General features: G+C 52.6%; 180 protein-coding genes, 1 pseudogene, 8 riboswitches and 1 other annotated feature (2 of these 190 only partly in view). Of the genes and pseudogenes, 75 read left to right on the top strand and 106 right to left on the bottom strand.

Translation table 11 applies throughout. The features are described from left to right. The 4 genes from BBD41_RS15780 to BBD41_RS15765 all read right to left on the bottom strand — a co-directional run. Positions 1-1,217, bottom strand: the 5' portion of a protein-coding gene (locus BBD41_RS15780; RefSeq protein ID WP_099478148.1) for a solute symporter family protein. The gene continues 295 nt to the left of window position 1, outside the view; the window shows 1,217 of its 1,512 coding nt (coding positions 1-1,217); it begins with the start codon at positions 1,215-1,217; its stop codon lies beyond the left edge, outside the window. Positions 1,218-1,221: 4 nt separating this feature from the next. Further along, a complete protein-coding gene (locus BBD41_RS15775) occupies positions 1,222-1,527 on the bottom strand; it encodes a DUF485 domain-containing protein (RefSeq protein WP_007128934.1) in 306 nt (101 codons plus the stop codon). A gap of 496 nt (positions 1,528-2,023) precedes the next feature. Continuing rightward, on the bottom strand, positions 2,024-2,824 hold the full coding sequence (locus tag BBD41_RS15770) for a LytR/AlgR family response regulator transcription factor (RefSeq protein ID WP_099478147.1): 801 nt from the start codon (positions 2,822-2,824) through the stop codon (positions 2,024-2,026). Beyond that, positions 2,811-4,580 (bottom strand): LytS/YhcK type 5TM receptor domain-containing protein, encoded by a 1,770-nt coding sequence (locus BBD41_RS15765; RefSeq protein ID WP_099478146.1) that lies wholly within the window; start codon positions 4,578-4,580, stop codon positions 2,811-2,813. Before BBD41_RS15765 ends, BBD41_RS15770 begins: the two co-directional genes overlap by 14 nt. A 273-nt stretch (positions 4,581-4,853) precedes the next feature. On the opposite strand from BBD41_RS15765, the gene BBD41_RS15760 reads away from it, so the two are divergent. From BBD41_RS15760 to BBD41_RS15745, 4 genes are all read left to right on the top strand, one after another. Then, complete coding sequence (locus BBD41_RS15760) at positions 4,854-5,486, top strand: hypothetical protein (RefSeq protein WP_099478145.1); 633 nt, start codon at positions 4,854-4,856, stop codon at positions 5,484-5,486. Positions 5,487-5,827: 341 nt separating this feature from the next. Further along, on the top strand, positions 5,828-6,640 hold the full coding sequence (locus tag BBD41_RS15755) for a CPBP family intramembrane glutamic endopeptidase (protein WP_157929311.1): 813 nt from the start codon (positions 5,828-5,830) through the stop codon (positions 6,638-6,640). Positions 6,641-6,710: 70 nt separating this feature from the next. After that, a complete protein-coding gene (locus tag BBD41_RS15750) occupies positions 6,711-8,981 on the top strand; it encodes a sensor histidine kinase (RefSeq protein ID WP_099478143.1) in 2,271 nt (756 codons plus the stop codon). Then, positions 8,947-9,579 (top strand): response regulator transcription factor, encoded by a 633-nt coding sequence (locus BBD41_RS15745; protein ID WP_099478142.1) that lies wholly within the window; start codon positions 8,947-8,949, stop codon positions 9,577-9,579. The genes BBD41_RS15750 and BBD41_RS15745 overlap by 35 nt, the downstream gene beginning before the upstream one ends. Before the next feature lie 56 nt (positions 9,580-9,635). Here the strand turns inward: BBD41_RS15745 and BBD41_RS15740 are convergent, their stop codons facing one another. Beyond that, positions 9,636-10,079 (bottom strand): threonine/serine exporter family protein, encoded by a 444-nt coding sequence (locus BBD41_RS15740; RefSeq protein WP_007128941.1) that lies wholly within the window; start codon positions 10,077-10,079, stop codon positions 9,636-9,638. A gap of 62 nt (positions 10,080-10,141) precedes the next feature. After that, positions 10,142-10,897, bottom strand: coding sequence for a threonine/serine exporter family protein (locus BBD41_RS15735; RefSeq protein ID WP_099478141.1), 756 nt, complete (start codon positions 10,895-10,897; stop codon positions 10,142-10,144). A gap of 357 nt (positions 10,898-11,254) precedes the next feature. Here BBD41_RS15735 and BBD41_RS15730 point away from each other — a divergent pair, with 357 nt between their 5' ends. From BBD41_RS15730 to serS, 4 genes are all read left to right on the top strand, one after another. Then, a complete protein-coding gene (locus BBD41_RS15730) occupies positions 11,255-11,779 on the top strand; it encodes a PadR family transcriptional regulator (RefSeq protein ID WP_099478140.1) in 525 nt (174 codons plus the stop codon). Positions 11,780-11,875: 96 nt separating this feature from the next. Beyond that, positions 11,876-12,598 carry an ABC transporter ATP-binding protein gene (locus BBD41_RS15725; RefSeq protein ID WP_237086809.1) on the top strand — a complete coding sequence of 241 codons (723 nt, stop codon included), beginning with the start codon at positions 11,876-11,878 and terminating at the stop codon, positions 12,596-12,598. An 86-nt stretch (positions 12,599-12,684) separates the two neighbouring features. Further along, a complete protein-coding gene (locus tag BBD41_RS15720; RefSeq protein WP_099478139.1) occupies positions 12,685-13,458 on the top strand; it encodes an ABC transporter permease in 774 nt (257 codons plus the stop codon). Positions 13,459-13,795: 337 nt separating this feature from the next. Continuing rightward, on the top strand, positions 13,796-15,106 hold the full coding sequence (gene serS, locus BBD41_RS15715) for a serine--tRNA ligase (RefSeq protein ID WP_099478138.1): 1,311 nt from the start codon (positions 13,796-13,798) through the stop codon (positions 15,104-15,106). 696 nt (positions 15,107-15,802) lie between these two features. On the opposite strand, the gene BBD41_RS15710 is transcribed toward serS, so the two are convergent. After that, positions 15,803-16,552 (bottom strand): Cof-type HAD-IIB family hydrolase, encoded by a 750-nt coding sequence (locus BBD41_RS15710; RefSeq protein WP_099478137.1) that lies wholly within the window; start codon positions 16,550-16,552, stop codon positions 15,803-15,805. A gap of 405 nt (positions 16,553-16,957) precedes the next feature. Here BBD41_RS15710 and BBD41_RS15705 point away from each other — a divergent pair, with 405 nt between their 5' ends. Then, positions 16,958-18,001: an LLM class flavin-dependent oxidoreductase gene (locus BBD41_RS15705; RefSeq protein ID WP_099478136.1), complete on the top strand. Its 1,044-nt coding sequence runs from the start codon at positions 16,958-16,960 to the stop codon at positions 17,999-18,001. Between the two features lie 234 nt (positions 18,002-18,235). On the opposite strand, the gene BBD41_RS15700 is transcribed toward BBD41_RS15705, so the two are convergent. From BBD41_RS15700 to BBD41_RS15670, 7 genes are all read right to left on the bottom strand, one after another. Next, positions 18,236-18,994 carry an SDR family NAD(P)-dependent oxidoreductase gene (locus tag BBD41_RS15700; protein ID WP_099478135.1) on the bottom strand — a complete coding sequence of 253 codons (759 nt, stop codon included), beginning with the start codon at positions 18,992-18,994 and terminating at the stop codon, positions 18,236-18,238. Positions 18,995-19,157: 163 nt separating this feature from the next. Next, on the bottom strand, positions 19,158-19,910 hold the full coding sequence (locus BBD41_RS15695; protein ID WP_077568627.1) for an SDR family NAD(P)-dependent oxidoreductase: 753 nt from the start codon (positions 19,908-19,910) through the stop codon (positions 19,158-19,160). Between the two features lie 21 nt (positions 19,911-19,931). After that, positions 19,932-20,357: a MarR family winged helix-turn-helix transcriptional regulator gene (locus BBD41_RS15690; protein WP_077568629.1), complete on the bottom strand. Its 426-nt coding sequence runs from the start codon at positions 20,355-20,357 to the stop codon at positions 19,932-19,934. A 240-nt stretch (positions 20,358-20,597) separates the two neighbouring features. Then, on the bottom strand, positions 20,598-21,239 hold the full coding sequence (locus tag BBD41_RS15685; RefSeq protein WP_099478134.1) for an NAD(P)/FAD-dependent oxidoreductase: 642 nt from the start codon (positions 21,237-21,239) through the stop codon (positions 20,598-20,600). A gap of 78 nt (positions 21,240-21,317) precedes the next feature. Further along, positions 21,318-23,750 carry a heavy metal translocating P-type ATPase gene (locus BBD41_RS15680; RefSeq protein ID WP_077568633.1) on the bottom strand — a complete coding sequence of 811 codons (2,433 nt, stop codon included), beginning with the start codon at positions 23,748-23,750 and terminating at the stop codon, positions 21,318-21,320. A 33-nt stretch (positions 23,751-23,783) separates the two neighbouring features. Beyond that, a complete protein-coding gene (locus BBD41_RS15675) occupies positions 23,784-23,984 on the bottom strand; it encodes a cation transporter (RefSeq protein WP_099478133.1) in 201 nt (66 codons plus the stop codon). 501 nt (positions 23,985-24,485) lie between these two features. Beyond that, positions 24,486-24,809 carry a metal-sensitive transcriptional regulator gene (locus tag BBD41_RS15670; protein ID WP_007128955.1) on the bottom strand — a complete coding sequence of 108 codons (324 nt, stop codon included), beginning with the start codon at positions 24,807-24,809 and terminating at the stop codon, positions 24,486-24,488. Between the two features lie 284 nt (positions 24,810-25,093). On the opposite strand from BBD41_RS15670, the gene BBD41_RS30660 reads away from it, so the two are divergent. Together BBD41_RS30660 and BBD41_RS29815 are read left to right on the top strand one after the other, a co-directional pair. Then, on the top strand, positions 25,094-25,216 hold the full coding sequence (locus tag BBD41_RS30660; RefSeq protein WP_157929310.1) for a S26 family signal peptidase: 123 nt from the start codon (positions 25,094-25,096) through the stop codon (positions 25,214-25,216). Positions 25,217-25,340: 124 nt separating this feature from the next. Beyond that, positions 25,341-25,490, top strand: a complete 150-nt coding sequence (locus BBD41_RS29815; protein WP_157929309.1) for a hypothetical protein — start codon at positions 25,341-25,343, stop codon at positions 25,488-25,490. Between the two features lie 209 nt (positions 25,491-25,699). Here the strand turns inward: BBD41_RS29815 and BBD41_RS15660 are convergent, their stop codons facing one another. Further along, positions 25,700-27,799, bottom strand: coding sequence for an alpha-glucuronidase family glycosyl hydrolase (locus tag BBD41_RS15660; protein WP_099478131.1), 2,100 nt, complete (start codon positions 27,797-27,799; stop codon positions 25,700-25,702). An 82-nt stretch (positions 27,800-27,881) separates the two neighbouring features. Next, positions 27,882-29,285 (bottom strand): glucuronate isomerase, encoded by a 1,404-nt coding sequence (gene uxaC / locus BBD41_RS15655; RefSeq protein ID WP_099478130.1) that lies wholly within the window; start codon positions 29,283-29,285, stop codon positions 27,882-27,884. A gap of 241 nt (positions 29,286-29,526) precedes the next feature. Here uxaC and uxuA point away from each other — a divergent pair, with 241 nt between their 5' ends. Together uxuA and BBD41_RS15645 are read left to right on the top strand one after the other, a co-directional pair. Beyond that, complete coding sequence (gene uxuA / locus BBD41_RS15650; protein WP_099478129.1) at positions 29,527-30,624, top strand: mannonate dehydratase; 1,098 nt, start codon at positions 29,527-29,529, stop codon at positions 30,622-30,624. Positions 30,625-30,641: 17 nt separating this feature from the next. Continuing rightward, positions 30,642-31,550 carry an SDR family oxidoreductase gene (locus BBD41_RS15645; protein WP_099480640.1) on the top strand — a complete coding sequence of 303 codons (909 nt, stop codon included), beginning with the start codon at positions 30,642-30,644 and terminating at the stop codon, positions 31,548-31,550. Positions 31,551-31,648: 98 nt separating this feature from the next. Here BBD41_RS15645 and BBD41_RS15640 read toward each other — a convergent pair whose 3' ends face one another. The 6 genes from BBD41_RS15640 to nirB form a co-directional block, all read right to left on the bottom strand. Further along, on the bottom strand, positions 31,649-32,965 hold the full coding sequence (locus BBD41_RS15640; protein WP_099478128.1) for a 6-phospho-beta-glucosidase: 1,317 nt from the start codon (positions 32,963-32,965) through the stop codon (positions 31,649-31,651). A gap of 77 nt (positions 32,966-33,042) precedes the next feature. Beyond that, positions 33,043-34,026 carry an N-acetylglucosamine kinase gene (locus tag BBD41_RS15635; RefSeq protein WP_099478127.1) on the bottom strand — a complete coding sequence of 328 codons (984 nt, stop codon included), beginning with the start codon at positions 34,024-34,026 and terminating at the stop codon, positions 33,043-33,045. A 129-nt stretch (positions 34,027-34,155) separates the two neighbouring features. Continuing rightward, the gene (locus BBD41_RS15630) at positions 34,156-35,055 is read right to left on the bottom strand and encodes an AraC family transcriptional regulator (protein WP_099478126.1); all 900 of its coding nucleotides are present in this window, start codon (positions 35,053-35,055) and stop codon (positions 34,156-34,158) included. Between the two features lie 170 nt (positions 35,056-35,225). Then, entirely contained in the window at positions 35,226-35,981 is a 756-nt protein-coding gene (gene cobA / locus BBD41_RS15625; protein ID WP_237087113.1) for a uroporphyrinogen-III C-methyltransferase, read from the bottom strand. 64 nt (positions 35,982-36,045) lie between these two features. After that, a complete protein-coding gene (gene nirD, locus BBD41_RS15620; RefSeq protein ID WP_077568646.1) occupies positions 36,046-36,357 on the bottom strand; it encodes a nitrite reductase small subunit NirD in 312 nt (103 codons plus the stop codon). Then, complete coding sequence (nirB, locus tag BBD41_RS15615; protein WP_099478124.1) at positions 36,354-38,804, bottom strand: nitrite reductase large subunit NirB; 2,451 nt, start codon at positions 38,802-38,804, stop codon at positions 36,354-36,356. The genes nirD and nirB overlap by 4 nt, the downstream gene beginning before the upstream one ends. Positions 38,805-39,352: 548 nt before the next feature. Between nirB and BBD41_RS15610 the strand changes: the two genes are divergently transcribed. After that, the gene (locus BBD41_RS15610; protein ID WP_099478123.1) at positions 39,353-39,955 is read left to right on the top strand and encodes an ANTAR domain-containing response regulator; all 603 of its coding nucleotides are present in this window, start codon (positions 39,353-39,355) and stop codon (positions 39,953-39,955) included. 25 nt (positions 39,956-39,980) lie between these two features. After that, positions 39,981-41,039 carry an anthranilate phosphoribosyltransferase gene (locus BBD41_RS15605; protein WP_099478122.1) on the top strand — a complete coding sequence of 353 codons (1,059 nt, stop codon included), beginning with the start codon at positions 39,981-39,983 and terminating at the stop codon, positions 41,037-41,039. 157 nt (positions 41,040-41,196) lie between these two features. Here the strand turns inward: BBD41_RS15605 and BBD41_RS15600 are convergent, their stop codons facing one another. Further along, positions 41,197-42,291, bottom strand: a complete 1,095-nt coding sequence (locus BBD41_RS15600; protein ID WP_077568653.1) for a branched-chain amino acid aminotransferase — start codon at positions 42,289-42,291, stop codon at positions 41,197-41,199. 127 nt (positions 42,292-42,418) lie between these two features. Between BBD41_RS15600 and BBD41_RS15595 the strand changes: the two genes are divergently transcribed. After that, the gene (locus BBD41_RS15595; protein ID WP_077568654.1) at positions 42,419-43,309 is read left to right on the top strand and encodes a LysR family transcriptional regulator; all 891 of its coding nucleotides are present in this window, start codon (positions 42,419-42,421) and stop codon (positions 43,307-43,309) included. A 164-nt stretch (positions 43,310-43,473) separates the two neighbouring features. On the opposite strand, the gene BBD41_RS15590 is transcribed toward BBD41_RS15595, so the two are convergent. The 7 genes from BBD41_RS15590 to BBD41_RS15560 form a co-directional block, all read right to left on the bottom strand. Then, positions 43,474-43,761: a hypothetical protein gene (locus BBD41_RS15590; RefSeq protein WP_077568656.1), complete on the bottom strand. Its 288-nt coding sequence runs from the start codon at positions 43,759-43,761 to the stop codon at positions 43,474-43,476. 70 nt (positions 43,762-43,831) lie between these two features. After that, positions 43,832-44,044, bottom strand: coding sequence for a hypothetical protein (locus tag BBD41_RS15585; protein ID WP_077568657.1), 213 nt, complete (start codon positions 44,042-44,044; stop codon positions 43,832-43,834). A gap of 120 nt (positions 44,045-44,164) precedes the next feature. Beyond that, complete coding sequence (locus BBD41_RS15580; protein WP_077568658.1) at positions 44,165-44,701, bottom strand: GNAT family N-acetyltransferase; 537 nt, start codon at positions 44,699-44,701, stop codon at positions 44,165-44,167. A 484-nt stretch (positions 44,702-45,185) separates the two neighbouring features. After that, positions 45,186-46,103: a macrolide 2'-phosphotransferase gene (locus tag BBD41_RS15575; protein ID WP_099478121.1), complete on the bottom strand. Its 918-nt coding sequence runs from the start codon at positions 46,101-46,103 to the stop codon at positions 45,186-45,188. Positions 46,104-46,679: 576 nt separating this feature from the next. Next, positions 46,680-47,510 carry a formate/nitrite transporter family protein gene (locus tag BBD41_RS15570; RefSeq protein ID WP_099478120.1) on the bottom strand — a complete coding sequence of 277 codons (831 nt, stop codon included), beginning with the start codon at positions 47,508-47,510 and terminating at the stop codon, positions 46,680-46,682. A gap of 82 nt (positions 47,511-47,592) precedes the next feature. Beyond that, positions 47,593-48,036 (bottom strand): cyanase, encoded by a 444-nt coding sequence (cynS, locus tag BBD41_RS15565; RefSeq protein ID WP_077568663.1) that lies wholly within the window; start codon positions 48,034-48,036, stop codon positions 47,593-47,595. Positions 48,037-48,324: 288 nt separating this feature from the next. After that, positions 48,325-48,618 (bottom strand): DUF6509 family protein, encoded by a 294-nt coding sequence (locus BBD41_RS15560; protein ID WP_077568665.1) that lies wholly within the window; start codon positions 48,616-48,618, stop codon positions 48,325-48,327. 197 nt (positions 48,619-48,815) lie between these two features. Here BBD41_RS15560 and BBD41_RS15555 point away from each other — a divergent pair, with 197 nt between their 5' ends. Beyond that, positions 48,816-49,376: a hypothetical protein gene (locus BBD41_RS15555; RefSeq protein WP_099478119.1), complete on the top strand. Its 561-nt coding sequence runs from the start codon at positions 48,816-48,818 to the stop codon at positions 49,374-49,376. A gap of 99 nt (positions 49,377-49,475) precedes the next feature. Here the strand turns inward: BBD41_RS15555 and BBD41_RS15550 are convergent, their stop codons facing one another. From BBD41_RS15550 to BBD41_RS15535, 3 genes are all read right to left on the bottom strand, one after another. Then, positions 49,476-49,946, bottom strand: coding sequence for a DUF3052 domain-containing protein (locus tag BBD41_RS15550; protein ID WP_099478118.1), 471 nt, complete (start codon positions 49,944-49,946; stop codon positions 49,476-49,478). 127 nt (positions 49,947-50,073) lie between these two features. Continuing rightward, the gene (rlmN, locus tag BBD41_RS15545; protein ID WP_099478117.1) at positions 50,074-51,135 is read right to left on the bottom strand and encodes a dual-specificity RNA methyltransferase RlmN; all 1,062 of its coding nucleotides are present in this window, start codon (positions 51,133-51,135) and stop codon (positions 50,074-50,076) included. A gap of 337 nt (positions 51,136-51,472) precedes the next feature. Beyond that, the gene (locus BBD41_RS15535) at positions 51,473-52,432 is read right to left on the bottom strand and encodes a metallophosphoesterase family protein (protein WP_099478116.1); all 960 of its coding nucleotides are present in this window, start codon (positions 52,430-52,432) and stop codon (positions 51,473-51,475) included. Between the two features lie 189 nt (positions 52,433-52,621). On the opposite strand from BBD41_RS15535, the gene BBD41_RS15530 reads away from it, so the two are divergent. From BBD41_RS15530 to BBD41_RS15520, 3 genes are all read left to right on the top strand, one after another. Beyond that, entirely contained in the window at positions 52,622-53,395 is a 774-nt protein-coding gene (locus BBD41_RS15530) for a DeoR/GlpR family DNA-binding transcription regulator (protein WP_099478115.1), read from the top strand. Continuing rightward, positions 53,395-54,246 (top strand): DMT family transporter, encoded by an 852-nt coding sequence (locus BBD41_RS15525; protein ID WP_099478114.1) that lies wholly within the window; start codon positions 53,395-53,397, stop codon positions 54,244-54,246. Before BBD41_RS15530 ends, BBD41_RS15525 begins: the two co-directional genes overlap by 1 nt. Positions 54,247-54,359: 113 nt before the next feature. Continuing rightward, positions 54,360-55,175, top strand: a complete 816-nt coding sequence (locus BBD41_RS15520; protein WP_099478113.1) for an alkaline phosphatase family protein — start codon at positions 54,360-54,362, stop codon at positions 55,173-55,175. Positions 55,176-55,223: 48 nt separating this feature from the next. Here the strand turns inward: BBD41_RS15520 and BBD41_RS15515 are convergent, their stop codons facing one another. Continuing rightward, on the bottom strand, positions 55,224-55,760 hold the full coding sequence (locus BBD41_RS15515; protein ID WP_189636088.1) for a cysteine hydrolase family protein: 537 nt from the start codon (positions 55,758-55,760) through the stop codon (positions 55,224-55,226). Positions 55,761-56,154: 394 nt separating this feature from the next. On the opposite strand from BBD41_RS15515, the gene BBD41_RS15510 reads away from it, so the two are divergent. The 5 genes from BBD41_RS15510 to BBD41_RS15490 all read left to right on the top strand — a co-directional run bounded on the left by BBD41_RS15510 (position 56,155) and on the right by BBD41_RS15490 (position 63,697). Then, on the top strand, positions 56,155-57,252 hold the full coding sequence (locus BBD41_RS15510; RefSeq protein ID WP_099478112.1) for a GntR family transcriptional regulator: 1,098 nt from the start codon (positions 56,155-56,157) through the stop codon (positions 57,250-57,252). Positions 57,253-57,293: 41 nt separating this feature from the next. Further along, entirely contained in the window at positions 57,294-59,492 is a 2,199-nt protein-coding gene (locus tag BBD41_RS15505) for a GH92 family glycosyl hydrolase (protein WP_099478111.1), read from the top strand. Between the two features lie 189 nt (positions 59,493-59,681). Then, positions 59,682-61,346, top strand: coding sequence for a spore germination protein (locus tag BBD41_RS15500; protein ID WP_099478110.1), 1,665 nt, complete (start codon positions 59,682-59,684; stop codon positions 61,344-61,346). Between the two features lie 33 nt (positions 61,347-61,379). Next, positions 61,380-62,489, top strand: coding sequence for a spore germination protein (locus BBD41_RS15495; protein ID WP_099478109.1), 1,110 nt, complete (start codon positions 61,380-61,382; stop codon positions 62,487-62,489). Further along, complete coding sequence (locus tag BBD41_RS15490; protein ID WP_099478108.1) at positions 62,486-63,697, top strand: Ger(x)C family spore germination protein; 1,212 nt, start codon at positions 62,486-62,488, stop codon at positions 63,695-63,697. Before BBD41_RS15495 ends, BBD41_RS15490 begins: the two co-directional genes overlap by 4 nt. Positions 63,698-63,826: 129 nt before the next feature. On the opposite strand, the gene BBD41_RS15485 is transcribed toward BBD41_RS15490, so the two are convergent. Then, entirely contained in the window at positions 63,827-65,242 is a 1,416-nt protein-coding gene (locus BBD41_RS15485; protein ID WP_099478107.1) for a hypothetical protein, read from the bottom strand. A gap of 165 nt (positions 65,243-65,407) precedes the next feature. Between BBD41_RS15485 and BBD41_RS15480 the strand changes: the two genes are divergently transcribed. The 6 genes from BBD41_RS15480 (at position 65,408) to BBD41_RS15455 (ending at position 71,074) form a co-directional block, all read left to right on the top strand. After that, entirely contained in the window at positions 65,408-66,109 is a 702-nt protein-coding gene (locus BBD41_RS15480) for a response regulator transcription factor (RefSeq protein ID WP_099478106.1), read from the top strand. After that, a complete protein-coding gene (locus BBD41_RS15475; protein WP_077568696.1) occupies positions 66,106-67,113 on the top strand; it encodes a sensor histidine kinase in 1,008 nt (335 codons plus the stop codon). The genes BBD41_RS15480 and BBD41_RS15475 overlap by 4 nt, the downstream gene beginning before the upstream one ends. Positions 67,114-67,298: 185 nt before the next feature. Beyond that, positions 67,299-68,069, top strand: coding sequence for an ABC transporter ATP-binding protein (locus BBD41_RS15470; protein ID WP_099478105.1), 771 nt, complete (start codon positions 67,299-67,301; stop codon positions 68,067-68,069). Then, positions 68,044-69,975 carry an ABC transporter permease gene (locus BBD41_RS15465; protein WP_099478104.1) on the top strand — a complete coding sequence of 644 codons (1,932 nt, stop codon included), beginning with the start codon at positions 68,044-68,046 and terminating at the stop codon, positions 69,973-69,975. The genes BBD41_RS15470 and BBD41_RS15465 overlap by 26 nt, the downstream gene beginning before the upstream one ends. A gap of 4 nt (positions 69,976-69,979) precedes the next feature. Beyond that, the gene (locus BBD41_RS15460) at positions 69,980-70,159 is read left to right on the top strand and encodes a hypothetical protein (protein ID WP_099478103.1); all 180 of its coding nucleotides are present in this window, start codon (positions 69,980-69,982) and stop codon (positions 70,157-70,159) included. Between the two features lie 12 nt (positions 70,160-70,171). After that, positions 70,172-71,074, top strand: a complete 903-nt coding sequence (locus BBD41_RS15455) for a DUF418 domain-containing protein (RefSeq protein WP_157929308.1) — start codon at positions 70,172-70,174, stop codon at positions 71,072-71,074. Between the two features lie 3 nt (positions 71,075-71,077). On the opposite strand, the gene BBD41_RS15450 is transcribed toward BBD41_RS15455, so the two are convergent. Then, on the bottom strand, positions 71,078-71,767 hold the full coding sequence (locus BBD41_RS15450) for a hypothetical protein (RefSeq protein WP_099478101.1): 690 nt from the start codon (positions 71,765-71,767) through the stop codon (positions 71,078-71,080). 208 nt (positions 71,768-71,975) lie between these two features. Here BBD41_RS15450 and BBD41_RS15445 point away from each other — a divergent pair, with 208 nt between their 5' ends. Both BBD41_RS15445 and BBD41_RS15440 read left to right on the top strand, forming a co-directional pair. Continuing rightward, positions 71,976-72,824 (top strand): MerR family transcriptional regulator, encoded by an 849-nt coding sequence (locus tag BBD41_RS15445; protein WP_237086807.1) that lies wholly within the window; start codon positions 71,976-71,978, stop codon positions 72,822-72,824. 222 nt (positions 72,825-73,046) lie between these two features. Beyond that, positions 73,047-73,811 (top strand): SDR family oxidoreductase, encoded by a 765-nt coding sequence (locus BBD41_RS15440; RefSeq protein ID WP_099478099.1) that lies wholly within the window; start codon positions 73,047-73,049, stop codon positions 73,809-73,811. 117 nt (positions 73,812-73,928) lie between these two features. Here the strand turns inward: BBD41_RS15440 and BBD41_RS15435 are convergent, their stop codons facing one another. Next, positions 73,929-75,521, bottom strand: a complete 1,593-nt coding sequence (locus BBD41_RS15435) for a sigma-70 family RNA polymerase sigma factor (protein WP_099478098.1) — start codon at positions 75,519-75,521, stop codon at positions 73,929-73,931. A gap of 74 nt (positions 75,522-75,595) precedes the next feature. Further along, entirely contained in the window at positions 75,596-75,859 is a 264-nt protein-coding gene (locus BBD41_RS15430) for a hypothetical protein (RefSeq protein ID WP_237086805.1), read from the bottom strand. Between the two features lie 119 nt (positions 75,860-75,978). Beyond that, positions 75,979-76,263, top strand: a binding site (T-box leader). Positions 76,264-76,311: 48 nt separating this feature from the next. On the opposite strand from BBD41_RS15430, the gene trpS reads away from it, so the two are divergent. Beyond that, on the top strand, positions 76,312-77,295 hold the full coding sequence (gene trpS / locus BBD41_RS15425) for a tryptophan--tRNA ligase (RefSeq protein ID WP_099478097.1): 984 nt from the start codon (positions 76,312-76,314) through the stop codon (positions 77,293-77,295). A gap of 194 nt (positions 77,296-77,489) precedes the next feature. Here the strand turns inward: trpS and BBD41_RS15420 are convergent, their stop codons facing one another. Next, the gene (locus tag BBD41_RS15420; protein ID WP_099478096.1) at positions 77,490-78,668 is read right to left on the bottom strand and encodes a YhgE/Pip domain-containing protein; all 1,179 of its coding nucleotides are present in this window, start codon (positions 78,666-78,668) and stop codon (positions 77,490-77,492) included. A 173-nt stretch (positions 78,669-78,841) separates the two neighbouring features. Between BBD41_RS15420 and BBD41_RS15415 the strand changes: the two genes are divergently transcribed. Beyond that, positions 78,842-79,450, top strand: coding sequence for a TetR/AcrR family transcriptional regulator (locus tag BBD41_RS15415; RefSeq protein ID WP_099478095.1), 609 nt, complete (start codon positions 78,842-78,844; stop codon positions 79,448-79,450). Positions 79,451-79,504: 54 nt separating this feature from the next. Here BBD41_RS15415 and BBD41_RS15410 read toward each other — a convergent pair whose 3' ends face one another. Next, a complete protein-coding gene (locus BBD41_RS15410; RefSeq protein WP_077568714.1) occupies positions 79,505-80,554 on the bottom strand; it encodes an NAD(P)/FAD-dependent oxidoreductase in 1,050 nt (349 codons plus the stop codon). A 331-nt stretch (positions 80,555-80,885) separates the two neighbouring features. Here BBD41_RS15410 and BBD41_RS15405 point away from each other — a divergent pair, with 331 nt between their 5' ends. From BBD41_RS15405 to BBD41_RS15390, 4 genes are read left to right on the top strand one after another with little or no spacing between them, the layout of a single operon-like run. Continuing rightward, positions 80,886-81,758: an ABC transporter ATP-binding protein gene (locus tag BBD41_RS15405; RefSeq protein ID WP_077568716.1), complete on the top strand. Its 873-nt coding sequence runs from the start codon at positions 80,886-80,888 to the stop codon at positions 81,756-81,758. After that, positions 81,712-82,668 carry an iron-hydroxamate ABC transporter substrate-binding protein gene (locus BBD41_RS15400; protein ID WP_099480638.1) on the top strand — a complete coding sequence of 319 codons (957 nt, stop codon included), beginning with the start codon at positions 81,712-81,714 and terminating at the stop codon, positions 82,666-82,668. The genes BBD41_RS15405 and BBD41_RS15400 overlap by 47 nt, the downstream gene beginning before the upstream one ends. 36 nt (positions 82,669-82,704) lie before the next feature. Beyond that, positions 82,705-83,715, top strand: coding sequence for a FecCD family ABC transporter permease (locus BBD41_RS15395; RefSeq protein WP_099478094.1), 1,011 nt, complete (start codon positions 82,705-82,707; stop codon positions 83,713-83,715). After that, the gene (locus BBD41_RS15390; RefSeq protein WP_099478093.1) at positions 83,712-84,722 is read left to right on the top strand and encodes a FecCD family ABC transporter permease; all 1,011 of its coding nucleotides are present in this window, start codon (positions 83,712-83,714) and stop codon (positions 84,720-84,722) included. Before BBD41_RS15395 ends, BBD41_RS15390 begins: the two co-directional genes overlap by 4 nt. 111 nt (positions 84,723-84,833) lie before the next feature. Here the strand turns inward: BBD41_RS15390 and BBD41_RS15385 are convergent, their stop codons facing one another. Then, a complete protein-coding gene (locus tag BBD41_RS15385; protein ID WP_099478092.1) occupies positions 84,834-86,387 on the bottom strand; it encodes a BCCT family transporter in 1,554 nt (517 codons plus the stop codon). A gap of 123 nt (positions 86,388-86,510) precedes the next feature. Beyond that, positions 86,511-86,852, bottom strand: a complete 342-nt coding sequence (locus BBD41_RS15380; RefSeq protein ID WP_099478091.1) for a winged helix-turn-helix transcriptional regulator — start codon at positions 86,850-86,852, stop codon at positions 86,511-86,513. 122 nt (positions 86,853-86,974) lie between these two features. Between BBD41_RS15380 and BBD41_RS15375 the strand changes: the two genes are divergently transcribed. Then, on the top strand, positions 86,975-87,397 hold the full coding sequence (locus tag BBD41_RS15375) for a YybH family protein (protein ID WP_099478090.1): 423 nt from the start codon (positions 86,975-86,977) through the stop codon (positions 87,395-87,397). A 70-nt stretch (positions 87,398-87,467) separates the two neighbouring features. On the opposite strand, the gene BBD41_RS15370 is transcribed toward BBD41_RS15375, so the two are convergent. From BBD41_RS15370 to BBD41_RS15360, 3 genes are all read right to left on the bottom strand, one after another. Continuing rightward, positions 87,468-88,445 (bottom strand): ring-cleaving dioxygenase, encoded by a 978-nt coding sequence (locus BBD41_RS15370; protein WP_099478089.1) that lies wholly within the window; start codon positions 88,443-88,445, stop codon positions 87,468-87,470. 224 nt (positions 88,446-88,669) lie between these two features. Then, complete coding sequence (gene def / locus BBD41_RS15365; protein WP_077568727.1) at positions 88,670-89,191, bottom strand: peptide deformylase; 522 nt, start codon at positions 89,189-89,191, stop codon at positions 88,670-88,672. Between the two features lie 4 nt (positions 89,192-89,195). After that, a complete protein-coding gene (locus tag BBD41_RS15360; protein WP_099478088.1) occupies positions 89,196-89,441 on the bottom strand; it encodes a helix-turn-helix domain-containing protein in 246 nt (81 codons plus the stop codon). 254 nt (positions 89,442-89,695) lie between these two features. Here BBD41_RS15360 and BBD41_RS15355 point away from each other — a divergent pair, with 254 nt between their 5' ends. From BBD41_RS15355 to BBD41_RS15340, 4 genes are all read left to right on the top strand, one after another. Continuing rightward, the gene (locus tag BBD41_RS15355; RefSeq protein WP_099478087.1) at positions 89,696-90,385 is read left to right on the top strand and encodes a response regulator transcription factor; all 690 of its coding nucleotides are present in this window, start codon (positions 89,696-89,698) and stop codon (positions 90,383-90,385) included. Beyond that, entirely contained in the window at positions 90,382-91,386 is a 1,005-nt protein-coding gene (locus BBD41_RS15350) for a sensor histidine kinase (protein ID WP_099478086.1), read from the top strand. The genes BBD41_RS15355 and BBD41_RS15350 overlap by 4 nt, the downstream gene beginning before the upstream one ends. Positions 91,387-91,613: 227 nt before the next feature. After that, on the top strand, positions 91,614-92,375 hold the full coding sequence (locus tag BBD41_RS15345) for an ABC transporter ATP-binding protein (RefSeq protein WP_077568733.1): 762 nt from the start codon (positions 91,614-91,616) through the stop codon (positions 92,373-92,375). Continuing rightward, complete coding sequence (locus tag BBD41_RS15340; RefSeq protein WP_099478085.1) at positions 92,365-94,308, top strand: FtsX-like permease family protein; 1,944 nt, start codon at positions 92,365-92,367, stop codon at positions 94,306-94,308. Before BBD41_RS15345 ends, BBD41_RS15340 begins: the two co-directional genes overlap by 11 nt. A gap of 294 nt (positions 94,309-94,602) precedes the next feature. On the opposite strand, the gene BBD41_RS15335 is transcribed toward BBD41_RS15340, so the two are convergent. The 3 genes from BBD41_RS15335 to BBD41_RS15325 all read right to left on the bottom strand — a co-directional run bounded on the left by BBD41_RS15335 (position 94,603) and on the right by BBD41_RS15325 (position 97,115). Beyond that, positions 94,603-95,094, bottom strand: coding sequence for a DinB family protein (locus BBD41_RS15335; protein ID WP_099478084.1), 492 nt, complete (start codon positions 95,092-95,094; stop codon positions 94,603-94,605). Positions 95,095-95,476: 382 nt separating this feature from the next. After that, positions 95,477-96,694, bottom strand: coding sequence for an MFS transporter (locus BBD41_RS15330; protein WP_167392977.1), 1,218 nt, complete (start codon positions 96,692-96,694; stop codon positions 95,477-95,479). After that, positions 96,687-97,115: a MarR family winged helix-turn-helix transcriptional regulator gene (locus BBD41_RS15325; RefSeq protein ID WP_099478083.1), complete on the bottom strand. Its 429-nt coding sequence runs from the start codon at positions 97,113-97,115 to the stop codon at positions 96,687-96,689. The genes BBD41_RS15330 and BBD41_RS15325 overlap by 8 nt, the downstream gene beginning before the upstream one ends. Positions 97,116-97,362: 247 nt before the next feature. Here BBD41_RS15325 and BBD41_RS15320 point away from each other — a divergent pair, with 247 nt between their 5' ends. Further along, positions 97,363-97,611 (top strand): hypothetical protein, encoded by a 249-nt coding sequence (locus BBD41_RS15320; protein WP_077568739.1) that lies wholly within the window; start codon positions 97,363-97,365, stop codon positions 97,609-97,611. Between the two features lie 121 nt (positions 97,612-97,732). Here BBD41_RS15320 and BBD41_RS15315 read toward each other — a convergent pair whose 3' ends face one another. The 11 genes from BBD41_RS15315 to BBD41_RS15265 all read right to left on the bottom strand — a co-directional run bounded on the left by BBD41_RS15315 (position 97,733) and on the right by BBD41_RS15265 (position 112,854). Further along, positions 97,733-97,960 carry an aspartyl-phosphate phosphatase Spo0E family protein gene (locus BBD41_RS15315; protein ID WP_099478082.1) on the bottom strand — a complete coding sequence of 76 codons (228 nt, stop codon included), beginning with the start codon at positions 97,958-97,960 and terminating at the stop codon, positions 97,733-97,735. A 244-nt stretch (positions 97,961-98,204) separates the two neighbouring features. Further along, positions 98,205-98,302, bottom strand: a riboswitch (cyclic di-GMP riboswitch). A 232-nt stretch (positions 98,303-98,534) separates the two neighbouring features. Then, entirely contained in the window at positions 98,535-103,994 is a 5,460-nt protein-coding gene (locus BBD41_RS15310) for an isopeptide-forming domain-containing fimbrial protein (RefSeq protein WP_157929307.1), read from the bottom strand. Between the two features lie 333 nt (positions 103,995-104,327). After that, positions 104,328-104,427, bottom strand: a riboswitch (cyclic di-GMP riboswitch). A gap of 316 nt (positions 104,428-104,743) precedes the next feature. Beyond that, positions 104,744-105,019: a hypothetical protein gene (locus BBD41_RS15305; protein WP_077568744.1), complete on the bottom strand. Its 276-nt coding sequence runs from the start codon at positions 105,017-105,019 to the stop codon at positions 104,744-104,746. Then, positions 105,000-105,743 carry a hypothetical protein gene (locus BBD41_RS15300; RefSeq protein WP_077568746.1) on the bottom strand — a complete coding sequence of 248 codons (744 nt, stop codon included), beginning with the start codon at positions 105,741-105,743 and terminating at the stop codon, positions 105,000-105,002. The genes BBD41_RS15305 and BBD41_RS15300 overlap by 20 nt, the downstream gene beginning before the upstream one ends. A gap of 288 nt (positions 105,744-106,031) precedes the next feature. Continuing rightward, a riboswitch (cyclic di-GMP riboswitch) is annotated at positions 106,032-106,129 on the bottom strand. Positions 106,130-106,250: 121 nt separating this feature from the next. Further along, entirely contained in the window at positions 106,251-106,970 is a 720-nt protein-coding gene (locus BBD41_RS15295; RefSeq protein WP_077568748.1) for a helix-turn-helix transcriptional regulator, read from the bottom strand. Positions 106,971-107,124: 154 nt separating this feature from the next. After that, positions 107,125-107,220: riboswitch (cyclic di-GMP riboswitch) on the bottom strand. Between the two features lie 266 nt (positions 107,221-107,486). Further along, positions 107,487-107,581, bottom strand: a riboswitch (cyclic di-GMP riboswitch). 201 nt (positions 107,582-107,782) lie between these two features. Beyond that, positions 107,783-108,397, bottom strand: coding sequence for an FMN-dependent NADH-azoreductase (locus BBD41_RS15290; protein ID WP_099478080.1), 615 nt, complete (start codon positions 108,395-108,397; stop codon positions 107,783-107,785). Positions 108,398-108,453: 56 nt separating this feature from the next. Continuing rightward, a complete protein-coding gene (locus tag BBD41_RS15285) occupies positions 108,454-109,815 on the bottom strand; it encodes an MFS transporter (RefSeq protein ID WP_099478079.1) in 1,362 nt (453 codons plus the stop codon). An 89-nt stretch (positions 109,816-109,904) separates the two neighbouring features. Further along, complete coding sequence (locus BBD41_RS15280; protein ID WP_077568754.1) at positions 109,905-110,495, bottom strand: TetR/AcrR family transcriptional regulator; 591 nt, start codon at positions 110,493-110,495, stop codon at positions 109,905-109,907. Between the two features lie 231 nt (positions 110,496-110,726). Further along, the gene (locus tag BBD41_RS15275; RefSeq protein ID WP_099478078.1) at positions 110,727-111,788 is read right to left on the bottom strand and encodes an LLM class flavin-dependent oxidoreductase; all 1,062 of its coding nucleotides are present in this window, start codon (positions 111,786-111,788) and stop codon (positions 110,727-110,729) included. A 197-nt stretch (positions 111,789-111,985) separates the two neighbouring features. After that, positions 111,986-112,495, bottom strand: coding sequence for an SRPBCC domain-containing protein (locus BBD41_RS15270; protein WP_077568757.1), 510 nt, complete (start codon positions 112,493-112,495; stop codon positions 111,986-111,988). 29 nt (positions 112,496-112,524) lie between these two features. Then, positions 112,525-112,854 (bottom strand): ArsR/SmtB family transcription factor, encoded by a 330-nt coding sequence (locus BBD41_RS15265; RefSeq protein WP_077568759.1) that lies wholly within the window; start codon positions 112,852-112,854, stop codon positions 112,525-112,527. A 455-nt stretch (positions 112,855-113,309) separates the two neighbouring features. Here BBD41_RS15265 and BBD41_RS15255 point away from each other — a divergent pair, with 455 nt between their 5' ends. Together BBD41_RS15255 and BBD41_RS15250 are read left to right on the top strand one after the other, a co-directional pair. After that, entirely contained in the window at positions 113,310-113,717 is a 408-nt protein-coding gene (locus tag BBD41_RS15255) for a collagen-like protein (protein ID WP_206098246.1), read from the top strand. A 365-nt stretch (positions 113,718-114,082) separates the two neighbouring features. After that, entirely contained in the window at positions 114,083-115,297 is a 1,215-nt protein-coding gene (locus tag BBD41_RS15250; protein ID WP_099478076.1) for an MFS transporter, read from the top strand. Between the two features lie 226 nt (positions 115,298-115,523). Here the strand turns inward: BBD41_RS15250 and BBD41_RS15245 are convergent, their stop codons facing one another. From BBD41_RS15245 to BBD41_RS15220, 6 genes are all read right to left on the bottom strand, one after another. After that, positions 115,524-116,333 (bottom strand): IS3 family transposase, encoded by an 810-nt coding sequence (locus tag BBD41_RS15245; RefSeq protein ID WP_099478075.1) that lies wholly within the window; start codon positions 116,331-116,333, stop codon positions 115,524-115,526. Further along, positions 116,330-116,677, bottom strand: coding sequence for a helix-turn-helix domain-containing protein (locus BBD41_RS15240; protein ID WP_099478074.1), 348 nt, complete (start codon positions 116,675-116,677; stop codon positions 116,330-116,332). The genes BBD41_RS15245 and BBD41_RS15240 overlap by 4 nt, the downstream gene beginning before the upstream one ends. A 131-nt stretch (positions 116,678-116,808) precedes the next feature. Next, complete coding sequence (locus BBD41_RS15235) at positions 116,809-117,975, bottom strand: mannitol-1-phosphate 5-dehydrogenase (protein WP_099478073.1); 1,167 nt, start codon at positions 117,973-117,975, stop codon at positions 116,809-116,811. Further along, positions 117,972-118,412 carry a PTS mannitol transporter subunit IIA gene (locus tag BBD41_RS15230; RefSeq protein WP_007129036.1) on the bottom strand — a complete coding sequence of 147 codons (441 nt, stop codon included), beginning with the start codon at positions 118,410-118,412 and terminating at the stop codon, positions 117,972-117,974. Before BBD41_RS15230 ends, BBD41_RS15235 begins: the two co-directional genes overlap by 4 nt. A 54-nt stretch (positions 118,413-118,466) precedes the next feature. After that, the gene (locus BBD41_RS15225; protein ID WP_099478072.1) at positions 118,467-120,539 is read right to left on the bottom strand and encodes a BglG family transcription antiterminator; all 2,073 of its coding nucleotides are present in this window, start codon (positions 120,537-120,539) and stop codon (positions 118,467-118,469) included. A 71-nt stretch (positions 120,540-120,610) separates the two neighbouring features. Next, complete coding sequence (locus BBD41_RS15220; RefSeq protein WP_099478071.1) at positions 120,611-122,047, bottom strand: PTS mannitol transporter subunit IIBC; 1,437 nt, start codon at positions 122,045-122,047, stop codon at positions 120,611-120,613. Positions 122,048-122,435: 388 nt separating this feature from the next. Between BBD41_RS15220 and BBD41_RS15215 the strand changes: the two genes are divergently transcribed. Further along, positions 122,436-123,116, top strand: a complete 681-nt coding sequence (locus BBD41_RS15215; RefSeq protein ID WP_077568769.1) for a class I SAM-dependent methyltransferase — start codon at positions 122,436-122,438, stop codon at positions 123,114-123,116. A gap of 95 nt (positions 123,117-123,211) precedes the next feature. Here the strand turns inward: BBD41_RS15215 and BBD41_RS15210 are convergent, their stop codons facing one another. Beyond that, the gene (locus BBD41_RS15210) at positions 123,212-123,913 is read right to left on the bottom strand and encodes an FHA domain-containing protein (protein ID WP_237086804.1); all 702 of its coding nucleotides are present in this window, start codon (positions 123,911-123,913) and stop codon (positions 123,212-123,214) included. Positions 123,914-124,103: 190 nt separating this feature from the next. On the opposite strand from BBD41_RS15210, the gene BBD41_RS15205 reads away from it, so the two are divergent. The 3 genes from BBD41_RS15205 to BBD41_RS15190 all read left to right on the top strand — a co-directional run bounded on the left by BBD41_RS15205 (position 124,104) and on the right by BBD41_RS15190 (position 127,466). Next, the gene (locus BBD41_RS15205; protein ID WP_099478069.1) at positions 124,104-125,084 is read left to right on the top strand and encodes a glycerophosphodiester phosphodiesterase family protein; all 981 of its coding nucleotides are present in this window, start codon (positions 124,104-124,106) and stop codon (positions 125,082-125,084) included. A gap of 210 nt (positions 125,085-125,294) precedes the next feature. Further along, positions 125,295-126,032 (top strand): hypothetical protein, encoded by a 738-nt coding sequence (locus tag BBD41_RS15195; protein ID WP_099478067.1) that lies wholly within the window; start codon positions 125,295-125,297, stop codon positions 126,030-126,032. Between the two features lie 36 nt (positions 126,033-126,068). Next, a complete protein-coding gene (locus tag BBD41_RS15190) occupies positions 126,069-127,466 on the top strand; it encodes a polysaccharide deacetylase family protein (RefSeq protein ID WP_099478066.1) in 1,398 nt (465 codons plus the stop codon). Positions 127,467-127,627: 161 nt separating this feature from the next. Here BBD41_RS15190 and BBD41_RS15185 read toward each other — a convergent pair whose 3' ends face one another. Next, the gene (locus BBD41_RS15185) at positions 127,628-128,323 is read right to left on the bottom strand and encodes a Crp/Fnr family transcriptional regulator (protein WP_099478065.1); all 696 of its coding nucleotides are present in this window, start codon (positions 128,321-128,323) and stop codon (positions 127,628-127,630) included. A 113-nt stretch (positions 128,324-128,436) separates the two neighbouring features. Between BBD41_RS15185 and BBD41_RS15180 the strand changes: the two genes are divergently transcribed. After that, positions 128,437-128,781, top strand: a complete 345-nt coding sequence (locus tag BBD41_RS15180) for a DoxX family protein (protein ID WP_099478064.1) — start codon at positions 128,437-128,439, stop codon at positions 128,779-128,781. A gap of 92 nt (positions 128,782-128,873) precedes the next feature. On the opposite strand, the gene BBD41_RS15175 is transcribed toward BBD41_RS15180, so the two are convergent. After that, on the bottom strand, positions 128,874-129,374 hold the full coding sequence (locus BBD41_RS15175; protein WP_099478063.1) for a cupin domain-containing protein: 501 nt from the start codon (positions 129,372-129,374) through the stop codon (positions 128,874-128,876). A gap of 147 nt (positions 129,375-129,521) precedes the next feature. Here BBD41_RS15175 and BBD41_RS15170 point away from each other — a divergent pair, with 147 nt between their 5' ends. The 3 genes from BBD41_RS15170 to BBD41_RS15160 all read left to right on the top strand — a co-directional run bounded on the left by BBD41_RS15170 (position 129,522) and on the right by BBD41_RS15160 (position 133,916). Then, a complete protein-coding gene (locus BBD41_RS15170; RefSeq protein WP_099478062.1) occupies positions 129,522-132,689 on the top strand; it encodes a hybrid sensor histidine kinase/response regulator in 3,168 nt (1,055 codons plus the stop codon). Positions 132,690-132,912: 223 nt separating this feature from the next. After that, positions 132,913-133,518, top strand: coding sequence for a TetR/AcrR family transcriptional regulator (locus BBD41_RS15165; RefSeq protein WP_157929305.1), 606 nt, complete (start codon positions 132,913-132,915; stop codon positions 133,516-133,518). 17 nt (positions 133,519-133,535) lie between these two features. After that, positions 133,536-133,916, top strand: coding sequence for a DUF5367 family protein (locus tag BBD41_RS15160; RefSeq protein ID WP_099478060.1), 381 nt, complete (start codon positions 133,536-133,538; stop codon positions 133,914-133,916). Positions 133,917-134,112: 196 nt separating this feature from the next. Here the strand turns inward: BBD41_RS15160 and BBD41_RS15155 are convergent, their stop codons facing one another. The 5 genes and pseudogenes from BBD41_RS15155 to BBD41_RS15130 form a co-directional block, all read right to left on the bottom strand. Beyond that, positions 134,113-134,646 carry a DinB family protein gene (locus BBD41_RS15155; RefSeq protein ID WP_099478059.1) on the bottom strand — a complete coding sequence of 178 codons (534 nt, stop codon included), beginning with the start codon at positions 134,644-134,646 and terminating at the stop codon, positions 134,113-134,115. Between the two features lie 155 nt (positions 134,647-134,801). Then, positions 134,802-135,263, bottom strand: coding sequence for a VOC family protein (locus tag BBD41_RS15150; RefSeq protein ID WP_099478058.1), 462 nt, complete (start codon positions 135,261-135,263; stop codon positions 134,802-134,804). Positions 135,264-135,723: 460 nt separating this feature from the next. Further along, entirely contained in the window at positions 135,724-136,251 is a 528-nt protein-coding gene (locus BBD41_RS15140; protein WP_099478056.1) for a class I SAM-dependent methyltransferase, read from the bottom strand. A 428-nt stretch (positions 136,252-136,679) separates the two neighbouring features. Next, on the bottom strand, positions 136,680-138,152 hold the full coding sequence (locus tag BBD41_RS15135) for a protein adenylyltransferase SelO (protein ID WP_099478055.1): 1,473 nt from the start codon (positions 138,150-138,152) through the stop codon (positions 136,680-136,682). 311 nt (positions 138,153-138,463) lie between these two features. Next, a pseudogene (locus tag BBD41_RS15130) lies at positions 138,464-138,580 on the bottom strand (3-hydroxyacyl-CoA dehydrogenase NAD-binding domain-containing protein); the annotation flags it as partial. A 220-nt stretch (positions 138,581-138,800) separates the two neighbouring features. Here BBD41_RS15130 and BBD41_RS15125 point away from each other — a divergent pair. From BBD41_RS15125 to BBD41_RS15115, 3 genes are read left to right on the top strand one after another with little or no spacing between them, the layout of a single operon-like run. Next, positions 138,801-139,937 (top strand): DUF418 domain-containing protein, encoded by a 1,137-nt coding sequence (locus tag BBD41_RS15125; RefSeq protein ID WP_099478054.1) that lies wholly within the window; start codon positions 138,801-138,803, stop codon positions 139,935-139,937. Between the two features lie 19 nt (positions 139,938-139,956). Further along, positions 139,957-141,078, top strand: a complete 1,122-nt coding sequence (locus BBD41_RS15120) for a sensor histidine kinase (protein ID WP_099478053.1) — start codon at positions 139,957-139,959, stop codon at positions 141,076-141,078. Beyond that, positions 141,075-141,680 (top strand): response regulator transcription factor, encoded by a 606-nt coding sequence (locus tag BBD41_RS15115; RefSeq protein WP_077568798.1) that lies wholly within the window; start codon positions 141,075-141,077, stop codon positions 141,678-141,680. Before BBD41_RS15120 ends, BBD41_RS15115 begins: the two co-directional genes overlap by 4 nt. Before the next feature lie 123 nt (positions 141,681-141,803). Here BBD41_RS15115 and BBD41_RS15110 read toward each other — a convergent pair whose 3' ends face one another. The 6 genes from BBD41_RS15110 to BBD41_RS15085 all read right to left on the bottom strand — a co-directional run bounded on the left by BBD41_RS15110 (position 141,804) and on the right by BBD41_RS15085 (position 151,250). Beyond that, positions 141,804-146,135, bottom strand: coding sequence for an LPXTG cell wall anchor domain-containing protein (locus BBD41_RS15110; protein ID WP_099478052.1), 4,332 nt, complete (start codon positions 146,133-146,135; stop codon positions 141,804-141,806). Between the two features lie 203 nt (positions 146,136-146,338). Further along, on the bottom strand, positions 146,339-146,962 hold the full coding sequence (locus BBD41_RS15105; protein ID WP_099478051.1) for a class D sortase: 624 nt from the start codon (positions 146,960-146,962) through the stop codon (positions 146,339-146,341). Positions 146,963-146,970: 8 nt separating this feature from the next. Next, positions 146,971-148,128, bottom strand: coding sequence for a response regulator (locus tag BBD41_RS15100; RefSeq protein ID WP_237087112.1), 1,158 nt, complete (start codon positions 148,126-148,128; stop codon positions 146,971-146,973). A 407-nt stretch (positions 148,129-148,535) separates the two neighbouring features. Further along, positions 148,536-149,444 (bottom strand): SMI1/KNR4 family protein, encoded by a 909-nt coding sequence (locus BBD41_RS15095; RefSeq protein WP_099478050.1) that lies wholly within the window; start codon positions 149,442-149,444, stop codon positions 148,536-148,538. Between the two features lie 305 nt (positions 149,445-149,749). After that, positions 149,750-150,253, bottom strand: coding sequence for a DinB family protein (locus BBD41_RS15090; protein ID WP_099478049.1), 504 nt, complete (start codon positions 150,251-150,253; stop codon positions 149,750-149,752). 367 nt (positions 150,254-150,620) lie between these two features. Beyond that, on the bottom strand, positions 150,621-151,250 hold the full coding sequence (locus BBD41_RS15085) for a class D sortase (RefSeq protein ID WP_099480631.1): 630 nt from the start codon (positions 151,248-151,250) through the stop codon (positions 150,621-150,623). 1,112 nt (positions 151,251-152,362) lie between these two features. Here BBD41_RS15085 and BBD41_RS15080 point away from each other — a divergent pair. After that, a complete protein-coding gene (locus tag BBD41_RS15080; RefSeq protein WP_237087111.1) occupies positions 152,363-156,199 on the top strand; it encodes an isopeptide-forming domain-containing fimbrial protein in 3,837 nt (1,278 codons plus the stop codon). A gap of 358 nt (positions 156,200-156,557) precedes the next feature. Here BBD41_RS15080 and BBD41_RS15075 read toward each other — a convergent pair whose 3' ends face one another. From BBD41_RS15075 to BBD41_RS15045, 7 genes are all read right to left on the bottom strand, one after another. Further along, entirely contained in the window at positions 156,558-160,874 is a 4,317-nt protein-coding gene (locus tag BBD41_RS15075) for a DUF8202 domain-containing protein (RefSeq protein WP_157929304.1), read from the bottom strand. Between the two features lie 291 nt (positions 160,875-161,165). Then, positions 161,166-161,253, bottom strand: a riboswitch (cyclic di-GMP riboswitch). 412 nt (positions 161,254-161,665) lie between these two features. Continuing rightward, positions 161,666-165,259 (bottom strand): isopeptide-forming domain-containing fimbrial protein, encoded by a 3,594-nt coding sequence (locus tag BBD41_RS15070; RefSeq protein WP_157929303.1) that lies wholly within the window; start codon positions 165,257-165,259, stop codon positions 161,666-161,668. Positions 165,260-165,548: 289 nt separating this feature from the next. Beyond that, a riboswitch (cyclic di-GMP riboswitch) is annotated at positions 165,549-165,651 on the bottom strand. Positions 165,652-165,908: 257 nt separating this feature from the next. Further along, the gene (locus BBD41_RS15065; RefSeq protein WP_099478045.1) at positions 165,909-170,039 is read right to left on the bottom strand and encodes a DUF8202 domain-containing protein; all 4,131 of its coding nucleotides are present in this window, start codon (positions 170,037-170,039) and stop codon (positions 165,909-165,911) included. 195 nt (positions 170,040-170,234) lie between these two features. Further along, positions 170,235-170,334, bottom strand: a riboswitch (cyclic di-GMP riboswitch). A 448-nt stretch (positions 170,335-170,782) separates the two neighbouring features. Then, positions 170,783-171,313 (bottom strand): DinB family protein, encoded by a 531-nt coding sequence (locus tag BBD41_RS15060; RefSeq protein ID WP_099478044.1) that lies wholly within the window; start codon positions 171,311-171,313, stop codon positions 170,783-170,785. Positions 171,314-171,350: 37 nt separating this feature from the next. Next, positions 171,351-172,310, bottom strand: a complete 960-nt coding sequence (locus BBD41_RS15055) for a VanZ family protein (protein WP_099478043.1) — start codon at positions 172,308-172,310, stop codon at positions 171,351-171,353. A gap of 192 nt (positions 172,311-172,502) precedes the next feature. Next, a complete protein-coding gene (locus BBD41_RS15050) occupies positions 172,503-173,018 on the bottom strand; it encodes a hypothetical protein (protein ID WP_099478042.1) in 516 nt (171 codons plus the stop codon). A 238-nt stretch (positions 173,019-173,256) separates the two neighbouring features. Next, positions 173,257-173,748, bottom strand: coding sequence for a CarD family transcriptional regulator (locus BBD41_RS15045; protein WP_077568819.1), 492 nt, complete (start codon positions 173,746-173,748; stop codon positions 173,257-173,259). Between the two features lie 131 nt (positions 173,749-173,879). Between BBD41_RS15045 and BBD41_RS15040 the strand changes: the two genes are divergently transcribed. Further along, entirely contained in the window at positions 173,880-174,320 is a 441-nt protein-coding gene (locus BBD41_RS15040; protein WP_099478041.1) for a MarR family winged helix-turn-helix transcriptional regulator, read from the top strand. A gap of 166 nt (positions 174,321-174,486) precedes the next feature. On the opposite strand, the gene BBD41_RS15035 is transcribed toward BBD41_RS15040, so the two are convergent. The 6 genes from BBD41_RS15035 to BBD41_RS15010 form a co-directional block, all read right to left on the bottom strand. Beyond that, positions 174,487-177,267 (bottom strand): endo-beta-N-acetylglucosaminidase, encoded by a 2,781-nt coding sequence (locus BBD41_RS15035; RefSeq protein ID WP_099478040.1) that lies wholly within the window; start codon positions 177,265-177,267, stop codon positions 174,487-174,489. Positions 177,268-177,389: 122 nt separating this feature from the next. Next, the gene (locus tag BBD41_RS15030; protein ID WP_099478039.1) at positions 177,390-178,913 is read right to left on the bottom strand and encodes an ABC transporter substrate-binding protein; all 1,524 of its coding nucleotides are present in this window, start codon (positions 178,911-178,913) and stop codon (positions 177,390-177,392) included. A gap of 115 nt (positions 178,914-179,028) precedes the next feature. Then, on the bottom strand, positions 179,029-179,976 hold the full coding sequence (locus BBD41_RS15025) for a carbohydrate ABC transporter permease (protein WP_099478038.1): 948 nt from the start codon (positions 179,974-179,976) through the stop codon (positions 179,029-179,031). Positions 179,977-179,997: 21 nt separating this feature from the next. Next, positions 179,998-180,927, bottom strand: a complete 930-nt coding sequence (locus tag BBD41_RS15020; RefSeq protein ID WP_077568825.1) for an ABC transporter permease — start codon at positions 180,925-180,927, stop codon at positions 179,998-180,000. Positions 180,928-181,198: 271 nt separating this feature from the next. Next, complete coding sequence (locus BBD41_RS15015; RefSeq protein ID WP_099478037.1) at positions 181,199-182,749, bottom strand: response regulator transcription factor; 1,551 nt, start codon at positions 182,747-182,749, stop codon at positions 181,199-181,201. Next, positions 182,746-184,533, bottom strand: a complete 1,788-nt coding sequence (locus BBD41_RS15010; RefSeq protein ID WP_237086802.1) for a sensor histidine kinase — start codon at positions 184,531-184,533, stop codon at positions 182,746-182,748. Before BBD41_RS15010 ends, BBD41_RS15015 begins: the two co-directional genes overlap by 4 nt. A gap of 229 nt (positions 184,534-184,762) precedes the next feature. On the opposite strand from BBD41_RS15010, the gene BBD41_RS15005 reads away from it, so the two are divergent. Continuing rightward, positions 184,763-185,155, top strand: a complete 393-nt coding sequence (locus BBD41_RS15005; protein ID WP_099478035.1) for a hypothetical protein — start codon at positions 184,763-184,765, stop codon at positions 185,153-185,155. 125 nt (positions 185,156-185,280) lie between these two features. On the opposite strand, the gene BBD41_RS15000 is transcribed toward BBD41_RS15005, so the two are convergent. Further along, positions 185,281-185,874 (bottom strand): uracil-DNA glycosylase, encoded by a 594-nt coding sequence (locus BBD41_RS15000; protein ID WP_099478034.1) that lies wholly within the window; start codon positions 185,872-185,874, stop codon positions 185,281-185,283. Positions 185,875-186,201: 327 nt separating this feature from the next. Here BBD41_RS15000 and BBD41_RS14995 point away from each other — a divergent pair, with 327 nt between their 5' ends. From BBD41_RS14995 to BBD41_RS14975, 5 genes are all read left to right on the top strand, one after another. Beyond that, positions 186,202-187,119 (top strand): ATP-binding cassette domain-containing protein, encoded by a 918-nt coding sequence (locus BBD41_RS14995; protein WP_099478033.1) that lies wholly within the window; start codon positions 186,202-186,204, stop codon positions 187,117-187,119. Further along, positions 187,112-187,891, top strand: a complete 780-nt coding sequence (locus BBD41_RS14990; protein WP_099478032.1) for an ABC transporter permease — start codon at positions 187,112-187,114, stop codon at positions 187,889-187,891. The genes BBD41_RS14995 and BBD41_RS14990 overlap by 8 nt, the downstream gene beginning before the upstream one ends. 10 nt (positions 187,892-187,901) lie before the next feature. After that, the gene (locus tag BBD41_RS14985; RefSeq protein ID WP_099478031.1) at positions 187,902-188,573 is read left to right on the top strand and encodes a response regulator transcription factor; all 672 of its coding nucleotides are present in this window, start codon (positions 187,902-187,904) and stop codon (positions 188,571-188,573) included. Positions 188,574-188,594: 21 nt separating this feature from the next. Beyond that, a complete protein-coding gene (locus BBD41_RS14980; RefSeq protein ID WP_099478030.1) occupies positions 188,595-189,506 on the top strand; it encodes a sensor histidine kinase in 912 nt (303 codons plus the stop codon). Positions 189,507-189,695: 189 nt separating this feature from the next. Continuing rightward, positions 189,696-192,335 (top strand): family 16 glycosylhydrolase, encoded by a 2,640-nt coding sequence (locus BBD41_RS14975; protein ID WP_099478029.1) that lies wholly within the window; start codon positions 189,696-189,698, stop codon positions 192,333-192,335. Positions 192,336-192,473: 138 nt separating this feature from the next. Here BBD41_RS14975 and BBD41_RS14970 read toward each other — a convergent pair whose 3' ends face one another. Then, complete coding sequence (locus BBD41_RS14970; RefSeq protein WP_099478028.1) at positions 192,474-194,594, bottom strand: multicopper oxidase family protein; 2,121 nt, start codon at positions 194,592-194,594, stop codon at positions 192,474-192,476. Between the two features lie 224 nt (positions 194,595-194,818). On the opposite strand from BBD41_RS14970, the gene BBD41_RS14965 reads away from it, so the two are divergent. Further along, the gene (locus tag BBD41_RS14965; RefSeq protein WP_099478027.1) at positions 194,819-195,517 is read left to right on the top strand and encodes a response regulator; all 699 of its coding nucleotides are present in this window, start codon (positions 194,819-194,821) and stop codon (positions 195,515-195,517) included. Continuing rightward, positions 195,507-196,844, top strand: coding sequence for a sensor histidine kinase (locus tag BBD41_RS14960; protein WP_099478026.1), 1,338 nt, complete (start codon positions 195,507-195,509; stop codon positions 196,842-196,844). The genes BBD41_RS14965 and BBD41_RS14960 overlap by 11 nt, the downstream gene beginning before the upstream one ends. Positions 196,845-196,915: 71 nt before the next feature. Here the strand turns inward: BBD41_RS14960 and BBD41_RS14955 are convergent, their stop codons facing one another. The 6 genes from BBD41_RS14955 to BBD41_RS14930 form a co-directional block, all read right to left on the bottom strand. Continuing rightward, a complete protein-coding gene (locus BBD41_RS14955) occupies positions 196,916-200,029 on the bottom strand; it encodes a hybrid sensor histidine kinase/response regulator (RefSeq protein WP_099478025.1) in 3,114 nt (1,037 codons plus the stop codon). Between the two features lie 66 nt (positions 200,030-200,095). Continuing rightward, positions 200,096-200,857 carry an AAC(3) family N-acetyltransferase gene (locus tag BBD41_RS14950; RefSeq protein ID WP_099478024.1) on the bottom strand — a complete coding sequence of 254 codons (762 nt, stop codon included), beginning with the start codon at positions 200,855-200,857 and terminating at the stop codon, positions 200,096-200,098. A 615-nt stretch (positions 200,858-201,472) separates the two neighbouring features. After that, on the bottom strand, positions 201,473-202,774 hold the full coding sequence (locus tag BBD41_RS14940; RefSeq protein ID WP_077568854.1) for a glycosyltransferase family 2 protein: 1,302 nt from the start codon (positions 202,772-202,774) through the stop codon (positions 201,473-201,475). Beyond that, complete coding sequence (locus BBD41_RS30015) at positions 202,767-202,910, bottom strand: hypothetical protein (RefSeq protein ID WP_167392976.1); 144 nt, start codon at positions 202,908-202,910, stop codon at positions 202,767-202,769. The genes BBD41_RS14940 and BBD41_RS30015 overlap by 8 nt, the downstream gene beginning before the upstream one ends. Positions 202,911-202,951: 41 nt before the next feature. Then, positions 202,952-203,827, bottom strand: coding sequence for a GGDEF domain-containing protein (locus BBD41_RS14935; RefSeq protein WP_077568856.1), 876 nt, complete (start codon positions 203,825-203,827; stop codon positions 202,952-202,954). Further along, positions 203,817-204,923, bottom strand: coding sequence for a glycosyl hydrolase family 8 (locus tag BBD41_RS14930; RefSeq protein ID WP_099478023.1), 1,107 nt, complete (start codon positions 204,921-204,923; stop codon positions 203,817-203,819). The genes BBD41_RS14935 and BBD41_RS14930 overlap by 11 nt, the downstream gene beginning before the upstream one ends. 255 nt (positions 204,924-205,178) lie before the next feature. Here BBD41_RS14930 and BBD41_RS14925 point away from each other — a divergent pair, with 255 nt between their 5' ends. Further along, positions 205,179-207,077 (top strand): ligand-binding sensor domain-containing protein, encoded by a 1,899-nt coding sequence (locus tag BBD41_RS14925; RefSeq protein WP_099478022.1) that lies wholly within the window; start codon positions 205,179-205,181, stop codon positions 207,075-207,077. On the opposite strand, the gene BBD41_RS14920 is transcribed toward BBD41_RS14925, so the two are convergent. The 3 genes from BBD41_RS14920 to BBD41_RS14910 all read right to left on the bottom strand — a co-directional run bounded on the left by BBD41_RS14920 (position 207,050) and on the right by BBD41_RS14910 (position 215,951). Further along, complete coding sequence (locus BBD41_RS14920; RefSeq protein WP_077568861.1) at positions 207,050-208,438, bottom strand: extracellular solute-binding protein; 1,389 nt, start codon at positions 208,436-208,438, stop codon at positions 207,050-207,052. The two genes, BBD41_RS14925 and BBD41_RS14920, sit on opposite strands and share 28 nt — an antisense overlap. 159 nt (positions 208,439-208,597) lie before the next feature. Further along, positions 208,598-209,596: a zinc-dependent alcohol dehydrogenase gene (locus BBD41_RS14915; RefSeq protein WP_099478021.1), complete on the bottom strand. Its 999-nt coding sequence runs from the start codon at positions 209,594-209,596 to the stop codon at positions 208,598-208,600. Positions 209,597-209,651: 55 nt separating this feature from the next. Next, positions 209,652-215,951 carry a polysaccharide lyase family 8 super-sandwich domain-containing protein gene (locus tag BBD41_RS14910; protein ID WP_162292787.1) on the bottom strand — a complete coding sequence of 2,100 codons (6,300 nt, stop codon included), beginning with the start codon at positions 215,949-215,951 and terminating at the stop codon, positions 209,652-209,654. Between the two features lie 244 nt (positions 215,952-216,195). Between BBD41_RS14910 and BBD41_RS14905 the strand changes: the two genes are divergently transcribed. The 3 genes from BBD41_RS14905 (at position 216,196) to BBD41_RS14895 (ending at position 219,707) form a co-directional block, all read left to right on the top strand. Next, complete coding sequence (locus BBD41_RS14905; RefSeq protein WP_099478019.1) at positions 216,196-217,806, top strand: extracellular solute-binding protein; 1,611 nt, start codon at positions 216,196-216,198, stop codon at positions 217,804-217,806. 81 nt (positions 217,807-217,887) lie between these two features. Beyond that, on the top strand, positions 217,888-218,850 hold the full coding sequence (locus tag BBD41_RS14900; RefSeq protein ID WP_099478018.1) for an ABC transporter permease: 963 nt from the start codon (positions 217,888-217,890) through the stop codon (positions 218,848-218,850). Next, positions 218,844-219,707: a carbohydrate ABC transporter permease gene (locus BBD41_RS14895; RefSeq protein WP_007129107.1), complete on the top strand. Its 864-nt coding sequence runs from the start codon at positions 218,844-218,846 to the stop codon at positions 219,705-219,707. Before BBD41_RS14900 ends, BBD41_RS14895 begins: the two co-directional genes overlap by 7 nt. 120 nt (positions 219,708-219,827) lie before the next feature. Here BBD41_RS14895 and BBD41_RS14890 read toward each other — a convergent pair whose 3' ends face one another. Further along, a complete protein-coding gene (locus BBD41_RS14890) occupies positions 219,828-220,769 on the bottom strand; it encodes a helix-turn-helix transcriptional regulator (RefSeq protein WP_099478017.1) in 942 nt (313 codons plus the stop codon). 126 nt (positions 220,770-220,895) lie between these two features. On the opposite strand from BBD41_RS14890, the gene BBD41_RS14885 reads away from it, so the two are divergent. The 3 genes from BBD41_RS14885 to BBD41_RS14875 all read left to right on the top strand — a co-directional run bounded on the left by BBD41_RS14885 (position 220,896) and on the right by BBD41_RS14875 (position 223,260). Beyond that, positions 220,896-221,618, top strand: a complete 723-nt coding sequence (locus BBD41_RS14885) for an alpha/beta fold hydrolase (protein ID WP_099478016.1) — start codon at positions 220,896-220,898, stop codon at positions 221,616-221,618. A 368-nt stretch (positions 221,619-221,986) separates the two neighbouring features. Beyond that, complete coding sequence (locus BBD41_RS14880) at positions 221,987-222,853, top strand: sigma-70 family RNA polymerase sigma factor (RefSeq protein WP_077568876.1); 867 nt, start codon at positions 221,987-221,989, stop codon at positions 222,851-222,853. A 35-nt stretch (positions 222,854-222,888) separates the two neighbouring features. Next, on the top strand, positions 222,889-223,260 hold the full coding sequence (locus BBD41_RS14875) for a DoxX family protein (RefSeq protein ID WP_077568878.1): 372 nt from the start codon (positions 222,889-222,891) through the stop codon (positions 223,258-223,260). Positions 223,261-223,432: 172 nt separating this feature from the next. On the opposite strand, the gene BBD41_RS14870 is transcribed toward BBD41_RS14875, so the two are convergent. After that, complete coding sequence (locus BBD41_RS14870; protein WP_077568880.1) at positions 223,433-224,212, bottom strand: class B sortase; 780 nt, start codon at positions 224,210-224,212, stop codon at positions 223,433-223,435. A 20-nt stretch (positions 224,213-224,232) separates the two neighbouring features. Next, on the bottom strand, positions 224,233-230,686 hold the 3' portion of the coding sequence (locus BBD41_RS30495) for a DUF7601 domain-containing protein (protein ID WP_099480629.1). The gene runs 86 nt beyond the window's last position; the window shows 6,454 of its 6,540 coding nt (coding positions 87-6,540); its start codon lies beyond the right edge, outside the window; its stop codon occupies positions 224,233-224,235.

Below are 230,686 nucleotides of genomic sequence, written 5' to 3'. Positions count from 1 at the left end.
TTCGCGCTGGCCGCGACCGCAAAAGCAAGCGAGACGAGGAACGCGACGTTCATCTTCTGCGCAAACAGGGCCAGCAGGATCGAGACGACGGATACGCCGATCGAGGCATAACGCGCCATCTTGAGCTGCTCCTTCTCCGATGCGCTTCCGCGGCGCAGGATTTGCCCGTAGAAGTCGTGGGCGAACGCCGATGCCGCCGACAGCACGAGGCCGGTTACGACCGCGAGGATCGTAGCGAAGGCAACGGCCGAGATGAGGGCGAACAAGAAGTCGCCGCCGATGACCTTGGCCAGCAGCGGGGCGGCCATGTTGCCCGCATTGTCGACTGCGGTAATATCGGACGCTCCGACGAAGGCAGCAGCACCGAAGCCGAGGAAAATCGTCATCACATAGAAGATGCCGATGATCCATGTGGCGTAGACGACGGAGCTGCGAGCCGTCTTCGCGTCTCTGACGGTGAAGAAACGAATCAAAATATGCGGAAGTCCGGCCGTGCCGAGCACGAGCGCCAGGTTCAGCGACAGCGTTTCTAGCGGGATTTTGTACTTGTTGCCGGGACTCAGGAAGGCCTCCTTGAGAGGAGTGGCCGTCTTCATATGCTCGAACATATTCGTCAGGCTGAAGTCGAATTTCGCAAATACGATGATCGAGATGATGAAGGTTCCTGCCATCAGCAGCACTGCTTTGGAAATCTGTACCCAGCTGGTGGCGTGCATGCCGCCGAACACGACATAGATGGTCATCAGCACGCCGACGATCAGCACGGACGTTACGTAGTCCAGGCCGAGCAGCAGCTTAATCAGCGCCCCCGCGCCGACCAGCTGCGCAATCATATAGAAGATGGAGATCGAGATCGTGTTCAGCGCAGCGACGCCGCGTACCTTTTTATCCGCAAAGCGGGCGGCGATCATATCCGCTACGGTATACTTGCCCAGATTCCGAAGCGGTTCGGCCACAAGGTACAACACGACCAGGTAAGCGACCAGGAAGCCGATACTATAGAAGAAGCCGTCGAAGCCGACCAGCGCGATCGAGCCGGCGATGCCGAGGAAGGATGCCGCCGACATGTAGTCCCCGGCGATGGCCGTGCCGTTCTGCCAGCCCTTGAGTCCTCCTCCCGCCGTGTAGAAATCGCTCGTATTGGTCGTCTTTTTGGCAGCGAAATACGTAATGACAAGCGTCAGCAGCACAATACCGCAAAACAAAGCAATCGCCATATGCCTATGCCCCCATATCCTTTTTGATCTCATCGGCAATTCGGTCGAACTGCGAAGCCTTGCGGGAGTATAGGATGCACAAGACCCAAGTCATGATGAACTGCGCGAACGCAAACACCCAGGCCCACGTGATCGGTCCTACGGCCGGACGATTCAGCACGTCGGTGTATGACGTAAGAATCGGCAATGCGAAATAAAACAGCAGGAAAAATACCGTCATCGGGACAATGAATCGTTTCTTGCGGGAGAGCAGCGTTTTGAATTTGTCCGAGTGCCATACTTCCGTATAGCCTTTTTCCTTCGCTTCCATTACTTTCCCCTCCATCCATGGCGGAAATTCGGATTAACCTGCGCCTTTTCAATTGTAAGCGCTTTAAATCGATTATATACGGCAGCCGCGGCTCCTACTACCGCTCCTGCGCAAAGCGTCGGATGAGCTGCGCGAAACGCCGAATTTGCCGTCTGGAAAGTGCCGTTTACTACCGTTTCCAACCTGAAATTCAGGCGTTAGCCGATACCGGGGGGAAATGGCTCAGCGGATCGAACACGTATTCAGCTGACGCCAAGGGGAAGCATTTAACGTATCAGATGCATTCTACCGACGCAGGGGGTAGAGACTTCATCGAGTGTGTGCTGCCGACGCAGGGGGTAGCGACTGCATCGAGCGCGTGCTGCCGACGCATCGAGAAGCGAACTCTGCATCGAGCGTGTGCTGTCGACGCCCAGAGAAGCGAGTTTGCATCGAAATGCATTCTGCCCTACGCAGGGGAAGCAAAACGCTTCATGAAGCCGGGGTCGCTGAAGGTCTACACCTTTCGCAGCAGGCGGAATAAATCCTTGGCCGCCTCTCTGGATAACGGGATCACCGTCCGCGTCTCGTCCTTCATGACAATGTTATAAGCCCCGTTCGTCCAGGGCGACAGCTCGGCAATGCGGTTCACGTTCACCAGATAGCTCCGGTGCGGCCGGAAGAACGAATAACCGGCCAGTCGCTCTTCCAGCTCCTGCAAGGTCTGCTTGCTCATGATCCGCTGTCCTTCCGCCGTGTGAATGGCGACGATCCGCTCTTCCCTAACGGCGTAAAGAATCGCCTCGGGATCGACCAGCACATGCTTGTCGCCGTCGTCCAGAAGCAGCAATCCGCTCATTTTGCCGGCCTTGGCTTCCGGCGGCTGCAGCCCCCCGGGCCGTGCATGGACGGCTGCAGGCACAGTCGCGCCTGACAGTCCCTGATTTCCGGCATACCTGGCGCGGATCCGCTCGAGCGATTCCTTAAAGCGGATATGACTGTATGGCTTCAGCAAATAATCGATCGCATTCAAGCCGAATGCCTCAACGGCATATTCGTCATAAGCGGTCGTGAACACGATGAGCGGCGAGTGCGGCGAGGCTTTGAGCATCCGCGCAGCCTGCAGGCCTTCCAGCTCCGGCATATGGACATCAAGGAATACGACATCGGGCTGCCACCGGGCAGCGAGCTCCAGCAGCTCCCTTCCGCTCGACGCATAAGGCAGCATCTCGATATCCGGCTCCTGCTCGAGCAAATAGGCCAGCTCTTCTCTTGCCAGCCGTTCATCTTCGGCGATCATCACTTTAATTCGCTTCACGGTAACGACTCCCTTCCGGTATGCTGCAGGGGATGCGGAACGATATGCGCAATCCGCCCTCCGCCCTATTTTCGATGATAAGCCTGGCTTCCCGGCCGTACATTCCCATTAGCCTCTGATTGATATTGTAAATGCCGATTCCCGTCCCGCCGCTCTCGTGAAGAGGCCGTTCTCCGAGATGATCAAGCAAGCCCGGCGATATGCCTGACCCGTTGTCCTCCAGCAGGACGACGGCCATATCCCCGTCGCGCCTGAGCGTCAGCCTAATGAGACCGCCGCTTGCCGTATGGCGCAGGCCGTGCTTGATGCTGTTCTCGACCAGCATTTGCAGCGTGGCGGGCGGTATTTGCAGCTCCTCGAGTCCCGGTTCTATCTCGAAATGAAACGTGAACTGGTCCTCGAACCGGATCTGAATAATGTCCAGGTAGGCACGCAAGAGCTCCATTTCCTCGCGGACCGTCGCTCTACGCGAGGCCATTAGCTTGGCATTCAGACGCATGAACGCGCCCAGCTGCATCGTCGCATGCCTCGCCAGCTGCGGGTCCGACCGAATCAGGGAGTGAATCGCATTCAGCGTATTATACAGAAAATGCGGGTGGATCTGGGCTTGGAGCAGCTTCAGCTCCGCCTCTTTCATGAGCTTGGCCATATTCTCGTGGGAGGTGGCGCCAAGCTGATAAGAGATCAGCTGGCCCAGCCCCCGGGCCATCGCCAGCTCGACCCGCCCGATATCCTGTGGCCGCTTGAAGTACAGCTGGATGACGCCGACAATCTGGCTGCCTTCCAGCATCGGGACGAGGATCGCGGCGCCGAGCGACGGATGCTGCGGCTGGATATCCTCGGCATGATCCACTACATGGAGCTCGCCGGTTGCGATCACATTTTTCGCCATAGAGGAGCTGATCTCTTCTCCTGGCTCAATGGTCCGGCTGGCCGCCCCCGCATGGGCAAGGAGCCGCTCGGTGTCGGTGACCGCGACGGCGGTCGTTGTCTTGAGCTCCCTTAGCAGCAGATCGGCCACCGCCTGTGCCGTCCGGTACGTCAATCCTTGCTTCAGATGAGGAAGGGCTGCTTCGGCGATGTGAAGCGCCTTCTCCGTCTCGTACGCCGCGGCCCGTTCCTCTTCGGCAAGCGCCACCCGCAGCATCGTCGTGAACACGGCGATCGAGATGCTGTTCGTCAGCACCATCGGCAGACCGATCAGATTTACGAGCTCGATCGCCTTTAAGGAATCTTCAGCACAGATCAGGATGACACCCATGAACAGCACCTCGGCAAACATGCCGACAAACAGCGCCTTCGCCGGGGAGACCACCCGCTCCTGCGCGAAGAAGCGGGCGACGCCGCCGGCAAGCACGCCGATCAGCGGTGCCGTAATGGCACCTGCCAGTCCTGTATAGCCGCCCATATAGAGAAGATGCGCTCCCGCCAGAAGACCTCCGCCGAAGCCGACTCGGGGACCGCCCATCAATCCTCCGATCACAACGCCGACCAGGGCGGCATGGGCCAGCGCCTGATCCTTCGTCAGGGGCATCAGCCAAAAGGAGGTGCTGATGCCCTCCTCCTCTACGACCACCCCGGCATACGTGCCTAGAATGCCGAAGAGCCCGAAGAGGCAGGAGTAAAACACGCTTTGAACGCCCGATATCCCCTTCCGATCGAGTAATTGGCGGAACAGCGGAATTCGGGTCAATATAAAGGCAAGGATGAGCAGCATGCCCATCCGTTCGAACAGATGGAGCGCAAGCTCCTGCATAGGAACCTCCCTCTTCCCGCGTAAAATACGGCTTATGCTTCAGCTGCTTAGCTTCATTTTGATGTCTGGTTATGGTTACATGATTGGTTACGGTTATGAATGAATTCGATTCCATTCCCACGCGAATGCGTTTTCAATTGATGCATGATGATTATAAGGCACAGGTTGCAGAGAAGACAATAAAAAGGAATATATGAAGCGAATGGCAAAATGATAAAGGGCTGCTCTTGTCTGGTGAAAGGCAAAACAAATGCAAGATAAGGGGGAAGTGAAATGAAGAAAAGATACTTACTAAAGTGGATTATAATAACTACCGTACTTGTACTGATTTCAAACCTGCTCCAATTTGTTGTATCCAACCGAGTTGGTGGGGACAAACTGCCTGTAACTTCTCAACCGATCCACGACAATAACAATAGCTACAATATATTTACGGATTATTCGAGTCGTATTCAAAGCACGTATAGATTGTTATTGGAGCTAGAAAATGATAAGTATAGTAAAACAAATGATGCCTTCTTATTATCACAGGGATTTTTAATAGGAAACAGTACTGATTACTATTCAAATTTAGAAGTGTTAATCCAAGGTTTGGACAGCAATGAGTATAATCATGAGCTTCATAACATTGTTGAAACGAATAAAAATTTGCAGACGATGATCTATAAATTAAACAGATATTTCTTTACTCAACGGGATAACGCAAAGCTCCCTGATAATTGGGAAAAGATAAAAGAATTACTCGCAAAAATAAGCACTCAATTAACTTCAGAATCTACAAAAGATGTGAGTCTGTATAATATTACGAGCTATCCTAAGGAATTTGTTGCCCAATCAGAATACGCGACTGCACTTTCAAATTTAAACAAAGATATCTTTGAGGTTAAGGATTTAATTGATAATTAGGATTCCCCCCCCCCAAAAAAAGCAGCTATGGACCACGTCCTCGTTAACATGTGCGATAAAGCTTGAAATCCATTGTGAGATCCCTGGGGATCGAACATTCTATCTTTTTAAACTGGACTAGGCAATATGAGCATCACGGTGAAATAAATGGTTGATTTGGGTACGAGTTCAATTCATTCCACGTTGGCCGGCAAAAATCCGCTGCGTGATCACGCAAAAAATTCGGCGTGCTTCCCCCTCGGAATCGTTGGGGAATACGGATTTCCTCCTCATCTAAGCCCTCTATAATAAGGAACATAAACAGCCATTGAATTGGTATCCTTATGTGGAGGGTTATTCTTATGCCTAAAATGCCGTCAACGTTCTATCAGAAAATCATTCATTTCTTCAATTTGTCTGATCCTGATTATGTCCGTTTCGTACGCTCATATGAAGCCAAGACGAAGAAGCAAATCGCGTTCTATCTGTTTCTTGGCCTTCTCCCCGGTCTGATCGCGTACTTATTCACCTTTCCGTTGCGTGAGCCGCTAATGAAGTGGACGGGTCTATCCTCTGTTTATGTACAGTTTATTGCTCTCGTCGTGATGTCGATCGGATGGCATATGCTCTTTCCTTTTTTGATGCTCCGCTTCAAAGACGGGCTGTCGTTCAAACAGTCCCTTGTTTACCTTGGTTTTGGAAAATTCGATCTGAAGGGAATACTGACCGTTCTGCCCCTCTTGACTGCGCTGTTCACAATACTTTCGCTGCCTTACATGAGATATGTGTATACACCGCTGTTTGAGTGGTTGAACGGGTTTTCTGCGCTTCATATGGGAGAATGGCATATTTTCAACCAGGGATATTACGATTTCCCGTTACCGCTGCTTCTGGTCGGCCTTGTCGGCAATTTCATCGGGGAAGAAATTTATTTCCGTGGCTATCTGCTGCGTAAAGTGGGACGCTTAAAGTTTGACTGGCTGTGGATCTCCTTCATTTTCTATTTCTACCACATGTGGCAGGCTCCCATCAACTGGGCCCTCTTGCCTCTGGCAATCGTTACTCCGTTCGAAATTTTGGTCAAGCTGCGGAAAAATATTTATGTAGCCATCCTGTTCCATCTGTTCACCAACTTTTTGTGGGGAGCCATTACACTCTATCTGGTAGGGGTGTGACGCAGGCAAACCTGTTTGTCGTTCAACCACAGCCAAAAAGATAGTACAATGGCAGCAAGGGGGTTGCAGCTTGTCGACTATTCTGCGGAAGTACAACTGGGTCGTATACGGAACGGCCTTTTTATACCTTGTTGCAGCGGCCTATATCCATGTCGCTACGCTCCAAAATCCATATACCGGTTTATTGTTCCGCGAAGATCGTGGCGCATGGATCGTATCATCCGTCGATCATGCAGGCCATGCAGCGCAATGGGGCGTTCGTATCGGCGATCAGCTCGTCGCGGTGGATGGCAAAGCACCCATTGATATGATCGAGCTCGGCAGCCAGTCATACTTGAAGCAATCGGGGACGCTTCTGTTCGTGCGTGATGGACTGGACACGATTGAAATGCGTAATAGCGCAAAATCATCAGACGTGTACAAGGGGTTGTTCACCGGTTGCGCGGAGCTGGCGCTGCTTGCCATCGGACTGGTGGCTTACCGGAAAAAGCCCGAGTCACATATGGTCCGTCGATTTTATGCGCTGAATGTATCCATGGCAGCGACACTGCTGTCCGTATACTCGACGGAGACCACGCTGACCGGATGGATTATGCCGATGGTGGCGAGCTGGTTGCCTTACCTGTTGTTGGCTTTTTTCATCTCCTTCGTATTCCGATCTGTTCCCCGGTGGATCAGCCTGGTGCTGGCCTTATACCGGGTAATGGCCGCATTGTTCTCCGTGTATGCCCTGGTCATCTTCTCACTGGGCGTTATTCCAGGTTGGACCCGGAGCGTCATCCATATGGGGCTGTTCGCAACATTTCTAGCTATTTTCGCTATTGCGGCTGCCTATTGGAAAGCGATGGACCGAGCCGAGAAAAACAGCCTGCTCACGTTTGCGGCCGCGCTGGCCTTCAGTCTCTTGCCCTATTTGTTCCTGTGTGCGCTGCCCGATCTGCTGTGGGGTGAATTTATGACGCCCCCGGATACGGCATTGACCGGCCTCGTGATCCTCCCGGCTTCCGTATTATCGCTATTGGCACGACAGAAGCTGGTCGACATGCGCTTCTATCTTCCACGACTGGCCATACACAGCTTGTATATCGGGCTGATGCTCATTTTGATCGCTGCTCTCATTCGCAGCAGCGCTTCCAAAACAACGCTTGTGCTATGCGGCGCATTCCTTATCCTTGTGCTGATGCACCAGATGAGCATCAACAGCATCAAGCGACAACGGGAGCGGCGTGAAGACCGGCTTGACCGACAACGGCTGGAGATGTCAATCCGGCTGGCAGAACACCGCAATAGCCGCGACCTGCTGCGTATGCCTGCAGAGCTTGTCCATAGCGTAACGGAAATAGAGGGGTTGTGCTTTGTCTGGAATCGTGATACTGAAGCCGTCATCTACGGAACGGGGCGGTTTGCGGAAATCACGGAATTCGCCGATGCAGGCAAGCCAATTCCGCGGGAAGCACTGTTAGGACACGGTTTCGAACAGGTGCTGGACCTTGTTGTCCAACCCGGCGAACCGATCATAGGCTATTTGGGATTAGGCGCGAAAAAAAACCGAACCGTTTTCACCTCGGAGGAGCTCGGGTTAATCGATAAGGTGAGGCGGGAAACCGTTCGTTTGCTGACGAACACTGCCCTGCTTGATGAGCTGCGTCAAGCACGCGGCACATTGACCGGGGATCAATCCGAATACCGTCTAGTGGAAGCGCAAGAAGCGAAGCAGGTTCGAACGTCATACTATTTGCATGACCATGTTTTGCAAAACCTTATTTTTCTCTCCCGCGATCTGGAAGAGTTGCATGATACGCTACAATGCAGCAAGCAGCACACCGCAATCTGGTTGAAATGTCTCTACGATACACAGCGCGACATCCGCCTGCTCTGTGATGATTTGTATCCACATATCGTCGATCAAGCGGGACTGGGTGACGCTCTGCGCTGGCTGATGCGTACGATTAAAGAGAATGGCGGGCCGACGACTAATCTCGTGAATGGGCTGCCGGAAACGCTATCTCCGTTATACAAGATCACATTGTTTCGTATTGTGCGGGAGCTTGCAAACAATGCGTTAAAACACGCCAAGGCGGACAATCTGACTATACGTTTATGGGAAACCCATGACGCGGTCCACTGTCAAATCAAAGATGACGGCATCGGAATAGATCCGGTTGCTGCAGGCGGGCGCGGATTCGGGCTCGCCACGATCGGAAGCCAGGTTGCACAATTCAAGGGTGATATCGATATTAACTCGGCAACCGGGCGCGGGACAAACGTCCACGTTTGGCTGCCGAAGCAGGAAGGGAGTTCAGAGCATGGAGCAGCCCATCAAGGTGGTACTGCTGGATGACCATCCACTAGTCATGGAGGGGTTGAAAAATCGACTTGAGCGGGAATCAGATATTCGTGTAGCCGGAACATTCAATGACCCTCGCGAACTATTGTCTCAAATCGCATTGCTGCATCCGGATGTCGTCGTTATGGATATCTCGATGCCCGGCATGAACGGATTCGAGGTGCTGGAGGAGCTAAAACGGACTTATGGCATTTCAGTCAAGCTGATCGTATTATCGGGATACGAGTACGACGAATATGTACATAAAGCTTTTGAGATCGGCGTGCATGCTTATTTGTCCAAGCAAGCGACCTACCCGCAAATCATGAATGCCATTCGGCAGAGCCTGCTCGGTCACCGGTTGGTATCGGAGCGGATGACTGCTCTCCCCAGAACCGACCAGTTGACACCGACGGAACGGGAGGTGTTAAAGCACATCGCTCTAGAGAAAACAAACAAGGAAATTGCAACGGCGTTGTTGATGAGTCAACGGACGGTTGAATACCACATGACGGCCATTAACCGGAAACTCGGTGTCAAGACGAGGATTGGTGCGGTTTCTAAAGGCTATGAGCTGGGTTTGCTGGAGCGATTGCATGATGGGGATAAGTGAACATTCCGATGGTGTATTACGCCAGCGCTTATACTTGAAGCATTTCATAACCCAGCTTAACGCGTAACGGACCATTTTCGGATCACCTGGTTGATGACCTCCGAGAGCAGCAACCCGAGCGCGATCGCGCCCGAGATCATAAAGGCCTGCGCCCCCAGCTGCACGGCCTGATCGAACTGGTTCTCCGCCACATGCCGGAGGGCATTGTAAGCAACCCCGCCCGGAACGAGCGGAATGATGCCCGATACGCTGAAGACGATGATGGGGGTCTTGTACTTCTTCGCAAAAAAGTGGCTGATCATCGTGACGCAGAAGGCCGCCACCACCGTGGCCGTCACCGGCTTGACCGCCATATCCTGGAGCAAAATATAGAGCAGCCAGCCCACCATTCCGGCAAAGCCGCATTGCAGCAGCGCTTTCCGCGGCGCGTTGAAGATCATGCCGAAGGCGGCGGAAGCGATAAAGCTCGTCACGAGCTGCTGGATATAAAAGCCGACCATAGTCACCCTCCTCTACCATATGCATTTTGTCTTAACCACCGGTACGGTATATCCCGTCCCCGCTAGAATGAAAGGGTGAAAGCTACACCTGCTCCGATGGCAAAAGACGTAACGAAGGCCTCCGCCCCCTTGGACAAGCCCGAAATCAGGTGACCAGCCATCAGATCACGAATCGCATTCGTGATGAGCAGCCCGGGCACAAGCGGCATGACCGAGCTGATGATGATCGTATCCAGCTCCTGCCCGATCCCGAGATTGACCAGCCACACCGAGACGATGCCAATGACCAGCGCGCCCGAAAACTCCGCAAAGAACCGGACCGGAATCACCTGGTGCATCACCACAAAGCATGTAAAACCAAGCCCGCCGGCCACCGCAGCCGGAAGGAAATCGGCCCAAATGCCGCGGAACATGATCAAGAAGCAGCCGCTGGCGACGGCCGAGAGCAGGATCAGCAGCCAGTTGGGATAGATGGGCGGTTCTTGCTCAATCTGCTGGAGAGCCTGATAAGCTTCTTCAATCGTCAATTGACCCAGGCTTACTCTTCTCGACACGCTGTTTACCTTTTCAATCTTGTCCAAATTCGTGGTCCGGTCGGAAATCCGGATCAAGCGCGTAATGTGCTGCGGTTCCTCCACGGAAAATATGATGCCCGTCGGCGTCATGTAGCTGTGGCTGTTCGTAACGCCGAACGAGGCGGCGATCCGCATCATGGTATCCTCCACCCGGTACGTCTCCGCTCCGCTTTGCAGCATGATTTTTCCTGCCAATAGACAGACCTTGATGATGTCATGCTCCCGCTTCAATGATTCGTTCAATCCCAATCCTCCTGATGACAGCTTCCGATTCAACACGGTATGCCCCTATTATAGTATCATTGCCTCGATAAAGCATAGGATATGCTTTAAAGCAGCGCCGCGGACAACAGACAAGCTTCCACAGGGAGTGCCTGGGGCAGTGTTCGTCCCAACCTCGCACCATGGTCTGCTAACCGGGGACTCCCCCGGGTGACCTCTAAAAAGAAGTCTTCCCCAGATCATGACTTGACAAAAGATTCCATCCTCCATATAATCACCTTAACTGAATATCCAACGTTGGATATTTGATTCTGGATGATCCCCTATTTGGCTCTTACATTACAAGGAGTCTCAATTCATTCGAAAGAAGTGACCGCTATGACCAATTTGATTCTGCTCTCATTCCTCCGCCAGCGTCCCATGCATGGGTATGAGATCCAGCAGCTCATTCAGAGCAGCCGCATGGACTTGTGGACGAATATTTTGTCCGGCTCGATCTATTACGCGCTGAATAAAATGGAGCAGGACGGCCTCATTGTGGCTGCTGCGGAGGAGCGAACCGGCGCCCGGCTTCGTAAAATATACAGCATTACGGACGAAGGGGAAAAGCTGTTCCAGCAGATGATCCGCGAAACGCTCACCCTGCCCCCCCATTCCGTCAAATCGGACTTCTCCCTCGGCCTCATCTGGATCGAGAGCATTCCGAAGCCGGAGGCGCTGGAGCTGCTGGAGCAAAATTTGCGGCAGGTCGAGGAATCTCTCGCCCAGTGGCGTTCAGGCAAGGAGATCAAGGGACAATACGGGCTCTCGAAGATCGCTATGGCCACCTTCGATAATGCCATCTCGCTGCTCGAGCAGGATGCCGCCTTTCTCCGAAATATTATGGACTTATTGCAGGAATAAGTGCCTTAGGATAGCTGCAGTTCAGACTGCGGCTTTCATTTAAGGCATATATCCAATATTGGATAAATAACATTGGTTATTAAAAGGAGGATGTATATGATGCATGCGAAAACCTTGATCGAAGCGTCGGGATTAACGAAAAGCTACGGCACCCGCCCCGTCGTAGACGGCGTGGATCTGGCAATCCGGGAAGGGGAGGTGCTGGCCATCATCGGGCCGAACGGCGCAGGAAAGTCTACGACGCTGGATCTGGTGCTTCAGCTCCGCCGTCCGGATGCCGGACGCGTGCGGTACTGGACGCAGGAGCCCGCGAGACATATCGGGCTGCAGCTGCAATCTACCCCGTTCTTTCCCGGCTTCACCGCGCTCGAGAACCTGCGGATGTTCGCCGCCTTCTACGGCCTGCGACTGCCGGACTCGGAGCTGATGCGCCACCTGAGCCGCTGCGGTCTTGAGGAGGCCGCGAGAACCGATGCGCTCCGGCTCTCCGGGGGCCAGCAGAAACGGCTCGCGATCGCCATGGCCCTGGTGCACGGGCCGAAGCTGATCGTGCTGGATGAGCCGACGGCAGCGCTTGATCCCCGGGCACGCCGGGACATTCGGGAGCTCATTCGCTCGCTGGCCGATTCCGGTGCATCCATCGTCTTCACGTCCCATGACATGGAGGAGGTGCATAAACTGGCGGGCCGGCTGATGCTCATCAGCGGCGGAAGGGTCCGGGCCTCCGGCACTCCGGAGGAGCTGCTGGACCGTTACCAGGTCGATAGCCTGGAGGAGCTATACATCCGGCTGACGGATGCGGATCCACAAGCAACGTGACGAACCTGGCAAGAGCGGGAACGTTTCACGCTCCTCTCTCCTATCGATCTTCGCGCCATAATGAAAACCAAAAAGGAGGAACTTCTATGCTTACCATCATGAATACCATGCTGCGGGCACTCTTCCGCGATACCCATACCCTTGTCTGGAACATTGTCTTTCCCATTGCAATGCTGGCGGGGCTAGGGCTTTATTTTAACGACGAAGCTTATTCATACCGCCTGCTGAGCGGTGTGCTCACCACCAACATCCTGTTCGGAGCAACGATGGTTACGGCCTTTAACGTGATGGCTCAGCGCAACCGGGGCGTCTACAAGCTGCTGCGCGCCACCCCGTTCCGTACGGCCTCGTTCGTAGCTGCGATGACAGGCTCCCGCACCGTGCTGTCCCTCCTGGTCAGTGCATGCGTAACCTTGATGAGCGTTGTGCTCCTTGGAGTGGAGCTGAATCTGCTCAGCCTGGCCCTGATGCTGACCGTCCTGCTGGCCGGTACCGTGTGCTTTACCGCGCTCGGCTTTCTGGCCGCTAATCTGTCGAAAGACGAAGGCAACGTCAACATGATCTCCAACCTGATGAGCTTTCCGATGCTGTTCACCAGCGAGGCTTTCTACTCCCTGGACCATGCTCCGCAATGGGTCGTAACCATCGGTCATCTGCAGCCGTTTCACTATTTGGTGGAAGCCATGGGCATCGCCGTTCATCCTCAGGGCGACGCTTCCGACCTCTGGCTGCCGCTCGCCATCCTGACCGGATTTACGATACTGTGCCTAGTGGCGGCCGTCCTGACCTTTCGCTGGGACGCCGATCAGTCTCCCTTCTGGAAGAAGCGGCAGGCCGGACAGCAGGCGGCATCGATGTAATTTTTCGGCGTGCCGCCTCTTGTATAAAAGGCGCCTCTTGCGGTATACTGTACAACAATATCAGCATCAGGCCGATGAAGAGCATCCAACTCGGAGGCGTTTTCGCCAAGGGAACCGGGCAGCCGAGCAATTATAAGGCGCACCGAACCGTCCCCTAAGTTAACCGGGCCCGCCCGTTACCGCGGAATCAAGAGGATTGAACGAGAGCCCGCAGCTTTTTACGCGCAGGCACGGTTCAATCAATTTGGGTGGCACCGCGAGCGCATAAGCGTCCCTCGTCCCATATGGACTAGGACGCTTTTTTTATTTTTCAATATGAAAAGGAGCGCGGTTAACTATGATGGACATGAAATGGATTCGGCACAGCCAAGAAGCACAGGAGGAATTGCAGCGGGTAGCGGACCAGAAGGGGATCGCCCTGTCGGTGGAAGATCTGCTCAAGCTGGATGACAAGCGGCGGGCGCTGCTGCTGTCGGTGGATGAGCTGCGTCAGCAGCGGAACGCGCGATCGGAGGAGATCAGCCTCTTGATGCGGAAGGGCAGCAGGGAAGCAGCCGAGCAAACGAAGCGGCTGGTCAAAGCGATCAACGAGCGGCTGAGCGTTCAGGAGGCACAATTCCGCGAGGTTGAGGCTATGTATCAGGAGCTCCTCCTGCTCATCCCCAATATCGTCTCGCCGGATACGCCGGTCGGGACTTCGGACCAGGACAACGTGGGGGTAAGGCGTGTCGGCGAGCCTCCTGCATTTGATTTTGACTATAAAGACCATGTCGCGCTTGGAGAGCTCCACGGCATGATCGACATCCCTCGCGGGGTGAAAACCGCCGGCACCCGGAGCTACTACCTGACGGGCACGGGCGCCTTGCTTCATCGAGCGGTGCAGCAGCTTGCGATCGATATGCTTGTTGAAAAGGGCTTTACCCTGATGGATGTGCCGCTGACCGTACGGACGGAAGCAATGCAAAACACCGCCTTCTTCCCGCTCGGCCAGGATCAGGCATTCCGGGTTGCCGAGGAAGACAAATGGCTGGTCGGCACCTCGGAGGTCCCGCTGGTATCGTACTACAGCGGCGAAGTCGTCGACGTATCGCAGCCGATCCGCCTGGCTGCCGCATCGATGTGCTTCCGCAGCGAGGTCGGCTCGGGCGGCCGGGACGTCTACGGTCTTTATCGCGTGCATCAGTTCGCGAAGGTTGAGCAGGTCGTATTGTGCGAGGCAAACGTGGAGACGTCGGAACGCCTTCTTCAAGAGATCACGGCCAATGCCGAGGAGCTGCTGGGCAAGCTGGAGCTCCCGTACCGGGTCGTTGCCGTCTGCACCGGCGACATGTCGCAGAAGACGTATAAGCAGTACGACATCGAGACATGGATGCCAAGCCGCGGAGCCTATGGCGAGACCCATTCGTCGTCGAACCTGCTCGACTTCCAGGCCCGGCGCTCGAACATCCGTTACCGGGATGCGGAAGGCAAGCTTCGCCACTGCCATACCTTGAACAATACGGCCGTCGCCTCGCCCCGCATTCTCATCCCGCTGCTGGAGAACCACCAGCAGAAGGACGGCTCGATCCGTATTCCGAAGGCGCTGCAGCCTTATATGAACGGGCTCGAGCGAATTGATCCTCCGGCTGCTTTCGGTCCGCAGGAGTAAATATATTCCAGCGAGGTATAAAGCAAATTCCGCTCCATCGCCTAAGGGAATCGTAATGAGGCATAAAAGGTGCCCCATAAGATCACCAGATCTTGCGGGGCACGAACACGTTAGGAAGACCAAGTCGTTCATGCTTCTGGTGCGGGAAGTAAAAAAACAACCAAGTCCAGTCAGGGCTTGGTTGTCATCAATTCTGTATGGCCTTGCGAAGCTAATAAGACCGACAGGTCCAGTGTTTATGCTTTCTATGAGGTCTGCATGGAATATGCCTACACGGGATTTCTTTACAACCCTTATATGGGATATGGCATTTCTTTACCTTTGGTTTATAAATGACGGTATAGTAAGTCACTATGCCCTTAACTTTCTTATAACATTTTTTATATGGATGAATCGGTGGGCAGCACTCATGCGATTTCTTTGTCTTTTTCATTGGGGGGGGGACCACCTCCTGGTTATGTTAGGCTTCGGTACAATATATGTGCATTTGCTGATGTCCGGCCTCTACAAATGCCTATTTCTAATAGAAAGGGCGCTTGCCGTAAGCGGAACTTGCCGGATCCGTCTTACTTGGACTCACAGGAAACCGGAACAAAAAACACCCAGCCTTGCCAAGCGGCAAGATTATGGGTGTTTTGCAATTCCAATATCTTTTTTGCTGCTATACGTTCGACGATTATTTCATAATGCTACCATTCAGACCTGCCCATCATCGAAAATATAGCGCTGAATTGCCTTGGCGACGCCGTCCCGGGCATTCATGTCCGTCTGCCCATCGGCAACTGCCTTCAGCGCCTCATCCGCGTTTCCCATGGCAATGCCAAGCCCGGCAGCCCGAATCAGGCGGTAATCGTTCATGTTGTCACCGATAGCCATCACTTCGCGCATATCGATACCAAGTCTGCTGCAAATCGTCCGCACGCCTGATTCCTTCGATATGCCGCGAGGGGAAATCTCCACATTAACGGCTGCCGAGCGGGAAATTTCAATCGTATCGATCTCGGAGGCGAGCTCCCGCAGCTTCGAAATGACCGACAGATCAGGATGATGCATGCCGAATTTCATCCATCGCCGCTCAAACATTTCCTCCGTCCAGTTTTTGCGGCTCGTGAGGCTTTCTACGCTGTATCCCCAGAAATGGGCGTCCGCCTCCAGCGCCAGCCGGTGCAGCCGTCGAATTTCTTCCGGCTTCAAAAAATGCCGCTCGCACAGCTGCTCCCTTCCCGTCCATAGCTCGGCTCCGTTCAGCAGCACCATTGGGCCATTCAATTCAAGACTGTTCCACAGGTCCATGACGGTCTGCATCCCCCGTCCGGTTGAGAAAATCACCAGGACGCCGGAATCGACCGCCTTTTGAATCCAATACCGGGTCGTATCCGTCACGATGCCTTCTTCATTCAACGTGGTGCCGTCCAGATCAAGTGCCAGCATTTTGTAATTTGCCATAGGCCATTCCCCTTGCTCTCCTGGATAATTTAAAGATCCTCTTTCTTAATCGATGTAATGATGTAATATAAGAAGTTCGTTAACGTCCCTGGCAATCCTTTATATTTTTAGTTTCAGGTTTGAGAAAAATCGGCATCCCTCGATCAATCGGAATGCCCGAATCGCATTATCAATAGCTTCGGAGCCTCGTCGGCTCCTGTTTTGCAATCCGCTAACCCGGCAGGCAGTTCCTTGCATATTTTTCTTATCAATTAACTAGGTATATAATGATGGTTATATAGGGAATCCGGTGACTGGGTATACCATACTTATCCGCAGTCATCCTCGGTGCCCTATCGTCAGGAAGCCAGGATGACCGTCTCTATATAATCTTGCCGTGCTCTGCACGAAGAAGGAGGCTACCATATGTCTGAATCCGATCTTCATCATACAGAATCAAAAACGGTGGGCGATATTCCGATCTCGATCCTGGATCTCGCTCCGATTACCGCTGGCAGCACTGCGGCACAGTCACTCAAAAATACGCTCGACCTTGCCCAGCACGCCGAGCGGTGGGGCTACAACCGCTACTGGCTGGCCGAGCACCATAACATGCCGGGCATCGCCAGCTCCGCGACCTCCGTCGTTATCGGCCACGTGGCCGGCGGAACGAACACCATTCGCGTCGGTTCTGGCGGCATTATGCTGCCGAACCATGCGCCGCTGGTCATCGCCGAGCAGTTCGGCACGCTCGAATCACTCTACCCGGGCCGGATCGATCTTGGGCTCGGCCGGGCGCCGGGCTCGGATCAGCTCACCTCGCGGGCGCTGCGGCGCGGTCCCGGCAGCGACGGACAGGATTTCCCGGATCGCCTCGGCGAGCTGCGAACCTATTTCAAGCCCATCTCCGGCTCGTCCATGCGCGTCCGGGCAATCCCGGGCGAAGGGCTCGACATCCCGATCTGGCTGCTGGGCTCCAGCGGCTTCAGCGCCCAGCTGGCGGGGCAGCTCGGGCTTCCGTTCTCCTTCGCGAGCCACTTCGCGCCGGATTATCTCATGCCGGCGCTGGATCTGTACCGCTCCACCTTCCGCCCGTCGGAGGAGCTTAGCAAACCTTACGCGATGATCGGCGTGAACGTCATCTGCGCCGATACCGACGAGGAAGCCCAGCGGCTGGCGACATCGCCCTATCAGCAGTTCCTGAACATCATCCGGGGCCGCACCGGCCAGCTCAGCCCGCCGGTCGACAGCATGGATGATCTGTGGAACCTGCAGGAGCAGGCGATCGTGAAGCGGCAGCTCAGCTTCTCCGCCATCGGCAGCCCGGATACCGTCCGCGCGCAGCTGGAAGAGTTCCAGCGCATGACGCAAGCGGATGAAATGATTGTAGCCGCCGCGATCTATGATCACAAGGCGCGGCTCCGGTCCTACGAGCTGTTGGCAGAGGCCGTCGGCCTGAATCAGCGCTAAGCGAATCATTCCGCAGCGATAAGACCTACCCAGACGTTGCAAACGCGGGTAGGTCTTTTTTTAATGCGCTCGGAATTGCACACTAGCACGCAAGAAGCATGACAGAAGCACATCCGACTATACCGAGCCCGTACTCCGGAGACGCAAGGGAAAGCCCGCACGGATATAAGCCAAAAAAAGGCCAGCCACGCCGCTGAATCCGGCTTGACTGGCCTTGCTTATTGAAATGCTGTGTTACAGCGTCAACCCGCCGTCGATCGTCACGAGCGAGCCCGTCATATAACTGGACCCCGGCGAAGCCATAAACGCAACCACGTTCGCGATTTCGTCGGCCTCTGCCGGACGGCCCATCCGCATGTTGGAGATCTCTTCGGGCACATAGCCGCCCTCCTGGAAGGACTTGGCCACCGCCGCAGTCAGCGGTGTCTGAACGCCGCCCGGACAGATCGCGTTCACGCGAATGCCTTTCTTCACGTATTCGAGCGCCGCGGACTTCGTCAAGCCGACGACCGCATGCTTGCTCGCCGAATAAGCGCCCGCGCTGTGCTCACTGCGGATGCCCGCCGTGGACGCGGTATTCAGAATATGCCCGCTGCCCTGCTCTTTCATGACCTTCAGCACGTATTTCATGCCGAGGAAGCAGCCCTTCACATTGACGGACATTTGACGATCGAATTCGCTCTCCTCGATATCGTCGAGCATCGAGAACTTCTGCACGATCCCGGCATTGTTGAAGAAGAAATCAATTCGGCCGTATGTCTCCATCGCCTTGTTTACGTAGTTCTGTACATCCTCGCTCTTGGACACGTCGGCCTGCACGAAAATGCCGTCTCCGCCTTGTTCCTTAATCATACGGAGCGTTTCTTCCCCAGCCTCCTTGTTGAAATCAACCAGGACGACGGCTGCGCCGTTCTCCGCCAGCTTCAAGCTGCTCGCTCTCCCGATTCCGCTGGCCGCGCCGGTGATGACTGCAATCTGTTGATGATCGGACATGGAACAACACTCCCTTAATGGATATAAATGAACGCTATATATCAAGGACCAATATTCAATGATCTACAAAAGTCTTCTTAAAATTCCTGGGTACCCGCTGTATCTGACAGTGATCCATTCGTCATATCCGATCATGCGCTGACCGAATAGAAGAGATCCCCGGTTACTTCGCGTAGTATCCACCGTCGATCGGGAGCTCGATGCCCGTAATGTAAGAGGATTCGTCCGAAGCCAGGAACAAGGCGCCATTCGCGATATCCTCCGGTTTGCCGAGGCGTGGAAGCGGCGTCTGCGATTGGAACCACTGCATCATCTGCTCGTTCTTGAACAGATCGACCGTCATCGGGGTTTCGATGTAACCCGGATGGATCGAGTTGCAGCGGATGTTATGTTTCGCAAAATCGACGGCCGTTGCCTTGGTCAGCATGCGAACGGCGCCTTTGCTTGCGGTGTAAGGTCCCGCGCCGCTGCCGCCCGTCAGGCCGGCAATGGAGGAAATGTTGATGATGGAGCCGCCTCCCGCTTCGATCATGCGCGGAATGACGTATTTTTGGCCGAGGAAAATGCTTGTCACGTTAATCGACATCGTCTTCTCCCAGCCTTCAACCGTCAGGTCCATGAACGGCGTTGCGTTCGAGATACCGGCATTGTTAACCAAAATATCAATCTTGCCGAACTTCTTCACGGTTTCATCCACGACGCGGATCCAGTCTTCCTCCGAAGCGACATTTTGCTTAAAGCCGATGGCTTCACCGCCGCTGGCTTGGATCTCGGCCACAACCTCCTGGATTTTATCCTCCTGCAGGTCGGTGATCGCTACCTTCGCGCCCTCTTTCGCAAACAACAGGGCATCCGCCTTACCCATACCGCCGGCCGCACCTGTGATGATCGCTACTTTATTATCCAGTCTTCCCATATTGGATGACCTCCTGGTTTTTTATTTGCCGTCCCTGTTTCCGGACGGGTTAATCTTGAGCTGGAAATGGTCGATCATCTTCGCATAAGCGGAGATCAGCAAATCCAACTCCTCTTCGGTATAATCCGACCACAGTCCTTCGTTCAGCTCCCGGTATTTCTCCACCATGCGGGCTTCCATCTCGCGGCCCCGCTCGGTGATCCTCAGATAAACCTGCCGCCGGTCAGCTTCGGACGTGACCCGTTCAATAAGCCCCTTGCTCACCAGCTTGTTGCTGAGATTGGTGACGGAAGGCAAAGTCACGTTCAGCACGCTTGCAAAATAGGAGCTCGTCTGATCACCTTCATTAGCCAGCGTCTGCAGCACATAATATTGGGGTCCTGTCAGATCGCTGTCGAGTATTTGGGCATAGCCGGCCACCAGGGTCATCATCTGGCGGGACACCATGTGGGACAACTGCTCCTTCTTATCCAGCCTGGATCACCCCATTCAGTAGAAGTTGAAATATATATCACAATATTAAGTAGTTAAAAGCTTTTAACAATTAAATTGTATACCCTTCCATTCTGTTCGTCAACTGTCCCACCGTTGTAGCTTGCTCCGAATTGATTATGTTCCTGTACCTATAACAAAAAAAGACACCACCATACAGTGATGTCTCCTGGAATCATGCCTCATCAATATGATCTAACCGGCCGTCTCCATTCGGGCACTTGCAGTAAGCTCCCGCAGCTTCTCCAGCGTGATCCGGTCCACGAATCTTGAAAATTTCTCTTTCTTCTTGCCCTGCTCCTGAAAAATCGCGATCAAGCTACGGATAATCGGAACAAGCTCCTCGGCTTCCAGGCCGGCATGCAGCTGCTGGGCCAGCAGAGCCTTCAGCCCCCTCGGCTCTCCGCCGACATACATATCGTATTTATCCCGCATTTTGATGACGGCGATGTCTTTCAGCAGCGGTTCGCTCGTACCGAGCGCGCAGCCAGCATATCCGATCCTGAGCGGCGAGGGTACCGGATGCCCGGCAATCGCTTCATCAAGGGCCCGGGCTACGTCCAGGCCCGCTTCCTCTGCCCCCCTGCAGAAATGGCAGGCGATCAGACTTTTGGTGACGAATCCGGCAGGGTGAACCTGGAGTCCGGCTGCCCTTAACAGGCGCTGAGCCTCTTCCATCTGTTCCTCCTCCATCTCGATATACAGCTGTTTGAAGCCTGTCATTTCGATACGGGCATCCTCGCCGACGACGCTGCCCAGGACCGCCAGCTGTTCGGGACGGAACATCGTTCCGCCCACCTCAAACCCTGGCGTTACGGCAAACTTCCGCATACTCATGTGAACACTCCCATTTTGTTCAATTGATCGTATGGTCCCCACAAACGCTATCTTTCTTCAAAGCCTTCGATGTCGGGGTTATACTTTCATGCGCTGCAAACGGAGGGCATTGAGTACAACCGATACCGAGCTAAGCGCCATTGCCGCCCCGGCGACCCAAGGGGCCAGCAGGCCGATCGCGGCAATCGGAATGCCCAGCGAATTGTAGCCGAGCGCCCAGAACAGGTTTTGCCGGATATTGCTCATCGTTTTGCGGCTCATATAAATGGCGTCCGGAATGCTGTTCAGATCGCCCTTCATAAGGGTGACGTCCGCCGCCTCCATCGCGACGTCGGTTCCCGTACCGATCGCCATGCCGATATCGGCTACCGCCAAAGCCGGAGCGTCGTTGATGCCGTCACCAACCATGGCGACTTTCTTGCCCTGCTGCTGAAGCTTCTTCACTTCATCGGCTTTGCCTTCCGGCAGGACTTCGGCCAGGACATGATCGATGCCGACCTGCTTCGCAATCGCCTGCGCGGTTCGCTCATTGTCGCCGGTCATCATAACCACTTCAATGCCCATTTCTTTCAACCTTGCAACGGCTTCTCGGGACGTTTCCTTAATCGTATCCGCGACGGCGACGAGTCCGGCATATTTGCCGTCGATCGCTGCCAGCATCGCGGTCTTGCCCTCGGTCTCCAGCTCCGACATCCGGGGGAGGACCGATTCCACCGGGATCTGATGCTTCGCCATCAGCTTGCGCGTTCCGACCAGCACCTCATGGCCGTCCACGCTTGCATAGATACCGTACCCCGGAATCGCTTCGAACTCCTGAGCTGCCGGGAGCGCAATCCCTTTTGCTTCAATTCCGGCTACGATCGCTTCTGCCAGCGGATGCTCCGAGCTCTTCTCGGCAGCGCCGACCAGGCGCAGGAATGCTTCCTCTTCAAAATCATGCGCTTGAACATCGGTCAGCTCCGGTTTGCCCTTGGTTACCGTTCCGGTTTTATCCAGTACGATCGTATCCATCTTATGCGTCGCTTCCAGATGCTCCCCGCCCTTGAACAGTACGCCAAGCTCTGCCGCACGGCCCGATCCGGCCATAATGGAGGTCGGTGTGGCTAAGCCTAGAGCACACGGGCAAGCGATGACGAGGATCGCAATCGCGATTTCAAGCGCATTCGCAAAGTTGCCTGGTGTCACCCAGAAGTACCATATGAGAAAAGCTGCAATTGCAATACCGACCACGATCGGTACGAAAATGCCGGAGATGACGTCGGCCACCCGCTGAATCGGCGCCTTGGACCCTTGAGCTTCCTCAACCACCTTGATAATTTGGGCGAGAGCGGTCTCTTTGCCCACCTTGGAGGCCTCGAACTTCAGACGTCCGTTTTTGTTAATCGTAGCTCCGATGACCGTATCCCCGGCCTTCTTCTCAACCGGAATGCTCTCCCCGGTCAGCATGGACTCATCGACCGCCGACATGCCTTCGATCACCCGGCCGTCGACCGGAATCTTCTCTCCCGGCTTAACGACGACGATATCTCCAACCATGACCTGCTCAACCGGTACGGTCGTTTCCTGACCGTCACGGATGACGACGGCCGTTTTGGCCTGCAGCCCCATCAGCGTCTTGATCGCTTCCGAGGTTCTGCCCTTGGCCAGGGATTCAAACAGCTTCCCGAGAATGACGAGCGTGATCAAAACGGCACTCGTTTCATAATACATCGCCGGGCCGTGATGCACGCTTCCGCCCGCTGCGGCCCAGTCAATCGTCAGGTACAAGCTGTAGAAGTACGCAGCCGATGTACCGAGAGCTACGAGAACGTCCATGTTGGCGCTCTTGTTGCGAAGGGCTTTATATGCCCCTACATAGAACTGCTTGCCGATATAGAACTGAACCGGGGTAGCAAGCGCGAGCTGGAACCATGGATTCATAAAGAGCTCCGGCATCCAGATCCATGAAGTAAAGGAGAAATGGGTGACCATCGCCCACAGCAGCGGCAGAGACAGGATGGCCGATAGGATTAGCTTGCGCTTTTGCTTGGCGATGGCTTCCTTGCGGTGGCTCTCCTGATCCGGCGCCTCCTGCTTGGATATGGCCTGATACCCCAGCTTTTCTACACGCTGCTGAATGTCGCTGATCGATACTTCCGCAGGGTTAAACTCCACCCGGGCCGTCTCCAGGGCAAAGTTGACGTTAGCCTGGCTTACCCCCGGCATCTTGCCGACCACCTTCTCGATCTTCGATGCGCAAGCTGCACAGTACATGCCAACCAGCTGAAAATCAACCGTTTCCTTCGCCGTGCCATAGCCGAGCTTCTGGATCTTCTCCTCCATCTCCTTGACCGAAACGACCGCCGGATCATAGGTTACGGAGGCCTTCTCCAGCGCAAAGTTTACGTTGGCGTCTTGGACGCCTTCCATTTTGCTCAGCCCCTTCTCAATCCGGTTCGCGCATGCCGCACATGTCATGCCGGTCAACTGCAGCGATGCCTTCTTCTGCTCTTGAACTGCTCCTGTTCCCATCGTCTTACACCCCTCTTCCGTCGTCTTCAGCCCTTAGGCTACGGTGTACCCCTGTTCTTCGATCAATTCCTTGATATCTTCCAAGCTGAACTTGCCGGCATCATAGTTCACCGATACGGTGCCCACCTTCAAATCCACGCTTCCGGAAATCCCTTGCTCCTTCAGTGCGCCCTCGATCGAATTTACGCAGTGCATGCAGGACATGCCTTCGACTTTCAACGTTACCTGTTCCATTCTTCATCGCTCCTTAAATGGTTTATTTAAAATGCTTCGGCCTTTCCTTATTCCATCATTCGCTGTCGGCCGGTTATGACGCGTTGTTTTGTGTTTCTGGTGTTAGTATACCCCCCTACCCTATATTTAGTCAACCATGAATTTCTCTTTTTTTCAAAATTGCCGCTTCGCGCCCATAAAATCAGGCTTTTCGCCCCTATAGGAGAATAATAACGGGCTTGTCCCTTTTTATATCTAACATCCTCGAATGCATCTTTTTTTATTCCGACGCGCTCTAAGGCTGGAGCAACTTTACGCAAGAGTTAATGCACTAGGCAATAACGGCGCCTCTGCAGCGCCTCCTAAATATAGAGCCTGCCGCCGGAGATCGGGCAGCAGGCTCTTGGTTCGTTTGTATGCTGAAGCTGCGCATTCGATTTACGAAGGCCAGCTTTTTTCACTAGGGTTCAGCAGGTCAGCAAACACATGCCGCACACGTTGCCTTTGTAAACAAGCTTTCGCTTATTTCATCAGCTTGTTCATCGTGGTCAGCAATTCGGTAATGACGTCATCGTCGCCTTCCTGCAGGCGCTCGACCACGCAGCTCTTCATATGATGCTCCAGCAGCAGCCTGCCTACGCCGTTCAATGCCGATTGAATGGAGGAGATCTGGTTCAATACGTCATCACAATACGTATCCTTCTCAATCAAGCCCTTCACTCCGCGAATTTGCCCCTCAATCCGGTTCAATCGGCTAATGAGGTTGTTCTTCGTTTTCTCGGAATGATGGCTTTTCCGCTCACTCGTTACCGCACAGGCTTCATGCGTATGGCTTTCGGTTGTCATCCCATTCCCCTCCTTCATCATGACCATGGATCATTGCAATCTATTCATATCCATAGTATATCATATAGCCCCCCACCCTATAAAGCCCGAGAATCCGCAAGCCCTTTTGCGAAGGAGACACGCCAATTTGGAGACGTCTTTATGTAATCTACCCCTATCATATAACAAAACCTGTGCTTGGTTCATTACGTTATTGTTATAAACCGTCTCTATAATCTTAGTTTATGAAGGCCGGCATCCGTTCATACAGGCTTATGAGTCAAATCTGCTTCTAAACCTACTTTGTGATCAATGACAACTGGTGGAGGAGTGTGGACAGCCGCAGCTTCGGTCCGGTTCCCGCAAACAGAATCATTGGCAAGGTAGTTGGTGTATCGAGAGATTACGACCGTGACGGAATACAATAAATAAAAAAACACGTGCCACGATCGCCATGTGCTTTATACGCCCGCTCCTTCTCCTAGCATCCGAAGTCTTAGGTGCAGCTAGCTGGGCCTAGATTTCTTTATTAAAGGCTGCGCCATTACAGATATGGACCCTGTCATCACGGACGACGAAGCCGATATCCATGCCAGCGAGGAGATTGAGAGCAAGGGGGTCAAGGTTCTTATCGCGGGCAATGACACCCCGAATACAGACACCACTGCACAGATGAACCTGGACCGCACGAAAAAAGAGTAGATCCTCCTTCGCACCGGGTGATCTACCCCCTCTTCTTGGCGGAACCGCTCGCGTAAGAGCGGTTCCTTCTTTATTATAAGGCGGGACCTCCTGCGACAGTCCGAGTTGGAGCCTTCCATCCTCTATACTTTTTAATGGACGCTGTGCCTTTCCTAACCCATCCATACCATTGTATAGATAAGGAAGCTCCCCCTGCTCCACCCATTCCTTTAAAAGATAGTACGCCCCTTCTCATCCGGCACGCCGGACTTGCGGAAGAAATACGTGTTGATGACATCCCGCCAGTGCTTGGCATGCTCTGCCTGTTCGGCCAGCCTCGCGGCCACCTGGGCATGCTGCGCCGGATCGATTCGCCCCTCGAGAGATGCCCATTCCGCTAGGAGCTCTGCCGCTGCATCCGCACCTTCAAAATGGGTGTCATAAATATGCTGAATCACCGTTTTCCCCGACTTCAGGCGGTGCGAGTACGGCACATGGTGGAAGAACAGCAGCAGCTCGTCGGGACAGTCCTCCAGCGTCTCGTACCTGCGCGCATTCGGCTCGAAATACTGGGCCGTATAACCCGTCCCCGTCGCAGCCGTACGGTCGACCCCGATGCCGTCCCGGTCCGCAAAATGGTATGTCCCCCACCTGGAATACTCGTATCCGTCCACGTCCGGCCCGTAATGGGTATGCGGCGTCACCATCCAGCCGACCCCGAGCGGGGACGTATAGCTTTCATAGATCGGCCAAGATTTCATCAGCATGCCGCAGACAGTCTTTATAACGGCCTCGTCGTTGCCGAAGGTCTGCCGGGTCCATTCCTCCGCAATCTCCTCCGAGGTCAGATCAGGATTCCAGATCAGCCGTCCGTAGCCGTACAGATTGGCCTGTGCCAGCGTATGTCCCGTCCAGTTCTCGTCATCTCCGATGTTGGATACGGCCGCAATCCCGCTTAGCTTCATGCTGTGAAGCGAACCGGACACGATCCGTTTCACATACGAGCCCTGCCCGTCCGCGTGCGTATCAAAGTCCAGCACGTCCTTCCACTGCGGAACGAGATAGCAGACATGGCGCTGCTGCCCGGTATATTCCTGCGTCACCTGGAATTCCAGCACCTGGTTCGTATGCTTCATGCTGCCGAACAGCGGGGATACCGGCTCCCGGACCTGAAAATCCATCGGCCCGTTCTTAATCTGCAGCAGCACATTGTCCATGAACCGGCCGTCAAGCGGCGTGAAATGATCGTAAGCCGCCTTGGCACGGTCCGTACTCCGATCCCGCCAATCCTGCATGCAGTTATAGACGAAGCAGCGCCAGATCACGATTCCGCCATGGGGCTCCAACGCTTCGGCAAGCATATTGGCGCCGTCAGCATGGTCGCGCCCGTAAGCGAACGGCCCCGGCCGGTGTTCCGAATCGGCCTTCACCAGGAATCCGCCGAAGTCCGGAATATGGCTGTAAATCTCATCCGCGGCAGCCCTCCACCACCGCCGTACGTCTTCATTCAGCGGATCGGAAGTGCCAACGCCGCCGATATGAAGCGGGGCCGCAAAGTTAATGCTCAAATACAGCGTGATGCCGTACTTGCGAAAAACACTTGCGATTTGGGCCACTTGAGGCAAATATTCCCGGGTGATGAACCGCGTTTCAATCTCATGCACGTTCACATTGTTGATCGAAATTGCATTGATGCCGACGGAAGACAGCAGCCTTGCATAGTCCTTGACGCGCGTAAGATCCTCCGTGAAGCGCCCATCCCGGTAAAAGATCGAACGCCCCGCGTAGCCCCGCTCGATCGAGCCGTCCGCATTATCCCATTGATTGATCATCCGGAGCCGGTTAACCGGCTCCTCGGTCACGTTCCATGCCGTTAACGGCTCGTGTGCGGCGACAAGCCGCAGCAAATGAAATACGCCGTACAGCAAACCTTTCTCCGAGCCGCCGATCAGGATCACTCGCTCCTGCAGACTATCCCCCAGATACTGAAGGCGGAAGCCTTCAGGTCCCAGCTTTCCGGGAGCGCTGTTGTCCCCTTCCTCCAGGTCCTGCACGTTATCGGCGGCAGGCTGCACCCGCAGCTGAAGGCCGCGGGATATCCCTTCGTTCGATGCCAGTTGAGGCATCTCGTTGCCCAGCAACAATAGCTCCGGCTCGATGTCCAGCAGGGATCGGCATCCGCTGCGAAGCTCCTCAATGGCCGAATCCAGAAGCTCGGATCGCCTTCCCTCCAAGGAGATCGTGCCGAGAACCCGGCGGTAAGCCTCCCGAAGCTCCGCATCCTGAACTGGCGAGTATTGAAGCCAGGCCCGATATAATGTACTGTTCATATATTTGTTCCTCCTTCGTCCTGCCTCTGCGATGCCGTCATTAGCAAACGCTTAGGATATTGTTGTATTGAAGCAGAGATTCTCAATGGATTTGAAAATAGCGCTCGGCGTTGCGATAGCAAATATCCTGGATAATGCCTCCGATATAATCATAGTCCGCCGGCAGCTCCCCTTCCTTGATCCAGTCCCCGAACAGGCGGCAAAGGACGCGCCGGAAATATTCATGCCTCGGGAACGACATGAAGCTGCGCGAATCCGTCAGCATGCCGACGAAGGTGCTGATCAGGCCCATGGAAGACAATGCGGTCAGCTGCTTCAGCATGCCTTCCTTCTGATCATGGAACCACCAGGCGGAGCCGAGCTGAAGCTTCCCTTCGACGCCGGCCGATTGAAAATTGCCGATCGTGGTGGCAATCATCTCGTAATGGGAGGAGTACAGGCTGTACACGATAGTCTTGGGGAGCCGGCCATCCTTGTCAAGCTCGCTCAAAAATCCGTTAAGACTCGCCGCCAGATGAAAGTCCAGGATGGAATCATACCCGCTGTCCTTCCCGAGCTTAGCCAGCATGCGGGCGTTATTGTTCCGGGATGCTCCGATATGAAGCTGCATGGCCCATCCCAAGTCATGATACATCACAGCAAGCCGAAGCAGCGTATAAGTTCGGTACTTCGCCTCCTCCTGTTGTGAGATCGGGTCCCCTGCCATGGCCTTGGCATAAATGGCCGCTGCCTCTTGTTCGCTGGCAGGCTTATACGGAAACGCTCCGAAGCCGTGATCGGACAGCCGGCAGCCGTGATCATGGAAGTACTGGATCCGCAGCTTAAGTGCTTCGAGCAATTCTTCATAGGTATCTACCGCATGATTCACCGCCTCCCCGAGCTGCCGGATATATCCTGCGAAATCGGCATGCGTCAGGTCAAGGACCCGATCCGGACGAAAAGCCGGCGCCACGACCGCGTTAATCTCCGGATTGCGCTGAATACGGCGATGAAACTCCAAGGTGTCGGCCGGATCGTCCGTCGTGCACGCGACCTTAACCTTGAAGCGGGCAAGGATGCCTCCGGCCGTAAGGGAAGGGTCCCTCAGCTTCTCGTTGCACGCATGCCATATTTTCATTGCGTTATCCCCGGACAGACGCTCCTGAATACCGAAATATCTCGCCAGCTCCAGATGGGTCCAATGATAGAGCGGATTGCCGACCAGCTTAGGAACGCAGCGCGCCCAAGCCGCGAACTTCTCCTCGGGCGGCGCGCTGCCCGTAATCAGCTCCTCCTCCACACCGAGCCAGCGCATGGCCCTCCATTTATAGTGGTCTCCTTCAAGCCAAACTTCCGCCAGATTTCCGAATTGACGGTTGTCCGCGATGTCTTTCGGGCTTAAATGATTGTGATAGTCGTACAGCGGCATGCTCTCCGCATAATCATAGTACAGCTTTCTGGCGCTATTGCTGTTAAGCAGCAGATTATCGATATCCAAACGGCTCATCCTCCCGATCCCTCCGTTCAAAATTTTCGTTTTCCGTTCCATACTACCATACTTGTATGGTAGTATGGAATATATAAAGCCTGGCGGTTCCGAAGGATGTTTCCGGCAGGCGATGATGAGCCGCTTGAATTCGCCATCCATGCCTTGCGCTTCTCTTATAAAGGGCGGCGGGCAAGCCAGGCTCAAGCGTTTATCATTGATTATTTTATTCTACAACCACATTCGTAAAGGCGGTGCAGCAATGCGTATGGTATTTCGGTGGTTCGGCGAAGGCAACGACACGGTCTCGCTGGATCATATCAGGCAAATTCCCGGCGTAGAAGGAATCGTCTGGTCGCTCCATGATATTCCGGCCGGCGAGGAATGGCCGATGGAGCGGATTGAAGAAGTTCGGGATCAGGCAAGCGCGTTCGGACTTCATATTGACGTTGTGGAAAGCGTAAATGTGCATGAGGATATCAAGCTCGGCCTCCCGTCACGCGATCGTTACATCGCCAATTACATCCGTACGATTGAAAAATTGGGCCAGGTCGGCGTCAAAGTCATCTGCTACAATTTCATGCCGATCTTTGATTGGGCGCGAACCGATATGTTTAAAGCAGCGCCCGACGGATCGACGGCACTCTTCTTCGAAAAATCCAAAATTCACGGCATCGACCCGATGGAGCTTGTAAGAACGATCACGCAGAACAGCTCCCTTACCATGCCGGGGTGGGAGCCGGAGCGATTGGCTCACCTGACCTCTTTGTTCGAGGCTTATCGCGGGGTAACGGAGGAGGACCTCTGGAGCAATCTGGAGTATTTCCTGAACGCGGTCGTTCCGGTCGCCGAAGCCAACGGCATTCGAATGGCCATTCATCCCGACGATCCGCCTTGGTCCATTTTTGGCCTGCCCCGGATTATCACCAGCCAGGAGAACCTTCGCAAATTCTTGAGCCTGTACGACAGTCCTGCGAACAGCCTCACCTTGTGCAGCGGCTCGCTCGGCGCGAATCCGGATAACGATATCGTCTCGATGATCCATGAATTCCATGACCGGATTCCGTTCGCGCATATTCGCAATGTCCGTGTCTTTGAAAATGGCGACTTTATCGAGACCTCCCATCGGACGCAGGACGGGACGGTCGATATTGCCGGCATCGTCCAGGCCTATCATGAAACCGGATTTACCGGTTATGCCAGACCCGACCACGGACGGCATATTTGGGGCGAGCAATGCCGGCCGGGCTACGGGCTGTATGACCGGGCGCTGGGCATTATGTATTTGTGGGGGCTGTGGGATGCATACACCAGGAAGAGCCAGGATCAAGCCTCCAAATTGAAGGAGGTTGTCCAATGAGCGGATTCATGAACGGTATGCCGGAATCAACCGGATCCGCTCAAGGCGCGGTCGGATCTGCACGCCAAGAGCGCATCGCCCTTCCCATCCACCCATCCATCCATGGCAAAACCGCGGTTATTACCGGCGGATCCGGAGTATTATGCCGAGCCATGGCGCTTGAGCTTGGGCGTCAGGGGGCGAAGGTCGCCGTCTTGAACCGTACGTTGGAGAAGGGTCAGCAGGTTGCTGACGAGATCACCGCGGCAGGCGGAACGGCGATTGCGGTCTCCTGTGACGTAACGGATACCGAAAGCGTACGCCAGGCGGAAAGGGCTGTACGCGAAGCATTCGGCGCTTGCGATATTCTGATTAACGGAGCCGGCGGCAACCGGAGGGATGCCAATACGACGAATGAAACCTTCCGCCCCGAAGATCAGGGTGAACCCGATGTCACCACCTTCTTTGGGCTCAGCGTGCCCGGCTTCCGCAGCGTCTTCGACTTGAACTTCATCGGTACGCTGATTCCGACGCAGATCTTCGCGGAGGGCATGATCGGGCGGCCGGGAGCGGTGGTGCTGAATATTTCGTCCATGAGCGCGCCAAGCCCGATGACGAAGGTCCCCGCCTATAGCGCCGCCAAAGCCGCTATCAACAATTTCACCCAATGGCTCGCGGTCCATCTGGCGGATGCCGGTATCCGGGTGAACGCGATTGCGCCGGGCTTTTTCCTGACCGAGCAGAACCGCAGTTTGCTGACGAACAGCGACGGATCGCTGACCGAGCGTTCTCATAAGATTATTTCCCATACGCCCATGAGGCGGTTCGGGGTACCGGAGGATCTGCTTGGCACGCTGCTATGGCTTGTGGACGATCAGGCTTCGGGCTTCGTCACGGGAACGGTTATCCCGGTGGACGGCGGCTTTATGGCTTATTCCGGCGTATGATACAAAAACGCAGCCCTAGGAGGGCTGCGTTTTTGTGCTTGATGCGTGGTATTATTCAAATCTGCCTTTCGGATCGAGCAACTCTGATGCTCATAGAATTACAGAACCGCTTCCGGCTTGAAGAATGCCGGCAAATACGTCTTGTTCGCTTCCAGCATCTCATCCAGCAGCTTCTTCGCTACGGTGACGGAAGGCACGAGCGGATGATGCACCAGCGCCTGCAATGCGATGCCGCGATCGCCGGTGATGGCGGCTTCAATCGTCAACTGCTCATACACCTTCACCGCATGCATCAGGCCCTTCACATGGGAAGGAACCTTTTGCGGAGCCAGCGGAATCGGGCCCTGACCGGTTACGACACAGTTGACCTCGATGCTTGCGTCCGCCGGCAAGAAATCGTAAATGTTCCCGTTGGCTACGTTCAGCGTCTGAATATCATGGCGGTCATTATAAATCGATGTCATCAGATTGACCGCCGCTTCGGAATAGTAAGCTCCGCCCCGCTGCTCCAGCTGCTTCGGCTTCTCTGCCAGGTTCTCATCCTTATAGAGCTCGAACAGCTCCTCCTCCACCCGGCTGACGACATCCGCACGGGTGCCATCCTTCTCCAGCGATGACAGCATGTCTGCGAACATCGTATCCGTCATATAGAAGTACTTCAGATAATAGGTTGGGATGGCTTGGAGCGAACGAATAAAATCCGCATCCCAGCCGAAGGTCGGCACGTTTTTGGCCGTGTAGGATTTGCCGCCGTCCAGGAGCTCCGGCATCTTCTCCTCCCCGTTCACGATCGCGGAGGTTACCCAGTGCAAGTGGTTGATGCCGACGAATTCGGCCAGCACCTCTTTTTCCGATACGCCATACTCTTTCGCGAGGAATTTTTGGAAGTTGATCGGCGAATTGCACAGGCCGACGGTTTTTACCTTGCTGTGCTTGAGCACAGCCTCGGTCACGATCCCGGCCGGGTTCGTGAAGTTCAGCATCCACGCATTCGGCGCCAGCTCCTCGATGTCCCGGCAGATGTCCAGAATGACCGGAACCGTACGCAGCGCTTTCATCATCCCTCCCGGACCGGTCGTCTCCTGACCGATAACGCCGTTCATAATCGGGATATGCTCATCCAGCTTACGGGCGGCCAGCAAGCCGACACGCATCTGGGTCGTAACGAAATCCGCGCCTTCAATCGCCTGCCGGCGGTCCAGCGTCAAATGAACCTCGATGGGAAGACCAGCCTGCTGCACCATGCGCTTGGCCAAATTCCCTACGATCTCGAGCTTATGCTTGCCTTCTTCAATATCCACGAACCACAATTCGCGAATCGGCATTTGCTCGTAGTTGCGGATAAAGCCTTCCACAATCTCCGGTGTATAGGAGGAGCCTCCCCCGATTACCGCTATTTTCAATCCTGCTGCCATATGAATCCCTCCAAGGTAAATATCAGATCAAATTGCAACGTATTTCGGGGCCTCCGGTCCAATTGTCATACTCAGGCTCACGATACAGCGGTTTCTTCAAACGTGAATGCCTTGAGCTTGGCCTCGGTCTCCGAATCTATGGTCCGCCCGTCCGCATCCATCGCACAGAGCAGCGCTCCGGCTACCGGATCGGATGTCAGCCTTACGCACCGGGCGTACGGCGCCCGGACGGCCACAACCCGTTCTATCGCATCCGTCAGGATCGAGCTGTTCGGACGGTTGAGCACACTCCCGATATACACAATATCGAATGCCTCATCGGACATGCCCAGCCGCCGGACAAGCGTACAAACGGCATTGCCCAGTTCCTCGCCTTCGGTCTGAAGAATTCGGGTCGCGATTTCGTCGCCGGCTTCAGCCGCTTTGAACAAAGTCTTGACCAATGTCGGCGGAACAGAAATCCGTCCGTAGAGAACATCCTCGTACATCGGCTCAACCGAGGCGTACCCCAGCTGCTCCAGCACGAGCGAAGTCAGCATCGTGGCCGGCCCCCGCTCATCCCAAGCGCGAATCACCGCCCGGAAGGCCAGCGTTGCAAAACCGGATCCGCCGGCGTAGCCGTCGCCGTAGAGGAATCCGAAGCCGCCGTATTGCAGCTCCGCCCCCTCGCGGTTCCGGGCTGCGCTGTTAAAGCCGGTGCCGCAGATCAATGCCGCTCCATAAGGCCGGCTCGTTCCGGCACGCATGCCGATGATCGTATCGCAGGCGATATCATGCCGCGGGTAACCCATAGCCCCGATCATCGGGCGCAGGATTTCGTAGTCGGCTTCCCGATCCGCACCGGCCAAGCCGAAATACGCGTAGCGGATGTCGTCCTTGGATACGCCGGCCTCCCGAAGAGCGCTGCCGCAGGCCTCTTCGATATTGCGTGCCGCCTGCTCCCGGTTAATCTGGTGATTCCCGTTCCCGGACGCCCCCTTACCGACAATGTTGCCTTGATCGTCGCAGATGACGGCATGGGTTTTGCTCCCGCCGGCATCCACTCCCAGATACAAACTCATGGACTTTCACTCCTAGACGCCGAGCCATTCGGCGTTATGTGATGGTATATATTTAAGATACCGCTTCCATAAACGCATCTTCTACTGTTATACACCCGAGGAGTGATACGATCTTACTGTTTCTCTGCCTTACTGTTTCTCTGCACTGTGCGATAAACGAGGAAGAGAGCTGCCGACAGAGGCACGCTCCCGGATATCGCTGGGCGATGCGCCAATATGCTGCTTGAACAGCCGGTTGAAGTTGGAGAGATTACGGAATCCGCAGCTCTGCGCGATCTCGATAATCTTCGCATCCGTTGTTTCCAGTAGATGCACCGCGTGGGTTAAGCGAAGCTGAATCAGGTAATGATGCGGGGATGTGCCGACAGCCTGCTGGAACAGCGCGCTGAACCGGGAAGGGCTTAGATGCGTCATATCCGACAGCTCCTTCAAGGTCCACCCGTAATCCAGGTGAAGCTCCATCGTCCGAAGCACTTCCTTCAAGGCATACATGCCCCTTCCCTTAATCGGCCGGTCCTCCGCAAGCGGTGCCGACAGATGCCGGTTCGCCAGGCTCAGAAAACGAATGAGGTCCGAGCGGATCAGACTCATATAGGAGGTGCCTTGCGCTCTGTGCTCCTCCATCATGCTTGTAAGCAGCCGGGCCATCTCCGGGCGAACCGGAGATTCCCGGTCTACCATGCCCAAGGAGCGGAACGGGTTCATCAGTTCGGGATCGAATTTCAAATCCAGCGAAAGCAGCGAAGGATCGAACATAATGACGTCCATGATCAGATTGTCCGTCTCATAGGCGCGGTGGAGCGCGTTACTATTGATGAATACGATGTCTCCTTCTTGAAACGACAGCTTCATCCCGTTGATCAAAATAAAGCCCGTGCCGCTTCGGATATGATTAAGCTCCAGCGCATGGTGCCAATGCAGCCGCTGTGCGCCGACAAATATGCCGCGTGTCGTCGATGCGGTAAAAGGAAAAGCGGCATTCGAAAAATCAATGGCGTCCGGAACGACGCCCTGCGGACGTTCCACCATGCATGCACCTCCAGCGAATCGTAATCGTCATATTGCTCAAAAATCACGGCGAATCCTTATCGTTATCCATATCGTATCATGCGCGCTGGGCAAACGAAAACAGGCAGCGCTTCAAGCAGCGCTGCCCTCTGTTCATATTTGAATTATAACTCCCGCTGATACTAACGTGCCTATCCGATCCTCGTTGAGACATTCCGCTCCAATAGCGCAAGCTGTCCGGGCAGCCGCACCACCTCGCCCACCAGGATGAGCGCAGGGTTCCCCAGCTTCACCGCCTTTGCCAGCTCATGCATATTCTCGAGCGTGCATAGGAAGGTGCGCTGGCGGCTCGTCGTCCCCTGCTCAATGAGCGCGACCGGCGTCGATCCTGCTTTGCCGTGCAGCAGCAGCTGCTCCCGTATATACGGCAGCTGGCTGACGCCCATATAGATTGCCAGCGTATCCACCCCGTGCGCCAGCAAATCCCACCGGACGGGCGAGCCGTCCTCATGGCAGCGGCTGCCCGTTACGCAGGCGAAGGAAGCGGCCAGGCCGCGGTGGGTCAGGGGGATCGAGGCTGACGCCGCAGCTCCGACGGCGGACGTAATTCCCGGAACAACCTCATAAGGGATGCCGGCCGCCGCCAGCGCCAGCGCCTCTTCCCCGCCTCGTCCGAAGACGAAGGGATCCCCGCCCTTCAGCCTCACCACCCGCTTCCCTTGCATCGCATAGGCGACAAGACGCCGGTTGATATCTTCCTGAGATGCCGCATGCCGCCCCGGCGCCTTGCCGCAATAGATGCGCTCGGCTTCACCCGGCGCCTCTTTCAGCAGCTCCTCATTGACGAGCCGGTCATACAGAATGACCTCTGCCTGCCGGATCCGCTTCATTGCCTTTACCGTAATCAATTCCGGGTCTCCCGGTCCCGCTCCGACGATACTGACCATCCCCAACGCCCGCACGGCCTGCACCTCCTGCCTCTGTATTTGTTATATCGTTCGTTTGGCTTGCTTACATCACGATATAAATCGATCCGTTCGTACCGTCAATTTCCGTCCGGTACGTTGTTACGCAGCCATCGTCGGGCTCATAGACGCGGCCGCTGGCCAGATCGATCTTCCAGTCATGCAGCGGGCAGTGCACCGCCGTTCCGCATACCATGCCTTCCGACAGCTTCCCGCCTTTATGGGGACAGCGGTTCTCGACGGCCTTGACGCTGCCGTCGCTCAGCCTGAATACCGCGATCTCCGTACCCTCGATCCGGAAGGTACGCGCCCCCTTCGCATCGATTTCCGCCAAATTTGCCACCCGAATTTTGCTCATGAGTTTCTCGCCCCCAAACCTTCACCGGCTCCCGCTTCCGTCAATGGCACGAAGTTCTTGCGCAGCTCCGGATTCTCTATAATTTCTTTCCAAGGATCGGTGGTGTAGCTGAGCGTCTCCTCGATCCGGGATACGAGCGCAAGCCGCTCCTCCCGGCTCTCCAGCGCCGCCTTCACCTCATCCAGGCCGATCCGCTCAATCCAGACGGAGGTGCGCTCGTTCCAGTTCGCTGTCTCGCGGTAATACTGGAGATAAGCGCCGGTCCATTCCATCACTTCCTCCTCGGTTTTTACCGTGCACAGCAGCTCCGATTCCCGAACCTTAACGCCGCCGTTGCCGCCGACGTAGATCTCCCAGCCGCCGTCGATCGCCACGACGCCCAGGTCCTTAATGGTGGCTTCGGCGCAGTTACGAGGACAGCCGGACACGGCAAGCTTTACTTTAGCCGGCGTATTGAGCCGCTCGAAGGCCTTCTCCATCTGGATCCCCATGCCGATGGAATCCTGGGTGCCGAAGCGGCAGAACGTCGAGCCCACGCAGGTCTTCACGGTACGGAGCGCCTTGCCGTAAGCATGCCCGGAAGGCATATCGAGCTCCTCCCAAATCTTCGGCAGGTCTTCCTTTTTTACGCCCAGCAGATCGAGCCGCTGCCCGCCCGTAAATTTGACCATGGGCACATCGTACTTCTCGGCGACGGCTGCAATCCGTTTCAGATCCGCCGGCGACGTTACTCCGCCATATACCCGCGGAACGACGGAATACGTGCCGTCTTTCTGGATATTGGCGTGAAACCGCTCGTTCGTAAACCGGGACTCCTTCTCGTCCTTGTATTCGGACGGCCACAGCATCCCCAAATAGTAGTTGAGCGCCGGGCGGCATTTCGAGCACCCTTCCGGCTCATTCCAGCCCAGGACGTTCATCACTTCCTTCACGCTGACCAAGTGCATCTCCTTGATCTTTTCGACAATTTCATCGCGGTCCATCGTCGTGCAGCCGCAAATGCCTTCCTTCACCGGCTCGCCGGCCCCTTCTCCGCCGTAAATCGACAGCAGTCCTTCAACTTCCGGCCTGCAGCCGCCGCAGGAGCCGGACGCCTTGGTGCAGGCCTTGATCTTGCCCACCGTGCTGCACCCGTCCGCAATCGCCTCCATGATTCTCCCCTTCGTCACGCCGTTGCAGCCGCATATAATCTCGTCGGCGGAATACGCCTCGAGCCTGGCCAGCGGCGATGCGGCGGCTTGCCCGGCCGGGTAGCCAAGCAGCAATTCCTTCTCGCGTCCGGTGACGGATTCCCCGCTCTTGATCAAGGAAAACAGCGAGGTCCCATCCGATGTGTCCCCGAACAGAACGGCACCGATCATGCGCTCTCCCTTCATGACGATCTTCTTGTACACCCCCTCGATATCATCCTGATACCGGAGGGAACGCGTATCCGGGGCATCGTTGAACATACCGGCGGAAAATACGTCGACACCCGACACCTTCAGCTTCGTGGACGTTACGGAGCCTGCGTAACCGGAGGTTTCAACGCCGGCCAAATGCTTGGCAAGCACGGCCCCCTGCTCATACAGCGGGGCAACCAGTCCATAAGCGATCCCTCGGTGCTCGGCACACTCTCCAACCGCATAGATGCCGGGAACGCTCGTCTCCAGGAAATCATTTACGACGATGCCGCGGTTCACCTGCAGCCCGACCGACTTGGCGAGCTCCACGTTAGGCAGGATCCCGACCGCCATAACGATCAGATCCGCCTGAAGCCGGCTCCCATCCGAAAATTCCAATCCGTCTGCACGTCGTTTGCCGGTAATGGCCGCCGTCTGCTTCTCCAGAAGGAAGCTCATCCCCTGGGCTTCCAGCTCGCGCTGCAGCATTTCTGAAGCCGGCGGATCCAGCTGACGTTCCATCAAATATTTGTTCAGATGAACGACCGTCACGTCCATGCCCAGATTCAGCAATCCCCTTGCCGCCTCGAGTCCGAGCAGCCCGCCGCCGATAACGGCGGCCTTCTTGTATTTCTTCGAAGCCTCAATCATCATTTCGCAGTCATGGATATCCCGGAAGCCGATTACGCCTTCCTTGCGCACGCCCGGCAGCGGAAGCATGAACGGATTCGAGCCGGTTGCGATAATCAGCTTGTCGTAATCGGCAACGACGCCGGATTCCGATACGACCTTGCGGTTTATGGTATCGATCGATGCGACGGCGTCCCCCGTAAAAAGCCGAATGCCGTTGTCCGCATACCAGTCCCGGTCATTGATAATGATGTCCTTCATATCCGTGCCGCCGGCCAGCACTTTCGACAGCATAATCCGGTTATAATTCGGATGAGGCTCTTTGCCGAACACCGTCATGTCATAAGCCCCCGGCGCTAGCTTCAATACATGCTCAATCGTTCGTACGCCCGCCATCCCGTTACCGACCAGCACCAATTTCTCAGGTTTGTTCATCACGATTTCCTCTCCTCTTCGGGTATGTTCAGGTTTTCGCTTAACAACATAAAAAGCCTGACCGCCGCAATCGCAAGAGATCCATTCATCTCTCTTGTCGTTTGAGGCGAAGTCAGGCTTCGTTGCCGCTTCGAACGGATACACCGTTGTATCCGTGACTTACGATTTGGTTTTATTGCCCTTAACTATATATGACGCCTCTCCTTATGTCAACATTCATAACACTATAAATCGCCACAAAATAATTTTATCATACAATGTGTAAAGTTTTATCACGCAAATGATTAAACCAGAAAAATGTCCGTTATATCAGCTTTTATCCGAACTATAACAGGAATCCATCGACCACAAAACGTAAATTTTCCGAACGATTCACGAAGATTTCCTCTTTATGAAAAATTGAAAATACGTTATCATCATAAAAACACCTCATTTTCAATCACAAAACTCCGTTTGTTCCATGCACAAACTCACTGTTTATGTAATATTTTATAACATAGTTGATAGACATATGTTTATAAGTTTTCCTATAGGAGGGATTCCTTTAGATGCGCCGCTTACTCCTTATCCACGAACACGTCGCCCATGCTTCCAAACCGAATCAGGCTTCCGCCGAGGCCAGCGCCGTTGCTGAGGAGAACCTGTGCGAGAGCGGCTATCATGTATATACGGCCTGTTCAGCTGCGGATCTCCCTCGCTGCATCCACGAAATCGATGCGGCTGTCGTCCATCTGCCGATTGCCAGGATCGCCGGATGGCAAAGGAATCTGGAAAAATTGAAACCCGTCCCCTTGCTCTGGTGGTGCAGCCCTTACTCGGGCACATCCTCGGCCGATTATTGCCAAGACGACGCTCCGATCGACGGGATCCTCACCCCCTCCATGAGCCCATCCGAGCTTCATTGGGCCCTCCATGTCGGGACCAAGCAATTTCTCGACCGGCAGCAGTGGCACACCGAACGGCAGCAGCTTCGCTCCAAGCTGGAGGAACGGAAATGGATCGATATGGCCAAGGGAATCCTGAGCGATATCAACCGGGTCTCCGAGGCGGAAGCCTACGATATGCTCCGGCGCAAAGCCATGAACGAACGAAAACGAATTGTGGATGTCGCCACCTCCATCGTCAAGGCGCACCAGCAGCTCAAAGCATGATTCCAAGAATGGAGGTTGATGATGAATGACGATGATCAAGTTGCTGAAGGAAGTCGGACGGGGAAAACGAGGCTCTCGGGATTTGAATTATAACGAGGCCGTCTCCGCTGCCGAATGGATTCTCGAAGACAAGGCCACCCCGGCCCAAATCGGCGCCTTCTTTATGGCCGAACGAATGAAGATGGAAAGCGTCGAGGAATTGGAGGCCTTCATCAAGACCCTGCGTGACCGATCCTTCCGTAAAGCGGTCCATGCCGGACTCGATTGCGCAGGACCTTATGACGGCAGAAAAACATCCTTCTACGCCTCGTTTCCGACCGCCTTTCTGCTCGCAGCCGCCGGGCTGCCGGTTACGCTGCACGGCAGCGCCTCACTGCCCCCGAAATGGGGGGTTACGGTAAACGACCTATTGCTATGCAAAGGGGCTGATCCCGCAAGCATTTCGCGCGAGCAATCCATACTAGCCGCCGAGCTCACAGGCGTGCTGTTCGTGGATGCCGAGCAGTGGTGTCCTCCCCTGCGCTCTATCCGCCCGATCCGCGAGGAGATCGGCATGCGCACGATCCTCAACACCGCCGAGAAGCTGATCGACTTCTCGCACTCGCCCTACCTCGTGTATGGTGTCTTTCACAACACCGTCTTCGACCGGATGGCACAGCTGCTCCAAAATCTCCGTTACCGCAAGGCATTGATCGTGCAAGGCGCAGAAGGCTCGGAGGATCTGCACATCCATCGGGCAACCCGCGTGCAGCTGGTGCATCAAGGGCATTCCGAGCTTCATCTGATCGACCCCGAGCTGTTCGGCCTTGAGGCTCAGCTTCCGGAAATCGAATGGACCGCGGAAGAGCAGCTGCGGGTAACCGAGGAGGTTTTGCAGGGGAAGGGGCACATCGCGTTCACGAACCAAGTCCTCCTTAACGCTGCGGTAAGACTTCATCTCTGCGAGCGCGCCGCTTCCGTAGAAGAAGGACTGTACACTCTCAAATCCCTGCTCGATAACAGGCTGGCATGGTACGTCTACGACCGGTGGCTGCGTGCGCTGCTGGAGCATCCGGCGCAGGGCTCCGTCTCTTCAATCCGATAACAAAACAATCAGCCTGAACCCATCGGTTCCGCATAGGGACTGGCCCACTCATACCCCTATTGGAGGATAACTAAAAAGGACTGCAGCCAGGCCAATATCATCCGTAGGCCATATAGCTGCAGTCCTTAGGCTGCTGTATAAAAATGCCGTTCCTGTTTTAGGAATGCTTCGCCGCATCCGCCAGCGGCAGCTCGATCACCCAACCGAACGGATCTTCCAGAATACCGCGCTGAATGCCGGTAATCGCGTCATAAACCCGGCTCGACAGCTCCCCGGTTACGCCTTGACCGATCACCAGCTTCTCATCCTGCCATTCCAAAGACCCGATCGGTGAGATCACCGCGGCCGTGCCGGTGCCAAACGCCTCAACCAGCGTTCCGCTGCGGTGCGCCTCAATGATTTCATCGATGGAAATGGCCCGCTCCTCTACAGGAATGCCCCAATGCTGGAGCAGCTGGATGACCGAGCTCCGGGTCACTCCGTCCAGGATGCTGCCGTTCAGCGCCGGCGTAACGACCGTATCGCCCAGCTTGAAGAATACGTTCATGCTGCCGACTTCCTCGATGTACTTCCGATGCACGCCGTCCAGCCAAAGCACTTGGGAATACCCCTTCGCGGTAGCTTCATCCTGCGCTTTCAAGCCTGCCGCATAGTTGCCTGCGGTCTTGGCATTGCCTACGCCTCCCACAACGGCACGAACGTATTTCGGCTCTACATAAATGCCGACCGGATTGATGCCCTCCGCATAGTACGAGCCGACCACCGACAGAATGATCATGAATTTGTATTGCAGAGATGGAGCCACGCCCAGCACCGGCTCGGTCGCGATAACGAACGGCCGGATATACAGCGAAGTGCCCGGCTCGGAAGGAATCCAGTCCCGATCGACGAGAACGATCTGCTTCAGCGCCTCCAGCACCAGCTCCTCGTCCAGATCCGGAATGCTGAGTCGGCGGTTGGACAAGTTGAGACGCTCGATATTTTTGTTAGGACGGAACATCAGAATCCGGCGATCCTCGGTCAGATAAGCCTTCAAGCCTTCAAATACCGTCTGCCCGTAATGGAACACCTTAGCCGCAGGATCCAGCTGAATCGGCTGATACGGAACGATCCGCGGATCATGCCACCCTTGTTCCGCATCGTAATCCAATATAAACATATGGTCGGTAAAGACCGTGCCGAAAGCCTGGTTGTGATGGGCCGGCTTCGGTTTTGGGGACGACGTCAATTCAACGGGTATCGTGTAAGTCATTGTTTATACATCTCCTTATCTGCAAGCGTTATTAGTTGAATCATATCAATCGATACCCTATATTAAAAGTATCTGATTTATAGGGATATCATACCTTTTAAGTATAGAGAGGGGGCAACCTGAATCCATGGATATTCGCCAGCTCCGCTATTTCCTGACGATTGCCCGGGAGGGCCAGATCACCCGCGCTGCTAAACAGCTGAATATGGAGCAGCCGCCCTTAAGCCGGCAGCTGAAGCTGATGGAGGAGGAGCTTGGCGTCACGCTGTTCGAGCGAAGCGGCAAGCAGCTTCGACTGACCCATGCCGGCGAGCTCCTGCAGCAGCGAGCCGACTCGCTGCTGAATCAGTTCAATGAGACGCTGACGGAGGTAAAGGAACTTCATGCCGGCATCCGCGGCATGCTGTCCATCGGTGCGGTCGTCTCCTGCATCTCGCTGCTGCCGCAGCGCATCCACTCCTTCCGCCAAAAATACCCCGAAGTCACCTTCAAAATCCGGGAAGGCGACCATTCCCTTCTGGCCGACCAGCTGGACCAGCGCCATATCGAGCTTGCGGTCACCCGCCTCCCGTTCGAATCGCGCTTCGGGCCGGAACGTTACGCCGTGCTCCCCCTGCCCTCCGACCCGTTCGTCGCCGTCCTCCCCGGCAGCTGGGAAAGCGGGCCGACGCCAGGGCAAATCTCGATGCGCGAGCTGGCCGAGCATCCATTCCTGTCGCTAAAGACCGACCAGACCAAAGGCATGCATGAGCGGGTCATCCAGGAGTTCAACCGCAGCGGCCATCCGCCGCGTGTCATATGCGAATGCTCCAGCGTCGCGATCATCGTGGCACTGGTCGCCGAAGGAATCGGGGCCACGATTTTGCCGGCATCAGTCATGTCCTCCTTCGCCATCCCCAACATCCGGACGCTGACCATACCGAGCGCCGATTTCCAATCCGATGTCGGTATCGTATGGCTCAAAGATCATGTGCTGTCCAATCGGGCCCGACATTTTCTGAACACTTTTATAGAATAACATTATTGGAGGCGTATCGTCTCCTCCAGGTTTATCCGGCGCCGCGCCCATGGTCCGCAGCCTAGACACGGCCTCGGGTCTTTCCATACATCCTTCATGCCCGGATGTTCCACGAATGCGGCAGACAAGCAAGACAGCGTTGGCATTCTTTACAATTCTTCTCGTTATTCACCGCCGGAGAACGCCAATTCCGCAATCGTTCCGCAGCTTGTAAAACCGATATTGCGTAGAAGCCAGCGCTCCCGAACTTCCGCCGAAACGACGTCCTGCATCCACAGCCAGGCATTCCCCCGGGCAGACCTCGCAAAGATCATACGGCCATCGGACGACTTAAAGCTTGGCATCTCTGGCGCGGCTCCGATCAAATGGAGCAGATTATACGGAACCTCGTCCGCTTTGAAAGCCTCCCCTTCCAGCGCCTCATCCATGGGCACCAGCCTCCCCAGCATCATACTCCACCCTCTCCTCTCATTTCCCGGGCCGATAAACGACAAAAAGACTCCATCCCTATAGGGACGGAGCCTAGCTCCGCGTTACCACCCTGATTCGTACCGGCGCTTTCCGGCACGCACTCTTCGCCATCATCGATCCATGATGCCCCGGAATAACGACAGGGGACTCCCGGATCAGCCTCACGTCATCGACGATCGACTGATCTGCTCCGAGGTGATGGCCGTGCATCGCCGCTTCAGCTGCTTCGCACCAACCAGCAGCTCTCTGATTCGAAGCATCCATAGGATGCCGGCGTCCTCTTCAGCGCATTTGCTTGAAAATTTTATTCAGTTTAATCCGCTTGCGATTAGCTGTCAAGTCCGAAATTCATCCACCAACGGGCAGCCAGGTACAAATTCCGTCCTACTTGTTGGTGAACCGAAATACCAGCATTTCTCCCTTTTCCGGATGGACGCCATCCAGTTCGGAGTATTTTCCGCCTGTGTAGGTATTCAGCGTCTTGCGCCAAAAAATCTGGGTGCTCATATTCCGTTCCGTCGGGTTGGTCTGAAGCTCCCATGCGCCTTGGAACTGATCGAACACAAGCTCAGCCGCCCGCCGCGCTACACCTTGTCTTCGATAAGTCCGAAGCACAAAAAAGTCGCTTAAGTAATATTGAATATTTGCCGACGGAACCTGCGGCGGCGTAGAAACCAACGCGAAACCGGCCGCAACGTCATCCACCGTGATCAAATATGGAAAAAGAACCGACGGCTGTTCCCACCACACGTCGAGCAGCTTGCTCTGCTCGCTCAAGGTCGGCACATCCCCCTTCTCAAACACTCCATATCGGTTAGGATGGATCCCCCATATTTCAGCGATGTCATGCAAGTACAGCGGATAGAGGTTATGCAGAATAAATGACTGTTCTTTCGGGCATAAACGCACTTCAATATTCAAGATCAATCCCCTCCCTAATCCATCAATTCGTGTGGGCTACAATGCTGGTAAGTATGTTTAGAATAACATATTTCCCAGACCAAAATATCGACAAGTATGTAAATTCCGCAACCCATGCCATATACGGCCGTGGATCGCTCTCCGCCAGTCAATGCCGCTTCATGATCATTATATGACGAACAGCCTTTCCAAATATTTCTTGATTAGCCTGTAAATATCCTGCACGCATCCGGCAGCGATTTCAATGGTGGATCCTTAGGATCACTTCCCCGCCAGGATTATCGTTGCTTTTCCCAGTTAAAGAACCTTACCCTTTAAGGTTGTCATAAAATCAGAGGATTATGAGCACTTCCTAATAGCTTCCGCAAAAACCAGTGAATAAAAAAAGAGCCAACCGAATTTTCCATCGACTGGCTCTTGGGCTCAAGCGATTCCCTCCGGCATCCCGGATAGGCAGGGATCGTTGCATAAATGATGTTGCGTATTAGGTCAGCCCCAGCATGTTGCGGGCCATCGCGAGCACTTCTTCCTGTTCCGTCAGCAAAGCAAATTGTCCGACAGCCACCGGATACGCCGCATATTGCTCTACGATATGATCATACATCCGCGGCCATACCTTCCCGCCGGCCTGCTCGTATCGCTCCAGCAGCAGCTTCAGGTTTTCCTCGCCGTGTACGGCATAGTACAGAATGAAATCCTTGCCCGGATTCGTCACTTCAGCCTCCGTCCAATCCAAAAGCCCGGTGACTTGGACCTGACTGCCGATCAAAATATGCGGAGGATGGAGGTCGCCATGAATAAGCGACGAGTGGCCCGGCCAATAGGAGTCATCCCCGATCCATTTCTGCCAGCGCTCCCACAGCGCCGCGGATACTCCAAGGCGGCTGCGCACCTCCTCCATATTCCTAGCCATCTCTTCCCGGGCTTCCTGCGGACTCTTCACCCGAAGGCCGGCTACCCGGGCATCCTCGTGATCAATGCCGTGGAGTGCTGCCAGCGCCCCCGCCAGCGAAGCGATGAATCGCTCGCCCGGCTGCACGGGATCCATGTTCCACGCATAACCCTCCCCGCCGACGGATGCGGCGGGCTGACCGCTAAGCAGCGGATAAGCGATAAGCTCGGGCGTGTAGATCCGCCAATCCGGTACAGCAACCGGCAGACGAGGCTGAATCAGTTTAAGCACCCGCGCCTCATTATCCGCCCGTTCGAGCACATCCTCTCGCCGCGGCTTACGCAGCACCCAAGATACACCCTCGGCATCCTGGGCAATGCCGACCAGAAAATCCATTCCCGATTCATTCATTTCAATACCGTCAGGGCTCAATTGCACGCCGTGCTCCCCCGCGATCGTCACCATCTCCCGGATAACCTCGGAATAATCCTGAGAATGAGCTGTTGTCATATAAAAACGCCTCCTTGTTATCGTTATCAACATGCAAGCATCTTGAGTCAAAAACAACAAAAAGCACAGGCAAATCATCGCCTGTGCTCAGGTAATCGAAAACGGGGCGCTTGCTTCCGCCACGAGCCCTCTATGTCCGAGTGCACGAAAATAACCCAATCCGAAAGACAGCAAATGGCACACCAAGTCAGCACCGCCTGCTTCGGATGGAATAATCTATTCGACACTCATGACCATGGGTTACGTAAAATTGGCAGACCCATCCCGATTACCCTGCTTGAGCAGCAGGTCACTTCCACGCGTATTCCATTAGCCGCGAAAAGATCTCAATCGGGAAAAATCCAACACACGTAACCCTCCGTTCATTCTAAGTTGCATTCAGAGTAACAGATGGGAGCGGGTAAATGCAAGGGATATTTTTAGGTTTAATCATTCTTTCCCTTTCGTATTGATTTCAAGATAGCCGTATCTCTAGAAGAAGCGCCGCCTTCGTTACATAGGGGGCGACTGATCGACGGATACATATGGGGCTGACGGATTTCCGGAGCCCCATCCAGCCGGCTGCCGCCGTCACGGTTAGCTGGCCTTATGCGAGGAATTCAGCTCGACAACCGGCGGAACGACAGGCTTTTTTTGCGTCAGATACAGTGCAAGTCCCGTAAACAGGAATCCGCCGGCGATGTTGCCAAGCGTCACGGGGATTTGATTCCAGAGCCACCAATCCCCCAGCTTGACGCCCGCTCCCATCAGCATCCCGGTCGGAATGACAAACAAATTGACGACCGCATGCTCAAAGCCTTGGCCGAAGAATATGACAATCGGCAGCCACATCGCGGCAATCTTGCCGCCCGTGGTCTGGGAGACATTAGCCATGACGGCCCCCAGGCACACCATCCAGTTGCACAGCACCGCCTTTATAAACACCGTTCCCATCCCCGCCCAGCCAAGCGAAGCATAACCAACCGTTTTCGCTTCAGCAGCGCTCCTTATAAGATCAATAACGCCGCCCTCTTGTACATGTCCGAATTGCGTTACCGCGGCGTAATAGAGCAGGCCATAGCATGCCGAGCCGATGAGATGCCCGACAAATACCCACGCCCAGCTGGCCAGCATCCGCGAGACCGTTGTTTTCCTCTCCATAACCGCGAGCGGAATGAGGGCAAAGTTACCCGTAACCAGCTCCAGCCCTAGCAGCACAATAATGACGAATCCGGCAGGAAACAACAAGGCACCCGCCATGCCGATCCCCGTCTGGGCCGTCGCCGTAAAGGCCAGCGTCGTGGCACATCCAAGCAAGGCTCCGCCCAACAATCCCCGCAGCAGCATTTGGGCAACGGTCAGCTGCGATTTGGTCGTCCCCGCTTGAATCATGGCCTCTACTACTTGATCCGGCTTTACATATGACATGGTATATCCCTCCTTCTAGATGTATCGAAACCGCCGCGTAACGGGATGAAAGAAGAACGATCGACAGAGCAAACCGCATTCATTACCACTTTTTATATGGCAGGAACTTTCCGTTTAACGTCACGACCACCCGGTCTCCCTTCGGATCCTCCACACGCTGTATATCCATTTCATAATCGATCGCAGACATGATGCCGTCCCCGAATTTCTCGTGAATCAAGTCCTTGATCGCCGGTCCGTACACCAGCAAAATTTCATAGAAGCGATAAATGAGCGGGTCCGTAGGAGGCATGGGCACCGTCGTTCCCCGGTATGGAATAACAGTTAATGCCGCAACCGCTTCCGGATCCAGTCCAAGCAGATCCCCGACCTTGGCACTTTCTTCATTCGTCAGCGTTCCCTGTCCGAGCAGCGCCGTTGCCGTCCAGGCCTCCGAACGGTCGATTACGCTTGCGATATCGATCCACTTTAATCCCAATTTGCGCTTGGCCTCCATGATTCGTCCTGTGACCTCGGCTCTCTCCATGCATCATCTCTCCTTTGTAAAAGATAATCTTACGCAACTGACCAGTAGAAAACAATTATTATGTCATATTTTCGAACATATATCATGAGATTCTGGTGTGATTATACAAGAGTCATCGATTTTAAGTCAATATAATTAACATAATTCATTGGTAAATATTAACGAATTTCATTAAAACACCTAATTGATGTTATGTTTTATAACATTATAAGATCAAAAAAAGACACCCTTCTCAGGGCGCCCTCCATCATTGTTACCAATTTGTTTGCAAAAGAATACCGTTTTGAATCAGACCTCAACCTGCGCATGTTCTTTACAGAACGCGGCGAGCTCCTCCTCTTCTTCCGGCTCCATATCAAAATCAAGATACCGATCGGTCGTTCGCTCGTAGAAGTCATATTTTACGATTCGCGAATTCTCCCCGTCTTTGAGGAATATCACCCGCAAATAAACTCCCTGTTCGGAATAAAGCTCGTCCTCCTCCGGCACGTCCAGATCGCATACAAACTCATATCGCTGCCCAGCCAGGATCCCGAACGGATCTTGAATCAACTCTACGCTGTATTCCTTAATCGTCAGCATAAACCTCACCCTTTCTGTCACATTTCTACATTATAAACCAAGGAAGACCTTGTCACACCTTCAGGTAGGTCCTTGTTCCGGAGGACAAATGGATCAATTTCCGGTTCTCTATGCATCTATCTCTTACACCTGATCCTGCAAGTGTTCTACCATCAAGAAGAAGTCGTTCTGACGACTAAAAAAGGAGTTGACGCAAATTGCCGACCAAGGACCATCTGACGATTACCGTGGAGAAAGGCAATCACCGGTATTCTCTAACCTCTCCGCTTGGCGGGATCGAACGGTTTACCGTTGTCGTGAATGATCAATTCACTAATGCGCCGAACACGACGCAAATTGCGAGCGGGGCGGGCAAAAGCAGCGCTGCCGGGAACAACGCCGCGATCCGCTCTCCGTTTACGTACCAGCAAGAAAGCGTCGGCGCGGGCGGCATCGCCAAAAACCTCGGCCTGAAAAACTCGCTTCATCACGGCGCTAAACCGGATGGAAAGATTCCCAAGTCCAAGAAGCATCAGAAAGAAGTTGTATTCGTTATTAATAAGCAGGTGGTCAGGCTGCCGAGATCAGGCCGTGACAGCTCAGCCACCCAAATCGCAAGCGGTGCAGGAGCCTTCAGCACAGGCGGCACCAATTCAGCAATCGAAAGCCGGGGCACCCGGCAGCAGCAAGCCGTCGGCGGCGGGAGCGGCAGCAAGGCGATAAATCGGGATGCTCGCCGTAAAAAGATTCGATCCAAGTACCGCTCTCATCACGGATAGCGAAGCATATAGCCTTCTGCGCATCAACTAAGGAGGGACCCCCTGATCAGGGTCCCTCTCGTGTCATATCAAAGGGAAAGCTGCAGCCGCTGTCACGGGTTATTCCTTTTCCCCTTGGCCAGTCCGTTCCTTGCCCTTCGCGGTGGTAGCGAAAGATCTCGTCATCGTCTTGATCTGCTCCACCTTCCGATAACGGAGGGCCGACCAATCCTCGTCGATGGCAATCTGCCGCACCGGCTCATAGCCTTCATCCGCCAAAATGCCGGCGATGCTGTCCCGGCTGCAATCCGAGTTCTTGTAGGTCTTGGACGTCTTCTTCGGATAGCAGAGCCAGAGCAAGCCGTTATCCGTTACGGCACTCGCCGCAATCTTGGCCAGCTCCCGAAGCTGCTCGTTGCTTGCTCCGAACGCCTGAACGAAATCATAGGGCGCCTGCACCGGCTCCGTATAAACCTCCCCTTGCAGCGAGCGGACAACCTCCTGATAGGCCTCCGGCGCGTTCAAGATCAACACGGGTTGACCCAGGTCTTTATATTGCAGCTTTTTCACAACCGGATGGGTTTCCAGCATATTCGTTCATTCCTTTCACTTGATGTCATAGCAAGGCAATCGAGGTTCTCCAACAAGAAAAAAGCATATCCCGCTTAAGGCTATGCTTTCCCCGCAGCTCTTAAGGCAGCAGCCTCCGGTTGCCCGGTTAATGCGCCTTCTTGATCTGCTTGCTCCGCAATTGGCCGCAGGCGGCATCGATATCCGTGCCGTGCTCCAGCCGTACGCTGACGCTGATGCCCTGTTTCTTCAACGTATCGTAAAACGCGGTGATCGTCTCCTTGGAGCTCCGCTGATACTGACTGTGCTCATCGACCGGGTTGTACGGGATGAGGTTAACGTTCGCCAGGCTGCGACGCTCGCCAACCAGCTCCGCAAGCTCAAGCGCATGCTCCCGCTGATCATTGACATCCTTCAGCAGAATGTACTCGAGCGTAATGCGGCGCTTTGTTTTTTCCAAATAATAATCGATGGCCTCCATCAGCTTCTCGATCGGGATGGCCTTGTTGATCTTCATAATCCTTGTGCGCAGCTCATTGTTCGGCGCATGCAGGGAGATCGCCAGATTCGTATTCAGGTCGCTGTCCGCAAACTCGATGATTTTCCCGGCAAGCCCGCTGGTGGATACCGTGATATGCCGCGGTCCGATAGCAAGTCCCTTATGGTCCTTGATCACCCGGATAAAGTTCGCCATGTTGTCGTAGTTATCGAACGGCTCGCCGATTCCCATCACGACCAGGTGGCTGACCCGCTCATCTTGGTCTCGGCGGTCCAGATGAAGCTGAACCTGCATTACCTGCTCGACGATTTCCGCAGCCGTCAGATCCCGGCTCTTCTTCAGAAGGCCGCTGGCGCAGAAGCTGCAGCCAATGTTACAGCCAACTTGGGTTGTTACGCAGACGGACAACCCGAATTTATGGCGCATGAGCACCGTCTCGATCAGGTTGCCGTCAGCCAGCCTGAACAGAAACTTGACCGTCCCGTCCATCGACTCCTGTTTCGTATGCTCCTCCAGCGTCACAATCGCAAAGCGCTCCTCCAGCAGCTCAAGGCATGAAGGATGCACATCGGTCATCTCCGAAAATGCCGTAACCCGTGATCGGTACAGCCATTCCCATACCCGGGTCGCCCGGGACTTCTTATGACCCCGCTGGCCGAGCCAATCGACCAGCTGGTCTAATGTCAATCCATAAATGGATGGTTTATTCATGATGGATGTCCTCTTTCTATATAACTGCATTTATTATAAGGCATTGCCAAAATCTAAAGAGCTGTGGACCACGATCGTCCACTCTGTATTGTCCCAAAATTTCAGAGCGAACACAAGGGGAGTTATAGGCAATTCACGCTTCTTATCCGCAAATCTGGATTAATGACGTTGAAGTCCCAAGAGGACCCGAGCTATACGCCCCCTAAGGCGGAGCTGCTGCTGCGACTGCTTAGGAACGGATAAGGATCATAACGAAAAACCAAACACACCTCCCATGAAACCACCGGATCTTTTCCGTACATTTCATAAGAGGTGTGTTTTTGACTATTATCGTGTATCAGAGGGGCGTCTCGGGTTCATGCTTCTCCTGTTCCCGAATCTGCGAGCCGTCGCTCAGCGTAATCCAAGTGTCGAACTGCCGTTGTCCTTCATGCAGGCGAATAACCCTCGCACCACGGAGCATGCCTTCCCGGCCGTAGGTGCCATAACCAGTAGCTCTGCCGTAACAAAGACGGATGCCGAAGAGCTCGCCCCAGTAATCGTTAATATGATCATGTCCAGCGAACGTCCCCATCACATCGCCCCGCTCCAGCATGGCCGCGAACAGACCGGTGTTCAGCTGCGGGCAGCATACCGCCTCAAACTTGTTGCCATAACACGTCCGGCGTTCCCACACATCCTTGTATTCCGGAAGCGGGATGTGGAAGAAGGCCAATGCCGGCATGGATTCGCCGCCACGCTTCACGCCGTATGCGGCGGACGCCATCTCATACCAGCGGATCTGATCGCGCCGGATCCAATCATACCCTTCGACGGCCGGATGCTTTGACATCTCGCCCGAATCGAAAAAATACAGCACGGCTTCAGCCGTATCTCCCCTCTTTCCGTATATAGGAAGTGTATAGTTGCCGACGCCGCTAATTTCCGGCGGCCCGGGCTCCGCGCAGCAGCCGGGAATATCCCTGGCAGCCTTCAATAATTCCTCCCGCGTAATATCGCCTTCCGTATCATGATTGCCGAATACGAATGCCCAGCGAATCCCCCGAGATGCCACCGCGAATACGGCATCCTTGAAAGCCTGAACGGGGTCCAGGCAGCTTGCGGAGCTATCCTCTGTCTCCCCCGTATAGATAATATCTCCAGTAAACACAACGAGATCGGGCTGTTCCAGGTCCAGCACCGTCTCCATGCACTGCCGGCTCGCCAAGTCTTGCGCATCGCCATTCCTCCAGTGAATGTCGGTAAACTGTACGATCTTAAACGTCTGATCTTCTTTAAAGCGGAGTATGGACTTCATCTTGCAGCCTCCCTTAATTTTCGGTTTGTGGTTTCGTTATTGTTTTTTGTTGTTTTATGTGTATCTTAGAGGGAGTTTGAGGATTTCGTCAATGATTTTTGTTGACATAATGCGGCAATAGCCATAATAATTAGTTGAAATCAACAACACTGGTCAATATCAGTCATAAATATGTGAGGTGAATCCATAATGTCCGTAACCTTTGAAGACCGGCGGCAAAAAATCCTGCATCAATTGGAGCTTGAAGGCAAAGTCAAGGTTCATGCCCTCGCGATGCAGCTGGATGTATCCGCCGAAACGGTCCGCAGGGATTTGGACCGCTTGGAGAAAGAAGGCAGGCTCCGCAAAGTTTACGGCGGTGCCGTCAAATCGCGCTCCGGGCAGATCGAACCGTCCTTCCTAAGCCGCTCGCAAACACATACGGAAGAAAAGGCCGCGATCGGCAAGCTGGCAGCTTCCCTCGTTAAAGACGGGGAGACGATTCTGCTGGATAACGGAACGACCACGATCGAAGTGATGCGTTATCTTCAGGACCGCGCGCATGTCACGGTGATCACGCACTCGGTGCCTATTCTCAATCTGGCGATGGAAATTTTTCAGGGGAAAATTATTTTTATCGGCGGGAATATGGACCGGACCAAGCAGGCCGCAACCGGCCCGCTTACCGAAATGCTGCTGGAACAGTTCAAAGTGAATAAGGCATTCATCTCCGTTGGGGGCATCTCGTTAACCGACGGCATTACCGATTATGATCTGGATGAAGCCTACATCTCTCAGAAAATGCTGGAGCGTGCGGAGGAAGGCATCGTTCTCGCCGATCATTCAAAGCTCGGGGTCACCACGTTCTCGAAGCTCGCGGGACTGGAGGATATCTCCATGATTATCACGGATCCCGGCTGCCCGCAGGAATGGGTGGATAATCTCGCTGCACGCGGCATCGAAGTTCTTACCGGGCCGATCTGATGGAGCTTCTGGCCCTGCTTCTGGTACTGTCGTCCGGTCTGACGCATGCGCTCTGGAATCTGTTTACGAAACGAAGCATTCATAAATCGGTATTTCTCTGGTGCATCCACTCGGTAACCTTGATCATTCTGATGCCCTATTTCTTGATCGAGATGTCGCAGCTCACGCTGAGCCCGAAAGTGTACGGCTTCATTCTGCTGTCCATGACCATACAAGGAGGCTATATCCTCCTGCTCTCCAAGGCTTACACGCATGGGGATATGTCCCAGGTCTATCCGTTCATGCGGGGGCTCGGCGCCATGCTGACTTCACTATGCAGCCTGGTCCTATTCCATGAGCAGATAAGCAGAGCCGGCGTAATTGGGTTATCCGTCATTATTATCTCTTTATTCGCCTTATCCGGAATCCGGGCCGGCTCACGTCGCAACGTGAATGTTAAAGCGCTTGGTTACGCCTGCCTGGTGGGGCTGTGCATTTCGGGCTATACGCTCACGGACAAGGCGATTCTGGATGCCGGAGTTTCCCCCGTGCTGTTAATCCAGTTATCGAATATCAGTTATTTCGTCGCGCTAATCATCCCTGTCCTGCGATCCGGGCAACTTCAGCGGGAATGGTCCGTCAACTGGCGCACCATACTGCTCGGCTCTGTTCTCGCGCCAGGCTCATACCTGTTATTTCTGTTCGCCATGAGGCTCACGCCGCTTGCCCATATTGCGCCGATCCGCGAGATCAGCACCGTATTCGGCACGATATTCGGCATTCTCGTCCTCCGGGAACAACAAGGCTCGCGCCGCATCGTGACGTCTGCACTGATTACATTAGGCATCATCACTATCGCTGTCTGGGGATAGCTCTCCAGCGTCCGCCGACAAGTCCTATCAACGATGTTGTGACCTGCGTCCAACACGACCATGGTATCTATTATCAAAATGTACGGATTATGTATATCAAGGAGGCGCCACCTATGGCACAAAGAGTCGTCATTCTTGGAATCGACGGGGCGGGCGGATTCATCCGCCAAGCAGACGCCCCTCATCTCCATGCGCTTCTGCAAAGCGGAGCCTACACCTATGAGGCCCGGACCGTGTATCCCAGCATTAGCGCAGAGTGCTGGGGCTCGCTCCTATACGGCTTGAGCCCGGATCGTCACGGGTTTAACAACGACAAAGCAATCCATCTGCAGACCCCTGCCGACTTCCCCTACGCCTCGCTCTTCAAGCTGGCCCGCCGGAAGTGGCCGGATGCGCCGTTATCCTCGTTCAGCTGCTGGGAGCCGATCAACAGGGGGATCATCGAAAATAACCTGGGCGTCCATATGGAATCCATGCCGGACCCTGAGCTGGCGGAAGCCATCGCCGCATATATTCATCGGCATCCCGATTTCAAGCTGATGTTTATCCAGCTTGACCATCCGGACGCCGCCGGCCATCAACACGGCTTCGGCACGTCCGGTCAACTCGCCCAAATTGCCGTTACGGATCAATACGCTCATCGAATCTTGGGAGCATTGCGCGAAGAAGGACTGCTAGAGGATACCTGGGTCATTACCGTGACCGATCACGGCGGGGGCGGCGCCCATTCGCATGATCACGGCAGCGACCATGCGATGGATATGACCATCACGTGGGGTATTACGGGCCCTGCCGTGAACGCCGGTCCCATCCAAACGCCGGTCGGCATTATGGATACGGCTGCCGTTACGGCGCATGTGCTGGATTTGCCTGCACAAGATTACTGGGAGGGAACCATTCCCGAAGGATTGTTTTTATCAAATTTATGATTCGACCAAGCCTATATTAAAAAAGGTAAACAGATCTGAAGCCGGCGATTACTCGCCGGCTTCTTCGTGAAAATCGATCTCTTCCATTCGTCGAATTGCCGCAAACCATCGCAGAACGTCGTTATGATGATCAATAATCTGCTGAGCGGTCAGGGCTGAATTATTCCAAGTGCTGTGGGCGTCGCTCGCCAGGGTGACACGGTAGCCCATGCTAACAGCCCTCCTGCAAGTCGTATCCACGCACAGATCGGTCTGCATTCCGGCAAGCACGAGATGCTCGATCCCGCGACGCTTCAATTCGTCCTCCAGCGTCGTATGATAGAATGAGTCCGGCTTGGTCTTGTGAATGATCGTATCCATCGTTGCAGGCGCAATATCCGCATGAATCTTCCATGCCTCCGACCCTTTCTCCAAACCTTCATCGCTATGTTGTATGTAGAACACGGGGGCATTGTCCTTCCGGGCCTTCGCTATAAGCTGCTTGATGTTTGCCAGCAGCCGCTCCCCCTCATATACCGGATCCCCTTCGTCAAACATCGCATTCTGAACGTCAATGACCAACAAAGCCGTTTGTCCCAATCCCATCAGCCTCCCTGCTCCTAATTGCAATCTTAATTCAATATAGAACATACATTCTCGTTTTACAATATATAAAAGTAGTTTTTGGAAAAATTTTAAATATGGAATAGAGGCCCGCTAACCGGGCATACTTAGCAATCTTGAAAAGTAACCCAGGATTACCCACATCTCCCAATTTGATATAACAACAAATGAAACAAATTACCATATGGAAAGCTAATCCCTCGCAGCTGCCATCCTAAACAGAATAGGCATACCTCTGATAAAATCTAATGTTTACACTTACAAAGGACTCTCCAGGTCGACATACCAACCCAAATGTTGTAATATTAACCTGTAGATTTTTTTATCAGATCCCGCCTATATGATATATCAAATGACAAGGGGATATTGTGGAACAATGGAACAGATTCCGCTTTACCAGCAAATCGCGAATGCCTTGCGAACGAAGATTGAATCCGGAGAGCTTCAGAGCGGGGATCAACTGCCAACCGAAGCTGAAATCTCAAAAACTTATAACGTAAGCCGCATTACATCCAAGCGGGCGCTGAGCGAGCTCGAGAATGAGAGGCTGATCTACCGGATCCAAGGCAAGGGCAGCTTTGTCAGCTCCTCTCCCCCTCCCCGGCAATCTTCCGGCGGAAGCAGCAAGGACGTTCTGCTGATCCTGCCGTTTGCCCATAATCCCGGGCTCGGCGATTACGAGAAAGGGATTAATGAATATCTGGCTGCGACGGATTACACGCTCAACATCCAGTCGAATACGATTGTCGGACAGCGGAAGCTGCTGCAAAGCGCCCTGCAATCCTCCCATTCGGGCCTGATCCTCTACCCCGTCAACAGCGTGTCGGATCTGGGAATATTGTATCAGTATCATCTTTCCGGCTATCCGCTCGTCACGATGGATAAATGTATCCAGGGGATCCCGTTCCTCTCCGTGGTGGCCGATAACTTCGATGGCGGCTACCAGGCAGCCCGGCATCTGATCGACAACCATCACACAAGAGTCGCTTTTGTTTCATCCCAGAAGATCGAGGACTCATCGTCGCTCCGGGAGCGTTATTTCGGCTACTTGAAGGCGCTTTTCGACGCAGGCCTGACCGATCCCGACGTATATGATCTGACCAAGCTGGTTTTGGCGCATGTCAATCCTGCATCGAAGGAATATTTCATCCAACTCCTCGAGACCGTCATGGAGCACGGCATTACCGGCATCGTGGCCGAGAATGACCTCATGGCCATCGAAATCATTCAAGCTGCCAAAGAACAGGGACTGTCCGTCCCGGACCATGTCTCCATCGTAGGCTTTGACGATATTCAGCTTGCCGGTCTGATCGAGCCGAAGCTGACCACCATCTCGCAGGATTTCGAGCGGATGGGATACCTTGCCGCCGAAAGCCTGATCGGGCTTATTGAGCAGCAGCCCCGGTTTCAAGCCAAGGAGAACGTTGTGGTCCCGGTTCGGCTCGTCAAACGACAGACCGTAAAGAGGCTGTAACCAAGATCTATTTTTAATTGATAAAAAAAGGAGACGTTCATATGCTGCATTACATCGATACAAGGCAGGGCTCCAACAGCCGATATCCATATTCCAACGGAAACACGCTTCCCTATACAGGCGTGCCTTTCGGCATGAACCATTTCGTTGTGCAGACCCACAATGAAGGCAGCTGGTTCTTTAATCCGCATGACCGCATCTTCCAAGGCATTCGGCTGACGCATCAGCCAAGTCCTTGGATGGGCGATTTCACCCACTTTCTGATGACGCCGATCGCCGATGACAAAATCAAAGGCTCAGTTTTCACCTGTCAGAGCTCTTACCGTCCGGAGGAGGCCGTATTCAAGCCGCACTATCTACGGGTAAAGCAGCAGCGCTACAACATTACGACCGAGCTGGTTCCGACCTGTTACGGAGCTGCGATGCGCGTAAGATACAATTCCAAGCAACAGGCCGGATTGGTGCTGAACGTGAGCAATAAGAGCGTGTTCCGTCTGGATGCCGCGGAGCGCAGGCTCACCGGATACGTCAGCAATTTTGCCGACTGCCACGACAAGGATTTCCGGATGTATGTGGCCATGAGCTTCAGCAAAGATGTGGACCTCTCCGCGTCCGGTTATTATGACGCAGAAGGTGCCTTCAATCCCGAAGTCTCGCTGGGCGGCATCGATCAACATGCCGTCATTCGATTTAAGGACTGCGAGCGGGAGGTGTTGGAGGTGAAGCTGGCAACCTCGTTTATCAGCATCGAACAGGCCGAGCTTAACCTTCAGCGTGAAGTAACCGGCACCCTGGATGAGCTGAAGGACCGCGCTGCCGAGGCATGGAATCATTACCTGGGCAAAATCCAGGTCACGCATTCGAACGAAGAATACCTGCGCACATTCTATACCTGTCTGTACCGCATGTTCCTGTTCCCGCAGAAGTTCTATGAACTGGACGCCGACCTGCAGCCGGTCCATTACGATACGACAGCTAAAGCGGTCAAAAAAGGGATTTTGTACACGAATAACGGATTTTGGGATACATACAAAACGGTATATCCGCTGTACTCCATCATTGCTCCGAAAGAGTATGAGGAAATGCTCGAGGGCTTCCTGAATTCCTACCGCGAGGCCGGATTTCTGCCGAAGTGGCTCTCTCCGGACGAGCGCGGCCTGATGCCGGGAACGCTGATCGATGCCGTGATCGCAGATGCTGCCGCCAAAGGAATCGGCATGCACCTGATGCCTGAGCTGCTGCAGGCCATGCTGAAGGCAGCCACGACGCAGAGCGGGCAGAATTGCTACGGGCGCCAAGGGACACTGGATTACCTCCAATACGGGTATGTGCCAAGCAGCTACCACGAAAGCGTAAACCATACCCTGGATTACGCCTATAGCGATTACTGCATCAGCCGTGTTGCCGACGTGCTCGGCGAGGAGAGCACTGCCAAGCAATACCGGCAGAGCGCGTTGAATTACCGGAACATTTTCGACCCCGTCACTGGTTTTATGCGGGCGAAGGATAAGAACGGACAATTCCGCCAAGAATTCGACGACACCGCTTGGGGGCGGGACTATGCCGAAGGCAGCGCCTGGCAGAACAGCTTCGCCGTGTTCCAGGATTTCGAAGGCCTGATTCAAGCGTACGGTTCAAAAGAACGCTTCTTCGACAAAATCACCGAATTATGCAACAAAGCGCCGGATTTCGACGTGCTCGGATACGGCTTTGAAATCCATGAGATGAGTGAGATGGCCGCGATCGATTACGGGCAGCTGGCAATCTCCAATCAGCCGAGCTTCCATATTCCGTATTTATTCAATTATGTCGGGCAGCCGGCCTCGTCCCAAGTGGTTCTAAAGCAGCTGATGCGCAACCTGTTCAACAGCGGCTATGACGGCTTCCCGGGGGATGAAGACAACGGCAGCATGTCGGGGTGGTACGTATTCAGCTCGATGGGCTTCTATCCGGTTTGCCCTGGAAGCAATGAATATGTGCTCGGCATTCCGCTGTTCGACAGCGTCACCATTGAGCTGCCGAACGGCAAGCTGATGCGCATAAATACCGATAACAACAACCCGCAATCCAATTTCGTTTCGAAAGTGGCGCTCGGGGGCGAGGAATACACCAAGCTGTTTATAACGCATGAGGATATCTTGGCAGGAAAGACCCTGGATTTCCGGCTTGGTTTGGCGCCGAGCTACCGTTCCTATACACCGGAGGAGCTTCCGTTCTCCTTATCCAAGCAAGAAAGCTGAAAGGTTCGCTTGTAATTGATGCAAGGGACATTCGCAAGGCCGGATTCATGGCCTTCGGGTGTCCTTTTTTTCGTATGGGCTCTACTCTCTGAAAATGAAAAAAACGGAATGCTACGTGCCGTCTCGGGTAACAATACACTTGATCTTCATTTATGACGATAATCAGAGGAATTACGGGGGTGATATTTGTTGTGGTCGACGGTTTTATACTACATTCCAAAATGGACTGTTTTTGCTCAAGCCTTTCTGCTCTTGATAATCCCTCTCCTGCTCATACCCATGTTCAAGATGATCCGAAAATCCTTAACCTCCAGCTTTTCTTTGAAGCCGGACAAGCATTCTCCTCCTAAAACGGAAAGTCCGCTAAAAAATATGCGCTTGACCGGAAAATACGATACAGATCTAACAGCGATCCGTAACGTTATCGGAAATCAAGCGGATGTTCGATTTCGTGAGATTACGATTCGTGGAACGAAGGTCAGAGCCGCGCTCCTGTTCGTCGAAGGATTAACGGACATTAATCTGGTCGATATGCAGCTGCTTAAACCGCTAATGCATCATGGCATACCGGAAGAACATCGAATAGCCATTCTTCATTCAAGCAGCGCGCTGAAAGACTATTTAACCGAGCAGGTGGTGACGGTCAGCGAAGTACAAGTTGTGACCGAGACGGAGAGGTTCGTGGAATCGGTCCTGTTCGGAAAAACCGGGCTGGTGGTTGAAGGAATGCAGGGCGCATTCCTCATCGGAGCCGCAAAAGGAAAAAGCCGGAGCATTGAGGACCCGATCTCGGAGGCGCTTCTGCGCGGTCCCCGTGTCGGCTTTACCGAGCGCCTCGGAGATAATACGGGTCTGCTCCGGCTCCACGGACAAAACGAGAGTCTCGTCCTGACGAAGTTCGAAGTGGGGAACCGTGTAAAGAAGGACCTGGTTTTGGCCTACATGAGGGACATTGCCGATCCAAAGCTGGTTGAAGAAGTATCCTCCCGGATTCAGAAGATCGAAATCGATGATCCTATGGAGTCGGGATATATTGAGCAGCTCATTGAAGATAACGTGCTTAGTCCGTTTCAGCAGGTGCAGAACACCGAAAGACCGGACAGGGTGATTGCCGGATTGCTGGAAGGGAGAGCTGCCATTCTGCTTGATGGTACTCCATTTGCTCTCATCCTCCCGGTTACCTTCAGCATGCTGCTCCAATCGCCGGAGGATTACTATGATCGATGGCTGCCGGGCACTTTTATACGTGTGCTGCGGTTTCTGGCTGCTATGCTCGCCCTGCTGGCCCCGGCGCTCTATATTTCTTTCATTTCGTATCACCCCGGCTTGATTCCGACCAAGCTTGCGCTTTCCATTACCGAGACAAGGCAAGGGGTACCGTTTCCCTCGATCATTGAGGCGCTTATCATGGAGGTCTCGATTGAAATCTTACGTGAAGCGGGGATCCGGCTCCCGAAGCCGATCGGACCTGCGATGGGCATCGTCGGCGGTCTGATCATCGGCGATGCGGCCGTCAACGCGGGCATCGTCAGCCCGTTCCTGGTGATCGTCGTTGCCGTTACCGCAATCTCGTCCTTTACCATTCCGGTATACAGCGCCGGGATTACCCTGCGCATTCTTCGTTTCACCGGGATGTTCAGCGCCGCGGTGCTGGGACTGTTCGGCGTCGTCTTGTTCTTCCTGCTGATTTGCAGCCATCTGGTACGTCTAAAGAGCTTTGGCGTCCCTTATGTAAGTCCTATGACACCCTATAAGTTAAGCGAGTGGAAGGACTTTATGATAAGAGCTCCGCTCAAAATGATGAAGAAGCGGCCTTCTATGTTAAAACCGAATGACAGCGATCGCAGAAACTGAAGACTATCCATGCAGTGAAAAGAGGTTAGAACGATGAGCAGCTCCAATCCGATTTCCAAAGAGAATATCTCCACTTCACAGGCAGCTGTAATGGTGATCAACTATATGCTTGGAGCCGGTATTCTTACCCTTCCCAGAACAACCGTAGACGCGGTTCGAACCCCGGACGCATGGATCTCGATCATCGTGTCCGGACTTATCGTTATGGCAGCAGGCTGGATCGTAGTATTGCTGTGCAAAAGGTTTCAAGGGAAGACATGGTTTCAGTTCGTACCGGAAATTACGGGGAAATGGATTGCATTCATCTTGAGCCTGCTGGTCATCGGATATTTCATTGTCATATCCGCTTTTGAGATTAGGATTTTGGCCGAGGTGACGGGATTATTTCTGCTGGAGGATACACCCATGTGGGCAATCGTCCTGCCTTTCATGTGGATCGGCCTGTATTTGACGCTTGGCGGCATCAACTGCATTGCCCGTCTCTATGAAATCATTTTGCCGATTACGCTAGTGTTTCTGGTTCTCGCCCTCATGCTGAGCAGCACGATATTCGAGATGGACAACCTGAGGCCGGTGCTTGGCTCCGGCCCTATGCCTGTATTACGGGGGATCAAGCCTACGCTTCTGTCCTTTACAGGTTATGAGATTATGCTTATCGCCACGGCATTCATGAAATTCCCCAAAAAAGCCACCAGAGCGGTGATTGCCGGCATTTCGGTACCGGTCGTGATCTATACCTTTACCGTCGTTATGGTCATCGGAGGAATGTCAATTGACGGCGTAAAGACGAGAACCTGGCCGACATTGGACCTGATGCGCAGCTTTGAAGTGCAGGGCTTGATTTTTGAAAGGTTCGAATCCCTCCTGCTCGTCATCTGGATTATGCAGATTTTCTCTACCTATACCGTTACGCTATATGCGGCATCCCTGGGATGGTCGCAAGTATTTAACAAAAAGTTCCGTCCCTTTGTGTTTGCATTGCTTCCTGTCATCTTCCTCATCGCGATGATTCCTAAAGACGTGACGGAAGCCTTCAAGCTCGGCGATACGGTCGGATATGCCTCCGTCTTTCTGTTCGGAGTTATCCCGCTGATATTGCTGCTCGTCAGCTTAGTCCGGAAGAAAGGAGCGACATCGAAATGAACAGACGGGTCCGCCAATGGCTGAGTATCGCTGCTGCCATGCTGCTCGTCCTTAATACCGGATGCTGGAGCAGCCAGGAAATTGAAGACTTGAGCATTGTTGTGGGACTTGGGCTGGATGTCGCCAGCGAATCCCGATTCGAACGCGATATCGCTACGCAAGGAGGGTCATACCCTAAGAGGAATGTGCTAACCGCAACGGTACAGATTGTTCCACCTATCTCAGGTCGTGGCCAGAGGCAGGGCCAAGGCGGCTCAGGCGGGTCGCAAGGGTCCAGCTCGGCCTATTTAAACGAGAAGCTGACGGGGGATTCCTTGATTCAAATTTTTCGCCAGTTCTCGGTTCGGAGAGACCGCCCGCTGATCGGAGACCATCTCAAGGTAATCGTCGTTGCATCCGAATTGGCAAAAAAGTACAGCCTGGAGCAAATCTTCGATTTCATCCTGCGCGATAACGCCATACGTCCCAGCTGTCTTGTCGTGGTAAGCCACCGGGCCGCAATCGAGGCATTGAGCTCGACCGAGCCCGGGGAAGTCCCCGCCTTCTATCTGACGGGACTCGTCGATAACCGGAGCCGGTCCAACAAAATTCTTCCTCCGGTGACCTTGATCAAGCTGGACAGCACCATGCAGTCGGGCACCAGCTTTCTGCTGCAAAATGTGGTTACATCGCAAGGGGAACACAAGTTTTCGGGGGCTGCCATTATTAAAGGCAGCTCCAAGAAGTGGATCGGGGAATTAACCCAGTTCGACGTGGAAGGCTTGTCCTGGATCAGAGGGGAAGCCCGGGGCGGAGCGCTTAAGGCCTACGCGCCAGGCGGGTATACGGTATCCTATGAAATAGAGGATTCCAGCAGCAAGATCATTCCCAGGGTTAAGGATGGCGAGGTTTCCTTTCATATTAAGATGGAATCGGAGGGGCGATTAATTGAGGACTGGAGTTTTCCGGAGATCCCCTCCACCGAGGCCTATCTTAAAGAGATGGAGAAGGTGTTCGAGAAGCAAGCCTCCAAGCAAATCGACCAGGTGCTCCATAAGATGCAGCATGTTTACCATGCGGACGTTGGAGGATTCGGTGAGCAGCTTCGAATTAAGCACCCAAAGCTGTGGAAGAAGATCAAGGATCAGTGGGATGATACCTTTAGCCGCATCCCGATCACCTATGAGTTCAAGATCAAGATAACGGATGCCGGATCATCCACGGATTGAAAATGCAGGGCGCGGAGCTGACAAGCTCGCGCCCATTTACGTTTCCGACATAGCCAATACGCAGAATATGCCTAGCACGATGTCCCTGCAAATGTTGCTGCAATTGTGATGCAGATATCCAGACACCACTTATATGAGGAACATCGCAACCGCTGTTGTGACCGCAAGACCGATCAGCACAGGCTTCAGATTGCGTCTGGCCAGCTCGAACGGGCTGACGCCGCAAATCGCTGCCGCCGGAATCAGCGCCCAAGGAATCAGCGTGCCGCCTCCAACCCAGATGGCAGCCACCTGGCCGAGCGCAGTCAGCGTCTCGGCGCCGGAGCCGATGGCAGCGGCGAACAGCTGGGCAACCGAGCCGGCCAGCGAGATCCCGGAGAAGCCGGAGCCGTCAAGACCGGTGATGATACCGGTAATCGTTAAGGTGACCGCTCCCGCCGCACCATTGAGCGGCACCACATGGGCAAGGGCAACCCCCAGGTCGTTCACGATGCCGTGCGAGGCAGATGGCAGAACGGATCCGAACAGCTCCGCAAACGCTGCATCGCCCAGGTAGAAGAAAGCTGCGATCGGAATCACGGGACCGAATACCTTGAAGCCGAACGTAAGACCCTCGATTAAATATGAGGTGACTTTCTCAAGTCCCCGGTTACGATGAGCGACCAGGGTAATGGCACCAAGAATGAGGACGGCCGTGCCGCCAACGAGGGCGGTTGCATCCCCTCCCTGCAGCTTCAGGAAGAACATCGCCGCAACATCGGCAGCGAACAGCAGCAGAATCGCAATCGCCAGCCATTTCTTCATCCCCGGCGATATAGCCGCTGTATCATGCTCCTCATCCGAATGGGTCGTGAGCGCATCTCCCGTGCTTTTAATCGTGACGAGACCGTCCCGCCAAGTGCCGTTTCTCAAATCCCTTCGCATCATCCAAAACGCGGTAACGGTTGTCACGGCTCCCATCACGATTACAAGCGGCACGCTGGCGGCCATGACACTGGCTACAGGCAGCCCTGCCGCATCGGCCGTGAGCTTCGGTGCTCCCTGGATAATATAGTCGCCTGATAGCGCAATACCATGACCGAACAGATTCATGGCTACCGCAGCCCCGAGGGCTGGAAGTCCGACCCGGATTGCCACCGGCAGCAGAACGGCGCCGATTAACGCCACGGCAGGCGAAGGCCAGAAGAAGAAGGAGGTGATCATCATAATGAGACCGATCCCCCAATAGGCCATCGCCGGCGTGCGGAGAAAGCGCGTTAACGGTGCCACCATCGTCTCGTTAATCCCGGTTTTGATCAGCACCCTGCTCATTGCCACGATAATGGATATAATCATGATCGTGCCCATCAGCTCTTTCGTTGCATAAATGAACGAATCGAACACGCCCGAGACCGAGCCGCTAAGCGTCTCCGTCGCCAGCAAGCCGAGCGCAAAGATGCCGGTCACGCAAGTCAGCGTTGTGTCTCGGCGCCGGATCAGCAGCGTCAAGATCAGCACGATGAACGCCAGGTACACCCAGTGAATCGCGGTCAGTTGAATTCCCATATGCCGTCACGCCCTTTCCAGGCAGTTGGTTAATTTGTGACTACATCTTATGCATGGGCCTGGGCAAGGGTTCAGGGACCCGTACGACCGGACGTTACGAAATCTGCACGATGCGTATGGTATATTGAATGCGGGCGGTTTTTTGCGTGAAAAGGAGTTGAATCGATGTACACCATTCTGATCGTGGAAGACGATGAACGCATCGCGGATAAATTAAGATCGGCCATCTCCAAATATGATTACAACGTACGCATCATTGATGATTTCAGCCGAGTCACGGACATTTTTGCGGATACGAAGCCGGATCTGGTGCTGCTGGATGTTAATCTGCCGAAATACGACGGGTTCTACTGGTGCCGGCAAATCCGTACCCAATCCCACTGTCCGATTATTTTCATCTCGGCACGCGACAGCGGCATGGATCAAATCATGGCGCTGGAAAACGGGGCTGACGACTACATTACGAAGCCGTTCGACATGGAGCTGGTGCTGGCCAAAATCCGCAGCCACCTGCGCCGTGCGGTCGGCGCCTATGCCGCTGGCCAAGAGGAGGAGCATACCATCGAAGGCGCCGGTCTCATCCTGTATCCTGAGCGATTCGTGGTGGTCTATGGAGACCGGTCAGCCGAGCTTACCCAGAAGGAAGCGGCCCTGCTGACGATGCTGATGGAGAAGGAAGGCCGCGTGGTCAGCCGTGAACGGCTGCTGGATCTGATGTGGGAGGGTCAGCATTTCATTGATGACAATACGTTAAATGTTTATATCACGCGGGTTCGCCGGAAGCTTCGCGAGCTGGACGCCGGTGACCTCATCGAGACCGTTCGGGGAGCAGGCTACCGGTTTACGCCCGGCAGGGAGCCCTTATGAGACTGTTTCTGCGGGAGCATCTCCCGCTCATTCTGTTCTTTACCGTACAAATGCTGCTTGTCCCCCTTCTGTACTGGCTCGCCGGGGAGGGCAGGCCCTTTGCCATCGTGCTGTACGGGATCCTGCTGAGCAGCGTCGTGCTGCTCGCTTATCTTGCGTACCGCTATCTTTCCCACCGCACGATGTATCGGGAGCTTTCTTCCGGGGACCTTTCCGAGGAGTTCTCCAACCCTCCCTTGGGTGAAGCGCCCCTGCCGGAAGCGATGCATGAGCGGATCAGCCATTATGAACGTTTATATCGCGAGCAGCTGTACCGGCATCAAAGCCAGACAGACCAGCATCTCGCCTTCATGAACCGCTGGGTGCATCAAATGAAGACCCCGCTGTCCGTCATTCAGCTTACCCTCGATGAAGTCGGTGAAACACCTGCCGAGCATATACGGGAAGAGCTCGAACGGATACGCAAAGGCCTGGAAATGGTGCTGTACACCGCCCGTCTGGACCGGTTCGAGCAGGATTTCGCGGTAGAGGCCATCAGACTCCGCAACACGGTAAGCGAATCGGTCGTCGAGAATCGCAAGCTGTTCATACGCAAAGGCATTTCGCCGGTGTTCCATATCGATGATCAGACTTCCGTCTATACGGATGCCAAATGGTTCAGGTTCATGCTGGGTCAGATTCTGACGAATGCCGTGAACTACTCGGGCAGCCCCGGCAAGAAGATTCATTTGACAGCCGAAGCGTCAGGAGCATTCGTTAAGCTGCACATACGCGATGAAGGGATCGGCATCGCACCGGAGGATATCAACCGGGTGTTCCACCCCTACTTCACCGGTGAGCGCGGCCGGCAATACCATGAATCCACCGGCATGGGTCTTTATCTAGTTCGTGAAATCGCCCATAAGCTTGATCATTCCGTAGAACTGGAATCCACGCTCGGTGAAGGAACCACCGTCACCTTGACGCTGCGCCGAGCCGAAAACCAAGACACATCACGAGCCTAGATGTGTCTTTTTTGTGTGACGGCGGCCTTTTTTCCAACCATGATCCCATGCATCCGAACAAAAATACGAACATAACCTTATGGCAGATGTAAGCTCCGTTTCACCTAAATCCATAGCAGGGCCAGGGCAGTATGCGATAGAGTTAGGTTACACTAATCAGGGAACCGAAAGGAGCTTACGGGTTTATGGCTATTCTTGAAGTCACAGCATTAAACAAAGTATATACGGGCAAAGTGGCGACACAAGCCCTTACCGATATTCACCTCACCATCGAAGAAGGGGAATTCGTCGGCATCATGGGCCCTTCGGGCAGCGGCAAAACCACGCTGCTCAACATGGTATCCACCATCGATCGGCCAAGCTCCGGCGAGGTCAAAATCGGGGAGAAGAATCCGTACACCATGAAAAAAGGCGAGCTTGCCCACTTCCGCCGGAGACAGCTCGGCTTCGTATTCCAGGATTTCAATCTGCTTGATACGTTAACGGTTGCCGAGAATATCGTGCTTCCGCTGACGCTGGACCGCCGTCCGCTCAAGGACATGGAGAAGCTGCTGCAGCAAACCGCTTCGCGGCTTGGCATCCGCGAGATTCTCAATAAACGCGTATACGAGATTTCAGGGGGCCAAAGGCAGCGTACCGCGATTGCCAGAGCGATTATCGGCTCGCCTCTGCTGCTCCTTGCGGATGAGCCGACAGGAGCACTCGACTCGAACTCCTCGCGGATTGTGATGGAGTCGCTCGCCGAGATCAATGAACGGGACCGTACCACATTGATGCTGGTGACGCACGATCCTTTGGCCGCAAGCTATTGCAATCGCATCGTCTTTATTAAGGACGGCAAGCTTGCCGCCGAAATTCACCGCGGCGAGAACCGGCAGTCCTTTTTCCAAAAAATCATCGATACGCTATCGTTCTGGGGAGGGAATACAAGTGAACTTTCCTCAATTCGCGTTTAACAACGTCCGGCGGAATGCACGTCAGTATTTTGCCTATCTCTTAAGCAGCTCGTTCATGGTCATGATCTTCTTTACCTATGCGGTATTCATCTATCATCCGGCCATCGAGAATTCGCCTATGGGCGCCATGACGCGTACGGGCATGACGATTGCCACCGTAATCGTGTATGTGTTTGCCTTCTTGTTCGTGCTGTATTCGATCAGCGTCTTTCTGAAGTCGCGGAACCGGGAGTTCGGTATTCTTACGATCCTCGGGGCCGAAGCCAAGCAGATCAATTGGCTGATCTTTCTGGAGAACACGCTCATTGGCGCTATCGCCATTGTAACGGGCATTGCCAGCGGAATGCTGTTATCGAAGGTGTTCTTGCTCATCAGCACTAAAGTAATTGATATGGACGAGCTGCCCTTCTATTGGCCGGTCAAAGCGATTCTGCTGACCGCCGGTGCGTTCGCCGCCCTGTTTCTCGTCATTTCGCTCTTCACCTTGCTGTTTATCCGGAAGAACCAAGTTTTGGAGCTTCTCAAAGGCACCAGCAAACCGAAGACCGAACCGAAAGCCAATATGTTCCTGGCCCTCTTGGGCCTGATCCTGCTGACCATCGGCTTTACCGTCCTTCGCGTCAAGGAGCTAGATCCTATAGGACTGATGATTGCTGCGGTTACCGGCATCATGGGCACTTATTTCTTCTACTCCCAGCTATCCGTCTGGGTCGTTCGCATGCTGCAGCGAAATCGCAGGACCACTTGGAGAGGGACGAACCTGCTATGGATATCCGAAATGAGTTACAAGATCAAGGACAATGCCCGCATGCTGTTTCTGGTCACGGTCGTCGTGGCTCTGGCTTCCATGAGCACCGGCTTCGTGCTGGCCATGCAGCAATCGATACGATCGGTATATTTGGATAACCCGTATGCGCTTAGTTACAGCTACAGCTATATCGCCGACGAGTCGAAAACGCAGAAAGAACTGGCCCTGATTGAAAATCTTCTGCAGGCAGAAGGGCTGGAGTATAAACGGGCGGAGGTCGAAACCATCTACTATCACGTATCAGCGAATGGGGAGAACTCCTTACACATCATGCCGCAATCCCAATACGACCGTTTGGCTGCCATCATAAAGACCAAGCCGTCCGGAACGCTCGGCCAGAATGAAGCCTTATTGACGGAAACCCCGAATGCAGCGAAGAAGAGTAAGGGGAAGCTAACGGAAGCGGATATCGATTTATCCGGTCAGCCCTACTCTTTCAGTTTGGAGAACCGCACAGACCGGATTGCGGCTTTTGTATATAGCGGCAGATTGCTGGTCGTTACGGACACTGTATTTGAAGAGCTGCGGGGCGGAAATCAAGAATATGAAATCAGCGTGAATCACACGTATCCGTTTATTCTTCCCGATTCCCCAGGGCTCCCCCAGAAGGACGATCCTGAAACCAAGCTCGGCCTGAAGCTGTCGGAATGGAACGGAAGTGCAATCAGTGAAGGTTATATAGAATCCAGAGCGGAGAACTATTATGTCAATAAACAAGGATTTTCGTTATTCAGCTTTATCGGGGTGTTTGTCGCCTTGATCTTCTCGATCTCATCCGCGAGCTTCCTGTATTTCAAATTGCACACGGAGCTTTCGGCTGACCAAGCGATGTACCGTTCCCTGTCCAAGATCGGACTCAGCGCCCGGGAGATGAACATCTCCGCAACGATTCAGATTGCCGTGCTGTTCCTTATCCCGATCCTGGTTGCAGCCGTGCAGTCCTTGGTTGTGCTCGGTCCGGTTCTTGCATACCTGGATTCTCCTTATGTAAGAGGTCCTGTATTGGCGGCTTCATCGGCATTCCTGGCTGCCCAGTCGATCTATTTCCTGATCGCCCGAGCCCGTTACATCAAGTCTGTGAATAGGATGATGGTGTAACTCAATGGCTACAGTAAAAAATGAGACCGTGATGAAACGCCAGCCTGCCACTGGAACGGGACGATTGCACGTTTTAGACCAGTTAAGGGGTTTTGCGCTGCTTGGTCTGCCGTTTGTTAATGTATTGGCGCTTTGGCTGATCGCCACGCCGGAGACCGCGGCGGATGTTTGGCTGCAGCGCTAGCTTAACTTTTTCGTGGAGGCCCGATTCTACACCATCTTCACATTCCTGTTCGGCCTGGGGTTCTTCTTGTTCCTATCCCGAAGCGCTGTAGCAGGAGGAAAGCCAAGGCTCTGGCTGTATATCCGCCGGTTGGTGATTTTGCTGCTGATCGGCTTCATACATCAACAGTATCAATCGGGGGAGGCCCTATTTCATTATGCGATTGTCGGTCTGCTTCTGCTTCCCCTCTATTGGGCGCCAAGGAGAGTTAATCTTGGCATTGGAGCGGTCGGGTTTACAGTTGCGGCCGTCATGGGAATCAAGCTGCTCACCATCCCGTTTCTGATCCTGTTGGGGCTAGCCGCGGGCCAATTCCGATTACACGAAGCGATCAGCAAGGGTGTACGATTGAGTAAGCTGCGCCTGGTTTGGCTGCTTTCATTGATCGGAACCGTCATCGCGATTGGAGCCATGTGGGTGACAGCGCCTCCCGGGCCGATGCCCCCGTTTCTATTTACGCTGGAAGGCGAATCGCCATCACACGCCATGGAAGCAGCCTTCACGCTGGCACACATCGGGGTAGTGACGGGCCCTATCGTATCCTTATTTTATCTAAGCTCGCTCTTAATGCTTGGGCATACCCGCATAGGTGCCAAGATGCTGCGGCCCTTACAGGCATACGGCCGGATGGCGCTTACCAATTACATTGGCCAAACGGTCTTTTTGGTAGGAATTCAGCGCATGATCTGGAACGTATCCCCGAGCACGTATGTCGTCTCCTCGCTCGTTTCCCTAGGGATTGTGGTCTTCCAGATCAACATCAGCAACCTGTGGATGCGTTGGTTCCAATACGGACCTCTGGAATGGTTGTGGCGGTGCGGGACCTATTGGACCCTCGTGCCGATTCGCAAAAAAACAGGAAACCCGCAGGCCTGAGGCCTATAGGTCTCCTGTTTTTTTTTGTAGATGCCGCCGGGTGATCATGTAAATCCCGAAAAGTATCGTCCATATAAACACAGGGCCTGCGGTGACCGGGTAGATGATCACACTTAATTTCGGAAGCAGCAGTGCCGCAGGTATTCCAATCGCTCCCCACACTCCTGCCGCTATGCCAATCCATGCCAAGACGGGCTTCATATTGCCTTCAGCGAGCAATGCTAGGCCAAGCAGGCTTACTCCGATCCAGGCCAGCATCATGGCAAAGTCGCCTGCCATAATGCCGAAAGCAAATAATCCCACACCCAAGGCGGCTGTCCCAGGGTCTTGTACCGAACCCCACTCCTTGGCCAGGACCGGAAGAACGGTTAACTCCATCGCAAGTACGAGCACCCATATCGTGATCGCCGCAATGAACAAGCGGGAAGCCAGCATCGCAGCCGGGCTTCTGCCGGCCACGGCCTCCCCGAGCGACAGTCCTCCCAGCCACAATAATATGGCCGCCAGCATCAGGCTGTGATCCCACTGCCAATAGGTCAGCATGTCCGGAATCATCGATATGACATGATGCCCCGTCCACGGATCCGTAGCCGGCGGGTGCATCAGCGTAGCTGTAACAAACAACGCTCCTCCCAATAAAATGCTGATTCCCGCATACCGGCTGCCCTGTGATGTATTCTTCCATTTGCTCATGAGGGGTTCCCTCCCTGCTTCTTCGTCTACCTATCCTTATACTTCCCGCTCTGCGTTGAAACTAGAAGTTTAAGATTTTGTCGCGGACATTCAATCAGATATGCCTGATTCCACTGAAACCGGGCCATTTACGTCCGCTGAATAGCGGGATATGATATCTTTATCCACACGGTTAAAAAACCTACATCGCAAGGAGGCGGCATATTGGATGATGAAGATCAGCGCTTTTGCCAAGGTCAGCGGACTGTCCATCAAAGCACTGCGCTATTATGACGAGCTGGGCCTGCTCAAGCCGGCCCACGTGGATGAACAAAGCGGATACCGTTATTACGCCGAGGAGCAGCTTCTGACCGTCAAGCGGATTGCCGCCTACAAAGATCAGGGGTTTACATTGGAACAGCTCAGGCCGTTTTTGGAAGACAATATAAGAGCCGATGCCGTTAGAGACAGGCTTTCCGAGAAAATGAAGGAGCTTCAGGAGACGGTGCAAAGTCTCCAGCTGCAGCTGGATGAGGTCAATAGCAGAATGTCCCGCCTGGAGCACATCGGGACGGGGAATCCCGCGGAATCCTTCCGAACCCGGAAGGTCCCGTCTCAGCGCGTTGCTTCGATTCGTGACCAAATCCCTCGCAGCCAGCTATGCCTCCTGCTCGATGAAATTACGAAATATGCCGCTCTTCAAGGCGAAGAGGAAGCCGGACAGCTTATCATCCTTTGGCATGACGAGGCAGGCGGGAATGCCGATGTGGCAGACATGGAGGTCGCCCTCCCCATAACCAGGGACATACCTTCCAATGACCGGGTGCGTGTGTATGTCCTGCCGGAGCTGCAAACTGCCGCCTCTCTTCTCCATCATTGTGATCCGTACGGCTATAGCTGTCCCGTCATACCCGAGCTCAAGGCATGGATTTCGTCCCAAAGACTCGTTCAATCGGACCGGGAGCCGATCCGCGAAATCTATCTCACTTCGGATAAAGATATTTACGGCAGGAAGCGCCCTGCCGAATTGCTTATTCCCTTGCTAGGTAATGCGGAGTATGACCCTTCCATATCGTGATAGAATGCCGGAGACCCTGCCGGGGGCGGTGATTCAGACTATAACTAACGCCTAGAGCGAGCCTCCTTTTGCCTCCATACGTGCTCGCAGCAGCAGTAATCGCGCATGTCTGTTTTGTTCATAAAATAACTTTCGAAAAAGATTCTAACTTCCCCTCTTGACTCTCCCCTTAACAGGAGAGTGTACAGTAGCTTTAAATCAAACAAGAGGAGTGGGGTTTTCATGAAACGTTTGGAAGACAAAATTGCATTGGTTACAGGCGGAAGCCGAGGAATCGGCAAAGGAATTGCGCTTCGGCTCGCGGAAGAAGGGGCACTGGTCGCTGTTCATTACGGAACGCGCAGGGATGCAGCGGAGGAGGTTGTCCAGACCATTCAGAATCAGGGCGGGCGGGCTGTCGCCTTAGGCGCCAACCTGAAATCGGTAGACGGAGCCAAAGGGCTTATTCATTCACTGGAAGAGGAGCTGCTTCGCATCACGGGAGACACCCGTTTCGATATTCTGGTGAATAATGCAGGCATCGGAACCTCAAGCACCTTCGAAGAGACGACCGAGGAGGGCCTTGACGAGCTCCTTGCCGTTAATGTGAAGGCTCCGTTCTTCCTCGTCCAACAGGCCCTCCCGCTCCTGCGCGACGGCGGCCGCATCGTCAACATTTCCTCCGGCGTGACGCGGATCGCCTATCCGCATATTATGGCCTACAACATCACAAAGGGAGCGGTCAATACGTTTACCTTGCATCTTGCCAAGCTGCTGGGACCGCGCGGAATTACGGTGAACGCGGTGCTTCCAGGGATTGTGGACACCGACGTGAATGCATCCTGGCTGCATACGCCGGAAGGACAGCAGCATGCCGCGGAGATGTCCGCGCTTGGCCGAATCGGCCAGCCATCCGATATTGCGGATGTCGTAGCGTTTCTGGCATCAAGCGACGGGCGCTGGGTAACGGGACAAATGGTTGACGCAACCGGCGGTTCTCATCTGTAACTGTGAAGAAGGGCTATTCTTGCTCGGCAGTAACGCCAAGAAGGATAGCCCTTATGCTATATTCTGCTGTTAATTGGATCCGTTAATATGCTGCCCAATCAAGGTCGCTCTTTCCCCTCAATTCGTTGTTCCATCGGATTCGCCCATCCGCACAACCGACTTTCGCTCCGGGTCCCAGCGCCATGACGGATTCTTCCCTCGAACCTGCAAGCCTCCTACCCATTTATCGATCGTTCCGTTGCCAGCATAGTCGGTCTTGCCGGCTAGTACCTCATGCCCCAAACTCGTCACTTGCAGCACCCGATCTTGGAAATGGGGTACAGCCAGTTTGAAGTCCGGAAACGGCGCTGTGCCGTCAATAACCAGCAAGGGGGCCGCTCCCTCCGTCATCCTCGCGAGGTAATACCAGAATTCCAGGTCCCCCATGCCGAGCATATGGAGCTGGTCTCCTACCCTTCGGAACAACTCATACGGCTGATGAACTCCATCCGCTACAGCCTCTAACGTCGTCTGCTCGATGATTCCGAGCCCATTGCCCACCCAGGGCAGCCGGGCAAGATGGGCCTCGAATGCATCCCTTGCAAAAGGCAGTGCCGAGGAATCCACCTCCAGCATGCGCTGATGTTTCTCTGGCCGATCCGAGGTATAGGCTTCCCACAACATGCTGCCGAGCGCAAGCTCGTCTTCTCCAATCGCGTGCCATGTGCCCGATAAAGTCTCGAGCTGCTCCGTGCTGAGCTGCCCCAATCCGCGAAAAAGCTCAATGCCCGGATAGGCGCCAATGCACAGCAGGCTCAGCTTCGTACTTCCCAATGACTTCTCCTTAAACCAATGCAGCAAATAGGCCAGCATGGTCTGGTCAAACAGGTCATGCTCAAACCAGAGCACGACTTCATCATATTTTTGATAATCCTGAAGCTTCTTCTCCTGCAACTCGCAGGTCTCGATATATTCCTTCTGCGGAATCCCGAGCGTTTGCTCCAAATAGCGAGCTCTCGTTCTGCGATAATCCGGCTCGTCCATCTTCGGAAAGACCGGGCCAAACGAATAAAGCTCTCTCCACACCAGGATATCCCCTTGAATGTTCCCTTGCTTCAGCTTATCCCCCACTGAATCTCCGTTGACAATATGCAGCATACGCCTGCCTCCCTCATATAGATCGGTGAACACCGATACAAAGTCGGCTACATGAAGCGTGTTCTTCAGCTTCCGCCGGGCATCAAAGAGCCGCTTCTTCAAAGCTGCCAGGGATATGCCCAGATATTGCGAAATCTCCTGCAGGCTGTAGCCTTGAAAATAATAGAGCTGGACTGCGATCCGCAGGCCTGGCGGCAACCCCCCAATCGTGGCATGCAGCTGGCCGATCAGTTCTTTTTTTTCCACAACCGTCTCCAGGCTCCGCTGGTCGGAAGCCGGAACTTCCATCTCATGCAGCGGTAACGCATGAAGCTGCTTGCGGCGCAGGTCCCTGTAGCACTGCCGTTCAACGATCACTTTGAACCATCCGGGAAAACGCCGGGGATCCTGCAGCTTATGCAGATTTGCAAAAGCCTCCGTAAAGGCCTCCTGCACGGCATCCTCCGCCGAGTGGGGATCCTGCAATTTATCGTAGGCTACGGCCAGCGCCATTCCGGTATAATGCCGGACCAGGCTTTCCTGAGCCTCCGCACTGCCCTGCCGGGCTTCCTCAATCCACTGAAACACGTTCATCTAACCCTCCTTTCCCGGTGTCTCTATCCCTTAAGTGCCGATCTGTGTGAAAAAGGTTACCTCTCTTCAAGAAATTATCGTCTGAACCGGATGGATAATCGACCGGAAATTCTCCATCGCCTTCGCCGGCGCTTCCGAAACCCGGTTCCAATCCTCCGATTCTCCACCGCCACGGCCTCTTCGACCTTCCCGGTCAACCGGTTTGCCTTTGCAAAAAAATAACCCGCAATCGAGGCCGCTCCGTAATGGGCCTGCCAAATATCCCCCGTTTCCCGTCTGCACTGCGACAGTATGGTTAATCCATCAGCGAGAATCGCCGTATCCTGATCCTTCAACATGAATCCTCCTCACACTCTTGACATTCGCCTAACACCTGTGTGATGATACTCATCAAATCATCTTGTTCTCTCTTCTCATTCGAAAAAGAGCTGCACAGATGATTTCAAGAACAACATACCACACGGCTAGGAGAAGAAATAGTAGCTTATCTTTCGAGGTCCAAGCGAACCGGCGAATGGTGCGAGGCCCGGTACCCCGGAATAAGTGAATGGATCTTCTCGCTTCAACCCGAACCTTCGGCTAATGCCGGGGCAGTAGGCCTTGACGGCTCTCCTCCGTTATCATGGGAGATATGACAGGAAGAATGGCGTAGTTCCCCTTCCCCATTCCTCCCGTGTCATGGTTAAGAGCGGCTGTACGGTCGAATTCGGGTGGTACCGCGGAGTTACACTTCGTCCCATAGAGGGATGAGGTGTTTTTGTGTTGTTCGCAAACGATCAGGAGGTGTGTGATGAAACGATTATTATCAGGCATCAAGCCAAGCGGGGATTTGAATATTGGCGGGTATGGAGGCGCGCTCCGTCAATATGTGAAGCTGCAGCATGAGTATGACTCCTATTTCTTTGTGCCGGATCTGCATGCAGTGACCGTCTATCAGGATCCCAAGGAGCTGCACCAGCGCTCGCGGGACATTGCCGCGCTGTATATCGCATCGGGGATCGATCCCGACAAAGCAACGATTTTTCTGCAATCGCAGGTCCCTGAACACGCCCAGCTGGGCTGGTTGCTGGAGACGCAGGCGCATTTCGGGGAATTAAAGCGGATGACCCAGTTCAAGGAGAAATCCGCCGGACAGGATACGGTTAGCTCCGCCCTGTTCACGTACCCGGTCCTGATGGCTGCCGATGTGCTGCTCTATCAGGCAACGCATGTGCCTGTCGGCGATGACCAGAAGCAGCATCTGGAGCTGACCCGCGATCTGGCCGATCGGTTCAATAACCGGTATGGCCGCACGTTTACGATGCCTGAGCCGATTATTCAGGATATTGGCTCCCGCATTATGGGTCTTGACGATCCGTCCAAGAAAATGAGCAAGAGCAATCCGAACAGAAACAGCTGTGTCCACATGATGGATACGCCGGAGGATATCCGCAAGAAGTTCTCCAAAGCCGTAACCGACTCGGACGGACAGGTTCGGTACGACTGGGAGCAGAAGCCGGCGGTCAGCAATCTGATCGAGATGTATTCCATATTTTCCGAGGAGGAAATCCCTGTCATCGAAAAGCGGTATGAAGGCCAGGGATACGGCACGTTCAAGAAAGAACTGGCCGAAGTGGTCATTGATAAGCTGCAGCCGATCCAGGAGAGATTCCGCCGCATCGTGAATTCCGCCGAGCTTGATCTGATCCTGTCGGACGGTGCGAAGCGTGCTTCCGAAATTGCCGGCCAGACGCTGCTTGCCGCGAAGAAAGCGATGGGATTTGTCACGTTCTGAAAGCACCGCAGGGCGTCCCCTTGATATCGGCATCCTGCTTTTAGGATTGAGATCAAGGGGCGCCCTGCATCATTCAACCGTTACATCGTACTTATCCCCGTCCATAACCTCTTATGAAGGACCACTCCGTAATCCAGTAATCCATCGTATAGTTTCCTTTTCCATGTGCTATCTCGAGCGCTCATCCGCTTATGTTACGATGCCGCAACCGACTTTCCTTTATCCGAGCGTCTCCCCTTCTTCACCATCGAAGCTAAGAGCAATACCAAGAAACCGCCGGCGATAGCCCATAGTACCGTATGATTTGCCGTTGCGGATGCCGATCCGTCAAAATACATGACATCCCGGAGCGCCGATGCGGCAAACCGAAGAGGGGTCCACGAGTACAACCAATCCTGCGTGGCCTGCGGCAGAAACTCCGGCGCCATATTGAGAAGCGGCATCGAGAAGAACATCAGGAGCACCAGGATCCCCATAGCCGGAAGTCCCATCCAGTTAAGCAGAGTGGACTGCAGGAGGAAAAAGGCAGACCCGGCCAGCCACAGCATCAGCCAAACGCCGCCCCCGTTCGCAAGCTCCATGCCGTACCAGGAGGAAGCCATCCACACCAGGAAACCGGAGGCCAGACCAACCAACAGCAGACCGGAAGCCCCTTGCAGCAAGATGGCAATTCCCCTGGTGCTGCCATCAGCTGTCGTTCTCTGCAGCGCCTGGAACAAGGACAAGCTAATAATCAGGCAGCCGATCCATAGAATTTGCGTCAGCAGTCCCGGCGCATTGCCGCTTGCGTGATTAGCTCCGACCGGGTGGAGCATCTCCTCTTGAACCACAAATGGGGTTAGCAGCGCTTGAGCCGTTGCCACTGGCAGCACCTCCGTCCGGGAACCGATCATGTCCAACGCCTGCATGGATAGCTGCGACCCCGCCATCTTGAGCACCTGCCCAAGCATTTGCTTGACCACGGCGGACGCTTGGGCATTCATCCCCTCGTTTACCAGTATGTGAATGACAGCCGGGTTGGGAGCCGGAGACTGAAGGGTCAGCATGCCTGAGCTGAGATTCTCCGGAAGCACCAACGCTCCGTAATATTGCTGTGCATCCATCCCTTCCCTAGCTTCCGCCTCCGAAGCTACGATCTCCCACCGAACGGGCAGCTGCGTGTTTTGCTCCAGCATTCCCTTCATCTTCTCACCCACAGCAAGCGTCTCCCCGTTCGGAAGCGCTGCAGGCTGATCCAGCACGACCAGCGCCACTGGCAGAGATTTTGGCTTTGCGCCTACGATCGAGCCCATCATGGCAACGCCGAAAACCGTCAACGCCAGAAGGACTGCCAAAGCGCCAATCCATAGCATTTTTTGCTTAAAAAAAACCATATCCACCACTCCCTATTATAATGAACATTGTGTTGATTAATGATCACACCGTTAATTATAATGAGGAAAGAATGTTGTTCAATCATCAGCTTTATTCCGAGTGTTCATTACTCATCATGAACAAGCTTGGTGTTCATTAAAATGGATAAAATCATCGGTTAGGGGGACACGCTTTGCCTAGAAAAACGGACCGCAGGCAGATTCGCACGAATCAGCTGCTGCGCAAAACGTTGTTTGAGCTTATGCAGGAGAAGTCCGTTAACGCCATCACCGTGACGGACATAACGAGCCGCGCGGATATTAACCGGGGGACGTTCTATCTTCACTACAGGGACGTGCCGGACATGCTTGAGAAGTTGAAGGAAGAAGTGATTGCGGAGATCCGTAGCATCGTCCTGGAAATCGACCCGAGGGATACCAGGATTTATGCGGAGAAAGGCGAGCCATATCCGCCCTCCATTCAAATATTCGAGGTGCTCATCAAACACGGCGACTTTATCAAAGCCGTCCTCGGGCCTAACGGGGATATGTCTTTCGTGCGTCAATTCCGGCAGTTCATGACCGAGAATATGTACGACAAGCAGGCCTTTCGAATGGCAGCACAGAATAGCCGGATTCCAAGCGACTATCTGATTGCCTACATGACCTCGGCCAATATCGGGCTGGTCATCCACTGGATCGAGTCGGGGATGAATCTGTCCGCAGAAGAGATGGGCGCTCTGATGACGCAGCTGATTAATTACGGGCCGCTGATCACATCCGGCATCGTAAGCAAGGCATAACGAAGAGGGATCCATTCGCTGGATCCCTCTTTCATCATTGCCATGCAGCTGCCGCTATTTAATCATCTGCTTCACGAGCTCGCGGTTGCGCTCCTTGAACACCTCGTTATGCGACGATACCATCGCGCTGCGGTGCGCTTCCGGCTCGATAAAGCGCTTGGCGCTGTTGACCGCATTGGCCGCATCCTGGAACGCGCCGGCAATCAGATGCAGCTTCCCGTCGTAATGCAGGATATCCCCTGCGGCATACAGTCCGGGCACGGAGGATTGGCAGTGTCCGTTCCCGGCAATATAATAATCGTCCACGCGTTCGATCCCAAGCCTGCTGTTCTCAAGCAGGGAAATGTCGCGTTCATAGCCGTGGTTGATAATGACCTCGTCGACCTCAATGACGTTTATCTCACCGGTCTTGGTGTTCGTGAGCTCCACCCGCTCGATGGTCTCGTGGTTCTCCGAAGCGATCAGCTTCGTAATCTGCGTATGGAAGAAGCAGCTGGCCGAGCTGTTCAGCAGCTGATCGACCTGGGCCTCGTGGCCGCTCAGCTCTTCCTTCCGGTATGCCAGGTATACCTTCTTCGCGACCGGCTCGAGTTCATTCGCCCAGTCGATGGCGGAGTTGCCGCCGCCGGATATAATCACGGTCTTATCCTTGAAATGCTGCAGCGATTTGACGGTATAGTTGAGGTTCGACACCTCGAACCGCTCGGCTCCTTCAATCTGCAGCTTCTGCGGATTGAGAATGCCCCCGCCAACGGCAACGATGACCGTTCTCGAGAGGTGGGTGCCGGAATTCGCGGTATGTAATTCGAAGATTCCTTCCTCGTTACGGGAAATGGATTCCACCTTCTCATTCAGCAGCACTTCCGGACTGAAGGTCAGGCCCTGCTGAACCATCTGCTCGATCAGCTTGGCGCCGGTAATCGGAGTCTGGCCTCCGACATCCCATATCATTTTTTCCGGATAGACGTGAACCTTCCCGCCCAGTACCGGCTGATATTCAATAATCTTGGTCTTCATTCCGCGAAGCCCGCTGTAGAAAGCCGAATATAAGCCAGCCGGCCCGCCGCCAATAACCGTCACATCAAAAATTTCGTTCCCTGCCACGAATTACACCTCCGGGATATATCGGTACAAAGGTTATGTCCATAACCTATACTTGGACGTAAATGATTATCATTATCATTTAGTATACGTTGCCTTCATTTATTTTACAATCGCAGATTTTATTTTTTTCGTTTTTTTGCGATTTTATCTACATATAGTAATTCCATTCGGATTTGAGCTATATATTGAACAATAGTGTTGTGTGCATGAAAATTATTTAAATATTCCATGAAGATACTTATTGACAAAGAGAGGTCTCCATATTATATTATGGCTGATATTGAGAATCATTATCGTTTAAAAGCGAACTTTCCCCAGGAGGTGAACCTATATGATTCGTCTTTGTACAGATCGATTAACGGTCGGTTACGGCGAGAACGTCATATTAGACCGGCTGAATGTCGATATCCCTGATAAAAAAATTACGACGATCATCGGTCCGAACGGCTGCGGCAAATCCACGCTGCTGAAGGCGATGACGCGCATTATCCCGTATCAATCCGGGGCGGCCATTATCGATGGTCAGGAAATTGCCCGCATCAATACAAAGGAGCTGGCCAAGAAGCTGGCCATTCTCCCCCAAACCCCGGAGGGGCCGGGCGGATTGACGGTAGGTGAGCTGGTGTCCTATGGACGCTATCCCCATCAGCGAGGGTTCGGACGTTTAACGAAGCAGGATATGGAGGTTATTGACTGGGCGCTTTCCGTCACCGGAACCCAGGATTATAAATATCGCTCCGTGGATGCCTTGTCCGGCGGCCAGCGGCAGCGGGTATGGATCGCGATGGCACTCGCTCAAGAGACCGAGATGATCTTCCTCGACGAACCGACCACCTACCTGGATATGGCTCACCAGCTTGAGATTCTGGAGCTGCTTGAGCAGCTGAACGTCATGCAGGAGCGCACCATTGTAATGGTACTCCATGATCTGAACCAAGCGGCCAGATTCGCCGATTACATCATCGCTATGAAGGACGGAAGCGTTATTCAGGCCGGTGATCCCGAGAACGTTATTTCGCGCGAGGTGCTGAAGAAGGTATTTAACATTGATGCGGAGATCGGACGTGACCCCCGCACCGGCAAACCGTTATGCATCACATACAATCTATTAAGAGGAGAGCAAGAACATGAACCCGAATTGGAAGCAAAGCCTGAACTTGAGGAAGCTGATCATCCCGTTTATCGCGCTGCTGTTCATTCTTAGCGCTTGCAGCAGCCAGCCGAAGGAGACCGGAAGCAACGGAAGTGGAGCCGCTGCGCCGGAAGCCCCAGCAGCCAATGACAAAGACAGTGCCTCCGGCACGATTACATACCAGTCCGAGAACGGACCGGTCGAGGTACCCGCAAATCCGCAGCGTGTTATCGTGCTTTCCACCTTTGCCGGGGACCTGATCCATCTTGGCGTCAATATGGTCGGCGTCGATTCCTGGTCCAAGTTAAATCCAGCGTTTGCCGACAAGCTTAAGGATGCCGAAGAGGTATCCGATGAGAATCTGGAGAAGATCATTGAACTGAACCCGGATCTCATTATCGGACTATCGACGATCAAGAACGTCGATAAATTGAAAGAAATCGCTCCTACCGTTACGTTCACGTACGGCAAAGTCGATTACCTTACCCAGCATCTTGAAATCGGCAAGCTCGTGAATAAAGAGAAGGAAGCCCAAGCCTGGATCAACGATTTTAAACAGCGTGCTGAGAAGGCCGGTGAAGAAATTCGCGCCAAGATCGGTGAGGACGCGACCGTATCCGTAATCGAAAGCTTCGAGAAGCAGCTCTATGTATACGGAAACAACTGGGGCCGCGGGACTGAGATTTTGTATCAGGCCATGAAGCTGAAGATGCCTGAGAAAGTAAAGGAAACCGCGCTGAAGGAAGGCTACTACGCCATTTCGACCGAGGTGCTGCCGGAATTTGCCGGCGACTATATCATTCTCAGTAAGTTCAACGATGCGGATACCTCCTTCCAGCAAACCGATACGTATAAGCAGATCCCTGCCGTCAAGAGCGGCCGCGTATTCGAAGCGGACGGGAACCGGATCTATTTCAACGATGCAACCACACTCGAATACCAGCTTGAGTTTATTACCGAGCATTTCTTGGGCAAGAAGTAAACTGCCCATCATCCAAACTTAAGGAAAGATGATTCCATGACTAAGCCTACTCAGCGATCCATCCCTTTCTCCGTCAAGCTTATTGCCGGTCTCATCGCCTTTGCGGCCATGTTCGTCATTGCGATGGTATTCGGAGCGGCGGAGACCAGCATTAAGGACGTGTGGCTCGCCTTGGCCACGAAGGCCGAAGGCGAGAAATTGTCCGTCCTGAGAGATATCCGTCTCCCCCGCGAGATTGCAGCCATCCTGGTCGGATCCGCGCTGGCGGTTTCCGGCGCGATCATGCAGGGCCTTACGCGCAACCCGCTGGCGGATCCGGGCCTCTTGGGCCTCACCAGCGGCGCCAATGCGGCGCTCGCATTCACGATGGCCTTTATCCCTGCGGCCAATTATTTCGGCATTATGGTGGCCTGCTTTATCGGGGCGGCCGTGGGAACCATCATGGTGTTCGGCATCGGCGCGATGCGCAAAGGCAGCTTCTCGCCGCTCCAGATGGTGCTTGCAGGCTCCGCGGTTTCGGCCTTTCTGTACGCCATCGCCGAAGGGATCGGGATCTATTTTAAAATATCGAAGGATATCTCCATGTGGACCGCAGGCGGCGTCATCGGAACGTCTTGGGGGCAGCTTCAGACGATCTTCCCGTTCATTCTGGTCGGAATCCTGATTGCGATCCTCTTGTCGAGACAGCTGACCATTCTCAGCCTGAGCGAAGAGGTGGCGACCGGGCTCGGACAAAATATCGCGGTCATCAAATTCGTCCTATTCGTGGTCATTATACTGCTGGCGGGCACATCCGTGGCCCTGGTGGGCAATCTTGCCTTCCTCGGCTTAATGGTGCCCCATATCGTCCGGGGGATCGTCGGCACCGATTATCGCCATGTTATCCCGATGTCGGCTACGGCCGGTGCGGTGTTCATGCTGTTTGCCGATACCGTTGGCCGGACGCTGAATGCCCCGTACGAGACACCGGTGGCCGCGCTGATTGCGGTCATGGGCCTGCCCTTCTTCCTGTTTATCGTGCGTAAAGGAGGGCGAGGAATGGCATGATCCATCCATCATTAGTGAAAAAGCAGCGAATTACGTTTCTCATCCTGTTCATCCTGACCGTGGGCACCATCCTGGCAGGTTTAGGGCTGGGGTATTCTTCGGTCAGCTATGACCGGATTATTCCGACCCTGCTTGGACAAGGAAGCTTCAAGGAAGAGTTCATTATTTTCTCGGTGCGTCTGCCGCGCATGTTGATCACCCTGCTGGCCGGAATGGCCTTGGCTCTGTCGGGCGCCATCCTGCAGAACATCACGCGCAACGACCTGGCGGACCCCGGCATCATTGGAATCAACTCGGGTGCCGGTGTCGGCGTGGCCGTGTTCTTTCTGTTCTTCCCGATCGAGGCCGGCTCCTTTATTTACATGCTGCCCATCGCCGCCTTTATAGGGGCCGTACTGACCGCGGCATTCATCTACTTGTTCGCGTACAAGAAAGGCGAAGGTCTTCAGCCCGTCAAGCTGGTGCTCACCGGTGTCGGCTTCTCTATGGCTCTCTCCGGCGTCATGATCGTGCTCACCTCGTCGGCGGAACGGGAGAAGGTCGACTTTATCGCCAAATGGCTGGCCGGCGGCATCTGGGGCACGGACTGGCCGTTCATTCTTGCCCTGCTGCCATGGCTGATCGTCCTCGTTCCGTTCACGCTGTATAAAGCGCAGCGCATGAATCTGCTTGGACTCAGCGATCCGGTCGGCATCGGCGTCGGCGTGTCCATTGAGCGGGAGCGGATCGTACTGCTCTTGGCCGCCGTAGCACTGGCAGGTTCCGCCGTATCCGTCACCGGCGGCATCACGTTCATCGGTCTGATGGGCCCTCATATTGCCAAAGCGCTGGTCGGCCCCCGCAATCAGCTGTACATTCCGATTGCGGTCCTGATCGGAGGATGGCTCCTGCTGCTGGCCGATACGATCGGGCGCAACATCGTGGACCCTGATGGCATTGCGGCCGGCATCATGGTCGCCATTATCGGCGCACCGTATTTCGTCTACTTGCTGTTAAAGCGCAGTTAATCGTGCCTAACCCTAAATTGGAAAAGCTTTAGCCTATCCCTGAATTGTAAAGAGCCCTGAAGACATTTCACGTGTCATCAGGGCTTTATTCATTCAGGCATTATTCATACGTTACTTTCTCCCCTTATTCGCCGCTTCCTCCAAACGTCGGAATCGTTTGAGATCAGCCTTTCGTACGGGCAGCGGCTCATGCGCCATAAGCCTCACCACCGCGACGATCAGCAGCAGCAGAAGCACCGTAAACGGCAGCGCCGCGATCAGGGAGGCGGTCTGAAGCGCCTCTAATCCCCCGGCGTACAGCAGCACGCCAGCAATGCCGGCCATTAGCGTTCCCCATACGATTTTGACCATCAGGGAAGGGTTCAGGCTGCCGTAAGTCGTCATGCTGGACAATATATACGTCGCTGAATCTGCGGATGTCACCAGAAACGTCAGAATCAGAATGATCGCCAGCACGTTCATCACGGAGGATAAGGGCAGCTGATTAAACAGCTGGAACAATGCCGAAGTGACATCCGCATTAACGGCGGCTGCAATCCCGGTATTCTCATGCAGATCATACCAGAGCGCGGTTCCGCCGAATACGGCAATCCACAGACAGGCGATGACCGGCGGCACGACCATAACCCCGACGATAAACTCCCGCACGGTTCGTCCTCTGGACACCCTGGCTACGAAAGCACCAACATATGGTGACCAGGCAATCGCCCACGCCCAGTAGAAAATCGTCCATTCCCTTACCCAAGAGCCTTCCGCATAGGGCTGCAGCCGCAGGCTGTACGATACGAAATTCGAGATATAATCGCCCAGCGCCATGGTGAAGGTCTCCAGAATGAAAACCGATGGCCCGGTGACAAACACAAACAGCAAAAATATGAGCGCCATCGCCAGATTCAAGTTGCTTAAGATCTTAATTCCTTTATCAAGACCTGACGTTGTAGAGATCATGTAGGCCACAAAGATAATCGCCAAAATCCCCATCTGAAGACCGACGCCATTATAAATCCCCGTAATAGTATTCAATCCGCCGCTCATCTGCAGCACCCCAAGACCAATGGAGGTCGCGATTCCCATCACGGTAGCAATGACGGCCAAGATATCAATGCTGTTCCTTACCACCGGCCTGGACCCGGTAACCGGTTCGAGGGCGGTGGACACAAGACCGTTCTTGTTCTTGCGGAACTGCAGGAAGGCAATCACCAGACCGACAAGGGCAAATACCGACCATTGACTGATCCCCCAGTGGAAGAAGGAATAGCCCATCGCCACACGGGCCGCTTCCACGCCTTGGGCCTCTACGCCTGCAAAGGGGGTTTTAAAGAAATGGCTCATCGGTTCCGCGACGCCCCAGAATACAAGCCCGACGCCGAAGCCGGCCGAGAACAGCATGCCGATCCAGGTGAAGAACGGATATTCCGGCTTTTCCTTCTCGCCTCCCAGGCGAATCGTCCCGTACTTACTGGCGGCAACCCAGATCAGAAAAATGATGATAGCAAAAATCGAGAGCAGGTAGAACCATCCGAAATTCGTGGTCGTGAACCTATATAGATATCCCGCCACTTCACCAAAGGCGCCCGGCATGACCGCTCCCAAAATAGCGAGCACCGCAATGATGACGGCTGAAACCGAGAACACGACATTTTTCAATAAATTCTTCTGTTTCACAAAGCTCACCCCAACCGCTTAGTCATCCATTCCTATACAGTATTTGTATTTAAACTGAAATTCATGTACTTAATCGGTAGGACGGATGTGCAGGCGCGGGGTTTATGGGGTAAAGGGTCTTGCCTAAGAGTCCCGCTCATCCTTGTGCGATGCGATATATTCTTCGCCCAGGTGAACCAGTGCTTCAAGGATCGGCTCAAAGCTTCGGCCGTAATCCGTAATCGTGTATTCCACCTTCGGCGGAACCTCGGCATAAACCGTTCTGCGAACGATGCCGGCATGCTCCAGCTCCCTTAGATGGACCGTGAGTACATGCCGCGATACATCCGAGATCGCCCTTTGCAGCTCGCCGAATCTCCGTGTTCCTTGAAACAGCTCATATAAAATGCGGGGCTTCCACTTTCCGCTGATCATCTGAAGGCCGACATCGGCGGGGCAGCCGTAAACCTGGTCTTCGTAAGGCATGGTGCTCGACAACCTCCTCTGTCATCTTTGGATGACTATGTAATCAATTACTGCGTACTTACAGTACGGCTCCTTCTTCGATAAACTGTCGCTATAACCATCATAACGAAAGAGGAGATTCAATGAAATCACCGTTTCCAGACAAGCCTGTCCTTCGGCCGGAAGAGATGAATGCGGCTTTTGCCGACGCTTATAATTCAGGAGAGCTTAGGCGGCTGCTTGCGCTGTATGAGCCCGGCAGCATCCACGTGCACCCTGGCGGAGCTTTGGAGACCGGCCTCGACTCCTTCCGCGCGAGCCTCAAGGAGCTGCTTCAGCTTGGAGGCACCATGACCTCGACTAACATATACTGTATCCCTTTTGAAAATATGGCGCTTTTGCGCGCGCACTTCACATTGCATTCGACAGGACCGGACGGAGAGCCCTTGCTGCTGCAAGGCCATACCTCGGAGATCGTCAGGCAGCAGCCGGAAGGGCATTGGCTGTATCTTGTCGACCATCCCTTTGGGTCTGGACCGCTGGAGGATCTGCCAACGATTCGATAGTGTAAAGCGAAAAAAACCGCCCTGACTCGTTACGAGCCGGACGGCTTTCTCTGCTGCGGCGTTCCGTCTGTTATTCCTTCACGAGTTCCTTCGTGCTGCGCACCGTATCAATCGGCCGCACCAGCTGCTCGATCTGCTCCCGCTGAGGTTCAAGGAACGGCGGCAGGGACAGCTTCTCGCCCAGGGTCTCATACGGTTCGTCGCCCATAAAGCCTGGGCCGTCTGTGGCGAATTCGAACAGGATTTGCGGAGCGACGCGGGCATAGAGCGATTGGAAGAAGTACCGGTCGACGAAGCCGGAGGTATGGAACTGGAATTGGTCCAGGCGTTGAATCCAATGCTCCAGGACCGACCGGTCCTCTACCCGGAAGGCCGCATGGTGGACCGTGCCGAATCCCTGCTGGGCCCGTGGAAGCACGGCATTGTACTCTACGATCACTTGGGCGCCATTGCCGCCTTCGCCAACTTCGAACAGATGAAGCGAGCCTTCCTTCGCTATCTCTTTGAATTCCAGAACCTTCTCCATCATTTCCTTGAAGTACTCGAAATTGGAGACCCTGACGAAGATCGGTCCAAGTCCGGTAATGGCGTATTCCAGCGGAATCGGGCCCTTTTGCCAAGGCGTGCCGGAGGCGATGCCTTCGTTCAATTCATCGGACACAAGCTGATACTGCTGATCGTCGAAGTCGACGAAAGAGAGTCTTTTTTTGCCGAAAAGCTCTTGAATGCCTTGGTGCTTCACCTTCATCCGGTCAAACCGCTTCACCCAGTATTCCAGCGCCGCATCGCTCGGCACGCGGAACGAGGTTCTGTAGATCTCATCGGTTCCGTGCGTGCCCTTCCGGATGCCGGGAAAATCGAAGAACGTCATATCCGTTCCCGGGCTTCCCGTATCATCGGCAAAGAACAAGTGGTACGTCTGGATATCATCCTGATTGACCGTCTTCTTCACAAGGCGCATCCCCAGGACATATGTGAAGAACTCATAGTTCTTCTCGGCGCTGCTGGTTATGGCTGTGACATGATGTATTCCTTTTAATCCATTCATGGTTTCTATTCCTCCATCTCATATGTTAGGCAGTGTGTACAACACGACAACGATTTATTATTTCTAATTCATATATCTTTAATTTAAGATAATTGTAGCACGTATTCGATCTGCCGTCAACATGATCACCGAAAACCAGGTATAGCCTAAAAAAAGATGACTCCTGTCCATATAACCAACAGTCATCATCTTGAATCCATTGCTTAGAAACATGCTTATTCTATTTATACAACCCCCGAATTGGTCAGCCTGATCACGGGCAGCAGCTCGATTCTGCGGTTCGTCTCTTCATGATACAGCCAGCCGTCTTGAACGTGATCGACAAACAGGATTCCGTTCAAATGGTCAATCTCATGCTGCATGCACCGGGCCAGATAGCCCTCTCCTTCCAGAATGACCGTCTCGCCCTGCCGATTGAGCGTCTTCACCTTTACGTGGTCCGCCCGCTTCACATATCCGTAATACCCCGGATAGGACAGGCACGCTTCGGGTCCCGTCTGCTCCCCGTCCATCTCCACGATTTCAGGGTTGATGAGCTCGATCAGCCCTTCGCCGCAATCCATGACCAACAATCGGCGCAAAATCCCGATCTGGGGCGCAGCAAGCCCTGCGCGGCCCTCCTCATCATACAGCGTCTCCGCGAGATCATCCAAAATTTTCAGTGTTCTTGCATTCACCGCTTCAACGGGTCTCGCCGTCTTGCGCAGAATGGGATCGCCAAATGGCACAATCGGTTTTACCGCCATGGTGTTACGCCTCCTTTATCTTTGAAGGTGTCGGTGTATGGACCCATAGATCGCTCGGCGTACATTCCAGTGCCGTACACAGGGCATCCAATGTCTCCACCTTCATCTGCTTGGGCCGGCCCGACAGCAGGGCACTGATGGAGGCCGCTGAAAGACGGTAGTCCGCCTTCTCTTTCAACAGTCTCGCCAAGGCTGCGCCCGACCAGATTCCGCGCTGTGCCATCACGCTTCGCAGCATCCATTCAAGCAAATGCTCCACCTCCCAATCCAACATTTTTTAGAATATATTAGGTATTACCTAATTTTATTAGGCAGCATCTAATTCCGCAAGCCTAAAATCAACTTAATCCTCACACACGGGAAGTCATACCGGTGGTTGGGAGGCGTTCAGCCAAGGCCGATCTGCTCTTCATTGATGACCTTCGTCAATAGCACTTAGCACGATATGCCTTTTTGATATACACTGTAAGAAACAAGCCGAATACATAAAGTGTGGTGACTCCTTTGTTCAAAATTATGCTGATCGAAGACGATGCGACCCTGTTCCATGAAGTCAAGGAACGTCTGACCCAGTGGTCGTACGACGTATACGGAATCCATGATTTCGGGAGCGTGCTTCAGGAATTTACGGCCGTGCAGCCGGATCTGGTGATCATCGATATTCAGCTTCCGAAATATGACGGCTTTCACTGGTGCCGCATGATTCGTTCCCATTCGATCGTGCCGATTATTTTTCTGTCCTCGCGCGACCATCCGACCGATATGGTCATGTCCATGCAGCTTGGGGCCGATGACTTCATCCAGAAGCCGTTCCACTTCGAGGTGCTTATCGCCAAAATTCAAGCTACGCTCCGCCGGGTGTACAACTACAACACCGAGCGCACGGAGCTGAGAACCTGGCGCGGAGCTACGGTTGAATATGTGAAGAATATGGTTACGAGCCCTTCAGGGTCCGTGGAATTAACGAAGAACGAGATGTTCATCTTGAAAATGCTGATTGAGCGCAAAAATCAGATCATCAGCCGGGAAGATCTGATCAAGAGCCTATGGGACAACGAGCATTTCGTCAGCGACAACACCTTGACGGTGAACGTGAACCGGCTGCGCAAAAAGCTGGAGCCGCTTGGGCTTGACGCCTATATTGAAACCAAGGTTGGGCAGGGCTATATGGCAACGGAAGAGGTCCATTCATGATCCGTGCCTATTTGAGAGAACGCCTCAGCTGGATTCTGCTGTTTGTGTGCCTGCAGGTGCTGCTCCTGTTCGTTGCCGCGATCGACAACGCCATTCCCTTCCAGCCGATCTCTTACATCGCCTTTCTGTCCACGCTGGTGTTCATCGTCTTTCTGGCCGTGCGTTACAACCGGGAGACGAGGTTCTACAAGAGCTTGAAGGCATGGGACGATACCTATGATTTGGCCGCGATCGATCAGCCGGAGCTTCCGTTTGAAACACTCGCCATGGAGATGCTCGCGCTGCAGACTGAACGCTTCAAGCGTGAATCCTCCATGCGCCGCATGGAGATGGAGCAGGAGAAGGACGAAATCATGTCCTGGATTCACGAGGTGAAGACTCCGCTGACCACGATGCAATTAATCATTGAACGCATGGAGGATGAATCCCTAAAGTCCAGGCTCATGTATGAATGGCTCCGCATCCACCTGCTGCTGGATCAACAGCTGCATCAGAAGCGCATCCCGTTCATCGAGAACGATCTGTTTATCGAGACCGCGCTTCTGGAGCCGATCATCCACAATGAAATTCGGGCGCTCAAATCCTGGTGCCTCCAAAAGGGCATCGGCTTTGATGTCTCTCTGGAGGTTACGGAAGTGCTGACCGACGCCAAGTGGCTCGGCTTCATGATCCGGCAGCTGCTGACCAATGCCGTCAAATACAGCGAGGCTTCGGACATTATCATTGAAAGCGCCGCGGTTGACGGTCATGCACAGCTGACCATTCAGGATTTTGGCCGCGGCATCGACCCGAAGGATTTGCCTCGCATATTCGACAAGGGCTTCACATCCACGACCAAGCACCTTGACAGCGCCGCAACGGGCATGGGCCTGTATTTGACGCAAAAGGTGGCGGATGCTCTCTTCATCCGCATCCATGTCGTATCCACGCCCGGTGAAGGGACGATCTTCACCCTTACCTTTCCGAAAAAGAATGAAATCGTCCATATTACCGGCATGTGACAACAATGTCACATGCTTTTGTGCTTTGTTCGCCGAATCGAAGGAAAAGCCTCCGCCCCTCCTTTATGATAAGGACAACAAGAAAATAACCGGCGGCCGATCAGAGCGAACAATGCTCAGGGTGCATCGGTCAGGTTATTTTCCACGGGAGACCCGGCGGCAGCTTCAGAAGATACGTTCAGCTCGAACAGCCCCCGGTATCCATACGACAAAGGAGTGAACGAAACGTGGCCATTCTAGAAGCACATCAAATCCATAAAAGCTACGGCAACAAATTCAATAAGCAGGAAGTGCTGAAGGGCATCGACATCAGCGTCGACAAAGGGGAATTCGTCAGCATCATGGGCGCCTCCGGTTCCGGGAAAACAACGCTGCTCAACGTACTGTCCTCTATCGATAAGGTCAGCCTCGGCAGCATCAAAATCGAGGGCAAGGAATTCACGGGCATGAAGGAGAAGGAGCTTGCGGAGTTCCGGAAGCATCACTTGGGCTTTATTTTTCAGGATTACAATCTGCTCGACACCCTGACCGTCAAGGAAAATGTCCTGCTCCCGCTGTCCATCAAGAAAGTCTCCAAGAAGGATGCCGATCAGAAATTCCAGCGCATCGCGACGGAGCTTGGGATCTATGACCTCAAGGATAAATATCCGAACCAGATTTCCGGCGGCCAGAAGCAGCGGACCTCGGCGGCGCGGGCGTTCATCCATGATCCGAGCATTATATTCGCCGATGAGCCGACCGGGGCGCTGGATTCGAAATCGGCCTCGGACCTGCTCAACAAGCTGAGCGATTTGAATCAGAAGATCCACTCGACGATCATCATGGTTACCCATGATCCAGGCGCAGCCAGCTACTGCAGCCGTGTCGTCTTTATCAAAGACGGGCAAATCTATACGCAGCTGAACAAGGGTGAGCAGTCGAGACAAGCATTCTTCAACGATATTATCAAAACTCAAGGCGTGCTGGGCGGTGTGCAGCATGAACATTAATTATCTGATCTACCGCAATTTGAAGAAAAACATTAAAAATTATTATCTGTATGTCTTCGCGCTGATCTTCAGCGTCGGCTTGTACTTCTCCTTCGTTACGCTGCAGTACGATCCGTCCATGGATGAAGTGAAGGGCTCGATGAAAGGGGCTGCCGGACTCGGGGCCGCCTCGGTGCTGCTGGTAGCAATTGTCGCCATCTTCCTGCTCTACGCCAATACGATATTCATCAAACGGCGAAGCAAGGAGATCGGGCTGTTCCAGCTGATCGGGCTGACCAAGGGGAAAATCTTCCGGATCTTGAGCGCGGAAAATCTGATTCTGTATTTCGGCTCAATGGTGATTGGCGTCCTTGCCGGCTTCGCCGCTTCCCGGCTGATCCTGATGATTCTGTTCAAGGTTACCGGCGTCGAAAGCGAGGCCACTCTTAGATTCTCCAGCCAAGCCTTAATCCAGACGGTCATCGTATTTGCTGCCATTTACGTTCTGATCATGATCATGAATTTCACGTTCATTAAGGGGCAGAGCATCCTGTCGCTCTTCCGGGTTGTATCGACCACCGAGAACCGCGTCCGGAAAATGTCGCTTGTCGAGGTGATCCTCGGGCTCCTCGGCATCGGACTCATCCTGGTCGGATATTATGTATCCACCAAGCTGTTCAGCGGCGATTTCACAAACATGAATGAATTGTTTATGGCGATGGTCTTCATTCTAGGGTCGGTCATTATCGGAACCTACCTGTTCTATAAGGGCTCGGTCAGCTTTATTTTCAACCTGATCCGCAAGAGCAAAGGCGGATATCTGTCGGTGAACGAGGTGCTCTCGCTCTCCTCGATCATGTTCCGGATGAAGTCGAACGCCCTGCTGCTCACCATTATTACGACGGTCTCGGCGCTCGCCATCGGGCTGCTGTCGCTGAGCTACATCTCGTATTATTCGGCGGAGAAGTCATCGAAGCAAGGTGTCCCGAATCATTTTGCCATCTCGGTACAGGACGATCTTGCAGCTTTCACGCATGCGCTCGCGGAGGCCGACATCGAATTCAAGCAGACCGATCGGGATGTGATTCAGGTGGACGCGGATGTCTCCAAGATTATCGGGTCCAGCTTTGAAGAAACAGGACAAGACGGCTCTATGATCATCGCGGTCGTTAGTGATGAAGGCATTCAAGACGTTGACGTATCCCCGGAAGAAGCACTGTTTACGGGGTTCAGCGATTCGATCCAGCAATTCATGTCCCTTCAAGACACGGGGCACATTCAGCTTCGCGGCAGCAAGGAGAGCATTCCGCTGCAGTTGATCGGAACGAGAAAGGACTCTTATGTCTCGTATTATTTTGCCAACAATGGCCTGCCAACCGCCATTGTCGATCAAACGGCATTCGATCGGCTAAAACAAGATTTGGATCCCAAGATCCAGAAGGAAACGACTGTCTACCATGGCATCGATATCGTTGATCCAACGGCCATCAATCAGGCGAACCAAGTGTTCATGGATCTGGGTATAGGGGAACGCTTCGGAAATCAGTCCCAAATCGAGATGATTGCGAATCAGAAGAGCCAAATGGGACTCATCATGTTCATCGTCGGATTCCTTGGCCTGACCTTCCTTATTACTTCAGGTTGTATCCTGTACTTTAAACAGATGGATGAGGGCGAGGAAGAGAAGCCGACGTACACGATCCTGCGTAAGCTCGGGTATACCCAAGGCAATCTGCTCCGGGGCATTCAGTTCAAGCAGCTCTTTAACTTCGGCATTCCGCTGATTGTGGGATTGTCGCACAGCTACTTTGCGGTCAAATCCGGCTGGTTCTTCTTCGGAACCGAGCTGTGGGCACCTATGATCATCGTAATGCTGCTATACACGGCGCTGTATTCCATCTTCGGCCTGCTGTCCGTGATGTTCTACAAGCGGGTCATTAAAGAGGCGCTTTAAGAAGGGAATAGCATGTAAGCAGGTTTGAGGGTTCTTCGAGCGATTGGGCTTACATGAGTGGGTATAGTGAAGAAAGTTTGTAGAACAAAATAGAAAGCCAGTTTCGGTTGAATCCGAAGCTGGCTTTCTTTTCGCTTGAATGTGCATGTTTTCAAGTTAAGAATAATTAGAAGCGGAGCGTTCCCCTTTATCCCCGGATTTCAACAATCGAAATGGGATTAGAGGAAATCCGGGGATAAGAGGGATCGGAAGTACAATCCGCATGTGCAGTGCTGAGAACACCCTCCACTAACATTACCAATCCAGCATCCTGCAGCTCTTCTGCAGCTTGCGAACATATACAATCTGACCGATATGATAAGCATTGTGCGTAGCTGCGTTGCTGATGATCTCCCACCACTTGGCCGGCTCCGGGAAGCCGATGACATCCTTCTCCAGGGTATCCATAGACTCGGACAGCAGCGGCTGCCACCCCAATAAAACCTCCACCAGACGTTCCCTTAGCTCGGCAAACGTCACATGATCCGGAAGGAGAAAGCTGTGATCATTGTCTTCAATCGCTGGCACCGCATCCATACGGCCTTCCCTGTACCGGGTCTGCCACGTTTCATTCCAGTAAAGCAGATGCTGAACGATCTCAGCGATGCTGTGGCTGCCGTTCGCCGGCGTCCAGAACGCCTCGTCCTCCGTCAGGTGCCGGGTGGACTGCTGGAACGGAATATGCCAGCTCGGATCATTCGCACCGGCCAGCAGCTGATTCATTAACACGTTACTTGCATGCGCCATAGATGCCTCACTCCTCCACGAAAAAATAAATGGACGCATCGGCGATCCTTATTCATTGTATAACAGGTCATATGTACGGAGATCGGATGAAACGACTATAAATGTTTTTTCCTGAAGGCAGACGATTAAAGGCACTTGAAAACCGAATCTGCATCGGTGATACGACCGTTCGTGTTTTTCTTATGTGTTCCCGGGCAGGAATTGGGATTCAACTGAAAAAGCCTGCGGACTCCGCACCTTGCGGTGCTTCATCTACAGGCTGCTAAAGACGGCTCCGGCGCACCGGAGAGCGTCTAATGGCGGGCGCCGGGGGGCGGTTGGAGCTGTCTGCCGCTCCTTCCAAGGCCTACGGCCGTCTCTTAAGCTTTTCTTACGAATCTGGTCAGGCAGCCGTTCGGGCTTCCTTCTCCCGGCTTTCTTGTTTCCCGACAAGGAAGTAATACAGAATAACCGACAGCGCCAGCAGGACCGCAATGGTCATGTACATGCCCCGGAAGCCTGCAAGCGGCGTAAGGAAGCCAAGAAGGAGCGGGCCGAACCCGATACCGACGTCCACAAAGATGTAAAAGGTCGATGTTGCAAGCCCGATCCGGTGCGCCGGGGAGCGTTTAATGGCGAGCGCCTGAGAGCTGGACTGTGTCGTGCCGTATCCGAGGCCTACGAATACCGCGGACAGCAGCAGAGTTATTCCGTGATGCGCCAAGCCAAGCAGCAGGATGCCGATTGCAAAGGACACGATAGCCGGATACATCACGATGTTCGCTCCCCGGTGATCAAACCAGCGTCCGGTAAACGGCCGGGACAGAATGACCACGATCGCATACACGATGAAGAAGTAGGTTGCCGCTTCCACCAGCCCGATTTCCCCCGCAAAGATCTTCAGATACGACAAAATGCTGGAATATCCGAAGCCCATCACAAAGCTTATGATCGAAATCGGAAGCGCCTTGAGCTCAATGAAGTTGGAGAGCCGCAAGCCCTTCATCTCCCGCTGCTGCTCGGCGGTCAGCACCAGCTTCGGAATGCGCATGCATAACGAGGATATCAATGAGAGCACGCCCAGGATCGCACATAGGACGAAATTGCCTGTCATAGAGGCATGCTCGAGAATCATAAGTCCAATGAAAGGGCCGATTGCCGATGCAATGATGATGCTGACACCGTAATAGCCGGTCCCTTCACCCCTTCTTGAGTTGGGAATCAAGCTAGCGGCAATCGTACCGGTAGCCGTGGAGGCCAGCGCGAAGGCCAGGCCGTGGAGGAAACGAACGATGAGCAGCACCGCTAAGCTGTTAATAATGAAATACAGTCCGATTAAAACGCTGAACGAGACCAGCCCGGTCAACAGCAGCGGTCTTCGTCCGACTCTCTCGATAATGCTTCCTCCGATCAGGCGCCCGATCAGCGCGCCTACCACGAAGATGCTGGAAGCAAAGCCGGCCATTCCTGTCGATGCATGGAATTCCTCGGCCGCATAGGTAGGCATAATAACAACTAATAGATAAAAACAAAGAAAGAGCAGGAAATTGACGCCGAACACAATCAAAAAGTCCTTGCTCCATAAACGATCACGGGAGTTTTCTTGCTGCAAGTTAATCACCTTTTCTTATAATGTTATCCCTGACAGTCTCCATAACACGGATGACGCTGGCTTGCTCTTCGGCGGAGACGCCTTCCATGATCTCCATCTCATAGTCATCGAATAATTGACGAATCTGCAGCACGGCATCGATGCCCTTGCTTGATAACCGGATTCGCTTCTCCCGCTTGTCCGAAGCCGGGATCTGCTCCACATAACCCAGTTTGATCAACGCGTTCACCGTTCTGGTGACCGTGGGCTTCTCTACGTACAAAACTTTGGACAATTCGACCAAGGTCATCGACTGGTTCGCGTCCAGATAATACATAATCGACCACTGGGCATAGTACAGCCCGAAATCCTCGAGCCGCCGATTCAGTTCATTGACGAACGGACGGTACAGTCTGAAGTACTGCTGAAAGAAATGTCGGTAGGTGCTCATGGGGAACCTCCATCCAATTAGTTACTCAAGGTAACTATTTGATTATAAAGTAGTGTTCCGCGAATGTCCAGATATAATGTCTGGTATTCTGATCCTCTTACTAGCTGATGAATCAGTGCGTCTAACAATGTCCATTGGTCGTTTGCACTTCGGGTTATTCAGAAAATATTCAGTTCCTTATGCTTTAATTGGTATATTCCATCCGTCTTCTAGACAGATATTACAGGATTTGTGTGGTGAGGATGAATTGACGTTATCGGAAATACAACAAGAAGCGTTGGAACAAGCTAAGAAGCATGGGAGACTTGTCCGCTGGAAGAAAGGCGGATACTGGACGTATGAGGGTGTCTTGACGAAGGGGGCAGGCTCGGATTCGTCATCCGTACCCAACTTGGAGTGGTATTGCCGAACCAATACGATCTTTGCGCTCGTCCGGCGCGGGTACATTACAATGGATAATTGGAGCAGCTGTTCGCTCGTACAGAAAAATGATTAAACCAACGCACCTGAATTGAAATGGCTTCCCTTAAAGGTGGAGGCGCCATATCTTTTAAGCAAAAAACCCCAGAAGGTCGAGAGCCGACATCCGGGGTTCTATTTTTTTATGGAAGACTTATCTACCCATGCCTTGATTTATTGGACTTCGCGCATGCGCACTTTCTTTTTATCGCTTCCTCTTGGTTCTTTAATTCCATGTAACGGACAATCAGCTTATCGAGCGACTGCGAAAGAGCGACAACATCTTGATGGACGAATTCAAGACTGCCGGCCATTCGCTCAAGTTCCTTCCGAAGATATTCAAGCTCTTGAGATACATGCTTCAGTTCGTTCACTATAGAAACCATCACATCCCATCCCCGTCGTAGCAAGTGATTTATGACAGCTGCCACCGTGTTCGTGGCAAACCTTCTCAAACAGAGAGTCGATCGCTCATCCCTAGACGAACAAACTTTTTACACATGCTTCTCTTAAAATGTTGGAGGCTCTACCCGATTCAGTTCTGCAGCGGCATCAGGTCACAGGGTTATCTAAAATCAACAGTTCCCTATCCAATCGTTGTCGCTTGTCGAATCAGAGGTTTCCGTCGTATTCGGCAACTGGCTGGCATTGTGGGTGCCTATTAGCATCCACGTTAGCCCTTGTAGCTTAGCGTCACCACACTTTCGATGGGTTTGCGATAGATTGTACGAATTATGAATTAGTTTAAATTTTAACTATCTACCATCAGGTGACTTGCTTACAATTATAAAATTTTACTTAAATAAAGAAAATACCCATAATTGGGTAGTGGACAAAAACATCTATGCGAAGGATTCAGATCTTGCTTTTCATCTATAACTGCGCGTTGCTAATCTCTGGGCTATAAGTGAGAACAGCCCCTCCATAATCTTCCGGAGGGACTGTTTGCAACTCATATCTTTATACCTTTTTTCTTCTGATCAGGAACAGTCCTGTAAAGAAAATGATGCATCCAGCCAGCAAATAGCTGTACATATTCGTAGCCGTATTCGGCAATTTATTACCGTTAGGCTCATTTGCTGCCTGATCTCCGGATTGTGCCGGATTCTGTGGAGATGCACCCGATTTGCCTAAGTCTGAATCGTTCCGATCGTCCGGTGTTTGTGCCCCGGTATTCAAATCCCCGTCAGCGTCTCCATTCGAGTCTTCATCCGGGTTCCCGTTAGAATCGCCGTCTGTGTCCTCGTTCGAGTTTCCATTCGGATCTTCATTCGAATCTCCGTCGGAACCTCCCGTGCCACCAGGGTTGGTGTTGTTACCACCGTTATTCCGGCTGTCGGTCACTTCGATGACATTCGATGGCTTTTGTGGACTTGTCACATTATCGCCTGTGACTTCACCGATGTTTTCGATCGTTTTGCCGGCTTGTTCCGCTTTGACGGTTGCCTTGAACGCAATCGTATGCCATTCGGTATCCGTAATCCGTCCAAAGTTACCGCTCACTTTGCCGTTAACGTACTGGCCTTTGTCTCCATCAACGTTATCGGTGACGGAAATGCCGTCCACCTTCAGGCTGCCTGCTACATACGTCAGCCCTTCCGGCAGGACGTCGGCAATCACCAGATTCGATACATAGCTGCCCGCAACGGTATTCCGTGCGGAAATCGTATACTCCAGCGTATCGCCGACCCCGACGATGCCGCCACTTAGATCCCGTGACGTCTTCCGTGACTCGATGACAGGAGAAGGCGTCGGCGGCGTTACAGGCGGTGTGACCGGTGGATTTGGATCTACCGGTGGATTGACGGGTGGATCGACTGGCGGATCAACCGGTGGGTCTACCGGCGGCGTGTCGCCTTCCTCAACCACAATCTCATCCGTTGGGCGGCTCGGCTGATCGATGTTGTCCCCGGTAATTTCACCGGTGTTACGAATCGATTCTCCGGCGCTTGCTACGATCTTCGCCTGGAACTCCAGCGTATGCCATTTCGTATCCCATACATCCCCGACGTTACCGACAACCTGACCTGAAGCATAATGGCCTTTGTCGCTGTCCTGGTCATCGGTGACCGAAACACCGTCGACCTTCAAGCTGCCCGGAATATATTCCAGACCGGCCGGCAGCGTATCCGATATTACCAGGTTGGACATATACGTATCGTCCAGCACCGTTCTTGTCCGGATCGTATAGGTAACGGTATCCCCGACTTCGAATGTTTGCTTGCCCGCTTCAAGATTCATTGCGGACTTCTCGGATACGATCACTGGATCGCGCGGATAGACCTTGACTTCTTCTTCCGGCTCACTAGGCTCGTCGAAATTATCGCCGGTGACAGCGGCAATATTCCGAATATCCTTGCCGGCTTGTCCGGATTGGATGATTGCATGGAACTGAAGCTCATGCCAATCCTCATCCCAGATATCGCCGAATCCTCCGTACACGGAGCGGGTTACCACATGGCCTTCATCGTCGCCTTCATCATCGGTGACGGATTGGCCATCCACGGTCAAGGTGCCCGGCACGTATTCCAGTCCTGCCGGGAGTGTATCCGTAATTTTCAAATTCGAGATATACGCATCCTGTGTCACCGTTCTTGCCCGAATGGTGTAGACAACCGTATCCCCGACTTCGAAATGAGTTTTGCCCGCATTCAGGTTTTCTGCAATTTTCTCCGATTCCACAACCGGATGACGCGGATAAACCTGAACTTCTTCCTCGGACTCGCTCGGTGTGCTCACATTCTCGCCACCGGCTACAGCGGTATTTCGAATATTTTTGCCAGCTTGTCCAGGCTCAATAATCGCTTCGAACTCCAGCGTATGCCACTCGGTGTCCGTAATATCCCCGAACAGGCCGATAACTTGCCCATCGGTATACATACCTCTGTCTTGATCGCTTGCGTCATCCGTGACGGCAGCGCCGTCTACCTTCAGGCTGCCCGGTACATATTGCAGTCCTGCCGGCAGATCGTCCGAGATAACCAAGCTGCTGACAAAGCTCTTTTCGATCGTATTCCGTGCCTGAATCGTGTACCGCAACGTATCGCCTGGTTCAGGGTTACCAGGGTCCGTGTTTCCGGCAGCCTTCGTTTGAAGGACGGCATTTTTGCTGGACTCCAGAACAGGAGGATTGAAACGGACCGTCGTGGTGGTTTCGTTCGATTCCTTCTCTTCCGTGTCGCCTGTTAGTAAGTTGTTATAGCTGATTTGTGCTTTGTTCTTAATTTGCTGATTGGCGGCGCTTGCTAGAACCTTGACTTTAAATTGCACGGTAACGCCGTCAGCCAATTGGCTCGTATTGGCCAAGTCGCCTAACTGAATGCTGACCTGGCTGCCGTCAAAGCGACCTTCGTCGGTGTCGTCGGCATCCGTCAGGTCTTTGGTGGTCGAGCCCAGGATCAATTTCATGGAGCCAGGGACATATTCCGTTCCTTGCGGAATCAGATCCATCACGCTTGCATCGGCGGCGATGTCTCCGCCTTCATTCTTGATCTGAATCTCGTAGGTTACTTCATCGCCGGCACTCACTTCTTGTGGAGATGCGGTCTTGTTAGCTGTCACACAAGGCGACGTACCAAGGAAAATATCATCGATGAAGTTTCCAGCTCCAATGTTTCCACTTGCTGTACTCACCGCCTCAAAGCCGAAGCGAGTGACCGTTTGTCCTGCTGGGACCGTATACGTGCCTGTATAGGTTCCCCATGCTTTGTTACCGTCCGTCATTTGTTCTTGAACTTTGGTGTCGTACGGGTTAGCCGTTGCTGCTCCAATACGAAGCTGCATCGTGTCAACCCCTTGCCGTCCCATATGGGATAGGCGCCAATAGATGGTCTGTCCAGGGGTTGTCTTCACATCCTGGTAAAGCATCCCGTTTTCATAAGCATTTAGTTCCGCCCATTTCCCGCCGTCCGGGGGAGCTGGCCAGTTCTTTACAACCGCAGGATTATTTCGCTCCCAGTCCCATAGTTCAATGACTGGATAACCGTTAGCATCATCCGTGGTCTTCCATCCAGGTACTTCGGATTCATAATAGTAGAGTCCGGACGTATTAACAGCAGTTCCCCGGACAGCGCCTTGCTCAAAACTGCCATTGATCATTGCAACTGGCCTAGCGCAAGCATCAATGACTTCTCTTTCGAGAATACCACTCGACACTTCATTAGAATCGATCGTTTCCTCTTTGCCTGCCAGTAAGTTCTTATAATCAACAGTCGCTTGATTGGTGACCGTCTGGCCGACATGGCTGGATAATGCTTTCACTCTGAATTGAACTGTGATGCCGTCAGGCAAGTCATTGGTATTCTGCAAATTTCCGAGCCTAATGATCACCTTGCTGCCGTCAAAGTGTCCTGCATCTGTATCATCTGCATCGGTTAGATCAATGGTATTGGTCCCGCTCACCATTCTCATGGAGCCTGGAACATATTCCGTGCCCGCAGGAATGACGTCTTCAAAGACGGTATTTGCGGCAACGTCTCCGCCTTCATTTTTAACTGTGACTTCGTAAGTAAGTTCATCGCCTTCAAAAACTTCTCCAGCAGGAGAAACGGATTTCTCTGCGATAACACATGGTTCAGTTCCCAGGAAGATGTTGTCCAGGTAATTACCGAAAGCCAAGGCTCCAGTAGATGTACTAATTGCTTTAAATCCAAAACGTGTTACTGTTTGACCTGCAGGAACCGTATAACTCCCGGAATAAGTTTCCCATGCAGTCCCAGTTGAAATTCTCTTTATTTCTGGCGTGGTATTGAATGGATCGTTCGTAACCGGTCCAATATTAACACTCATCGTGTCCACGCCACTATATCCTCTGTGATCTAAGCGCCAATAGATTGTCTGCCCTGGTACAGTTGGTAAATCTTGATACAGCATACTATTTGTATCCGCATTTAATTCTGCAAATCTACTCGTAAGATTGTCCTGATTCGGAGTGTTTGAAGGTATCGTGCTTGGTCGGGCAGGGTCCATGATTTGAATGATCCCTCTTGGTGTACGGTTAGTATCCGTCGTATTCCACCCTGGAACCGTGTCTGCATAGTAGTAACCGCCTCCGGCTACCGAGTTATCAAAAGTACCAGGTCCCTCCGGCTTTTCAAATTCACCATTAATCAAAGCCACTGGTGATGAACAAGCATTTGGAGGATTAAGTGGATACACGTCAATCGCATTCTTCGGCTCATCAGGCATATCTAGATTGTCGCCCGTAACAGTTGCTACATTTTCGATGCTCTTACCGGCTTGACCCGAAGTGACCTTCACTTGAAAAGTGATACGATGCCACTCAGTGTCGGTTACATCGCCAATCGTTCCGGTTACTGTAGAATCGACAAACTCGCCTTGATCATTATCTCGATCATCACTGACCGGTTGCCCCTCCACTGTCAGTGTACCCGGAACATATTCCAAGCCTTCCGGAATCGTATCCGAGATAACCATGTTTCGAATCAGACTTTCAGAGATCGTATTTCGACTCTGAATCGTGTATAGCAGCGTATCTCCCACTTCAGGCTGGTCCGCAACGGTGTTTCCATCCGCTTTTTCTTGAATCTTCGCCGATTTCTGCGATTCAAGTTGAGGAGGATTTGGATCGAAATTAGGAATGACACGCGAAGCGGCATCGTAAGTAATCTCAATATTTGTAGAGCTCAGGAATCGATAGCTAAGTGTTTCTGGATCAAGTTCGTATACGAGCGTGTTGGTGTTTCCAGCGCCCACATACATTTTCCCGTTCGGCAGGAAGCTAAGAGCCCGCGGTCCAGGATCGATGGATTGGCCGTCTGCACTTACCATAGGAACAGAACGTATTACTTCTGCCGTTGCCGGATCGATTTGATAGACCTTTACCTGGTCAACAAGATCCAAAAGCCAAATAAACCCGTTTTTGTCATAAAGAATGTCGCCACCGTTGCTACTTGTCAAGCCGATAATAACCTTACGATCTTGCTGATTTGTTGTTATATCGTAGTATGCGAGATAATTCTCCCCATTTTCGGTGTAAATATAATAGTATTTATTATCCGGGCTAATTACGGCGTTTGCTGCTGTTCCGGTCAACGTGGCTACCTGTGTAGTAGCACCCGTTTCTGAAATCTTATACAGCCGATTGATGCCGCCACTTCCGCTAAATGCGTAGAAGGCATTTTCCGTCATGGACATCGCTAATCCATTATTAATGAGGAGTGCGTTGTTAAGTGCTAGGCTTGCCTTTGGGTCTAGCTCGCCCGGATTATTTCCGTCGATCTGGTAGATAGCATTCCCGGATATAATATAAGTATCAGTGTCATTAATCGAAAAGGATGCGGCCTGAGCCTGAGATGGCTGTAAAGGAAATATCCCGCCTAAAGCAACTAAAAATACACAAAACTGGATAAACAAACGCTTGATCAATTTTGTGCTCGTACCAGAATGAATACTGCTCAAACATCTCCCTCCAATCGTTGTTAGTCTTGGCCGTCATTGGACTGTAATGAGCCTTAAATTTAATACATTGCTAGTCAAATCGAATCCATACTTCGACTTATGGATTGATCTCAATCCATTTGATCAATACGAGCGAATGGCCGTAACGCCATCACTTACTCATCGCCTCCTACTATGTATTTCTTATTTTCCCAAAGGACGCTCCCTCCTCGAAGGTTCATCTTATCTATAGACAAGGCTTGTTGCCTCGACTAACGTTAATTAAAATTTGAAATAACTAAAAATGAAAAACCCGTCCAATAGCAAACGCTAACAGACGGGTCTTCCGTCGTATTCGGTAGCTGGCTGGCAATAGTACTTGCTTCTTTCAGCAAATCCATTAGCCCCTGTAGCTTTGCGTCCCCACTTTTCAATGGGTTTGCCATTATCGTACGAGCATTTTATGTAAATGTAAGTTTTAACATTTCCTTAATCTTACAACACATATAATTGATAAGTTAGGTTATATTGACTCAATTTCGTGGTAGTTTATCACTATTTGTCGTATTTTGGAATATAAGGCTTTAGTGCTATATCAACATTTATTTGCTAGCAATGATAAGCCGACAAGATCATTCCGAAACAAGATCTCATAAAAAGAATGGTTATTTTGGAAACTTAGTAGATCTATTAATGACGCGATCTATGTTAGAGGCGTCTGCGATAAAAAATACCGAAAATCGGTATTTTTTATGTTTGTTTTTATATCGTTATCCATTTTCAAGGATGCTGAGTAAACCTGCGGCAACTTCTTTTTGGGACTCAGGAATAGTATTCATCCATTCATGGAGAGCCAAACGTACGCCACTTTCAGTCAAAGTCTGAGTATCCATGATAAGTTGGAGCTGCGGTGGAAGAGCTATATCTTCCTGTTGACTGATGTCCACCGCCATGCCGATAACGGTGGCAAGCTCGCAAGGGCGATGGTCTGCAATGCTGCACTCCATAGACAAACCATATATGATTTCATTGTCTAGTTGACTCATATGATTTACCTCCCCAAGCTTGAAGTACATCCCGACGAAAGCTTGAATTCAATTCTGCGGCTTCCTTCTGCGCTAGTTGTAATGTCTCCGGATCAGGATTGACGTTGATTTTCCGTGAAATTACAGCAAAACGAGCGCCTACCAATTCCAGATCATCCGCTGTGGTGATGCCGTTCAACAGTTGATGGCGTGCCTCGCGAAGCTCGGGCAACAACCTCTTTACTTCATCGCGCATATTCGGATCCAGAGACTGTAGTTTTTCCGGTGCGAACCGAATTCGTTCTAAGCCATTCACCAATTCCTCAGAACGTTCAAGCCGCATCTGTACTTCGGGATGTTCTATACCGTCTACTCTGGCAAAACGGATGGCTTCTTTAAGCGATGCAGCAATTGCCGTCAATTCCGGTACGGGTTCAGCTAGTTTTTTCTGCAAGGAGGAAATGGCTTTTGCGTACTTGGCTAATACTTCACGGTCTCTCTCTGGTGTCGCCGCTAGCTTCTCCGGTGTCAAATCGTATTCCATCAGTGCGGAGATCTCCTCACGGGCAGTCTCTGCATCCCCCTCCTTTAGCGATACGGAGACCGCTGACAAGTGCGCTCTTGTACAGGGGATACAACCAACCGATACATGCATATCCGGGGCATATTGACTGTAAGGCACAGCTTCGTTTTTAATTGCTACAGCTTCGAAGGTATTGGAATCCTCCATTTTAATATCGCTCATAAATCATTTCCTCCTCAAAGTTTTAGTTTAGCTTCTATTAATTCCAGGATACTGTTTGGATCATATATCAAGAACGCTTCTTCGCCCAGTTCTCTCCGAAGTTCCAAAAGCGCTTATGCATTCAATAGATTTAATACAGCTTGAATACATATCATCCCCTCCTTGTCACACGATTCTGCTTTGGTGCCGTTATTTCGAGACGGGAGTGTGTTCCTCACCTCCTATAGCAAGATCACCTAGAATACAAAAAACCCCCGCCATGTTTAAATAGACGGAGGCTCCGTCGTATTCGGTAACTGGCTGGCATAGTGGTTGCATTAAAAACACCCACCTTAGCCCCTGTAGCTTTGCGTCGCCATCTTTCAACGGGTTTGCTATTATCGTACGATGTATGAAATTGTAAAAATTAATTAATCCTTCAACAACAACTTACTTTAAATTATAAGATTCGACGTAAATAAAAAAAATACCCAAAATTGGGTAATGGATGCGTATGTATTCCATTCTTTAGGTAAACTTCCTCAGAAACGCTCCTTTATGATTGACTCTCGTTTTGGCGTAAATTTTTTTAATAAACGTGCGGACCGTGCTTTGACTAATTCCATAGGTATCCGCGATTTCAGGCACGTTTTTATTTTCCAGCCACCCGTAGGCGATTTCCTTCTCGCGATTCGTTAATTTATATTGCTCAAAGAGGGAATAGGTCAGCTCCTTTTGCAGCATGGGATCCTTCTGGGGCAGCTTTTCTTCAATATTTTTGGCCAAATGCTCAATGAGGGGCAGGGCAAATGTAACCTCGTGAAAATAATGAAAACAGAGGCTGAGGTAGCCGATGATAACATTTTTGATTCGGATGGGCGTGCAAACGCAGGACAGCTCCGCAAACAATCGATTGCTGTGCTCGGCGCCGATTACGACTGAAGCCGAGTGTTTTTCCATGGATAAACCAATGGCATTGATTCCCGCCTTGTTCATAGCAGAAGATGTACCAATTTTCATATGGTTTCTTTCAAAGTAGCCTTTTAACAGCTCCGTCCCGCAATAGTCGATAATGGTTCCCTCTGGGTCCGCAATGACAAATAAATAAGGTATAGGCAGCAAATCGTTCATATTCCCGGTTTCCTCTTGCAACAGATACAGGATTTCTTTTCGCTCGATCAGCCTCTTTTTTATTTCAGTCATGCTGAGGAAATGATCGTTTACTTTCAGCAATGTTCTTTGGCCCATTATTTTCCCTTCTTCCTTGTTAAGAATAAGTGATTAATAATGAAATCGATCTCCTATTCATCGCCGCTGCAAAATCGTAGTCTTTTAGCGAAAAATAAAAAACCTCCATCCATGAAAATTACCATAGCAAAATAGGACGGGGGTTTCCGTCGTATTCGGCAACTGGCTGGCATCACGAATCTTAGGCAGATCCGCATTAGCCCCTATAGCTTTGCGTCGCCACTTTTCAGTGGGTTTGCTATTATCGTACGAAACGATTCGATTGGTTGGCTGTCAAACACGCTTCCGCATGAAATTACCGAGTTATCCGTTTATAGCCCTGCCTAGTAATGACATGCTGCGGGACATCATTCTCCGCATCATTCACCTCCCTTCAGGCATCCATGATTTTCTCTTCGAGGAACAGGCAGCTGGCGCAGGAACCTCCCTTTGAAAAATTTGTGAACAGCAAATAGCCTCCGTCAGCTTGAAGACCTAGGTAGTAACTAGCAAGAAGTGACGGAGGCTTCCGTCGTATTCGGCAGCTGGCTGGCATCGCGGTTCTATGCAGATCCGCATTAGCCCCTATAGCTTTGCGTCGCCACTTTTCAGTGGGTTTGCGATTATCGTACGAACGATTCAATTGTCGAATAGTACTACAAATAGTTCTGAATAAATGACCTAATCAAACTATAACTTACATTGTTTTTTATTGAACATAGGCTGCTTGGCTCAAATTCCCGACATTTTTTTGTTGTATTTTGTCTTTTTTTGTCGCAGAGCAAATAACAGGAAGCGCAATATGTCAAAATAACCAGCTTCTCATCGTGATTTTAGAAAAGCTTTGCTGTCTCGGCTGCCCGCCGAAGGCCTTCCTCGATGATTTCCTCGCTGCGATCCCGGAATTGATTATGCCCCTCAATGATAACCGTCGTGATGTCGGTGATTCCGAACACGTTGAGATGATTTTTTACGAAGCTGACGGCCATCTCGGATGGATCGCCTTCCTTGTAGATCCCGCCTCTGGCATTCAGCAGTGCTGCTTTTTTGTCACCCAACAGACCGACCAATCCCTGCTCCGTATACATGAAAGTTTTGCGCGGATGGTGCATGCAGTCCAGGTAGGCATGCAGCACTGCAGGAACCGTCAGGTTCCAGAGCGGGAAGGCAAACACCAGTTTATCGGCGGCAAGAAATTGCTCCAAGTGCCTGTTGACGATGTCCCGAACGGCCTGCTCCTCATCCGTAAGCTCCATGCCCATGGCTGACTTGAAATTCCCGCTAATCATAATGTCGTCCAGGAGGGGAATGCGTTCCCGAAACAGGTCGACCTCGACCACCGTATCATTCGGATGTGCCTCGCGGTAGCTGTTGAAAAATGCGTCGTATAATCTGCTTGTGACGGCCCCTTGGCGGTTGTTGGCTTTAATGAATAAAGTGGTTGTCATTAGAATCTCCTCCTATATTTCGTAATTGTAATGAATGGACTCGAAAGCATGCGATATCAGCTTCCCGCCGCTTTTATATGGCCCGGTTCCTTCCTCCCGAACCTTAGGGAATAGAACATCAGCATGGCGATCAACAGCCCGGCAAGCACCAGATAAATATTGCTGTAAATCTGCCCCTCGGCATAGGCGTACAAGGGGTTCCACGATCCCCCGGAACGGATATCCAGCATCGTGCCGTACACACCGGAAGCGATCCCGGCCGCAATAAAATTCAGCATCTGCATCAGCCCCATTCCGATGCCGGCCTGCTCCTTCGCTAAGCTGAGGGAGACGGAATTGGATAGTGCAATCATCCCGAACGTCTGCCCGACATTGCCAATAATCAGGAGGAGCGCAACCGCGACGGCTGAAATGGCGGAGAACGTGGATAAGAGTACAAAGCAAGCGATTAACATGATCATGGCGATCAGAAACAGATACGTGTTCCCTTTGGCATCGGCCAGCTTCCCCCCTGTCTTCCCGAGCAGAGCGGAGGCCGCGGCGGCCGGCACCATGACAAATCCGATCCATCCCGGAGGCAGCGCATGGACATCTGCCAGCAGCAGCGGGCTTAGAAAATGCAGCGCAAAGGCCGTGCCGCTAAACAGAAACATGATGACAAGCCTAACCGAATACTCTTGATTGCGGAACAAAACCGGGCTCACGAACGGGGCGGACGTACGGTGGATCCGGATAATGAACAGCAAGGCCACCAGCAGCCCGGCTAGCGGAAGCCACCAGATTCCGTTCGTGATTCCCAGCAGCAGACAAGTGATCGCGACGGCCAGCAGGCCGCCTCCCAGCAGATCGAATGATCCTGACACCTGAGGGTCTTCGTCCTTCAGATATTTCCGGTAAAAAGTAAGCGTGACGAGAATCAACAGAGGGATGCTGAACAGCCAGCGCCAATGAGCAAAGCCGGCCACGAGCGAGGACACGACCGGCCCGAGTGCGCTGCCGATGGACAATCCAACAAAGGCTGTCGCCATGGCCGCTCCTCTTCGCTCCGGCGCGAAGTAGCGAATCGGTATAAGTGTAGCCGCTGCCGGAATGGCGGCAGCACCGACCGCCTGCAGGCATCTTGCAGCCAGGACCATCCAGAATGCCTGGGAGACGAGGCCGACCAGGGAGCCGGCCGCGAACAGCAGCAGCCCGAATGACAGCAAATTTTTAAGCTGGTAGCGTTCCGTCAGCTTCCCGTACAGAACCGTGCCAATCCCGTACAGCAGGGAATACGAGGAAGTTACCCAGCTCACCTGAGCGGTGCTCAAGCTGAATTCCTCTCGCATGTCCGGCAGGACAAAGTTAAACATCAATCCGCTCATAGCGGACAGGCACAGCGTGAACATGAGGACGCGCATCAGCTTCCGAGTCTCCATTAAGCTTCACCCTCCTTGGGAGTAGAAAATATTAGGCAAGCATGGTCGATTGTCCGTCAGTACTTACTGACATTTGCTTTGAAAAAAAACTAGGGGGTTAACGCCCTAGCAAAAATCCGCACACTCTCCTCAATAAAGTCATCCAGCGTTACGGAAGGAAATATCTCCTTGGAATCCAGCTCGTTCATGAACGCGCCAAAGTTCATCATCATAAACGAGATCGCCCGCAGCTCGGGATCTCCGGCAACCAGCTTCCCCTTCTCCGTCATGATCGTAAAATATTTCGTCATCACGTCCAGAAACTGCTTAGGATGCTTGCTGGTCATCTCTCGAAGTCCCGGGAGATGATCGCTCTCCTTGATGCTGATCGTGATCAGCTTCCGGTTCCGGATCATCAAGTCATGGTACGTCCGGCTGATCAAAATCAGGTCCGCGGTAAGCTCTCCCGTGAGCTTTTCTTCGAACAGCTTTGTCATTTCTCGACCATAATGATAGCGTTCGAACGCCGTCTCCAGGAGATTGCGCTTGCTGCCGAACTTTCGGAATAGAGTCTTCTCGCTGAGCCCGGCCGCCGAGGCAATCTCCTGCGTCGTGACGCCGTTATAGCCCTTCCGGGATATCAGATCGATCGCAGCCTGAAGCAGCTTGTCGTCACTGCTTGTATGCTGATCTCTACTCATGAAAGCTCCCCTTCCTGCATGGATGTCAGTGCTGACTGTCATTCGATGGATTTATCATATTTTACATTGTCTGATTTGTCAAATGGAATTTTAATCGGATTGGAAAGACCGAAGGGTACCGGATATCCGGGAGCAATGCAAAGATGACCCCATGCCTCTGATTTCCGAGACCCTCCAATCCAATCCGCAGCTTCAAATGATCATCAGCCGTGCTTGTGCATGCCTGCCTGCTTACTCCGCCGGCTCGCCGGCCGCTTCCCACCGGTCGATCTCGGAGCGCACCCGAGGCGCAACCTCGGTGCCAAGCAGCTCGATCGCCCTCATGACCTCTTCATGCGGCATCGAGCCGACCGGCACGTGCAGCATGAACCGGGTAATGCCCACATGCTTGCGAAGATGGATGATCTTCTGGGCGACCGTCTCCGGATCGCCTACATAGAGGGCTCCCTCGAAGCTGCGTGCGGCATCGAAGCGGGCGCGATCATAGTAACCCCAGCCCCGCTCCCGGCCGAGCACGTTCATGGCCGCCTGGGTGGAGGGGAAGAATTTGTCCGCGGCAAGCTCCGTATCCTCCGCAATAAATCCATGGGAATGTGAGGCGACCGGAAGCCTCGATACATCATGTCCTGCGTGGGCGGCCGCTTCTTTATACAGCTTCACGAGCGGAGCGAACTGCAGCGGGCTCCCGCCAATGATCGCCAGTACGAGCGGCAGGCCGAGCAGGCCGGCGCGGACGACGGATTCGGAGTTGCCGCCGCTGCCGATCCATACGGGCAGGGGGTTCTGCACGGGACGCGGATATACGCCCAGATTATGAATGGCCGGACGGTGCCGGCCCTCCCAGGTCACCCGCTCCGACTCCCGAATTTTTAACAGCAGCTCCAGTTTCTCTTCAAACAGCTCATCGTAATCGTGAAGATCATAGCCGAACAAAGGAAAGGATTCGATGAACGAGCCCCGTCCGGCCATGATTTCCGCGCGCCCGTTCGAGATCGCGTCCAGCGTGGCGAAGTCCTGGAATACCCGTACCGGGTCCGCCGATGACAATACCGTCACCGCGCTTGTCAGGCGAATCCACTTGGTCCGGGACGCTGCCGCCGCAAGCACGACCGCGGGGGACGAGGCCGCATAATCTTGGCGATGATGCTCGCCTACCCCGTATACATCCAGGCCGACTCGGTCGGCCAGCACAATTTCCTCCACGACCTCGCGCAGCCTTTGCGCGTGGCTGATCAGTTCTCCGGTGTGAACGTCCGGCACGGTTTCAACAAACGAGCTAACTCCGATTTCCATGAGCAGTTCCTCCTAGTATCGTTACTGTGTATGTTTCACAGATGCTATATTTTCTTTAGTTAATATATCTTTATATTGAACGTTTACGCATCTTTTTTCAAGCCAAAATACATCAGGGCGGTATCCTGCTCATATCGACCGATTCAAATAAAGAAAAGACCGGCGCTTCACATTCGAAGTCCGGTCTCCTGTGCGGTTTATTTCTTGGCAAGCAAGTATTCCTCGAGGCGGTCCCAAGTTTGCGTAATGCCTTCCTCCATGCCCATTTCAAGCACCTTCTTAAGCTCATCTGCGGATTCATATACGGTCCGGGAGACCAGCTTCGTCTTTCCATCGAACTCCTCGAACGACATTGTTGTAGTCGATGCTGGAAGTTCCTCGGAAGTATTGCCCTCGGCATCGGAGAAATAATCGGTGTAAACGATTTTAGATGGCTCATCAATCTCATGGTAGACCGATTTCCCCCATGATTCCATGCCGTAGAAGTCCCCCTGGTTCTTATCCATGCACTTCATGCAATAATGCCATGAACCGCCGGGGCGAAAATCCATTTTCGACACGGTTGTCTCCCATCCGCGCGGACCCCACCACTGCTTCAGATGCTCCCCGTCCGAGAACACCTCGAATACGAGCTCCGGCGGCGCATCGAATACGCGCTCCAACACAATTACAGGTCCTTCCACCCGGGTAATCATTTTGCTTGTCATGATCATTTCCTCCTCAAGTTTAGGTTAGCTTACGGGTCCTTCTTCTCACCCGATTGCAATTTCTTCAAATATGCGTCCAGGTTGTCAAAACGTTCATTCCATATTCTGCGGTAATCATTCAGCCATGCATCCAGCTCCTGAAAGGGCTCCGAGCGGAGCATGTAGTTTCGCCGGTTCGCCTCCGCCTTGACCTCCACCAATCCGGCTTCCAGCAGCACCTTCAAGTGCTTCGAAGCCTGAGGCTGGCGAATCTGCAGACGTTCGGCAATATCGCCCACCGTCATAGGCCCTCCCAGCAGCAGCTCTACAATCGCGAAGCGGCTCGGTTCTGCCAATGCACTAAATATCGCTTGCTTCATTTCCGGCGGTGACGGCTATAGACCCGAAGCTTCAAGGAATACGGCTTATGTCTACTGTCTATCCCAGCCACCAACATCACCTCGATGCGTTTATTTGGTTATGCCGTGTTCTTGAATTGAATATACCACATAAGGAATATTCCTGTAAAGGAATATTTATTTTTTATTTGCCTTTATAAAGATAATTCTGCTGTTGGGGTCATCTTCCTCCCTACTCCCGGCTTTGCTTCTCGCTTATTGAAACACCCGTCACGCCTGCATAGGCTTCTGCATAGCATATTATGAAAATCAGGAATCATCATTCGATTATAGGATTGTACCAAGCAGCGAATGTATCTGCTGTCTGTACGGAACGCAAGCTTGCACAGGGCCGGTAGCCAAGCGGAGGCCACTGCCGTTTGCAGCTCTTGCACGTCGTGCACGGCAGCATGAATCCCATGAAGGAGTGAAGTTATATGGCATTTTTGCCGCCGCAAGGACCACCAGGTTCGCCAGGTCTGCCGGGTCTGCCAGGTCTACCAGGACAGCCAGGACCTCCTGGGCCGCCAGGACTGTTGGGGCCACCGGGACTGCAAGGAATGCAGCAAGGACCGACATCTCCTCCGCCCCAGTTCATTCCCCAGAATCCTGCCGCGACTTCCGTCACCGGAACCGGCCCTTCAACCTTTGCGGTTGATCCCGGTGCCATTCGGGGCTGTCTGTTTCGGTTCACGTTTATATGGCCAAGGCGCGGAAGGGGCTTTTGGTTCTTCCCGACGTTCGTAGGACGTACCTCCGTAGCAGGCTTCCGGTGGACCGGAAGCACCTGGGTATTCTCGGGCTTTGATTTAAGAACGATCGAGTCCTTTACTTGCTATTACTAAACCGAAGCCAGGCCAATATCTACAATTGGCGCTTATCCTTCCGCACCATGGAATGATCATCTGAATCAAAAAAGGGATTGCTGTTCCTCCGGCAGCACTCCCTTCCCAAGTTAACATCCACAAATCAACGACACGGCTTAGACAACCGCTTGGCACTGCCGAAACGACAGTGCTTAGACAACCGCCCGGCACTGCCGGAACGACCGTGGCTATCGCCGAACAACGAATGGACAAGCCCTTCGCGCCAAATAATATCTTGATTATATTTCATGAACGTTAAATAATATGTAGCAGGCTGCTTAAACCGATTATAAAGATTGGGATTATCAATATATTAGTAGCAGCAGAAAGGTTGACAGAGAACAATGGCATTATCCCAGCAGCTTAGCAGCGGCAATTCATCCATTAAGCAGCCGTTTCCCGTGTCCATTCTATCGCTTACGGTCGGCGCATTTGCGATCGGCATGACGGAGTTCGTCATCATGGGAATTCTTCCGAATGTCGCCGCAGATCTTAACGTCAGCATCGCGATGGCTGGCCAGCTGATCACGATGTACGCTTTGGGGGTTGCGGTCGGTGCTCCCATCCTGACGATTCTTACGCATAAAATTCCGCAGAAGAAGCTCCTTCTTCTGCTTATGGGGCTCTTCATATTCGGCAACGGAATTTCCGTGTTCGCGCCGAATTATGCCGTTCTCATGGGCGCCCGCATGCTGACGGCGTTAACGCACGGCACCTTCTTCGGGGTCGGCGCGGTGATCGCCTCCGGCCTCGTACACCCGGATAAACGAGCCGGCGCCGTCTCCATTATGATGGCCGGCTTGACGATCGCTAATATTATCGGCGTCCCGCTCGGTACCTTCATCGGTCAACAGATGGGCTGGCGCGCCTCCTTCGGCGCAATTGCCATCATGGGTGTGCTTGCGCTGGTCGGCATTCTCCTCTTCATTCCGCAGATTCGCCAGGAGCAGTCTTCAAGCGTGATCCAGCAGGTGAAGGAGCTGCTCAAGCCCAAGCTGACGCTGTTTCTGCTCATTGGCGCGCTCGGCAATGCCGGCTTGTTCGCAGTGTTTACCTACATCGCATCCCTGCTGATCGAAATTACGGGGTACGCCGAGGCGAGCGTCACATGGATTCTCATTCTGTTCGGCTGCGGCGTTACGCTGGGCAATATCGTTGGCGGGAAGCTGGCCGATTGGAAGCTGATGCCGTCGATCCTGAGCATCTATTTCGCGACCGCCGTCATTCTGGCGATCCTGACGTTCACCATTCACCAGCCGATATTGGCTGTGGCAACCATCGTCCTGTGGGGGGCGGCCTCGTTCGCCGTCATGCCCGGCCTGCAAATCCGGGTAATGAACTTGGCGCAGGGAGCGCCAGCCCTCGCCTCAACCTCCTCCCATTCCGCCGGTAACTTGGGGAATGCGGCCGGGGCTTTCATCGGCGGGCTTGTCATTACGCATCTAAGCCTGAACGCCCTGCCTTGGGTCGGGGCGATTCTGGTAGGAATCGCCTTCTTGCTGGGCCTCGCCTGCTATATCTCCGAGCGCAAGGCCGGGGATGCAGCCGTGAAGGCATGAAACGAGCTTTTAGAATGATCCTTCGTACATGTTCAAACCGAAGTGGCACAATGATGGCGTAACGACCGTGACGCCCTGTCAAGTTGTACATGAAGGATCGCTTTGAGCGGGTAGACTGCAGGTCACCAGGCTCTAACCGTGATCGCTTCAACCCTAGAAATTCCATGGCAAAAAGCCCCGGGTTCCCTTGGTCAAGACCCCATTTAATAGACATTGAAAAAAGACCCTAGGCTACAAACTGCTTCCGGAACTCTACCGGAGGCAGTTTATTGAGTTTTCGTTGTGGTCGATGTTGGTTGTAAAAATGGATATAGGCTTCAATTCGCCTTTGTGCCTCGTCCATATTTCGGATATCATAAGGATAGAGCCCTTCCGTTTTGAGATGCGAGAAGAAGCTCTCCATCGAGGCATTGTCATAACAATTTCCTCGGCGAGACATGCTGATTTGGGCGCCAACCTTTGGCAGCATGTCGTGGTAGGCATAGGACGTGTACTGGAATCCCTGATCGCTGTGAACGATCAGTCCAGTCACGTTTTTTGTCTTGTTAAAGGCATTCTCAAAGGTCTGCAACACCAGCAGATTGTCGTTTCTCTGACTCATGTGATAGGCTACAATCTCATTATTAAATAGGTCTTTTACGGCAGAGAGGTAGATCCACGACTCACCTACACGGAATTGAGTGACGTCCGTAACCCATTTTTGGTTAGCTCTATCTGCTTTAAAGTCGCGCTTTAGCAGGTTTTTGGCAACACGTCCTTCGGTTGAAGAAACGTAATTACATCGATGTTTACGCCGAATTCGTGAACGGATTCCAAGTGCTTGCATCAGCCGCAGCACTTTCTTATGATTCATCCAGACCCCGTGCTCCTGCAGCAAGAACAACTGGATCTGACGGTAGCCATACACTCCGTTGTATTGGTCGTAAACCTTCTGTACAAGTGCCTTGTCCATTTGATCCCGATCTTGACCTTTGCGTTTGAGATAAGCATAGTAGCCACTTCTAGAGACGCCAAAAATCTTACAAAGAGCGCTCACTGAATACTCTTTCGCGGCTTTCTCGACGCTAATATATCTTTCCGTTTCATCTCCTGCATCCAGATTTCCAAGCACTTTTTTAACATTTCATTTTCTCGTTTCAGCCGGCTCATTTGTCTGTCTTGGTCAACATATTCGTCTCGTCTTCCACGATGATCGATGAGTCCAAACTCGCCGAATTCCTTGTACTTCTTCATCCAGTCTTTGAGACGATGTCTGTCTGTCATCCCAAGCTTCTCCATGATTCTGCGATAAGTCCAGCCTTCCACCAAGTGAAGATGTATCGCCTCCATCTTTGTCTCGTAGGAATACTTCTTAAACTTCTGACCTTTAATTGCTGGCATAAAAAATGCACCCCCTAGAATTTTATCGGATCAACCAGGGGGTTAATCCAATGTCTATTCTAAGGGGTGCACTTCACCTAGTCATCAAGGAATCCGGGGCTTTTCAACATCAACACGACCCTAGCTTCAGCTCAAGAGCGACTTTCCAGCTCGGCCTTCAGCGCCTCATATTGCTCCATCAGCTCGCCCATAATCGGATGCTCGCCCGCAATGCCCGTATACTCGGACGCCGTATCGCTTGGTCCGATCTCGCGAACGGAACGCTGCAGCTCGGCGCTTTCCGGGTCCTCGGGCACGTCGAACAGCAGCGCGGCCGCCATCGATTTGGCCAAGCTCTTGTATGCCAGTCCGCTTTCGAAGGCCAGCATGGCCGGGGACACAAGACGATCGCCGGGCGACAGCTTCCGGATCGGGGACCGACCTACGCGCACCACCTCATCGGTAAGAGCCGGGTTGCGGAAACGGTCCAGAATGGTCGCAATGTAAGCCTGATGCTCCGCCGGGTTGAAGCCGTGCTTGTGAGTCAGCGCCGCGCCGGTCTCATCCAGAACGGCGCGGACATGTCCCGCCACCTCATCGTCCTTCATCGCATCCTGAATCGTCTCATACCCTTTCAGGAAACCGATGTAGGCAGCGGAGCAATGTCCGGTATTTACCGTGAACAGCTTGCGTTCAATATACGGCTCCAGCCGGTCCACATAATGCACGCCCTCAACCGGCTTGAAGCCATCCAACATCTGCGAACGGTCCACCGCCCACTCGTAGAACGGCTCCACAACCACCTTGAGCCGGTCCTCATGCTGCTGGAGCGGCACGATCCGGTCAACCGCCGCATCCGGGAACGCGATGCTGGAATCCGCCTTCCGTCTCGTCTCTTCATCCAACAGGCCGTAAACATGCTCTTTCAGCTGGGTGCTGCCGCCGATGGCATTCTCGCATGCGATAATATGCAGCGGAGCAGCGTCCCCTTGCAGCCGAAGCTTCAGTCCTTCCGCAATCGTCGGCGCGATAAACTTCAAAATATTGACGCCTACCGCCGTTGTCACAAGATCGGCTTCCGCGACTGCCCGCGCAGCCGCCTCGGGCTCCGTGGCGCTGTTCAGCGCGGTGATGCCCTTAACCACGGTCGTTTCCTGACCTTCGCTGGCGAGCGTAACCGGATATTCCCCGCGTGCTTTAAGCTCAGATACAAGCTCTTCGTTTACATCGACGAAACAAACCTCGTAGCCGGCTTGGGACAGGAGAAGTCCGATAAACCCGCGCCCGATGTTCCCTGCTCCGAAATGGACTGCCTTCATGCGCCCATTCCTCCTTCGAAGATGGCGAGGATCTCCTCCTCCGTCGAAGCGTTCATAACCTTCTCAATGCTCTCGTCATCGGTGAAAATCATCGCCACATTCGTCAAAATCTCCATATGGTCGCCGCCGGCAGCCGCAATGCCAATAACGATGAAGGCCGGCTCGTCGCCGCCGAAATCAACGCCCTCCGGGAAGCGAACGATGGACAAGCCCGTCGAAGCGACCATGCCCTTGGCTTCCTTCGTGCCATGCGGAATGGCGAGGCCGCCGCCCATGTACGTGGAGGCGATCTCTTCGCGCTCCAGCATTTTGTCCACATAATCCTCCGACACATGGCCCGCCTTCACGAGCAGGTTGCCTGCCATGCGAATCGCTTCGCTCTTGCTGCTTGCCTGAGCGTTCAAAATCACTTTTTCCTTCGACAGTATGTTGGTCATCGTTAATCTCCCTCTTTCTATGGTTTATGGCCTATGTTCTATCTGTCTGTATACCTACGGTCTATGATTAGAAAAATGCTGCAGCTCTTCCGCCAAGAAGGAGCGGATCTCTTCCTCGCCGCCCCGCTGCATCAGCTCGATCAGCTCGGATCCGAGCAGCATCGCGCTAATCTCGCTCAGCACCTCCAGACTCTCCTTCGGAAGCTGCTTCGGGGCGAGCATCAGCAGGATGACGTCGGCTTCCGCCCCCCCATCGAGCGGTACGGGCTCAGCCAAACGGAAGAGCGTGATCGAAGGTCTCGCAACCTGCCGGCTGCGGGTATGGAACAGCGCAAGCGTCGTCTCCGGGATGAGCTGCGTGCCCATCCGCTCCCGCTCAAGCAGGCGGTTCACCACGCTCCCAGGATCATGCACCGCCCCCAGCCCATGCATGCGCGACAACGCGTCCGTCAGCGTACCTTCAAGATCCTCTGGAGCATTGTCCAGGCGGTATACATGGAAGCCGTCTAGCAGCGCCACGATTTCGTTCATGAGCGCGGCCTGCATTCGCAATCGCTCGAAGGATGCGGCCTTGCGTTCATCTTGATGTGCGGCAGCAGCGCCTCCGCTGCCGCCTGCCGGCTTTGCCGCCGCGCGCTGGATGAATTGAAGCAGGCGCTCCTTATCTTCTGCGGTAAGCAGTGGGCTGAGCCGGATGTATTTATCTTTTGGCAGCGGCAGATCTATCGTGGAAATAATCAGATCATACTGCTCCTCCGGCATCCGGGCCGCTTCATACCATGACGCGTTGCCGAGAACCTCAATCTGAGGCATTTCCTTGCGCAGCCGGGTTCCAAGAAGCCTGGATGAGCTGAGCCCGCTCGAGCAGACAAGAATCGCCCTCACCGGCTGCTCCGGCTGGTTCAGCCGTTCGATCGACGCGCCGAAATGCATGACGAGGAAGCCGATCTCTTCATCAGGCACATCCAGTCCGTTTCGGATTTCGTCCACGGCCTGCCGGACGATGCCAAACAGCTCCTCGTAATCCTTGCGGATCGGACTAAGCAGCGGATTGCGGATGCGGGCGCCTTCCCGGAGCCGTTTCATCGCGGCACCCAAATGCTCTACCAACCCGGCCCGAAGCGTCCGGTCCTCCTGAAAATCCACCCCTGTCCGCTTCGCCACCGCCTCGGTCAATCGGTGCGCGATCTCTACCATTTCCACATCGGAATGGGCGAGCTCCATAATCTCCGACATTTCGCCGGCATCGTCAAACAATTTTGCGATATAAACCATCTCGGCATCCGTGAGCTTCAGGTTCAGCGTCTCCTCCAGCCGGACGGCAAAGCTCCTCGCGTCGGCCAGCATAGCCTTTGCGCTTCCTGCATCCTCGGGCCGGATGGATTCAATCGGCCGCCCCTGCCGTATTCGGCTTAGGGCGACCGACAAAGCGATCAGCATCCGTGTATAAGCCTCTTCGGTCAAACTCTCCGTCCAGCTCCAGCCCATATCCCACAGGGCTCTTTCAACGTCCAAAAGGACAGGCTTGTCGATCATGGACAGCAGGCGGGCGATGGCGGGATGACTGTAGTCTTCATAGCCGTCTCCGACGAGATCGGAATAATCCACATGCTCATCGGCCAGCCTGCAGATCGCCCACCGCTTGCCGCTCTCCGTCCCTTCGATCTCGACGCCATAACCCCTGCGCCGGATCAGCGACAGTCCGAACCGCTTCATCCACGGCTCGACCTCATCCAGATCATTGCTGATGGTCGGAACCGTGACCTTCAAGCTGTGGGCCAGGGCAAACAGCTTAATCGGCTCCTCGGCTTCCAGCAGCGCACACAGCAGAAGGATTTTCCGTTCTTCCCCGGAATAGTCGGCAGGCTTGCCTGCGATCAGCCGAGCCTTAAGGCTTGCTTCGGCTCCTGGCGCCCTGCTCTCCAGCCGGATGCCCGTCCCCGACTTTTTGTGAAGCAGAACCTCCGCACTCTGTAGATGCTCCTCAATAGCTTCCAGCTCTCGATGGACCGTTCTGACGCTGACCCCGATCTCAGACGCGATCTCTGCAGCCGTCATGCCCTCCGGTCTGTCGAGCAAGAGCAGAAGCAGCTGGCGCTGCCGGGCAGTTATAGGTTCCAGATCCATGCCTCCCTTCTGCACGAAATGGAGACAACGCCGGCGTATAGGCGCCAGCGTGTCATATCGTTACTGCAATATTAATCTTTCAGACGTTCCACAAGCTCATCGTATCTCGGGCTCTTCAGGAAGTTGTCGATCGAGATATGCTCCGCATTCGGATTTTTGGCGATGGCCCGTTCCGTCAACGTCTTCTGCGTGATGACGATATCCGCATCGTCCGGAATTTCGCTGACCGCGGAGTTCACGACGGTAATGTTCACGCCGGCCTGCTGCAGCTTCTTCCGGAGGACGGAAGCCCCCATCGCGCTCGAGCCCATGCCTGCGTCGCATGCGAATACGATTTTGTTGATATTCGCTTTATCCGCATTAGCGACAGCAGCTGCGGCAGGAGCAACTTGGTCGTTCATGCCGCCTGTCTTCATTGCCTTCATTTTTGCAGACGCTTCTTCCAGGTTCGGCTCTTCTTCACCCTTCTTACCCGTTTTCAGCAGCACTGCCGCAACGAGGAAGGATGCGATCGTCGCCGTGATGACACCGGACAGGACGGCCAGCAGCCCGCCCTTAGGCGCCATGGCAAAGTAAGCAAAGATGCTTCCCGGCGATGCCGGGCCTACAAGTCCAGCACCAAACAGCTGGAAGGTGAACGTTCCGACAACGCCGCCCGCGATGGCAGCGAGAATCAGTACCGGCTTCATCAGAATGTACGGGAAATAAATCTCATGAATCCCGCCCAGGAAGTGAATAACAACCGCGCCCGGTGCGGAAGCCTTCGCGGATCCGCGTCCTACAAGCCAGTAAGCCAGCAGGATGCCGAGGCCCGGGCCGGGATTCGATTCGAGCATATACAGGACGGACTGGCCAATCCGGGCCGATTCCTCGGTTGCAATCGGGCTCAAAATCCCGTGGTTGATCGCATTGTTGAGGAACAGGATTTTCGCCGGTTCAATAATAATGTTGACCAGCGGCAGCAAATTGGCATTGACCAGCACGTCGACGCCGGCGGACAGCGCCTTGGTAACCCCCTGAATCAACGGTCCGATGCCGGTATAGGCGATCAGAGTGAGCACGCCGCCAATGATACCGAGCGAGAAGTTGTTAACCAGCATTTCGAAGCCGGATTTGATCTTGCCGTCGATCAGCTTGTCGAATTGCTTCAGCACCCAGGCTGCGAGCGGTCCGACGATCATGGCTCCGAGGAACATCGGAATGTCCGAGCCGACAATGACCCCGACTGTAGCGACTGCACCGATGACGGCACCCCGCTTGTCGTGCACCATCTGCCCGCCGGTATAACCGATCAAGAGCGGCAGCAAGTAGCTGATCATTGGACCGACCAGCTTGCCGAGCGTTTCGTTCGGGAACCAGCCGGTCGGGATGAATAAGGCCGTAATCAGGCCCCAAGCGATAAATGCGCCAATGTTCGGCATGACCATACCGCTCAGGAGACGGCCGAGCTGTTGAATTCTGACGCGGATGCCTCCGCCGGATGCGTTGGCCTTCGTCTCAGTGGACATGATGCAATACCTCCAGTCCTTATTTTGAAATATATAAAAAATCGGTTGTGTCATGAACCATGTCTGACATCTTTATGTTAAGGCATTTCGGTAAGCGCACTCAACGAAAGGAAAATTCGGTTTCGGCAAGAATATTGTTGACAGTTTTTAAATGGATCATGTTTGTTATTTGAAAATCTCTATCGAAATCCTGTTCTTTCATAGCTCATCCATTGTTAAAATCCAGGGATAAAGGGAACCTCCGCTTCTACAGTCCAACGACTGCTCTGTTTATGTCGGTTTAATATAGGTTATACCTATAAGATATATTCGATTTATATATTTCCATAATGAGGCAAAGGCGGGTTACGATGGAGCTAATTCATCATTTCGAGAGGAGTTTTGAGCCATGGACCCGTCGGTAAAAGACCTGTTTGACGCTGTCGCCGGTGACTATGACCGGGAACGCCGGCAGCTGATCCCCTGTTTTGACGATTTTTATGGAATGGCGCTGTCCCTCGTGGAGAGCGATCACCCATCGCCGCGTATCCTGGACCTGGGAGCCGGCACCGGACTGTTCTCCGGCATGGTGCTGCATAAGCACCCGCATGCCCGTTTGACCCTGATGGACCTGAGCGACAAAATGCTCGAAGGCGCCCGCCGAAGATTCGCGGGAGCGGATCAGGTGCGCTACATTACCGGCGACTACGCAGATTACCCATTTTCGGAGTCCTACGACATCGTCATCTCCTCCCTGTCGATCCACCATCTGACCCACCCTGCGAAGCAGCGATTGTTCCGTGCCGTGTACGGGACGCTCGAGCCGGGCGGCATCTTCGTGAACGCCGATCAGGTTCAGGGAAGGCACACGAGCTCCGACGAATATTACCGAAAGCGCTGGCTGGAATCGATCCGCCGCAGCGGCTTATCCGAGGCAGCGATCGAGGCTTCGATCAAGCGGCGGGCAGTTGATATTAACGCGCCATTGGAGGATCAGCTCCGTTGGATGGAGGAGGCGGGCTTCCAGGAGACGGACTGCATGTATAAGTATTTGGATTTTGCCGTGTTCTTCGGAAGGAAGCCAAGATAGAACATACAAAAACAAGCCCTGTCCTCTATTAGAGGAAGAGCTTGTTTGTTGTCTGCGTAACTCTTCATAATCATCTGCTGCTTGTCCTGACACCGTTACCCTTCATCATCCGCCTGAATGTGAAGAATATAACCTTTGCCCCGGATGCTCTCAATCCCGAGCGGTCCGCGCGTTTTCTTCCGTACCCGGTAGATGAGGGCATTCATCTCCTCTGCGCTCACATCCGGCACGCCATCCGGCCCCGCTTCCCGCTCGGGCCAGACCAGCAGCTTCAGCTGCTCTTTGGATACAAACTGCTCCTTGTGATGAAGCAGAAGTTCAACGCATTTATATTCTTTTTCCGAGAAGGCAATCACCGTTCTCCCGTGAACGAGCTCCTGCTTATATGGATTAAGCGTTATGCCTCCGGTATCCTCGGCAGCCGCCAGCTGTTTCATGAGCGGCGTAATATCCATCGTCTCATCCATTCGCAGCACCGAGAAGGTTAACACGACCAGATCACCGGCCAGTGCTACGTAATCCCCGTGCTGCAGCGGAGCTTCCCCGTTCGGCTCCAGCCGCTGCTGGTTGACGAAGGTTCCATGCTTGCTGTTCAGATCCTTTATGCTGAATTGTCCATCCCGGTGGATCAGGGCTGCGTGCTTGCGGGACACGTACACATTATCGAACGTGATATCCGGGTCCCACTGCTTGCCCTTGCGTCCAAGCACCGTCATCGATCGTGTCAAAGGGATGACATCCCCGCGCTCGTACGGGTTCCCCCGTTCCACCATCAAGTAGGAGGATCTATCCATCATGCTACCTCCTGTTTATCGTAATATCACCATGCTTTGCTTCATTTATCAGATCGCTATTATGCAATTGTTATGCTCCAGCCATTGAGTATGCGCCCAAAATCACTAACATGGATAAAGAGAATGAAGCTAGAGATATAGAGGAAGCCGAAACGATCGGCTCTTAACTGTAACGATTTTGGGGGATTGAATCATGCGTATTCGAAAAAGCTGGAGGAACGTCATTCTGGTTATTCTCATCATACTCGGATTTCTGTATGTTAACAACTCGTCGGTGTTCACCAAGGAACGCGAAGGAGAGCCCTTGCTGCTCGCGCATCGGGGGATCGGCCAAACCTTTCCGATGGAGGGAATTGAATCCGATACATGTACCGCTTCACGTATTTACATACCGGAGCATGCCTTTCTGGAGAACACCATACCGTCCATGAAGGCAGCCTTCGATGCCGGCGCGGATATCGTGGAGCTGGACATTAAGCCGACAAAGGACGGCCAGTTCGCCGTATTCCACGACTGGACGCTGGAATGCCGGACCAATGCACACGGCTCGGTCAAGGATTATACCATGGAGCAGCTGAAAAACATCGATATCGGCTACGGCTACACGGCGGATCAGGGAGCCACCTATCCGTTCCGGGGAAAGGGCGTCGGGCTCATGCCGTCCCTATCGGAGGTGCTGGCTGCATTTCCTGACGGTGAATTTTTGATCCATATTAAAAGCCAGGATGCCGGCGAAGGGGAACTTCTGGCCGCTTATCTCGCCCAGCTGCCGGAAGAGCGCCTAAACAGGCTCACGGTATATGGCGACGATGCGCCGATCGGCGAGCTCAAGTCGAGGCTCCCTGCGCTTCGGGTCATGTCGATGGATTCCCTGAAGAGCTGCCTCATCTCTTATATCGGTGCCGGCTGGAGCGGCTATATGCCGTCGGTCTGCCGCAATACCCAGCTGCATATTCCCGAGAAGTACGCCCCTTACTTGTGGGGCTGGCCCGATAAATTCCTGAACCGGATGGATCGGATCAACACAAGGGTCATTCTGGTCGCCGGAGACGGCGGCTGGTCGGAAGGCTTCGATACGGCCGAAGATCTGAAGCGGCTGCCGAAGAACTACAGCGGCGGCATTTGGACCAATCGGGTGGATGTCATCGCACCGGAACTAACGATCAAGAAATGAACATGGAGCAAGAGCGCTTGCTTCGGCTATACCCCCAGCAATGGGGTTTTTTTCTCATGCCTGCAACTCTTCGCCATAAGCTCAACGCTTGCCTGTCAACGAATCAAGGCAAAGTTTTTGGGCCCATTCAGCCGATGATTTATATAGACCGGAAGGATCAGACCGTGATGAGGTGCCACCGAACAATCGTTGATTAGGAGAGGATATTTTTTGGCCAGAGATACTGAGAAAAAAGGATGGTTTAAGAGCGTGCTTGCCCCGCAAGCCCCATCAGAGAAGGAACCTGTGGAGCCGGCTCCGGTCCACGCCCCGGCCGAATCGGTGCTGGAAGCATCCGGGCCCGCAAATCCTGCCCAGCCCTCGGCAGACCATCAGAAATCCCTGTTATCGAAGAATAACCAGGATAAAATTGTGCTGGACGTCATCGTTTCGATTGAAAACATACTCAAGGAACGACAGTTGCTGTCTTATAGAAACAACGGTCTGGAGGATCAGCTGGCAGCAGCCAACGAGACGATCCAGCGCCTGAAGCAGGAGCATATCAAAAAGGACCAGCTGATCCAGGAGAAGAGCAAGGAAATCCGCGAGCTTGAAAACACGCTGACCCACAAACAGATGGGTTATGATCAGCTGCTTGAGGACTATAAGGAATTCCAGCTCAGCTCCAACCTGGCTTATGAGAAGCTGTCCGGGCAGCTGGAGACGGAAACGGCGAAATACGGGAAGCTGTATGAGGAGTCCACGAATGCCCAGTACCAGAGCATGCTCAAGATTAATGAGCTGGAGGACAAAATCCGGGAGCTGCAGATCGAGAATCAGAAATACGCCGAGCAATATCGGAAGATCGCCGACGAAAAAGCAGAGCTCTTGCAGACGATTCAGGACTTTACCGAGAGAATGGGCTTCTCCTTCGCACCCAAGACTTCAACGACGCAGATGCCGGAGTAATTCCGCGGATCCGCAGCAAGAGAAAGGAGATCCAGCATGTCCGTCTTTTACGGAAAAGTGATTGAATTGCAAGACATTGAACAGCATGAAGGTCAGTATGGTATGCGAATCCGGCTATCGGTCCCCGAGTCACAAGCCGAGCCGGCGTTTGAACGGGTCTGGATCTGGGCCATCGATCACGCGACTGCGGAGAGCCTGCTGGCGGTTACGGATTTTGACGGAACTCATAAATACCGGCTGTCCCGGCATACCGCATGGGATGTTAATCGTCGGCTGTACATCGGCTATATCACCAAAACACGCCGCGATCAGAGCATCCGCTATCCATTCCTCTGCTCCGAAGCATTTATACATAATCTTGATTCTATTCACCGCGTTCAGCATCTGAACGGGATTCAGGCGCTGCCTTTTCTGTCCCTGGCATACGAGGAGCGGGAGGCAGTGACCTTGCAGCAGGAAGAAAAACGGAACAGAGACAAGAAGAAGCCCAAAAAGCAACGAATGCCGCTGAGGCGAACCGCCATCTCGGCCCTCAGCATGCTGTCGATCCTGTTATTGGGCTCGTTCGATGCCCCGTCCCTCCAGGTAGCGGAGTCGCCGGGCGCTCCAGCCTTTACAACCGGGACAGCCCTTCCGGCATTCCAGTCCGTACGGCACACCGCTGCTGTGGCTGAGGCTTCTTCGAGCCCCGCTCCAAGGAGCCTGGAATCAGAGCTCCGGCCAAAAGCCAGCCACGAGCCGAAGCCGAAGCCGCAGGCGGAGTTGAAGCAGCAGACGGAACCCCAGATGGAACCGAAGCCGCAGACCGCGTTTAAGAAGCAGCCAGAGCTGAAGCAGCAGGCAGAGCTTCCGTCCTTCGAGCTTAAGGATGCCATCACCTACAGCCTTCCGAAGGGCTATGTCGCTTTGACCTTTGATGACGGACCATCCAAATACTCGGCGAAAATTATGAAGGTGCTGAAGGAGCATCAGGTCGGCGGCACTTTCTTCTTTGTCGGTCAGAATGTAGACAAGCATCCCGCCGCGGTTCGGGCCATTCAGGAGAGCGGCTATTCCATTGGCAGTCATTCCATGAATCATGTGAACATGCCGCTGTTAACCTTCGAGGAACAGAAAGCGCAGATCAAGAGCGCCGCTGAATCCATCGAGGCCATTACGAAACAGCCGGTTACACTTTTCCGGCCGCCATACGGGGCATTCAACGAGATGACGGAAGAAGCGAGCCGCTCGTACGGAAGCAGCATCGTGCTGTGGAACAAAGACCCCGAGGACTGGCTGACGCGCGATAAGGACAAGATCCTTAACTATGTCCGCCACACGGAGCCCTCCGGCTCCATCATTCTTCTTCACGAGTCGCAGGCGGTCATCGATGCGCTGCCAGCCATAATTGCGTACCTGAAGGATCAGGATTTGAAAATTGTCAGTCTGCGCTAACCATTACCGGCCCCTGCATGCAGACCTCCGACAAGACAAAGAAAGGCTGTGCCTGCCATTGATGTTCACGCGGGCACAGCCTTTTTCGTGATGATACCGCATGTTCGTTACAGCAGGTAAATGATGCTGCAGCGACCGGGGAGATTTTCGCTCGCTTCCTGTTATTTAGACTCCGATAGCGCAGCCTGCAGCCGGCTCCTATGGATTGAATACGGTTTACGGGCTCCTTCTCTTCGGAGGATTCCCTCGTCCGCAAGCTGGTTCAGAATCGGCGTTACGGTTTCCCGAATGCTCCCGGTCATGCTCGCCAGCTCCTGGTGCGTGATTTGCACCGATATCGGAATCCAATCCTCATTGCTTGCAGACGGATTCAATTTCGACGCAAGCTTATTGAAAAGGTAGAGCAGCCTTTTACGCACGCTTCCGTAAGCCATGTATTCCAGCATGTCCTCGGTTTCCTGCAGCCTGGCGGTGACGATCTCGATGTACTTTAAGGCGAGCTCAGGCTTCTCGGTGATGGCCTTGCGAAACTGCCCGCTATCCATCTCGCATATGACGGAGTCCTCCATCGTGACTGCAAACAAGGGGACCCCTGAACGAAAAGAGGTAATCTCCCCGAAAAGATGGCCTGTCCCTAAAATATCAAGCGTCAGCTCCTTCCCGTCCTCCGTAACCTTATACAGGCGAACGCTGCCAGATTTGATGATATACAGCACCTTATGCTCCATGTAAGGCGAAGCGATCACGGTTCCTCTGGGCCGGACTTCAAGCGGCGTGATATGGTTCAACTGCTGCAGCTCCTCCTCACTAAGCCCCTTAAACAAGTCCACTCTCGACAGATACGTAATCAACTCCATCTGACCTCACCCTTCCCCTATGTATTCCAGACTACATCCCTCAGCTCTTTGTCCCGGGTACACTGTTCCTTGGAGGCTGTGAAGCCGCACCTCATGACAAGGAGTGATCTTTCATGGAGCCGATATGGACCGTTCTGTTCCAAAGCATATTAATCGTCATGTTCATCATTTCTGCTTCCCTGAAGTTTCTGCGTACCCGGTCGATGGTGCAGCACTGGACCGAATACCGCTACCCTTTCTGGGGAATGTATGCAGTCGCCGGACTGGAGGCTGCGGGCGCTGCGCTCATGATTACGGCCTTTTGGGCACCGGAAAACAGCATTTATGCCGCCGCCCTGTTTGCCGTGTTGATGATCGGAGCCGTTCACGCCCATCTTTTTCGAGCCAAGCATAAACCAATCATGGCCATCAATGCAATGCTGATGCTCGTGCTGTCCGTTACTCTGCTTGTCCAATAATCACCACCAAAGTCCCCTCACGAAAAAGAGGCCGGCCGTCTGTACGCCACAGATGACCGAGCCTCTTTCGTCCATTCCATCATCGAAACCCGCTACTTCACCCATTTGTGCAGCAGCGGTCCTTCCTCGCCGTAGACCGGGTCCATAGGCGGAACCGGAACGCTCCGGATCTCCGATATGGCCTGCGCCCGATCGGTCGGATTCCGCTCCCGCATATTAGGCGTGATTCCGCCGGGGTAGGCACCCACCACCGCAAAATCCGGACTGGCGTCCAGCAGCATATGCGCCGTTCCGGCCGGCAGCACGATCACGTCGCCTGTGGCGAGGGTCACCCGCTCCCCGGCATCGCCGCCGATCAGCACCGTTGCGCTGCCGGATTGCACGCCCAGCACTTCATGCGTATTGCTGTGGTAATGGTGGTAATCGTAGATCCCCCCCGTCCAGCTGCCCGTCCACTGATGACGGTTAAAGGCGGCTTCGATTCCGGCCGGGTAATCCGCAAACACGCCCTCGTACACGATCACCGGCAAATCCGGATGATTCGGAACTTCTCCATCGTCCCTCACGAAGAAAGATCTGACCTGTGTGTCCACTGTCATCCGCTCCTTTCTGCACGATTGATGTACTCGTAGTACCAGTACCCGGAGGGACCGGAACTCAAACAAATAAACAGCCAAAGACCAAAGACCTTCCCGCAGGGAAAAGGATTCCTTGCCTGATATGTCGAAATCTATCGTATTATGCGAAAATGGAATGAAACATCTCTCAAATATACTGCGATCATCATCTTATTTCTTGCCTTGTTATTCGGCCTGCGATGGGCCTGGTCCGACATGTTCTCCACCTCGCACGATCCTCGCGCCGTTGACGGTGTGCTCGATCTCCGCGGGATGGATTTAAATTCGTCCTCCCCGTTCTATCTGGATGGAGAATGGCAATTCTACCCGCATCAGTTCCGGTCCCGATCGGATGCGGAGGAGGCTCCCTTTCGCAGCGTCCAGGTTCCCGGGGACTGGGGCAGCGCGCTTCATGACGGGAACGGATCGTCCTACGGATACGGAACTTACCAGCTCCGCATCTTGATCGACCCGCTGGAGGAGCCCGTCGCCCTATGGATTAAAGGAATCGAGGCCGTCTCCCGCGTAGAAATGAACGGCTACGCAGAACCGGAATTCGGCAAGCTGGCCGAGGACAAGAAGAACTATATTCCAAGGAGCGCTTCGTATACGGCCACCTATTCCGAAGAAGGCGCGACCGAAATCGATCTGTTCATCCAGGTCGCCAATTACGACGAGCCGCATAACGGCGGCATCGTCCGCTCGATCCGCTTCGGATCGGCGGCGTCGATCGATTATGTTCGCTGGTATTCGATCGGATTCCAGCTGGTGACCTTCATGGTCTTGCTGCTGCACGGTCTTTATGCCGGCATTCTGTTTGCGTTCAACCGGCAGGAACCGGCACTGCTGATGACGGGGCTGCTGACCCTGACGGCGGGCATCGCGATCCTGGCCGGAAACGATTATATCCTGCTGCTGTGGCTCCCGATCGATTACGCGGGAGGGATTAAGGTCCGCCTGATCGCCCTGCTGTGGCAGAACATGCTGATGCTGCTCTTGTTCCGGCAATTCCTCTCTCCCGTCTCCGGACGAACCTGGCTGCGGGCATTTACAGGGGGGCTTATCCTGTTCACCGGCTTCCTGGTCGTTTCCCCGGCGTCTTGGGTCCACAGTGTCATGGAGTTTAAGCTGTTCGCGCTCTTCTATCTGATTCCGCTTGCCGGGCTCGTCCATTTGGTCGGAACGATGATCCTCCGGCGGCAAACGGATCAGGACATCCTATTCCTGCTGCTTACGGCAGCCGGCATGATCACCAATCAGCTGTGGACCCTGGCGGAGTCTGCCAAGGAGATTACCACCGTCTATTACCCGGTCGATATCATAGCGGCGATTATCGGGTTCTCGACATACTGGTTCAAAAAATATATCCGCAATGCCAAGGAGAACGCCCAGCTGAACATCCAGCTGCAGAAGGCCGACAAGCTTAAAGACGAATTTCTGGCCAACACGTCGCATGAGCTTCGAACCCCTCTGCACGGCATTATGAATATTGCCCAATCCGTCGTCACCAAGGAACAGGAGAACATGAACAAGGGCAGCGTCGAAGACATGAAGCTGCTCATCACGATCAGCCGCCGAATGTCCCATTTGCTTGAAGACCTGCTCGATATCACCAGGCTGAAGGACCACCGCATTACGCTGACTCCCGAGCCCCTGCGCGTTCAATCGGTCGTTCCCGGCGTTATCGCCATGCTTCAATTCATGGTGGAGGGCAAGCCGATCCGGCTCCGAATGGACATTGCGGAGTCGATGCCTCCGGTTATGGCCGATGAGAAGCGGCTCGTGCAAATTCTGTACAACTTGATTCATAACGCGCTCAAATATACGGATCAGGGAAGCGTGACGGTGTCCGCCGCGGTTCGGAACGGCCAGGCTGTCATCCAGGTATCCGATACCGGAATCGGCATGAGCACGGAAACGCTGGAGCGCATCTTTCTTCCTTATGAGCAGGGCTCCCACGGCGTCCATGACGGCCGAGGGTTTGGACTCGGCCTCAGCATATGCAAGCAGCTGGTCGAGCTGCATGGCGGCACAATATCCGTCAGCTCCGAGCCTGATGCAGGCTCCGTCTTCTCGTTCAGTCTGCCGCTGGCAGAGGCCGGGACCAGCGGGGCGGGACTTTCCATGTCAGCCGACGAAATGGAAGCATCAGCCGGACTCGAGGCAGCTGAGGAATCGGTACCAAGTGAGGGTGAGCCCGCCTCGCTCCCGTCAGCCGCCGGAGACACCCGCGAGGCGCTGCCGCCACCCTTCGATCCGTCGATGGGAGGCGATGGCCAAGCAAGCATTCTAGTCGTCGATGATGACCCGGTTAACCTGAAGGTGCTTCTGGGCATCCTTTCTTCAGAGCCATACCACATCACCACAGCCGGTTCAGGGCTGGAAGTGCTGGAGCATCTGGGAACACAGACATGGGATCTGCTCATCGCGGATGTCATGATGCCTCAAATGTCCGGCTATGAATTGACGAAGCGCGTCCGGGAGCATTACTCGGTAGCGGAGCTGCCGATTCTGCTGCTTACCGCCCGAAGTCAGCCTGAGGACATCTATACGGGATTCGCGTCGGGCGCCAATGATTATATGACCAAGCCTGTCGATGCAACGGAGTTAAAATACCGGATCCGTGCGTTGATCATGCTCCGGCATTCGGTCCGCGAGCGCTTGCGGATCGAGGCCGCCTATCTTCAGGCACAAATCCAGCCTCATTTCCTGTTTAATACGCTGAATTCCATCATGGCGCTGAGCGAGATCGACACCAAGAAGATGCAGCATCTGGCGGGTGCGTTCGCTTCGTTCCTGCGGATCAGCTTCGATTTTCTGAACACGGGCAAGCTGGTGGATATCACGTACGAGCTCGAGCTTGTCAAAGCCTACTTGTATATTGAGCAGGAACGGTTCCGCGAGCGATTGTCAGCCGACTGGGAGGTCGACCCGGGCATCCAGCTGCGTCTTCCGCCGCTGTCGATTCAGCCGCTGGTGGAGAATGCCGTCAAGCATGGAATCCTTCGTCGTCATCAGGGCGGAAGGGTCCGGATTCGGATCAAGCGCCAAAGCGGAGGGGTGCTGATTGAAGTCATCGACAACGGCAGCGGGATGGAGGCGGATAAGGTAGCCGAGCTGTTAAACCCCGCCGGGAAGGAGCTGCGAGGGATCGGTATACCGAACACGAACCGCCGGCTGATTCAAATGTATGGCCAAGGATTGACCATCGTCAGCCGTCCGGGTGAAGGCACGTCCGTGTCCTTCGTCATCCCGGAGCATCGCCGGCTGGGCAAGAAATCAGGGCAGTAAACGATTAAAGCTCCGGCTTCAGGGATTTAATGTGCCGGCTTTCAATGAGCCGCATGCAGCGTACGGCCGGGCAAGCGGAAGCTTGCCCGGCTTATTGGTGTGCCGGTCTTTATCTTTCGAACGTATAGCCCGATACGCATCTTCCATTTCCAGGATAATTATGATAATATACCTTCAAAGAAAGTTAGTTAGTTGAATAACTTATTTATTGGAGGTGGGTCTGTTGGCAAGACCCCAACGGATTACGAAAGAGGAATTAATCGCCTCAGCCCGGCAGTGCATTCGAGAGAAGGGACTTGATAAGCTGACGTTGAAGGCTGTCGCCGAAGGGGCCGGTGTGACGCAGGGGACGGTTTACTACCATTTCAAAACCAAAGAGCAGCTTATGCTCGAAATCGTCCGCTCCGTCTGTGATGCGTCCTGGCAAACGGCGGAGTCAGCTCAGCAGGTTGGCAGCAGACGTGAAACGATGGCCCGCGTGCTGAAGGCCGCCCGCGACCGCTGCGCGGAGAAGTCGTATCATACGCTGTTCTTCTCGCTGGTTGTGCACAGCTTGCAGAACGCTGCCCTCCGCGACCAGCTCAAGGGCATGGTCGAGCGTGAGAACTCGCATGCTGCCGGCCTCCTTGCCCGGCTCTTCCCGGAAATGGAGATGTCCGGCCCCTCCCTGAAATACCGGGCCATGATGGTCAACGCCCTCATCGACGGCCTGGCTCTTCAGGCGCTGCTCGATCCGGAGTTCGAGGCGGAAGCGGTGTACGCGGAGCTGATCTCGATAGCCTCCGCCTGGATAGAGAATTCCTCCGATTCATCCAACACTTCAAGTTAGAAAGGAGCTGCATAGTCATGCGCTTTTGGATCAGCTTAGGATTCCTGCTGTGGTTGGCCGCTACAATCGTGTTCCGATTTTGGGGAGGTCCCCTGATCGATCCCGGCCAGCCGCTCATCTGGCTGTCCTTTATTGTGATCGTTCCCCTGATTTTGCTGACGCTGCGGGCGCTGTTTCGTGCACGGAAGCTCTCTTCCCCAGAGCGCCCGCGGGCGGCCATGCTGGTGGCGATTCCGGGGATGCTGCTGGACCTCTTCAGCGTAGCCTTTCATGACCTGGTGTTCCCCGGGCTTCCGCAAGCTCATCTGCACCTCTTCTTCGTTTGGCTGCTATGGGCGTACTCGCTCATTCTCCTGGGAGGGCTGCTCGGCCAGAATGAGCGTCAGCCCCAGTCCTGACCAGCCGGAGGCCTGGACGTCGTGACGGTCAGACTTTGGATATCGTGACGGTCAGATTAAGGCAAAGGCCGACAGGCCGGCCTTCATCGGCAGAACCATCACACACGGCTTCAGCTGCGCCGGCATCCTTTGCAAGCGCAAAAAAACGGATGCCCATCGCTCCAATGGCATCCGTTTTGTCTTTTTTTCCTATCTGTTATTTGCCCGTCCGGTTCAAGATGCCCAAGTATTCCACCCAAGGGCCGACATCCGTCCGGTACCGCTCCGCCAATACCCGGGCGATTTGGGCGAAATGCGTCAGATCATGCACCACCCAAGTCGAGAGCAGTTCCCGTACCTTCACAACGCCGAAAGCCGGATGCATACCCGTCAGCTCCAGCTGATGCTCCGATTGGACCAACGTCTTCAGCTTCTCGATACTTTCCGCCCGAGCCGCCTTAAAGGTCTGCAGTCGTTCATCCGTCGACGCCTTCTCCCCTTCGGCCAGGTGGGCAAACCGGTCAAAGGGAGGGAACGGCTTGTCCTCCCCTTCCTGCAGAATAAACGCCAGCCTCGGCATCCAATTCGTTCGCTCCCCTTCGATAAGGTGATCGATCACTTCGGCGGCATTCCAGGTCCCTTCCCCTTCGTTGCACGCCAGCCAGCCCTCCGGCAAGCCGGACAGCAATGCCGCAAGAGCCGCCGGCGTCCGTTCCAAAAGCGCAATGGCTTCATTTAATTCGAAATTCATCTGAGCCTCCCCCTATGCTTGAACGCAAAGTATTCATGATATTGCGACCACCGCGCACATACGCCGAGCATCGTGAGCCGGGGCGCAGCTTTACTTTACGGCCGTTATGGGCTCGTTCATGCAGGGCACACTCCTGGGTGTCTTCCACGGTCCCCTTAGCTTACCGTTTGGAATAACGCGGCTCTCACCTTTTCAGCCTCTTCCGGGGTTCGGTGATGGTCCACGACTTCATTGACATCGAACTTATTTCCATCCGGGTCGTAAAACACGAAATTGATTCCACAGCTGTGACGGTCCTGTAGCTGATCCGTTACGACGCCATTTTCTTTCAATTTATGATACAGCACCTCAATCTGCCTGACTTCAAAGGTAAACCGAAACATTTCATATCCGTCCTTCGTGGGAAACTGATTATTGTGCGGGCCCTCCGTCTCCACCAAGTGAAGCCATTGCCCGTCGGAAAGCCTCAAAATGACCTGGTCACCCGCCGGATTATAAGGCACGGCATACTCAAGCCCAAAGGTACTCTGCCACCATGCCGCTGACTTTAGCGGGTCACGGACCGGCACATAGACGGAACACACAGCCTTTAAAGCATTTCCTTGAACATTCGACATTTACAGTTCATTCCTCTCACTGGGTTATTCACTTCCAACATAAGAAACGCTTTCCGGAGCCGGAACCAAACACGGTTCTCAAAAAAAGCTCGGCGTATTTCAGATAACATTCGTCTGCCGCCCCCCGATTTCCTGCAAGCGTACGACTCAAGCCTGCAAGAACTCCGAAATGGCCGTGCCCGCTTGATGCGGCAGCCGCTTGTCCCTCCCCTTTTTCCGCAGCCCTGCATTTGCACGAAAGCCTTCATGAAGCTGGAACGCTAAAAGGCGGAAGGCATCAAGGCCAACCGCCGGTGAAGAAACATGCCAAATGATCCTCCAGCATCTCATCTGACACCCCTTTGAAACTATGAACGAAGCATCACTCTTCAAACCGTTTAGAAAAGGAGGACGTTCCCTCCACGTACCAGGCTTCGGAAATAAGGGGGCGAATCACCGACAACCTGTACACCCGGAGCTGCTATATTTCCTGCCAGGATAGCTGCTGCCTACGTTTACGGCAAATCGTAAGTCCCGGCGAAATCGGAATCGTCACCATCTCATAGGCATCGGTTCTTCGGGATAACTCATCGATCGCTTGATAAGCGGTCCCGCATAGCGTCGGGTCCATCATCTCAGCATTCCCCGGATGCGAATCATGAAGCAGGATCAGGCCGTGCGGCGACACATATGGGAAAAAATCATAGAAATCCTGCAGTACGGCCTCTCTGGAATGATCGGCGTCAATGAACAGCATGTCAATCTGCATCGGGCGAGCCGCCAGCTCCTGGGCGAAGGCCTGTGTCGTTCCGTGGAAGAACCGTGTCTTGGGGGTCATCTGCATGTGCTGACCGGCCTCACCGTTCAGATCGACGCCGATCAGGGTTTCCGCAAACGGAATGACCCGATTGAACAGCGCGCATTGGTACAGGCCCAGCTCCACGTACACCTTGGGCCGGACGATGCTTGTCAGAAAGAGGATGAAGTCCTCATGCCAATTGATTCTCACTCACTCATCGCCTCCTTCGCTTGTACTCATTCCTTTATTTTATTTTGAGCACATGCGATGTGTGCCATGGTTACGAGACCAAGTGAGATTGCCGCCTGCAAGTGACGGCACCGAAACCGCCGGGCGACCCGGTATTTTTACTGCTGTCTCCGGGTCTTTCGAGGATGAACGGGCGGGTGTCGGATTACAAAAAGAAAGCCCGTTTCATCCATTAGCTCTCATTCGCGCTCCCCGAAAGACGATGGAGGTGTCCGGCGCACCTGATCGGCACGTGAAAAACCAAAGCCAATAAACCCTGCACCAGAAGGCGCAGGGTTGTACTGTGCTCTATGACAGGATGGCTCTGAACTATTCCGTTCCCGCACCATGCGCATAAGGGGAAATGCGTGCGATGAACAACAATAGCTATGCCTCTATCGGGCTGTCCATCAGGTTCCGCAAAAGGTCCTGTAGGGACGGTTCGATTGCGGAGGGAGCGTGCAATATTCATCCTGCTCGGGGACATAAGCGTACGGGTTCGCCAAGGCTGCAACCAAACGCTTCAGCAGACTGTAGTCCCCCGACTCCACGGCAGCCTCCAGCGCCTCCTCTACCCGGTGGTTGCGCGGGATGATCGCCGGATTGCTGCTGCGCATCTGCTGCTTCGACTCCTCCTCGGACGCCTCCTGCCGGTTTAATCGGTCTCGCCACAGCTCCAGCCATTGAGCGAAATCGGCGCTGCCGTGCAGACCCGTTTCCTCCGGCCGGCCCAGCGTCAAGGCACGGAAGGTGTTCGTGTAGTCCGCTCCGTGCCGCTGCATGAGATGGAGAAGACTCTTGACGAGCTCTTCATCCTCTTCCTCCTCGTTCACGATCCCGAGCTTCGCCCGCATGCCTTCTAGCCAATGGCGATGGTACAGCTCGGCAAAATCCGCAAGCGCCTCCTCGGCTGTCGCGATCGCCTGCTTCTCGTCCTCCTGCAGAAGCGGCAGCAGCGTCTCGGCGAAGCGCGCCAGATTCCAAGCGGCGATCTGCGGCTGATTCCCGTACGCATAGCGGCCCTGCACATCAATGGAGCTGAACACCGTATTCAGATGATACGTGTCCATGAAGGCGCACGGCCCGTAATCAATCGTCTCTCCGCTGAGCGCCATATTGTCGGTATTCATCACGCCGTGGATGAATCCGACCAGCTGCCACTTGGCAATCAGGGAAGCCTGTCGCCGGATGACCGCCTTCAGAAGCGCAAGATAGCGGTTCTCTTCCTGTTCCGCCTCGGGGTAATGCCTTTGGATCGTATAATCGGCAAGCTCCCTCAGCTCCCCGGCTCTCCCCCAATTTGCGGCATACTGGAAGGTGCCGACGCGCAGGTGACTTGCCGCTACCCGGGTAAGAATAGCGCCGGGCAGCTCCGTTTCGCGGAAGATCTCCTCCCCGGTTGTCACCACCGCCAGGCTGCGGGTAGTCGGGATGCCGAGCCCGTGCATCGCCTCGCTGATAATGTATTCGCGCAGCATCGGGCCAAGCGCGGCCCGGCCGTCGCCGCCGCGGGAGTATGGAGTTCGGCCTGACCCTTTAAGCTGAATATCCACCCGTTTTCCCTCAGGCGTGATTTGCTCGCCCAGCAGAATGGCGCGGCCGTCGCCCAGCATCGTGAAATGCCCGAACTGATGCCCCGCATAAGCTTGGGCGAGGGGCTCGGCCCTCTCGGGGATCCGGTTGCCGGCAAATACGTCCGCCGCGCCTTCGGTCTGCAGCGATTCGGCATGAAGCCCAAGCGATGCAGCAAGCGGCTCGTTGAAGATAACGAGCTCAGGGGCACGCACAGGTGTGGGGTCAAGACGGGTAAACATCTTATCCGGCAGGCGGGCGTAGCTGTTGTCAAAGTTCCAGCCTGCGGCTGGCGTTGATTCAATGGTCATCGGAAGTCTCCTTTTTCATTTTATGTTTCTCGTATTACGCTCTTCGTTAAAGTTCGCAACAATGAGTTCCATGCTTGGTGTACATCTTATATGTATCATCCAACCCGATTTCAGCCTTTATAGGTTGTACCGGCTCTCCTGTATTATTCCTTGCCGGACAGCGTAAGGAATCAACCCAGCCGTTACCCTTTAGTTTACGCGATTCAGCCTGCTTCGCCAAACATGGCGCCCATGCACCCGGTTATCGTTTACCGCTAAAATAGCCGGCCCCTGCCCCGACCGCTCGCCAAACGCCGAAAGAGCAGCCTGAAAAGCGCCTGATCGTTGATGTCGTACACCGATACCTGAAAGCCTTTGAAAGCGGTCTGGTAGGCAATCTGGCTTCCCAATACGCCGCTTCCGGCAACCGTAATGTGTTTGAAATTCATGATGATGTCTCCTTTATCGCTTAGTTAGATCCTTTTTCCGTATACAGTCCCCCCAATTATTACAATACATACCCTCAATCTCTCGGGATGACCCCAGCCTTCGTTAACTTTATGACAGGTGTCATAAGGATCTCTTTACAGGTGTGAATGTTGCAGCAGAGCGGCCGATTCTACAATAAAAGCTGTGAGAGAGAATGATTAAGGAGAGAGGGAAAGAACAATGGAACAACGAAAGGAACGCATTCGTCTGCTGGATATTTTGCGGGGATTCGCCATCCTTGGAACACTCGGGACGAATATTTGGCTCTTCGCGCATGCGGGAGACCTCAATTATATGACGACCTTCGAATATTCCGGCTGGTGGGCAATCGATGATCTTCTCCGCATGATTGTGTTATTCCTTGTTAACGGGAAGCTGCTCGGACTATTGACGATCATGTTCGGCGTCGGGCTCGAAATGAAGTATCGGCAGGCCAAACGGAAGGGAAGGCCATGGCCGGGGGTTTATTTGTGGGCTGTGCTGTTTTTGTTCCTGGAGGGACTGCTGCATTTTATACTGGTTATGGAATATGACATCTTAATGAGCTATGGGATTACGGCAATCATCGCGGCGTTTATCGTAAAAGGCGGCGACCGGCTCATCGCCCGTTCGATGACGGTCATCGGCAGTGTCTGCGCCGCTTTGCTGCTCGGCTTAATGGGATTGATGCTGGCGGCGAACGGACAGGTGTCGATGGGCAGCTTTGACGATATCGTTGCACTTTATCAACAAGGCACGTGGATGGAGCACGTGCGATACAGGATCGATAACTTCCTTCCGCTTCGAATCGAAGCCATTCTGACGATTCCGTCCAACGTATTCCTGTTTCTGCTGGGGGTTCGTTTCATGCGTGCGGGAGTGTTTTCCCCGGATGAGAGAGGCCAAAGGATACGAAAAAACCTATTCAAACTCGGCATGTTTATCGGATTGCCGCTTAACCTGCTCATTTTCATCCCTGGCGGCGCATTCGATCTGCCGGTGCGCTATTTATTTGCTCCGCTAATGTCCATCCTCTATATAGCAATCATTGCGAGAATGATACAATATACGAAATGGGAATGGCTGTGGCGCCTCCTGGAGAACGCCGGGAAAATGTCGCTAAGCTGCTATGTGCTCCAAAACATCATGGCTTCCTTCCTCTTTTACGGCTGGGGCTTGGGGCTCGCCGGCAAGCTGAATTCTGCAGCCATCATCGCCATCTGGCTGATGATTTGCATCGTCTTGCTGTGCATTTCATCCCTATGGCTTCGGGGCTTTAAGCTAGGACCTATGGAATCCGTCCGCAAACAAGCGATAGGCCTATTTGAATCCAGATAGCCAAAATTGGGGGCTTGATATGTTTCATAAGTTGTACCCGAAGGATCAGATCAAAAATTATCTGCTGATCGATATTGTACTAACGGTGTTTTTATTCTACCGGGTGCTAAGCTCGGAGACGGCACCGGGACTGTGGGGCAGCCTTCTGCTGCTCCTGCTGTTCCTGGTTTCGTTTTATATTGCGCTGTGGCGCCGCGGCGGCTGGCTTCTGGCAGCTGTACTGGCCGGCCAGTGTACACTTGCCGTTCTTGGCGTATTCATTGGGCCGAGCGTCCTGCTGTTCGGGCTCATCTTTGCCGACTTGCTCGGCAAGTCCAGGTCCAAAGGGCAGATCGCTGTCGGCAGTGCTGCTATTGCCCTCTCGTATCTGCTCGTGTTCGTCATCCGCCAGGAGCCGCTGCTGAAGACGGCGAATGCCATTTACCTGCCGGTTATGATCATACAGACGCTGTACCCCGCCATCATCTATATTCGGGAAAAAGCAAAAAGCCTGCAGGGCGAGCTGGAGGAAGCCAACCAGCAGATCGCCATGTATATCCAGCAGGAGGAGCGTCAGCGGATTGCAAGGGATCTTCATGATACGCTCGGACAGACGCTGATGATGATCAAGATGAAGACTGAGCTGGCAACGAGATGGGTGGATAAGGATCCTGTCCAGGCCAAACGGGAGCTTGGCGAGATTCTCGACAGCTCCAGAACGGCCCTCAAGCAGGTGAGAGAGCTGGTATCGGAGATGAAATTCATCTCCCTGGCCGGCGAGCTGGAGCACTCGGCTAAGCTGCTGGGTACGGCAGGGATTGAGCTGAGGATCGAGAAGCCGGAGAAGTCCCCGCTGTTATCCAGCGTGGAGGAAACGATGCTTGCGCTCTGCGTGCGGGAAGCCATGACCAACATCATCAAGCATAGCCGCGCCAAGCGATGCACCATCCGGATCGAGGCCAAGGACGAAGCCTACGAGATCCATATTGCGGATGACGGCACCGGGATCAAGCAGCCGGACGGCGGAAACGGCATCCCTTCGATGAAGGAGCGGATGAAGATGCTCGGAGGCACGTTTGCCATTGCGTCTTCCCCGACCGGGGGAACCGCCTTATCCTTAAAGCTCCCGTTACGCCAGCTTAAAAAGGAGGACCCCGCATGATTCGAATCGTGATTGCAGAAGATCAGAAAATGCTTCGCGGCGCATTCGCCTCATTGCTCCAGTTCGAAGACGACATCGAGGTGGTGGCAGAGGTGCCGGACGGAGAACTGGCCTGGGAAGCCATCTTGCTCCATCAGCCGGATGTGTGCGTGCTCGACATCGAGATGCCTCATCTTAGCGGACTTGAGATAGCCGAGAGGATTCGCCATGCCGGCCTGCCTTGCAAAATCGTGATCGTTACGACCTTCGCGCGCCCCGGATATTTGCAAAGAGCGATGGATGCGCAAGTGGAGGGATATTTGCTAAAGGACGAGCCGATCGATTACTTGATCGAGGCGATCCGCCGGGTCATGAAGGGCGAGCGGGTCGTCAGCACCGACCTGGCGGCAGCGCTCTTCATGAAGGAGGAGAATCCGCTCAGCGAGCGGGAGCTTGAAATGCTTCGCTTGACCAAGGAAGGGATGACGACCGAGGACATTAGCAAGGCTCTGTTCCTGACGCGGGGAACGGTTCGCAATTACCTCTCTTCGGCCATTCAGAAGCTGGACGCCGAGTCCCGGCAGCAGGCGGTCGCGATTGCGGAGGATAAGGGCTGGTTGTAGGCGTTAAGCCGTAAAAGGGTGATAGGGTGACTTTAGCAGTATTGTGGCCTGAAGTTTCTCTCGATACATATCTCATGTGGACACGAAAAAAACAGCCTGCCGCTTGCCGGCAGGCTGTTCCTCTTAATTGGATTTCATCGCTTGACGCTTATTTCTGATCATTACCCCTATAGCGAGAAGAATCAGCCCGAAGCCTGCCAATTGGATTGGAAGCTGGCTCTCTTCTCCCGTCTTAGGCAGCTTGTCTCCGTATGCGCCTGCTTCAGGTTTGCTGCCATTACCGTTGCCATTCGCCGAATCATGATTGTGACCGGCGCCAGGGCGTGTGCTGGCATCGTTCACATCTTGGGATCCATCTCCATCAGGTTGGGATTCCGTATTCGTGCCGTCAGGACGGCCAGGCTCTTCCGGATCCGTCACCGGATCTGTACCTGTACCCGGCGCATCTGGTGTGCCTGGCTGTTCCGGTGTGCCCGGGGTCCCCGGTGTTCCTGGTGTTCCTGGTGTTCCTGGCTGTACAATCGTACCTGGAACCTCCGGAATTTCCGGCTGCGGCGGCTTCGGCGGCTCCGGCCTCACCGGACCCGGATTGGTTACCGGCGGATTCGGATTCGTGCCGCCTCCGTCATCTCCGCCTCCACTATCGATGATTCTACGGGTATTCTCAATGATGATATGGGTTTCCGTCCCCTGTTGAACCTCGAATTCCGTCAAGGCCTGACGGATGATATATCCCGAAGGGGCTGCGGTTTCTTCCGCATAATATTTACCGGGTCTTAGCCCAGTAAGGGCAAGCTCCCCGTTCCCATCCGTCTTCAATCCGGCTAAAGCCTCGCCGGCGGCATCCAGAACCGGCTTCATGCCGCTATCCAAAATGCGGAATTCGGCACCCTCGAGCGGGATGTCCAATCTTCCGGCTTCAATCTTGCTCAGCTTCAGCGAGCCAGTGATCATATTATTGGTGAAGGAGAGCTCCAGCGTCTGATCATCGACGATTTCGAATTTCAACGGCTCGATCACCAGCTCGTATCCGGCCGGAGCCGCTGTCTCAACGAACATATAACTTCCGGCTTTCAACTGATCCACGAACAACGTTCCGTTCTCATCGGTAACAAGTCCGTCGGCGACGGGGTTGCCGTACACATCCTGAAGCACAAATCCGGCTCCAGGCAGCGGCGTACCGTCGAAGGCATCGGTCTTGGTCAATCGGACGGAACCGATGTGGATTTCATTCGCGGCCGAAATGACTTTCGGCTCGGTCTGGTAGACATCGATGGTGACCGGAATCGGGTCCGAATTCAGCTTGTACCCTTTCGGGGCTTTGGTTTCGACAAGCTGATAATCTCCGGGCGCAAGGCTCGCCAGCCGGATTTGCCCGTTGTGATCGGTTTCCCATTCTTTCCCGCCGTACACATCCTCAATAACGCCGCCGTTATTTTTCTGCAGCTTAAAGAATGCGCCAGGCAAAAGCTTCCCGGCATCGTCCTTGTCCACTTTGGTGAACACGACATCCCAGTTCCCCTTTGTATTGGTGACCGTTACTTCGGTTTTACCCGGTGCAAAATCAATGGTGTAACCATCCCGGTATGGATCATCGATGAGGTATCCGGCCGGAGGCTCCAATTCCTTAAGCATGTACTGCTTATATTTATAATTCTTAAAAATTGCTTCACCTTGCTCATTCGTCTCAAGAATCTGCAGGAGTGTGCTTCCGGTCTTATCGTAAAGCCCGAACTTGGCGCCGGCTAATGGCGCATGGGTATCCGCATCGATCTTCTTGATCAAAAGATCGCCCTTGCCCGGGACATTCGCCCCGCCCCCGGCTCCGGAGAAGCTGACGTTGAACTGCTCCATCTTGGCATCCTGCACATCGCCTGCCGACTGGCCGGCTAACGAAATATGGTTGCTGATGGCTTCCCCGTTATCCGCGTTGATAAACGAGGTGTATTCCAGCACATAAGCTTCTTCAATCGGTTGCGGGAACGTCAGGGTAAACGCATTGCCCTGAATGTCCAAGCTGTAGTCCGTTTTATTAATGAGCGCGCCTTTGGCCAGCGTGCCATTCTTGGCAACGTTGGTCTTGTACAGCTTGAAGGAATCCGGAATCAGAATTTGATTCACGGACAGCTCGTCTTTCACCACGGCGTCTTCCACGTAAGACTGGCTTCGGTTGATATCCACGGTCCAATAGGCGTACTCTTGTTCCGCTCCGGTCCCCTGCTTGCCGCTCTTATGAATGACTTCCCCGCCGTGCTTCGGTTCGACTATCGAGCCCTTTTTAAACAACTGGTTGTCCGGGCTGCCCGCATCATACATCTCGGCGTTATTCTCATATTCCTCGGCAACCAGCAGTTGATCCAGACTTGTTTTGTACGTAATACGGTATGCGGAATCGATCGGATCTGCAAACGTTAACTCAAAACCGTCTTTCCCGTCTTTCGTACTCCGACTAACCGTATAATCCGTACCTGGGGTGAGAGGAGCTCCACTATCCTTTACGCCGTTGGTCCCTCCCGTCAAATCCAGCGGCTGAACTATAACGGAATCCTCCAGGAAATGCTGCGGACCCGTATAGAAATCACGCACGACCGGTTTGTCGATGTTATACAGATTGTAATTCACGATCAACGTCCACGTCATTTCCTTGGTCGTTGCGTCATACTCCCCGGTCTTTGCTCCGTTATCCTTCGTATATTGATCCACTTCGATTGAAACCTTTTGGAGCTTAATCGGGGTTCCTTGATCCCAGCTGATTTCGCCGGTGTTCCCATAGCTTGCTTTCCCGGCTTGAGCGGTAGGATCAAAGGTTGTGGTATACGTAATGACATGGCTCGTCGAGATATCTTTCAAAAGGGTAATCTTGAAGCCGGATCTGTAATCGGGATCGGGCTCCAGCTTGTAGTCTGTCCCTTCTGCGAGCAAGTTGCCGCCCTTATCCTTTATGACCAGACTTCCAGCCTTAAGCTCCATATGCTCGCCTGCGAAGCTGTCCGTAATGACCACGCCGGTCATCGGATGTTCGTCTTCATTGAGCATCAGCCGCCAGTCGATGGTCTTGTCGGCATAGTTAATGCCCGTATAAGTTTTATTGAAAATGACCTGTCGGATATTCCCGCTTGCCTTAGCCTCAGTACCATCCCACATGGTAACGGCGTTTTCCACTACTCCGTTTTGATGAACGCGGCCCTTCGCTTTGGTTTGATATCGGATCTCGTAGGCGGAGTCAATAATATCGTTGAACGCCAGCTTGAACCCGGTTGATTCTTTCGATACGGTATAGTCTTGACCCTTAACGAGCGACTGACCACTGTTAACCGCAGTTCCGTCGTCAGCGATCTGCATTTTGTAGACAGTGAACGAATCATCAATCAGCTCTTGAGTGCTAGTATCGAATTTATCCTCGATCCAGGCATCGTTCTGTTCAATCCGCTGTTCATTGTAGTTGTATTGAATGGCCCAAGAAATCGTCTGGGAGTTCGCATCATACCCTATTTGTTTCTTCCCGAGCGGCTGGCTGTACTTAACGCCCACGCTCGCCGTATCTGACAGCGTCAGATTATCGCCTGCCACTTCCACGCGGTTATCGAATTTCGCAACGGACTTGTCCTTGATCTCCGTGTCATACACAACACGATAGGCCTTGTCGGTCTTTCCGTTGAAGTTCAGCTTGAACCCCGCAGTTAAATCCTTGGTATACTCGGTGCCTTCGGTCAGCGTTCTTGTCTCCTTCACGCTGCCATCCAGCTGCACTTCCAGCTCGTACACCTTAATCGAAGCTGCATCCAATTGAAGTCCCGCAGGCAGCGTGTCTTCAAACACAGCATCTTCGGTAGCCTTCTCACCCTTGTTAAAATCAACGGTCCAGCTGATTTTGTTCGGGTTCATCGGCCGGTCCAGCTTAGCGTTCTTGTCGATTTCGCTGGCACTCTTGCTTTTGAAATGCACCGGAATCTGAACGATGTCGCCCTGGAAATCAAAATCCAGGACCTGGCGGGTTCCGCCCGAAAATTTGCTTGCCTCGAATTCGATCTCGACGTAGAAATTTCCATCCAATCGGTCATCGTCCTCGATCTCTTGATTGAACGTAAATGTCACTTCGCCCTCCGGCGACACGATATACGTTCCTACCCCGCCGGTAAGGTCTCCTTCGAGAATCCTGCCCGCTTTGAATCGATCCGGAAGGCTGAAAATAAATTTCGCCCCGTCCTTGTAGCCGTGATTCTCAGGCAGCTCCCAATTCATAATGATGTTAACACGTGCTCCCTGGTCCAGCCGCACATCCTCCTGCGAAATATCTCTGCCCGCACTATCTTTAATCATGATGTCTGTAATAATATTTTCCGTGATGAGATTGGAGCCGGCAGCCGCAGAGGCCGAGCCTTGGGGGAACAACAAATTCAGCAAGAGCAGCATCGCCATAAGCAATGGCAGCTGTCTCCAACGCTTCCTTCGCATTCGTTGAATCACCCTCTCTTTTAATTAAAATCGTCGCACCCGTTTTTCGAGCAGGACCTTCCTACTATATACCAGGCTTCTGAACATTTTCTGAATAAATCATAGGTCCTTTCATCGGCCAGTCACTCATAAAAAAATAGGTCAACCGCAGGATCGGATTGACCTATTTCCAATGCATATTCACAATAAACCTAATACAACCGTTAAGATATGATTTTCCCTTTAATAATGAGCCGATGCGTCGGATTGACCATCGGGTGGCAGGTCACCAGCGTAATCTCCTTGTTCTTCCCGTCGCTCTCCAGCACCCATACCTCTTCCGGCTTGACGATCAGCTTTTCGGTTACTTCATACGTAAAGACTTGTGAGCCCGTATCCACTTCGATGGAATCGCCCACTGCCAGCTCATCCAATCGGTTAAAGTTCCTTCCATAGGTTCGGTTGCGATGACCGGCAACGGCAAAATTGCCAATCTGTCCGGGTCTTCCGGTATGCTCGATGCTGGCCAATGTCGTCCTCAGATTCTCCTTCGTCGCCCCGTGCAATACGGGCAGCTTCAGATCAATCTTCGGGATAGCAAGCATCACTTCAAGCTCCCCTTCGGACTTGGCAGCCGCCGGCGCGGGGGTACCCGACTCACCTTCAATGGATTCCGGGTTCCCCGACGCCTGACGATCATCCACAACGCTGATCTGTTGAAGACTATCCTGCCATTCGCGGGCCAGCTGCTCCTGCTCCGCCTGCTGAACCATTTCCGTCAGCTTCGGATAGAATATTAGGATGATTCCTGCAATGATGAATAAAATAGGCAATACCCGTTTGATCATGGTCTCACTCACACCCCTTGCTCATCAGCGACCTCAATGGTCTGCTCCCACTCTTTGTACCATTGAACGATGTTGTCCGAGAGAGGGACCTCGTATTCTCCGAGCAGCACTTCCTTCATCCGCTGAAACAGCTTTCTGACTTCAGAGTGATGATACAGCGAAGCATAGATATACATCAATCCGACATAGCCGTCCTCCAAATACGGCAGCCGCTCGATCACCTGCTGGTGGATTTTTACGGCTTCCGCATGCTGGCCGATTTCGACATGACATGCTGCGACGGATTGAACATGCTCGAGCCAGAGCAGCCGAAGCCGTTCCTGCTCCGGCTCTGCCCACACATACCGGTGGTCCGCCAGGAAATCCCCTTCGTACATATCCATGATCGACTGGTGGATGGAAAGCGTGTCCGGCGTTACCTCCGGCGCTTTACTCAGCCTGTCTTCCCATTTCTCCACGTCCAGCCTGCCCGCAAGCTCCAGCCGGTAGCTCTCGTCATGATAATGAATCCGGGCATCCAGCCCACACATTCTGATCATTTTCCGGATCTGATATATGGCCGTATGAAGCTGGGTCACCGCCTTGTGCGGGTCGTGGACAGGCCACAGCAGATCCATGAGCGTCTGCTTGCTCACCGTCTTGCCCCGGTAGTAAATAAGGTAGGCGAACAGCTCCGGGGCCTTTAATGTTTTCCACGGAAAATGCTTCGGCTCGCCGTTCTCCCTATAGTGCAGGGATTGCAAACAGCAAAGGGTTACTTGTTCTTGTTCATCTTCGGTAAGGCTGACCGCTGCTGCTGGCTTTGATAACGAACCTTTAACGATTCTGTTTAATGTAACGGAAAGCCGTGAAGGAAGCACGGGCTTCAGCAAATAATCCAGCGCGTTGACCTCAAATGCCTTGATCGCATAATCATCGTAGGCGGTCACAAACACGATCTGAAGCTGGGGCCGAATCTCCCACAAACGCTCCGCCAATTCAAAACCGTTCATCTCCGGCATCTCGATATCCAGAAATACGACGTCAGGCTCCTCTATTTGGGCTGCATCTAATGCTTCATACGGATTATGATATTCGCCAACCCATTGGAAATCGGCGGCAGCCTCCTCTTGTAACAGCAGTCTCTTCAAATACTGTGTAGCCAGTATTTCATCATCGACGAACATGACCTTCAAGGTCTTTCTCTCCCCCTTCTGCAGGCTCGCCATCCCCCTTGACCGGGTTCGTAATAGATGAAGTGATGCTCCTGATGAATTGCAATCATGCATGAAGGACTTCTTGTTATCCCTCGGACGCAAATCCAGCGAACAGCTTCCCCAATCGTCCAACACCATTTCTTCTATATATTGGCATGTTGCGTTGAATATTTTCTGAATGCTTATTCTAAGTCTTTATACTCATCTTAACACAATAGAATGTTTCTTTTGATATTCGATTACAATTTTTGCTTCATGCAGCTGGAATTATTTGTGGTGAGGCACCCGGCGTAATGCCGACTAATGGCGCATTGTAAAAAAGCTGCTCAGGAGGAAGAGATCGCGCTCCTCACTGAACAGCTTCTTATCGCATCCGTTTACTCGTGCACCAATCCCTGAACAAAAGCCTGAAAGTTCGGCGCAAGCCGGGTAATCTTGTCCGGATGTCTCTGGTCGACATGAACGATCTCGGGTTCACCGTCATTGCCGGCTGCCCGGTAGTCCAGCATGACCGCTTCCGCCTCGGAAGGGCACACGCATAGAACGACACCGATCTCCGGGTAGCCTCTGCTCTCGATCATATGCCGGCTGCCGGCTTCTCCGCAGAGCGAAAGCCTCTTCTCCCGGCCAATGCCCAGCACGCCCGCAATCTCGATGCGGCCTTCGGTTGCATCCCCCGATGTTACAGGGAAATACCTTCTGCGGGGAATCCCGCCATTATGTACTTTCATCATCCGAATATAAGCCGCCGGCAGTTTGAAGACCAGCTCTTCCTCGATGGATTCAACCAAATCGTCCGTCGGCGGTGCCATGATGAACGAATCGGCAGCTTCCGCGCCGTCATCCCAAAAATCCGTAACATCCGTATCAGCAGGAATAGACGCCTGTCCGGTTGGAGCTTCAACGGCTGACACAGCTGCTTCTTCCTCCTGCTCCTCTGTTTTACCCCGGATCCACTCCAGGAACTCCAGCGTATCCTCATCCCCCGGCTCCAGCCGGTCTGCAGCTTCGAAAGCCTCGCGCGCATTGTCATATTGCTCCAGGTAATAATAAGCCAGTCCGATGCGGTAGTGCCAGAGCGGGTCCTCTTGTCCTTCTTCCGCAATCGACAAGAACTGCTCAACCGCCTCCTCGTAGCGCTCCAGATTGTTCAGCGCTCTGCCCAAATGGCTTGTCAGGACGTAATCCCGTTCTTCTTCCGGAATCTCCGTGATCGCATCTACGATCGCTTCGAATTCATCCTCTTCGTGCCATTCCTCGAGCTGTTCCAAGAGTTCTTCCCTCATTGGCCTTGCCCCCTCTCATACTTTAGTAGAATTATACCATTTCCGGCACGGCAGGCTCCACATCGTGTATTGTTAGTAAGGCTGGGTCTTCCAAGGTACCGTGTACGTACTTTTTGTGGGGAGGGTGTGTAGGGTTCTGCCGGCCAATAACTTCCGGTCAGACGCCAGGAACACAAGAAAAGCCGCAATCCCTGTAAGGATCGCAGCCAGAAACCGATGAGCTTTAGCCAGGCCCAACATCCGTGCGGTTTAAGATGGACGCTAAATGAGTTAAAGTTTAACGCTGGGCTCCGGTCAGGTTATTATTACAGGGGCGCCTGTTCCACCCCGAAATGAACCCAGTCTTCTTTAGGAGGCCCATATACGCCAAAAGGCTTTAATCCCGCTTGACGCATCAGAATGGTAACCTGTCCCCGGTGGTGGACAATGTGCTTGATGAGTCCCATCAAGATGGACGCATTGGATTCGTCTCTTCCGAAGGCATTCTGCACCGTTTGCAGCGAAGCGTCCGTCCACTGCTCCTCGATGGCGCGTGCCGCCCGGTCGCTGATCTTCGCAAAGGTATCGGCAATTCCCTTCGCGGAAGCGGGGACTTCCTCCGCGTTCGGGATCTGTTCGATGGCAATTCCGAACTCTGACAAATATTCCGGGATATTCGTGGTGAAGTGCCAGGCGATTCTCCCCAACGTTCGTCCTTCCCCGTACACCTTCTGCTGCAGCGACGCATCCGTCAAACCGTTCAATACCTGCTGAGTCAATGCAGCCTCCCTCTTCCACTCGGCAACAAAATCTGCAATCGTAACATACATAAACGCAATCCTCCTTATTATTAGAAGCATATGTTATACGGCTCGCCCATCCGTTCCTGTTCCAGCGCCCTCCATATATTGGAGTCCCGGGGTTCTCATTAAATGGTTAGTGGACCGGCTGCCTTATCTCTATCCTAATCGTTAATAGTGACAAGGTTTGTCATTATTATTCGGCGAATGAAGTGTTAATCGAAAATTTGTTCATAAATTGAAATGTCTTAGCGAGCGAAGAAAAAAAGAGCACCGGGAAATCTGCATCATGACGCGACTGCAAAAAAAGCGGGATGAACGAAAAATCTCACAATCCATGAATGGATTGTGAGACATCCTCGCCATTGCATTAATCTTTTTGGGTTAGCATGAAAAACTAGGTGGTCTGCTCATCTCCAACCGGATATGCATAGAAGATAAAACGCTCCGGCGCATTGCCTAAGTAGCGGAACGGATAACAGGTCGAAACGACCAGCACCTCGGATCCCATCGATCGAATAACCGATGTATCGTCCTTGTCTACAATATCCGTGCTTCGAATCTCGTACTCAAATGTTCCATACGGCAGCTTTACGACGAATCGATCCCCAACCTCCAGCTTGTCAAAGTTCCGGAACACCGTGTCCCGATGGCCCGACAGCAGAATCTGTTCATCGTCCAGTGGAAATGCGGTGGAGCTGTAGTGCCCGACTCCTCTTTCGAGCATCTCCTCATCCGTCCCCTCGATTATCGGAAGCTCGGCTTCCAGCTTAGGAACTTCAAGCATCCCGATCACATCGTTCGGACTTGGGTCAAACTTGGACCTTTCGATCAAGGGATCACGATGCGAGGCTGGATCAACACCCTTATCATCCGAATGATCTATGGTTTGCGGCTGAGAAATCAGCGTATTCGCTTCCGCCATGGCTTCCTTCAGGCTTGCCTGATGCTCGAAATATTGAATTGCAGCGAATGTCACAAACCCGACACCGGCAAGCATTAACAACGCACCTACGATTCTTCGCATGGCTTCCCCTTTCATTTTGCTCAAATTCATCAGTCGGTGACTGCCAGGACAACAATGGAATCTATGATTTCAATGGGTTTTATCTATATTTTTACAACCATATCTTACTTCTTCTTCTCTTTAAAATCCAGCCGCGGACCGTACTTCTTCTCTTAATGAGTCAAAAGTAATAAATTTCCTCTGTGTGATCCAACCCTCTATTCTTTTTATATTAAGTATTTAAGCGCAGGTTATTTTCGCATTCCAACAGCCCCTAACCCCCTGTCATATGGCGTTTTCTGCATGACTAAGCATGTCGTTTCAAGGCGGCTTTCCCATGTTATTTTGTCTGTCCGGCTGCTTGTTTGTTGTAATTTGTCGAATTAACGTATGGGACAACGGGGCCACCTGGCATATGCTGGATATGGTACCGGCGGAATATTGTGGCTGAGTGGCTGCTAACTTATACTTGACGGTGAAAATGTATAATTTTAGGGAAAGGAGATAGTGCCTGAGACAGAAAATGAGCATATCGCACTAATGTGCTCAACTTCCGGGAAGATTACAGCAGATTGGAGGGAGACAGATTGCATTCTGCCCGCTCGGCAAGATCAAACGTATTAAAGCGGATTTTCATTCAATTTTCTATTCTATTAGTTATTCTAGGCGGGTTACAGCCTGCATTGACCGTACCGGTTCAGGCTGCAGGAGCCGATAGTACCGGGATCGAGGAAGCCCCATCGACGGTTACGTCCGGGATAACTCCTCTTGCCGCGTGCCCAGAGCCAGCAGCTCTGATTAATGGCAGCTTTGAGGAGCCGGTGTATGCACCGAATGATCCAAGGTTCCCGACCGGCCCAGGTTACTTTTCGGTTCAAGGTCAATACGTGCCAGGCTGGAAGACAACCGATTCCACTGGATCATTCGAAATCTTTAACAAAGGATTAATGGATCAAATCCAGCCTGGTTCTCCTGCTGATCAACAAGGCCTTAAAAATGCCGTGCCTCATGGGCAGCAAATGGCTGAATTGAATAGTAAAGAGCCTGCACAGTTATATCAAGATGTTAAGACGACTCCCGGGCAAACGATTTATTGGAGAATAGCACATAAAGGAAGACTAGGCGTGGATACCATGGCTGTTAAGATCGGCTCAGCCACTGTAGAGCCCAAAGCTCTTCCGATTGTTCAGCAACTAACGACTGGTAAAGACAACTGGAAATATTATACGGGTAGCTATGTTGTTCCGGCCAACCAAACGATAACTCGCTTTGGGTTCGAAGCCGTCTCATCGGCTGGGGGCAACCCTGCCGCAGGCAACTTCATCGATGATATTTTCCTCGGAACAGAGCCCTGCGTCATCGCAGATAAAACGGTATCTCCACAGGGAGAAGCATCCGCCGGGCAAGAGTTAACGTACGAAGTGACGGTTAAAAACAATGGCGGCGATGCCGCAGCAAATGTAACTTTTGAGGACAGCATTCCTGCAGGAACCGAATTTGTTCCCGGCTCTATTGTGGTGAATGGCCAGCCGGTTGACGACTCCCATTATGATCGCAGCAGCGACATGATCGTTATCGATCTGGGTGAGGTGCCGAATGCCGCGCAGTTGCCTCAAGGAAAAACGGTTCAATTCAAGGTGAAGGTGTTGTCCGGTTATGGGGGCATCGTCACAAGGAACCAGGCCATTATCAAATATGACAACAATTTGACCAACAAGTCGGAAGAAGTCGCTTCCAATGAGGTGAGCACATCCATTGCCGGCGAAACGAACGTGTGCCCGGCTCCGGTAGCGATGATCAACGGCAGTTTTGAGCAAGGCGCTGTCCGGGGAACTGCTGTTAATGGATCCGGACTCTACTACTATGAATCTGAAGTACCCGGGTGGAAGACCACGGATGATGCTAATGGTTATCCGGTCATTGAGTTATGGGACTGGGAGCAGAATATTCCTTCGGTTGTAAAGAACTGGCCAGCTCCCCCGGATGGCGACAAATGGGCGGAATTAAATGCTTTTGAAAACGGGATGCTCTATCAGGATGTGAAGACAACCCCTGGACAAACCATTTATTGGCGCCTATCGCATATGGGGCGGCAAGGGTCCGATACGATGCAGCTTCGTATCGGGGCAGCTACGGCTAACCCTTACGATACCGTAGTTCAGCAACAAATGACAGATGGTAACAAAGCCTGGGGAACTTATACGGGTACATATACGGTTCCTGCAGGACAAAAGGTTACCCGCTTCGGCTTTGAAGCGGTGAGCACAGCAAGCGCGAGCATTGGTGCAGGCAACTTCATCGATGATATCTTCCTTGGAACGGCACCATGCGTGACGGCCAACAAGACCGCATCTCCACAAGAAGTGAATGCCGGCGATGAAGTAACCTACGAGATTCAGATCAAGAACGAAGGCGGAGACATCGCCGCCGATGCGAGCGTGACGGATCTGATTCCTGCTGGAACGGAATACGTTCCTGGCTCCATGAAATTGATCCAAGACTCGACCACTAAGAACTTGACGGATGCCGACGATACCGACGAAGGTCGCTTTGACGGCAGCCAGGTCAGCATTCAGCTAGGCGACTTGGCCAATACGAGCCAATTGGCTGATGGCGTTACCGTGCAATTTAAAGTCAAGGTGTTAGCGAGCGCTACCAATCAGCAAATTAAAAACAAAGCACAAATCAGTTATGACAACTTATTGACAGGCGATACGGAAGAAAAGGAATCCAATGAAACCACAACTTCGGTTCGTTTCAATCCGCCTGTTCTTGAGTCTAACAAAACGGCAGTCCTTCAAACCAAGGCCGCCGGAAATACGGACCCTGATCATCCTGAACCAGGCGATACGCTGCGGTACACGATTCAGGCACGAAATACAGCCCTTAGCAGCTTTGTCAGCAATCTGGTTATCTCCGATGATCTGCCGGCCGGACTGCAATATGTGCCGGGCAGCATGAAGGTAGACGGCGTCTCCGTCACGGATGACGATAGCGATCAAGACGGCGGTTTGTACACCGATGGTCAAGTGATCGGCTTGGTCGGGGATATTACGGATACCGAATGGCATACGCTTGAATTCGACGCAGTCATCGAATCTGGACAAGCCGGAAAGAATATTCGCAACATCGCTGTTGTTGGCGGCGAGAATGTGAGCACGCCGAGCAAGTCCGAGGAAGAAGTTCTGGTTTATCCGCGCCATCCGGTTGTGGAATCGGAGAAGATCGCAGAGAACCTGGACGCGGGCAAAGCCAATTTTGAAGTCGGGGATACGGTTGTGTACACCATTCGAGCAAGAACGGTGACGCAGGATGCGTATATCTCGAATTTGAAAATTACGGATACCCTGCCGGATGGACTGGAATACGTGCCGGGCACCTTGACCGTGGACGGCAAATCAGTCACTGATGCAGAAAGCGACGATGAAGGCCATGTGGTGACCCGCTCCGTGTACGGAGGGTTCGGTGATATATGGGACGAAGATTGGCATGAGCTTCAATTCCATGCGATCATCGAATCCGGTCAAGCCGGCAAGGATATTCGAAATATTGCCAACGTAAGCGGCGACAATCTCGACGTTCCAAGCATGCCGGAAACCGAAGTCAAGGTCTATCCGCGCAATCCGGTCGTCGTATCGGAGAAGTCCTCAGCGAACCTTGAAGCGGGCAAGCAGTCGTTCGAAGTCGGGGATACGGTCACTTATACGATCCGGACTAGAACGGTGCTGGACGATACGTATATGTCCAACCTGGTCATATCGGATACGCTGCCGGCTGGTCTGGAATATATTCCGGGCAGCTTGAAGGTCGACGGTGTTTCGGTTACCGACGACAAGGACAGCGACAAAGGCCACTATGTCTCAGGTCAGGTGGCCGGTAACGTCGGGGATGTATGGGATACGAAATGGCATACGCTGGAGTTCCAGGCGAAGATCGTAGCAAGCGCCGGAGAAGCGATTCGCAACACCGGTGAAATTACCGGGGACAACATCGATCAGCCGAGCCGTCCAACGGATGAGATTGTGGTTGAGGAAGGCGACACGCCGCCGGTGGACCCACCGGTGGACCCACCGGTTGATCCGCCAGTCGACCCGCCAGTCAATCCGCCGGTAGATCCGGATCCACCGGTTACACCGCCTGTAACACCGCCTGTAACACCGCCGACTCCGCCTTCTCCAGTCATCGAGTCACGGAAGACGTCGCGGGATCTAAGTGGCGGCATCATCGGGGTTGGCGATACGCTGGAATATACAATCTCAGCACGCAACACCGTTGTCGGCAGCTATGTATCGAACCTTGTGATAGCCGACGCCCTGCCGGAAGGTCTGGCATATGTAGCAGGCAGCCTGAAGGTGGACGGCATTTCCGTCACCGATAACGTTGATGGAGACAAAGGCCAGTACGTTAACGGCAAAGTGAGCGGTAACTTTGGACGGATTACGGATACCGAATGGCATACGATTGCGTTCAAGGCAACCGTCAAAGCGGAACAAGCCGGCAAAACGATCGAAAACATCGGTGAAGTCACAGGCGATAATGTGACAAGTCCACAAAAGCCATCGAATGTCATCGAAGTGACCGACAACCGGAATAACGGTGGTAACAACACCAACCCTGGTGGCACGGGAGATTCCGACGGAGACTCCAACGGAGATTCGAATGAAGATCCGAACGGTAACTCGAATGAAGACACGGACGGAGACTCCAACGGGAACTCGAATGAAGATTCGAATGGAGACGCCGACGGGGATTCGAATACCGGTGCACAAACACCGGAAGATCAGAACGATTCAACCTTAGGTGAGTCAGATGCTGCTCCACAAAATCCGGCTCAATCCGGAGATCAAGCAGCAAATGAGCCTAACGGCAATAAATTGCCGAATACGGCTACGAACATGTACAGCTACATGGTAGCCGGAGCGATTCTGCTTCTTGCAGGTTTGCTTCTGCTCAGAAGAAGAAAAGCATAGGATAAAACACAAATCCCCCAAGTGATCATACTGGGGGGATTTGTTTTGGTATGGAGTACATTCAGGTCCACGTGACCATCATCGATGAATACGCGATCTCGGATTAAGCTTTATGAGGCTCTGTACAGTTGCCTAAGGTTCGGTGAACGTCACCTGAAATTTCCTTTCCGAATTCCGCCCATAATTTCATTTGATAAAGAGCTCTTACGAATAATCGATCCCTCTCCCCGACTCATGCTCAAGTTTGATCGTCCGCCACACTGCTCAACTATACTTTTGGCGATGAAATGCCGCATATAATAGAAAAACAACCATTGACGACGTTCAGGTCATCAATGGTTGTTTTGGCGTTGCTTTATTACTTATCGATCAGGTTCGTCACTTTCAGCATTCTTGCGATCAATGCGGTTACTTCAGCGCGTGTCATTTGCGCCTTTGGACTAAGGTGATCAGGTCCTTTGCCTTGGATAATTTCCGCTGCGATCAGCTGGGCAACATCCCCTTTAGCCCATGAAGCGACTTTATCTCCATCCGCATATGGCGCCAATGTGGAAGCAATTTGCTCCGGGCTCGGCACGTTTTCGGATTGGATCAAGCGGTACGCACGGGCAATCATCGCAAATCCTTGCTCTCTCGTGATTTGCTGACTACCTTTGAAGCTGCCGTCCGTATAACCCCGAACGATATCAAATTCGTCCGCGAGCGCAACGGCATTCCGATACCATGCCGTAGACGGCACGTCTGGGTAGATATTCTGCGGTGCGTCTTGACGCATCAATCCCAGGCCCAACACGACAATTTCAGCAAATTCAGAGCGTGTCACATGACGGTTCGGCGAAAACGTGTTGTCGCCATTGCCTTTCAGATCGAGTCTTGCGGCAATATTGTTCACGTCTGCTCTGCCCCAGTGATACTGCACATCCTCGAAATCCTGCGGATTCCAGATCACTGAATAAGTACCGCTGCTGCGCAGGTCATTAATCAGCGCGAAGTACCGGTTATTGACCTTTGTTACGACCGTCGGTACATGGTACACGCTGCCGTCCGGATTCACAATAACGCCTGTCGTAATCCGGTTCGGGTCAATGCCTTCCGGAAGCGCGATGTATTTCGGCGCATAACCGTTCAACAATCCCGCTCTATCTGTTTTCCCGTCATGGTTAAAGGTCAAATCGAGATCGACCGGATGCACAAGCAGTTCATAACCGCCTTCAGCTGCCTTCTCGCTGGCAAGCTTAGCGAGATCGTCCGCAGAACGTTTGATTTTGATGTTAGCGGCAATATCGCTGATCAGCGCGTTGCCGAACTGCTTGCTGATTGCGTTCACATCAAGCTGCCCTGCAGGAACCGGATAAATCGCCAGCACGTCTTCAATTTCCAGGCTGGAGCCGGTATCGGCAAGCTTCTTCAGATCTTCAAGTGTCAATCCTCGAACTTCGACATCGCTGTTACCCGGAACGCGGATGCCAAGTTTATGTCCTTTACCATCCGCAAGAATGCCGGACAGCTTGTTCTTATCGATCGTAACCATCGCTTGGTTACCATTGACTGTACCCGAAGCGAACGATACATTCGAACCGTTATCGGTTGTTACGATGCTACCCGGTTTCTCCGTGTTGTCTGGTGTTGATGGGGTTGTTGTTCCTCCGGTATTGCCGGTGCTGCCGCCACCATTATCGCTGCTGTATTCCCTCGTTACCTTCACGGTATATTCTTTGGAACTGCCGTCTTTACCGGTAACTTTGACGACAATGTTATTAAGTCCGACATTCAGCGCGAGATCATCGCTGATCTGACCACTAGCGACTTCTTTCCATTCCCCGTTATTTACGCGTATTTGAATCGTCGCGTTTGGATCCACTGCCGTCGGCGTCAATTGAATCTGGTACACACTGTTACTTACGTTCATCGTGTAGGTATCCTGATTCGGATCAAATGCCGGAGACAAGCTTCCTACAGAAGGAACTAACGATTCCAACTTGTTGTCGGCTGGTACAGCACTTTCACGGAAAATTGTATAGGTATACTCGTTGATCAGCTGACCGGTTTTACTATAGACGCCGACTTTTACAACATTATCCACGCCCTCCTCTAACGGAAGGTTGTCCCACTGGTCAACAGGATACTCTTTACCGTTCACGAAGACTTTGACCTGATTATCATCTGGATATTTCGCCTTCGGATTCAAGCTGATGCCGTATACGTCGTTCGCTACGGTTCCTTGATAGGTTTTGTATTGGTTCGGATCGAACGCTGGGTTAAGTGTAATGGCTTGGTTCCCATCGTTATTCAAACCTGCGAGATTCAACTCCTCTAGTTCTCCGTTCAATACAACGAGATTATCCAACGCTTTTTGCAGCTTGTCCAGCGCTTGATCCACATCGGCTTGTGTTGCATTTGGATCTTTCAGCACACGATTCGCTTCCTCAAGCACACGCTCCTGATTAGTCCAGCTTGCTTGCGTATAGTCGGAAGGTGTCAGGCTTTTCGCCTCATTGATTTTGTTCCTCAACGCTGTTTTATCTACACCTTCCGGTGCCGTAAACTCTACGACATCCGATGCTTCTGAATCCGTATATACATCCGGAGTATTCGACTTCGCCGTTAAAGTCACTTCATAGGTTCCTGGTGCTAATCCCAACGTCAACAAGTCGAATTCTGTTCCCTCTACCGTTTCTGTAGTTATAACCACACCGTCTTTTGACTTAACGGTTACTTCATACTTGTCTGCATAGTTTACAGCTTCCCAGATCAGCTTATTGTCCTGCAACTGCGCAGTTGGTTTCTTTAACTGCATCTGATCAACCGTATACTCCACAGCATCCGATGCTTCCGAATCCGTATATTCTGCTGGATTATCCGACTTCGCCGTTACAGTCACTGAATAAGTCCCTGGAACCAAGGCAGGTTCTATCTTCGATAAGTCGAGTTCTGTTCCATTTGGTACCGGAACTTTGCTGATCGTTCCATCACTATGCTTGATGGTTACTTCGTAACCGTCAGCATCTGTAACCGCATCCCATGTCAGCTGGTCCCCGTTCACTGTAACGTTGTCTGGTCTCTCCAACTTTGGGACGGCTTTGTAATCCACCTCATTTGACACTTCGGATTCCGAATACGCCAGATCGCTTGACTTCGCGATAACCGTCAATTTATAGGTGTCCGGGGCTAATCCCAGAGTCGTCAAGTCAAGCGTCGTCTTACCATCAAGTACTTCCACTATTTTTACCGTGTTATCGTTTAACGTGATCGTCACTTCATACTTATCAGCATGCTCCACCGGCTCCCATGTTAGCTCATGAACATCCAATTTAACATTCGGCGCAGCCAAAGGAATCTTTAGTGCTCTGGCAAATGTAAAGGTTGCACCGTCTGCAAGCTCACCGGTACTCAATGTTACTTGACCGGATACATCCAACGCTTTAGCTGTGGTCTCATTAATGAGCAAGTAATAACAATAATCTTCATCTACATCGGGTATTTGCAGTGTAATTTCGGCATCAGCCCAATTTGTTTTTTCCACCTTAAAATTACGTTGCATGCGTTGTAAATCACCAGGAACGTCCGTTGTGGAAACTGCTTGGTTATACTCTGCGCTTCCATTATCATCGCTGAATACAAAGAATGAGCGATCATTTACAATTTCAGATTGAACATCTTTATTAGCCGTAGTAATCTCATTACCTAATGCAATCGTTACGATTGCTCCCGTTTCCTGAGACTTTGACTGCTTTTGATTCAAATTGCCAGTTTCGTCGAGTCCAATCCCTGTAATACGGTTGCCGTACCCAACGTTCTTGGTCGCTGTCCACATCTTTGTCCCATCAGTACCGTTAGTGCTGTCGCTTGCAATATAATCCATCGGCTGACCATTTTCATTTTTCAACGTCAAGCCATACTTCAACGCTAGGTAGCTGTTTACTTTTTGACGTTCATAGTCTTCAAGTTTCCTGTTATAGAGAATGACTTCGGAAATTCTTCCATTAAATATACTGTTATGTCCTGCGCCAATATAGTATCTCGATTGACCGGTAGTACGAGAGAAGAAATTAGGTGTGTTGGTAGGTTCATGTCGTTTCTCTGCACCATTAAGTGAAAGACTCCAATCATCTGGTGCACTCCAGATATTCATGATCGCGGCATTTTTCAACAAATCCTCGTCCACACTAATGTCCAGAGTGGATTCTCTGCCGAAAGCCGTCCGAATTGTAGGCCAGTAGATAGTATTGTTCTCAGTTATCCCTGCACCAAACTCCCATGGAAAACTTGCTGTTTTCTTCACTCCGTTGCTTGCTTGAACTGAAAATATTTCTCGCATATTATCGTCCTGGTTAAATTGCCCGATTTGATACAGACCCGAACCTGGAAATTCAATTCCACCATTAAAATTAAATGCACTGGTCAAATACTGACCAGTTCCAGTCCACGTTCTGTTCCCACGCTGGTCAATCAATTTATCGGATTTACCTGCAGCTTGTCCCGCTTCATCTATACTTTTTTCCGCGTCAATCCATGAAATCAACCCAGTATCCACTCCACCGGGGGCAGGTACTACTCCTGCTGCACTCACAGGCTGCGGTGCGAACACAGCGGGAAAACTGCTTGCCACGACAACGAACGCAAGCAAAACCTTAAGCTGCCTCTTCCAGAATAATTTACTGCTTTTTGAAAACAAGCTCTCTCATCCTCCTGTTCTTTCGTATCTCCCAGCAATTGCAGGAAGCTTCGAAAATTCTAAAGTTTACTCGGGACTTTGCTTAACTTTTCACTACTCTTAACCTCAAAGTTAGAGTCTAGTCCCATTTAAAGTCACACCCAACCGACGGCATTTCAAAAAAGCATCAACCCCTTTCAATGCTGCAGACCCTTTTTATAAAAGCCTACCAACACCGAATCTTTCAGGTAAAACGAAAAAACCTCTGTCTAATAGCGAACAGAACGCCAATAGACGGAGGTTTCCATCGTATTCGGCAGCTGGCTGGCATAGGTCAATAGAACCTTTAGCCCCTTTAGCTTTGCGTCCCCGCTTTTCAACAGGTTTGCTCTTATCGTACGAGCTCTATATGTAAAACTTGGTAACAAAACTACTTAAATTTTGAGTCTTATTTCATAAAAGCACAAGGTGCTCAAGTCTTAAGTTTGTTGAATTTTATCAGATTATGTCTAATTTAGTGCTTTGGTAGTTTCTTTTGACATTATATTTGACATTTCTGAATATATTCTGAATAAAACGATTATAGATAGAGCCTTCTGAAAGAAATGCCTCTAATTTGGAATCTCTAGAAAACTCATCAAACCCTTAAAGCTTTGTACCTATAGGTATTATGATTTGGGTTCTATTAGCTGTATAAGTCGCCAATACTCCAAATATATTAATGAAAAGGGACCGAATCACTCCGGTCCCTTTCGTGTACCTAGAAAGCAGCAACCGCTTTGTCCATTTTTTAATGCTGCTTCCTTGCAAAGTTATGCCTTTCTTCTTCTGACCAGGAACAGGCCTGCCAACAGAAGGATGAATCCAGCCAACATATAGCTGTACATATTGGTAGCCGTATTTGGCAGCTTGTTGCCATTACGGTCTCCGGACTCTGCGTTCCAGGAGTCCTTCGAAGAAGCAGATTGACTGGATTGTCCAGTTCCATCCGATTCACCAGCTGTGACTGTGTCATCCGAACTACCGGTGCCATTGGATCCTCCGGAATGGCTGGAGTCTGGAGATGTGGAATCCGAATCTCCTCCGCCCGGATTGTTCGGATGATCGGTAGAGGATCCATCATTCGGATCCCCCGGGATCCCCGGATTACTTCCGCTTCCGCCACCAATGATGATGTCTTCGTACGGATGATCCGGTATCACCAGGTTATCCCCGGTTACTTCACCTACGTTGCGGATCGTCTGGCCGGCTTGCCCTGCTGCCACTTCGGCACGGAACACGATCGTATGCCATGCCGTATCCGTAATGTTGCCGAACTGTCCGCTGACAATGCCATCCACGTACGAGCCCTGATCGGTATCCTGCGCATCCGTTACCGATTGGCCGTCCACCTTCAAGCTGCCTGTTACGTACTTCAGTTCACTCGGCAGCTCATCCGAGACCTCAAGATTCTTCACAGCATTCGGGGTGGTGTTGCGCGTACGGATCGTATACTCGATTACGTCCCCAACTTGAATCGTACCGCCGTTCAGATCCTTCACTTCTTTTCCGGATTCCATGACAGGTGCCGGATCGACCGAAGTCGGATCGTTAATCGTGATCTCCTCGCTTGGGCGGCTCGGAACATTCAGGTTACCTCCACTCACTTCACCCACATTCTTGATGACGTCCCCATGTTGGCCCTTGATAATCTTCGCTTGGAACACCAGCGTATACCAAGCCGTATCCGTTACGGTTCCGAAGCTTCCTTTAACCGTACCGTTTGTATATTCGCCTCGGTCGCCGTCGGCGCTATCCGTTACCGAGACACCGTTTACTTTCAATGTACCTGCTACATACTCCAGTTCTGCAGGCAGTTTGTCCGAAATCACCATGCTGGTTACCTGGCTGCCGGAAACCGTGTTGCGGGCACGGATCGTATACTCGATCGTATCCCCGACCTCGATGCTCCCACCATTCAGGTCCTTTGCAGCCTTTTCAGATTCAACGACCGGAGAGCGCGGCGTTACATCACCTGAACCGCCTCCACCGCCGTTACCCGGATCGACTGGCGGGGGAACTGGCGGATCTACCGGATCTACTGGAGGATCAGTTGGGTCCGTCGGATCTGTTGGGTCAGTTGGATCCGCCGGATCTGTTGGATCTGTTGGATCTACCGGGTCCGTTGGATCTACCGGATCCGTTGGATCTACTGGATCAGGATCGATTGGCGGTTCTGGTTCAACAACAATTTTCTCTGTTGGTGTGCCCGGTTGATCAATATTGTCACCTTCCACTAGAGCCGTGTTTTGGATCGTCTGACCGCCTTGTCCCGATTCAATAACGGCCTGGAACTGCAGCGTATGCCAATCCGTTCCCTTAACATTGCCAAATGAGCCGTATACTTCGCCCGTTACAGAATAACCGGCATCGTTATCGTTCTCATCGGTGACGGATACACCGTCCACCTTTAAGCTGTTCGGCACGTATTTCAAGCCTGCCGGCAACGTATCCGTAATCGTCAAATTCTCCAGATACGTATCGTTGACCACACCTCTTACACGAATTGTGTAGGTGAGGGTGTCTCCGACTTCATACGTCGCCTTGCTTACATTGTTCACGGCAAACTTCTCGGATTCAATCTGCGGATTTCTAGGGTAGACTTCCACTTCTGCTCGCGGTCTGTCCGGCGTAATGATATTGTCGCCTCCCACCGTGGCGATATTGATAATATCCTTCCCGGCTTGTCCAGGCTGTACGACCGCTTTGAATTGAAGCGTATGCTGATTCATGTCGGAGACGGTGCCAATTTCGCCGACAACCTGACCGGATGCATAATGGCCGCTGTCGTCCCCTTCAGCATCCGTTACCGACTGTCCATCTACAATTAGTGTACCCGACACATATTCGATTCCTTGCGGAATGGTGTCACTGATCGTTAGGTTTTTAATTTGGCTGTTGTCCACGGTGTTTCGAGTCTGAATCGTATACGTGAGGATATCTCCCACTTCCGGATGATTCAGATCCGTGTTACCAGTTGCCTTTTGCTCGATAGAAGCAGTCTTTTGAGACTCAAGCACAGGCGTTTTAAACTTAAACTTCGCATTAGCTTCATTGCTGCTTTTTGGTACATTATCAATCGTCGTTATCGCTTTATTGGAAACTAAAATATTGCCATCTTGATCCATATATTTGTCATAATCACTTGTTAAATCCAATGCGCCCTTAATTGTAATCGTATATTGTTGATTATAAAAATTGGCGTTGGAAAGCGCAGCATCTTTTGCTTTGATCGATAGTTGATGATCGATAACGGATACGTCAAATAGACTGGATACATCAACCCCGATGGTATTTTTGATTTCAATGTCTTTCTCTTCGACGATTAGTACCTCATTCAAAGCATCCGTGATCTCAAATGACTTGTAGTAATTGATTGGATCTGCATAAGGAACGGACTGGACGATTTGGTAAATAGGCTCCCGAGAATCCGGGTACTCGTTTTGACCTATCTTTTTATCTGCTACTGAATACCCGAACTTTACAGGTGCAGGAGGCTCAATTCCAGTTAAGCTGAATTGATCAATTCTAGTCCCATGAGTTTGTCGGACATTTGATGCACCAGCATAAGTCTCCGTAAAGGTGATGGTAGATGTTTCCTCAAAGACAAGAGTCATCATGGTATCTGGTGTGCCAGTTCCTCCTGGAGCTGTACCCTTCACGAACAAAGGCTCTCCATTAGTAATCCCATTATCATAAAGGATCGTTGATCCACTAATAGCAAATATGTCCTTTATCGGTAAATCAAACAACATTGTTTTTGCTGCGTTTATGGCACTAAAAGAGATATATCCTTTTACCTCAACTGGTTGCCCAGTTTCATGAGATATAAAAGTCGCCTTACGTGTAAAAGCAGTTTGCGACGACGCTGATGAATTTCTGGATGCACCAGACACATCAAAAGCACTGTTAAGCACATCTGTACTCTCGGACGTAGTTTCAACCACCATGTCTATTTTCTGATTGTTGTAAATTCCGACATTCGTAAAACTGAGGGTTGCTGATGGTGAACGTCCCCCAGATGTATCTTCAAAAAAATTAGCTGAACTTTGCGTTTTCCAACTATCACACGTAGATTGAGGAACTTTACTGCACATTTCTTCTACCGTTATTAATCTAGTATTCGGTCCTGGTGTAACAGACACTTCCGTTTCGTCTGTAAGCCTTGGTGTAAACGAATAGTCCGCATCAATATATTTTCCTTCACCTACACCCCCTAACATGGTTGCCTTTGGATGCTGATCAATGGGCGTACTTGGCAGGGTTGCAGCTTGTACTGGTGAGATTCCGCTAAATACAATGAGCATTGCCATTAAGCATATTAGACTGTTATGTAAACTCTTTTTTACTTTTGATTTCAGCTTCAAGTTTTGTCACCTCTTTTTGATATGGTATTCTGGGAAGTTTTTGGGTCAATTCTTGAACAGTTTTTAATTCACGGGTTTCCCCCAGATCGAGTATTCACCTCCCACTCTAAGATGGTGTTTCCTACTTCCCATCGGGAACCAGCCTAGTTCGGGTAATCAATCAATCATCGCCGGACCCGAGTCATCTCATCTATAGACAAGGTTTAATCCCTCGACTAACAATAGCTAAAATTTTAATATCTTAAAAAATAAAAAACCCCATCCAAAATAGACGGAGTTGTCCGTCGTATTCGGCAGCTGGCTGGCAGTAGCATTTGCATCGTTCTGATGCAAATCCGTTAGCCCCTTTAGCTTTGCGTCCCCATTTTTCAATGGGTTTGCCATGTTCGTACGAGCTTATATGTAACTGAGAAATTTAACCATTGATTTAAAAGTATATTATAAAGGTATGATAAGTTAGGTTCTTTGGTCTTATTTTCGTAGTTATTTCTCTCTATTTGTCGATTTTTGGGAAGATACAACTCCCTACCTTCCTCTACACTTGTAAACAAAATGCTGCCGATCCCGTCGAAAGCGCCACGGGAGCAAAAATATGAAAAATCAACCATTGATGACATCAAAGTCATCAATGGTTGATTGCGGTGCTTTATTACTTATCGATTAGGTTCGTCACTTTCAGCATTCTTGCGATCAATGCGGTTACTTCCGCGCGTGTCATTTGCGCTTTTGGACTCAGATGATCAGGTCCGTTGCCTTGGATAATTCCCGCTGCGATCAGCTGGGCGACATCTCCTTTAGCCCATGAAGCGACTTTATCTCCATCCGCATATCGGGCCAGCGTGGAAGCGATTTCCTCCTGACTCGGCACGTTTTCGGATTGAATCAAGCGGTACGCACGGGCAATCATCGCAAATCCTTGCTCTCTTGTAATTTGCTGACTACCCTTGAAATTGCCGTCCGTATAACCCCGAACGATATCAAATTCGTCCGCGAGCGCAACGGCATTCCGATACCATGCCGTAGTCGGTACGTCTGGGTAGATGTTTTGCGGTGCGTCTTGACGCATTAAGCCCAGGCCCAACACGACAATTTCAGCAAATTCGGAGCGTGTCACATGCCGGTTCGGCGAGAACGTGTTGTCGCCATTGCCTTTCAGATCGAGTCTTGCGGCAATATTGTTCACGTCTGCTCTGCCCCAGTGATACTGCACATCCTCGAAATCCTGCGGATTCCAGATCACTGAATAAGTACCACTGCTGCGCAGGTCATTGATGAGTGCGAAGTACCGGTTATTGACCTTTGTTACGACCGTCGGTACATGGTACACGCTGCCGTCCGGATTCACAATAACGCCTGTCGTGATTCGGTTCGGGTCAATGCCTTCCGGAAGCGCGATGTATTTCGGCGCATAGCCGTTCAGCTGTTCGGATCTTACTGTCTTGCCGTCATGCGTGAAGGTCATGTCAAGATCGACCGGATGAAGGAGATGCTCATAGCCTTTGGCTTCAGCCTGTTTGCGAGCGCTGTCTGCCAGCTCTTGCGAAGTGCGTTTGATCGTGATGTTCAGAGCAATATCTTGCAACTCAGCGCCATTCCATTGCTTCGCTATCTCACCTAAATCCAGCTGTTTGCTAGGAACCGGATAAATAGCCAGCAGCTCGTCCTCAATCGTCAGCGTCGAGCCCGTATCAGCCAGCTTCTTCACATCGGCAGCGGTCAGACCTTTCACCTCTACGTCCTTGCCGCCAGGGACCTGAATCTCCAGCTTCTGACCATTACCCTTGGACAAGATGTCGGACAACTTTCCTTTGTCGACCTCCACCACGATGATTTCGTGGTCCCCGTCTTTCTTGGTGCTTCCGGTAGCAAAAGAGCCATTTTCGCCGTTTACCGTGGTTTTAATATCGGTAGACTTGGACGGTCCTGGAACATCGGAAGGCTTGGACGGTTCCGGATTGGTCACTGGCGTTTCCCCGCCGTTATTACCTCCGCCGGAAGTGGCCGGTTTTAATAAATTAAATGCCTCTTCCAATGCTTTTTTCGCATCATTTATTTCTTGCTGCGTCGCGTCCGGCTTCTTCAATACATCTTCGGCCTTTTTCAATGCCTCTTCAAGGTTTCTCCAGCTGTCTGGCGTGTAGTTAGACTCCTTTAAGCTGCCATCGTTCTTCTTGCCTTGGATTTCGTCTACTTTCTGCTGAAGCTCGGACTTGTCCACCACGGCCGGCTTTTTAACCAAGCGATCCTGTGCTTCTTGCAACGCTTGCTGTGCAGCGTCGACCTCCTGCTGGGTTGCGTTCTTGTTTTCCAGCACGTCTTTGGCTGCCTGCAAAGCTTGCTGGAATTGTGCCCAGCTTTCTGGTGTGTAATCTTCCTCTTTCAATGTACCCGTGTTGATATCACCATCAACTTGATTAACCAGCTCTCGAAGCTCGGTCTTATCCGTCTTATAAATGATAACGGTGTAGGTGTTTTTCTTGCCCTGATAGTCTACGGTTACGGCAATCTCATTCGGGCCCGGCTGAAGCTGCAGGTCGTCCCATTGGTCAACCTTTTGACCGTGGAATGTAACCTCAACCTCGCTGTCCGGGTGCAATTCCTCAAATGCAAGCTTAGCGCTATAGACGCTCTCCGTTACAGCGGCTTGATAATTCAGATATTGATGGCCATCGAACGGAGGCTCTAACTGAATTTCTGCTCCGCCCTGTGCATCAAATACCTTCAATTCCAGCTTCTCAAGAATCGCGTCCTTCGTAACCAGATTTTCATACGCTTCTCTTAAGGCTTGATTTGCTTCATCAATTTCCTGCTGCGTAGCGTCCGGTTTGCTCAATACATCTTGAGCATTCTGCAGAGCATCCTTAAACGGTGTCAGACTCTCCGAAGTATAGTTATTTTCATCATAGCCGCCACTCGTCATGAAATTATCAATTTCATTGACCGTCGCTTCAAGCTCGGTTTTATCGGCCCGCAGTCCATCGCGCGCCTCATTCAAAGCTTGCAGAGCCTCATCGACTTCTTTTTGGGTAGCAGCCGGATTTTGCAGAACTTCCTCTGCGTGCGTCAACGCAGCTTGAAAGGCATCCCAGGAGTCCTTGGAGTAGTTCTCCTCAGCAAGATTTTCGGCCTCCAGCTCGTCCACTCTGTTCTGCAATGCCGATTTATCTGCAGTCAATCCATTACGCGCATCATCGAGCGCTTTCAGCGCATCATCGACTTCCTTCTGGGTAGCAGCCGGATTTTGCAATGCGGCTTCAGCTTCTTTCAGAGCTTGATCGAAAGCTGCCCAGCTTGCTGCCGAGTAGTTTTCCTCTTGCAAGTTTTCGGCTTGGATTTCATTCGCGCGTTGTTCCAGATCCCTTTTATCCACCTGAGTGACAAAAGTAAAGTAGCTTCCGTCAGCAAGCTGGCTGCTGTTCAAAGTTGCCTTGCCGGTCACTTTGTCCGCTGGGACCACGGTTACTGCTGCCTGCTCAAACGTCGGACTATTGCTCGTTAACAGGTAGATTCGATACTTCTCTTGATCTGCGCCGTCGACTTGCAAAGTAATCGGCGCATCGGTCCAATCGGCGCTTTTCTCGACTTTATACACTCGCGACATCATAGTTGCCGGAGATTGTGTCGTGTCATTCGCATGCTTTAATGCTTGAGGCAAATCCGTATCGTCAATTACATTCACGTAATCAGCTGGATTACCATTGTCACTAAATGTTAGAAAAGTCGTATCCGTAGCGATCGGATTCTTCTGCGCATTTTCCTTGTTGGAAGCTTCAAAATCACCAAGAGCTATGGCGACGTTCGCTCCCTCAACCTGGGACTTGGATTGGGTCTGCTCAAGCCCTCCGGCAACATCTTTTCCGATCCCTGTGATCCTATGCCCAAAACCGCTGTTGTCAGCTGCTGCCCACATTAATGTGCCGTTACTTGCAACATAGTCGGCAGGATCACCTGCTTCGGTTTTCAATGTAATGCCATATTTCAGCGCGAGATAACTGTTTACCTTTTCCCGCTCTTCCTCATTCAATTTGCGGTTAAACACAAGCACTTCTGCAATTTGTCCGCCATCAAAAGTTCTATTGTGGGCTGCGCCAATATAATGATAACCGGCTGTTCCACCCATATTTCTTGTCCAGTCCACGCTATTCGTTGGTTCCGCCTTTTCCAGATAACCATTAATGGAAAGAGCCCAGTCATTCCCCGCCCTGGCGTTAAGAATGTGAGGGACGGTAATCGTCTCTGCAGGTGTAAAGCTCTTCAATGCGGACGTTCCAAAATGCGTCGAAATATTATTTTGTTGATAAGCCGACGAGCTGGTTTCGTTCCCCCCAAATTCCCACGGGAAGCCGGTCGTACCATTGATTTGTACAGAGAATACTTCTCTTGCACCAGTGGCGGGAATAGCTAATTCAGAGTTTGTTTTAAATTGCATTTTCTTAGTTGCTGTAAAAGATACGGTTACCGGGTGATAGTTGATCATCGCCTTGCCGATATCCTCAAGTTTTAGAACCCTGTCCGTGTGATAAGGGACCCATACCCTGTTGGGATCGGCTAAATCCTGCAATTTGGTGATATAGGTTCCGTTATCTTCAAACCCGCTGTCCATCCCTTTCGTTAACTCGAACCAGGAGACCAAATCCTGGCTAACCCCGCCCGGACCGTTCGCAGCAGCATTTGCTGTCTGAGGAGCCAACGCAAGTGGAAAGCCGCCAGCTACGACCACGATTGAAAGCAAAATGGCTAACTGCCTTTTCCAGTAGTACTTACTGCCTTTGGCAAACATCTCTCTACCTCCTATTTACATTCATTAAATGTCATGCAGCATTCATCAAGATTCACCCGTTAGAGTGACTAACAGGTGGGTAAACCCGGCAATGTATAAAGAACTAAACATATATACCATCGATAAGCACCACCCCCGTTGCAAAAAAAAACCTCCGTCAAAGCGGTCAAACGCTGGACGGAGGCCTCCGCCGTATTCGGTAGCTGGCTGGCAGTAGAATTTGCGTATTGCAGCAAATCCGTTAGCCCCTATAGCTTTGCGTCCCCACTTTTCAATGGGTTTGCCATGATCGTACGACCTTGTATGTAATTGAGAAACATTAACTATTATACTAAAGGTATATTATTACAGCGGATTAAATTAGGTTCTACGGCCTTATTTTTGTAGTATATTATCACTATTTGTCGTATTTTGGTAAATCGCGACTTTTGGCACTAAAATCTATACATGACTGCTTATTATTAAGCTCCGAAGAAGCCTCGATGCAATGAGAATTTCTGCACAGCGGAGGAGTACAATTACCGCGTGCCTCTCCCAGCGCGCGGTGTAATGATGACTGCTGCACGATGATCAGCGACGCTCGGACGACAAGCCATGCAAATGGGCGATCTCCCTCACTTTTGAAATGCGAAAGGAAGCACTTAAAAGCCATCCCGCACAGGATGGCTTAAGTCAAACCAACGTCAAATCTTTCTTACAAATAGAATACATCCGCAGGTGCCGAATCTTTACGTGATATCCCTTTATTTTGAAAGCGAATGCTCTGCATACCATTTTCTTAGCAGATTAATATGTGCCTGATGATAACGGTTATGGTCAGCCATATGCCATAATCCCCAGCGGATGGTTGCTTGCTTTTCATTCTCATGACCAAAGGTGACCACCCGATCTAAATCAGCATCCTGCAATTGGGAACAGGTGTCTTTCAGGATGCTTAACACCTCTTCATACTCCGATATCAGCGTGTTGAGCGACTTGCCTATGATCATCGGCAGCCGGTTGTTCGCATCGATCATGGGGCCGTATTGTTCTTGTAACGAATAAGGAAGCGGCTCCCCTTTCATTCGATACACCCAATTCAAATCAACATACAGGATATGTCTCATTAATTGAGCGGTGCTGTTAAAGCTGCCATCGGGGCCCTTGTAATCGACTTCTTCCTGCGACATTCCCTTCGTAATCAACTGAAGTCGCTGGCTGTTCTCTTTCACCGCAGAATATAACATCCCAACGATCGGGGACATATTTGCCTCACCTTGCAAATCTTTAAGCATCAGGCTCTTCCTCCTGCAATAGTGGCTTCCCGGCCAATTATTTCTTTATTTCTGTAAGGATTGCATCCCACATTAATACATTTATATTCGGATTTTGGTCTTCATTCATTATCGAGATGGTAAGCTCCTGTGCTCCTTGAATGTCCATTTCGGAATAAGCAGGAACCTCTCGTTCCTTTCCATCTGCGATATAAGTGCTCCTGCTTGCTTCGACCCCATCTACGGTAATGATGACGGTGCTCTCGCCATGGAAAATATCGTCCGGAATGGCGCTGTAGCTGGAGAATGTCAGATACTTCCCATCCAATTGATAAGTGAATGTGCAGTTCCCTGAATTATTCCTGCTCAACACATTCATTTGAGGCTCCACTTCTTTACGGCCCGCTTCAAAACCGGTAAGGCCTGTCTCCCAAGCTACAGAACCACTCTTTAACGGGAGCTCGTGCAGCCCTATTTCCTTGCCTGCTTCGATTTTTGTTGCCTGTGCAAATAAATGATTCACTCCTTGAATCGTTACGGTAGTCCCAATGGAAAGGAGGATCGTTATGAAGACGATTTTACTCAGGCCCTTAACGGAATCTTTTGGAGGCCGCACTAATTGTTGTGCGAGAAATCCAATCGCTGCCCCCAATGTATTGATGAGCACATCATCAATATCAAAGCTTCCTAAATGCGTTACCATTTGAACCGTTTCAAGCAGCACAATAGAAACCAGAAATATACTGATGAACCGAAGAAAACGGCATGGAAATAGCTGCGGAACGAGAATTCCGTAGGGCAGAAAGGCTGCAAAGTTGGCAAAGTTAAAAAACCAAATTTTCAAGTTATGGCCGATCGGTAAATATAATGGAATTCCATCAGGTATGAGATTATATCGATACCCTCCGTCATGAATATCACTTGCTCTGTTAAACCCGATATATAAGAAATAGAGCATAAGAACCGTATAGGCTGTCAGCAAGATGATGGTAACGGTGCGGGCCCGTCCTTTAAGCATAAAAAAATTCCCTCTCCTCTATCCGGGGTAAGAAATCACATACCTAAAATAAATATTTTATCTATCTTAGACGGGGAGCAGGGAGGTGTCAATTCAAAGAATTTGGATGTGAACGCGGTTTGAACCCGCTCGGACGAAACCTTACGCATAGATACAACAGAAGGCCATCGACGAATCGACGGCCCCACTCTCTTACACTTGTACGCTCGCAGCTTTACTTGCTTGTCTTGAATGCAGAGCCTTCATCGCGTATCTTGCGATCGGCTGTGCGATCAACACTTCAATCCAGAACGCAATGCCAAAGTTTCGTGGCCAGGTATGGAGGAAATTTTTGAACGGATCCAGACTGATGTGTTTGGTACCCACCATGGGGCCAATAATAGAGAGCAGCAGCGATAACACCGTTACATTAAGTACGATGTTTAGTAATACTCTTGCATTGAACCCATCAGTCTGCCCTACGAATTTAGGCATCACCTTGCCAACAATCGGGCCAGCGATCAGCTTTACGCATAACACGACGATGACCCACATGATAGGAATCACTTTTAGACTATCCAGATAAACCGCTTTACTGAAGCCGCGCTCCAATCCAATAATGATCGGCGCGATCGTGTTGACCGAAATAATCGATATGATCAGTAAAAATAATATCCCCTCTTTGCCGTTTCTAGGCAGTCTTGTCTCTACGTGCTTCTGGTTTGCCATCTCCTATCATCAACCTTTCATCTAATGTGTCACCGTGTTATTTTAGCGATATAGGGGGGCTCCTCATAAGTGAACAGTTTGTGAATAATTATCTGAATGAAAATAGAGAATAAAACGCCCCAAACAAAAAAATCACCAACCTATAAGGAATTGGTGATTTTTATTGTAGTAATGAAGTTTGGATCGCATACATACAGTCTCTCTGCCCTCGCCTTGCTGAAATTCGGCCGTCCAGCGTTTACGCCAGCATGCCGTTTACCTTGCCCAATATCGATTCATAGGATGTATCCAAAGCGATTGCCATTTCCTGAAACAAGACATTCTGAGCCGATGCTAACATCACCTGATCTTGTTGGTTCAGCTTTTTGTTGTTGCTTTCAGCCTTTTGCTTTTGGCGCATTAAGGCATTGATAATGTTAGCGATTTCCTCCCGGTCGCCTGATCTAATTAGTTTGGAATAAGTCTGCAAACGCTCCGTATTTTTTTCAATCCATCCCGTTCCCGGCGATTTAAAGGATAGCATGACCTTCTCGGCTGCCTCCCGATCGATCAGGTCGATCATAAGCAGGCTGTCGTTGTCCACCGGCGTACTGATCTTTAATTTCACGTTGCTTACCGGATGCAGCTCATAATAACGTCGGGTTGTGCCCAAGACTTCTTTCTCGCTGATCCCATCAATTTGGCATATGCCATGGACTGAATAGATAACCAAATGACCCGTTTCAAACACGCTGTTGTCCTCCTCACGTTGTCAACTTGGTTGACTATGTATCTCTATTATACACTATCGTCAACTTAGTTGACGAAGAATCGTGAACTTTTGTATATTGGTGGAGGAATTGCTGAAAGGAATGGTGACCAATGCATGTAGAAGTGAAAACCCTGGATCTGATCGACCTGATAAGCGAACGTCATGTCCTTCTCCGCACCTTAAACGACCGCTTGTGGCATAAAAGCCATGACCTTCATATATCCAACTCCGAATGGTTTATTATGGCAAGAATTTATAAGAAACAAACGACGATATCCCATGTCGCCAAACAAGTGGATATCTCCCGTCAGGCTACCCATAAATTCATTAAAAATCTGGAAGCCAAAGGATTAGTCGAGATTAGCCAAGCGCAGCATAACAATAAAGACAAGTGCATCCGCCTCACGAAGTTCGGCGAAGAATGCTTTGAGCACAACGAAGCGATCAAAGCAAAGCTTGAGGCCAAAATCATCGCCTCGATCGGAGAAGAGCAAGCGGATCAGCTTAAGCGGATTTTAACGATGGATTGGGGTTTGGGGACGAGTGTTTAACCTTATCTAGCCCTTGGCTGAAGATCATCCGGTTAACCATAATGAATGGACAAGAATCGAGGGCAAGAGGAATGAAGCTTCAGCTCTTATTTCATGATCCCACTTGGCCGGCAGCTTAAAAAGGAGCGTTCCCCTCTTGAGGGAAACGCTCCAATGTTATTTCATATTATTTCAAGCCCAATACCTCAAAATCATAAATCCGTGCGGCCGTATCCCCGCCTTGGGTCGCCTTCTCGACTTGAAGACGAACGTACTGTGCGGAGGTAAGCTCGATGGCATGGCTGCTGACCGCTTTCGTATTGTCTTTGACTGAAACCGCATCCTTCCATTCCTTACCGTCCGAGCTTACCTGTATGGTGAATGCCCGCGTGTTGAATGCGGCCGGCTCGCCTCCCGCTTCCGCATGCTTGATCACGAATTCGCTGATCTTGTGCTCAGCTCCGAGATTCACCGTCAGAGAATGTGGCCCGTCTCCGACCGCACACCATTTCGTGGCGGCATTGCCGTCCACCGCAAATGCAGGTGCTTCCTTCTCATTCACGAAGCTGGATGCTGACGTTTGCTTGCCAAGGGCAAGATTGCCAACGCCATTCTCCGCTTCCCGTGTAACCGTAATGAGCTTCTTCTGAACGGAGTCCTCGCCAATGCTATTTTTAGCGGTTAGCGTCACTTCGAACGTTCCTTCTTCCGGATAGGTCACCTTAGGATTCTGCTCCGTGCTGGACGCCGGCTGTCCGCCCGGGAAGCTCCAGCTCCAGGACTCTGTTACTTCCGATGAAAGATCCGTAAACTGTACCGTTTCTCCCGGTGCGATCAGCGTCTTGTCCGCCTTGAAGGCTGCCGTCGGCTTCGGATATTCCGGCCAGTCAAAGCTTACGGACGCTGCTTTTCCTTGTTCATAATGGCGGTTCACCGGAATCACGACCATTTTGGTAGACTGCTCTTTTTGCAGACGCTTCATTTCAGGCACATAATAAACGGTGTTGCCCGTCATGCCCATCAACTCGTACTTGCCGTCCGGATGAACCCGGTACACCTGATAATACATTACGTCCTCCGCCTGTTTCGGTGCCTTCCAGGACAACCGCGCATCCCCATAGATTCCGTCGCGGAAGTCGTTCTCGATCACCTGCAGATCGGTCACCTGATGCGGCTTCTTCGCCTTATCATTCACCTGCGTAACGGCCAGTTTGCCGATATTGGCCTGATAATTGGCCATGTCCGCCGCGGATTCGAATTGAAGCGAAATTCCCGCAATCGTACGTCCTTTAAACTTGTTCAGTCTGACGCTTCCCTGCTTCCAATCCTGATCCGCGCCTGCCTGGGTCCACTTGGACGGCTCGAAGAACACATAGTCATCCGGCGCATCGGAGAAGGCCAACCCGATCTTCACCTTGGCGTCCTTCGCATTATCCGTATAAACAAGCGATACTTCCGTCGTTGCCTCGACCGGGATATCCGCCTTATACAGCTTGATATGGGTAGAAGAACCTTTGCTGACGGGACCTGCTACCTGAAGCGAGCTGCCTCCGTAGTAGGATTTGCTGAAATCAAATCCAGGCTTGAGGGCTTCGCCCTTGCCGTTGGTTTCCGTGATCCAGCGCCAGGTCGGCAAAATATCCTGTAGACTCCGGTTGCTCCAATCGCTGCTCCGCAGCACTTTGCCGTCCACCGCAAACATATGGCCGTTCCCCGTATTAAAATGGGTGACGAACTCGGAATCAGTAAGCACCGTTTTGGCAACGACATCATGGGCAATCCCTCTCCAGGCGAGCGGGTCGGTTCCTTCAGGCTGGGAGGTATTCGCCGGGTTCATGCGGGGCCCAGTCCAGAAAATCTGCTCCTTGTTCATATATTCCTCATGCGTCTCAGAGCTGTTGAACGCCCAATTCGGACGGTAGATGCCGAGGGAGGTAGTCGCTTTCTTGCCTTCCGGGAACACGACCGGCCAATTGAACCTGCTTTCGTAGCCGTTTGCCTCCACATCGATGCCGGCGTACAGATCATACGGACTGCGGCCAAGCTCGGCCGCCTTCGCCGGGGAGTTCAAGAACGGCGTGATATAATCGTATTTGCCGTTCTTCTCGTCCTTGAACTGCCAGCGGAAATCGATAAACATGTTGTCGGAAACGCGCTGATTTCCCTCCTGGAAGAACATCTTGTTCTGATCCGTCAAAGCCCCCTGCCACTTCACCGGCCCGTCCTTGATCATGGAATCATACCAGATCACTTCCATGCCCGGTGCCTTCTTCTGCTGAAGATACGTTAAAAATTCAGCCATCTTGGCGGCATCCTCAGGCGTTCCGCCCTGCGTTTCCTGATTGATGAACCAGCCGTCAAATCCGTAATACCCAGCAACCTCAATCAGTTTGTCTGCAACCGGGAAGGATCCGTCCTCCCGCTGCTGTAACAGATCATGCAGCCACTGGATTTTGCCTCCATGCTCGGTTTGCGGCAAGAAAACGGTTCCAAACACAGGCACGCCATTCTTGTGGGCTGCATCGATCACGTCGGCGCTTGGCGGAACGATCAAGCCTTCACCTGCCGAGCCGCCCCACATCACCAGCTTGTCAATATATTGCCAGTTACTGAACGTATACGTATGGAACTTCTCCGAGCCTTGGGAAGGAGCACCGCTTGTGCTTGGATACATGGAAGCAATCGATAGTACCTTCACTTCCTCCTTGGCATGGCTGTTGACCTTATGGCCCTGAACCCGCTTGGTCTCCAGCTTCACCGTTCCCCGGTTAAAAAGCGCATCCTTATCGGTTGACGGCGACCATTCCAGCAGCGTGTTCGGATACCAATAGGACGAATGAGGCTGCGCCGCTTCGGCTTCTCCAGCAAAACCCGTCAGGGATGCTGCCAGCACGGCTGTGCTCATCCATACGGTCATTCTTCGCTTCCACTGAGCTTTAGTAAAATAACCCGGTTTGATTTTTTTCACTCAAAAAACCTCCTATACGGATAATGATCATGCAGATATTCTAATATTTTACAGGAACGTGATGATAAATAGAGAGAAACGGCTATCATCAGCCGTTTCTACTCTTCAACTACTCTTATGCCTTACTTGTTCTGAGCTGCCTTCCACTCATCGAACTGCTTTTGAGCCTCAGCAATAACCTTGTCAATTCCAGCATCCTGGAACTTTTGTTTTGCTTTAGGCAAGTATTCGTCAGGATCGATGGAGCCGGTATACAATGCAGGGATGAATTCCTTCGCTACGTTCGTGACGGCTGCAACTTCTGTTTTGACCGGAGCCGTGTCGAAGTTAAAGCCGAACGTAGGAGCTACCAGAGCGGAGCTGTTAAATTTCTCGAATGCTTCCCACTTGTCTTCAGGCTCGCCTTCATGAAGGTACGTCAGGAACATATTGCCAAGCGCAAATCCAGGCATTGCATAGTTTTCCTGCATAGCAGGCATATCTTCGATGTATGGCCCTTCAAGCTTCTTGTAATGCGTTCCTTCCAAACCGTATTGAATCATATTGCGCAGTTTCTCATCCGTGTTCAGCAGGTTCAAGAACATCATCGCCCGCTCCGGATTTTTGGAGTACGAAGAAATCGCCATCATCGAACCCGCTGCGGAGCTGGTGTAAATCACCGGATCATGCATCGGTCTCGTCACAATGTCATATCCCGCGTTTCTGGACCAGCCGAGCTCTGCATATGGCTGCGTAATCTCGCGGTCCACGAGCCATTTGCCGGTTTTGATGTTATCAATGCCGTCCAGCGTCGCTACATCCTCGCGCACATAACCCGCTTTATAGTATTTGCGCATCGTGGCCAAAGCCGATTTCAGTTCAGGTGTATCCAGCAAATTCACAAATTTAAAGTCTTTGGTGTCCAGGTACATCCCGATCGGAATTTCATCACCAAGCGGGAAGTCAACCGGCAAGTACGGCTTAAAGCTTTTCGGTACGGCAAGCGGTGTAATATCCGCCGGCTCGTTCTCTTTAATCGTCTTCAGAAGCGGCTCCAGATCCTCAAGCGTTGTCACGTTGGAAATGTCCAGGTTGTACTTATCCAGATACTTCTTGTTGAAACGCCATACAAACTGCTGTGCCAGTTCCTTATTGGCCGGGATGCCATAGTTGACGCCATTGACCTTCGTTCCTTCCAGGAAACGGGGATCCAGCGCTTCCTTGATGCCTTGTCCATACTGATCAAGCAAGTCATTCAGCGGCTTGAAGGCACCCTTCGCCGCGTTTGGAAGATAATCAAATGCCCACGAGCTGGTGAAGGCGATGTCGTAATTCTCGCCGGAGCTGGTAATGACCTGCATCCGCTGGCTGTAATCGCCCCAGTCGATCATGTTGATCTCGATCGTAGCGTTGATTTTCTCCGTCAAGTATTTATTGATCTCCTCTTGAACCTTAGGAAGATCCTTCTGGTTAGGCCCGATCATGTACATTTTGAGCTTGACCGGATCCAGCTTGGATGCATCCACCGTGCCGTCGCTCTGAATGGCAGCCTCTTCCTTCGCGGGCTCGCCAGACTTAGCGCCTTCCTTGCCGCCGCAAGCCGATAAGACGACCGTGAGCAAAAGCACAAGAGCAAGGGACAGTATAGAAGCCTTTTTCTTAAACATGTGTTTTCCCCCTGTATCACTTAATGGTTAATGCTATATTGACACCGCTTACACACCTCGGACGTGAAAGCCGGATTACTCCGGCCGTGTGCGATGCGGGTACAACCTTATGAAATTAGCCTTTGACTGAGCCTACCGTCAGGCCCTGGACAAAATACCGCTGGAAGAACGGATACGCCATAACAATCGGCAGGGTCGCCAATACGACCATCGCCATTCTTACCGTCTCCGTCGGCAGGCTTGCTGCTGCATCGAAGGAACCGATATTCTGCGCATTCTGCGTCAGAAAGTCCATGTTCTTCTCGATCTTCATCAGCATGAACTGCAGCGGCGGTGTCGCTTGTGGATCGTTATAATACAGCAAGGCGTTAAACCAGTCGTTCCAGTACCCCAGCGAGCTGAACAAACCAATGGTTGCAATCCCCGGGAGCGAAACCGGCAGTACGATTCGGATAAAGGTCAGAAACTCGCCGGCGCCATCAATTTTGGCGGACTCGATAATTTCATCCGGAATCGTCGTTTGGAAGAAGGTCCTCATGACGATGATAGAGAACGCGCTCAAGGATAATGGAAAGATCAACGCCCAGATCGTGTTCTGCAGATGCAGGAACTGGGTCATCACGATATAACCAGGCACCATACCACCTGAGAACAGCATGGTGAAAAATGCAAGGAAGCTGAAGAAGCCTCTGAATTCAAAATTTCGACGGGACAATGCATAGGCATAAGTCGTAACCAATGCCAGACTCACCAGCGTCCCCAGCACCGTGATCAGAAGCGTTAAGCCGAATGAGGACAAAAGCTCGCTGCCCGTTTCGAAAATATATTCATACGCTGCGGTACTGAACTGACTTGGCAGCAGCCTGAAGCCTTCCGAAACCAGTGTCTGTTCGTCCGTCAGGGAAATAATAATAACAAATAGAAACGGAAAGATACAGGAAAACGAGAAGAGGCCGATCACGATATTGAAAATCGTATTCCACAATGGGGAGATGGCGTTGTAGTCTCTCTTCTTTGAACGCTTTGCCGGTTGATTCGCGGTTTGCGTAGATAGCTGCGTCATGAACGGTACACCTCCCTCGGATTAGAAGATTGCATGATCTTTTTCAATTCGTCGAACGATATAGTTGGCAACCAAAATCAGAACCAGTCCGACAAACGATTGGTACAAGCCCGCTGCCGTGCTCATGCCGATGTCTCCCATGTTCATCAGCCCGCGGTAGACGAAGGTATCGATGACGTTCGTAACCGGGTACAGCGCGCCCGAATCCTTCGGAAGCTGGTAGAACAATCCGAAATCGGAACGGAAGATGCCGCCGATCGCCAGTATGGTCAGGATGATCATGAGCGGCTTCAGCAGCGGAATCGTGATGTACCGCACCTGCTTCCACTTGCTGGCTCCGTCAATGACGGCCGCTTCATAATACGATTTGTCGATCCCTGTAATAGCCGCAAGATAGATAACGCTGTTGTAGCCTACGCCTTTCCAGATACCGACGAAAACGAGAATGAAGGGCCAATACTTCGCTTCCGAGTACCAGCTGATCGGCTCTCCCCCGAAATAAGTGATAATTTGATTGAGCGTCCCTTTGTCTACGCTAAGAAACGTGAACGCAAAATAACTGATGATAACCCACGACAAAAAATGCGGCAGAAACATGCCGGTCTGATATACCTTGGCCGTACGCTTGTTGACAAGCTCGCTTAGCATGATCGCAAAGCCCACTGCAATGACCAAGCCCAGAATGATAAAGGCCAGGTTGTACAGAATCGTATTCCTCGTAATGATATAGGCATCATTGGTTGTAAACAGATATTCGAAGTTTTTGAATCCTACCCATTCGCTGTTGAGCACGCTTGCAAAAAAACCGTCCGGGCTAATGCGGAAATCCTTAAAAGCGAGAACGGTACCGAACATAGGCAAGTAAGCAAAGATAAGAAACCATATGGTTCCGGGCAGGATCATCAGCAGCATAAACCGGTTGCGTATGACCTTTTTGATGAACCCCGACATGAGCACTCCTCCTCTTCCCTGTTAAATACAAGTGATGCGACTGCAGTAGAAGATCCCCATGATCTTTGTCGATGCGGCTATTTATCACTTGCCCTTAACTACTATCATTGTGCCAAGTAAGCGTTATCGCGCTCAAGTTGAAAAATACTAGAACGGGATGGACAAATTAAAGAATCCCTTATAAGTGCGTGTTCAAAAAGTCGGGTTTTAACAAAAAACAGGCCGCAGGGTTATCCGCCCTGGGCCTGTCGCAATTGGTTTCCCCGTCGATTTAGATCCGATACATGGATCTCATCTCGGTCGGAGATACGCCCGTATATTTTTTGAACTGTCTGTAAAAGTACGAGCTATCCGTATAACCTACGCTGAACGCAATATCCGCCGTCTTTTGATCGGTATGCAGCAGGAGCTGCGTGGCTTTCTCGATGCGGTATTGGTTCAAATAATCCGAGAAGCTGGCGCCGACCTCCTGCTGAAACAGCTGACCTAAATAATTCGGATGCATCTGCAGCCGCTGGCTCAGCGTCTTCAGGGAAAGCTCTTCCGGATAGTGATGCTGCACCTGCTCCACAAGAAACGAGACATGCGGGCTGTAGCCCTGCTCCGCTTCTTCCAGGCGCGCAAGACTGCGTTCGACGATGCACCATACATGATTTCGAAGCCCCTGGAGCGTATTAATCCGGTGCATTGGCGTAAATACCTCGCTGTAATCGGGGTTTTTCTCCATATCCTTCGCCGCGACCATCAGCTGGACTGCTGCATTCAAGCAGGTCTCCCGAGGGACCATCGGTTCCCTGTTGTCACCGCTCAGAACGGACTCGATATAAGCCCGAAGGGAGGGAATGTCTCCCTCGATCAGCAGCTTCGCGAACGTATCGGGACGAGCGGACGGCCCAGAAGCCTGAACGGCCTCCGGTTCGGCAGCCGGACTGTATAGGAGCATATCATCTCCGGCAATCAGGCAGGCGCTGAAGAGGTCCTTCGCCTTCCTGTAGCTCGCTTGAATATCTTTGAAATCATTGAAGCCTGCATTGCCTTCGGAGCACCAAATGCGCAAGCCCGTCAGCTCCCGCAGCCGGGCCATGGCATTTGTTATGCCCTCTCGCTCCGAGTCCCTCCGTTCATTCCTCGCGGCCGACATCACAACGATATCGTCATCCGCATCAGGGAAACAGATCACCTCGTGGTCTCCCCCAAGCACTTCCGAACAAGCACGGCTGCATTCGTCGGCTAGGCTGGTCAAGCGATAGAGCTGGGACACCGGGCGCTCATCGGATATGAGCCGCAGAACATACACCTGGTAAGACGCATAATTGAGCGGAATTCCGAGAAGTTCAGCTCTCTGCTTTAATTCCGAGCTCTTGATATCGCCGTTAACCCACCGCTGCAAAATATTGCTGCGCAGGATCCTCCAATCCTCCTCGGAGCGAAAGCGGCTCAATTCCTCGCGCTCCCAATCGCCGCGGATATGCTTAATCGTCGCTTCCAGCTCCTCGATGCTGATCGGCTTCAGAATATAATTCTGAATGCCGAGCGTGATCCCCACCTTCACATATTCAAATTCTTCGTACCCGCTCAGCACGATAAATTTGGTGCGTGGATGCATTTCTTTTACCTTCTTAATCAGTTCGAGCCCGTTCATTCTGGGCATCATAATGTCCGTGATCAGCAGATCCACAGGATCTTCCCTTAACCGTTCAAGCGCTTGCACCCCATCGTTGGCCGAACCTGACACATGCAGGTCGTAATTCTGCCAATCCACGATGGTGGCCAAGCCCTGGGCAATCAAAGGCTCGTCATCAACAAAAAATACCTTCCTCATGTCGTCTCCCCCTTGCGCAGCATCGGTATTTCCATACGGACCTCGGTTCCCTGTCCTTCCGTGCTGTTGATGGTCACTCCGTAATCACTCCCGTAGTTCAGCACGATTCGCTCGTGCACGTTCATCAGTCCGATCGAACGGTATCCCTTGTCGGGAGGCTGGAGAACCTTGTCCAGCGTGCTGCGGATTTGGGCCAGCTTTTCCTCCGGTATGCCCGTTCCGTTGTCGGATACGATGATGACAACCCGGTCCCCCGCCCGGCGGGCATGGACCGAAATTTTATTGTTGTCGTCCAGCGGACGGAATCCGTGAACGATATAATTCTCCACGATCGGCTGGACCAGCAGCTTGATGATGCTGGCATTTTGGATCTCCGGATCCACCTCGATTTCCGTCTCCAGCCGTCCTTCATAGCGAATGCGGAACAAGTCGAGGTAGACGGAACACATGTCCATTTCCTCTTCAACGGTAACCACGGTGCTTTTTTTTACCATGTTCTTGAACATCACCGACAAGCTGTATATCATTTGACCCACTTCCTTCGCGCCCACAAAGTATGCCTTCATGCGAATGGATTCGAGCGTATTGTACAGAAAATGGGGGTTAATCTGGGATTGCAGGGCAACGAGCTCCGCGTTTTTTTGCTTAATTTCTGAGGTGTACATTTTATCAATATATTGCTCCAAACGGTCACCCATATCGTTAAACCGGCGGGAAATCTGCTGGAGCTCATCTTCGCCGGACATCTGAATGCGCGTCGACAGATCGCCTTCGCCGATCCGGTTCATGGAACGGATAATCCGCTGCACTTTCTTGGAGAACCTGCGAATAATCGTAAACGTAATCGCAAAACTAGCCGCCATAAACAGAAGGGTGACCAGAATCAGTCCCGTTCTTAAACTCTCCGTGCTCTCTTTGATCAGGGATTGCGACACAATCCCCACCACCGACAAGCCCGCATTGCTGACATTCAATATGTTCACTTTGGAGGGTTCATCCAGCTGCACCCAATCCCCGGCTTTTTCCTGCTCCAAACGGTAGGGGTAGGTCTGCCCGTAATACTCATCCTCCGAATCGTAAATGACCGTTCCTTGGGCGTTCAACACCATAATCCGGCCTTTGACCGAAGCTCGGCTCTCCAGCCAGGATGAAATTTGCCGGGCGTCGAACTCCACATTCATCATCCCCACCCGATTCAGGGTCCAGGGGTCCTTCAGTTCTCTGGAATAGGAATACGATCTTGGACTGGAGCCTCCGGATGAACGCGAGGATTCATTTGGAGGCATGGTATCCCAGCTGTGCTGCTCCCGGCGGGCAAACCAGGTCTCCCACTTGTTCTTGGAACCGGCATCATTATTCAACTGCTGGTTGGTCCGACTGATATGCATGTAAAAATTGTTCGGATAGCTGTAGATCGAGACGCTTCTGGCGCTTGATTCCTGCTCCAGATAATTTCTTATCAAGGTATTGAAAGACCGTAATCGCTGCTCTCCTGCCCTGGTGTACAAATCCAACCGGTATTTCAGGTAACTCTCATATTCGTGGTTTAGAAAATAGATCAGCTCATCGCTTAGCGTGGCATCTCCGTAAATCTGCTGAAATATATTCTGTATGCCCTCATACTGCCGGCTCAAATAAATGTTCAGCACATGCGCGGATTTGAGATTCGCATCGGTCTGCTCACGGAGTATGCGCTGCTCCTGGTATTGATAAACCAGCGTTGCCGCAATCGCAAACAGCACGATCATGACGGTTGAATACAGCACGACGATCTTGTTGAACATCTTTCGCTTCAAATGATTTAAATAGAATTGGCGCAGTCTTCTGAAAATATGAAACACACCCTGTTCTATAATGGTCACTTCGGCACTCAGTGTACACCCTTTCCGAAAACCCGGCAATTGAATTTTGCATTCTATGCTCGCCTAGCCTAAACCCCGATCATGCAGCCGGACGTGCGTGAACATTCTCCTTTCGCGGCAGAGCGGATTGTGCAGGAAATGAGGAAGGGCGATGAGAAGTATGAACGGTGTTGGCGTTGACTCCTATCAACTTGGATGCGGACTTGAAGAAATAAAGGAAAAAATAAAAGACCTTGATTTTACTGAGGAAGAGTTAGACAATCACTTTACCCTATCAACAGACTCTATTAAGTTTTGGATTGATAAAGATCAAAGTAACGTAACCCAAATATCGGTGTTTGGTGAGTATACGGGAAAATTCCTTAAAAAAATCGGTATAGGAGGTACACTCTCTGACCTAAATGATTTAGGTATTAAGTGGGTTAAAGAAGACTATGTGTACAAACTACCTGAATATCCTGGAGTATGTTTTGAATTAGAGGATATTGATGATTGGAACGAAATAGAGGCACCCATACAGTTCATTTCAATCTATTGCGAATAGTTACTACTTACCTTGAGGAATAGATTCCTCAAGGTTTTTCTTTTCCGTTGTCAGTGAGAGAACTGATCAAAAGTGATGAAATTGAAGCGATTTTCCCTTCCCCTTTTCATATAAGCCAAGATGATCTACGTCCCTCCCCGCTCCTCCCACTTCTCCCTCAAACCTTTCAAATCCTCGACAAAAAACCTTAGCAAATTGGGTCTTCTTCTTACTGCCAGCGGGTGATAGGTAAAGCCGATCGGGATCCCCTGGAACTCATGCCAGCTACCCCGCAGCTCCTTGACGGAAGCTTGCTCCTTCTGCGGGAATAATCCCCCGACCACGACATTGCCAAATCCAAATAGGACAAGCGGCTGCTTCTGAAGGAGCTGCGCCTGCAGATGCGGCAGGCATGCTGCACGGGTGGCAGGCTTATCGTAAGCGCGGGTTGGCCGGCGTTTCAGCAAATAGGTGACGTACACCGAGCGGATATCGATCCCCGCTTCCCTCATGCCGAGTTGGAGGGTCTCCCGGGTCCCGCACAAGAACGGATTGCCTTCCCGGTCCTCCCTGGCTCCCGGGTTATCCAGAATTAACATCAACGAGCTCTGCGGATTCCCTTCCCCCCAGATGATTCGATTCGGCTGTTTGCACAATTCGAAGCGTTCACAATGCTGCATATCCTCGGGCGCTTGCTCTTCTGGCAAGATGACACAGGAATGATCCATTTCCTTAGACATGCAATTCCTTCCTTTCCGTTAAACAAGCACTGGTTCCATTATGCCCACCTAAAGTTAAAACTTGTCCTCGCGTACGATACGTCTAAACCGTATATTATTTTGAGTCATACCACCATGCATTGCATAATTCCATTCGCCGTAGGTTGATCCAGTTATGGCCTCTGTACAACGTGCGTACGGATCCTAGGCAGGCATTGCATGTACCCATACCGCCGGTACGGGCAAAGTCAGGCTCATTCTTTACACTTTCTTTATACTTTTCTGGTCCAAATATTTAAACCTGCCGCTTATCCTATACTCATCAACACCCGAAAGGATGGATTACGGATGTCCGATACGATTCTGAAAGCAACGAACATTTCCAAAATATACGGCAAACACAAGGCACTCGATAAAGTATCGATCGAGATTAAGCGCGGGATGATTTACGGCTTGATCGGGGAGAATGGCGCGGGAAAATCGACATTTATGCGCATCATCATGGGGTTAATCTCCATCGACGAGGGCGATATCGAACTGTTCGGGCAGACGGGGATGCAGGGCTTGCAGCGTGCACGAAGAAAGATGGGCCAATCCATTGAAACGCCGGCTCTGTATCCGGAATTAACGGCCCGGGAGAACCTGCAAGTCCAAGCGGCAAACGGCGGTGTTAGCGAACGGGAGATTGACGATTTGCTCCGCTTAATGAACCTGGGGAATACCGGCAAGAAGAAAGCCAAGAACTTCTCATTAGGCATGCGCCAACGTCTGGCGATTGCCTCTACCCTGATTACGAACCCTGAGTTCCTAATCCTGGACGAGCCGACGAACGGTCTGGATCCGTCAGGCATTGTTGAAATGCGTGAAATCATTCAGCGGTTGGTGACCGAACGCGGAATGACCGTCTTGCTATCGAGCCATTTGCTGGATGAGCTTTCACAGGTCGCTACGCATTACGGGATTTTGCATAACGGCAGGCTCATTAGCGAACTCTCGCAGGAGGAGCTGGCAAACGAAACCCGTCAGTACATTGAATTAGAAACAACGGAGGTTCATGCCGCCGTTATCGTGCTGGACGAATTCGGGATCCGGGACTATGAGGTCATTAACGGAACGGAAATTAACATCTACGAACGCCTGGATGACGTGGCCGCCATTAACCGTTCATTGGTGCTGGCTAACGTGGACGTTTTGCGAATCGGCACAACCAGACAGAAGCTCGAGGATTATTTCTTACAATTAACAGGAGGTACCTCCCATGCTTAATCTTTTAACTGCCGAAAGAATCAAGCTGCGCCGAAGCAAGAAGCTGTGGATTGTCCTAGCCATTTTATCGTTGCTTCCGATCTTCCAGGTCGCTAACAGCCTAATGGCCGTCCATTATGGGAACGAGCTCGTCCAGCCCGTCGATACCGTCGTCAATGGAGCGACAGGTATTCTGATGATGGAGAAGAATGGATTGACGATTTTACTCGTCATCGGTGCTTTTATCAGTTTCTTTATTGGGGAAGAATTTCAGAATGGGACGATTCGAAATGCGCTGTCATTAGGCCGCAGCCGCACGCATTATTATTTGTCCAAATTTGTGGTTGCCGGACTCCTCACCCTCGCTGGTGTTATCATTTTGACCGCGCTTGGCATGATCAGCTTCTCCATCGCGTTTGGTTTCGGCGAAGTTGCCGGGATTAACGATTACTTTAGCTATGCGATCAAAGCGTTTATTACGCTGTACTTCTTAATGTTGTCAAACGTATCAATCTACATGATGATTGGCTTCCTCACCAAAAATAGCGGCATCTCGCTGATTTGGACTTTTATTTATACGATTGCGACTGGCTTTGGCGCTCCCGTCTTTCTGCAAACCGAGCACTTCAAGCAGCTCACCTACTGGTTTTCGTTATCCTTCGTGTTCTATTCCGATTTCGCCAAACCGGCGGATATCGGTAAGTTCCCCGAGATGATATTGGTCAGTCTCATTACAATCGTGGTATCATCAGCTATAGGAATCCTTCGGTTTGCACGAACCGACATAAAGTAGGTTGATATGTATGCCAACGGTGTTAATTATTGAGGACGATACGGCCATTCATTCCCTCATCAAGGAAGCCTTGGAGCTGCATGGTTTTCACACGCAAAGCGCCTATTCAGGCACGGAAGGAAAACTATTGTTCGAACAACAGCAGGTCGATCTCGTTCTCCTGGATTTGATGCTGCCGGGGATGGATGGAGATGAATTTCTAGAGCAAATTCGGCTTAACTCAACGACTCCCGTGATTGTGATTTCCGCCAAAAATGACCAGCATTCGAAATTGGAGCTGTTGACAAGCGGAGCGGATGACTACATTACCAAGCCTTTCGACGTGAAGGAGCTGCTTGCACGAATTCACATCCAGCTTCGCCATGCAGCAAAGGCTTCATCCGGTCATTCGAATGAAATTCATTACAAGAATATCAGCATCAACTTAGACACGCGCGAAGTGAAAATCAATGACCGGGCGGTTCACCTAACGGGACGCGAGTACGCAATCCTGCTGCTATTCCTGGAGCATCCGCAAAAAGTATTCAGCCGAGCCAACATTTACGAAAGCGTGTGGAACGAGCCCTTTTTCGATAGCGATAAGACGATTAACATGCATATCAGCAATTTACGAAACAAGCTGAACCTGGATGACACGAATTACATTAAAACCGTATGGGGCATCGGCTTCAAATTTGATTAAAGGGAAAGGAGCGTGAATGGCATGTGGGGATGGATCTTTGTCTTCCTGGCCTTCGCGCTCCTTCTTTATATCTTCTTCTTAAAGCAGGAGCTGCGGAAATTGAAGCAGGAGATCCAAGAGATTCCGACGAACGCCAGTTATGGGTCGAGGCTATATGTCGATTTTCGTGAAAAGGCCATCATGGAGCTGGTCGATGAATTGAATCAGATGATCGATACATTTGAGGAGAAAAATCGGCAGGCTAAACGGATGGAGGAAAATGTGAAGTTATCCATTGCCGGGCTCTCTCATGATTTGCGGACCCCGCTCACGTCGATCCACGGCTATGTTCAGCTTTTCCACGCAGCCACAGATGAAACGAAGAAGGCGCAATACCTGAAGATCATTGAACACGCCGTGAAGCGTCTGATGGAAATGACCGACCACTTTTATGACCTGGCACGCATTGAAATGAACCAGAAAGAAATGGCGCTCTCTTCGATTTCTCTCTCCAACCTGGTTGAAGAAATCTTCTTGTCCTTCTATGAGCAATTCGAGGAAAAGCATATCGAGCTCCAATTTCCCGAACCAGTCCATGAAAGACCTACCATCATTGCAGACCCCTTATTGCTGACACGGGTGATTCAGAATATCGTTCAAAATATTCTTCGTTACGCCAATAGCCAGGCGGTTATCCGTTACCTTGAGGAAGACAATCATCTCATATTTAGCATTAAAAATGACATCAAGCCCGACAGTAAGGTTGCCATTGAAAAGGTATTTACGCGCTTCTATACCGAAGTCAGCAGCAGAACGAACACGGAATCCAGCGGGATCGGTCTGTATCTGTCCAAAAAGTTGGTCGAAAAAATGAATGGGAGCATGGATGCAGTGCTGCAGGATGGCTGGTTTATTCTGAACATCCACCTCCCCCTCAACCGAACCCAGATGTGAATGTGAACCATGAACCTTCTCCCTCCCCCCGAAGCCGGCAATCACCCGAAATAATGAGACCCTACCAAAAAAATTGTGCCTGTTCATCGGTTCATGATCTTCGATAGAATAAAGATGTTTACCGGTGTAAGCGTTTTCCGATAAACCCATGCACTGGAAGCAACCATCTATTATTAAGGGAGGGTATTTATGAAGCGATCTCACTATCACTCTACGGAAAGGCGGTTTAGGCGTAAGGGACTGAGCTTGTTCTTGGCGATCGTACTGCTGGTTAGCCTCGGTCTCATGCCGGCGTCGAAGGTTCAGGCAGCCGAAGAGGCTGGAACCACTATTACCTCGATGTCTTACTTTTCCGCGGCAGACGGACCGGTCATTACCAAATCAGGGGTTGGCCAGGCCAGCTATGGTTTTGTCATGCCGGTCTTCAACGGAGGCGCCGCCACCTGGAATGATGTTGCCCAAGACTTGGGAGTAAAGGTGAAGGTGAACGGCAGCTGGGTTGATATCGACAGTGTCGGCAGCTTTGTCTATAACCAGAACTGGGGGCACTGGAACGACGGCGGCTTTACCGGCTATTGGTTCACCCTCTCCGCAACCACGGAGATTCAGCTTTATTCCAAAGCGAATGGGGTGACGCTGGATTACAGGCTGGTCTTTCAAAACATCAACAAAACGACCATCACGGCGATGACCCCGACGCAAGGGCCGCAAATTACGGCAGGCTTTACGGGCGGTGCCGGCTTTACCTACCCGATCTTCAACAATGATCCAGCCATCACCTATGAAGCCGTCGCGGACGATTTAAAGGTGTATGTTAAGCCTGTAAACAGCAGTGAATGGATCGATATTGACAACAATGCCGCCAGTGGCTGGATCTATGATCAGAACTTCGGTCAGTTCACGGATGGAGGCGGCGGCTACTGGTTTAACGTCACGGAGTCGATCAACGTCAAGTTGGAATCGAAGACCTCTTCCGCTAACATCGTGTATACCATCACCTTTAACGAGCCTGTAAGAAATTCATATGTGCTTACGCCTTATGAAGGAACGACCTTTACAGCCGATGCGAGCGGCGCTATCGGGATTCCCCTGCCTAAGATTGATGGAAGTGCGCCAATCGGCACGGAGCTTGGCAATTTCGTATACCAGATTAACATCAACGGGCAGTGGGTGGATCTGGACAACTCAAGCCAGAGCGGATTTGTATACTCGGCGAACGGCTACAATAACATGTCCCCTGCCAATCAGTGGGGATATTGGGCCGATCATATCTACGGACTGTGGTTCCAGCCAATTCAGGAGGACATGCAGATCCGTATCGGCTATCCATTAAACGGGCAGGCAGGTGGAAGCGTGGGCAGCAATTACGTTAACTATACCTTGATCGGGAATCCCGATGCTCCTCGTCCGGATATCACCGATCAGGAGGATATTCCGATCGGAACGCCAAGCGATCCGACCATCCAAGGCATGAATCTGATCTGGCAGGATGAGTTTAACGGGACGACGCTGGATAACAGCAAATGGAATTATGAGACAGGGTATTATCTCAATGATGATCCGAATACCTGGGGTTGGGGCAACTCGGAGCTGCAGCACTACACCAATAGTGCGCAAAATGTTTTTGTACAGGACGGAAAGCTTAATATCAGAGCCTTGAACGAGCCAAAATCCTTCCCGCAGGATCCAAATCGGTATGCACAATACTCCTCCGGGAAGATCAACACCAAGGATCATTTTTCCCTCAAGTACGGGAGAGTCGACTTCCGCGCCAAGCTGCCAACCGGTAACGGCATCTGGCCTGCGCTCTGGATGCTTCCGCAGGATAATGTGTATGGAACATGGGCATCCTCGGGTGAGATCGATGTGATGGAAGCAAGAGGACGCTTGCCTGGCGTAACAAGCGGCGCCGTTCACTTCGGCGGGCAATGGCCGACGAACCGGCATCTTTCCGGCGAATACCACTTCCCGGAAGGTCAGACCTTCGCCAATGACTATCATGTCTATTCGGTTGTCTGGGAAGAGGACAATATTAAATGGTATGTGGACGGCAAATTCTTCTTTAAAGTGACCCGGGATCAATGGTATTCGGCAGCGGCGCCGAACAATCCGAACGCCCCGTTCGATCAGCCGTTCTACCTCATTATAAACCTGGCGATCGGCGGAACCTTCGACGGCGGCCGGACCCCGGATCCGTCCGATATCCCTGCAACGATGCAGGTGGACTATGTCCGGGTGTACAAAGAAGGGGACGGCGGCGGCCAGAATCCCGGGAACGTGCCCGTTACCAGCGTAACAGTCAATCCAAGCACGGCGCAGGTGGAAGTCGGGCAAAGCGTTCAATTAAACGCCAGTGTTGCGCCTTCCAATGCAACGAATAAGCAGGTAACGTGGTCGGTTGCGAGCGGTAGCACCGCATCCGTAAGCCCGAGCGGTCTCGTAACCGGGCTCGCTCCGGGCACGACAACCCTCACGGCGACAACCGCCGACGGCAATAAAACCGCCAGCTCCACGATCACCGTTGTGCCGCCTCCAGCCACCGTCATCGTCATTGGCGATGAGGTGAAGGGTCTGAAGAAAATCGGCGATGACCTGCTGTTCTATGTTAACGGCGCCACCTTTGCCGATTTGCACTATAAGGTCAACAACGGCGTGCAGCTGAACGTTGCCATGAACCCTACGGGGAACGGCAACTACACCTACCCTGTCAATAACCTGAAGCATGGGGATACGGTCGAGTATTTCTTTACCTATAACCCGGGGCAAGGAGCACTGGATACCCCTTGGCAGACGTATGTGCATGGGGTGACTCAGGGGACACCGGAATAAGCAAGTTTAGCATAGACAATACATTGGATTTGGGGAAACGTTTCTGCTCGGGTTTGTAGATAAGCCCCGCAAATCTCACGTAGCGTACTCGGAGGATTCTGTTACATGCAGAATCCTCTTCTCTATGAGTTCCATTCCCTAATCCGGTATATTTCCTGAGCGTGTTCCTACCTCATAAGAAGGAAGCACATGATCATACATGAGATGCAGCGTCATCCCGGTCGCCGCATGATCGAGGTTATGACAGTGGTCCATCCACATACCCGGGTTATCTGCGATAAATCCGACCTCATACGATTCACCTGGCAAGACATTTAACGTATCGGTCAGCCACGGCGTGGCCACCTTCTTGCCGTTCTTCTTCAACACCGTCATATGATGCCCGTGCAGATGCATCGGATGCTCGCCCAAGCTTCGATTCACGAACGTCGTTTTGACCCTGTCGCCCTCTTTGACGACGAAGGTTGGAACCCGGGGATACACCTCCCCGTTGATCGTCCATAGGAAATTAATCTGGCCGTTGTAAAATCCCATTCTGTTGCCGAGAATCATATGGAATTCCCGATCGAATGGGTCCGCTGCCGTAACCTCATTCATGACGGGCTTCCCGTAATCAGACGGGTCAAACTCGGCCGATTCGGGCTGAAAGACCGGTCTCTCTGGACGGCTCCCTGCATAAAACACGATGCCCGGATTGCTCTCGTTCTTGGCATCGCCGAGTTTCAAGAAGACCGGACGATCCGGCATCGTGAAGACCACGTCGTATCGGCCGCCGGCCCCGAGCCGAAAAGCCGTTTGGCCGGACAAGGGCTGGGGGGCTTGAATCCGCATGCCGTCAATACTGGTGATTCGGAATTCGGTACCTTGAAGGAGGAATTTCTCCGAATAGTTATACGCATTGATGATTCGCAGCTTCACGGTATCCCCCGGCTTCACCTGCTTCCACTGGAACTCATCTTGGTTTCCAAATGCTTTTAGGTATCCTCGGTCGGTTTCCCATCGATGGTTAATCAAGGTTATCTCTTCATCATAATCTTCCGTTTTCTGTTTCTGCTCGACGATCAGGGTACCGAACAGCCCTCGCACCACTTGCTCCGCCGCTTGCTGATGCGAGTGAAACCAGTAGGTTCCTTCCTGATTGGCCCGAAACTTGTAGGTGAACGATTGGCCGGGCTTCACGACATTTTGTGTCATGCCCGGCACGCCGTCCATCGCATTCGGCACGTTATAGCCATGCCAATGGATGGTGACGCCGCGATCGATATCTTGATTGACCAGCTTCACTTCAATCATTTCGCCTTGCTTCACCCTAAGCTCGGGAGCGATCTCTCCGTTATATGTCCAGGCATCAATGACTGCCCCGGAAGCGAGTGTCACCTTCTTCCGCTGGGCCACGAGCTCGAATCTCCGATCGGCGGGCTGCGAAATATCCCCTGTCAGCGAAGCTACTTCGACTTGGCTTGGATCTGCTGAAGCCGACGCATGATGGGCGTGATGCTGATGATTGGAGCTTCCCGACATAAGCGTAGGGGAGCCGCCTCCCTCGTCAATCCAGTCGTGATTCATCATGTCAGAGGCTTCCGGCAGCTTGGAGACCTGGACTCCGACCAGTACGTTGGCAACCAGAAGGGTTATAGCCACCATGGCCGTGAGCAGACCTGCCGATACAAAGCTTATAAGCCTGACACCAAACCCGCGCCGTAGTGGTTTCCCCTGCTTCAATCTCAAGTACCTTCTGTTTGCAAAAATCGCAGGCACGAGCAACAGGAGCGCAACCAGCAAGAAGCGGGAGCCGATCTGAGATAGGCTGGGCAGAACCGGTTGGACAAAGAACGTACTGAGCGCGGAGATGCCGGATACAAGCGCAGCCGCTAAAAAGGATATTGATATGGAAGGATGGGCCGCAGCTTCCCGTGCCGCTGGCGTCATCGGCTTTTCGCCGGAATTCCTGAAGCCTTTTAACCGAGGAAGAATGTCGCCCGCGATATACAGCTGAGGCACCAGCGTCAGCGGGATCAGCATTTTTACCGTCCCTTCGACAAACAACCAGCCGTCCTTGATAAACTGGAGGATAATCGCTCCGTACCAAGCAGTGCTAAGTACCAGGGCAGTACCAGCCACCCAGAACAGAAATGTGCTCCGTTGGTTCAAGATTTGGCTGGTCTTGGCGTAGGGGAGGGCCGCTGCCGCAATGGCGGCGATTCCCCACAGCAGGGTCATTATGACCGTAATGATGATGGTGAATATGGTTTCGAACATGGTGTTCACTCCTTGTAACCGGATGCTTCGATAACCTGCACGCCCGGTATCATTTTTCTTTAATGGATGATTTTTCACTCAAGTTTCCATCTGCCAAACGTTATCTTTGATGATCATATTACTAGCGAAATGTTGCGAACTTGTGGTGAAGGTATTTACAGATTGTGGAGGCAGCCCATATTCTTGAAGTAGCAATCAAAATGGATAGGTCTGGGGGTGTGGGAATGGGAATCAAAGTGCTGATCGTTGAGGATGAAGCGAAAATTGCGTCGCTTATGGAATCGTATCTTCAAGCCGAAGGATATGATTGCCTGACCGCGATGGACGGCAAAACCGCCCTGCAGCTGTATGCGCAGCATAAACCGGAGATTGTGATATTGGACTGGATGCTTCCGCAATTGAACGGGCTGGACACCTGCCGTCAGCTCAGACAGACAGGATCCCCCGGCATCATCATGGTTACGGCCAAGTCGGAGGAAGCCGACAAAATCGTGGGCCTCGAAATGGGCGCGGACGATTATCTGACAAAGCCCTTCAGCTTAAGGGAGCTGTCCGCACGCATCCGTTCCTTATTGCGGCGCATGAACCACACAGGAAATGACGGGGCCGGCGCTGTGCTTCGAAGAGGGGATCTGACGATTGATGAGAGCAGCCTGCAGGTGTTTATTGGCGATCAGGAGCTGCATCTCACACCGACCGAATTCAGGCTCTTGCACCTGCTGGCGTCAAAGCCGGGGCGGGTATACAGCCGCATGCAGCTGCTGCGGCATGCCTTCGAGGAGGAGTTCATCGTCGACGAACGGACGGTAGATTCGCACATCAGCAAGCTGCGGAAGAAGATGGAGAAGGTTGGCCGAACGGCCGATTATATTCAGACGGTATACGGCTTCGGCTATCGATTCGGAGCAGAACATGAAAATTAGAACCAGGCTGACCCTGTCGATGGGCGGATTGATCGTATTGATTATGCTTGTCCTGCTTGCCGTCACGCACGTGCAGTTTTATATCACCCGCGATTTGGCCTATCTGGAGGAGAAGGATGCCTTTGAAGCCTTGAGGAAGGAGTTTGTGCAATATTACCGGAGTCACGGGGATTCTTGGGAGGACGTAGGGAGCGCAAGCTTTGAATCCGTCGCCCCCTTCGTTGATATCGTGTTGTCCGCCGAAGAACAAATCTTATATCGGCAAGGAAGTTTAAGCGTAGATAAGCTCCGCGGCGACGGCTACATGCTGGCGCTTGATCAGGGGGACCAGAGGATCGGCAGACTGTACGTGATGAACGAGCGGCAGTCCAAAATCTACGAGTTCAAAACCATGTGGTACGGCATGCTGCCCAATATCGGGATCGCTTCGCTGCTGATCACCGGCATTGCCGCGCTGCTCATCATCCTGTTGTTGTCGTGGCGGCTGACAAGCCCTATACGCAAAATCATTAACGGGATCGAGGCCATCAAACAAGGCGGCGCACCCGTAATCTTACCCGCGCATCGTAAGGATGAATTCGGTGCGATTTCCAAGGCCCTTCTTGAGATGAGCGAATCGCTCGCAGAAGCGGAGCGTACCCGAAAACAGCTGATGTCCGACGTCGCCCATGAATTGAAAACCCCGCTGATGATCATCCAAGGGGAATTGGAGCTGGCGCACGAGACGGGCTCTCCCCTCACTACCGCCAAGCAAGCCTCGATTCTTGATGAAGTATTGCGGTTATCGCGATTGGTTCATGATGTGCTGGATCTGTCCCGGCTTGAGGCCGGCATGACAGAGATGCATCCTAAAGAGGAGAACCTGGTTGCGCTGCTGGAGGACTTACTGGCGAAAACCCGCTTCATGGCCGAGGATAAAGAAATCGAGCTGTCCCTGCATGCTGAAGAGCAGATGATCTCCGTCTCGGTGGAGAAATCCCGTATTCTTCAGGCGCTGTACAACATCCTGACGAATGCCGTGTACTATACGAAAGCAGGCGGACATATCCGCATCCATGCGGAAACGGTGCACCTGCCTGACCGGCAGCAGCGATACGCCCGAATCCGGGTTGAAGACAACGGCACCGGCATCTCCGAAGCGGATCTGCCCCATATCTTCGACCGATTCTATCGGGCGGACCATTCCCGGGCGCGCCCTGGCGGCGGAACCGGACTGGGGCTCGCGATTGCGCAGCACAATATCCTTGCTCATCAAGGCTTCATCGAGGTGGAAAGCGTGGTCGGCGAGGGCTCGGTGTTCACGATCTACTTGCCGCTTGAGGAATAGGGTCAAGAGGGACTTGGTGTACAATGAAAGCCGCAGCATCCGTGCTGCGGCTTTCATAAATGTAGGGAATATCACTTCGGCTTTGCCAAGAGGCGCGCACGGAAGGTTACCTCGGTGCCTTCTCCCAGCGTGCTCTTGATATGCAGTCCTGTTCCGAAGTGCCGTTTTAATCGCAGATCCGTATTGATTAACCCGACTCCGGCGTGTTCTGCGCGTCTATCCAGGAGCTGCTGCAATTGCGCTTCGTCCATTCCGACGCCATCGTCTTGAACGGTGATCGCGACGTCATCCGCCCGGACCGAGATCCGGATCCGGACCGTTCCCCCGCAGGATCGCTTCATGATCCCGTGTCTGATCGCATTTTCAACCAAAGGCTGGATCGAGAGGAACGGGATTTTTAACGGCTTGTGTTTATCGATCTCCCAAACAACCTGCAGCCGCTCCCCGAACCGGACCTGTTCAATATATAGATACGAGCGAACCATCTTGAGCTCCTCTTCGATCGGAACAAGCCCATCCGTATCCTGGAACCTGAATCGGCTCCGCAAAAAATGGCTGAACTCCTCAAGCAACCCCCGCATCTTATCCAAATCAATGCCGCTTAACGCCGTTATCGCATTTAAAGCATTGAATAAGAAATGAGGCTGAATTTGCGCCTGCAGCCATGCCGCCTCCAATCGCAGCTGCTCCCGAACCGTCTGCTTAATCGTTGTCAGCGCCTGAATCCGCGACCGGATTTCAATGGCTTCCACCGGCTTGGTCACATAATCGTTGGCTCCCGCCATAAAGCCGCTCTGGATATCATTCGGCTGGCTTCTTGCCGTAAGAAGCAATATAGGCAGCTCGGTGAGCGTAAACCGCTCCCGAATCCGCCTTGTCAGCTCATAACCGGACATCTGCGGCATCATGATATCGGTAATGACCAGATCCCATTCCTTCGTATCCAGGAGCGCCAACGCTTCTTTACCGCTCGTTGCCGTCGTGAGGTCATACTCACCCGGCGGCAGGATCGCTTCCAGCACCCGAAGATTGACAGGGTCATCATCAACGACTAACAGGAGCGGACGATGACGGCCCAATCCAGGCAAGGGTGCCGGCTCAGCCGGCAAGCCCCTGTGCTCTTGATCCATATCTGTCCAAGCCGTGTCCCGAACCGGCATCGACTGTAAGGCAATTGTTCCAAACGATGCATGAGCCTCCTCTTTCTCCACGTCTACCCCCGCCAACTCTAACGAAAATGTAAATGTCGAGCCTTTCCCTAATGCGGAGGACACCTCTAACGTCCCTCCATGCAGCTCGATCAATTGCTTGCTTATGCTTAAGCCTAATCCAAAGCCTCCCTCAACCATCGTCTCGCTCGCGCTTACCTGCTCATAAGGAAGAAATAAGCGCTCCAGCAGATCTTCATCCATTCCGATCCCCGTATCGGCAATGGTGATATAGGCTTTTCCATTCTCTACACGTGCTCGAACCGAGATCATGCCGTCGTTCGTGAATTTTACCGCATTATGAAGCAGATTGAACACGACCTGAATGACCCGGTTCTCATCGGCAATGACGGGAGGAAAATCGTCAGGGATCTGATTGACGATTTGAACCGATTTCATGTCCGCGTTCCATTGCAGCATATCCATGACGCCGGTCACGATCGGCTGAATCGCCACGGCCTTTTTCTGTAACCGCGGATTGCCTTCCCGCAGACTCATTCCATCCATCAGATCGTTTAATATCAGCGTCAGACGGCGCCCAACGGATAACACCGTTTCAAGCTCTTTAATGCTTCGATCCTGCAGTACATCCCGTTCCCTGCTCAACACCGATTGGGACATGTTAAGGATGCTGTGGAGCGGATTTTTGAATTCATGCGAGGTGTTGGCCAAAAATTGATCCTTATGCTCGTTCACCCGCTGCAGCGTTGCGGCAATCTCCTTGGTATGGGCATGCATGTTGAAATAATCCCGAAACCATACCGAAGCCAGGCATCCGATCGAAATGATCAGGTCAAACGGATAGTGGGTAATGCTGAGGCCGCTCTCCCGCCAGAATAAGGTCCACACGAAATGATGAACCAGCGCAAACATCGATAAGAGCTGCAGCAGATGGTTTTTGATATCCTTGAATACCTTTTTAAAAATGGCAGCGATCGCAACAACAGTTGCAACACAGCCCAATAAATAATAAACCGGGAAGAGTGTGATGATCTGATGGGGAGCCAGAAACAACGTAACGGCAGCCGTCCCCAGACTCGCTGCGGCATAGGCCGGATACACCCTTCTCCAATAAGGAAGCTCCCGATGCTCCGTACATTGGAGCAGCGCGTAGCAGCCGAGGATCGCCGTGGCATTCGCCAGCCGAAAATCCCAATCGCTGCCGATATAGAACAATTGGTGAAACAGCTTCTCATCGCTGCTCAAGACGCTGGGGAGCGTGACGCAGAGCGTCAGTAAGGAAAAATAAAGCAGTCTTTTCTCCCGGTTCCCCAGTAAGAACAAAATTAGCGCATAGACAGAATGCATAAGAAATATGACCGCTCCCAGCGTCTGCATCGATACGGAGAGCTTCATTTCCTGCGCTACGGCCTCCTCTGAGCCGAATTTAACCGATCTGGCAATGCCACCGCTTCGACTATCCACATAATTCGCCGCCTGAACCACCAGCTCGATGACCCCGTTCTCATCTGCCGTAAAGCTTGTGGAATACGGGAGGTTCTTCGCCGTATATTCTTCCTTTGTCTCCCCCACCTGACCCGATTTGGCAAGCAGCCGGCCGTTTACGTACACTTCCGATGCAGTCCGCACGCTGGGCAAGCGAACGCTATAATTCAAATCATTGTCCGGATTTACCAAAATACGCAGGCGATAGGACCCGAATCCATACGGGGTTCCCTCTTCACCTTCACGGTGTAAAGCTTCCTCCCATTGCCCCGGGACCTGAAGCAGCTTTGGCTCCGGACCGCTTGCACCATGCTGCTTGCGTTCCGACAACCACGCCGAGGGATAAAACTCCCACTCCCCATCAAGCAGCAGAACGCCGCTTTCTTCTGCATTCCAATGACGCAAATCCAATTGACCTTTCTTAATGGACACCTGCATTTGATGAGGGAGCAACTCCATCCATAACACGCGCAGGCCGGATAAAATGACTAATAACAATCCGATGAACAATACAATATGGCTCTTTTTCATAAATAACTTGGGGAGTCTTTTGCCAACAAATATCCCTCTCCTAATCCAATCTCTAATGCAGACGCGTCAATGATCCAAGGGATGGTTATCCGAGAACAAATCCGGATTGTTCTTCAGCATCGCCGTAATGACCTTCGCCACCGCAGCTGCATCACACACCCTTACAACGGCATCGCCAAGCTGCCCCTTGTGCATCGCGCCTTCACGTTCAAGGACCTCGTCGACCTTCCAGAAATGCTCCGACCACGGCAGCCCGCAATGTCTGCGGGAAGGCACCGCGATTTCCGTTCCATCCGGCAATACCGTGTACAGCTGCTCATGGTCATCCGTTAACCTCCCCGGGATGTCCACCCATTCCTCAACGCCATGAATAAAGGTGTTGCGCCTTAAATCAACCCCGACTAACAAAATGGTCGCCTTTCGGTCGAGCAGCTTCCCCCAGGCGGAGCCTCTGGCACAAGGCGTATCAAAGCGATGGTCGTCGCTTGTGAACGCTTCGGATTCCCGGCCCAATGCCGCTACCGAATGCGTGGGGTGCAGCGAACGCACCACGCCGGGCCGCTTGCGAAACAGCTCGGGCAGAATCCCGACGCAGGAAGGCGAACGGTCCACGTAAAACCTCGGATTTTCCGCATTGATGTAAGACCAAGTATGGGTAGGCAATACCAGCAGTCCATCCTTCATATATGCCGACAATGCATCCAATACCGTATCCGCGCCGCCCTCGACCGGCCCCATGCTTTTCATCGATGAATGAACCAGCAGCGTCCCCTGCCCGTCAATGCCCAGCTGCTCCAATTGCTCCATTAAGCTTTCTTTCGTGTGCATGTCCCTTCTCCTCCCGGATCCTATGAATAATATCCTATTGACGTTTCGATCTCTTCGCTGAACGATTCCTATAACAGGAATATAACATCCTTATTTGGGACCAGCCACCTATCCTTCTTAACGATCTTGTTACGCAGGTCATATTTAGAAATTCTTCAGAGACCCATGTTACGCTTAAAATAAAAACAGAAAAGGGCAGTGAGCTTGTAAGTGAACAAAAATTACTTCGAAGAGATGCGCAAATTCAGCCATGACGACGAAATGAGATACAAGCTATTGATCCAGGGAGTCAAACGGGTATTGGAAGAGCGTAAGCAGGGACGTCGTAAACTCACGCAGATTCTTGATTCACGTAAAAGAAAGAAAAATTTGCAGGCCGGAAAGTGGTGCCATTAGCCGCGTCTTGATGTTAGTCCATCGTTGTTTGTGTTTCTAAACCCTGCTCCCCGAATTGCCGGAGAGTATTGATAGGGAATTTTATAAGAGCCTGACCAACCCGGCAGGCTCTTTTTTGCATGGCTTAAGAAGCCTATGTCCCCTCGACTTGCCTGCGCTGACTCCTTCGCGGTTCGCGGCCAACGGCCGAATGGGAAGCGGGTCCGTCAAACGAGACCTTTATCCAAACCGCTGCGTTTTGTACCACTTGGCTTTTCTCCCCGTCACTTTGTCTACGACGAACGAGTAAAGCGCGCGCAAGGAAATGAGCAGAAATAGCTGGGCATACGTGAAATACGATATGCAGGACAGAATAAAGTTTTGGATCGTGCTCTGTCCGACATCGGTTGCCAGCGCCAAATTGATCTGCAGCACAAACAAGTAATACATCAATCCCCAGGCCACCATCAGATAAACGTATACATCATCGGCGAATTGGAACGGCGATACTACGTCCGGATTGAACAGCGCCACGACCCAGTAGGCCACGTTGACGAGGATGATGATATCCGAGACGATAATGGATAACAAAAACCAGAAATAACTCGCCGCGTAGTACAGCACTTGCAGCTTGATCCGCCAGCTCGACCGATTGAACAAATGATGGATGTTATCAACCACGACGGAGAAATTCCCTTTGGCCCATCGTTCCCGCTGCTTCAGGTATACGCTGAGCTGCTCCGGTTCCTGCTGATAAGCTTCCGCCTGCGGAGCCAGGGCGATCAGCTGTCCCCTTGTCATAATCTCGAACGAGATGGCCGTATCCTCCGTGATGGCCTCCGTATCCCAGCCGCCGATCTCGCGCATCAGCTCTGTTTTCACAATAAAATTCGTCCCCGGGATCGTCCCCAGCTTGAACAGCTCCCACAGCCCGGTATGATAGATGCGCTGCGCGGTAACCAGCTCGAGATTAATGCATTTGGAGAGGAAATTCTGCCCGCGGTTCCGGGCCTTATTCCGTCCAAATACCGCTCCGTAGGTTTCCGGGTCTTCCATTGCTTTCTCGATCAGAAAATACAATGCGTTCCGCTCCGGCGCAGCATCCGCGTCGAAAATGCAAATCCATTCATGCTTGGCATACTCCAGCGCATCATTAAGCGCTCCGGACTTGCCGCCCGTTCCCGTACGTTCAAAAATCATGAAATCCCGGTCGCGATACGCTTCCTTGGCTTTCAACGCCCTCAATTTTCCGGCGGTATCATCGCTGCAATTATCGGCAATGACAATAAGCTGCACCTTATCCTTCGGATAATTCAGCCGTAAAATATTCTCCGCCGTTGCCGCGATCACCAGTTCTTCATTGTGCGCAGGAACCATAACGGTTACCTTGGGGAAATGCCCCATCTCTTCCACATCGGGAATGGTCCATTCCCTGCGGCTTTGCCGGAATATGAACCGGATCGCTCCCCCCATAATGAGGATCGACTCTAACACGGCAGCCCAAATGCTGATAATGCAGAACATCAATAATAGGTCAGCCACTGATCTTCCTCCGGTCGTATTTTCGATGTACGCGAACCCGAAGGGTCAGCGTTGCGATGAACAGCCCCAGCACCGCAACGGCAAAAAACAGGCTGACGATTTTGCAAAGCGGAACAAACCACGCCGTATAAGACATCTCGTTTTCCCCTCCTGCTATTTAAATCCAATAGCCATAATCTAGATATATTCACCGATCAAATCGGTCTCGGTATTGCGCTCGAGCGCGGCAATGACGGCATCCGCATCTTCGTATTTACGGAACTGCTCCTTGGCAAACACCAGCGCCCCTGCACGGATCACCAGCTTCAGCTCCCCGCCTTTCCGATCCTGAAACGGCATGTCCATGAGCGCATGCTTGATCCGGTCCGTCAATGCCTTCAGATACTCCTGGTTGGTCATCGGTAGCAGCACGATAAACCTTCCCTCATCAAGCGCGAACTTGTAATCCTCATAGCGAATATGATTCCGTATTCCTTCCGACAAGGAAGCAAGCAGCTGGACGTAGCCCTGTGAACCAAGGGATTCCCGTACCATCGGCAGAAATTCGATTTTAAACATGGCCAGGCAGAAGTTATAGGTATCCGAATAACGATTGGCCAGGTTGGACTGCTTGATCAGCGTTTCTTTAAAGGCCTCCTTATTGCCCAGCGACGTTGCCAAGTCCACTTCCGGGTTCCTTCGCTGCAGCTCTTCCAGCCGCTCCATGAGCCGTTTATTGCGGATCAGCCCGGATTTGATAGACGTGGCCACGGCCACGTTAGCCGGCAGCAGCCACAGCCAGGAGATGGACAGCACATCGACCTCGGCATGCGTTGTAAGCCATACAAAATAAGCGACGATATAAACGAAAATACCGACGACCGAGACCCCTGGCGGGGCTAAAAAGCCCAGCAGCAGAGCCGCAATGCATCCAATGGAGAATCCCAGCTCAAGCAACGTGAAGGATTGATCCCTAAACACATTCCAATAGATCAGCAATTCCTGCAGGATGGCTAATCCGATCAGCAGTACGTATCCCCAGACCATGCGCTGGATGAATCTTTTATTTTCCATGTCCACCTCGTTGAATTGCGTATTCCCCTAATAAAGGAAGCAAGTTATCAAAAATATGCGTATTTCTCCCGAACACGTATCCTCCGGGATATTGGGGATCCCGCCCCTTAAAGGTCTGCAGACGCTCATACAGCTGTTCTGCCAGAGCCTTGTCTCCCATTTGAAGCGCAAACTTGATGGCGAGACCATACACCGACGGAGACTCGTAATTCACCGCGGCCTTTCGGTCGGCGCGTGTATACTGCCCTGCCAATTTCCCCGCCTGCCCGAACTCCTCCTTCAGAAATTGGTGCAGCGGTGCCTGATCCCTTCCCGTTTCTCCGGCATACATCGCGATCAGCAGCTGATCGATCAGATTCACCTTGTCTTCATAGATATACTCCCGCGTCACGACATGAAAGGACTTGGGATAGAATACGCCGTCATCCGGCATGTTTCGAAGCAGGGAATGATATCGAATATAGGTTTCCTGATCCAGGATGCCTTCGTTCTGGAGCCCTTTAAGTGCCGGGAGATCCACATAGGCCAGACTTAGCGTATCGGGCATTTCCTGCCTGGAGAAATCATAGAAATCCACCAGATACCCGTTGTTTTGGGACCTGTTTAGCAAGACTTCCGTAAGCTCCCTGGCCGTCTGCTTCCATTCCGGGTTGCCCTTCTTCCATACCTTGGAACCCTCCAGCAGCGCCCCGATAATCCGCAAATCGTCGCCAAGCGCATTGGTGCTGACCTTCGCCTCCCCCTCGGGACTTAGCTTCCACACAATATAATCGCGGTCGGCGATAAAATAGCGGGTTAACAGGTCATAACTCTTCTCAAACTCGGCCAGATCGCGGCTTTCAATCGCCGCCTGCATCCAAAACCCAAGGGATTCGGAGAGCGCCTCTCGTCCTGCTGCCAGATCAGGATTGACCGATTCCGCCTTCTGTAAATAGGTAGCCAGCGTACCGTTAGCGTTGATCATATTAATCGTGATAAAACGTTTCGTTGGATTGTCCCCTTTGGCTTGCGTAAGGAATCCCCCGATTCCTACAACCGCGCCTAATAATAAGCCAAGTCCTGTCCACAGGACTTTACGTCCATATCGCCATTCCAAACTGCTTAAACCTCCATTCACTGCGGAGCCGCGCCTTGATACAACCCTAAATCCGCACCGGGATTTGCCACTCAAGGATTGTATCACTTCATTCTGAAGAAAAACTGTACATGGGATTGTTCAGGAGGATTCATAGATCTGCAAGGTTGGTATAGTAAGGGGAAATTTTAAAATTAACGCTCGCTTGAAAGGGTTTACATTGCCAGCTCCCTCCCCTAAACTTATCGGTATAACGAAGCGGGGAGAGTGACAAGGATGGGGTTGTTGAAACTGGGGGAGCCGTTGTCGACGTTCAAAATATGCAGCGCGGCTTATCAGCCGATGGAGGACGGCGGATACCGCATTTATACGGTGGCCCAAGGCAAGCCGTGCAGATTCGTTGCGATCGACGCACTGACCGGGCAAATGGTGACCAGCTTGCCGCTTACCGGCTCCAATCACTCCTGGGGCATATGCGTGACAAGCGACGGGTCGGTATATGTAGGCGGCGACGGTTTTCTGTACCGGTACGATCCCCGGTCGGATACCCTTGACCATTTGGGGCAAGCAATCGATGGGGAAATCTATTTCTGGAGAATGGCGGCGGACGAGAGCGGCAATGTATACGGCGGCACATACCCCGGCGGCAAAGTGTTCCAATACCGTCCGGCTGACCGCGCGTTCCGCGATTACGGCACGCTGGTGCCGGGCAATCAATACGCCCGCAGCATGGATATCGGCCCGAACGGAAAATTATATATCGGCACCGGCGCGATGGAAGCCGCGATTATAGAGCTCGACACGGCAACCGGAGAGACTATCAAGCTGCCGATGCCGGAAGGACAGGAAGCAAGCACGTTCGTATACGACCTTGATGTTCACGAAGACAAGCTGTTTGCGCGGTTTACGGAATCGGCGGATCTGCTCGTATACGATCTGACGAAGCGCTGCTGGATCCACCGCATCGATCAAGCGATGGGGCTTGACGTTTCGCCGCCGGGCAAAGACCGGCGCGTCTATTTGTTCTGCGACCAGAAGCTGCACGCCCTCCATCTGGATACGCTCGAGCTGACCCCGTGCCCGCTTGCCCATGACGAGGGCGCTTACGATTTCGGATGGATTGCTTGGCCCGAGCCGGGCTTCCCTGGACAAAGCCTCATCAGCATGTACTCCGGTGGATATTTCATCTATAATCCGGCCACGCATCGTGCCAAACATGTCGAGGTCGAGCTTGACGGCTCCCCGGTCGGCATACAATCCATCGCGCTCGGCGGCGACGGCAAGCTGTATCTCGGCGGTTATTTCGCGGGCGGATTCGCCTCTTACGATCCGGTGACCGGCGCATTCAGTCCCTGCGAGCGTTTCGGCCAATCCGAGAACCTGTTCTGGTTCAAGGACCGGCTGTATCTTGGCGTGTATCCGGGAGCCAGAATTTATCAATACGATCCCGATCAGCCCTGGGAGCATGGCGTCAATCCTCGGCTGCTCTTCTCCCTCAAGCGGCACGGTCAAGACCGGCCGTTCACATTCGCCGCGGCCGGGGACCGGCTTGTCATCGGCACGATCCCCGCTTATGGAAAATTAGGCGGCGCCATCGCATTCTACGACCCGGATTCGGAACAGTATGAATGCTTTGCCGAGCCAGTCCCGGAACATAGCGTTATCGCGCTCTGTTATACGGACGGCTTGGTTATCGGAGGCTCCTCCGCATTCGGCGGCTTGGGCTGCCCGCCTAGCGGGAAAGACGGAACGTTATTCGTATGGGATGGTTCCGTCAAGAAGACGGTATGGGAAGGCGTGCCGGTCCCGGGGGAAAAGGCGGTTGCCGCCCTGGCTCCCGGCGAGAACGGAATGATATGGGGAATGACCACCGGCAGCTTGTTTGCCTTTAACCTGGCCGAGCGCCGAATCGAGCGTATCATCGATCTGTTCCCGCCCTTGAACTGGGAAGGACTCGATTTGTTCTGGAGAGGCGTCTATCTTCAATACGAAGAGAACACCGGCATGCTCTACGGCAACTGTCTGGAGAAGCTGTTCCAATTCGATGTTCGCTCCGGTGAGCTTCAGGTGCTGGCGGAAGGCGGGACGCTGTTTGCGCGGGATTCGGGGAACGGGGGCACCATCTATACGGTAAAAGGAACCGGGCTTTATGAGTATCGCCCGGTCCCATCCTGATTCAATATCGCTTCGATGCCGGCGGCGAGCCTCTCTTTGGTCCGAAGTCCCGACCAATAGAGCTTGCACTCCGACAGCATGTCCTCCAGCTGCTTCAGCGTCAGTCCCGTGTCGGTAAACGTACTGAAGCTCGGAATAATCTCCTTGTACATCTGATAGCGGGTCGGATATACCGTCTGCCCGGTCCATTGCGCCGCCTGCTTATGGGCCGGAATGCTGAACGTCTCCTTCCGTATAACCCGCTGGGCTTCGTCCGATACGAGAAAATCGACCAGCTGTTTGGCCGCCGATTTCACTTTGGAACGTTTATGGATCGCAAGGCCGATCGTAAGGTTTAACGTATTAAAGCTGTTTAAATGAGGAAGCGGAGCGACGTCGAATTCGAAGTCCGCTTCCTTTAGATTGTTAATGGAAAAGTACGTCGTCATGATGATGGATACCTGCTGCTCCTTGAACAGCCGCTCCGCCTCTCCGCTGCTTGCGGACAACAGGAGCGGATATACGCCGGGCTGGTACAAGATGTCCCTTACCTTCTCAATGCCGTCCAGCAGTCTCGTTTCATGAACCCGGTATCGCCCGTCTTCATCTCTTCGGAACACTTCCCCGCTCTGGAGCAGAAACACGATCCACCGGTTCGGACTGAGCAGGTGATAATAAAAGCCGAACCGCTCGTTGTGAATCGCCAGCTTGGAAGCGTTTGCGATCAAGTCGTCCCATGTCCAGCTGCTGTCCGGCTCCGGAAGCTGAAGCGAGGCAAAGTGCTCCCGGTTATAACAAAGAATCACCGGAGAAAAGATGAACGGCTGCGCATATAGCTCGTCCTTATATTGAAAGGCTTTTTTCAAAAAAGGGTACATCTCTTCAAACGGTTCTTGCGGCTCCAGCAATTCTACCGCCTGTTCCTCCAGCAGATCCTGATACAGATACGTGTTCATCATGGCCATGTCGATCATGTCATGGGTCAGCAGATCCCGCACATATCCCCGGGCGTCGCTGATTTGGATCGGCTCTACCCGAATATGCGGATGCCGCTTCTGAAACTCATTCAATAAATAAGGAAGCTCGCCTTGAGAATCGATTATCGGATAATAGCCCAGGCGGATGACGATTTGATCCTCGCTCGAAGGTGCTTTGATGCGGTTGCCGACTCTCGGAATTTTCTCTACCAATCCTTCTTCCACCAATGTGTCCAAGCCTTTGCGGACGGAATTGTTGCTGAGCTGGAACTTCCGGCTTAAATCCAGTTCCGAGGGGAGATACTCCCCTACCGCGTAATGGCCGGCCATAATCTGTTCCCTCAGCGTCCGGATCATCTCTTCCATCCGCGTCCTGAACGTTTTTCTGCTTTGCTTGTCAGACATTCGCCCGACCTCCGATCCCTATTTTCATCAGCATCATACACAAACTGAAGCCCGCTTGCAAGCGCGCCGATGGCTTAGCACACGCGGCCGCCGCTGATATGAAGGCGCAATTGTAAAAAGGCGCCCACAACCGGGCGCCTTCGCTGCGCTGCGTAACAATTAGTACGAGATAACCGCTCCAAGGATTTGGTCCGGTCTGGACGTATAATCCCGATAAATATCCGCGGCATGGATTAACGGCACTTGTGTCGTAATGAGCGATCCTGCTGAAATTCGCCCTTCCGCCAGCAGGCGGATATATTCCTTCATGTTCCGGCCTTCCGTCCATCTGACGAATCCGATCGGATAATCGCGCCCTTCCCTTTCATATTCCGGGTCATACCGCCCCGGTCCGCCGGCCCGGGAAATGACGACGTCCGCTTCCTTCTTGAACATTTGCCCCCGGCTGAATTCCATCACCATATCCCCGACGATGACGATTTTCCCGCGGTCCCGAATCCAATCGAAGCTGCGGTCCAACAGCTCTTTCTGGGCGCCGGATGCGCAGTGAAGGACGGCGTCTGCGCCGATATGGCCCGTCACGCTGCCGATGGCCGCCTCTACCTCCTCGAAGCTTGCGCACACTGTAATGCCCGCGACCTCCTGAAGCGTCTTGCGCCGCTCCTCGTATAGGTCGATGGCAATGACCTTTATGGCGGCAGCATGAGCGATTCGGGCGACCAGCTGGCCGATGACGCCAAGCCCGATGACAACGGCGCATTCGCCGAATACGAGACCCGACTGGCGCAAACCGTGTATGGCAATGGCGCCCAGGCCGGCGGCCGAGGCTTCCTTCAGGCTGACATGGTCTGGAACGGGGGCGATCAAATGCTTGGGCACCAGCAAATATTCGGAATGGTTCACGTACGGTGCGCCGTAGCAAGCCACCTGCTGGCCGACGCGAATATCCGTCACCTCGTCTGCGACCTCCACCGCGATACCGGCTGCGCTGTATCCAAGCTTGCTCTGCGCCCCTCCGCTTCGATGAATGATCGATAATTCCGTGCCCGGGCTTACCATCGAATAGCTGGTTTTCATAAGAACGTGGTTCGGTTTAATGAGCGGCCTCTCGCTCTCAACAATTGTCACCTGCTGTTCATACGTTACGACGCTTTTCATCAGTCTGGTTTCCTCCATTTTTTATCGTTTGATAAGCCAGCTTTCTATCCAACATTCAGGAGTCGAGCAAGGACAAGGCGTCCCGGATCAAAATATCGGCTTCCGCTTCCGCAATATGCTTGCCTCTCTGGGCCTCGACTTGATGCAGGAACGCCTGCAGCTCCCCGCTGCCTAACTTCCGGCGAAGGCTGTTCGCAATCCCGCCGTTATCAATCGCGCCCGATGCTTCAAACAGGTCGACCAAGCGGCTGAGCACCGCCGCGCTCGTTTCCGTATGAAAGACCACTTCGGCTTGACTCGAATTGCCCGCCATATCGCTTCCGCTGACCACAAGCGTATGAGGGCCGGGCTCGAGCAGATACAGTGGAACGCTCTCATCCGAAGCGATCGGCCGGCCGTCAAGCAGCAAGGCGGTGCGCGAGCTGTCCGGGCCGGATCCCTCATCATGCGTGATCACCTGCAGCTTGAGCACTTCGTCATTCGCGTAAACCGCTCCGGTCACCACGTTGGTCTGAACGCTCGGCGGGGTTCGATCAATCCGGAATGCCGCCTCGCGCTTCGCTTCCATATGTCCGGCCAGGTCCACCGCGCGATAGATCAGATGGTATTCCCCGTCCGACTCGAATGCCAATTCGGCGCTGTCCCTCCCCGCGGTCAGCCATTCCGCGCCGCCGTTCAGGCTGTATTCGATCCGGCTTACGCCTGACCCTTCGTCGGTGGCACTCAGCTTGATGCTTACAGGAGACACATACCAGCCGTTCGCTCCGTCAGGGGCTTCAGGAAGCATGGTCATCACCGTAACCGGAGCCTTCGAGTCGGTAATTGCCCTCACAACCACTTCAACCTCAGGTGCCTGAACGGGTATCCCGCCCGGCAGTAATAGCACCTCCCCTGCATGCAGACGCAGCGAGCCCGCAGCCTCTTCCGCAGCCTCCTTCATGCGGAAATTCAAGACAGCCGCTCCGGCGCTCCCGTCCGCGTCGCCGCTGCGGTTCCAAGTGAGGATCAGCCGGCCGGGCATTCCTTCTTGTACGGTATAGGCCTGACCCGACCCCTCCTCGGCTGATCCTTCATAGTCAAACAGCGTCTCGTCATAAACAAGCACTGCCCGTTCCGTCCGCACGTCCAATCCGGGGCTGCCGGCTTTCGGTTCAAGCGTCGCCTGGAACTGCTCCCCGCTTCTTACCTCTTCCGGGGCGGCGAGCGTCAGGCCCGGCATATTCTCAGGGCTGGGATGGTTTGCACGGTCCTCCTCCGAAATGACCCGGACATTATCGAGAAGCAGCGTTCCCGTCAAGGCGTTGCTGAAAAATTGCAGCTTATCGATGCCCATGCTGTCTGGATTACGGAAGGCGAAGCCGTCTGCAGCGAGCGTACCGTTGATATACAGATCGTAGGTTCTCGACTCCGTATCGGCCGCCATTCTCATGTGATACCACTGCCCCGCTTCATATGGCATCAGCGTCCGAGCCGATGCGCCGTCGTAGGCATGAATCGTACCGTTGTTCACAAACAGGATGACCGCGGTGTCGCGGCCTGCGGCATCCTTGATGTACGGCGCGCCGAAGGTCTGGTCGGTCTGCTCCGGTCTGACCCAATACTCCACGGTCACCTCGCCTTCTAATGAATCGAACGCTCGGATCGCTGCCGTCTGGCCTGCCTTCGTATTGCGGAGGCTCAAGCTGCGGTTATCCACGCTCGGAATATCCGCGAGCGATACTTCCCCTCCGGTCTGATTCAGCTGCCAGCCGGAAGGCGCTTCGCTTCCGATGATGTTGAAGCTATCGTTCACCGTATAATCGAACGCCGTTTCCGAAGTAAGGATTAGCCCTGCTTCATCCTGCTGGGTCCGGATCGATACGCCGTTTGGCAGCAGATAAAGCTCGGAAGAGAACAGCCGGAGTATCGTTTCCGTAGATCCGGGCGCTTCCTTCACCCGGAAGTTCAGTGCCGGGAGACTCTCGCTGGCCTCAGCATGGGCGCCGTTGGTCCAGGTGATAATTAGCTCGCCCGTTCCGGTGTTGAACACATCGTATACCGCATTCGGATCACCTGCCGCCAGCCCTTCGAACTCCAATACATCCTCGTCATAGCCCAGCACCAGCCGCTCCGGCAATACCCGGTATCCCAGCGTCAGGAGATCGAGCTTCACCTGCACGGCCTCGCCTGGTCCTGCTTCTTCCGGCGCGACCAGGGCGATGGAAGGACTGGCTCCCGGCGGAGGAGCTTCAAACTCGTCTTCTTCCGAAATAACGCGAACGTTATCGATATGCATGGCTCCGGCCGAAGCGTTGCTGAAGAAGAGGAGCCGGCTGACGCGGCCGCTGCTCGTATTGCGGTATCCGAAGTCGTCTGCGGCCAATTGGCCGTTAACGTATAAATCGTAGGTTTTGGCGCTCGGGTCGAGCTCAACCCGCATGTGATACCATTTTCCCGCCTGATAAGGGGTTACCACCGTCGATGTTGCTCCGTTGAACGCCGTAATATTGCCGCTGTTATTAAACAGGATAATCGCGATATCCCGATTGCCGGCATCACGGATATAGGGCGCGCCGAACGTCTGATTGCTCTGCTCGGGCTTCAGCCAGAACTCGATGGCCGCGCGGCCGTCGGGAGCATCGAATAATCTGGTGGCCGAAGTCGATCCCGCGCCCGTATTGTGAATCGTCAAGCTTCGGTTGGCCTCGCTCGGCATATCGGACAGCCCGATGGTACCGCCGGTCGGACTCAGCGCCCAGCCAACCAGCGATTCCGCATCCGCCGCATTAAAATGGTCGCTCACCGTGTAAGGCGGCAGCACCGCGGCCGAAGCATCGCTGTTCTGTTTGTCCTGCGGCGAGGGTGCCGGCTCCATCCGATTCGCGAGTCCTGCCGCTATATCATCGATGAGAAACTGCCCTCCGGTACCGGCCGCAAACCGGATTCCGTCAACCGCTGTCTGCGGCGGCATGCCCAGTCTTGCGGCTTTCCTTGCCTCGTCAATGTACACGTCGTAGCTGCCGGCCTGCGTGTCGATGACCAGCTTCACCTTATACCAGGTATCCGCAGCGTAAGCCTGCAGATTGGCAACCGAGGAGCCGTCGCTGGCCGTCATCCGTCCCTTGCCGTTCATCGAAATGCGTATTGCCTGCGATTCCCCGGCAGCAGGCAGCAAATCGATGTGCAGCGGCACAGAGGCTTGCTCCGCTCGAATCCTTAACTGCGCATAAAGCAAGCCCTCTTGGGCTTCAAACTCAATGCCCGCCGTTAATCCTTCAGAGCCTGCTGCCAGCCGCAGCTCCCGGTCATTCATTGCGCCCGGCTGCTCCCAGACGATTGCCGACCCGCCCTCCGGCTCGGCCGTCCACCCCGGAGGCCGCTCGCCCGGAGCAGTCGCGTCGAATGGCTCGTCAAGCGCCGCCGTCACTGCTTCGCCGTAAGCCGGCTCCTCGGGCGGAACCGGACCCCCGGATGCGAAGCTTCCCTCAATGACAAGCTGCGGAGCACCGTAGGAATGCTCCTTGCTGTGAAGCGCCATGTTGACTCCTTCGTAATCCGCGCCCGTTACGACAAGGGTCGCTGTTCGATCGCCCGCCAATTGACCGCGAACGTACTCGGTTACATCCCACTCGTAATACTGCTCCATACCGTTAATCCATACCGAATCCAGCGGTCCGGTCTCTTCAGCAGGCGCGTTCAGCCATGTCATATCCTGTTCATCCCAGCCGTCACCGGCGCCTAGCACGTTCAGCACCGCGGACTTGCCTTCCGGATTAAAGGTCTTCGCGCGCAACACGGCCCTGTTTACCGTCTCCACCGAAGTCAGGTCGAACTTCATGTATGCCTTCCGGTTGTTCCTAACGTCACCGTCGTCCTTAGCCGACATGGTCGATGCCGATCCGAACGCCTCTGCCGCTTCATCCCCGTTGTGAACAGATGCATCCGCAACCGGGGATAACGCAAGTCTTGGCGGCGTTTCTACGCCTGCCTTCGAGAACGTGATCGACTGCGTCCGTCCCAGGGTTCCTCCTGTCTGAACGGCCAGCTTGATTGTCGGCGACATGCTCAGCACTTTAATGGACGGATCGGAAGCTACGACACCGGCGGCGGCCCGGTGAATTTCCACCTCAATGATTCCCCGGTTCTCTTGCGTCGGGTCGGATACGGCAACCTCCAATTCGTCCCCCGTTTCCCGCACCGCTACCGCGGACTTCTTATCCACCGTAATCAACTGATCGACCGTGCGTTTCACGTCTTCCCAGAACAAAGCCGCTGTCAGCTGCAATCGATTCTCCCTTACCGCATGAACATAATCGTCCTGCTCCAGAATCGTCACGTCCTGCTGCGCCGAATAATCGGCCACTTCACCGGCCGTACGGTTCGGAAGCAGCGTATAAGCATACGAGCCGCCCGCCGGGCTTTTACCGTGATCGAACCATAGGTTCAGGAATCGGTTCTTATACACGGTCGGGTCCGTCGCCTGGTTGGACACTTCGCCCCAAGTGCCGCTTCGCTCCTCCCGGAGCGCGTGCACCGTTGTTCCTTCGATCGGAAATACGTACCCGGTGCCGGCACTGCCCGCAGGTCCCTCAAGATGAATATGCCGGACATGCTCCATCGCTGCGCTCCAGCCTAGCGACGATGGCTGAAGTTGTCCGTTGACGGTGAGCGCCTGCCCTCCGTCCCCGCTCAGTTTGCGGTTCTCGATCATGGTCTCGATCGTCCGACCATCCGTGCTGTTGATGTCTGAACCGAGCGCCACAATCTCGTTATCGAAGGCAAACCAAGACTTTTTGGCGCTCAGCGTCGTCCGGTACCCCTCCAGCTCCATGCCCGAAGCGCCGAATTCGCCCGATATTTCCACGCCGCCGACCCAGCTTTTGGTGCTCAGCTTGTTACTGTCCATCTCCGGACGGTCGTATTCCGCGTCTACGGTGATGCCCGGAAGCCGCTTCATATTCACCGTCGCCCAATAATTGTTGTTATACTGCAGATCATCATCATCGTAGAGATAGGTCATCCCGGACGACGTATACCACCCCTTCTTGTTCTCTCCGTTCACCGTCTCAAAATCGTAAATCCGGTTCGAAAACATGCTCAGGCCGAATGCATAGCCAGGCCGCTGCTGAACGGCACGGTCCATGCCGGCATATTGCATGTAGACCGGCTGGACCGCCGCGGGAATGGTCGCGTCCTGCACAATTCTGTTCACGCGAAGCAGCATCGGGATCGACGCGGTGCTGCGGTAATCAAGCTGGTCCTTACCCAGGACCCAAGCCTTGATCGCCTGTTTGTACACGGACGCCCGTTCCGGCTCCGCGAACTCGCTTAGGATCAGCAAAGAATCGATCAGCTTGTTGCCTTGGACGTGATCGCTCGCCCCTTGCCTTGCAGTCGATCTCCCGTTCACCATATCCATCAGCCGCCCGTTATAGACGAGCGGAAGATAGCCGTCGTCCGTCCATTGGTATACATTCTCCACCCTTGGATCGGACAGCTCCCAGGACGAGCCGTCCAGCAAGTACATTAACGTAATTAATATGCTGTACTGCTCCAATCCGTAGGTTCCGTTATACGCGTGCCTGTCATGGGAGATAAAGGAGCCGTCTCTGTACCAGCCGTTCCCTTCTTGAACATAGGGAAAGATCAGCGCTTCATAATCGCTCAGCCGGTCCCGGACGAGCGCCAGCCTGCTGCCGTCCTTCACCAGTATGCCGCGAAGCGCGATGGGCAGGGATTCCGACAGCCGATTCGCTCCATAAGAAGGAACCACGGACAGCGCGTACGTCGTCGGGTCATTCGCGAACCGGTGGACAGCGTCCATATAATGGTCCACCCGTTCAGGTCCGAGCTGCTCGTACAGCAGTGTTGTAATATTGCTTAGAACGGTCGGTACGTTAATTTCCCAATGATGGTAGTTGACCTTCCAGTCCAGCCGCTCGTTGTACTGATTCTCGTATACCCAGTCCAAGCCTCCAATCAGATCGCTCAGCAATGCCGCGTCGCCGTACAGCTCCGAACCTTTCGTGCTGTACGCCAGCGCCATTCGGTACAGCCGCTTATAATTCTCATAAATATAAGACGAGCTGGGGAATTTGGCTTCTACCGCATCTTCCCACAAGTACGTTCTGCCGGGCTCCTTGTTCATGCTGTCCCAAGCGGATTGCCCGCCTGCCGAAATCGAATCGATGCGGGCCTGAACAGCGGGATCCTGAACCGGAAGCTCATACATATCCCCGCCGGTAAGATAATTGCGCCACTTCGCCCTTAACCGGTCGAACTCATCCCCGCCCGCTCCCGAGCCGGCAGCTGCAGGCTCTGCAAGCATGAACACCATCGCCACCATGAGCATCATTGCAATCGCGCGTTTCATCATGCACCTCCCAATTAGTTCTTGACAGACCATTACGTTATGCATATTATCTAATTGACAACTACATTCTAATAAACATTTGAAAACGCTGTCAACAATTAAATTAACCGCCATACTGCATTATATCTAATTCATAATTAGTTTTCATCCTTTTTTGTTGAGAGTGCCTTACCACATATAGAAGCAAGACGTCTCTCATGCAATGGGCTTCAATGAAGACCGCCAGATTAAAAAAGGAGGAGCATTTATGTCAAAAAAGATGTTTTCTGCAGCACTGGTTTTGACGCTTCTAATCTCGCTTCTTGCAGCATGCAGCGGGAACGGCAGCGGGAATAACCCGCCTGCCGCCGGTTCCGACGGATCGCCTGCGCCGGCCGGCTCCGGCGGCGGGCAAGCGGCGACCGCCGATTACGGCGATACTGGAGGTCTTGCCCTCCCTCTCGTCGATAAACCGACCACGATTAAGATGCTTGTCGTCAGCGACTCTACCAAGCTGAACGAGAAGTGGGCCGTCCAAGAGCTGGAAAGGCGAACCGGCGTTAAGGTCAACCTCGAATTTTACTCCACCGCCACGTTCAAAGAAAAGCTGAATTTCATTCTGGCTTCCGGGGATTTACCGGATATTATTCACGGCCCTTCGCTCGCGGAGCTCAACGACCTCGGCGGCAAAGGCGCTTTCGCCGCCATCAACGATTACCTCGACCAGCTGCCCAACTTCAAGGCACTTTACGTAGACAATCCGGAGAACAATTGGGTCATGAAGTCTTACTCCGATGAGAAGGGAAATCTGTACACATGGCCGACTTACGGCATCAACCGCGAAGTGAATCACGGCTTCCTGTACCGCAAAGACATTTTCGACAAGCATAATATCCCGCTTTGGACCAATCAGGACGAATTTTATCAGGCGCTGAAGAAGCTGAAGGAATTGTATCCGAACTCCGTCCCGTACTCTTCCAAGACGCAGGCCAACATCTTCCGGGATTGGGGACACAGCTGGGGGCTCAGCGGTTACCCGAACAATTATGACGAGGAAACGAAGCAATGGGAGTTCTCGTTCACCCAGCCGGAGTTTAAAGAAATGCTGGATTTCATGAAGAAGCTTTATAATGAGGGACTGCTTGATCCGGAGTTTATGACCGATACGTCCGCCAACTGGACTGCCAAGATGACCAGCAACAATTCATTTGTCACCTATGACTGGATCGGCCGTCTCGACATGTTCGCAACCCAAGCGAAAGACGCCATTCCGGACTATGATCTCCGGTACGGCAATCCGATCGGCCCATCCGGCAAAACGCTCAGCCTGCCGACAATCGCGACGTTCGGCCATGCGGTGGCAAAGAACAAAAACACCGAAGTCTCCATGAAGCTCCTGGATTATTTGACAAGCCCGTCCGGCGCAGAGCTGATGACGGTGGGCCAGGAAGGCGTCAACTATGAGCTTGACGAGAACGGCAGACCTGTCTATCCGGAGCTGAAGGACCTTGAGCTCGTTGATATTAAAGCGCTTGAGGATAAATACGGCTTGTGGACGCAAGGCTTCTATGTCCGCACCGATTCCCGCAGCGTGTACTATAACTTCACCGAGAAAGAGCAGGAAGCGCAGGATATGATGAAGGATAAGAAGCTTGCGCTTGATCCGGTCCTGAAATTTACCGACGAGGAGACCTCCACGATCGCGGAGCTCACCCAAGCGCTGCAAAAGGCGGGCGAGGAATTCAGCGCGAAATACGTCTTAACCGCTTCCCACGGTCAGGCGGAATGGGATGCGTGGCTTCAGCAAGCAAAGAAACTCGGCGAAGATGAGTTCGTCGGTGCGTATAATGCGGCGCAAGCGCGTTATGATGCCGAGTAAGGAGAGCTAGAAGATGACCGAGAGACCGTACCCCCTCCCTTCATTGGGCGTACGGTCCTATTTGTTCAAGGAGGTATGTCGATGAATCCGAAGATGAGCGCAGGTGAAGCCGGGCCGTCCAGAGCCAAACCGTCCTGGTTGATCTCCCAGCTTCAGCACATGAAGAGAGACCGGCAGTTTTTGCTGATGCTGCTCCCTTGTATCGTGTTTTACATTTTGTTCCGTTACGGCCCTATTTACGGGCTCATTATCGCGTTCAAAGACTACAGCGTGTTTGAAGGCATTCTAGGCAGTGAATGGGTTGGCCTCGAGCATTTTCGCACCTTTTTCAGCAGCAACGACTTCTGGCTCTTGTTCAAAAACACCCTGCTCCTCGGGCTGTACAGCTTACTGTGGGGATTTCCGTTCCCGATCCTGTTCGCCATCCTATTGAACGAAGTGCGCAACAAGCGCTTTAAAAAGTCGGTGCAAACGTTCAGCTATCTGCCCGCGTTCCTGTCCATCGTCATCATCTGCAGCATGGTTATCGACTTCCTGTCGCCAGGACGCGGTCTGTTCAATCAATTCCTGCAATGGATCGGGCTCGAGAAAATCTATTTCATGATCGCGCCCGAATGGTTTAGAACGATCTATGTCGCCTCGGATATTTGGGCCTCGATGGGGTATGAAGCGATCATCTATCTTGCCGCCATTGCCGGCATTAACCCGTCCCTGTACGAAGCCGCCAAGGTGGACGGCGCGAAGCGCTGGCATCTGATGCGCTACATTACGTTTCCTTCGCTATTGCCGACCATCCTTGTCCTATTTATCCTGAAGGCGGGCTCCATGTTCCGAATCGGCTTCGAAAAAGTGCTCCTTCTGTATAACCCGATGACGTACGAGGTGGCGGACGTATTCTCGACGTATGTCTATCGAAAAGGTTTGATTGAGCGCGACTACAGCTTCGCAGCCGCCGTGGGGATTTTTGAAGCCTTGATCGCTTTGATCATGCTCGTTGCCGCAAATCTGATCAGCAGAAGAATGGGGGGCAAAAGCTTATGGTAGGAGAAAAAAGATGGAGTCTGTTCACGATCTTCAACACGCTCATCTTATCCGCTGTAGCGGTCGCCACGCTGTATCCGGTCATTTATATTATCGCTATCTCGTTCAGTGAATCCTCGGCGATTGCGCAAGGCAAAGTGTTTCTGTGGCCGGTAGGCTTTAATCTCGATGCGTATCGCTATATCTTCTCGGAGGACCGGATTCCTTCGGCCTATTTGAACACCATCTTGTATACGGCGCTCGGCACGCTCATAAATCTCGTCATGACCGCCGTCGCTGCATACCCGCTCTCCCGTCCCGGTTTGTTCTGGCGGAAGTTCTTTGTTATCGGCATCGTCCTGACAATGTTCCTGAACGGGGGCATGATTCCGACCTACTTGGTCGTCGACAAGCTGGGTCTTCTGAACAGCATCTGGGCCATCGTCCTTCCAAACGCCATCTGGACGATGGAGCTGCTTATTTTGAAGAGCTTCTATGAGAATATGTCCGAATCGCTGCGGGAATCGGCCATTTTGGACGGCGCGACGGAGTTTCGCATTTTATGGAGCATTATCATCCCGCTGTCGAAGCCGGCGCTTGCGTCGATCGGACTGTTCTATTTCATGGGGCACTGGAACAGCTACTTTCTCCCCATGATTTATCTGAATGACGTGGACAAATACCCCTTGCAGGTCGTGCTCAGGGATATGCTGATTCTGCAGTATGCGGAGGAATCACAGGTGGAAGGAACGAAAGCGCTGATGCCGGACGCGGTGAAGAACGCCACCATCTTCATCTCCATGATTCCCGTGCTGCTGATTTATCCGTTCGCCCAAAAGTATTTCGCCAAAGGCGTCATGCTTGGTTCGGAGAAGGGATGACGCCCGCGTTAAAACAAAACGCCCTTTCGCTTCCCTCAGGTTACACCGGCGGCGAAAGGGCGTATTCTTTTTCGGATGCTCCACAGTCGTCAAACTTGCTGGATTTTTCTGAAATAATGCTTAGCTATACAAGGAACGCATAGCTTCAGCTTTTTCCTGAATGTACGTGACCGCTTCAACCGGCCCCTTAATCTTGACCTCGCTCCCGAGATTCCAGATCAAGTCTACATAGAAACGTAAATCCTCCGCGGCAATCTGAATGGCTGCCGTTCCGCTTCCGTCTTCGTTGCGCTGTATACTCGGGGCAAACCGGGGATTGGATTCCAGAAGCCATACTCCCTTCTTGGTGATCTCGATATGCAGCACCGTTTGCTCCAGATGGCCTTTCTCCGGCTTATTCATCAGCGTCATCTTCCGGATCTCATCCCGGGGAGGGACCGATGGGTTGAGCGCTGCCGACAGGATCCGATCCGCCCTGAATTGACGGATATCCCCCCGCTCAAAACAATAAGCCGGGCAATACCAATAACCCGAGCTCGTGTAGAGGCCGATCGGCTGAATATCCCGCTTGGCCGCCCCGCTGCTGGAGTTGTACTCCATGGTGACCACTCCGCCTATCATGATGGCCTGCATCAGGGTTTCAAGAATCCCCCGAGCCATTGAACGGTACGGACTCCATAACATGATTCGCCCGTCCAGCCGATCGATCTGCTCTTTGATATCGGCAGGCAGATAATGATAGAACTTTTGCAGTGCGGACCCGGCCCCCTCGCCAAATGGCAGGGAGCCGAAGTAGTCCAGTGACTGGCACGCGAAGAACATCGCAATGGCCTCGCTTTCCGACAGGCTGATGGGCGGCAGCATCCTGTCTTGAAGCAGCTTGTACCCTCCCCCTCTCCCCTGAATGGAATAGATCGGGATGCCGAGCTCGGACAGCTCCTGCAAATCACGGGTAATTGTTCGAGTAGACAGCCCAAATTCATCGGCAAGCTCTCGAACGGTAAATGACTTTTTCGCATTAATCATCATAATCAGTTGAATGAGACGCTGCGACTTTTGCATGAGTCACCTTCTCTTCGAAGTTTTTTTCATTATAGCATTTAAATAAGACATGATTTGTCTTATTTACGTGATACGATGTTCACAAATAGCACGCAGGATATCAACCTGTGAGGGGAGTTAATTTATATGAAGAAGAACACCAACGAAGAGATCGGTTTTGTATTTATCCATGGAGCGGGATTGGAGGGCCGAATCTGGAGTAACGTTGCGGAGGGATTGGCTCAGCCTTCTTTACTCCTCGATTTTCCGCTCAGGAAAGGCCCGGTCGATTCAAGAAGCGACTTGGCTTTAGAGGATTATGTCAGCCATATGGAACATCAAGTAAGTCAATGGGGCATCCAGCGGTTTGTGATCGTCGCACATTCACTCGGAGGCGTTCTAGCCCTAAAGCTCGCTTCCAAATTCTCTGATCGATTGGCCGGCTTTGTCGCGGTGGGGGCAGCGATCCCTAAGAACGGCGGTTCATTCGTGTCGGTTCTTCCTTTCCCTAAACGAATGCTCATAACAGCCATATTGCGCAAATGGGGTACCAAACCGCCGGAATCCGTCATCTGCGCCGGCTTATGCAATGACCTGTCAGAGGAACAAACGGCGGGGCTCGTGCAAGGGTTCGTTCCCGAGGCCATACGCGTATACACAGACCGGGCTCAGGCGACCGTCCCGGCTGTGCCGAAGCTGTACGTCAAGCTGACGAAGGACAAGGAATTCCCTTCTTCCCTGCAAAATAAAATGATCTCGCATCTATCCCCGCATTCCGTTGAACAACTGGAATCCGGCCACTTGCCGATGCTCAGCAAGCCGGGAGATTTGCAGCGCATTCTGCAATCCTTCCTGGGTCGTATCGCTTAATTGAAACGATATCCGAAGAAGTAGTACAGAAAAAGGCTGCCAGCGTGCTGGCAGCCTTTAGGCATCGATTCCGGGTCCTTTTAGGCATAGAAACTTGGTACCGCTCTCCTTTTAAAACATTTAAGCTGCTTGATTTGGCACCTCCCAAATATTGCTTCTGGTTTCGTAATATTAAAGATAAAGTGTAAGCATAGAGGCGAGTCCAGCCCCCGGGCATCAAGCAGCTATGCCGAATGTTGAAGTCTCCACGAAAAGGAGCTTCGCTCAGCTTTGTTTGATGCGGTGGGCATCATTATTTTTCAATCTGTCACATCAGCACGTTTCCATACGTCAATCCAATGAGAGCTTATTGAAGGGAGATTATTACGATGACCGACACCAATTGGCTGACAGATCAATTTGAAGCCCATCGGTCCCATCTTCGATCGGTTGCTTACCGAATACTCGGAAGCTGGAGCGAGGCGGAGGATGCCGTCCAGGAGTCGTGGTTTCGATTGAACCGCTCGGAGACGGATGCGATCGAGAATATCGGGGGATGGCTGACAACCGTTGTGTCCCGAGTGTGCCTTGACATGCTGCGTTCCCGAAAGGCACGGCGCGAAGAATCCATGGAGGCTTATGAAATCGGAACATCCACCGATCATGAAGCTGGAGGTGACCCGGAACGGGAGGCGTTACTGGCTGATTCGATCGGTCTGGCGCTGCTCGTGGTGCTCGGCACCTTGAGCGCCGATGAGCGGGTTGCTTTCGTGCTGCATGACATTTTTGCCATCCCCTATGCGGAGATTGCCCCTATTATAGGCTGCTCGGAGGCCGCAGCGAGGCAAATGGCCAGCCGTGCGCGCCGCCGCATACAAGGAGCGAAGACTTCTTCCAAGACGGACCTCTCCATTCAGAGGAGACTCGTTGATTCCTTCCTGGCGGCGGCGCGGAGCGGCGATCTCGACGCATTGCTTCAGGTCCTCAACCCGGAAGTCGTGCTGCGCAGCGATCGCGAGAACGCTCCGAAAGAAGTCCGCGGTACCCATGCCGTGGCCGAGCAGCTGATGTGGGGACGCGCCAAAGCGGCACGTCCGGCTCTCGTCAACGGAGAGGTCGGCGTCGTTATTTCGCCTGGGGGGCAATTGCTCCTCGTGTTGGCTATCGACTATGCGGACGGGAAGATCAACGGAATCGATGTGATCTCCGATCCCGAACGCCTAAAGGAACTGGACTTGGTCACGTTGAGCGAGTAAAGGCTTTTCATTCTATTTTATATGGAGGGATTTGCATGATCCTGTTCTCGATCGTACTTCAGAGCTTACTTGTGGCGTATTATCTATTCTCGGGCACGGCCAAAATCATCGGAGCCAAGTACTGGGCCGAGATCTTTGCCCACCTCGGGCTCTCCCAGAGGTTTCGCGTTGTTACCGGCATCGTTCAATTAGTCGGAGCTGCTGCGCTCATCGCCGGCTATTGGTATGGCTGGGCAACCGCTTGGGCCGGCGTGTGGCTTGGCATCACGATGCTGGTCGCATGCCTTGTGCATCTCAAGGCTCGGGACTCCTTCGGAAAAACAGCACCTGCCCTCGTATTCGCTGCGTTGAATATCATCGTCCTATCCATCAACGCAAACGAGCTGACTAATATTTTCATTTTCTGAATGAGCCGGTTTACCCAAGATAACATAATGCTGAACGAGCCTGTTCCAAGTTCGCTGTAACGAAAAGGCACCTCCTTCGAGGTGCCGATTCATCCCTATGTAAATAAGAAAAAAATCGCGTCCTCCAAGGGAGAACGCGATCTGAAGCAGCTTGATTCCGTGTTTTAAATCATCACTTGCGCTTTCGGGCAACAACCGCCAAACGACCATTTTCGGTCGAGTATTCACACGTAGACAGTACAATAAGCTTGTCTCCATGCCGGGGTGTTACGCCTGTGTCATAAAGGGCGAGTTCTTGGATGTTCCGGACATACGCATCGAAGTCAGCGGGAGTCCTTACTTTCTCAATCTGGTAGTATTTAAAAACGTCGTCCGATTTGCGATACACTTGGGACAGAATAACGGCGATAATTTCATACTCTTCCTTCTCATAAAGCGTACTGAACTGGAACGTAGCATGTTCTTTGTAGAAGCTTTCTTCCTTGTATTTCATCAAATCTTTAAACATCCAGCCGCTTTTCATGTGATGTCCATGAATCAGCAAAATGTCCGAACCGTTAATCCGGCTATGCTCGTCCAAAAAGGGGAGGCCGCCTTTGTTTTCCTTTTTATCGAAATCATGATTGAGATAGTACTCCGCATCCTGTGGATGCTGCATGACCGGGTACTCAATTCGGGTGCCGTCAATCTTCAGCCAACCCACGATATCCGGGTTCCTCCCGTAAAGCTCCCGAAATTCGGGAAGCATGACCGGCTCATTCGCCTTGTTGAACAAAAGGGAGGGGACTGCATTCCCCTCGCCTTTGTCCGATCCATCTTCCCAAACTTTAGCCAGCTCTTCGATCTTCTGCTGCTCAACATAATCCCGAACGAGCATTCTCGCAAGACTGACGAGAGAAAATACCAACACCAGGAGGGAAACGGCGATAAGAATTTTTTTGGTTTTACTCATTTTTCTTACCGCCTTTCCGGTTATTGAATGTGCTGTTTCTTCTTCCCGCCGAGCAGGCAGAGTCCGATTGTAATCAAGGACATCAACGCCAAGGCCAAGTAGAAGATTGGCGATGGGCCGCTATCCCCTGTTTTCGGTGCATCGTCCAGCTCGTTACTTCCATTGCCCGCACTCTGATCGTTGAAGTCGCTGACATTACCAACTTCGTTGTCATCGTTGTTAGTGTCATTGTTTACGTTGCCAGGTTGGTCAGGAACAGGGCTGACAGGACCTGGATTTACTGGCTCTGGAGCCGGGTTAACTGGGCCCGGATTCTCCGGCTCTGGAGTCGGGCTGACAGGACCTGGATTCTCCGGCTCTGGCGTTGGGTTAACAGGACCTGGATTCTCCGGTTCTGGCGTTGGGCTGACAGGACCTGGGTGCTCCGGTTCCGGAGTTGGGTTAACTGGGCCTGGATTCTCCGGTTCTGGCGTTGGAGTAACTGGGCCTGGATTCCCCGGCTCTGGAGCTGGGTTTACAGGGCCTGGTCCGCCGCCGGTGTTGATCGGTTTCATCGGCACATCGTATTTCACAATGTCGAAGTCGACAGAAATCGTATCACTTCTGTGCGTCTCGTATCCATCCTTCGTTACGATCAGATAATAATCCGCTTCAGGAAACACCATGTATGCATAGAAGCCATTTGCGTCGCTATCCTGCTCTGGGCTCTTATTGTCGTGCGGTGCAAAATTCGGAACCCGAGGAAGCGTTACTTTCGTATCCGGAGTACGGCCTTTATCTCGATTCCGCTGCGTATCCGCATAATACAGTGTTACTGTGGCTCCTTCAATTTTCTTACCCGTAACGGCATCACCTGTCGTTTCATCATAGACCGTACCGTAAGGGTCGACCAATTCCTCGGAAATATTCAGCTCTCCGTTAGCCTTCACGTCCAGCTGCGTCACTTTGAAGAGCAGTTCCTCTCCATTTTCAGCTTCATAGCGAACTTCCATGGTGTACTTCTGCTCGCTTAGCCCTTCCACGGAGAAAGTGCCCTTCGTATCCATCGGGAACGCTTTAGGACGACCGTTCTCCTGAATATAATTGCCGTCCTTGTCCTTCAAATAGATACGCATCTGGCTGATAAACGAATCGTTGAATAGCTCTGTTGTTCCATCCAGCTGCTTGAACAGAACGATCCCTACCGCCGTAATGTCCGCCGGAACGGTTTCGTCTTTCACGCTGCCGTCCACATTTGCTTTTTGCGTGAACTCGATAGGTACGTCTTTTCCGCCTACCGTATACACCTTCGTATACGTGATCGTATAGTCGGTGTCCGCCTCGGCAGGGACGAAATATTCACCCTTCTCATTCGTCTGAATCGTCTGCTTCTCAGCTGTCTTCAGATTAGTCACCGTGATGGATGCATTCGGAATGACTTCTCCTGTGTTGTTGTCACGCAGCACGCCTTCCAGATACGGGCGAGTATTTTCAAAGTGTGCCTCTGCCAACGTTTTCTCCGGAATGGTGCCTGTGTGTTCGAGGCTTTCAGGATCCATCACATAGCCGTCCTTCGAATAATCATCCTGGGTCACCGTATACTTGAGATACGTCGGAAGTCCTTCTATAAGGAGCGTCTGGCCGTCGGTAAGCTCGAAGGTGTCTCCGCTCGTGATCGTTCCTTTGCTGCCGTCCGACTTCACATAGGCGTAGGATTTATCCGACCCCTTGCCTGTGAAGGTGAGCGTGTACTGGAACGGCTTGGACTTGTCGTCGTCTTTGCCTTTAACCGTGTTGCTGATGAGCAGGCCGCCTTCGATGACTCGCACATTCGTGAACGGGGCAACTTCATCATTGCCCACCATGACCCCGGAATACTGCCGTTCCTTAGGTGTGGTCACGTATTCGTCAGTTGTGTAGTCCTTCTGAGTCACCGTGTATTTCAGATCCTTAGGCAGACCTACAATTTCCAGCGCCTCTCCATCCTTAAGGGTGAAGGATTCGCCAGACTTGATCGTGCCCGGTGTACTCGTTGCGCCGTCCGATTTCGTATACGCGTAGCTTCCATCCTTGCCTGCTTGTTCAAAGATGACAGTGTACTCGAACGCCTTCGTCTTGTCGCCGCCATTGCCCATGACCGTATTGGTGATCGTCAGCTTGTTGACGGTGCGATCATTGATGAAGTCTGCATTGCGATCGGCCCCCGCCATGATTCCCTCATCAGACAATCCTGCAGGGGTGGTCGCGTAGCCGTCGTTCGTGTAACCATCCTGGGTGATCATATACTTCAAATTCTCTGGAAGATCCTTAATTATAACGGTCTGACCATGTTTGAGCTCGAAGGTATCGCCGGATGTGATCGTGCCGGTCGTACCGTCGGAATGCTCGTAATTGTAAGCTTGACCTTTACCTGCACCGTCGAAGGTCATCGTGTATTTAAACGGCTTGTCCGGTTCTGCGCCGTCCCCCGTGACGGTATTGCTTACGGTCAGATTGTTAACGTTACGCTTGTTGACGAAATCTGCCTTATGGTCGCCTTTATTCACGATTGTACCGGATAACTCTCTCGTCTCCGGCATGGTCGTGTAACCGTCAACGGTCGTATAATCTGCCTCGGTTACGGTATAGACCAGATCCGCAGGCAATGCCGGAAAGACTACCGATTCTCCGTTCTTTAGGATAATCTTGGCTCCGCTCTTGAGCGTGCCAAACGTATTATCCGGCTTCTTATACCTGTACTCTCCGTCTTTACCCTCTCCGGCAAAGTTAACGGTGTATTCGAACACTTTACCCGGATCGCTGCCGTTACCTTCCACCTTATTGCTGATGGTCAGCTTACCTTGGGCCGGTGTAGGCACGACCAGCGGATTGTTCGAGTCCACCTTCTGTCCGTCAACGAGGACAGGCTTACCCGGCGCATCGATGACACGCACCCGGTACACCGTAGTCGTAGGCAAGTAAGTATCGGGATCAATATACGTCTGCTTGAGCAAGTAATCCCCCGGCACTTGAATAATGAAACTCGTCTTGCCGTCCGGACCAGTCGTTTTTTCTTCCATCTCATTGTTGTGCATATCCTTGGCCGGAGTACCATCAGGGTTATATAGCTTGAACTTGACGTCCTTCAGTGGTGTTTTCCCGTCGGGGCCAATCTTCAGCAGGTAGAGCAGCCCATTTTCATTTGCGCTTCCAGCCACATCGTTAGCGTCCAGCGTAATGTTGCTGTGCGCGCTGATCGGCGGGAGTTTATCGTCGCCCATCAACTTGATGGAGTTCCCGGCCACACCCGGCTGCATCCCCTGGGATTCCGTCTGGTAAACGATCTGATAGAGCTTGTTCGGGTCGGTAAAATCAAATCTGAGCGTCGATCCTCCGGTTGCCCCGTCTGTGCCCAAGGTGACCTTCACTTCGCTATTCGGATCCGCAAGATTCAGCGGTTGTCCGACTCGCTGCAAAGTACCGTCCGCTTTCATCTCCCCGGAATAGACAGCAATATCGGAAGGTTCAAGGGATAGGTTTCCATTTGCATCTTTACGCAGTTGTAGCCCCTTGGCAAGAGTATCCAGCAAATAGACGCCTTGCTTCATTTCGAACGGAGGCGTGTAGTTCACCGTCCATTCCTGCACGCCGGAAACAGGCTTTTTCGCGGTCTTGCTCAGAGACTGCACAGGCACAAGGATTCTATGAGTTTCGGTGGCGCTATAGGGCTTGTCTCCCCATTCCATGGAGAACACAGCCTTGTTCTCACCGGCTCTATTGATACCTATCTGGTAGGTTGCCAGCTTATCATTCGTCGGACGCGCCTTCACCAGAATGACGTAAGGGCTCTCCAGCTTGGAGAAGGTGAAGGTGCCTACATTCCCGTTCTTGATGAAGCTTACCACATGCCGCGGATCGTTCGGCTGTATGATCTCGTTTGCTTGTGCAAATGCACCATAACCGCCTGCACTTTGTCCTGAGCCTGTATTATAGCCCGTAACACCTTTATAAAGCCGATAAGGCTCGCCAGGAGCGTAATCCACAAACTCCCAACCTTCAGGCAGCGTATCTACCAGCTGGATGTCGCTGGCTACGCGGGTGCCGCCGTCCTTGGCCATCTCCTCCGTCTTAAAGCCCGGCATGTTCACCGCCAGACGGAAAGTAACCGTTCGATCTTTCCGATCATAGCCTGCTAGCAGGTATTTATCATCACGGGGAGTTCCAACACCAGTAAGAGGGTCGTCTACATACCAGTTCGGATCATTGACGGCAAATGCCCTCGTCCATGTGCTGCCGCTATAGTTACCATAATTTCGGTTCCAATCGGCAGCTATATTTCCTAGCGCCTTGCCGTTCTCATCGACTGTACTCGCATACAGCATCCCCTTGTTCAGCATCCGCACCGGGTTTCTGACGGTGGCATCATGGTGACTCATATAGTCGTCACCATCGAAGAACAAGCCGCGGTTGCTCCAATTGCCACCGCTATCCTGACGGAACAGGTTGTTCGGGTTAGTCGTAACGGATTCGAATGAAACGGTCCCCGTTACTTCTCCTTTATACCCTGTTACCTTGATCAGATCAGCCACCGGCTTGTCGTTGACCGTCAAGACAATGACCTCGCCAGCCAATCCGGCACCCGTTACAAGTGAGCCCTCGCGATATTTCTGCCAGAGCTGCTTGTCGTCGATTTTGCTTCTGATGGCATCGAGAGTTGTCTTCGATATCTTCTGATAATTCTCTTTATCCAGATTATCCAGCACAGCCAGAGAATCGCCGTGAACTAGCAAATCATAGACAACTGGATCATCCAGATCGTACTGCGGCTTCAAATTGATCGTCCATCTGGCGCCTCCGACGTTGTACAGCGCATAAGCGGTAGCATTGTTTGTTGCAGCGCTTTTCGTGAAGGTATGTGCGCCAACGATCACCTCAGTCGTCGCTGTCACGCCGTTAGGAGCTACTCCCACTGCATCGTTATTCCAGTCAACACCAGCAGCCGGACTTGCCAACTCCCAGTTAGCGCGTGGTACGTTCGTAAATTTACTTTTGCTCGTATCGGTTATCTTGGACACAATCGTAAGTTGAATCGGTCCGTTCGCATCTCCGATATTGAACACATTGCCAACGGGTGTAATTGACCCTTTGTCAACGCCAGCTACCGTATAGGTGGCGGATACGAACTCTGTGCCTTCAGGCAATGTGTCGGTAATCGTCACATTTTCCAGCCCGCCAATCGGTCTATTTTCACGATGATAATTTCGAGCGTTTACTGTAATGGTCCATGTGATGAGACCGCCGCCTCCGCCCACCTTACCCGATTGCTGAATCCAGTCGGGGGTTAGGGAGGCTTCGCTTGCATCGAGTGGTCCCGCCAGCATGGTAGTTCCATCTACATCAAGCAGCTTTGCAGCAGTGGTTTTAACTACTACTTTTCGGCTGTCATTAACGCCTACAGCAGCCCCGTTAGTGCCGTCGAATTCATTGTACCACTTGCTCTTCGGAATCCACGTTTTGAAGTCGAGATATGCGGCGCTGTCACCGAAGCCATCAGGGAGCTTATAGGTTAGCGTCCCGTTGACCGGATCAATAATCGGCTCTCCGGCATCAGCGACTTCAACGGGCGCCGTCACCTGTTTGATATTGCCGTTCGCGTCCACGGTGGTCTTTGCTTTGTAAAGCTTGAAAGAACCCGCTACGTACGGCCCAGCATCCGTTAAAGTATCAACAACGGTCAGGTTGTCCAGCTTCATCTGAATGGTTGGGTCATCCTTGTCATTGGAAGCTACAATAATTCGCCATGCAACAGCGCCTTCCTGAAAAGCAGCTCCATTGATCCAACTGTAGTGTCCAGACAAGCTTTGGCTTCCCGTCCAAATACGGTACACCGGTTCTAACGGGGAGTTGGTAAATTTGAACCCATTCCCGAAAATTTCCGTTTCCACGCCGCCGCCAGGGCTCTGATCTGCCGCTTTGGCATTAGCTGAAAAGCCGATTTTCACCTTGTTTTTACTGCCGTCATATACCCCTGCGCCATCAAACGTAATTTTGATGTAATCGGTGTAAAATTGGACGGTCGCAATTTTCTGACTGCCCTGATTAATCGGCGTAGGACCTGCAGGAGTCAAATTCACATCGGCGAAGTAGGTCGCCTTGTCCAGAATGGCATAATCCCCTTGCTGAATTACGGTGTCGGGCGGAGCACTGGGATAGTCACCCTGGGTTGGCACGGCGATATCGTCCAGCGCAATGGTAAAATTGTCCCGTCCGTTAATCTCGCCTCCTGGCGGAATCACAGTCGCAGGGTTCCCCTGCTTTACCGTGAGGGTAAACGTCGGGTTGGCGTTCACCAACACCGCCGTCTTATCCGCCGGCCCAGCCGCTAAGGCCATCGGGGCGGAAGCCGGCTCATCGTACACATCCTCCGTTACTGACGGCGGTTCATCCGCACTCGGCGAGTCGGCTGCGTCAACGGCCGCCTCGGAATTGCTTGGCGCGCTATCTGCATATGCAGTG

The organism is Paenibacillus ihbetae (assembly GCF_002741055.1).
GTDB classification, from domain to species: domain Bacteria; phylum Bacillota; class Bacilli; order Paenibacillales; family Paenibacillaceae; genus Paenibacillus_AQ; species Paenibacillus_AQ ihbetae.
This window is presented reverse-complemented; position numbering and strand designations above follow the sequence as displayed.

Bases quoted from the DNA above. Each gene is read 5' to 3' on its own strand.
- BBD41_RS14915 (WP_099478021.1), bottom strand. From the start codon at position 209,596: ATGAAAAGCGTCGTAACGTATGAACAGCAGGTGACAATTGTTGAGAGC.
- BBD41_RS15430 (WP_237086805.1), bottom strand. From the start codon at position 75,859: ATGTTGAAGGATCAGGATACGGCGATTCTCGCTGATGGATTAACCATA.
- BBD41_RS15350 (WP_099478086.1), top strand. From the start codon at position 90,382: ATGATCCGTGCCTATTTGAGAGAACGCCTCAGCTGGATTCTGCTGTTT.
- BBD41_RS15370 (WP_099478089.1), bottom strand. From the start codon at position 88,445: ATGAATGGATTAAAAGGAATACATCATGTCACAGCCATAACCAGCAGC.
- BBD41_RS15295 (WP_077568748.1), bottom strand. From the start codon at position 106,970: ATGGGCCAAAGAACATTGCTGAAAGTAAACGATCATTTCCTCAGCATG.
- BBD41_RS15150 (WP_099478058.1), bottom strand. From the start codon at position 135,263: ATGTCGAATGTTCAAGGAAATGCTTTAAAGGCTGTGTGTTCCGTCTAT.
- BBD41_RS15305 (WP_077568744.1), bottom strand. From the start codon at position 105,019: ATGAGTCAACTAGACAATGAAATCATATATGGTTTGTCTATGGAGTGC.
- rlmN (WP_099478117.1), bottom strand. From the start codon at position 51,135: ATGAATAAACCATCCATTTATGGATTGACATTAGACCAGCTGGTCGAT.
- BBD41_RS15485 (WP_099478107.1), bottom strand. From the start codon at position 65,242: ATGGGAATTCAACTGACCGCGATTCACTGGGTGTACCTGGCGTTCATC.
- cobA (WP_237087113.1), bottom strand. From the start codon at position 35,981: ATGGTCAGTATCGTCGGAGCGGGACCGGGAGACCCGGAATTGATTACG.
- BBD41_RS15570 (WP_099478120.1), bottom strand. From the start codon at position 47,510: ATGTCATATGTAAAGCCGGATCAAGTAGTAGAGGCCATGATTCAAGCG.
- BBD41_RS15395 (WP_099478094.1), top strand. From the start codon at position 82,705: ATGACTAAGCCTACTCAGCGATCCATCCCTTTCTCCGTCAAGCTTATT.
- BBD41_RS15475 (WP_077568696.1), top strand. From the start codon at position 66,106: ATGAGACTGTTTCTGCGGGAGCATCTCCCGCTCATTCTGTTCTTTACC.
- BBD41_RS14955 (WP_099478025.1), bottom strand. From the start codon at position 200,029: ATGAAAAAGAGCCATATTGTATTGTTCATCGGATTGTTATTAGTCATT.
- BBD41_RS15600 (WP_077568653.1), bottom strand. From the start codon at position 42,291: ATGACTTACACGATACCCGTTGAATTGACGTCGTCCCCAAAACCGAAG.
- BBD41_RS15285 (WP_099478079.1), bottom strand. From the start codon at position 109,815: ATGGAGACTCGGAAGCTGATGCGCGTCCTCATGTTCACGCTGTGCCTG.
- BBD41_RS15490 (WP_099478108.1), top strand. From the start codon at position 62,486: ATGAACAGACGGGTCCGCCAATGGCTGAGTATCGCTGCTGCCATGCTG.
- BBD41_RS15100 (WP_237087112.1), bottom strand. From the start codon at position 148,128: ATGTTCGTCGATGATGAAATACTGGCTACACAGTATTTGAAGAGACTG.
- BBD41_RS15120 (WP_099478053.1), top strand. From the start codon at position 139,957: ATGTTTCATAAGTTGTACCCGAAGGATCAGATCAAAAATTATCTGCTG.
- BBD41_RS15630 (WP_099478126.1), bottom strand. From the start codon at position 35,055: ATGGTGGAACGTCCGCAGGGCGTCGTTCCGGACGCCATTGATTTTTCG.
- BBD41_RS14970 (WP_099478028.1), bottom strand. From the start codon at position 194,594: ATGTTCGAAACCATATTCACCATCATCATTACGGTCATAATGACCCTG.
- BBD41_RS15110 (WP_099478052.1), bottom strand. From the start codon at position 146,135: ATGCGAAGGAAGCGTTGGAGACAGCTGCCATTGCTTATGGCGATGCTG.
- nirB (WP_099478124.1), bottom strand. From the start codon at position 38,804: ATGAACAAACCTGAGAAATTGGTGCTGGTCGGTAACGGGATGGCGGGC.
- BBD41_RS15755 (WP_157929311.1), top strand. From the start codon at position 5,828: ATGCCTAAAATGCCGTCAACGTTCTATCAGAAAATCATTCATTTCTTC.
- BBD41_RS15170 (WP_099478062.1), top strand. From the start codon at position 129,522: ATGCGAAAATGGAATGAAACATCTCTCAAATATACTGCGATCATCATC.
- cynS (WP_077568663.1), bottom strand. From the start codon at position 48,036: ATGGAGAGAGCCGAGGTCACAGGACGAATCATGGAGGCCAAGCGCAAA.
- BBD41_RS15060 (WP_099478044.1), bottom strand. From the start codon at position 171,313: ATGCTTAAAGATTTGCAAGGTGAGGCAAATATGTCCCCGATCGTTGGG.
- BBD41_RS15275 (WP_099478078.1), bottom strand. From the start codon at position 111,788: ATGGAAATCGGAGTTAGCTCGTTTGTTGAAACCGTGCCGGACGTTCAC.
- BBD41_RS15005 (WP_099478035.1), top strand. From the start codon at position 184,763: ATGAGAAGTATGAACGGTGTTGGCGTTGACTCCTATCAACTTGGATGC.
- BBD41_RS15515 (WP_189636088.1), bottom strand. From the start codon at position 55,760: ATGGGATTGGGACAAACGGCTTTGTTGGTCATTGACGTTCAGAATGCG.
- BBD41_RS14900 (WP_099478018.1), top strand. From the start codon at position 217,888: ATGAATCCGAAGATGAGCGCAGGTGAAGCCGGGCCGTCCAGAGCCAAA.
- uxuA (WP_099478129.1), top strand. From the start codon at position 29,527: ATGCGTATGGTATTTCGGTGGTTCGGCGAAGGCAACGACACGGTCTCG.
- BBD41_RS15775 (WP_007128934.1), bottom strand. From the start codon at position 1,527: ATGGAAGCGAAGGAAAAAGGCTATACGGAAGTATGGCACTCGGACAAA.
- BBD41_RS15680 (WP_077568633.1), bottom strand. From the start codon at position 23,750: ATGGGAACAGGAGCAGTTCAAGAGCAGAAGAAGGCATCGCTGCAGTTG.
- BBD41_RS15720 (WP_099478139.1), top strand. From the start codon at position 12,685: ATGCTTACCATCATGAATACCATGCTGCGGGCACTCTTCCGCGATACC.
- BBD41_RS15250 (WP_099478076.1), top strand. From the start codon at position 114,083: ATGGCATTATCCCAGCAGCTTAGCAGCGGCAATTCATCCATTAAGCAG.
- BBD41_RS15240 (WP_099478074.1), bottom strand. From the start codon at position 116,677: ATGCCAGCAATTAAAGGTCAGAAGTTTAAGAAGTATTCCTACGAGACA.
- BBD41_RS15685 (WP_099478134.1), bottom strand. From the start codon at position 21,239: ATGAGTATGCGGAAGTTTGCCGTAACGCCAGGGTTTGAGGTGGGCGGA.
- BBD41_RS14975 (WP_099478029.1), top strand. From the start codon at position 189,696: ATGAAGCGATCTCACTATCACTCTACGGAAAGGCGGTTTAGGCGTAAG.
- BBD41_RS15030 (WP_099478039.1), bottom strand. From the start codon at position 178,913: ATGTTTAAGAAAAAGGCTTCTATACTGTCCCTTGCTCTTGTGCTTTTG.
- BBD41_RS14890 (WP_099478017.1), bottom strand. From the start codon at position 220,769: ATGCAAAAGTCGCAGCGTCTCATTCAACTGATTATGATGATTAATGCG.
- BBD41_RS15610 (WP_099478123.1), top strand. From the start codon at position 39,353: ATGCGCCGCTTACTCCTTATCCACGAACACGTCGCCCATGCTTCCAAA.
- BBD41_RS15740 (WP_007128941.1), bottom strand. From the start codon at position 10,079: ATGGTCGGCTTTTATATCCAGCAGCTCGTGACGAGCTTTATCGCTTCC.
- BBD41_RS15135 (WP_099478055.1), bottom strand. From the start codon at position 138,152: ATGACCATTGAATCAACGCCAGCCGCAGGCTGGAACTTTGACAACAGC.
- BBD41_RS15105 (WP_099478051.1), bottom strand. From the start codon at position 146,962: ATGATCAAACGGGTATTGCCTATTTTATTCATCATTGCAGGAATCATC.
- BBD41_RS15670 (WP_007128955.1), bottom strand. From the start codon at position 24,809: ATGACAACCGAAAGCCATACGCATGAAGCCTGTGCGGTAACGAGTGAG.
- BBD41_RS15055 (WP_099478043.1), bottom strand. From the start codon at position 172,310: ATGCTTAAAGGACGGGCCCGCACCGTTACCATCATCTTGCTGACAGCC.
- BBD41_RS15335 (WP_099478084.1), bottom strand. From the start codon at position 95,094: ATGGCGCATGCAAGTAACGTGTTAATGAATCAGCTGCTGGCCGGTGCG.
- BBD41_RS15160 (WP_099478060.1), top strand. From the start codon at position 133,536: ATGCGCTTTTGGATCAGCTTAGGATTCCTGCTGTGGTTGGCCGCTACA.
- BBD41_RS15660 (WP_099478131.1), bottom strand. From the start codon at position 27,799: ATGAACAGTACATTATATCGGGCCTGGCTTCAATACTCGCCAGTTCAG.
- BBD41_RS15535 (WP_099478116.1), bottom strand. From the start codon at position 52,432: ATGAAGTCCATACTCCGCTTTAAAGAAGATCAGACGTTTAAGATCGTA.
- BBD41_RS15495 (WP_099478109.1), top strand. From the start codon at position 61,380: ATGAGCAGCTCCAATCCGATTTCCAAAGAGAATATCTCCACTTCACAG.
- BBD41_RS15325 (WP_099478083.1), bottom strand. From the start codon at position 97,115: ATGAGCACCTACCGACATTTCTTTCAGCAGTACTTCAGACTGTACCGT.
- BBD41_RS14920 (WP_077568861.1), bottom strand. From the start codon at position 208,438: ATGTCTGACAAGCAAAGCAGAAAAACGTTCAGGACGCGGATGGAAGAG.
- BBD41_RS15765 (WP_099478146.1), bottom strand. From the start codon at position 4,580: ATGCAGGAGCTTGCGCTCCATCTGTTCGAACGGATGGGCATGCTGCTC.
- BBD41_RS15155 (WP_099478059.1), bottom strand. From the start codon at position 134,646: ATGAATTTCGAATTAAATGAAGCCATTGCGCTTTTGGAACGGACGCCG.
- BBD41_RS15470 (WP_099478105.1), top strand. From the start codon at position 67,299: ATGGCTATTCTTGAAGTCACAGCATTAAACAAAGTATATACGGGCAAA.
- trpS (WP_099478097.1), top strand. From the start codon at position 76,312: ATGAAACGATTATTATCAGGCATCAAGCCAAGCGGGGATTTGAATATT.
- BBD41_RS15010 (WP_237086802.1), bottom strand. From the start codon at position 184,533: ATGTTCAACAAGATCGTCGTGCTGTATTCAACCGTCATGATCGTGCTG.
- BBD41_RS14980 (WP_099478030.1), top strand. From the start codon at position 188,595: ATGTGGGGATGGATCTTTGTCTTCCTGGCCTTCGCGCTCCTTCTTTAT.
- BBD41_RS15700 (WP_099478135.1), bottom strand. From the start codon at position 18,994: ATGTCCGATCATCAACAGATTGCAGTCATCACCGGCGCGGCCAGCGGA.
- BBD41_RS15040 (WP_099478041.1), top strand. From the start codon at position 173,880: ATGCATGTAGAAGTGAAAACCCTGGATCTGATCGACCTGATAAGCGAA.
- BBD41_RS15480 (WP_099478106.1), top strand. From the start codon at position 65,408: ATGTACACCATTCTGATCGTGGAAGACGATGAACGCATCGCGGATAAA.
- BBD41_RS15585 (WP_077568657.1), bottom strand. From the start codon at position 44,044: ATGGATGCTTCGAATCAGAGAGCTGCTGGTTGGTGCGAAGCAGCTGAA.
- BBD41_RS15605 (WP_099478122.1), top strand. From the start codon at position 39,981: ATGACGATGATCAAGTTGCTGAAGGAAGTCGGACGGGGAAAACGAGGC.
- BBD41_RS14895 (WP_007129107.1), top strand. From the start codon at position 218,844: ATGGTAGGAGAAAAAAGATGGAGTCTGTTCACGATCTTCAACACGCTC.
- BBD41_RS15405 (WP_077568716.1), top strand. From the start codon at position 80,886: ATGATTCGTCTTTGTACAGATCGATTAACGGTCGGTTACGGCGAGAAC.
- BBD41_RS15340 (WP_099478085.1), top strand. From the start codon at position 92,365: ATGAACATTAATTATCTGATCTACCGCAATTTGAAGAAAAACATTAAA.
- BBD41_RS14935 (WP_077568856.1), bottom strand. From the start codon at position 203,827: ATGGAAAATAAAAGATTCATCCAGCGCATGGTCTGGGGATACGTACTG.
- BBD41_RS15050 (WP_099478042.1), bottom strand. From the start codon at position 173,018: ATGGCAAACCAGAAGCACGTAGAGACAAGACTGCCTAGAAACGGCAAA.
- BBD41_RS14965 (WP_099478027.1), top strand. From the start codon at position 194,819: ATGGGAATCAAAGTGCTGATCGTTGAGGATGAAGCGAAAATTGCGTCG.
- BBD41_RS15225 (WP_099478072.1), bottom strand. From the start codon at position 120,539: ATGGATCTGGAACCTATAACTGCCCGGCAGCGCCAGCTGCTTCTGCTC.
- BBD41_RS30015 (WP_167392976.1), bottom strand. From the start codon at position 202,910: ATGTCTTATACGGCGTGGTTTGTTCCGCTTTGCAAAATCGTCAGCCTG.
- BBD41_RS15420 (WP_099478096.1), bottom strand. From the start codon at position 78,668: ATGGTTTTTTTTAAGCAAAAAATGCTATGGATTGGCGCTTTGGCAGTC.
- BBD41_RS15375 (WP_099478090.1), top strand. From the start codon at position 86,975: ATGAAATCACCGTTTCCAGACAAGCCTGTCCTTCGGCCGGAAGAGATG.
- BBD41_RS15000 (WP_099478034.1), bottom strand. From the start codon at position 185,874: ATGTCTAAGGAAATGGATCATTCCTGTGTCATCTTGCCAGAAGAGCAA.
- BBD41_RS15220 (WP_099478071.1), bottom strand. From the start codon at position 122,047: ATGTCCACTGAGACGAAGGCCAACGCATCCGGCGGAGGCATCCGCGTC.
- BBD41_RS15205 (WP_099478069.1), top strand. From the start codon at position 124,104: ATGCGTATTCGAAAAAGCTGGAGGAACGTCATTCTGGTTATTCTCATC.
- BBD41_RS15445 (WP_237086807.1), top strand. From the start codon at position 71,976: ATGATGAAGATCAGCGCTTTTGCCAAGGTCAGCGGACTGTCCATCAAA.
- BBD41_RS15450 (WP_099478101.1), bottom strand. From the start codon at position 71,767: ATGAGCAAATGGAAGAATACATCACAGGGCAGCCGGTATGCGGGAATC.
- BBD41_RS15265 (WP_077568759.1), bottom strand. From the start codon at position 112,854: ATGAAGCAAGCGATATTTAGTGCATTGGCAGAACCGAGCCGCTTCGCG.
- BBD41_RS15460 (WP_099478103.1), top strand. From the start codon at position 69,980: ATGGCTACAGTAAAAAATGAGACCGTGATGAAACGCCAGCCTGCCACT.
- BBD41_RS15125 (WP_099478054.1), top strand. From the start codon at position 138,801: ATGGAACAACGAAAGGAACGCATTCGTCTGCTGGATATTTTGCGGGGA.
- BBD41_RS15745 (WP_099478142.1), top strand. From the start codon at position 8,947: ATGGAGCAGCCCATCAAGGTGGTACTGCTGGATGACCATCCACTAGTC.
- BBD41_RS15090 (WP_099478049.1), bottom strand. From the start codon at position 150,253: ATGTATGTTACGATTGCAGATTTTGTTGCCGAGTGGAAGAGGGAGGCT.
- BBD41_RS14925 (WP_099478022.1), top strand. From the start codon at position 205,179: ATGGGGTTGTTGAAACTGGGGGAGCCGTTGTCGACGTTCAAAATATGC.
- BBD41_RS15180 (WP_099478064.1), top strand. From the start codon at position 128,437: ATGGAGCCGATATGGACCGTTCTGTTCCAAAGCATATTAATCGTCATG.
- BBD41_RS15575 (WP_099478121.1), bottom strand. From the start codon at position 46,103: ATGACAACAGCTCATTCTCAGGATTATTCCGAGGTTATCCGGGAGATG.
- BBD41_RS15215 (WP_077568769.1), top strand. From the start codon at position 122,436: ATGGACCCGTCGGTAAAAGACCTGTTTGACGCTGTCGCCGGTGACTAT.
- BBD41_RS15015 (WP_099478037.1), bottom strand. From the start codon at position 182,749: ATGAGGAAGGTATTTTTTGTTGATGACGAGCCTTTGATTGCCCAGGGC.
- BBD41_RS15390 (WP_099478093.1), top strand. From the start codon at position 83,712: ATGATCCATCCATCATTAGTGAAAAAGCAGCGAATTACGTTTCTCATC.
- BBD41_RS15080 (WP_237087111.1), top strand. From the start codon at position 152,363: ATGGCTGTTAAGATCGGCTCAGCCACTGTAGAGCCCAAAGCTCTTCCG.
- BBD41_RS15210 (WP_237086804.1), bottom strand. From the start codon at position 123,913: ATGATGGATAGATCCTCCTACTTGATGGTGGAACGGGGGAACCCGTAC.
- BBD41_RS15230 (WP_007129036.1), bottom strand. From the start codon at position 118,412: ATGACCAACATACTGTCGAAGGAAAAAGTGATTTTGAACGCTCAGGCA.
- BBD41_RS15020 (WP_077568825.1), bottom strand. From the start codon at position 180,927: ATGTCGGGGTTCATCAAAAAGGTCATACGCAACCGGTTTATGCTGCTG.
- BBD41_RS14910 (WP_162292787.1), bottom strand. From the start codon at position 215,951: ATGATGAAACGCGCGATTGCAATGATGCTCATGGTGGCGATGGTGTTC.
- BBD41_RS14950 (WP_099478024.1), bottom strand. From the start codon at position 200,857: ATGCACACGAAAGAAAGCTTAATGGAGCAATTGGAGCAGCTGGGCATT.
- BBD41_RS15505 (WP_099478111.1), top strand. From the start codon at position 57,294: ATGCTGCATTACATCGATACAAGGCAGGGCTCCAACAGCCGATATCCA.
- BBD41_RS15435 (WP_099478098.1), bottom strand. From the start codon at position 75,521: ATGAACGTGTTTCAGTGGATTGAGGAAGCCCGGCAGGGCAGTGCGGAG.
- BBD41_RS15675 (WP_099478133.1), bottom strand. From the start codon at position 23,984: ATGGAACAGGTAACGTTGAAAGTCGAAGGCATGTCCTGCATGCACTGC.
- BBD41_RS15095 (WP_099478050.1), bottom strand. From the start codon at position 149,444: ATGAGGGAAGAACTCTTGGAACAGCTCGAGGAATGGCACGAAGAGGAT.
- BBD41_RS15560 (WP_077568665.1), bottom strand. From the start codon at position 48,618: ATGCTGACGATTAAGGAATACAGCGTAGAGTTGATTCAAGATCCGTTC.
- BBD41_RS15695 (WP_077568627.1), bottom strand. From the start codon at position 19,910: ATGGGAAGACTGGATAATAAAGTAGCGATCATCACAGGTGCGGCCGGC.
- BBD41_RS15290 (WP_099478080.1), bottom strand. From the start codon at position 108,397: ATGACAACCACTTTATTCATTAAAGCCAACAACCGCCAAGGGGCCGTC.
- BBD41_RS14875 (WP_077568878.1), top strand. From the start codon at position 222,889: ATGATCCTGTTCTCGATCGTACTTCAGAGCTTACTTGTGGCGTATTAT.
- BBD41_RS15065 (WP_099478045.1), bottom strand. From the start codon at position 170,039: ATGTTTGCCAAAGGCAGTAAGTACTACTGGAAAAGGCAGTTAGCCATT.
- BBD41_RS15710 (WP_099478137.1), bottom strand. From the start codon at position 16,552: ATGGCAAATTACAAAATGCTGGCACTTGATCTGGACGGCACCACGTTG.
- BBD41_RS14985 (WP_099478031.1), top strand. From the start codon at position 187,902: ATGCCAACGGTGTTAATTATTGAGGACGATACGGCCATTCATTCCCTC.
- BBD41_RS15725 (WP_237086809.1), top strand. From the start codon at position 11,876: ATGATGCATGCGAAAACCTTGATCGAAGCGTCGGGATTAACGAAAAGC.
- BBD41_RS15730 (WP_099478140.1), top strand. From the start codon at position 11,255: ATGACCAATTTGATTCTGCTCTCATTCCTCCGCCAGCGTCCCATGCAT.
- BBD41_RS14880 (WP_077568876.1), top strand. From the start codon at position 221,987: ATGACCGACACCAATTGGCTGACAGATCAATTTGAAGCCCATCGGTCC.
- BBD41_RS15085 (WP_099480631.1), bottom strand. From the start codon at position 151,250: ATGCGAAGAATCGTAGGTGCGTTGTTAATGCTTGCCGGTGTCGGGTTT.
- BBD41_RS15380 (WP_099478091.1), bottom strand. From the start codon at position 86,852: ATGCCTTACGAAGACCAGGTTTACGGCTGCCCCGCCGATGTCGGCCTT.
- BBD41_RS15640 (WP_099478128.1), bottom strand. From the start codon at position 32,965: ATGGCAGCAGGATTGAAAATAGCGGTAATCGGGGGAGGCTCCTCCTAT.
- BBD41_RS29815 (WP_157929309.1), top strand. From the start codon at position 25,341: ATGGACCCTGTCATCACGGACGACGAAGCCGATATCCATGCCAGCGAG.
- BBD41_RS15255 (WP_206098246.1), top strand. From the start codon at position 113,310: ATGGCATTTTTGCCGCCGCAAGGACCACCAGGTTCGCCAGGTCTGCCG.
- BBD41_RS15635 (WP_099478127.1), bottom strand. From the start codon at position 34,026: ATGAGTTTGTATCTGGGAGTGGATGCCGGCGGGAGCAAAACCCATGCC.
- BBD41_RS15115 (WP_077568798.1), top strand. From the start codon at position 141,075: ATGATTCGAATCGTGATTGCAGAAGATCAGAAAATGCTTCGCGGCGCA.
- BBD41_RS14960 (WP_099478026.1), top strand. From the start codon at position 195,507: ATGAAAATTAGAACCAGGCTGACCCTGTCGATGGGCGGATTGATCGTA.
- BBD41_RS15235 (WP_099478073.1), bottom strand. From the start codon at position 117,975: ATGAAGGCAGTCCATTTCGGAGCAGGGAACATCGGGCGCGGGTTTATC.
- BBD41_RS15190 (WP_099478066.1), top strand. From the start codon at position 126,069: ATGTCCGTCTTTTACGGAAAAGTGATTGAATTGCAAGACATTGAACAG.
- BBD41_RS15525 (WP_099478114.1), top strand. From the start codon at position 53,395: ATGGAGCTTCTGGCCCTGCTTCTGGTACTGTCGTCCGGTCTGACGCAT.
- BBD41_RS15440 (WP_099478099.1), top strand. From the start codon at position 73,047: ATGAAACGTTTGGAAGACAAAATTGCATTGGTTACAGGCGGAAGCCGA.
- BBD41_RS15300 (WP_077568746.1), bottom strand. From the start codon at position 105,743: ATGAGCGATATTAAAATGGAGGATTCCAATACCTTCGAAGCTGTAGCA.
- BBD41_RS15025 (WP_099478038.1), bottom strand. From the start codon at position 179,976: ATGACGCAGCTATCTACGCAAACCGCGAATCAACCGGCAAAGCGTTCA.
- nirD (WP_077568646.1), bottom strand. From the start codon at position 36,357: ATGAGCAAAATTCGGGTGGCAAATTTGGCGGAAATCGATGCGAAGGGG.
- BBD41_RS15595 (WP_077568654.1), top strand. From the start codon at position 42,419: ATGGATATTCGCCAGCTCCGCTATTTCCTGACGATTGCCCGGGAGGGC.
- BBD41_RS15690 (WP_077568629.1), bottom strand. From the start codon at position 20,357: ATGGTGTCCCGCCAGATGATGACCCTGGTGGCCGGCTATGCCCAAATA.
- BBD41_RS15270 (WP_077568757.1), bottom strand. From the start codon at position 112,495: ATGACAAGCAAAATGATTACCCGGGTGGAAGGACCTGTAATTGTGTTG.
- BBD41_RS14885 (WP_099478016.1), top strand. From the start codon at position 220,896: ATGAAGAAGAACACCAACGAAGAGATCGGTTTTGTATTTATCCATGGA.
- BBD41_RS15185 (WP_099478065.1), bottom strand. From the start codon at position 128,323: ATGGAGTTGATTACGTATCTGTCGAGAGTGGACTTGTTTAAGGGGCTT.
- BBD41_RS15550 (WP_099478118.1), bottom strand. From the start codon at position 49,946: ATGCTGGAAACCCATCCGGTTGTGAAAAAGCTGCAATATAAAGACCTG.
- BBD41_RS15705 (WP_099478136.1), top strand. From the start codon at position 16,958: ATGTCTGAATCCGATCTTCATCATACAGAATCAAAAACGGTGGGCGAT.
- uxaC (WP_099478130.1), bottom strand. From the start codon at position 29,285: ATGAGCCGTTTGGATATCGATAATCTGCTGCTTAACAGCAATAGCGCC.
- BBD41_RS15520 (WP_099478113.1), top strand. From the start codon at position 54,360: ATGGCACAAAGAGTCGTCATTCTTGGAATCGACGGGGCGGGCGGATTC.
- BBD41_RS14995 (WP_099478033.1), top strand. From the start codon at position 186,202: ATGTCCGATACGATTCTGAAAGCAACGAACATTTCCAAAATATACGGC.
- BBD41_RS15530 (WP_099478115.1), top strand. From the start codon at position 52,622: ATGTCCGTAACCTTTGAAGACCGGCGGCAAAAAATCCTGCATCAATTG.
- BBD41_RS15590 (WP_077568656.1), bottom strand. From the start codon at position 43,761: ATGATGCTGGGGAGGCTGGTGCCCATGGATGAGGCGCTGGAAGGGGAG.
- BBD41_RS15760 (WP_099478145.1), top strand. From the start codon at position 4,854: ATGAAGAAAAGATACTTACTAAAGTGGATTATAATAACTACCGTACTT.
- BBD41_RS15280 (WP_077568754.1), bottom strand. From the start codon at position 110,495: ATGAGTAGAGATCAGCATACAAGCAGTGACGACAAGCTGCTTCAGGCT.
- BBD41_RS14905 (WP_099478019.1), top strand. From the start codon at position 216,196: ATGTCAAAAAAGATGTTTTCTGCAGCACTGGTTTTGACGCTTCTAATC.
- BBD41_RS14990 (WP_099478032.1), top strand. From the start codon at position 187,112: ATGCTTAATCTTTTAACTGCCGAAAGAATCAAGCTGCGCCGAAGCAAG.
- BBD41_RS14870 (WP_077568880.1), bottom strand. From the start codon at position 224,212: ATGAGTAAAACCAAAAAAATTCTTATCGCCGTTTCCCTCCTGGTGTTG.
- serS (WP_099478138.1), top strand. From the start codon at position 13,796: ATGATGGACATGAAATGGATTCGGCACAGCCAAGAAGCACAGGAGGAA.
- BBD41_RS15510 (WP_099478112.1), top strand. From the start codon at position 56,155: ATGGAACAGATTCCGCTTTACCAGCAAATCGCGAATGCCTTGCGAACG.
- BBD41_RS15315 (WP_099478082.1), bottom strand. From the start codon at position 97,960: ATGGTTTCTATAGTGAACGAACTGAAGCATGTATCTCAAGAGCTTGAA.
- def (WP_077568727.1), bottom strand. From the start codon at position 89,191: ATGGCGGTAAAACCGATTGTGCCATTTGGCGATCCCATTCTGCGCAAG.
- BBD41_RS15645 (WP_099480640.1), top strand. From the start codon at position 30,642: ATGCCGGAATCAACCGGATCCGCTCAAGGCGCGGTCGGATCTGCACGC.